Genomic DNA, 162,902 nt, shown 5'->3' with positions numbered 1-162,902 from the left:
CTGAGCGGGTAGTGCTGCATGTGCGGCCCAGCCGCCGTAAGGGCGAGCATGACCGGTGCGGCCGGTGCGGTCGGAGAAGCCCTGGATACGACGGCGGGAGGCGCCGTGAGTGGCGGAGTGTGGATTGCGGGCTGACGCAGATGTGGCTGGCAGCCGACGCGCCCAGGGTGCGCTGTGCCGAGCACGGGGTGACTGTGGCTCGGGTGCCCTGGGCTCGGCATGGTGCCGGGCACACGCTTGTCTTTGACGCCCAGGTGGCGTGGCTGGCGGTGCGAACCTCGAAGTCAACCGTGCGGGAGTTGCTGCGAATCGCATGGAAAACGGTCGGGTCGGTCATCGACCGGGTCTGGGCCGACATCTCCGCTGAGATCGACCTGCTCGACGGGGTCCGCAAGATCGGGATCGACGAGGTTTCCTATAAGAAGAACCATCGCTATCTGACGATCGTGGTCGACCACGACACCGGTCGGGTCATCTGGGCCGCGCCGGGCCTGGGCGCCGCCACGTTGAGCACGTTCTTCGACGAACTCGGACCCGAACGCACCGCGGCCTTGACCCACGTCAGCGCTGACGCGGCGCACTGGATCGCCTCGACGGTCACACAACGCGCCCCGCAAGCGATCTTGTGCGCCGACCCGTTTCACATCGTGGCCTGGGCCACCGACGCCATCGATACCGTCCGCCGCCAGGAATGGCGTGCCCTCAAAGCACTCGCCGACACCGAACGCGCAGAACAGGACCGTCGTGTCGGCCGCCCCACTGCCGATGATCCGAAGCCGGAAACCCCACGGCAGGACCTGGCCAGGGAGTTCAAAAACGCCCGCTACTCCCTGCTGAAAAATCCCGACAACCTCACCCAGGACCAAAGCCTCACCCTGAAGTGGATCACGGCTTCCAGCCCCCGCCTCCACGAGGCCTACGCGTTCAAAGAGAAACTCCGCATCGTCTTCCAAGCCAGGGGTAAGCAGGGCAAACGCATCCTCGACGCCTGGATCAAAGAGGCCGGGCGCAGCACCCTGGAACCCATCCAGAAGCTCTGCAAGTCCGTGGTCCGCATCCGCGCGTCCATCGAGGCCAGCCTGGAGCACGGGCTGTCTCAGGGCCTGATCGAGTCCACTAACACCAAGATCAGACTCTTCACCCGCATGGCCTTCGGGTTCCACACGCCCCAGGCCCTGATCGCCCTCGTCATGCTCAACCTCGGCGGCCCGACACTCACCCTCCCCGGGCGCACTTAACCCACACATACGTCACAAGAGCCGGATTCCTGGGCAGTTTCTTGGAGTTCGGGACGCTGGTCGGCTACATCCTGGGCGCGGTGATCGTGGCCGTGCTCTCGGCGGCGCTGTCCGAGCACGACCTGCTGTCGTGGGGCTGGCGCATCCCATTCCTCATCGCTGGACCGCTCGGGATCGTGGGCATGTACCTGCGGCTGAAGCTGGAGGAGACGCCGGCGTTCGCCAAGCTCGTCGAGGAGCACGAAGCGCGGGAAGTCGAGTCGGCGAAGACCGAGATCCGCGCGATCTTCATCGAGCACTGGCCTGCCATGCTGATCTGCGGGGCGTTGGTGCTGGTGTTCAACGTGACGAACTACATGCTCACCGCCTACATGCCGACCTACCTCTCGGACGTGCTGCCGCCCCGGATCGGCGACACCGAGTCCTACGTGCTGCAGATCGTGGTCATGGCGGTGATGCTGCTGGTGATCACGTTCATCGGTGGCCTCTCCGACCGACTCGGGCGCAAGCCCGTGATCATGACCGGGTGCACCGCGCTCGTGGTGCTGTCGGTGCCCTCGGTGCTGCTGATCCAGCAGAACACCACGGCGACGGTGTTCGCCGGGCTGATGATCATGGGGTTGATGCTGGTGATCTTCAGCGCCACCATGCCATCGACGCTGCCCGCGCTGTTCCCGACCAGCATCCGGCAGGGCGCGCTGTCGATCTCGTTCAACATCTCGGTGTCGCTGTTCGGCGGCACGGTCGCCACCGTCATGACCGCCTTGATCGCGGCCACCGGCGACCTGATGTGGCCCGCGTACTACCTGATCGGCGCGGGGGTGATCGGCGGGATCGGCATCTGGTTCGCGACGGAGGCGGCCGCCCGCCCGCTGCAGGGCTCGACGCCAGCGGTCGGAACCGAAGCCGAAGCCCGAGCCCTGGCGGGCACCAGCAGCTGACCGGGGTGGGCGCTGTGCCAGGACGGCCATAACGCCCACCGCCGCCCGCGTCGGAGGCTCGCTGCGGCTGAACGCTTTCAGTGCCCGCCGCAGCACTCGTGGGGGTTTTCGAGTTCTACCGGTCGTAGTGCTCCGCCCGCGGCCGGTTCGACGAGCAGAACGAGTCGGCGTTCTTGGAACTGCGGGCGCAGGAAGCCGCGGGTGTCCACGAGCATGTCCGGGGCCAACGTGGTTCCGACTCCGAGGACGTCATCGATGGCCGAACTGGCTGTGAGGTGGGCTACCGGGTGCACACCGGTGAGCGCGTGCTGTCCGGGGAAGCGCACGCACCGCCCTTCCAGTCCTACCCGCGCGGCGAGCGCGGCCCGCTCGGCGACATCCCGGCCAGCTGAACCTGGCGATGCGGCGAGGCGCTCGCCGGAAGGCCCGATAGCGGTGGCGGAGCCGCCCAAGGAATGGGCCAGCGCTTTGAGAGCGTCGGTGCGGACCGGGGAATGAACGCGCGCCGAGGCGGTGATGGCGGCGATCGGGCCGCTGTGGTCGATGTGGGTGCAGACCAGGTCGGCTGCCAGTCCGCTGCCGTCCACAGCGGACAGGACGTGCCCGTCGACGTGAGCGAGGCCGCCGCTACCGGCCTCGGGACCGAGAGCGGCGGCGACCCAGTAGCTGTTGGTCGTGGTCATACGACGTCGACGAAAACCGGGTTGGCGTAGAACCACAGGTCCGACCAGGGATCGGCATCGCCGAGGACGTCCATCACGGGTCCGCCGTCAGCGGTGAGCCGGTTGCCGTCGCTGCCGCGCAGCCGCAGGTAGAACGGGCGGTCCACGCCCTTGAAGACGTGGGTGAACCGCACCTGGCGACGCGCGCTGCTGGCAACCTCGAAGGTCTTGACGACCTTGGTGGCGGGCGCGGCCAGAGCGTCGAGATCGGCGGCGGGCCCGGTGACCGGGCCCGCGATGAGGTCGATCTTGGCCAGCTTCGGAACGACGTCGTGGAAGTTCGGGCCGCCCGCCAGGGTTGCCTCGATGGTCACCTCGACGTCGGTTCCCCGGCGGACGAAGGTGCGGCCTCCGGTCGTCGCGCCGCGCCGATCACCATCGGTCAGCGCGCGCACGCGCAGGTCCAGCCCGTCGATGAGTCGCCCGTGCACCGCGACGACCTTTCCCGCCTGCAGGGCCCGCATGACGTCCACATAGGACCTGGTGTGGGCGCCCACCAGCGTGGCGCTGTAGAAGCCGGGCCAGAAGTCCCCGTACGGCTGGGGTTTCGCGGTGTCGATCGGGGTGCCGCGGCTGCCGGTCGCATTGTGGTCCTGGGTGCCGGGCTCGAAGGTGTCGCCGAAGACCTGGTGGCTGTCGGAGGTGGAGGTGATCCACCACGGCTTGCCTTCGGCCAGCAGGGAGTCCCACAGGCCGCCGACCTTCGCGGTCATCCAGTCGAATCCGCCGTAGGTGCGGTAGGGGTTCTCCGCGGCGGTGGGGTTGTAGCCGGGAAAACTGTCCTGGTCGGGGGCTTTGTCGTAGTAGCCGCGGGCGTCCCCGGCACCGCCCGCCGAGTTCGGGATCCCGGCGGCTTGGTGGCCCGGCGCACCCTCCATGCCGACGGCGACCTGCGGGGCGGTGTTGCGCCAGCCGCGAAGTTCGTGGGGGCTGTCCACACCGCGTCGCGCGGGGTGGTTGGCGAACATCAACGCGATCTCGGTGCGCCCGGAGGACACCTGCCGCTGCAGGAATTCCAGCGCCTCCAGCGCGTAGCGCTCCCCATCGGCGGACGTGGCGCGGGCGATCAGGCCCTTGCCGCCCTTGTCGACGGGCGTGGACAGGATGCCGCCGTCGTAGCCGGCTTCGAAGGCGCGCAGGATGTCGACGGTGTTGCCGCCCGGGGGCAGGAAGACGGTGGCGTGTTCGGCACCGGGGATGTTCCACTCCAGGCCCTGGTAGACGAGGATGTCCCGGTTGGCCTGGCGAGCGCGTTCGATGTCCGGGGTGACCTGGTCGATCGAGAACTTCTGGTGCGCGACGCCGCCGTGGTCGGTGATGACCATCCAGTCCAGCCCGTACTTGCGGGCGTTGGCGACCTGCGTGGCGACCTCGTACTGCGCGTCGGGGGAGTACTGGGTGTGGATGTGGTGGTCACCGGCCAACCACCGCTGCGAGCCGCTCCACGGATTCACCACCGCTGCGGGCGTGCCTGCGGCAGTCGCGGCCGGAGGCCGCGCGCCGAGCGTGAACGCTCCGGCGGCCACTCCGATGCCTGCGAGGAACTGGCGCCGCGCGATCGACAGCGGTCGGTCATCCGCCGGATCGACCCAGCTGCCTTCGACCGGCTCGTGCTCGTGGTGGTGGCTGTGGTCGTGGTGCCCGTGCGACATGACAAATCCCGTCGTTCGTTCAAGGAGGACATAGCGGTCGAAGGCCCCGACACCCGCTCCGACCTGGTCCGGCGGCATTTCGCCGGCTCGTGCGAACTATCGCCAGCCGCGCATGCCACAGCCCCACTCGCAGCCGAAGACCAGGTGAACATCAACCGTCGCCACCGAGACGAAGCGAGCAGCGGAGTGCTGGACGAGGGCGGGCGGACCTTGAGCGGGGCAGCGGGCTTCGCTCTGCGCGGGACGGGGTCGTGCAGGAATCGGGGATCGGCGAAGTCCTTACGGCGTCAGGAACTCCCGCAGGGGGGCCGCCACCCGCACCGCCACACAGAACGAGTTTCGAACGGGATTGGCACTCTCACGCGGTCCCGAGGCCGCGGGCCCGCAAGATACCGCGTTCCAGCGGACGGAAAACCAGCAGTTCGATGCCCACGCCCACCAGCAGGATCAGCGCGATGGCGGCGATGACGGTGGGCATATCGGACAGCAGGCGGCCGTCTTCCAGGTAGGCCCCGAGGCCCTTGCCCAGTTCGGGAGACGTGGCGATGATCTCGGCGGCCATCAGGGAGCGCCAGGAGAACGCCCACCCCTGCTTCAATCCGGCCAGGTAGCCGGGCAGCGCGGCGGGCAGCAGGATGTGCCGGGCCGTCGCGAGTCGGCCCGCGCCAAGCGCCTTGCCGACCCTCGGCAGGATCGGCGGGATCTGGTCGATCCCGGCTACCAGGCCGTTGGCGATCGACGGGACGCAACCCAGCAGCAGCACCGTGTACATCGTCGCGGGGGTGACGCCGAACCAGAGCACAGCGGCCGGAACCCAGGCCACCGACGGCAGGCTCTGCAGACCGGACAACAGCGGGCCGATCGCCGAGCGGACCACCCGGACCTTGGCCACCAGGAGTCCCAACGGGGTCGCGATGGCGATGCCGATGAGGAACCCGATCACGGCGCGGTGCACCGAGGTCCAGACGAAGCTCAGCGCGTTGCCACTGGTGATCTCGTCCCACAGTTCCAGGCCGACCGCCCGCGGCTCCGGCAGCTTGAACTCCGGCCACAGCGCGGATGCCCACAGCGCCTGCCAGGTGGTGAGCGCCAAGGCGAGCGCGACCAGCGGAGGCAGGACGGCGCCCGCGAACCGGCGCCAGCGGTTGCGGGTGTCCGGCTGCGGGGCGGGCGGGGTGTCCAAGGCGTCGAGACCGGCTTCTACCGCGGCATCGAGATCGGTGTCCGGCGTGGTGGTGCGGATGCTGTCAGGCCGAGGCATGGTCGCTGATCACCTCCCGAAGCCGACGGTTGATCGCCTCGACGAGACCCGAACCGTCCGAAGTAGACTGATCGGTGGTCCATTCCTGCACGACCCGTCCCGGCCGGGACGACAGCAGCACCACGCGCTGTCCGAGCCGGACCGCTTCCCGGACGTCGTGGGTCACGAACACCACCGCGGCCCCGGTGGACTCCCACACGCGCAGCAGTTCGGACTGCAACACGTCCCGCGTTATCGCGTCCAGCGCGGAGAACGGCTCATCCATCAGCAGCAGCGACGCGGACGCGTCGTCGTCGGAGGCGCCGAGAGCGGACGCCAGCGCGCGGGCCAGCGCCACCCGCTGGCGCATCCCACCGGAGAGTTCGTGCGGGCGCTTGCCACCCACGTTCCCCAACCGGACCAGGTCCAGCAGCTCGCGACCGCGTTCGCGGCGGGTGGCGCGGTCGACTCCGGCCAGGCGCAGCGGCAGTTCGACGTTGCCCGCCGCGGTCAGCCAGGGCATCAGCGCGGCTTCCTGGAACATCACGGCGGGCCGGGAGCCGCTCAGCTCGATCGTGCCCTGCGACGGCTTGTCCAACCCGGCGATCAGGTTGAGCAGCGTCGTCTTGCCGCACCCCGACGCGCCGAGCAGGCAGACGAACTCGCCCGGCCGGACTGTCAGATCGATGCCGTGCAGCGCCGTGATGCTGCGGCGTGCATCGCCGAAGCTCTTGTGCACCCCGGTCATCCGGACCACGTGGTCGGCGTTGGCGGGGGCGTGCAGGACGGCGGTCATGACTCGGTTGCCTTCCTCGCGACGTGGTCGATCATCCGGACAGTCCGCCGTCGGCGACCTTCGGCTTGCCGGCCGCTTCGAGCACGGCGTTGATCGCAGTGACGTCGACCAGGCCTTTCAGGTCGGGGGCCTGCCGCTCGATCCCCGCGGTCACCTGGTCCTGGGCCAGCTGCGGGAACCGGGAGGCCAGCGGGTCGGCGGTCAGCTCGATCCCGGTGAACGCCCGGTCGATGACCTCGGACGACAGATCCTTGCCGGTCAGCTTCTTGAGCTGCGCGTTGACGGCGGATTTGGCTTCGGCCGGGTTCGCGGCGGCGAGGTCGTTGGCGGCGAGCAAGCCGCGCAGGACGGCCTGCACGGTCTGCGGATGCTGCTTGAGGAACTCGGTGCGCACCAGGACGACCGTGGTCGGGAACTTCCCCTCCGGCCACAGCTGCTTCTCGTCGAGAAGGACCTTGGCGCCCGCGTCGTGCACCAGGCGCGACGCCCACGGCTCGGGCAGCCAAGCACCGGCCAGGCGGCCCTGCCGGAACTGGTCGAGGGTCTGGGAGTTCTCGATGTTCTGTACCTGGACGTCGCCGAGCTGGTTGTCGGCGAGCCACTTCTTCAGCGCGACGTCCTGGGTGTTGCCGAACTGCGGCGCCGCGACGGTCTTGCCCCGGAGGTCCTGCGGGCTGTTGATCTGCGGCGCGACGACGAGCTGGGCGCCGCCGGAGGTGGCCCCGGAGACCAGGCGGACCGTCTCCCCGCCGGACTTGGCGAAGGCGTTGATCGCCGGCCCGGAGCCGATGAAACCGATGTCCAGCGAGCCGCCCAGCAGCGCCGAGACCTCCTCTGGCCCGGCGCTGAACTGCACCGGCGTGAGCTTGGTGGCGCCCAGCTCCTTGCCGAACAGGCCCTTGTCCAGGCCGATCAGCGCCGAAGCGTGGGTGACGTTGGGGAAGTAGCCCAGGCGCACCTCGGCGGCCGGGGCGGTGTTCGCCGGCGGCGCCTCGGCACCGGAGGTGGTGCGGTCGGCGCGCGAGCACCCGGCCACGGCGGCGAACAAGGAGAGTACGGCGGCCGCCACGGCCAGTGCCCGTGGTTTGCGCGGCGCGATGCTCACGTTGCGGTCCCTTCGCACGAAGGCAGCAGAACCGGTGCCGGGGCCTTGCTTCGGCCCACCAGACCCGTTCCGACCTGCTCTTTCGTCATATTGCCGACAAAGTCGATAGGGACAGTACAGTTTGATCCGCCAGTTGAGCACGGAGTCTCACGTGGTAGGACGCGGAGCTGGGCTCAGCCGCGTTCAGCGCACTAATCGCAGGAACCCCGGTCCTTCCGGGCCGGGTGGAATGCGATCGCGAGTGTCGGCAGCGCAGCGTCGCCTCTAGAACGAGTAAGTCTGAATACGATCAGTGATCGTAAGCGGTGAGTGAGACCGGATTTCGAATGACGTTGTGGCCGTCGCCCAACGCACCGAACGCGGCATTGCTCTGGAGCAGCTCCAGGGCATCCGTGAGCTGGTCACGGTTCGACGCGGCCAGCAGGCCCGACAATCGTCCTGGCCGTGATCGACGTCGATGCGGCCAATACCTCGCAGCACTGTCCTCGCTGTCGTGACACCGAGAGGGCCAACCGGACCACTCGGGATGACTTCCTGTGTCGTCGGTGCGGTCTCGCTGGACCAGCCGACGTCGTCGCCGGGGTCAACGTGCGCGACCGCGCACGCCCGGCGTGGGTATTTGTCAAACATGTCCCAACCGCTCGGTCCTTCATGGCCGAGTATTGGACCGGCTCTGCCACACCTCCGGGCTGTGGGTGCGTCCGGCCACGGCGACCGGGAGGTCGTCGTGCACCAGGTCGGCCAGGGTGACCTCCTCCAGCACTTCCCGCAGGCTGCTGCGAACGGCGATCCATACCCGCTGCAGAACGGCCACCGAAGGTTCGTAGCGGACATCCTCCGGCCGCACTCCGTGCACGCTCACCAGCGGCCCGTCCACGGCCCGGATCACGTCCGCCACGGACACCGCTTCCGCCGGGCGGGCCAGCACCCAGCCCCCGGCCTGGCCGCGCCGACTGGCGACGATCCCGCTCCGGCGCAGGTCGGCCAACACCGCCAGCAGGAAGTTGCGCGGGATGTCCTGGGCGACGGCCACATCTTCGGCCCTTGCCACTTTTCCCGGCGACAGGCGCGCGAGCTCGACGAGAGCACGTACCGAGTAATCCACCTTGGCCGAAATGCGCATACCCGCATTCTCCACCACCAGCGCGAACGCCCGCGCCGCCAGCCGGTTGGTGCGAACGCGGGCCGCGGGCTCGTGCTTCAGCACCGGGCCGCGGGTCGTCCTAGCCGCGGGGCTTGCCGAAGATCAGGCGGTAGCCGATCAGCAGGATCAGCGCGCCCAGGATCGCCAGACCCCAGGTGCGCGGGTCGAAGAACGTGCCGAGTTCGACGTGGAAGAGAGTCTTGCCGACCCAGCCACCCACGAAGGCTCCGGCGACGCCGAGCAGGATCGTGACGATGCAGCCGCCGGGATCCCGGCCCGGCATGAGCACCTTCGCGATACCGCCGGCGAGCAGTCCCAGCACGATCCAGCCGATGATGCTCATGGGCATCCTCCCTGCGTTGGCGTTTCGACCTTGGCCTAGCGGGCGCAGCATCCCAGATCCCCGTGTCAGGACACGCCCCCGCTTGCGGAGTCGTGACGTTGATCTCAGCCCGACCTCCGCCCGGGGCCGGCATTGTCCAATGTGGACGAGGTTCCCGGGGTGCGCGTGACCTGCGGGTCCGGCCGAACGTCTCATGCCGCCGTGGTCGATCGGCTACCGTAAGTGTGGATCACTTGGCCGAACAGCGATGGAGAGCACGCCGTGCCGGGCAGACCGTGGGACAACGGTGGACCGCAGAGCGTCGCCGAGCGGCGCTTCGACGACCTGCTCAGGCCGGGCAGGGTGTCGGCCGACGAGGCCGCGCCGCCGGTGGACGGGCACGGCGAGGCGGCGGAACGGGAGATCCGCGGCGAGTACCTCGTCCGTCGGCTGATCGACTCCCTGGAGGACGGCGGCTGGCGGCTGTTCAACCGCCGCGGCGCCCAACCGCTGGTGATCCAGATCGAGGACGCGGTGATCACCGGCCGGGTCGAGCTGCGCAACGCCGAACTGCCCTACCTGCTGGAATTCGTCGGCTGCCGGTTCGAGAACGCCCCAGACCTGCGGCAGGCCCGGCTGGCCGGGCTGGTGATGTGGCAATGCCGGTTCCCCGGCCTCAACGCGCGCAACCTCTGCGTCAGCAACGACACGGTCCTGCGCGGCTGCCGGAGCATCGGCGGAGTCCTGGATCTGGCAGACGCAGATCTTGGCGGCTCGCTGCTGCTCAACGACAGCGAACTGCGCAATCCCGGACACCGCGCGATCTACGGCGACCGGCTGAAGGTGTCCGGTGCGTTGCTGGGCCTCCGCCTGCAGGCCGCGGGGGAGATCCGCATCCCCGGTGCGCAGGTCGGCGGGAACCTGACGCTGTCCGGCGGAGTTCTGCGCAACCGCGGCCGCAATGCGCTCAACGCCACCGGGATCCAGATCGGCGGCTCGCTGCGACTGGACGTCGACCCGGGCACCGACAGGCCGTTCACGGCGGCCGGACGGCTGCTGCTGCCGAGCGCACGCATCTCAGGTGATCTGCGGCTGCGAGACGCGGTGCTCGAACCCGGCGTCCAGCCGCCCCGCCACGGCGACTCGCAGCACGACGACCCGGCCGCGACCCTGATCGCCGACCGCGCCGAGATCCGCGGTGATATCCAGCTCGACCAGAACTTCCGCAGCGGCGGCACGCTTCGGCTCGTCAGCGCCACCGTCGGCGGCAACCTGCGGATGGCAGGGGCCCGGCTCGACCTGAGCTGGTTGCGCTCACCAGCAGCTTCGGTGGAGCATCCGCTGCGCGCGGCGCACCTCGACGGCACGCAGATCCTCGGCAACATCGACGCGCGCAAGATCGTCGTGCGTGGGCAGTTCCGGATGACCGACATCCAGGTCAGCGGCAGCATCCAGCTCAACGACGCGCAGCTGGTGGGGCCGCGCACCGACGTCCTGCGGGCCAGCAGGGCGGTCGTGGGCAGCAACCTCGAATGCCGCGACACCGAGATCGCCGGATCGCTCCAGCTGCAGGGCGTGCGGGTCGGGGCGAACGTCGACCTGCGTTCGGCCCACCTGACCAAGCCCGCTTGGCACCAGCACCGAAACGAGTACAAGCCATCGCTGGACCTGCGAGCCGCCCGGATCGAACGCGACCTGGTGTGCGCGGAGGGCGGCCGGCCGTTCCGCGCCGAGGGCGCGGTGCAACTGCGGTGGGCCGCCGTCGGCCGGCACCTCAACTTCTGGGGCTGCGAGCTCGGCGACGGTGCTTCACCAGCGGCGCTGAACGCATTCGGCGTGGTGACGCAGGAGATGACCCTTTTCCCGCGCACCGCGCCGCAGGGGCGGATCACGCTGCGGCAGGCGCAGTGCGAACTGCTCGCCGACAACGCCGCGCTCTGGGCGGCCACCGGTGGCCTCGACTTCGAGGAGTTCGCCTACGAGAACTTCTCCGAGTCCTACGAGCTCGCCGACCAGGAGCGGGTGCGGCGACGGCTCGGCCTGCTGCGCGCCACCTCGGACGGCGTGTACCAGCCGGGCCCGTACGACCAGCTCGCCAAGGTGTTCCGGGCCAACGGGCTTGAAGAGCACGCGGTCACGACGCTCACCGCTATGCGGCGATCAGCGCCGCCGCCCGTCCGGGCCTGCGATGGCCGGTGCAGCTGTGGAGCCTCCTCCAGCGGATCACGGTCGGCTACGGCTACCGGCCGCTGCGGGCGCTGGCCTGGATGCTCCTGTTCGCAACCGGTGGCACGACGTGGTTCGCCTTCCACCCGCTGACCCCGATCAACGAGCAGGACCACCCGGTCTGGAACCCACTGTTGTACACATTGGACCAGATGCTGCCGGTGGTCACGCTCGGCCACGACGACATGTGGCAGGCGCGCGGCGCTTCGCAGTGGGTCACCGTCGTCCTCATCGCCGTCGGCTGGACGTTGGCCACGACGGTCGCGGCGGGCATCAGCAGAGGCCTGCACCGAGAACGCTGAACGCGGCGGCAACAAGAGGCTGTTTCCGGTTCGCTGTGCGCTGCGGTGCGGGCGGCGGTACTCCGGGTGCTGGCGGTTTCCCGGACTCCGCGTTTCCGTCGTCTGCCCAATCGCCGAGTTCGCCCAGGGCACGGACATCGTCGGCGGTCCGGTGGACCTCGACACGCTCATCGGATACCTGAGCGCGCACCCCGGGTCGCGCCGCCGGCTGCGGACCGCATCGCGGTGATCCCGTAGCCATGTCGTGGGGGCGCGTCGCAGGCCCAGCGCTGCAGCGTCAAAGTCCAGTTAGTACTCCCTGGCGTTCGCTCGGAAATGCCCGAAGTATCCGGATATTTGGCCGGATCGTGATCTCGCCGATCGGTTGACCGGTGACCGGCGGGGGATAATGGTTATGATCATGGACTGGGCCGCTGGGGGTGCGTTCGTCGTGGGAACTGGATTGGATGCGTCGCGCGGGAACCTCCTCGACGGGACGCCGTGCTGGATCGAACTCGTCACCACCAACGTCGACAAGGCCTGCGAGTTCTACGCCGGGTTGTTCGGCTGGGAGTACGAGACCCACCACGACCCGCGCGCCGGCTTGCACGTGATCGCCGCCCACGAGGGCTTTCCGGTGGCCAGCATCCGGGATTCCGCCGACGGACGGTCCCAGTGGCGGCTGTTCCTCGCCGCTGCGGACAGCGCGAGAACGGCCGCCGAAGCCGGCAAGCTCGGTGCACAGATCATCGTGCCCCGCAGCCGCGTGCCAGAGCTGGGCGTGAAACTGGTGCTGACCAGCCCCGCCGGTGACGAATTCGGGCTGCTGGAACCGGATCCGTCCTGGCAGTTCGACGTCGGCCTGCCGGGCACCCTGGTCTGGGCCGAACTGGTGACCATCAAGGCCCAGACCGCAGACCACTTCTACGCCGAACTCTTCGGCTACACCGCCGAGCAGTTCGGCACCGAACACCGCACCGGATACGAGGTGTGGTACCTCGACGAGGATTCCGTGCTCGCCCGGGTCAGCATGATCCGAGAGCACATGAGCGCCGAAGCCCGACCGCACTGGCTGCTCTATCTCGGCGTGGACGAAGAGGTGGGCACCGACGAACTGGTGCACCGGGTGGTCGCCCTGGACGGCCGGATCCGGGTCGATCCCTACGACTCCAGCCTCGGCCGCGTCGCCGTCCTGCGGGATCCGACCGGGGCGCGCTTCGCGATCGTCGATCCCAGCCAGGCCAGCGAGTACGGCACGGCGGGCAACGACGACCCCTACGACGACTGAGGCCGGGCTCGCTCCGGTGGGCCGGGCGCTCGTCCGCCCACCGGGTGCGCAGGTCAGCGGCGGAGTCGCTTGCGCCCGGTGACCTTGTTGTAGATGACCAGGACGATGACGGCGCCGATTACGGAGCCGATCCACCCGGCGGGCTGGAATCCGCGGAAACCGACGGTGAGCAGGCCGAACAGGAAACCGCCAACGACCGATCCCGCGACGCCGATCACGATCGTCATCAGGAGGCCGATGTCGTCCTTGCCCGGCACGACCGCTCGGGCGATGAAGCCCGCGATGAGCCCGAAAACGAGCCAGCCGATGACCGTCCAAAGCATTGCATTCACCCCATAATCCGGGTTGGTCCCTGCGGGATCACGCTACCGGACGAAGTGGCCGCGACGCACCAGCCGCAGCCAGCGGCGTTAGCTGCGCAACACCGGTCGCCTGTTCCGCAATCGGCCCGCAGGAGGGTGACGAGGCCCGCGGCGCCGAGATGAGCTGGAAGGCGATCGAGTTGCTCGACCGGGCCACAGCAGAGCGGGGATGGCTCCTTCCAGCAGGCGGAAGGGCACACGAGATCGGGGTCACGCATATCGTGAGCACCGTTCGGTCAGCAGACACACTCCGCCTCGTTCGTCCGGATGGTCGGCCGCCAGCGGAAGGTAGGGGAGTGCGTAGCCCGGCAGGAAGCCCACGTTCATGAGGTAGTGGTACGGGTTGAAGTCGGCCAGCACCGGGTGGCTATCCGGGCTGTCCTTCTCCAGCAGCGCGGTCCTGAACAGGTCGCGCCAGGGCTTGAAGGCCAGGTCGAACCGGATGCCGGCGTCCAGGACCGCGTCCTCGATCCACTGGTCGTGCCACCAGTCGGTGTTCAGCAGTTCTTCCAGCAGGCCGTCGAACACCTGGCGGGCGGCCGCGACGGCGCGCCCCAGCGCCTCGGGGGTGTGGAGGGCCGCCGCGATGTGGTCGCGCAGCGGGAGTTCCGGATCGGGGCGGCGGGCATCGCCGATGTCGATGACCTCCGGCATGGTGCGACCCAGTTCGAGCCTAGATTCCGCCAGCCAGATGGCTTGTAGGTGGGAGCGCATCAGGGCTTCGCCGCCGAGTTCGTGGCGCGGCGGTGCGACCGCGGGAGCGGATCTGCGGGAAGACGTTTCGCTGGTAGGCGTGCTGGTTTCGCCGATCACGTTGCGGGGGTCCACGGCAGTTCCGAAGAGGGCGGACGCGACGCGGGCAACGATTTCCCGCCGGTCTTCGCCGGTGCCTTCGACGGACATGGCGGCGGAGGTACCGATGCACTGCATCCGCTCGGCTCGGCAGGCCTCGCGGATCCGGCGGATGAGCAGGGCGACATCCGAGCCTCGGCGGCCGCGGTAGGTGTGCAGGTCGTCGAGGACGAGGAACTCCAGGCCCTCGGCCAGTTCCATCGGCGAACCCCGGTCGCCTGGCCGGGTCAGCATCAGCTCCAGCATCACGGGGTCGGTGAGCAGGATGTCCGGCGGGTTGGCGTGGATCTCCTCGCGGCGTTCGTCGCCGTCCCGACCCGTGCAGTGGGTGAAGGTGACCGGTTCGCGACCGGCGTTGTAGCCGTCCAGGAGGTACTTGTCGAGTTCCCCGAGCTCGCTGGCCGGGGCGTTCACCGGGTGAACGATGATCGCGCGAATCCGCTTGCGTGCGTCGGGTTCTGCTGTCGCGCGATCCTTGAGAACTTTGTCCACGATCGGCACGAGGTAGGACAGCGACTCGCTTGCGCCGGGATCGGTGGTGAGGACGTAGGACTCGCCGGACTGCGCGATGTCGATCGCCTCGCGCTGGTGCTGGTGGAGGGGGAGCGGTCGCCCGTCGCACACATTGCCGCCGGCAGTCTTGTCCACCTGGAAGATGCGCGAGCACTCCCGGTGCAGCACGCCGGTCCCGGCCAGGTCCAGCACGGTGTCGCCCGGCACGGACAACTCCGCATCCAGGTCGGCTTCTACGAACGCGGCGGGCGAGTCCACATCGGACGCCTGCACTTCACGTTCTGGTCCTACCGGTTTCGCCGCGTGCGTCTCGGCGAGCCACGAAACCGGGTTCAGGTGCTCCCACCCGGGAACCGGGTCGTCTGCCACGGCGAACGGCAGCAGCGCCTCCCGGACCGCGACCGCGTCGACCGGCCGGTCCACCGGTCTCTTCGCGAGCAGGCTCTCGACCAGCCGCGCCATGCCGTCCGGCAGGTCGGGACGCAGCGGTCGCAACGGTGGCAGCGTTTCATGGCGGTGCTTGTGGCCGAGCTCGAACGGTGTCCCACCGCGGAACGGCGGGACACCGGTGAGGAGTTCGAACAACACGCAACCGAGCGAGTACAGGTCGGCCGCCTGGAAAACGGCCGACGAGCCGAACTGCTCGGGCGCCAGGTATCGGGCCGCGTCGACCGTCATCCCGGTGCCCCTGCCACTCTCGACGATCCGGCCCATGCCGAAGTCCAGGACCTTGACCACGCCGCCCCGCAGCACCATCACGTTGGACGGCTTGAGGTCGCGGTGCACGACACCGGCGGAATGCGCTGCGGACAGGCCGTTGGCGATCTGCGCGCCCAACGCCGCCACCCAGGGAATCGGCAGTCGCGTGCGGCCGAGACGATCGAGGGTGTGCCCGTCGAGGAATTCCACGGCCAGGTAAGTCACATCGGAGTCCGCGCTGCCGGCGATCGTGCGAGCGAGGTTGGGGTGGTTGAGCCGGCGCATGATGCGCATCTCGCGGTCGAAGTGCTCGGCCGTTTCGGCTCCGGCGTTCGGCAGGATGAGCTTCAGAACGACCAATCGGTCCGAAGAGGACTCCTGGGCGTGCAGGTCCTCGGCGCGGTGGACCTCGCTCGTGCTTCCCTCGCCGATGGGGCTCAGCAGCCGGAACCGACCGGCCGCGACTTCTCGGTTCGCTGGCACTCTCGTCCTCCCCGCGCTTGACGTTGATCCGCACGCGGTGTCCTGTCCGCACCCGGAGTCATCCAGGAGCGGAGATGTCAGTTCGTGGTGGCGAACTGGTTTGCGCGGCGCGGCCGAGCAACCCGCCTGTGTTAGATGATTACCACAAAAGTAAGATTTGTGTGAAAATCTGACACGTTTGGAGGCTGCCCGCCCGGGAGAAGTCGATCTCGGCCGAGGCTTCGCGGGTTCCCCGAACACGCAGGTGAATCCCTCATAGGATCGAGCGCGTGCCGACTGGTTCCTGGGGTGAGGGGGCATTGACGACGTGCCTGGACAGGTGCAAGGCGTCTCGCGCATCGTGGCTCTGGTGCGGCGGCACTCCGGCGGCCGCAGCGTCCGGGAGATCGAGCGCGCCAACGGCCTGCGGGAGGGCTCGCTCGCCCACTGGCTCAAGCCGTCCCAGCGCGGCGCTTGGCCGAACCTGGCGGTGATCGAACGCTTCGCCGCCGCGCTCGACGTGTCGGTGACCGACGTCAGCCGGGCCTTCGCGGCGGAACGGGGCATCGACCTGAACCACAACCTCAACCAGGAAGAACTAGATCTCCTCGCGAACTACCGCGCGCTGTCCGAGCCGGTGAAGTCCCTCATGTTCGACTGCATCGCGATGGCCGCCGAGCGGGCCACGCGCAATGAGAGCGCGGATCCCGGGGATTGAATGGGGCATGGCGATCCCTGCGGCAATCGGGTGAGGAAATGCGCCGATCCGTGATAACGGGCGGAAAGGCCTGATCCAGTCGCTAGGTTGCTGACCGGAGCAGCGTGAGCGCGGGAAGTCGCACGCCATCGCGCCACCAGGGTGGAGGAGGCGATCAGTGACGGAGTATCCGCTGATGCGCGTGGTCAAGGACATGGACCACGTGTGGGAGTTGGCATCCAACCCCGACGGGTCGCGGACCCTCCTCGTCAGGGAAGGCACCCGCGCCACGGCCCACGCCGAGTCCATGATCAACGACCTCGCGCGCCAACGGCAGGAGGCACTGCGGGAGTCGGAGCGCCGTTCGTGCCAGTGACGACCGGCGCGTCGAATCGCAAGTCCTGGCCGGGTTTTCCGGCCAGTGCGCGCTCACCCAGCGGAGTGCGCCGGGCTATCGCCTCGGCCGTCATGGTCACGGCGCTGAAGCCCATCGGCGCTGGTTGGTCACCAGCTGCCGAGGAATTGCGGCGATTCCGGGACCGTCGACCCGGCACAATGATCCGTCTGCCAGCTGGTCGGCCACCGCGAGCCGGGGCAGCACCGAGCCGCACGTCGAGTTCGGCTTCCAACGCCTCGATGGGGTTGGTCACGGTGGACTGCACGACGCGCAGTTCCGCCGCGGTCACGCACCGGCCAGGATGAAAACGGTCAACGGTATTGATTTCTGAAATGGTGCTGATCGGTAACTATCGTTGGACACGCTAGCGCGTCGCGGGCAGTGTTCGGGTATGACCGATGTCCAGCGCTATGCCGCTTTCACCACCGACCCCAGCGGCGGGAACCCCGCTGGCGTCGTGCTCGACGCCGAGGAGCTCGACGAACCCACCATGCAGCGGATCGCCGCCGACGTCGGCTACTCCGAGACCGCGTTCCTCAGCCCGATCGATCCGGCCGCGCGCCGCTACGGGCTTCGCTTCTTCAGCCCGCTGGCCGAAGTCGCCTTCTGCGGTCACGCCACGATCGCCACCGCCGTCGCGCTCGCCGAACGCGACGGGGTCGGCGACCTGGTCTTCGAAACCCCAGCGGGCACCATCGAGGTGCGGACCGACAAGCAGGACAACATCGTCGCCAGCCTCACCAGCGTGCCCACCAGGTCGCGGCCGGCGACCGACGCGGAACTCGACCGCACCCTGGACGCCCTGGGCTGGTCTTGCGGCGACCTCGATCCCGCCTGGCCGCCGCACGTCGCGTTCGGCGGCAACGCCCACCTCGTGCTGGCCACGCGGTCCCGCGAACGACTGGCCTGCCTCGACTACGACTTCGACAGGCTCGCCGACGTGATGCGGGAGCACGGCTGGACCACGGTGCACATCTTCTGGCAGCAGGACGCCGAGATCGTGCACGCCCGCAACCCGTTCCCGATCGGAGGCGTCGTCGAGGACCCGGCGACCGGCGCGGCCGCGGCCGCGTTCGGCGGCTACCTCCGGACCCTGGGGAAGATGTCGAGCCCCAGCCGGATCACCATTGTGCAAGGGCAGGACATGGGGCGGCGCAGCGAACTCGTCGTCAGCATCGACCCCGATGATCCCCAGGTGACCGTCACCGGCGCGGCCGTGCCGATTTCCGGTTCGGGCGATCTGGACTCCCGTCCTGGATAGTTTGCCGGTGACGTCAGAAGTGGAGGTGTGCGTTGTCGGGTTACCTGATCGACCGGTCCGGGCGGCGGTACGACCTGTTGGAGCCGCGCTGGCGCGGGGACGACGGATCGCCGCTGATGGTCAGCGCCCTTTCCGGGATCACCCCGGAGCAGATCGAGACCGCGGAACGCTCGTTGTGGCGGTACGGCGCGGCCATCCCGGTCGATCCGGGCGCGCGGGTGAGCCTCGGCGAGGGATGCACGCCGCTGGTGCCGCTCGACTGGAGCGGTCGGCGCGTCCACTTCAAACTCGAATGGTTCAACCCCACGTCGAGCTTCAAGGATCGCGGCTCCGCGGTGATGGTCTCGCATCTCGCCAGCCTGGGTGTGATGCAGCTGCTGGAGGACAGCTCCGGCAACGGCGGCGCATCGGTGGCCGCGTTCTGCGCGGCTGCGGGGATCGACGCCAAGATCCTCGCCCCGGCAGCGACCTCCGCGGCCAAGATCCGGCAGGTGCGGGCCTACGGCGCGGAGGTCGAGCTGGTGCCGGGCACCAGGGACGACGTCGCGGCGGAAGCCATCCGGCAGTCGGCGCGGATCACCTACGCCAGCCACAACTGGCACCCGTTCTTCTTGCAGGGCACGAAAACCATCGGATACGAGATGTGGGAGGCGCTCGGTTTCCGCGCGCCCGACAACGTGGTGGTAGTGGCGGGCGCCGGCAGCAACGTCCTCGGCTGCGACATCGCTTTCACCGAACTGCTCGAAGCCGGGCAGATCGAAACCCGCCCGCGGCTGCTGGTCGCGCAGCCCGAGGACTGGGCGACAATCGCGCACGGGGTCAACGGGACGAGCGGCCCGGCTACGGTCGAGCGCAAGCCCACCATCGCCGAGGGTGCCTCTATCGCTGTGCCCGTTCGCTTACCCGAGAACGTCGAGGCGATCCGCCGCTCGAACGGCACGGCCATCACGATCGACGACGACTCGATCCGCGCCGCCGTCCGAGCATTGGCGGCGCGAGGCTTGTACGCCGAGCCGACAAGTGCGGTCGCTGCGGCGGCGCTGGACCGGTTCATCGCCGACGGCACCATCGGCGAGGACGACACGACCGTCGTGATCCTAACCGGCTCGGGCCTCAAGGCCGCCGAACAAATCGCGGCCATCTACGACTGAACTCGCCGGAACCAGGGTGCGTGCCCGGATAGGTCCCGTGAGCGTTTTCGTTGTTGTAGAAGCAGTTTGGATGTCAAGGTGTGAAGCGAACGGACCGTTTGTGCCGTCTGTGGGGGTGGATGGTCCGTTCGCTTCACACTGCTCGGCGAGGCGGGACCAGGCCGTCCCGGTTGGCACTGCTTCCGGAACTTCCAGGCAGCGCGAGTTCCCAAACAGCAAACAGCCTCTAACAGCCCCAAAACGCTCACGGCAGACCCGCGGAGACGGAACTGTCGCACGAACCCGTGAGCCTTTTGGATAGCTATGGCTATAGCAACCCAAACGCCTCACGGGTGTTCGGCGCAGCACCGCCGTGACACGCAGAATGCGTCTGGAAACGGGATTCAGATGCGTTCGAAGACAGCGGCGAGGCCCTGGCCGCCTCCGATGCACATCGTTTCCAGGCCGTAGCGGGCTTCGCGGCGGTGCATCTCGCGGGACAATGTCGCGAGGATGCGGCCGCCGGTGGCGCCCAGCGGGTGGCCCAGCGAGATTCCCGAGCCGTTGACGTTGAGCCGGTCGAAGTCTGCGGGCTTGAACTCCCACTCGCGGGTGCAGGCCAGCACCTGCGCCGCGAATGCCTCGTTGAGCTCGATCAGATCGACGTCGGCCAGGCCGATTCCGGCGCGCTGCAAGGCCTTCGCGGTCGCTGGGACCGGGCCGATGCCCATCGTGCGCGGCGGCACGCCAGCCCGCGCCCAGGACACCAGCCGCACCAGCGGGCGCAGTCCGAGCTCCGCCGCGCGCTCCGGCGTCGTCACCACGCAAACGGCGGCGGCGTCGTTCTGCCCGCTGGCGTTGCCTGCGGTGACCGTCGCCTCCGGGTCGGACTTGCCGAGCACCGGCTTCAGCGCCGACAGGCTTTCCATCGTGGTATCCGGGCGCGGGTGTTCGTCCACGTCGACAACGGTGTCGCCCTTGCGGGAACGCACCGTCACCGGCACGATCTCGTCGTCGTACCGCCCGGCCTGCTGCGCGGCGGCGGCGCGCTGCTGCGAGCGGACCGAGAGCTCGTCCTGCTCGGTACGCGAGATCTCGTACTCGCGGCGCAGGTTCTCGGCTGTTTCCAGCATCCCGCCCGGCACCGGGAAGTTCTTGCCGCCTGCGGTCACCCGCCCGCGTGCCAGCGCGTCGTGCAGCTCCAGCCCGCTGCCGCGGATGCCCCACCGCGCCTCAGTGGTGTAGAACGGCGCGCTGCTCATGCTTTCCGCGCCGCCAGCCAGCACCACGTCACTGACGCCGGTCTGCACCTGCATCGCCGCGTCCAGCACGGCCTGCAGACCGGACCCGCAACGCCGGTCCACCTGGGTGCCGCCGACCTCGACGGGCAGGCCCGCGTCCAGCGCGGCGACTCGACCGATCGCCGGGGCGTCGGAGTTCGGGTAGCACTGGCCGAGGATCACCTCGTCGATCGCCCCACCGGGCAGCCCGGTGCGCTCCACCAGAGCCTTGATCACCGTCGATGCCAGCTCGACGGCGGGCACGGTCTTGAACACTCCGCCGAACCGGCCGATCGGGGTCCGCAGCGGTTCGCAGATCACCGCTTCGCGCATCGCTTGCTCCTTCGAGTCCCGATGGCGGCCGCTGCGCCGCCGTTTCGTTCGTAGCACAGCGCCGCGAGCAGACGAAATAGTCCGGGATTATGTAGTGCGGCGTCTCACTGATAGGCCAATTCAGTATTGGACGGTATCGGCGTGGCGTGCGATGGTGCTTCGTAGAAATCTTGGGAGGTCGACCATGCAGTGGGCGCAGCGGGTCAACACCGTGCGGGTGATCGGCACCGGCGTGATGGGGCGCGGCATCGCCCAACTGGCCGCGGCCGCCGGACTGACCGTGGAGCTCGCCGATGCCCGCCCGGAGGCCGTGTCGGCCGCGGTGGACCATGTCGGGCAGATGTTCGACAAGCTCGCGAGCAAGGGCCGGATGACCACCGAGGAGGCCGCCGCGGCGCGGGACCGGCTACGGCTGGTCGACGGGCCGCACACGCCGACCGAGTGTGACCTGGTGATCGAGGCGGTCCGCGAGGACCTGCAGACCAAGCGTGAGCTTTTCGCCGAGCTGGAGAAGATCTGCCCGCCGCACACCGTGTTCGCCACCAACACCAGCTCGCTGGCGGTGACCTCGATCGCCACCGCGCTGGCCGACCCGAGCCGGCTGGTGGGGCTGCACTTCTTCAACCCGGTCCCGCTGATGCGCCTGGTCGAGGTCATCCCCGGAGCCCGGACCGCGGAATGGCTCCCGGACGCGCTCGTCGAGCTGGTGCAGCGGCTGGGGCACCAGCCGGTGCTAGCCACCGACACCCCGGGTTTCCTGGTCAACCACGCCGGTCGCGGGCTGATCACCGAGGCGCTGCAGATCCTGGGCGAAGACCTGGCCGCGCCCGCCGACGTCGACCGGATCTGCCGCGACGTGCTGGGCCTGCGGATGGGCCCGTTCGAGCTGATGGACCTCACGGGCCTGGACGTCACGCACCCGGCGACGGAGAGCATCTGGTCCGGCTACTACGGCGACCCCCGGCTGCGGCCGTCGCCGATCACCCGCGCCCGCCTGGAAGCGGGGCTGCTCGGCCGCAAGGTCGGCGAAGGCTTCTACGCCTACGTCGATGGGGTGAAGCAGGAGCAGCCCGAGCCGCAGGCACCGCCGGCGGAAACGCGCCCGGTCTGGTCGGACAACCCGGAGCTGCTCGGCGTGCTGGAAGCGGCGGGCGTGCCGGTGGAGCGCGGCGATGAGCCCTCCAATGTGGCGGTCGTCCTCGTCACTCCGTACGGCCACAGCGCCGCGACCGCTGCGCTTTCGGCGGATCTGCCGCTGTCGCGGGTCTGTGGGGTGGACCCGCTGAACCTGGAGAAGCGGTTCACGTTGACGGTGCATCCGGCGACCGATCCGGAATTCGCGCGCTCGGCCTGGGCGGCGCTGGCCGCGACCGGCCGGGCGGTGACGGTTGTCCGCGACGGTGCGGGCATGATCGCGCAGCGGCTGCTGGCGTCGATCGTGAACACCAGCTGCTTCATCGCCGAGCAGCGGCTCGCCACACCCACTGATATCGACACTGCGGTGCGGCTAGCGCTCGGCTACCCGCGCGGTCCGCTGGAGTGGGGTCAGCACATCGGCCCGCGCCGCGTACTGAACGTGCTGCGCGCCCTGCACTCGGCCACCGGCGACCCGCGCTATCGGCCCAGCCGCTGGCTGGTCGAACGCGCCGAACTCGGCCTCGAACTCACCGGAACCGGCACCACGCCGAAGGACCTGCTCGCCTGACCTGCGGCTCGCCGACGGCTGAAGTGAACGGCCTGTTCGCCTCGCCTATCGGCACGAATGGGCCGTTCGCCTCGAACGACGATCAGAGCGACGCTGTTCGGTGGGTGGGTCCGGGTCTGCGGGCTGAAGCGAACGGCCTGTTCGCCTCGCCTATCGGCACGAATGGGCCGTTCGCCTCATCTTGCGAAGCGAAGGGTCCGTTCGCTCGGGAGCGAGTGGACCGTTCGCCCCTTCTGGTGGGGGCCGGCGGTCCGTTCGCATCGAACCGCTATTAGGCGGGTGTGCGGCAGAAAAGCACGAAGCGCGAGATGCAAGAGAACGACTGTGGACTTTGGACTCGCCGACACGCAGGTCGCTTTCCGGGAAATGGCGGTGCAGTTCGTCGACGCCGAGATGGTGCCGCACGTGCGCGAATGGGACCGCCGCGAGGAGGCTGATCTGGTGCCAGCGGCGACGTTGCGCCCCGACTTCGTGACCGGCAGGCGGGGCCGTGTACCGATCCGACGGCATCAACGGCGAGGCCACGGCCTACCTGGCCGATGCCAAGGTCGGCACGTCGTACGAAGACGCGGCAGGCTGACGGCTGTGCGACTACGGTCTTGGTCCCTCGGCTAACTATCGCAACCCAAAAGACTCACAGCCGCCGTTCAGTCGGGCTGGCCGAGCGGGAGGGTGGTGAAAGAGGCGCCCAGGTAGTCTCGCTCGGTGCCGGGCTTGTTCGGCGTCACCCCGGCGGCGAAGCTCTCCGCGTCGTCCTCCGGGTGGTAGCCGAGCTGTTCGGCCTCGGCCAGGGACACGAGGCGCCGGGTGTTGTTCGAAACTCCCCACACCACGTGGAATCCGGGCGAGGGGGCGGACAGACAGGCCTCGAACAACCGCCCGGCGTCGTCTGGGGAGAGCCAGATCGACAGGTCACGCTCGTCGGAGGGACGTTCGGCGCAGGCACCGATGCGCAGGCAGATCACGTCGATGCCGAACCGCGAGTGGTAGAGGCTGCCCAGCGCCTCGGTGGCGGCCTTGCTGAAGCCGTAGTAGGAGTCCGGCCGGGGCGGTGCGTCGCCCGGGATGCCGTCGGGATTCGCGTCGGCGACCGGGATGAAACCTACGGCGTGATTGCTGGAGGCCAGGATCACCCGTCCCGCACCTGCTCGAAGCGCAGCCTCCAGCACGGTGCGGGTGCCGTCCACATTGGCCGAGAGGATTTCCTCCCAGGTGTTCTCCCTGCTGTGCCCGGCGAGGTGGATGACGGCGTCGACGTCCTGGCAGGCGTGGGTCATCGCGTCGAGGTCGGTGATGGCCGCCGTGACGGTTTCGACGTTCTCGCCTGGCTCGGCCGCGGCGGGTGCGTGGATGTCCAGCAGCCGGAGAGCCCGGCCGGGCCGACGCAGCCTGGTCCGCAGCATGATGCCGATGCGTCCGGCGGCACCGGTGACCAGAATGCGCTGGGGCGACATGGCTTTCCTCCCATCGACAGCGGACTTCTCGCGTCGAACTCTATACGGGACGTGGCCGGGTGGGGGTCCGCTCCCGCCGCCAGGCATGAGCGAAACCCCGTCTGGTGGAACCGGATTCCGTGTCGTGTCCCGGACCGTAGCCCAAAACTAGGGCAGTCGATCGGGCTCACCAAGTATGTGATTGATGTTCAAGAATTCGAATTCTGGTAAATTGCTAGGAAATCCACTTAAGAATCAGCATCCAATGTGGACTCGGTCAGTCCAGGCTGTTGGCGGCGCGGAGGGTACGCATGGCATCGGCGAGCGCGGCGGAGTCGGCCTTGCCGAGTGGCGCCAGGACGCGCTTGCGCAGGATTTCGGCGCACGCTGCGCGGGAGCGTTCGGCGATGTCGCGGCCGTGCTCGGTGAGCACCGCGTAGGTGACCCGTCGGTCGGTGTCGCACGGCTCGCGGCGGATCAGGTCGGCCTTGGCGAGGCGGTCGGCGACCTTGGTGAAGCCGCCGCTGCTGAGCGCCGCCTCGTGGGCGAGCTTGGTCATGGGCATTCGGTGCTCGGGGGTGCGGACCAGGCGGAGCAGGATGTCGAAGGACGCCTGGGGGAGTCCGAAGCGCTCGCTGATCTCGGCCGCGATGTGCTCCTGCGTGACGTGGTAGCCCTCGATCACCAGCCCCCACCAGGTGATGATCTCGTCATCGTCGGTGCACGGGTCCGGGCCAGTCTTGCTGCTCACCGGGATGCTCCTTCCTGCGTTTGCGGCCCCACCAGTCTACCTGAAACAGCTCGCCAGGAAATCTCTTGCAAAGAAGATTTCTCCTGGGTATTGTTTTCCTCGAAAGAGATAAGGCGACTGGTTCCGGCGCAGCCGCCCAGCCCCGCGAACAGGAGTCAGACAGTGAGCACCCCCGTCAAGGTCAGCGTCATCTACTACTCGGCCACCGGAACCGGCACCGAGATCGCCAACACCCTGGTCGCCGAGGCCGAAGCGGCCGGCGCCGAGGTTCGGCTGCGGCGCGCCCCAGAGCTCGCCCCCGACGCGGCGATCGACAGCAACCCGGCGTGGCGCGCCAACGTCGAGGCCACCAAGTCCATCCCCGAGGCCACCCCGGAGGACGTGGTGTGGGCCGACGCGGTGCTGTTCGGCTCGCCGACCCGCTTCGGCAACATCGCGTCGCAGCTCAAGCAGTTCATCGACACCCTCGGCGGCCAGTGGGCGCAGGGGCAGTTGGCCGACAAGGTCTACAGCGGCTTCACCTCCAGCTCCACCGCGCACGGCGGCCAGGAGTCGACACTGCTGGCGCTGTACAACACGTTCCATCACTTTGGCGGCATCGTGGTGGCCCCGGGCTACACCGACGGCGCGAAGTTCGCCGACGGCAACCCGTACGGCACCAGCCACGTTGACGCCCAGGGTGCGAACAAGGTCGACGACGTCACGCGCGCGGCGGCGGCGGTCCAGGCCAAGCGCGTGGTCGCGGTCGCCCAGGCCCTCAAGAACGGCGCCAATGCCTGACCCGACCGATTGAGATCGGGGTGAAGGGCACCTCTTGCCGACCAACTTGTGAACTGCTCCCCGGAAGTTGGACTGAGAAATTCAGTTCCGATCTCCGGGGAGCAGTTCACTCTTGGCGGGAGGTGCCCCTCACTCGTCGTTCGCTCGGATGCGGGTGATGGTGGAGACGACGAGGCCGCCACCGACCAGCCAGCGGCCGGTGAAGGTCGTCAGCGGTCGGCCCGCCAGTTCCGCGCCTTCCTTGCGGAGGTGCGCGGTGAAGGTGCCCGGGGCGAGTTCGAGCCGGGCGTCTTCGAAACCCAGCCACTGGTGGGTGATCGGGTACCAGGCTTTGTAGACGCTTTCCTTGCAACTGAACAGGATCCGATCCCAATGCGTGTCGGGGTGCACTGTGGACAGCTCCGCCAGGTGTGCGCGTTCTGCTTCCAGCGATACGACGTTCAGCACGCCGTCGGGAAGGGGAGCGTGCGGCTCGGCGTCGATGCCGACGGTGTGTACCTGCTCGGCGCGGGCCACGACTGCGGCCCGGTAGCCGGCGCAGTGCGTGATGCTGCCGATGATCCCGGCCGGCCACTGGGGCGCGCCGCGCTCGCCGCGCAGCAGTGGCGCGGGTGGCACGCCGAGTCGGCTCAGTGCTTGGTGTGCACACCACCGCCCGGTCGTGAACTCCCGGCGGCGCTTGTCCCGTGCGCGTGCGATCAGCGCTTCTTCTTCCGGGAACAGAAGCGCATCGGGCGGATCGGTGAAGGCCTCGGCGGAGCTGACCTCGGCGGGTAGCAGTTCTTCGATCACGAACGGCGTCCCGAGCCGCGCGGGACGGCGGCGAGCCCGCCGTCCGCGCGCATCGCGATGGCGGGTCGGCCCGACTCGCTAGAAAGTTCCGGCTGCATCCGCCCACGGTAGCGCCGGGCGAACATCGTGGAGCATCCGCTCCGGTCGTCGGGGGGAAGCATGTGCGTCCAGGTGAAGGCGCTTCGGCCCGAGCGGTCCACCGAAGGCCAAGACGGGATCTTGCCCGGCAGCTGAACGCGTGGATCCGACCACAATCCCAATCTGTGGAGTTGGGTTTACACGACTTGGGTGTCCGGTTACGGTCTTGGGCATGATCCGGACAGCGGCCCTGACGACACGAGGTTACGTGGACTTCGTGCGCGTGTCCTCCGCACTCTGTTGCTGGTAAAGGCTTTCTCCGCTGCTTCACGCGCGTCGTAGCGCGACCACCTTCAGCTCCACCGGAGCCTCCTCGCACGGCAAACTTCGCTGGGTAACATCCGCGCGCGTTTCCGGGTGCCATCGCACCTACCGCACTCGCGGCACTTGACCAGTGGAAATGGGGCTTCGGTGCGATGTGATTCCCGAGCGTGGCCGATCCGTCGTGGCCGCGCTGTGCCCTCACGCCCTCCGGAGAGTGCAGATGACTGTATCCACCGAACGCGCGCCCACCGGCGCACCGACCGAACGAGACCCAATCCCCGTCACCACCGTGCAAACCCGCACAGCCGAGCGTGAAAACCGCTTTCCCCGTTGGCTTTTTAAGCTGATCAGCCCGATTGCGCTGGTGGTGCTCTGGCAGGTCCTCACCAGCACCGGGGTGCTCAGCGACGACACCCTCGCCTCGCCCGCGACGGTCGCCGGCACGGCGGTGGAGCTCTGGGACGAAGGGCGGCTGCAGGATGCGATCGTGGCCTCGCTGCAACGGGTCGGCGCCGGGCTGGTGATCGGCGTCGTCGTCGCCATCGTGCTGGCGACGCTGTCCGGGCTGTTCCGGCGCGGCGAGGACATCATCGACGCACCGATGCAGATGCTGCGCACGGTGCCGGTGATCGGCCTTATCCCGCTGCTGATCATCTGGTTCGGCATCGGCGAGCAGCCCAAGATCGTGCTGATCGCGCTGGCCGTGACATTCCCCCTGTACATGAACATCTACGGCGGCATCCGCAACGTCGATGCGGGCCTGGTGGAGGCGGCCAAGACGCTCGGGCTCGGCTGGTTCGCCCAGGTGCGGCACATCATCCTGCCCGCCGCGATGCCCAACGCCCTCGTGGGACTGCGGTATTCGCTGGGTTCGGCGTGGCTGGCGCTGGTCTTCGGCGAGACGATCAACGCCACCGCGGGCATCGGCTACGAGATGAACATGGCCCGCGAGTTCTTCCAGACCGACGTGATCGTGGTCTGCCTGGTGCTGTACGCACTGCTCGGCCTCGTTGCCGACTTCATCGTCCGACTGCTGGAAAGGACCGTGCTGGCATGGCGACCGGCGTTCAGCGGAGCGTAGTGAAACCCGCGTCGGTGCGCGGCCTGAGCCGACGCTTCGGCGACCGCACCGTGCTCGACGACCTGGACCTGGAGATCGAACCCGGCCAGTTCGTGGCGCTGCTCGGCCCAAGTGGCTGCGGCAAGAGCACGCTGCTGCGGATCCTGGCCGACCTCGACCGAGAGGTGACCGGCGAGGTCGAGGTGGCAGTCCGGCGCGCGGTGGCGTTCCAGGCGCCGCGACTGATGCCGTGGAAACGCGTGTGGCGCAACGTGATCCTCGGACTGTCCGGCCGCCCGGACAAGGAGCAGGCGGTGGCGGCGCTGGAAGAGGTCGGTCTCGGCCACCGCGTGGACGTGTGGCCGAAGGTGCTTTCCGGCGGGGAGGCGCAGCGGGCGTCGCTGGCGCGTGCACTGGTGCGCGAACCAGACCTGCTGCTGCTGGATGAGCCGTTCTCGGCGCTGGACGCGCTGACCCGCATCAAGGCCCAGCAGTTGGTCGGCGAGCTGTGGCAACGCCACGGCTGCGCGATCTTGCTCGTCACGCACGACGTGGAGGAGGCGCTGCTGCTCGCCGACCGGGTGCTGGTGATGCGCGACGGCCGCATCGGCTACGACCGGGTGCTGGACCTGGACCGCCCGCGCGATGTGACCGATCCGGCTTTCCTGGCGCTGCGCGCGGAATTGCTGTCCGGGCTGGGCGTCGGGATCGGAGAAGGGAGTTCGTCATGACCGTCGAGTTCATCGGGATGATCGGGGCGCAGCACGTCTCGGAAATCCACGCCGCCGACGGACCCGCGGTCAACCCGGCGTTCCTGCGCAAGTTCGCCCAGGCCCACGAGGCGGCCGGGTTCGACCGGGTGCTGATCGGCTACGGGGCGAGCAGCCCGGAGAACACCCAGCTGGCCGCCTACGCGGCGGCGCACACCGAGCGGCTGGGCTTCCTGGTCGCGCACCGGCCCGGCTTCGTGGCCCCGACGCTGGCGGCCCGCACCTTCGCCACCGCCGACCACCTCACCGACGGCCGGATCGCGGTGCACATCATCACCGGCGGCAACGACGCGGACCAGCGCCGCGACGGCGACTACCTGGGCAAGGAGAAGCGGTACGCGCGCACCGACGAGTACCTGGATGTTCTCCGCCGGGTGTGGACCGCCGAAGGGCCCGTGAGCCACGAGGGCGCGCACTACCGCTTCGACGACTACAACGCGGTCGTCCGCCCGGTGCGGCAGTCCGGGATACCGCTGTACTTCGGCGGCTCGTCGGAAGCCGCGCTTCGCGTCGGGGGCAAGCACGCCGACGTCTACGCGATGTGGGGCGAGCCGCTGGCGCAGACCGCCGAGCAGATCGCCGCGGTCCGCAACGCCGCAGCCGATGCCGGGCGCTCCGAGCCGCCGCGGATCAGCGTGTCGTTCCGGCCGATCCTGGGCGCGACCGAGGCGCAGGCGTGGGAGCGGGCGCACCGCATCCTCGACCGGATCAACGCCGCGCGCGGCGGATTGGCGTCGTTCACCGGGCCGAAGACCCTCAACCAGGGCCAGAAGGTCGCCAACATCGGCTCGCAACGCCTCCTCGCCGCCGCCGAGGCTGGGGAGCTGCACGACCGTGCACTGTGGACGCCCACGGCGGCGGCCACGAACGCGGCGGGCAACTCGACCGCGCTCGTGGGAACTCCGGAGACGGTGGCGGCGGCGCTGCTGGACTACGTCGACATCGGCGTGACGACGCTGCTGATCCGCGGCTACGACCCGTTCGACGACGCGGTCGACTACGGCCGCGAGCTGATTCCGCTGGTACGCCAGGAAATCGCCCGCCGCACCGCAGCCTGACGCGAGTGTCGCGATTTCGCGCGAAATCGCCATCGGCCAGCGCGCGGAGACACCAAGAGGAGAACACCATGACCACCGTCGCACCTGGGCGATCCGAGTTCGCCCGGTCGCTTTCCCAGCGGCAGAACGGCTTCCCGGCCCGACCCGTCCTCGACGACATCGAGGACGAGCGCCAGTTCCGCAAGCAGCGGCTGGCCGCGGCGCCGTTGCAGCTGATCCCGCACGAGATCGCGCAGCACACCAGGCAGCAGTACCAGCAGCACCGCGATCCGGGCTGGGTGACCTTCGCCCCGCACTTCGAGGAGATCGTGCACGAGCAGCCGGATCTGCTCGACTGAGACTGGAGACAACAGAGTGCGAACGACCAGAACCCTGGTGACGGTGCTGTCCGCGGTGCTTCTCGCCGTGGTCGGCTGCGCCGGAGGCAACTCGCCCAAGTCGCTGTCCGACGTGACCCTGGTGCTCGGCGACCAGGCCGGTGGACTGCGCGCCAGGGTCGAAGCGTCCGGAGCGTTCAAGGACGCCCCCTACAAGATCCGCTGGGCCAACTTCCAAGGCGCGGCACCGCTTTTCGAGGCCATGCGCTCCGGCGACGTGGACACCGCGACCGCAGCCGACGCGCCCACGGTGCAGGCCATTGCCGGTGGCGTGCCGGCCCGGCCCGCCGTGGCCACTGCGGCGTCCCCGTCATCGACGGCGATCATCGTGCCGCCGGGATCGCCGATCCGCACCGTGGCCGACCTGCGCGGCAAGCACCTCGTGGTCTCCACCGCGCCCGGCAGCGTCTCGCACTACACCGCGCTCGGCGCGCTGGAGGAGGCCGGGCTGACGCAGCAGGACGTGCAGATCACCTTCAGCCTGCCGACAGACGCGCAGGCGGGCTTCAGCGCCGGGCACATCGATGCCTGGGCGACCTTCGACCCGTACCTGTCGATCGCGGAGAACGCCGGAGCCCGGGTGATCCGCGACGGCCAAGGCATCAACGGCCGCAACGGCATCCTGTCGGTTTCCACCGCGTCCGCCGCAGACCCGCTCAAGCGGGCGGCGCTGGCCGACGCGATGCGCCGGTTCGAGGCGGCGTGGCGGTGGAGCGACGAGCACCCCGAGGAGTACCAGCGCGTCTATGAGAAGCTGACCTCGCTGGAACCGCAGGTGGCGCACCAGATCCTGACCCGGACCAAGCAGGAGGTCCGGCCGCTGACCGATGACGTGGTCGCCGACCTGCAGGCCGTGGCCGACCGCTACTACGAGGCGGGCGTGCTGCGCGAGCAGGTGGACGTGACCAAGGCCTGCGACCGGGAACTGTACCCCGGCAAGTGAGTAAATGTTCTGCTTTGCAAGCGACGGCAGCCGCCTGGGGTGCGGGACTCTGCTTGCGCCGCTGCGGGTTCCGCAGGCTGTGCCGCCGCCGGGGTTCTCTGGAAGGACAGCCCTATGTGGCGTATTTGGCGTACCTGCGCCGGGGATCCCGGGCCGAGGCGGCGTCCGAGGTTCCGCCGCCTTCTCCGCCGCGCAACCTGCTTCCGGAACCGTTTCGTGAGGAGTTGACATGAGCCGGACCTGGGCTCCTGAGGGGGCCTGCCGCGGCACCTTGGTGGTGCTGCCCGGCAGAGGCGAGAACCCGGCCGTTTACCAGCGCTTCGGCCGGAGGCTGTCCGTCGACGGCTACGCCGTGGTGGTGCCCGAGCCGGATACCGATGCCGAGACCTGGTTCCAGCCCGGCGCGGCTCGGTTCCTGGTCGGCACGGACGTCGGGGCACTGCGCGCGTGGGCGCTCGCGCTGGAGATGGAGGTGGACGGCCTGATCCTCGCGGGCACCCCGTTCGCCCGGGGGCAGAGTCCCGTCGACCGGGACGACGAGATCGGGGCGCGCACGTCGTGCCCGGTGCACCGCGAACTGCTCGAGAACGATCCCGAGTTCGGGTGGGGCCGGTTGACCGAGGACGTCCCTGAGCCGCCTATGCAGCTGCCCGACGTGCCGATCCTGCTGCTGCACGGCGACGCGGACACGCTCGCCCCGGTCGCCCCGGTGACCTCGCTGGCGGCGAAGCACCCGCAGAGTTCGCTGGCGGTGTTCAAGGACGGCGTGCACGACATCCTCAACGACAAGTTCCACCGGAGCGTGGCCGCGCGCATCGTGCTGTTCTGCGAGGAGATCGGCAAGGGTGCGGTGTTGCTGCCCGAGATACCGGCCGCGCCGCGCCCCCGCCGATCCGCTCCGGTGCACATCTCGGCCCGCACCGACTACTCGGTGCGAGCGCTGCGCGACCTAGTCGGGAGCGGCAGCGAACCGGTCAAATGCGAGGTCATCGCCCGCCGGCAGCGCATCCCGCTGAATTCGCTGGTCAACCTGATGGTCGAGCTGCGGCGGGCCGGGCTGGTGACCAGCCAGCGCGGCTGCGACGGCGGCTACTCACTGGCGCGGCCAGCCGAGAGGATCACCATCGGCGAGGTTGTGCGAGCGGTCGAAGGTGGGGTTACCTCGGTGCACAACGGTTCACCCGGCACCGAGGTGTGGCGCGAGCTCGGCCTTCAGGTCAGCGCGTTCCTCGACGGGGTGCCGCTGGTCGGCGATCGGTGAGCAAGAAAGGAAACTGATGACCCAGCACGACGCGTTCCACCCGGATCTCTCGGCCTCGGTGCCCGAGGAGCAGCGCCGCTCGCTGCGCACCCGGCTGCACCACGTCCGGGCCGCCGACCTCGACAACAAGACCGCGCAGACCGAGGGCATGCGGCGGCTCGCGGCGATCAGCGGCGACCTGGTCGGTTCGGAGCGGATCTGGATGGGGGAGACGCACGTCGGCCCGTCGACGTCGTCGGACAACCACCACCACGGCGAGTCGGAGACGGCGATCTACGTGGTTGGCGGCCACCCGGAATTCGTCTTCCACGACGGCGTCGAGGAGGTCCGGATCAAGACCGGGCCGGGCGACTACATCTTCGTGCCGCCGTTCGTGCCGCACCGCGAGGAGAACCCGGACCCGAACGACGCGGCGGTGGTGGTGATCGCCCGCAGCACCCAGGAGGCGATCGTGGTCAACCTCGCCGAGCTGTACCACCTGGACCCGGGGGAGAGCTGAGGACCGGGGCGATCAGGACCCAGGTCCGGCACCCCGGTCCCGGACTTTCATGACGCAGTGTGTTGAGCGGCCGCCGAATCGGCCCAAGGATCGGCGCGAGTCGTCACGTGCGGTGGTCGGCATCGAAGTGGCAATTCTTCTCTTGTGCAAACTCGTGCTTTCGGACGCTTCGGGAGTGTCGTGTCTGCGGTCCAGGTTTAGGATGGGTTTTAACCCGGAGTTCGGCCGAGTCCACGCCCGTGGAGCCGGGAACCGAGATTCGCGAATGCGTCTCGCAGGGGGATCGTCATGAGTGCGCAGAAATCAAACGAGCTTTCGGATCTGCTGGAGCGACTCGACAAGCAGTCTTCGGATTTGTGGAAACGCGTCGTATTGGAAGGACACCCGGTGAGCCGGGATGACGGCAATCTGCACCTCGCAATCGCTTCGGGGCTCGTCGCCATCCCGGTAACGGAGATCGAGGGTGTCCGCACGATCTTCGGTAGGTCGGAAGCGGTGGAGGTAGTGGTCCGCAACAGCGATCACATCCAGTACTTGCGGCGAGCGGAGGATTTCGTGCAGGACGCCGACGTTGCCGCGGTTGATGCCGAGAGCAATGTGGTTCAGCGGGCGATGAGCTGCGGCGATACGGCAACCCGCACGTCAGCGCAAGGGTGTGACGCCACGGATGACTACTGCTGCAGGCCGGTATGAATCCCTCGTCGGCATCGTTGCGGCGGTGGCTCGAACGCGTGCCACGTTCGAGCGCGGACCGGCGAAACCTGTGCCAGTTGGAGGGGATCCTGCTCGGGGCACCGTCGGGCATGCTGAAGATCCTGGTCGGCGAGCTGTGCCTTGACCTAGATCCTGCCGATCTGGTGAGCATCACCGAGGTTCCGGCGCCGGAAGGGGCCTCGCCTCGATTCGGCATCCGCGTTCGACTCGAACTGCGTCGAGGTGCGGGGCTGTGGGGCGTGTCGCCGGGCCAGGTCTACCTGAGCTGGCTGTTCCCGCGACGCCGGCCGTTCGCCATTTCCTGCAGGGACTCGGTCGAAGACGTGCCAGCCACCCGTTTTCGCCGCATGGAAGGGGAATTCCTCCGTCGACATGGCCTGGATCGCCTCCGGTGATACTCATCGTTTCCAGTCCGCACGACTTACACGCACGTGTGATCGCGGATGCTCTCCGGAGGCGGGGGAAGGCGGTCGCCGTTCTCGACATGGGAAACCTGGCGGTCAGCGGAAGCATCTCCTGTCCGATAGGTCGCGCAGGGGTTGCTCCTCGAATTACTGCGGCCGATGGGGGAATGGTCGATTTCGGCGAGGTCGAGGCGGTTTGGTATCGGCGGTTCCACGAGATCGCCGTACCGCCGGAAGTCGATGTCGCAGATGATCGGGTATTTGTGCGGCACGAGTGGCAGGACGTTCTGAACGGTATTTTCTTCGGGCTGAATTGTCGTAGCGTCAACCCTCTTCCCGGACAAATTTCTGCGACGAAACCACGCCAGCTGGAAATGGCGCGGCGAACGGGCCTCCGGGTTCCCGCTACGCTGATCACGAACGATCCGGATCAGGTCGAGGTCTTCATCGAACGCCATCGCGGGCGGGTCGTGCACAAGGCCATGAGCGCTCCGACGAGTCATTTCATCGATACTCGGCGCTGGTCCGATGCGGACCGCGCGGCGCTGGCCGATCTGCCGCTCGCGCCGGCGATCTTCCAAGAGGAGATCGCCGGACCGGGCGACGTGCGCGCCACCGTCGTCGGCGAGGAAGTCTTCGCCGCCCGAATCGACACGGCCGAGGGGCGAGCGGAACTGGACTCCAGGCTCGATCTGGACGCTCCGTGCTACCCGCACAGCCTGCCGGCGGACACGCGTGCACGGCTGCTCCGCATGATGCGCGCGCTTGGTCTTTGCTACGGCGCGGTAGACCTGAAGATCACGGAGCGGGGCGAGTACGTCTTCTTCGAGGTGAACCCGCAGGGCCAGTTCCTCTACATCGAGATCCTGACCGGCATGGAGATCAGTTCCGCGATGGCGGGACTCCTCGCCGGTGACCAGTGCTCCGGCCACACCTGACCTCGCGGGTGCGCCGCCGGTCTGTCCTGGCGCCCAGTGTTGACACCTGCCTGGTTCCCGCGCGGAAGCGCGATCCAGGTCCGGATCAACGCCGAGACGATGGCCGCAGACGGCCAGGTGCTGCCGCCGTCGGGCGTGCTCGACAGGTTCGAGACGCCGTGGGGCGCGGAATCCGATTTGACACGGCCGGTTTCACCGCCGCGCGCCGGCTGGCGATCCAGGCGCTCGACGCACTGCAGATCGCCGGGGTGGCCACGAACCTCCCGCTGCAGCAAACGAACCTGCGGTCGGATGAGTTCGCCGCCGGGCGCTGCGCGACGTCCTATGTAGACGATCATCGTGCTGAACTGTCGATCTGCAAGTACTACCCCTCAAGGCCGGCGCGCATCGGGGGCAGGGCACATCTGGACGTTGATGACGTTTCCGCCATCGTTGCAGGGCCATCCGAGTCTGGTTTATCCCGACCTGTTGGGAGAAGCTCGCTGCGTGGACGATCAGGACGCCGTCGCTGCGTATCGCGCTCAGTCGATCAGGGTGCGCGCGAGGTGGGCGAGGTCGTCGACTTCGACGTCGAAGACGTCGGTGGGTTCTGGGGTGCCCTCTCCGGCTCGGGCCACGTATGCCGTTCGGATGCCTTGCTGCGCTGCGGCGCGCAGGTCCCAGGGATGTGCCGCCACGAGCATGCTCTGCTCGGGCTCGACGCGGAGAAGATCCAGCGCCATCTCGTACACCACGGGGTCGGGCTTGTAGGCGCGTACGAGTTCGCTGGAAAGGACACAGTGCCACGGTAGAGCGCCCCGGCGGCCGATGTCGGCGAGTATCGCCGTGGTCGCGTTGGACAGCGCCACCAGGGTGAAGCGTTCTGACAGGACGCGGAGAGCAGACGCCGCATCCGGCCACGGGCGTAGCCGGTGGGTGACCAGTGCGAGCCGGTCCAGGGCCGAGGCGTCAACGGTGAGTCCTTGTTGTTCGACCGCTGTGGCCAGGGCGAGGCGGTTGATCTCCTCCAGCGGCGCCCACGACTCACCTGCGACAATCGAGTTCAGCCGCCGGGTGCACTCGTCCAACCACGTTGCGGCCAGCGGCTTGCCGTGTCCGCTCTGACCGGTCGCGTCGTGTACCGCCTGTTCGAACTCGTCCGCTACCGAACCTGCCTCATCCACCACCGTCCCGAGCACGTCGAAGAACAGGACCCGAATCTTGCGCACATCTATCGCCATTTCGGCGATCTTCCCACGGGAATGCGGCGGCCGTGCGTGCTCTCGAGTGGCTCTGGTGAGGGGCATCCTTGACCGAGTTGCCCGGTCAAGGATGCCCCTCACCCGGAATCACTCCGCGGAGACGACCGCGATCAGATCGCCTTCGGCCACCGTGTCGCCTTCGGAGACCGCCAGGCGCGTCACCACCCCGTCGGTTTCGCTCAGGACCGGGATCTCCATCTTCATCGACTCGAGGACGGCCAACTCTTCGTCGGCCTTGACCGTTGCACCCTCGGTGACCAGCACCTTCCAGACGTTGGCGACCATCTCGGCCTTGATCTCCATGTTGTTCCCTTCGGCTTTGGTCAGCGGGCGGCGATGATCCGGTCGACGACGCCCGTGTCGTAGTTTCCGGCGGAGAATTCCGGTGAATCAAGCACTTCGGCCAGAAACGACAGGTTGCACGTCGGACCCTGCACGGCGAACTCCTCGACCACCCGCCGCGCGCGGGCCAGCGCATCCGCGCGGTGGTCGCCGTGCACCACGATCTTGGCCAGCAGCGGGTCGAAATGCGGGCTCACCTGGGTGTTCGCCGCATACCCCGGTGCCCGGCGGCCCATCGCGCCGTCCAACGGCTCGACCTTGACGATCCGCTCGGCGAACCAAGACGTTCTGCGCCGCCGGGTTGCCGAGCGAGCTGAGGCCGAGGGCCAGGGGAGTCACGAACATCAGGCTGAGGGCGTAGTTGGCTTGCACCACGAGCTCGGCGGCCAACTGGCAGATCACCACCAGGGCGAGGATCGCGATCGGGCTGGGGTGGAGGCCGAACATCACCAGGGCCAGCGGGGCTGCGGCGATGGTCCCGGTCGTGCGTTGAACCGTCCGGTGCCAGGTGGCCGTTGCGTTCGCCGACTGCAGGGGCAAGAACGGCGCGGTCCGCCGCAGCAGCCGGGTGGTTCGCAGTGTCAATTGAAACTGCGAACCGTGGGTCCTCGTCCGCAGTTTCAATTGACACTGCGGTTCCTGGGGTTGGGGGCCGGCCCAGGGCGACCAGCACGACCAGCACGACCAGCACGACCATCGGCGTGGCGAACGACACCCCGATGCGCACCGCGGGTACCACCACGCCGTCGGCCGTCCAGCCGAACCGCAGCGTCTCGCGGGTGCGCAGGGTTCGACGGAGGCGGGTGAGAGGGGCGTGCGAAAAACGTTCACTAGTAAAATATTTTCAGATAGTTTACTCATGAAGGAGTGGCGTTGGGCGACGTGGTCGGACGGATCTGCGCGCAATGGCGCGAGCAGCGCCCGGACCTGGACGTGTCCCCGATCGACGTGATCGGCCGGGTGCGGCGGCTGGGGGCGCTGACCAATCAACTCGACGAGTCCGCGTTCACCGACGCCGGGCTGTCGCGGATGGAGTTCGAGGTGCTCAGCGCGCTGCGGCGGGCCGGCGGCGGCCTGCGGCCCAGCCAGCTCACCAAGGAGACGCTGTCCTCCGGGGCGGCCACCACCAAGCGGCTGGCCCGGCTGGAGGCGGAGGGCCTGATCACCCGCACCTTGTCCCGGCGCGACCGCCGGGAGATCGACGTGCGGCTCACCGGCGAGGGACTGGAGCTGATCGATCGGCTGTTCCCGCAGCAGCTGGAACGCGAACGCGCCCTGCTCGCGCCGCTGGCGGCGGACGAACGGGAGAAACTGGGCGAACTGCTGGCCAAGGTGCTGGAATCACTCGGTTGAACCGCCAGGCGACTTGCCGTCCTGCGGCGAGGCGTGTGCCGGTCGAGATCGGCGGTGGGTTAAAGTTCCTCGGTTGTTCACGGGTGTTTCCCGCGACCTGGCGAACTCGGCGTGATCGGGTGATCACGCGACGGTGGTAGACGCCGGTCGCCTGATCGAGAGGACCCAGTTGGCCACGGTGCAGTTCGAGTCCGGCCATGCTGTCCTGAACCTCGGCGGCCTGCCGGGCCGGCTTCGCGGAATCGTCGTGAACCACTCCCGCGCCGTCATCGCGCTCTCGGTGCCGCTGCTGATCGCGTCCTTCACGCTGCTGGTGCTGATGCGCCGGGCCGGGCTGGACCAGGGATCCGGCATCGACTACCAGGTGTACCGCTGGGCGGTGCACACCTGGCTGACCGGTGGCGACATCATGAACACCGCCCCCACCGTCAGCATCGGCCGGGTGCTGCCCTGGGTGTACCCGCCGTTCGCGTTGCTGCCGCTGCTGCCGTTCGCGCTGCTGCCGTTCGTCGCCGGGCTGGTCGCGCTCTACGTCGTTGACCTGCTCGCCATCGGCGCCGCGCTGTACCTGGTCACCCGGCACCTGTGGCCGGTGGTCGGCAAGCGCGGCGCGTTCGCGGTGGCGATGGCGCTGCTGCCGTGGACGCTGTTCCTGGAGCCTGTCTACGCCTCGTTCGGGCTCGGCCAGATCAACATCGCCCTGATGGGCCTGGTGATCGTCGACTGCCTGGCGCGCAACCCGCGCTGGCCGCGCGGCCTGCTGATCGGCATCGCCGCGGCGATCAAGCTCACCCCTGCGGGATTTCTGTTGTTCTTCGTGTTCCGCAAGGACTTCCGGGCGGTGGTGGCCGCGGTGGCGACCGCCGCGCTCGGCACCCTGGTGGGCTTCGCGCTGAATTACCAAGCGGCCGTGGAGTACTGGTTCGGCAAGGGCCCGGCGCATGGCGTCAGCGGCTCCGCCTTCCACACCAACCAGTCGATCATGGGCGGCCTGGCCCGGCTGGAACTGCCCGCGGTGGCGCAGAACGGGCTGTGGCTGGTGATCTCGCTGGCCTGCGTGGCCGTCGTGGCGTTCGCGATCCGCCGGTCCGAGCCGGCGCTCGCCGTGACCGCCAACGGCCTGCTGGCGCTGCTGGTGTCGCCGACGTCGTGGTCGGATCACTGGGTCTGGTGCGCGCCCGGACTGCTGGTGCTGCTCGCCTACGCCGCCCGGCTGCGCAGCCCGCGTTGGCTCGTGGTCGCCGGGGTGACCCTGGTGACCGTGCTCGTCGCATCGTTCCGGATGCTGCCCACCGGCCCGCCGTGGACGCCGCTGCAGCACCTGTTCGGCAACCCCTATCTGCTGCTCGGTTTGGTTTTGCTCGCACTCCTCGGTCTTTTTGCCCGAAATCGTCCGTTGGTGGTTGCGCCGGAAGAACCATTCGCGAAGCCCGCGATCCGGAGTTGATTCGGCTGTCCAGCGCCCCTTCGGCGCCAGGTTTTCCGGCATTTGTTTGATATTGGACGGTCAACGGGACGAATTCGTTGGCGATCGGGTGATTCTGCCGTGCTGCACGCTCGGTGTGCGGTCGATTACGGAAAATGCTTGGTTCTGAACCGAATCCGAAGATGTTGAGCAGTGATTCGCTGATCCGCAAGAAGATCGTGAACAACGCCACTCGGAGCGCCGAACAGTCGCGTATGGACATTGCCGTGGTGCAGAATTCCCGAGCCCACCGGGATTGCGACAACGATGTCCCAATGGCTGGGAGCCCCGTAATCTTCGCTTAACTTCGTGTTACTTAACGGTAGCTTTCTGGCCGCTCGCTATGTAGAGTGCCTCAAACTGACCAAGAGTGCAACGGCGCATCCTTTTGTCAGTGCCCCCAAAGGCTCTTGCGGGATCGCGGTGGGTGAGTCATGCCCTGCTGCAGCCCGCGGCCTGACGACGGGAGGTCTGATGCCCCTTTCCCACCATGCAAGAAAATCGGCGCAGCGTAGCGCCGCCGCCCAAGGTCTCTACGACCCGGCCAACGAACACGACGCGTGCGGGGTCGCCTTCGTCGCCGACCTGCGCGGTAGGCGCAGCCACGACCTGGTCGCGAAAGCGCTGACGGCACTGCGCAACCTGGAGCACCGCGGTGCCAAGGGCGCCGACCCCGAGACCGGGGACGGCGTCGGTCTGCTGACCCAGATCCCGGACGAGTTCTTCCGCGCCGTCGTACCCTTCGAGCTGCCCGAACGCGGCGGTTACGCGGCGGGAACCGCGTTCCTGCCCGCCGACCCCGATGAAGCGGCGCACGCGGTGGCGACCATCGAGCGGATCGTGGCGGAGGAGGGCCTGCGGCTGCTCGGCTGGCGCGAACTGCCGGTGGAAACCGGCTGCGCCGGCAGTTCGGCGCGCGAAACGATGCCCGGCTTCCGGCAGCTCTTCGTCGGCCACGGCACCGATGCCGCGCAGGGCGAGACGGCGCTGGAGTTCGAGCGGCGGGCGTTCTGCGTCCGCAAGCGGGCCGAGCACGAAGCCGACGTGTACTTCCCGAGCCTGTCGGCGCGCACCATCGTCTACAAGGGGATGCTGACCGAGGCCCAGCTCGGCGCGTTCTACCCCGACCTGCGTGACGAACGCTTCACCAGCGCGATCGGCCTGGTGCACAGCCGGTTCTCCACCAACACGTTCCCGTCGTGGCCGCTGGCCCACCCGTACCGGTTCATCGCGCACAACGGCGAGATCAACACCCTCAAGGGCAACCGCAATTGGATGCGGACCCGGGAGAGCATGCTGGCCACCGACCTGATCCCCGGTGACCTGCGGCGGCTGTTCCCGATCGCCACCCCGGACGCCAGCGACTCGGCGACCTTCGACGAAGTGCTGGAGTTGCTGCACCTGGGCGGCCGGTCGCTGCCGCACGCGGTGCTGATGATGATCCCGGAGGCGTGGGAGAACCACGCCGAGATGGACCCCGCCCGCCGCGCGTTCTACGAGTTCCACAACTACCTGATGGAACCCTGGGATGGCCCGGCGCTGGTGGCCTTCACCGACGGCACCCAGATCGGCGCGGTGCTCGACCGCAACGGCCTGCGGCCGGGGCGCTACTGGGTCACCGAGGACGGGCTCGTGGTGCTCGCCAGCGAAGTCGGCGTGCTGGAAGTCGACGCGGACAAGATCGTCCGCAAGGGCCGCCTGCAACCCGGCCGGATGTTCCTGGTCGACACCGGCAAGGGCCGCATCGTCGACGACGACGAGACCAAGGGCGAACTCGCCGCCGAATTCCCCTACCAGGAATGGCTGGACGCAGGCGTAGTGCACCTCGCGGACCTGCCGGACCGTGAGCGCGAGCTGCCCTCGCACGACTCGCTGGTGCACCGGCAGCAGGTCTTCGGCTACTCGCAGGAAGAGCTGGGCGTCCTGCTCAAGCCGATGGCCACCACCGGCGCCGAGCCGATCGGCTCGATGGGCAACGACGTGCCCTTCGCCGCCTTCTCCGAACGCCCGCGGCAGCTGTTCGACTACTTCACGCAGTTGTTCGCGCAGGTCACCAACCCGCCGCTGGACGCGATCCGGGAAGAGCTGGTCACCTCGCTGCGCACCCACGTCGGGCCTGAACACAACCTGCTCGACCACGACCCGCGGGCCTGCCGGAACTTGGCGCTGCCGTTCCCGGTACTGGACAACGACGAGCTCGCCAAGATCGTGCACCTCAACGATGACGGCGACCGCCCGGGCCTCAAACCCGCGGTGATCCAGATGACCTACCACGTCGCAGGTGGTGGCGAGGCGCTGCGCACGCGGCTCGACGAGATCCGCGAAGAGGTCTCGGCCGCCGTCGCCGACGGGGCGCACGTGCTGGTGCTCTCGGACCGCTCGGCCGACGCCGAGCACGCGCCGATCCCGTCGCTGCTGGCCACCGGTGCCGTGCACCACCACCTGGTGCGTGAGAAGAAGCGCACCCAGGTGGGCCTGATCGTCGAAGCCGGCGACGTCCGCGAAGTGCACCATGTCGCTTTGCTCATCGGTTACGGCGCCGCGGCCGTTAACCCGTATGTGGCGATGGCCACCGTCGAGGACCTGGTTCGCGGCGGAGTCATCCAGGACGTGGACGCCAAGCAAGCGACCGCGAACCTCATCAAGGCGCTGGGCAAGGGCGTTCGCAAGACCATGTCCAAGATGGGCGTGTCCACTGTGGCCTCCTACACCGGCGCGCAGATCTTCGAGGCCATCGGGCTCGGCGAAGAGGTCGTGCAGCAGTGCTTCACCGGCACCACTTCGCGGCTCGGCGGCGTCGGATTCGACGTGCTCGCGCAGGAGATCGCCGAACGCCACCGCCGGGCATACCCGTCCGACGGCGTGGCGGCGCCGCACCGGAAGCTGCAGGTCGGCGGCGAGTACCAGTGGCGGCGCGAAGGCGAGCCGCACCTGTTCAACCCGCAGACGGTGTTCAAGCTCCAGCACTCCACCCGCAGCGGCCGCTACGAGGTGTTCAAGGAGTACACCAGGGCCGTCGACGACCAGTCGCGGGAGCTGATGACCCTGCGCGGGCTGTTCAAGCTCCGCGAGGGCGCGCGAAAGCCGGTGCCGATCGAGCAGGTCGAGCCGGTCTCGTCCATCGTGAAGCGGTTCGCCACCGGCGCCATCTCCTACGGGTCCATCTCGCAGGAGATGCACGAGGTGCTGGCCATCGCGATGAACCGGTTGGGCGGCAAGTCCAACACCGGCGAGGGCGGCGAGGACGCCGAGCGCTTCACCCGGGACGCCAGCGGCGATTCGCGGCGCTCGGCGATCAAGCAGGTCGCGAGCGGCAGGTTCGGCGTGACCAGCGAATACCTTGTCAACTCCGACGACATCCAGATCAAGATGGCGCAGGGCGCGAAGCCCGGCGAGGGCGGGCAGCTGCCCGGCCACAAGGTGTACCCGTGGGTGGCCAAGACCCGGCACTCCACGCCGGGCGTGGGCCTGATCTCCCCGCCACCGCACCACGACATCTACTCGATCGAGGACCTGGCGCAGCTCATCCACGACCTGAAGAACGCCAACCCCAGGGCGCGGATCCACGTCAAGCTGGTGTCCGAGGTCGGTGTCGGCACGGTAGCCGCAGGTGTGTCCAAGGCGCACGCCGATGTCGTGCTGATCTCCGGGCACGACGGCGGCACCGGTGCTTCGCCGCTGTCGTCGATCAAGCACGCGGGTGGTCCGTGGGAGCTCGGGTTGGCCGAGACGCAGCAGACGCTGCTGGCCAACGACCTGCGCGACCGGATCGTCGTGCAGACCGACGGTCAGCTCAAGACCGGACGCGACGTGGTGATCGCGGCTCTGCTGGGTGCCGAGGAGTACGGTTTCGCCACCGCGCCGCTGGTGGTCTCCGGCTGCATCATGATGCGGGTCTGCCACCTCGACACCTGCCCGGTGGGCGTGGCCACCCAGAACCCGCAGCTGCGCGAGAAGTTCACCGGCAAGGCCGAGTACGTGGTGAACTTCTTCGAGTTCATCGCGCAGGAAGTGCGGGAATACCTGGCGGCGCTGGGATTCCGGACACTCGCCGAGGCGATCGGGCACGCCGACCTGCTGGACACCTCCGAGGCAGTGGGGTACTGGAAGGCCCAGGGCCTCGACCTGGCGCCGATCACGCACGTGCCGGAACTGCCGCGCGGCGCCGCACGGCACCAGACCGCCGAGCAGGACCACGGTCTGGAGAAGGCGCTGGACAACACGCTGATCCAGCTGTGCGAGGGGGCGCTGAAGGAAGGCACCTCGGTTCGGCTGGACATGCCGGTGCGCAACGTCAACCGCACGGTCGGAACCATGCTCGGCTCGGAGCTGACCAGGCGGTGGGGCGGCGAAGGCCTGGCGGACGACACCATCGACGTGACGTTCACCGGATCGGCCGGGCAGTCCTTCGGCGCGTTCCTGCCGCAGGGCATCACCCTGCGTTTGCTGGGCGACGCCAACGACTACGTCGGAAAGGGCTTGTCCGGCGGGCGAATCGTGGTTCGCCCGGACGCTTCGGCGCCGTTCGCGGCCGAGCAGAACATCATCGCCGGAAACGTGCTGCTCTACGGCGCGACCGGTGGCGAGATGTTCGTGCGCGGCGTGGTCGGCGAGCGGTTCGCGGTGCGCAACTCGGGTGCCGTGGCCGTCGTCGAAGGCGTCGGTGACCACGGTTGCGAGTACATGACCGGTGGTCGCGTGGTGATCCTCGGCAGCACCGGCCGCAACTTCGCGGCCGGCATGTCCGGCGGCATCGCGTACCTGCTGGACCTGAACCCCAAACGGATCAACCCCGAGATGGTCGACTTGGACCCGCTGGACGACGCGGACCGCGAGTTCCTGCACGACCGGGTGCGGCGGCACTACGAGCAGACCGAGTCGGCCGTGGCGCGGGAACTGCTGGCCGACTGGGACACCGCGGTCGAGCGCTTCGGGAAGGTAATGCCGAAGGACTTCAAGCGGGTGCTCGCGGCCCGAAGCGCCGCCGAACGCGACGGGCGCGACGTCAACGAGGCGATCATGGAGGCCGCACATGGCTGACCCCAAGGGATTCATGACGACGCCGCGGGAAACGCCGCAGCGTCGCCCGGTGGACGTGCGCATCAAGGACTGGCGCGAGGTCTACCTGGAGTTCGAACAGCCCAAGCTGCAGAAGCAGGCCAGCCGCTGCATGGACTGCGGGATCCCGTTCTGCCACCAGGGCTGTCCGCTGGGCAACCTGATCCCGGAGTGGAACGACCTGGTGTGGCGGGACGACTGGCAGGAAGCCGCGCAGCGGTTGCACGCCACGAACAACTTCCCGGAGTTCACCGGGACGTTGTGCCCCGCGCCGTGCGAGACGGCCTGCGTCGTCGGGATCAACTCCGACCCGGTCAGCATCAAGCAGGTCGAGATCACGATCATCGACAAGGCCTGGGACGCCGGCTTGGTCCGGCCGCAGCTGCCTCGCGCCGTCACGGGTAAGAAGGTCGCCGTGGTCGGCTCCGGGCCCGCCGGACTCGCGGCGGCGCAGCAACTGACCCGCGTGGGCCACAGCGTGGTGGTCTACGAGCGGGCGGACCGCATCGGCGGGCTGCTGCGCTACGGCATCCCGGAGTTCAAGCTGGAGAAGCGCCGGCTGGACCGGCGCCTGGGCCAGATGCGGGCCGAAGGCACCGAATTCCGCACCGGCGTGAACGTCGGCGTGGACGTGACGGTCGAGCAGCTGCGCTCCGGGTACGACGCGGTGGTGCTCGCGGGCGGTGCGACGCAAGCCCGCGACCTGCCGGCGCCGGGGCGCGAGCTCGACGGTGTGCACCAGGCGATGGAGTACCTGCCGCTGGCGAACAAGGTGCAGGAGGGCGACCTGGCGCGCTCGCCGATCCACGCCGAGGGCAAGCACGTGGTGGTCATCGGCGGCGGTGACACGGGAGCGGACTGCGTGGGCACGGCGCACCGGCAGGGCGCGGCATCGGTCACGCAGCTGGAGATCATGCCGATGCCGCCGGCGTCCCGATCCGAGGCGCACCCGTGGCCGACCTACCCGATGATCTACCGGGTCTCGTCGGCGCACGAGGAGGGCGGCGAGCGCCTGTATTCGGTCAACACCCAGGAGTTCCTGGGCGACGACCAAGGCGAGGTGCGAGCGCTGCGCCTAGTGGAGGTGCGGCGCACCGACGCCGGCTTCGAGCCGGTGGCGGGCACGGAGCGGGAACTCCCGGCGCAGCTGGTACTGCTCGCGATGGGCTTCGTAGGCCCGGAACGAGCAGGCCTGCTGGAACACCTGGGCGTCACCCTGGACGCGCGCGGCAACGTCGCCCGCGACGAGAACTTCATGTCCAGTGTGGACGGGATCTTCACGGCCGGGGACATGGGCCGAGGCCAGTCCCTGATCGTCTGGGCGATAGCCGAGGGCCGCTCGGCGGCGGCAGGAGTCGACAACTACCTGACCGGCCGAGTCGTCCTTCCAGCCCCAATCACCCCAACAGACCACCCACTAACGTAATTTTTTCGAGGTGAGGGGCACCCTTGAGAGATGCGCTGGAGTGGCGCTGTCGATGCGGCCCGAGTGAAGGATGCCTTCTGTCAATTTGCTTGGGTGTGCTTGGGTGTGCTTGGGGAAAGGTGCGCTTCACGCTTTGGTCGATCTGGTTACGGCAGTGACTGGAGGGCGTGGGCGTTGCATCGCTAGCCCCGTCATCCGCACATGGGCATAGGTGAGTTGATCGGCCGGGCCTGTGTCTTCCCGTTCAAGGGCTCTGACAGGGTGTTCGGTCGTGGATCCAGAACATGACGACCAGGCCGAGTTGATCAACCCTCATGTGCGGAATGCCCGGCTAGCCGGTATGCACCACGAAGTTGCTCTAGAACGGTGTCCGGATCGGTGCGCAACTGCGTTGGCAGGGTGTGGACGACGATGATTCCAGCGGCCGTCATCATCGAGTGTCGCTGCACGGTAGCGTCGTAGCTCGTCGGCGACAGATGGTATGCGCGTGAATCAATCTGCCAAGCAAGGCCCACTTCGTCGATCCAGCCATCGGGAATACCAAGTAGCTTTCCGGAGCTATCGAGCAGGCGGACGTTCCACTGCATTGGCGGCAGCCCGCTGCGTTCGGCCAAGCGGAAGGCCCAGCCTTCGGCAGCGGAGTGGACGTTGGCGAGCATTTCGTCCAGCACCATCCGAGGTAGCCGTGTTCCCCGGCCGGAACCCTCTTCCAGCTCCTTCTTGAGTAGCTCCGGTTTTACCAAGCCACGTTGTACGGCCTCGGCCAGCAGTGCGCGAACCTCGTCCAGTTCCCTGAACCTTCGCGCAGCATCGAGCACTGCGCGAACCAACGGCGCCACTGCGAAGCCCGCGCGGCAGTCGGGTGCCGGGAGGCGCCTCGTTCGCTCAATGGTGACGAACCTCGAGCTGAGGCATCGGGACCTGTGCGGGATGAGGATGTGGACGCCGGCTGCTTCAGGCAGGTGTTGCAGCCCGCCGAGACGTGCCGCACTGATTCCTGTCAGCACCGCCTCCGGTCCGCCGTAGCGCAGCGCGGCGTCGTAGCGTTGCTCGGTTGTCAAGTGTCCGGTAGAAAGCTGGATTACGCCGGGCAACAGTCGTCGCCACGGTCCACCAGGATCTGTTCGGTCGGACACCGTTTTTCGTGGCACCCCCAGGTCGTCAAGTTCTCGCGTGGTGATGATCCTGTTCTTCGCGACGGTCGCGATTGCATCCCAGTCAATTGGCGTCTTTCGAGACATGCCTTCAACGATTGCCAATACTTCGGTTGCGCTCCACGTCATTTCGGCAATTTGTGGATAGACCTATCCGCTGTGGATAACTCAAGTCAGCCGAAAGGGGGAGAGGTGAGGGGCACCCTTGAGCGGTTCACCCGCCCAAGGGTGCCCCTCACCTCAGAGGCCTTCGATGGGGGGTGGGGACTTTGGTGGATATCGGGCGGTTCAGGGCTTGGGTTCGGCGGGGGATTTGTGGGGATTCCAGGGCCGCTTCGCGGTAAACATTCAGGTGCCTGAGTTGATCTCGGGCGCGAAGTGTGATGATCTTGGCTCGTGGCTGGGTTGGAGGAGCTCTCGCGTGAGGAGCTGATCGCGCTCGTTGAACGGCTCCTGGAGTCCAACGCCAAGTTGACCGAGCGGGTCAAGCAGCTGGAACGGCAGGTCAGCCGCAACAGCGCGAATAGTTCGATGCCTCCCTCCGCCGATGATTTGCCCGGCCGGGCCACGCCAGCGGCGAAACCGGCGAAGCGGGCCGACCGTAAACGAGGCAAGCAGAAAGGCGCGCCGGGCAGTGCGATGTCGTGGGCGGTGCCGGATACGACTGTGCCGCATCGCCCGAGCGGGAACTGTGGTTGCGGTGCTGATTTAGCCTTCGCCGAGGATCTGGGTGTCGAACGTTCCCACCAGGTTCACGACCTGCCCGAAGTGCGTCTCACAGTTTGGCAGCACGATGTGCACCGGGTGCGGTGTGCCTGCGGCACCGAACACCTCGGCTCCCTGCCCGATGAGGTGCCGGACTCGCCGTTGAGTTATGGGCCGAATCTGCGATCGCTGGTGGTGTATCTGCTTGTCTACCAACACGTTCCGGTGCAGCGCTGTGTCCAGCTGATCGCCGACCTCACAGGCGGAAAGGGCCCGTCGGGTGGGTTCGTGCACGGCATGCTGACCCGATGCGCCCGCGCGGTGAACGAGGTCGTGGCCGTGATCAGGTCGCTGATCACGATGGCGCACGTGGCCGGGTTCGACGAGACCACCCTGCGCGTCGGTCCCGCCGGGTCGAGGAGGCGATACGTGTTGTCGGCTTCCACCGAGACCGCCACGGTTTATCACTTGGGTGGACGGGATCTGGACTCGTTTGCCGATGCCGGGATCCTGCCCGGATTCGCCGGCATCGCGGTGCATGACCGCTACAGCAACTACTTTCACTCGCGCTGGGAGAACCTAGCCGGGCATCAGGCCTGTGTTGCTCACCTGCTGCGGGACTTCGCCGACGCGGCGGAAACCTACCCGGATGAGCACTGGCCGAAACAGGCCCAACGCGCTTTACGCGGTCTGATCAAAGCCTGGCACCAAGCCAGGGAGAAGCGCTTGGCCGAGATCGACCCACGGGTGTCCGGCCCGCTGATCACCGAGTTCGATAACGCGGTCAAGGTCGGGATTTCCCGGGTTCCGCGGGTGCCCGGGCCGCCTTCGTCGACGGCGCAACGCCCCGGGCGGGAACTGCTGGAGTTCTGCCGCGACCGCCAAGGCGATGTTCTCCGCTTCAGCGGCGACACCCGGGTCTGGCCGACCAACAACATCAGCGAACGCAACCTGCGGCCCACGAAAACACAGCAAAAGATCTCCGGGCGTTTGACCAGCGAAGACATCACCCAAGATCGGTTGAACATCCGCAGCTACATCGACACCGCCCGCAAACAGGGTGTCAACGTCATGACCGCACTACGCCAGGCCATCACAGGCAACCCCTGGCAACCAGCGCTGCCCCCACCGATCTAAACCACCGGCATATTTACCACCCCCACACCCGACCCGCAAGAGCCGGGGACTTCAGCATGCCCACAGCAAAGCACCTGAATGTTTACGCTTCGCGGACCCTTCTTTGTCGGCGAATGCTTCTTCTGGTGGGGCGTCTTCCGGGACTTGGCCCTTTGACATTGAGATCACGCGGTCGAAAGTCTCCGCGTAGAAGTGCATGTCGTGGTGATCGCCGCGAGCGTTTTGCCTTGGGTGCGCAGGGTTTCGAAGAGCGCTGCGATGTTTTGACTGCCTCGTGGTCTTGGCGCGTTGTCAGTTCGTCGAGGGCCACGATCAGGGTGTCCACGCCAGGACCGCCGCGAGGGTCGCGCGTTTTCGGTCCGACAGGGATAGTTCGTACGGGTGGGCTTCGGCGCGGTTCGTGAGGCCGGTGGCTTTCATAGGCCCAGACACCAGCTCTGTTCGGCGGGTTCCGGGTGGCCGAGGTTGCTGGGACCGAATTCGACGTCTTGGCGGACCGTTCGGGGGAACAGCTGCTGGTCCGGGTTCGGGAACAGGTAGCCGGCCTTCGTCGCGAGTTGGGCGTTCGTGTGGTCGGCGGGTGTTCCAGCCGTCCACCACGACCTTGCCCTCGGTGGGTTTCACCCGCCGGTCCCGTCCAATGCGGCGGCCCGCAGTGGGATTCCAGTGGGATTCCCATGCGTCCAAGAATGGCTGCTGCTATGTGCTGGGCGAACTGGTCGATGCGCCGCTGGGTGGTGGTTGTGAGCTGCTCGGCGGCGGAGCCGAGCTTGCCGGAGGCGGTGGCTCGGACGACAAAGGGGGTTCTGACGACGGAGGGGGTTCTGACGACGATGGTGGTGGTGGCGGCTCGGACGATGGTGGTGGCGGGGAAAGCGTTGTCGTTACCGGCGGTGGGGGCGGCGGTGTGGTCGCGCCTGGTGGGGGAGGTGGCGGAGCTCCGCCGGGAGGTGGAGCGGCGGCGGGCGCCGGGGCGGCGGCGGCAGGCGAAGCGGCGGCGGGTGGTGGAGCCGCGCCGGGCGGGGGAGCGGCCATTGCGCCTGCGGCGGGCACTGGGGCGACACCCGGTGGTGGCGGGGCGAACGCGAGAAGGGTTGGATCGCCAGGAATCGAAGTGTCGCTGGGAGTGGGCATGGCGCCGCGGGCGTAGGCGTCGGCCCAGGTGAGCACCGAGCGGACGTAGGACTCGGAGTGGTTGTAGCGGAACACCGCCGCCGCCAGCTGCGCGCGGTCGCGGAGATTCCCGTTGCCGCTGCACAGGTATTGGCCGGATGCGAGCGTCGCGTCGAAGACGTTGTGGGGATCGCTGACGCCGTCACCGTTGCCGTCGGCGGCGTGGTTGCGCCAGGTGGACGGGATGAACTGCATCGGACCGACCGCGCGATCCCACGTTCGGTCGCCGTCCAGTCGGCCGCCGTCGGTGTCGCGGATGGTGGCCATACCTGGTCCACCGGACAACTGCGGCCCCAGGATCGGCGACAGAGTTCGGCCGTTCACGTCCACCCGGCCGGACCGCGCGTGGTTCGACTCGATGCGCCCGATCCCGGCCAGCACCGTCCAGCGCAGGCCACACCCCGGATCGGTACGTGCCAACGTCCGCTCGGCGCGCTGATAGGCGGCCAGCACCGGTGCCGGGATGCCCAGCGGGCCGGGTGGCACCTGGTCGGCGGGCTCGGCGTGCGCGGACAGGTCCGGCTCGGTGCTCACCTCTTCCAGGAATTCCGGGCTCATCCGATCGTCGACGGGCAGCTTTCCGTCGGCGGCCACGCCCGGCGGGAGTTCCGGCGCGGCCTGCGCCGACTGGTCGGCGGGTTCGATCGGGGAGTCGCCACGAAGCGCCAGCACCGGCAACAACGCGACCATTAGGCCGGTCGTCACTGCGGTGAACCGCTCGAACCGCTCGCCACGGCTGAACTGGCCGTCCGGACCCAACTTCCCGTCACCTCCATGCCGGTTTGGCCATGTCGAGTCCCGACCTTTCCGGAAGGTGACGGCGTTGTGAACCACCACAAGCGGTCGGAACCGCGAACGCCAAGCGACCAGAAGGTTGCGGCGAACGGCTCAGCGGCACGACGACCGATCGGAGGCTGATCGCGGGAATGTGTTGCTGGAGGCCGTTCGGGCATGGGCTGCCGACCACGAAGTCGCACGACCATATGTCGAGCTGCGGAGGATTTCAACCAGGGCGGGCGTCCTCGTCGGGCCGGGGCAGTCACCGACCGCTGATTTCCGTAGCCCGCGCAAATGTCCGATATGGACATCTTGTGCATTGGCGTCCGTCCGGCGCGGCTGTTCGATGATATCTGGATCTATCGTTCGGGGGACTTGTTGATGCGCAAGGGATCGGCGACTGATGTGCCGGTTGCGGCGTCCGGCTGTCGATCAGGGTGTTAGTCCTCCGGGTTGCGATGGCCATCGGAAGGCTCACGACCGATGGCCGGGCTACCTAACGGTGCGTTAGCGCTTCGCCCTTGGGCACTGTGACCTGAGTCTTGTTCAATGGTGGACATTGATCCTCCGGTGCTGGCCCAGGACTCGACCGGGCATTCGCACCGCAATCCGCTTCCGCCGAGGGGGCCACGCGCGCATGTCTGTCGACAGAGTGCACTAAGCCACCCCTGGCGCCACTTCGCCATCGGGTTACCGGCCGGTCATGGCCTGGGTCATCACCGGCCTGCTGGTGCTGTTCATCGTGGTCAACTGGGCCGACAAGACGGTGTTCGCATCACTGCGCAGCCGTTGACGGAGGACCCGGGCCTGAAGTCGGCGCAGATCGGCTTCATCGGCAGCGCCTTCTTCGTCCTGTTCAGAGTCGCCGGGCTCACCGTCGGATTCGTGGGCAGCCGGGTGGGACGAAACGGGTGCTGTTCGCGCTGGCCGCGCTCTGGTCGCGGGCCGGTTCGACGAACGCCTCGCAGTCGGGGCTGAGCACCAGTTGGCGGCCGGTGCGGTGGAACAGTTGCCCCGAGCTCCAAGCTCCGGATCGCCTGCGGCCGCGAAGGCTGCGCGATGTAGCGGCCTGCGCGGCCTTCGTGAAGCTCCTGTCGTCAATGTCCGCCACGAAGTATTCAACCAACCGCTGATCCATCACCGCAGGATATGCGGCTGTATTGGGTCGTGGTTATGGCTCTGTGCGGTGTTGGATCTGTCTCAGACCGGACGGTCGGTCTGGACTGCTGGTGGCCGGCGGGTAAGACTGGAAGTCGCTCTTTGCCTGCAACCGGAGGAGATAGCGTGGGTGACAGCGTCCTGACCGAGATCGTCGGCGGCGTTGCCGTGATCACGATCGACCGGCCCGAAGCCCGCAACGCGGTAGACCGCACGGTGGCCGAGGGGCTGGCCGCCGCGATCGACGAGCTCGAAGAGCGGTCGGACGCAGTCATCGGGATCCTCACCGGCGCTGGCGGCACCTTCTGCGCGGGCATGGACCTCAAGGCCTTCACCCGCGGCGAGCGGCCGTCGATCCCCGGCCGCGGTTTCGGCGGGGTCACCGAACGCCCGCCGTCGAAGCCGCTGATCGCGGCCGTCGAGGGCTGGGCCCTGGCCGGTGGCTGCGAGCTGGCGCTGAGCTGCGACCTGATCGTCGCCTCGCGCGAGGCCAAGTTCGGTCTGCCCGAGGTCAAGCGCGGCCTGGTCGCGGCTGCGGGCGGTTTGCTGCGGCTGCCGAAGACGCTGCCGTACCAGCTGGCCATGCAGGTCGCGTTGACGGGCGACCCGCTGACCGCCGAGGTCGCCCACGCGCACGGCCTGGTCAACGAGCTCACCGAGCCCGGCGGGGCGCTGGCCGGAGCTAAGGCGCTGGCCGCCCGGGTCGCCGCCAACGGACCGCTGGCGGTCCGCGCCACCAAGCAGATCGTGGCGGGGGTGGTCCGCTGGACCGACGCGGAGGCCTTCGCTAACCAGGCCGAGATCACCGCGCCGGTGTTCACCTCCGCCGACGCCCAGGAGGGCGCGCGGGCGTTCGCCGAGAAGCGCGCACCGGTTTGGCGAGGTGAGTGAGCGCCTTGTCGTACGACGCCGAATCCGACCTTCGGGACCGACGCCGCGCGGTGCGCGAGCTCGGCGCCGCGCTGCGCGAGCTGACGGAGGCTGCGGTGTCGACGGAGGTCGACGCCGAGACCCTCGTCGAGGCCGCGGAGCAGGTCCGCGGCCTGGTGCCAGCGCTGTCCTCCGCGCGCCGCGAGCGCGGCCAACCGCCCACTGTGGACGATTGTGAGCAGCCCCGGCGGCTCTACAACCCGGCGGCCGGGCCGGGCAACCCGATCGCGCCGCCGATGCGGGTGGAGATCGTCGACGGGATCGCGATCGGCACCTGCACGCTGGGCCTGGCCTACGAGGGCCCGCCCAGCTACGTGCACGGCGGCATCAGCGCGATGCTGCTGGACCAGATCCTCGGGCACGCGCACGCGGCGGCGAACGGCAAGCCCGGCATGACCGTGAAGCTGTCGCTGCGCTACCGGCGTCCGGTGCCGCTGACGACGCCGCTGCGCATCGTCGGCCGGGTGGTGCGGCGCGACGGGCGGTGTACGTACCCGGTGGGCACGATCAGCACCGCAGACGACCCCAACACCGTGCTGGTGGAAGCTGAAGGCGCCTTCATGGTGCCCAACGCCGAGCAGAACAAGCGACTGTTCGGAGAGCTGGAGCGCATCGTGTGACCGTCGCATGAGGTTCAAGGAGGAGCCGCGTGTACCCAGGAATCCACGCCGCGGCGAACCCCGACAAACCGGCCCTGATCATGGCCGGCTCGGGGGAGCGGTTGACCTACCGGGAGCTCGACGACCGATCTCTGCGGCTGGCGAACCTGCTGCGCTCCGCCGGGCTGGCCAAGGGCACCGTCGTCGCCCTGCTCACCGACAACTCGGTCCACGCCTACGAGGTCTACTGGGCGGCGGTGCGTTCCGGGATGTACTTGTGCGCGGTCAACAACCACCTGCAGGCGGCCGAAGTCGCTTACATAGTCAATGATTCCGGCGCCAGCGCGCTGGTGGTGTCGGCGGCTCTGGAGGACCTCGCGGAGGAAGTCGCGGGCCAGGTTCCCGGGGTGCGCCTGCGGATGGCCTACGGCGGCGAGGTGCGCGGCTACGAGGACTACGAGCAGGCCCTGGCTGCGGCGTCCACCGAGGTGCCCGCGGTACAGCCGAGAGGCGCGGACCTGCTGTACTCCTCCGGAACCACCGGGCGTCCCAAGGGGATCAAGCCGAGGCTGCCGGACCGCGAGGTGCACGAACCCGGGGACACGCTCGCCGAAGTCCTGCGCGCCATGTACGGATTCGGCGAGGACACCGTCTACCTCTCGCCAGCGCCGGTGTACCACGCGGCGCCGCTGCGGTACTGCGCCTCGGTGCACATGCTCGGCGGAACCGTGGTGATGATGGAGCGCTTCGACGCCGAAGGCGCGCTCCGGGCGATCGAACGCCACGGCGTCACGCACAGCCAATGGGTGCCTACCATGTTCATCCGGATGCTCAAGCTCGAGCCGGCGATCCGGCGGCGCTACGACCTGTCCAGCCACCGGGTCGCGGTGCACGCCGCCGCGCCTTGCCCGATCGAGGTCAAGCGGCAGATGATCGAGTGGTGGGGACCGATCCTGCGGGAGTACTACGCCGCCACCGAAGGCATCGGCATGACGATGATCGATTCCGTGCAGTGGCTGGAAAAACCCGGTTCGGTGGGTGTCGCGGTGCTCGGCGAGGTCCGCATCTGCGACGACGAGGGCCGCGTGCTGCCGCCCGGCGAGGTCGGCACCATCTACTTCGAACGCGACGAGATCCTCTTCGAATACCTGGGAGATCCGGACCAGACTCGGTCGGTCAAGCACGACGCGCACGAGAACTGGGCAACCATGAGCGATCTCGGCTACCTCGACGAGGACGGCTACCTGTTCCTCACCGACCGCAAGGCGTTCGTGATCATCTCCGGCGGGGTGAACATCTACCCGCAGGAGGTGGAGAACGTGCTCGCGCCGCACCCGGCCATCCTCGACGTCGCGGTGTTCGGGGTGCCCGACGACGAGATGGGTGAGTCGGTCAAGGCCGTGGTGCAACCGGCGCCCGGCGCCGAGCCCGGCCCGAAGCTGGAGCAGGAGATCCTCGCCTACGCGAGGGAGCGGGTGGCGCACTACAAAGCGCCGCGCAGCGTGGACTTCCTCGACGAGCTGCCGCGCACCCCCACCGGCAAGCTGGTCAAAGGAAAGCTCAAGGCGCGCTACGCGCGTCCGTGAGGCAACAACGGAAAGAAATTGTCGTGGAACGACGTTGGGGATCACGGTCCGGCTGCAGTGGCTACCGCTGGCCGCCTAGCGGAAGCTGATCGCCGAACTGCCGGACTTGGGCTACACCGATGTGTGGTCGGCGGAGTCGAACGCCACCGATGCGTTCACCCCGTTGGTGCTGGCCAGCGCGTGTGCGCCGCAGCTGCGGCGGGCCCCCGCGATCGTGCCGGTCCACACCCGGGGCCAGGTGACGCTGGCGATGAGCGCGGCGACGCTGGCGGCGATCCCGGACAGCGTGCTTGACGACCTGGTCGTGCACGGCCCGGCCGAATACTGCCGGGAGCGCGCAGCCGGGGAAGCGCGCAGCCGGCCGGGGAAGCGCGCAGCCGGGGGAGCGCGCAGCCGGGGGAGCGCGCAGCCGGGGGAGCGCGCAGCCGGGGGTACGCGTGAGCAATGCTGATCGAGCTGCTGCGCCGCGCGGCCGCCGACCCCGCGGTCCCGAACATGCGGGCTACGATCGTCCCGGACAACGCGGCGTCGCTGGCCACGATCGCCGGGTTCGGTTACGTCGAGGTCGGGGAGCAGTGGGACGGCGAGGACGGTCTCGAAGTCATCTTCGAGGTCGCCGCCGGCCCCGGAGTGTCCGCCCGATCAGGACTTTGCGGACATGACGGATATCCGTGAGTTCCTGCGTGCCTGCAACGCGGCAGCTAGCACCGCTCGATGCCGCAGCCTGGCCCGATGTCCGGTCGAGGGACCTCGAGCACTGGCGGCCTGCCAACCTCGGGGAGGTGCTTCTCAACTACTGGGATTGAGGAAAACGTTCAGCTCAGGGCGGAGGCCGTCTTGGTCAGGCCGTCGTCGATGTGGGCGGAGTCGTTGAAGCGGCGGACGATCCAGCGGCCCCCGGTGACCACGATCTGCGAGATCGAGCCGTTGTTCGCTCCCAGGAATGCTAGTGGCCGCGAGCCCGTAGCAATGGCCATCACCTGGCCGATGACGCCGCCGTGGGTGAACACCGCGATGCGCTGGTCGGGGTGCGCGGCGGTGAGGCGTTCGATCGCGCCGTGCACCCGCGTGGTCAGCGCCTCGGTGGACTCCGCGCCCGGGATGACATCCCAGCGCTGCTCGGTGTGCATCTGCTGGATCACCGGGTCGTTCTGCGCGACCTTCTGCCGGAACAGCCCACCTTCCCAGTCGCCCAGGTGCACTTCGCGCAGGTCGGACTCGACCAGCGGGGTCAGGCCGAGGCGGGCCGCCAGCGGCGCGGCGGTCTGCGCGGTCCGCTGCAGGGTGGTCACGTAGATCGCGTCCAGCTGCACGTCGGCGAGGCGCTCCGCGACCCGCTCGGCGTGCTCCCGGCCCGCTGGGGCGAGCTCCGGGTCGCCCTGGCCGTCCACCAGCTGGAACGGCTGGTCCGGGCGCGCCGGGGCGGATTCCCCGTGCCGGATCAGCAGGATGTCGGTGGACCCGGCAGGTGCCGAGAAGCGCGACTGCCGGTACTCCACTTCGGGCATGCTCACTCGCTTTCCCGCCCAGTAGCCGGAAGTCAGCCGGATTGGGCTGTTTCGTGTGTTTCCAGTACTCCATGAGGGAGCACGGCCAGTTCTGACCACCCGGCCGTGCTCGTACCAGCTGTGCACTATGGACTTTACCCAGCTCGTCAGCAGGTTGGTGCGGTCGACGTCGACGTTGAAGGCGTCGTGCGCTTCCTCGCGGCAGTCGAGGGTGCCCTCGCCGCGCTCCAGCAGCAGCCGCAGGCAGCCGACGATGTAGGTCACGGCGCATTCGGAGAATAAGATGATGCTGCCGTTGACCACGATGTTGGTGTTCGGCCCGTAGACCAGCAAGAGGATCGGGAAACCGGGGACCGTGATGCTGAGGTAGGCGCGTGCGTCGCCGCCCCCGCCGCTCGTGCAGGTCGATGCCGCCGTGGCCGGTGATCCGCATCGACATGAGGAAGTTCGAGGCCTGGAAGCCGGTGGCGACGATCAGCACGTCGGCCTCGTGCACCTGTCCGTCGGCGGTGCGCACGCCGGTGGCCGTGATCCCCTGGATCGGTTCGGTCACGAGGTGCATGTACTCCCGCCGCAGCGTGGCGGGCCAGGTGCCGTTGTCGCGCAGCATCCGCTTGGCCGCCGGCGGGTATTGCCCGCTCCACCGGATGCACGGGATCAACGACATCGCGCTGGCGCTCTACGAGCTGCCCAAGCCGGTAGTGACGAAGGTGCGCGGAGTAGCCGTCGGCGCGGGCTGGAACCTGGCGCTGGGGTACGACTTCGTGGTGTCCACCCCCGATACGAGGTTCTCGCAGATCTTCGCGAAGCGCGGGCTGTCGCTGGACTTCGGCGGATCCTGGCTGCTGCCGCGGATCGTCGGGATGCAGCAGGCCAAGCGGCTGGCGCTGCTCGGCGAGATCATCGGCGTAGAGGAGGCCCGGGAACTGGGCCTGGTGACCTGGGTGAAGGAGGACGGCGAGCTCGACGAGTTCGTCGCGGACCTCGCCGGGCGGCTGGCGCAGGGCCCGTCGATCGCGGTGGCGCAGAGCAAGGCGATGCTGCACGCCGGTTCGTACCAGAGCTTCCGGGAGGCGCTGGAGAACCGAGGCCCGCGCCCAGACGATCAACTTCGCCACCGCCGGCGACCTGGCCGCGCGGGAGGCGTTCGTGAACAAGGCGGAACCGAAGTTCACCGGCGAGTGGCTGGTGCGATGACCTACGAGCAGATCGCCTACGAGGTCTCCGACGGCATCGCGCCATCACCCTGAACCGGCCGGACAAGCTCAACGCGTTCACGTACGTCATTCGCGGCCGAGCTGATCGACGCGTTCGACGCCGCCGATGCCGACGACTCGGTGCGCGTGATCGTCACGGGCGCGGTCGGGGTTTCTGCTCCGGCGCGGACCTCGGCGCCGGTTCGGACGCCTTCAACGCCGACGAGGAGCGCGCGAAGACCCGTTGGGCGGCCGGGGAGATCGAGATCCTGGACTTGTGTATGACCAATACGCGGCGTGCGGGTCTCGTGAGAAGGTCGCTGAGAACCCGCGGCATTGCCGGTTGCGAGGTTGGGCTATGCGCCTTCGGCGCATGCGACCACCCCGCGTCGTGGGACTTCCAGCGGCACGGGGTTTTGCCAAGTGGTGATCCTTCTCGCTATTTTGTGGGTACTGAAGTCCATAAACGGCAAGAAGGAGCCCGGTGTCAGGGTACGCGAACGACGAAGCGGTGGATGCGTTTGAGTCTTCGCGGGAGGTGTTCGAGTTGATGATCGGCAGAGCTTGCTGGTGACGAGTGTGGGCGCGATGACGCATGGCGGCTGACCACCCGTCCGGGCTACGTCGAGTACTTCCTCGACCAGCTCGGGAAGCCGGCGTGGAACTCCGCGTCGCGCACGTCGAAGGTGACAACGTCGTGTCCTCATTGGACGACCGGCAGGACACCGGGCAAACCTTGCAGAGCCTCGACAGCGGGGCACCGCTGCCGGACTTGGGGAGTGCGGCCGATCGCGGCCAACGCCTACCTCGGTGGCTGCGGCATCGCCGCGCTGCGCGAAGGCGCCGACATCGTCGTCTGCGGGCGGGTCACCGACGCTTCGCTGACCGTCGGCCCGGCCGCGCGGTGGCACGACTGGTGCCACACGGATTGAAACACCTCGCCGCAGCGGTGGTGGCGGGGCACATCATCGAGGGCGGGCCGCAAGCCGTCGGCGGCAACTTCTCCGGGTTCTCCGAGGCGCCAGGCATGGTCGCACGCCCAAACCGCGCATCGATTACTGGCCGTCGCTGCTGGCGATGGACGCGTTGCCGCACGAAGCGGTGCTCGACGACGGCACCCGCATCGCCATCGCCATCGCCCCGCCACCGCAACCGAGCAGCCGGTCCAGCCGATGCATCCCGACCCCGAGCCAACCCGGCCGTCGAAACGCGACGCGTCCCGGTCGGCCACCTCGCGCACGCGCGCTGCGGCGACAAGGGCGGCAACAGCAACGCGGGGTGTGGGTCAACGACGCGAAGGCTGCAACAGCGTCCCCCACAGCACCATCGGGCTGGAAAACATCGACCACGACGCTAGAACTTCGACGAAGCTGGAAGTCGACAAGGAACGGCCAGGTTTGCTGTCCCGCGCCGGAGCTAGGCGCCCACGATGCGCAGCGCGATGGTGACGTAGCGGTCGGCCAGTTCGGCCGGCCCCACATCGCTTTCCGGGTCGTACCACTGCGGGATCGCGTTGCAGGCGGACTGGATCGCGAGGCGGGCCTCGACGGGGTGCTCGCAGGAGAAGGCCCCGCGCCGCACGCCATCGTCGATGATGTCCTGGAACAGCCGGGTCGCCGACTCGCGCAGCGCGGCGAGTCGCCGCGCGTGCTCGTCCTCGAGGTTCCGGATCTCCCGCGCCGCGATGGTGCTTTCCACCCGCCGCCGGACCCGGTAGTCCACCGTGGCGCGCACGATCGCGCGCAGCTGCTCGACCGGATCGTCGCCGCAGTCGCGAAGAGCCGCGTCGCAGGCCTGCACGTAGTCGTTGACGCTGTCCTCGAGCAGTCCGGCGAACAGCTCCTGCTTGCTGGAATGCCAGTAGTACAGCGCGGACAGGCTCAAACCGGCCCGCTTGGCGATGTCGCGGATGGATGCGCCGTGGTATCCGCGCTCGGCGAAGATCTCGCGCGCCGCGACGGAGAGCGCGTCGCCGCCCTGGCCGCGCGGAATGGCGGAGCCGCTGTGGGCCGAGGATTCGGATGCCGCCGTCACACCGACAGAATACGGGGTGCTGCCCAGGATCGGGCATGTGCGGGAACGGGATATTCGGGCAGCCAGGTTGCCCCTTCAGCATGCCGTTGCGCAAAACCCCGCCGATGTTTCACGCCGAGATGAGGCTGGACGGTACGTGCCAGTGGTTCCGTCACGGCGTCTGCCCGTCGCGGCCTCGCATCGCGACATCGGCACTGTGCCCGACGCGGTTGGCGGCAGCTCAGGCTGTGAGGCGCACCTGGAGGTCGGTTTCGCCTGCGGTGAGCGCCGCCCGCCCCAGCTCTGTCTACCAGCGGCGCTCGCTGCCACATTCATCGTGCTACGCCCACAACTTCCGCGTGACGTGGTGCAGCGCGTGCTCACGTCACGCCCATCGCCCCGTGCAGCTGGTGTGCGGCACGAGCGATGCTGGTGGCCGCCCGCGCACCCGCGACCTTCGCGGCTGCCGAAGCGGTGAAGGCGCGTTCCGCCGAGTCTTCTTCGTGGATTCGCACCGCACGCACCACCGCGGCTTCGGTGGCGACGAGGTGCATGCGGATCTCGGCCAGACCGTTGGCGACCGCCTTGAGCGCGACGAGCGGACGGCCGAACTGCTCCCGCTGCGTGACGTGTTCGCGGGTGCGCGCGTATGCGGCACGCGCGGCGCCGAGCAGCGCGGCCGCGTTGGGCACAGCGGCGCGGGCGAGCACGGCATCGTACGGGGGAGACCGGGAGCTGCCCGCCGAGAATCCACTGCGACAACGCCATTCCCAGCAGGGGCACGCTCACGCCGCTCGCCGCCGTCGCGGCGATCAGCTCCGCCAGGTCTTCCAGCGTCCCGCCGGCTCCGCCGCGCTCCTCAGCGATGCCGACCTGCGGCCAGCGCAACTCGACCAGCGTCGGCCACAACGGGTGCAGCGCACCCTCCGGAGCCTCCGGCGAAACCCCGGACAGCACGTCCGCGGCGACCTCAGTGAATCAGCGAGTTGCTCAACGTCGGGCCTCCTGCTTGGCGAGGATGGACAGCAGCACCTCGGAGGAGCCGCCGCGGATGCTGAAACCGGGCGATGCGAGGATGGCCTCGCCCAGCGCGCTCTCGGGCGAGACGAGACCGGAATCCGTTGCCTGGCGGGCACATTCGAGCACGTCGCGTACGAAGTTCGCGCCGAGGTACTTCAACGTCGCGGCGGCCCGCACCGGAGCCTCGCCCGCCTCGGCGACCTGCACGCCCAACGCCCGAAGCGTCGCCAAACGGGCTACCTGTTCGCCGATCTCGGCGAGCAGGCTTTCGTCGCCGCTGCCCTGCAGCTTCTCCAACACGGGATACGTGGACAGCACCCGCTCGGGCCCGCCGCGTTCGTCGGCGAGCTGCTCGGTCACCTACCGCCAGGCGTGCCCTCGACACCGATCACCCGGCCCTCGGGCACGAATGCGGTCTCGAACACCACCTCGTTGAAGTGGTGCGAGCCGGCCATGTCGACGATCGGCGAAACTGACACCCCGGGTTAGCTCATGTCCAGCACGAACTCGGTCAACCCGGCGTGCTTGGCCTCGGACTTCTCGGTGCCCGCCAGCAGGTAGGCGTGCGCCGCGCGGTGGGCCTGGCTGGTCCAGATCTTGCGGCTCTTCGGACCCGAACCGCTCACCCGCTACACCCCGAACACCCCCACCACCAATGCCGAGCTGGCGCAGCGGCGGCAGGAGGTCCGGGACACCGGAGTGTCCGTTTCGGACGGTGAGGTCGACGCCAATGTCGGCGCCGTCGCGGTGCCGCTGCTGCTCTCCGGTGCGACAGTTGCGTCGCTGACGCTGATCGGCCCGCGCGCCGATGACGGAGGTGTTGGCGGCCGAACGCGCGATCAACCGGATCGACGACCTGCCCGCCCCGCTGCGCGCCGCGGGCACGGACCTGTCCAACCGGCTCGCCCGCGGCGAGATAAGCGGAGTTGTGGAAGATGTGAGTCGAGTCGAATCCCGGCCGGAGTACCTGTCGTGGGAGGCCGCGATCGGCGCCCGCAAACTCGTCGAGCAGGTCATGCTGGTCAAGCCGGGCGAGCAGGTGGTGCCCACCGGCGACACCTCGACCGACCGCCGCGTCGTGGAGTTGACCGCGCAGGCCGTCGCCGCCGCAGGCGCCACGCCGACCGTGATCTGGCAGAACAGCACCCTGGTTTTCGACGGCGCGCTGTGGCCACCGGCCGAGATCGGGCTGCTGCGCTCCCCGGTGCGCTGCAAGGTCGAGAACGGGATGGTCACCGAGATCACCGGCGACCGCGACGCCGAGGTGTTCCGCGACTGGACTGAGTCCTTCGACGACCCGAACATGTTCCGGTCGACACACTGGTCGCTGGGCTTCAACCCGGGCGTGCTGGTCTCCACCGGCCGCATCGCCGAGGATGAGCGGGTGTTCGGCTGCGTCGAGATCGGTATCGGCACCAAGGGCGCGTGGATCGGCGGCGAGCCGTGCCGCACGTGCACCCCGAGCTGGTGCGGATCTGCCGCGAGATCGGCGCCCCGGGTACCGATGGAACCCGCGACGGTGCAAGGTGTCGTGAGCGGAGCGAATGGCCTGTTCGCCGCGTCTATCGGAGCGAACGGTCCGTTCGCCCCACACCACCATTGCGTGCTGGTGAGGGGTGTTTGAGGTGAATGGCCCGTTTGTCTCGTCTATGGAGGTGAACGGTCCGTTCGCTCCGCGCCGAGTGGCTCACCGCCGTGATCAGCGCAAACCTCGAACCATGAAACGCCAGCCCACGTTGGAAGGTAGGGCGGATGTCCGCCGTCACGTATCGCCGTCCGGGTTTGGTGGCCCGGGACCACGTTTTCCAGGTGCCGTTGCGCCATGACGAGCCGGCCGCCGGGCAGATCGAGGTCTTCGGGAGGGAGGTGGTGGCCCCCGGCAACGAGGACCGGGCACTGCCGTGGCTGGTCTACTTCCAGGGTGGACCGGGCGGCAAGGCGGAACGGCCGCTGAGCACCAGCGCCTGGCTGCGCCGCGCCCTGCAGGACTACCGGGTGCTGTTGCTGGACCAACGGGGCACCGGGCGTAGCACCCCGGCCAACCGCCAGACGCTGGCGGGCCTGTCGGCGGCCGAGCAGGCCGAGCACCTGGCCCTGCTGCGGGCCGATTCGATCGTTCGGGACGCCGAGGTGCTGCGCAAACGGCTGATCGGCGACGAGCCGTGGTCGGTGCTGGGGCAGAGCTTCGGTGGCTTCTGCGCGCTGACCTACCTGTCGCTGGGGCCGGAGGGATTGCGCCAGGTGATGATCACCGGCGGGATCCCGACCCTGACCGGGCACGCCGACGACGTCTACCGCGCCGCGTACCCGCGCACGCTGCGCAAGAACGACGCCTACTTCGCCCGCTACCCGGAGGACGCCGCCATCGCGCGGCGCGTCGTCGAACACCTCGCCGAGCGTGAGGTGATCATGCCGACGGGGGAGCAGCTGACGCCGGAGCGCTTCCAGACGCTAGGCATCCAGTTCGGCCAGGCGTCGCGGTTCGACGCGCTGCACTACCTGCTGGAGGAGGCGTTCGTCGGCGACGTACTCTCGGACACGTTCCTGCGCGGGGTGGACGCTGCGGTCTCCTTCGCCGAGTGCCCCTTGTACGCCGCGCTGCACGAGGCCATCTACTGCCAGGGTGCCGCGTCGCAGTGGTCCGCCCACCGGGTGCGCGCGGAGTTCGACGAGTTCGACTGGACTCGGTCCGGGCGGGTCAACTTCACCGGCGAGATGATCTACCCCTGGCTGTTCGAGCAGGACCCGTCGCTGGTGCCACTCCGGGAGGCAGCCGAGCTGCTGGCCGCCAAGGCGGACTGGCCGCACCTCTACGACCTCGACCGGTTGGCGCACAACGATGTTCCGGTCGCCTCAGCGGTGTACCACGACGACATGTTCGTCGATCGTGACCAGGCGCTGGAGTCGGCGGAGCAGGTGCGCGGCGCGCGCACGTGGGTCACCAACGAGTACGAGCACGACGGCGTCAAGGCCTCGCCGGTGGTGCTGGACCGGCTCCTGGCGATGAACCGCGGCGACGCCTGACACGCGAGGCGGACCACCACGCCGATGCGTGCCGGGGTCCGGCCCGCTATGGTTCGGTTCTCATGTCCCCCTCGGAGCCGAACTTCGCCGCTGGCGTGCCCTGGCAGCGCGTCTTCGACCAGGCGGCGTGTGCGATGGCGATCCTCGACTTGCAGGGGTACTACCTGTACGTCAACGAAGCCATGTGCCGGATGCTCGGCTACCGCCGGGAGGAGTTGGAGGGCCTGGACTACCGGGCCATCACGCACCCCGACGACATCGATCCGGACGGGCCGATCGAGTCCCCGGACCTCCTGGAGAAGCGTTACATCCGCTCCGACGGCAGCGTCATCTGGGCGTTGGTGGCGCGGTCGTTCATCCGGGACAGCCACGGCCGGGCCATCCACTTCCTGTCCCAGTTCCAGGACATCACCCGGCGCCGGGAGGCGGAGCTGCTCTGGCAGCGCAGCTTCGCCAACGCGCCGATCGGCATGGCGGTGCTGGACCTAAAGGGCGCGTGGACGGCGGTCAACGACACGCTCTGCGGCATGCTCGGCTACACGCGCGAGGAGCTGCTGTCGATGTCTTTCGCCGACGTCACTTACGAGGACGACGAGGAGCAGGGCATGGTCGCTCTCGCCGAACTCATCGAGGGCAACCGGGACAGCATCAGCATCGAGAAGCGCTACCGGCACGAGAACGGCCACCCGATCTGGATGCTGATCCGGGCGACCGCCGTGCCGGGCGCAGACGGCGCGCCGGCGTTCGTCGTCAGCCAGTACGAGGACATCGGCGAGCAGCGCCTGGTGGACGCGCACCTCGCGCACCTGGCGCTGCACGACCCGCTGACCGGGCTGGCGAACCGGGCGCTGCTGGCCGACCGGCTCGACCACGGGCTGCAGCAGCTGGCGCGTGGCGACGGGGTGCTGGTGGTGGTGCTGGCCGATCTGGACCAACTCAAGCCGGTCAACGACCGTTTCGGGCACGCGCTGGGCGACCAGCTGCTGATCGCCACCGCGCGCGAGCTGCAGCAGGCGGTGCGGGCCGGTGACACCGTCGCCCGCATCGGTGGCGACGAGTTCGTCGTGGTCAGCCTGCTGCCGGACGAGGACGCCGCGCGGTCGCTGCGGGACCGCGTGGAGCAGCACCTGAACACTGATGTGAAGATCCACGGGGCCCGAATGCGGCTGCGCGCCAGCGTCGGCTACGCCACCACTTCCGACCCTGCTGTCCCGCCGGACGTGCTGCTGCACAGCGCCGACCGCGACATGTACGTCAGCAAGCGCCGACGGCGGGAGGCGCACGGCGGCGGCCGCTGACCGGCCCGTCAGGCGTCCAGTTCGGCGAGGGTCGCCTCGATCGCCCGGTGGAACGTCGGGTAGGCGAAGATCATCTCGCGTAGGCGCTGCACCGGGACCTCGGCGTGCACGGCCACGGCCAGCGCGCCGATGATCTCGCCGCCGGCGGGCGCGACCACGGTGGCACCGACCAGCACGCCCCGTTCGGCGTCGGCGACGAGCTTGATGATCCCCTCTTTGTCGATCTTGTGGATCCAGCCGCGCGTCGACGCGGAGATCTGGGTGGTGGCGGTGCGCACCGGAATTTCCTGCTTCCGGGCCCGGGATTCGGTCAGCCCGACGGTGGCGACCTCGGGGTCCGTGAAGATGACGGAGGGCATCGCGCGGTAGTCGGCGACCTCGCTGCCCTGGCCGAGGATGTCGGCCGCCGCGATCCGGGACTGGTAGACCGAGGTGTGTGTGAAGGCGCCTCGACCGGTGATGTCGCCGATCGCCCAAACGCCGTCGGCGGCCCGCATGCGGCCGTCGACCGGGATGCTCCTGGCCTGGTCGTCCAACCCGGCGGCCGCGACCCCCAGCGCGCGCAGGTCGGTGCGCCGACCGGTGGCGACCAGCAGGCGCTCGGCGGTCAGCACCTCTCCCGAATCCAGGTGCACCTGGAACTGGTCGTCGTACTTGACGCGGTCGACCGCGCAGCCGGTGCGTACCTGGACACCGTCGGCGCGCAGCGCCTCCGTGACCACCTCGGAGGCCTCTGGTTCGGCCACCGACAGCAGCCGCGGATGCATCTCCAGAACCGTCACCGCGGTGCCGAACCGGGCGAAGACATGCGTGAACTCCAGCCCGACCGGGCCGCCGCCGAGCACCAGCAGTGACTCCGGCGCGCTGGTCGTGGGCACCGCGTCGCGGTTGGTCCAGTACGGGCTCTCGGCGAGCCCGTCGATCGGCGGGACCACCGGATCGGTGCCGGGGTTGAGCACGATGCCGCGGCGGGCCCGGAACACCTGGCCGTCGACGGTGACCTCGCCGGGCGCGCTGACCCGGCCGACGCCGCGCACCAGCCGGCCGCCGGTGTCCTCGAAGCGCTGCACCGCGATCTCGTCGTTCCAGTTGGTGGTCGCCTCGTCGCGGATCCGCTTCGCGACCGGCGTCCAGTCCGGCTGCACGGTCGCCTGCCCGGCGAGTTCAGGCACCCGGCGGGCCTCGCCGATGGCGTCGGCGGCCCGCACCATCATCTTGGTCGGGATGCAGGCGAAGTATGGGCACTCGCCGCCGACCAGCCGCGATTCGACCCCGACCACGTCCAGGCCCGCGCTCGCCAGCCGTCCCGCCACGTCCTCGCCGCCCGGCCCCATACCGATGACCACGACGTCGACCTCTTCGACCACCGCGCCCACCTCCTCGTTCGCTGTCGACTACCAGCCCAGCACCGCAGGTCGGGGCGCGCACCTCGAATACCGAACGGACGGGCCCCGGGCCGAGTGGGGATGATCCGATTTGGACGAACCGCGGGTGTCAGCGCCAGATCAGCGCCTCGCCGATGGGCTTGCGGGTCAGGTCAGGGACCTCGCAGTCGGCCGCCGGGTAGCCGATCGGGAACACGATGTAGGGGGTTCGCTCGACGGCCGGTCAGGGATCTTGGTGAGGAAGCCCATCGGATTGGGCGTGTGCGTCAGGGGCGCCAAGTCCATCGTGTGCAGCGCGGTGACGAACATGCCGCAGGCGATTCCGACGCTGTCGTTGACGTAGTAATGCTTCTGCCGGCCGGTGCAGGTCACGCGGAACTTCTGGGCTAAGGCGGCGATGATCCACGGCACCACGTCGAGGTAGTCCTTGTTCGCGTCGGTCTCCAGCGGGGAAAGCGCGACGTGCCACTGCGGGAGGTACGCGCGGTCGTAGAACGCCTTCTCCTCGGCTTCCGCGGCCAACCCGATCTGGTGCTTGAGGGCCGGATCCTGCACAGCGGCGAAGGTCCGCGGCTGCCGGTGCGCGCCGCTGGGAGGGGTGTCGGCGGTGCGCACGGACAGCTAGATCGCCTCGCGCGGCACCGGGTCGGAGGTGAAGAACCGCACGCTGCGCCGGGCGTCGAGGTGTTCGAACAGCTTCTCTGCCGGATGGGAGTGCGCACGGCGAACGCGCGGTCACTTCTCCTCCGTTTTCAGGGCTTCCCGCAGCACGCGGTGTGCCTCGGCCATCGCTTCACCGGCGGGCGGCAGCAGATCGGCGCCGCCGGCGAAGCCGTGGAACAGGCCCGGGCAGTGCTGCGTGCTGGTGGGCACGCCCGCCGCTTGCAGCCGCTCGGCGTAGCGCTGGCCTTCGGTGCGCAGCGGGTCGTGGCTGGCGGTCAGGACGTGCGCGGGCGGCAGCCCGGAGAGGTCGGCGGCGCGCAGTGGGGAGGCGTGTGGGTGGTCGCGGTCGGCGGCGTCGGGCACGTACTGGTCCCAGAACCACATCATGTGGCTCGTCATGAGCAGGCAGTCCGGGCCGCTGTCCAGATAGGATTCTGTGGTGAAGTCGTGGTCGGTGACCGGGTAGACCAGCAGCTGGAAGGCGATGTCCGGGCCGCCGTTCTCGTGGGCCCGCAGCGACGTCACCGCGGCCAGGTTGCCGCCGGCGCTGTCCCCGGCGACCGCGAGGCGGGCCGGGTCGCCGCCGAGCTCCGCGGCGTGTTCGGCGGCCCATTGCGTTGCGGCGTAAGCATCATCGGCGGCCGCCGGGTAGCGGTGCTCCGGGGCGAGCCGGTAGTGCACGGCGATGACGATCGCCCCGGTGCCGTTGGCCATCGAGCGGGCGACGCCGGCGTGGCTCTCCAGATCGCCGAGAACCCAGCCGCCGCCGTGGAAGTACACGATCACCGGCATTGGCTCGCCGCTGGCTCGTGACCAGTAGATGCGCACCGGGATCTGCACGCCGGGCGGGCCGGGGATGAGTCGGTCCTCGACCTTCGCCACCGGTTGGCAGGGCCGCGCGGCCACGCCCTCGGACATCATCGCGCGGGCTTGCGCGGCGTCGGTGACCGCGCCGCCGAGGTCGGGGAAGTACTCCTGTATGAGCGCGACGAACGGCTCGGCATCCGGATGCAACGGCATGCTTCCTCCAGTGCAGTGGATCATCGCAGTGATGTAAACCGAGGATGCCGCGCGGAAGGTATCGGCCGTTCCGGGGAAACGTGCTCCCACATCATGAGAAACCGGGAAAAGTGTCATGGATCACATGAATTTCCCGTTGATCGGTATGGCCGAGCTCACACGCCCGAGTTTTCGCGTCGTGCTGGTTGTGGGCACCGTGTTCCGGGTAGTTCGATACAGGTGTCGCCACCTGCGGTCGAATGTGGAACGGGATCGTTTCGGTGAAGATCGCGGTGGTTCGGGGGTTTCGTGCGGGCACGTGCGGAAAGTGATGGGGTGGGCCCTTGGTTGTGATCGGAATAAGATCCGGGGCTGTATCGTTCGCCACAGGATGAGCGTTGCCTGCAGGTGAAGGGGAACGGGCCAATTGAGTACGACGAACGGGCACCGGTCGAACGGCACCCGGAAGCTGAACCGGGTCGTGATCCGGTTCGCTGGTGACTCCGGCGACGGCATGCAGCTGACCGGGGACCGGTTCACCTCGGAGGCCGCGGCCTTCGGGAACGACCTGGCAACGCTGCCGAACTTCCCGGCCGAGATCCGGGCCCCTGCCGGAACCCTGCCTGGTGTGTCCAGCTTCCAGCTGCACTTCGCCGATTACGACATCCTCACCCCCGGCGACCGGCCGGACGTGCTGGTGGCGATGAACCCGGCGGCGCTGAAGGCCAACATCGGCGATCTGCCGCACGGCGGCATCCTGATCGTCAACACCGACGAGTTCAGCAAGCGCAACCTCTCGAAGGTCGGCTACGACGCCAACCCGCTGGAAAACGGCGAGCTGGAGCGCTACGCGGTGCACCAGGTCGCGATGGCCACCATCACCCAGGGCGCGCTCGAAGGCAGCGGGCTGGGCAAGAAGGACGCCGAGCGCTGCAAGAACATGTTCGCCCTCGGCCTGCTGTCGTGGATGTACCACCGGCCCACCGAGGGCACCGAGCGGTTCCTGCGGGAGAAGTTCGCGAAGAAGCCGCAGATCGCCGAGGCCAACATCCTCGCGTTCCGGGCGGGCTGGAACTACGGCGAGACCACCGAGGCCTTCGCGGTCACCTACGAGGTCGCGCCCGCCAAGCTGCCCACCGGGACCTACCGGCAGATCACCGGCAACACCGCGCTCGCCTACGGCATCGTCGCCGCGGGGCAGCGCAGCGGGCTGCCGGTGTTCCTCGGCACCTACCCGATCACGCCCGCCTCGGACGTGCTGCACGAGCTGGCCAAGCACAAGAACTTCGGCGTCACGACCTTCCAAGCGGAGGACGAGATCGCCGGTGTCGGCGCGGCACTGGGCGCCTCCTTCGGCGGTGCGCTGGGCGTGACCACCACGTCCGGGCCGGGGCTGGCGCTGAAGTCCGAGACCATCGGCCTGGCGGTGACGCTGGAACTGCCGCTGCTGGTGTGCGACATCCAGCGCGGCGGGCCGTCCACCGGGCTGCCCACCAAGACCGAGCAGGCGGACCTGCTGCAGGCGCTCTACGGCCGCAACGGCGAATCGCCGGTACCGGTGATCGCCCCGTGCTCGCCAGCGGACTGCTTCGAGGCCGCTCTGGAGGCCGCGCGAATCGCGCTGGCCTACCGGACCCCGGTGCTGCTGCTGTCCGACGGCGCGATCGCCAACGGCTCCGAGCCGTGGCTCATCCCGAATGTCGATCAGCTGCCCGACCTGCGGGTCGAGTTCGCCACCGAACCCAACGCACCGGACGGCTCCGGGGAGTTCTGGCCCTACGTGCGCGACCCCGAGACCCTGGCCCGCGAGTGGGCCGTGCCGGGCACGCCCGGGTTGGAGCACCGCGTCGGCGGCCTGGAGAAGGCCGACGGCAAGGGCAACATCTCCTACGACCCGGACAACCACGACAAGATGGTCCGGCTGCGCGAAGCCAAGATCGACGGCGTGCAGGTCCCGGACATCACCGTCGACGACCCCGACGGCGACGCCCGCGTGCTGGTGCTCGGCTGGGGCTCGTCGTTCGGGCCGATCGGCGCCGCCTGCCGCCGGGTGCGCGCGCAGGGCATGTCGATCGCACAAGCCCACCTGCGCTATCTCAACCCGATGCCGGGAAACCTCGGTGACGTCTTGCGGAGCTACGACAAGGTGATCATCCCGGAGATGAACCTCGGCCAGCTGGCGATGCTGCTGCGCGCCCGCTACCTGGTCGATGTGCAGTCCTACACGAAGGTCGCCGGACTCCCGTTCCGGGCCGAGGAACTGCAGAACGTGCTCACCGAAGTTGTGCAGGGGGTGCCCGCGTGACCACCACCGATCTGGGAATCCCGGTCCTCGGCGGGTTGGCCGGCGTGCCGACCGCTGACGAGCCGCAGAAGGCGAAGGACTTCAAGTCCGACCAGGAAGTCCGCTGGTGCCCGGGGTGCGGCGACTACGTCGTGCTCAACGCGGTGCAGGGCTTCCTGCCGTCGCTGGGGCTCAAGCGCGAGAACATCGTGTTCATCTCGGGTATCGGGTGCTCGTCCCGGTTCCCGTACTACATGAACACCTACGGGATGCACTCCATCCACGGCCGCGCGCCGGCGATCGCCACCGGCCTGGCCACCAGCCGACCGGACCTGTCGGTGTGGGTGGTGACTGGTGACGGCGACGCGTTGTCCATCGGCGGCAACCACCTCATCCACGCCCTGCGCCGCAACGTGAACCTGAAGATCCTGCTGTTCAACAACCGGATCTACGGCCTGACCAAGGGCCAGTACTCGCCGACCAGCGAGGTCGGCAAGGTCACCAAGTCGACCCCGGTCGGCTCGCTGGACCACCCGTTCAACCCGGTGTCGCTGGCGCTGGGCGCGGAGGCGTCGTTCGTGGCGCGGGTGATCGACTCGGACCGCGCGAGCGTGACGGAAACGCTGAAGGCGGCGGCGGAGCACCGCGGCAGCGCGCTGGTGGAGATCTACCAGAACTGCCCGATCTTCAACGACGGCGCGTTCGACGTGTTGAAGGACAACGACGAGAAGCAGCGCCGGATCGTCGCGCTCAAGCACGGCGATCCGATCGTGTTCGGCCCGGAGGACGAGCGCTACGGGGTGGTCCAGGACCGGGACGGCTTCCGGGTCACCAAGCTGTCCGAAGTAGACGAATCGGACGTGGTGGTCCACGACGTCAACCGCGAAGACCCGTCCTACGCCTTCGCGCTGTCCCGCTTGGGCGGCCAGGACCTCAACCCGGCGGTAACGGGCATCTTCCGAGCGGTGAACCGCCCGACCTACGACGACCTGGCCCGAGCCCAGGTGGCGGAGGCGGTGCAGGCGAAGCCCGCCGACCTCCAGTCCCTCCTGACGGGCAGCGACACCTGGACGATCTGACGGCATGAGGGGCACTCGGTGACCAACTGGATCGGTCACCGAGTGCCCCTCGCCCAGCTCGGCCCCATCCAGCTAGGCGCAGGGCGCACCGTCGACACCTCGACGGCGGACCAGCGCCGCCGGCTGAGCGAAATCCGGGGCCAAACGATCGAGGCATGTTCGGCGGCGGGGTTCGACGCCGTGGAGATCGGCAATCTGCATTCCTAAAGCCGCTCGGATGGAGCGCTCACGGCCGAGGACAACCTGGCGTTCGCGGCAGAACTCGCGCGAGTAGCCCACGGCGCCAGGACACCTGGACGACGCAACCGGCCCCTTAGTCCGATCGTGGGATGATCTCAATGCAGACCGGGCTGATCATTTGGGAGTCGGAAGAGGACGACGCGCTGCAAGAGGGAAGCGGACCGTTGCTCGTCGCCGATGGCGCGCTCTGCACCCGAACGGACACGGGGATCACGGTTGTCTCCTGAACCCGGTGGCGTTTGCCTAGATGATTGATTCCGTGAAGTTGGTGTTAGTGGTCGTAGGCAATGAGTGATCGTTTGCTGGTCACGCCGGTGGTCCAGTTGTGCCAGATGCCGGCTGCCATGGCGAGCAGGCGTTGGGCGACGCGGGTGAATACGCCGGCTGGGGTGCGGCCTCCGTGATGTTCGAGGCCGAGTTGGCCTTTGAGGGTCTGGTTGACTGACTCGATCCACTGGCGTACGCCACCGAGGTTGCCGTTGCGATAGGTCTCGTCCTTGCGGTCCGGGCGCAGCAGACGCACAGCCTTTTCCTCGGTGAGTTCCTTGAAGGATTTGCCGGAGAATCCCTTGTCTGCCAAGAGGACTTGGCCGTCTCGGATGAGTGGGTGGTTGTGGTCGAGCAGCGCGGCGAGGACCTGGCGTTCGCCGATTTTGGGGTGGGCCAGGCACCACATGATCGGCATGCCGTCGCCGGTGCAGACGAGGTAGAGCTTGAGGCCCCAGTAGAACCGGGAGTGGGAGGCGCAGTAGCCGTAGCCGGCGTGCCCGGCCAGATCGGACCGTTTGACGGTTTCCCGGGACATGCCGCAGGGCACGGGGGTGGCATCGGTGATCCACAGATCGTCGAACCAGGACGGGCAGCACGAGGCCAGTATGAGAATGGTTTTGCACAGCAACGGTTCCGCAGATTTGAGCCGTTTGTGATAGCCGGACTGTTTCGGCAGGAAGCGGAACATCGCCCGCCACTGCGGAGTGCTGTGGATATGCCGAATCCAGCGGCGTTCGCTGTGGTAACCCAGCAGTACCTGGGCCACCGCCAGGCACACGAGTTCGCTGTCGGTCAGTTCGGGTCGGCGACCACGGCCGGTACGGGCTGGCGCCACATGGTCGTCGACCAGCACGTACAGTGCGGTCAGGAGGGTGTCTAGGTCATTGCTCACACATTGATCTTGGACGCCCTCCTCCCATGTCCACATCCCGGCCCCACTTCACATGATCTTCACGGAATCAATCATCTAGGTGAGCTCACGTGAGCCCGTGGGGTGGCCGTAGCAGCCCAGGAGTTGCAACTTTCGCTCGCGGCTTCGGTGCGGCCACTGGATCGGGGGCTTTGGGAGGCGGTCCGGGGGAGCTGGCGCGACGCTGGAGGTCGTCGTGTTGGGAACCGTGTGGCGGTCATTCGTGCTGGTACGGCTGCCTTGTGGAGGAGGCCACGCATGAGCGGTGTGCAGCCGGGCTCCGATCGTGTCGCGCACTTGTGGGCCGTCGACGACCTCGATGGGCTTGACTTCGATCCGTTCCTCACCAGGCTTCTCGGGGAGGAGCCGGTCGCTCGGATCCGGCTCCGCTTTGGCGAGGGCGACGCTTGGCTGGTCACCCGGCACGAGGACGTCAGGACCGTCGCCTCGCATCCCGGGCTCAGCCGCGCCGCCACCGTCGACAGACCCGTCACCAGCATGACTCCGCACGTCGTCGGGCTCCCCGGCGGCATCGGGCGCACCGATCCTCCCGATCACACCCGCCTACGGCGGCTGCTCTCGCAGAGCTTCACCCCGCGCCGGGTGGAAGCGATCCGGCCGCGGGCGGAGCGGATCGCGGACGACCTGCTCCAGCGCGTGGCCGCGCAAGGCCCGCCCGCGGACCTCGTCGGCTCCTTCACGGGACCACTGTCCACACAGGTCATCAGCGAGCTCATGGGCGTGCCCCGCCTGGACTGGCCGCAGATGCACTCCTGGCGGCAGATCTTGTTGTCCAGCAGACATTCCCGCGTCGAAGCGGACGCCGTCAAGTCCGAGCTCCGCCAGTACTTCACCGACCTGGCCGAGCGGTCCCGGAGGAAGCCGGGCGATGACGTGTTCAGCGGTCTGGTCGCCGCGCGGACGGCGGGCGAGCTCAGCCAGGCCGAGCTGATCTCCCTGGCCGTCATCCTGCAGCTCAACGGCATGGACGCGGTCCGCAACAACAGTTCGAGCATGATCTACGCGCTGCTCACCCACCCCGAGCAGCACGCGCTGCTCGGCGATGGCCGGGTGCAGCAGGCGATCGAAGAGCTGTTCCGGTATGTGCCGCACCGGAACGGCGTCGGCCTGCCGCGCATCGCCACGGAGGACATCCGCCTCGGCGATGTCACCGTCGCGGAGGGCGAGGCCGTGTACGTCTCATACCTCGCGGCCAACCGCGATCCGGGGATCTTCGCCGACCCGCACCGGTTGGACATCGAACGCGGCGACAACCCGCACGTCGCATTCGGGCACGGCACCCACTTCTGCGCCGGAGCCGCACTCGCCAGGATGGAAGCGCAGGTCGTGATCTCCAGCCTGCTGCGGCACTTCCCACAACTGCGCCTGGCGTGCGGTTCGGAGGAGATGCGCTGGCGTCGCGGAACGATCAACCGGGGCCCCGAGTCCCTGCCCGTCGCCTGGTGATCCGGGTCCGACGGGGTCGTGCGGCAATGCCGGTTCTTGCCACGCACGACTCCTCGGCGTCACGCCGTGACGTCGGCGAAGCGGTCGACCTGGTCCGGGTCGGGGGACCAGCAGTAGAGCATCGCCTCGTCGGCGCCGAGGTCCTCGAGGCGTTGAAGTTGGGCCTTCAGGTCGTCCGGGGTGGTGACCAAGGCGTTCGCGAAGTTCGTATTGCCGTAGTACTCCGTCATTTCGGACCGGGCTTCGTCGGCCACCGAGTCCGGGCCGATAGCCGCGTTGAGCTGACCGACCAGGCGGGGCTTGCCCGGGCGCTCGTAGGTCTGCCAAGACTTTTCGGCGAGGCGGAAGGTCGTTTCCACGTGCTCCAGCGGGCCGGCCGCCAGGAAACCGTCGCCCCAGCGGCCGACCCGGTCGATCGCCGCCGGGACGAAGCCGCCGAACAGGACCTCCGGCCGGACAGCCGGGCCGATCGGGCCGGCCTCGTCGCTGTGGGGCTCGCCCGCCCAGAGCCGGTGCATGACCTCCAACTGGGCGTCGAGAATCCGGCCGCGGCGCCTGATGTCCGCACCGGCGGCGGCGTGGTCGTCCTCGCGGCCCCCGACACCGATGCCGAGGGTGAAGCGATTTCCGCTCAGCTGGGCGAGAGTTGCGCTCTGCTTCGCCAGCAGCGGGGTCTGGCGCAGCGGCGCCAGCAGCACCTCGGTCTGGACCCGGATGCGCCGCGTCGCACCGGCCAGAGTCGCGAGTGTCACCAGGGGTTCGGGGTTGTCGTACACCAGGCGGTCCAGCAGGCCGAGCGTGCTGAACGGGCCGTCATCCGCCCGTTGCGCCCACGTCAGCAGGGCGGTGGGGTCGGCGATGGGCAGGCCGAGGCCGATCCGCATGATTTGCGCCTCCAAAAGGGCAGGGTGAACGCCTGTGCCGCCCCCTCGTTTCGCGCAAGCGCGTTCCCGTTCTGCGGCGCACTCCTGGGGAACCTGATCAGAGTGCCGCCAGGCTATCGCAGCCGCCGCCCACCGCACACCCGATTTCCGGAACCGCCAGCCGGGGCTGGGCACGAGGATCGGTGGTGCATCGCCCCTCCACCGGTTCATTGACTGCCCAAGGGCTTCGAATTACGTTCGCCTGGCAGATGATCAACCGAGCGCGGCCAACGGAGGTTCGGCGATGTGTCAGGAGTGCTGTCGGCCTTCCCCACAGCTCCGGATCTCCCGCGCGCAGTTCCTGAAGCTGGCCGGGCTGACCGCCGCCGGAGCGGCGGTCTCCGCTGGTTGCGCGAGCGGTGATACCGGCGCGGGGTCTCCGGGCGGGCGGAAGCTGATCGACAACGTGCGGGGCTTCACCCTGACCGCGGACGGGCCGCGCGCGTTCGGCAGCCTCCTGATCGAGGCGGACGGCCGAGTCGGCGGGCTCGACGTCGGTAGCGCCGGTGGTGCGGAGCGCATCGACGGGCGCGGTCGCGTGCTGATCCCCGGTCTGCACGACGCGCACGGGCACTTCGGGCAGCTCGGTGCCAACGTCTCGCAGCTCAACCTCGCCGGGACGAAGTCCCTGCAAGAGGCGATGCAGGCGCTCAAGATCTTCGCCGCGCAGCACCCGGAGCGGCAGTGGATCCTCGGGCGCGGCTGGAACGACGTGATCTGGGGACTCGGCCGGCTGCCGTCGGCGGCGGACCTGGACGCGGTTGTGCCCGACCGGCCGGTGTGGCTGGTCCGGGTCGACGAGCACGCCGGGGTGGCGAACTCGGCCGCGTTGCGGCAGGTCGGCGTCACCCGCGACACCCAGACCCCGCCCGGCGGCGAGATCGTGCGCGGGCCCGATGGCACCCCGACCGGGGCCTTCGTCGATGCGGCGCAGGGCCTCGTCGAACAGCACCTGCCGAAGCCGACGGTCGAGAACATCAAGCAGAACTTCCTCGCCGCGCAGCGCAAGCTCAACGAGGTCGGGCTCACCTCGGTCAGCGATGCGGGCACCAGCGCCGCCGAACTCGCGGTGCTGCACCAGCTCGCGAACTCCGGCGAGCTGACCATCCGCACCAACTCGTTCCTGACCTACGACGCCTTCCACGAGCTCGGCACGAAGGCGCGCACCGACTCCGCCGCCAACGACATGCTGCGCGTTCGCACCGTCAAGCTCTACATCGACGGCGCGCTCGGCAGCCACGGCGCGGCCATGCTCCAGCCCTACGCCGACGATCCGGGCAACTCCGGGCTGCCGCAGCTGGACACCGCCGAGCTGAAGAACCGTGTCACACAGGTGATGCGGGCCGGCTTCCAGGTCGCCACGCACGCCATTGGCGACGCTGGGAACCGAATGGTGCTCGACGCCTACGAAGCGGTCATGGCCGAAGTCGGCGGCGGCATGCGGCACCGCATCGAGCATGCGCAAGTCCTTGCGGTGGAAGACATTCCGCGACTTCGGGCGCGCGGCATCATCGCCTCGATGCAGCCGGTGCACGCCACCGACGACATGAACATGGCGGAGAAGCGCGTCGGACACGGCCGCATCGCGGGTGCCTACGCGTGGCGGACCATGCTCGACCAGGGCATCACCATCGCCTCCGGCTCGGATTTCCCGGTGTCCTCGGAAAATCCCTTCGACGGCCTGCACGCGGCGGTCACCCGCACCGACCGCGACGGTCAGCCCGTCGGCGGGTGGTACCCGGAGCAGTCGATGAGCCCGGAGGAGGCGTTGCGCTCGTTCACCCTCGACGCCGCGTTCGCCGCGCACCAGGAACGGGTGCTCGGCGGTCTGGAGCCGGGCAAGTGGGCGGACTTCGTCATCCTCGACCAGGACCCGCTGGACCCGCCGCCCGGCAGGGCTCGCTGGCAGACCAAGACCCTGCAGACCTGGGTGGGCGGCCGCCGCGTCGGCGAGTACGGAGCGCTCTGATCTGCCGAGGCTCACCCGGGTGGCGGTCAGTTCTTTGCGAAATCGGGCCCCTTCCAGGTGAAAATCCTGCCGATGCGGTAGTGGGCTTACCGCAGTGGCCGGATCCTGGTGCGCTGCCGCGCGCCTAGCGTTTGCGGCACCTGCTGCCGAGGAAAGCGGCCACGTCATGACGCAGACCGTTAGCAATTGGGTCCGGACCGGTACCGAACGTCCGTTCCCGTACGTGTTGATGTACCACTCGGTGGCCACCTATGCCCGCGATCCGTACCTGGTGACCGTCGATCCGCAGCGCTTCGACCGCCAGCTGCGCTGGTTGCGCCGCAACGGGCTGCGCGGGGTGTCGATGCGCGAGCTGATGCAGGCGCGCCGGACCGGGGGTGGACGTGGTTTGGTCGGCTTGACCTTCGATGACGGCTACACGGATTTCGTCCACAATGTACAGCCAGCGCTGTTGAAGCACGGCTGCACCGCGACCGTTTTCGTGATCGCCGGGCGGCCCGGCGGGCACAATGCCTGGGACGCCGATGGCCCGCGCAAGCGGTTGTTGACTTCCGAGGAGATCCGCGAGGTCGCCGACGCGGGGATGGAGGTCGGCTCGCACGGGATGCTGCACCAGCGGATGTCCGAATTGGACGATGGCGAGCTGATCGTAGAGGTGGCCGAGAGCCGGGAGCTGCTGAGCGAACTCACCGGCCAGGACGTGAGCGGATTCTGCTACCCGTACGGCGATGTCGACCTGCGGGTGATGAACACGGTCGAGGCGGCCGGGTACGACTACGCCTGCGCGATCTGGCGTTCGCCGCTGTCCAGTCGGCACGCCCTGCCACGCACCTACGTGGGGGACCGGGACGGCTCGCTGCGACTGCTGGCCAAGCGACTGCGCCACGAGCTGAAGATCAAGCGCTAGAGGTTCGCGCGCGAAACGTCGAATTCGCGTGAAATCGCCCCCAATCCGGTGACGGGTACTGCGATTTCGCGCGAATTCGTCATGTTTCCGCGCCGCTGCGCCGGACTGATCCGCGGGACTCGTCAGGATTCGGTAAGCGCGCTCCCCCCGCTGTGGGAGAACCGGTCGGTAACAAGGTGCGAGAGTGCTTTGAGCACGGCGAACTGGGGGAGGAACCGTGACTGAACATCCGCTTGCGTTGGCGGTCAACGGCCGGGAACGCCTGTTGGCGGACCGGCTGATCGCGTTCGAGCCGAGGATGCCCGAACGCACCGAATCGGTGGTCGTCGTCGGGTTGGGCTACGTGGGATTGCCCACCGCGTGCGCGCTGCAGTCGCCGACGGCTCAGGTCATCGGCTTCGACATCAGCGAGGACCGCTTGCAGGCCATCAAGGCCGGCGAGGTGGACATGCCCGAGCTGGAGCGGCGCGCATTGACTGCTTCACTGGCCGCCGGCGACCTACAGCTGTCCTGCGATCCGTCGGTGCTCGCCGGCGCGGACGCGGTGATCGTGTGCGTGCCGACGCCGGTCGACACCGCGCACCAGCCGGACCTGACCGCCTTGCGGGCGGCCTGCGAGACCGTCGTCGCGTTCGCCCGCCGCGGTCAGACGATCATCCTGACCTCGACGACTTTCGCGGGCACCACCCGGCAGCTGCTGGTCGAGCCGCTGGAGCAGCGGGGCATGCGAGTGGGCACCGACGTGCACGTCGCGTTCAGCCCGGAGCGCATCGACCCCGGCAACTTCGACCACGTGCAACGGGAGACTCCGCGCGTCGTCGGAGGCGTCACACCGCGGTGCGCCGATCGGGCCGCCGAGGTCGTGTCGCGGATGACCGATTCGGTGTACCTGGTGAGCTCGCCGGAGGCTGCCGAACTGACCAAGCTCTACGAGAACATCTTCCGCGCGGTGAACCTTGCACTGGCCAACGAGATGGCCGACGCGTGCTCGGTGCTCGGACTGGACCCGATCGAGGTGACCATCGCGGCCGGGACCAAGCCGTACGGGTTCCTGGGCAGCTTCCCGGGGCCCGGGGTTGGCGGGCACTGCATCCCGTGCGACCCGTACTACCTGTTGTGGCAGCTGCGGCGGGAAGGCGTCTCGGCGCCGGTCATCGAACAGGCGATGCGCTCGATCGACCAGCGGCCCGGCCAGGTGGTGCAGCGCGTGGTGGAGATGCTCGGCGACGCGGGTATCGACCACTCCGGGGCCCGGGTGGTGGTCGCCGGGGTCAGCTACAAGGCGGGTGTGCGGGACCTCCGTGAGTCCCCGGCGCTGCCGATCCTCGCCGGGCTGCGCCGGATCGGGATCGCCGTGCACTACTTCGACCCGCTGCTGCCGGAGATCACCCTGGCCGACGGCACCCGGATGGTCAGCGAGCCGGCGCCGCGCGGCCGGGACTGGGACGTCACCGTGCTGCACACCTTGCACCCCGGCGTCGACTACGGCTGGGCGCGGGACTGCCCGCAGGTGCTCGACGCGACCTACCAGTTCGACGCCGTGCCGCACCGGCGCGTGCTGTGAGGGGATGGCGCCGATGCTCCCCTTCGACACGTCCACGCCCGCGGTGGTGTTCAAACTCGATCCAAATGTCATGCACCACGGCGGACTCGGGGTGATCCGCAGCCTCGGCCGGGTCGGGGTGCCGGTGTACGCCGTGCAAGAGGATTCCCTGGCCCCGGCCGCGCATTCCCGCTACCTGCGCGGGCGTTGGCTGTGGAGCCCGGATCCGGCGGAGACCGACCGGATCCGCGACGGGCTCGCGCAGCTGGCCGATCGGATCGGCCGGCCGTCGGTGCTGATCCCCACCGACGACGCGGCCGCGATCTTCCTGGCCGAGCACGGTGACCCGCTGCGGCCGTACTTCCGGTTCGCCCAGCCGGCCCGCGATCTTCCGCGCCAATTGGCCGGGAAGTACTCGATGTTCCAGTTGTGCCGCCGACTGGACGTGCCGTGCGCGGAGGCGACGCTGATCGGCGCGTGGGACGAGGCGTTGGAATTCGCGGACGAGGTGGGGTATCCGCTGGTGGCGAAGCTTTCCGCGCCGTGGCTCGGGGCGCCGGGCGGGGTGCGCAGCACCACGATCGTCCGCGATGAGGAGGAGCTGGCCGAGCTCTACGGCCGCTGCGGGGACGCCGCCGTCGGTGGCCTGATGCTGCAGGAGTTCATCCCGGGCGGGCCGGGGCACGACTGGTTCTTCCACGGCTACTGCGACGCCGCGTCGGTGTGTCGCCCGGCCTTCACCGGCGTCAAGGAGCGCTCCTATCCCGCGCACGCGGGGCTGACCAGCCTCGGGCGCTGCGTGGAGAACGAGGCTCTGCTGAAGGAATCCGCGAAGCTGCTGGAGCAGTTGGCGTTCAGCGGCATCGTGGACCTCGATTTCCGGTGGGACGCCCGCGACCGGCGCTACAAGCTGCTGGACTTCAACCCGCGGCTGGGCGCCCAGTTCCGGTTGTTCCGCGACGACGCGGGCGTGGACGTCGCGCTCGCGTCCTACCTGGACCTCACGGGGCAGGAGGTCCCGGCGGGCCGGCAACCGGTTGGCCGGCGGTTCCTGGTGGAGAACTACGACCCGATCGCGGCGCTGCGGTATTTGTGCCGCGGCGAACTGGGGTTGCGGTCCTGGGCGTCGTCGATGCGCGGCGTGGACGAGACTGCCTGGTTCGCCCGCGACGACCTGCTGCCGTTCGTCCTGATGTGCCTCTGGATGGTCTGCCGCGCGGTTGCCCGGCCGTTGCCGTTGCACCGCCGCACCCGACATCCAGCGCTCGCCGAGCCCCAGTACGTCCCGGGGCGCAATCACGCCCTGGGGAAACCGATCAGACGCCGCCGCAAGCGGCTGTTCGAGGAGTGCAGATGAGCGATCTCGTTGACGTTGCCATCGTCGGTGCCGGGCCCTACGGCCTGTCGCTGGCGGCGCACCTGCGCCGGGCCGGCCTGTCCTACCGGCAGTTCGGGTTGCCGATGAACCTGTGGCGCGCCCACATGCCGCGCGGCATGTACCTGAAGTCGCAGGGCTTCGCCTCGAACCTGTCCGACCCGGACGGCACGCACACGCTGCGCAACTTCTGCCTGGAGACCGGGCGCCGCTACGCGGACTACGGCGTGCCGGTGTCGCTGGAGAACTTCGTTGACTACGGCGAGTGGTTCCAGCAGGGCCGCGGCCTCGACGTGGAGGAGGAGCTGGTCTCCGACATCGAGCAGCGGCCGGGCCGGTTCGAGCTGACGTTGAGCAGCGGGGAGCGCGTCGAGGCGAGCCAGGTGGTGGTCGCGGTCGGTGTCGAGTACTTCGCGCGGATCCCGGGGGTGTTCTCCGAACTGCCTGCCGAGCTTTGCACACACAGCTCGGTGCACGACGACCTGAGCTCCTTCGACGGTCAGGACGTGATCGTCGTGGGTGCCGGGCAGTCCGCGCTGGAGACTGCGGCGCTGCTGTACGAGAACGGCGCCAACGCGCGGCTGGTTGCGCGCGCGCCGAGCATCGCGTGGAACGGGAAACCGCTGCTCCCGGATCGTCCGCTGTGGAGCCGGATGCGCGAGCCGGAGGCCGGGCTCGGTTCGGGGCTGTCCACCTGGTTCTACTCCGAGCACCCGAAGGTGTTCCGGCACCTGCCCAGGGCGACCAGGATCTACCGGGCGCGCACCGCGCTCGGACCGGCCGGAGGCTGGTGGCTGCGTGAGCGGGTCGAGGGCCGCTTCCCGGTGCACGTCGGGCACCGGCTGGACTGGGCAAAGGCCACCGGCGATCAGGTGCGGCTCGGGGTGCACGTCGGCGGCGAGGTCCGCGAGTTCACCGCGGACCACGTCATCTGCGCCACCGGCTACCCGCCGGAGATCACCCGGCTGCCGATGCTGTCGGCCGGGCTGCGGTCGGCCATCCGCACGATCGACGGAACGCCGCGCGTCGGCAAGGACTTCGAGTCGTCGGTGCCGGGCCTGTACTTCGCCGGGCCGCTGGTGGCACCGAGCCACGGGCCGGTCATGCGGTTCGTCTACGGCGCCGACTACGCGGTTCGGATGATGACCGCCCGGATCGACGCGACCACGGCGCGGCCGGTGGTCGTCGGGGGTGCCGGATGAGCGTGACCGAACCCGCCGTGGCGCAGCCGTGGCCGCTCGCCGCGAGCGGCCACGGGCTGCGGGTGCGGCGGCAGGTCGGGGGCTGGTTGCTGCCAGCCGTCGACATCGCAGTGCTGGTGGTGCTGATCCCGGTGGTCGGCGTGCACTGGCTGTTCGGCGCGGGTTTCGCGCTGGCGGCGCTCGTGGTGCTGGCCGCGCAGGGCCAGCACCGGCTGCGGATTTGCCTGCGGGTGTCGGACCAGCTGCCGCAGCTCGCGGTCGCGGCCGGTGCACCGCTGGTGCTGCTGCTGCCGTGGCACTCCGGCGATGCGCTGCTCCTGATGGGCGTCTCAGGGTTGGCCGGCCTGCTCGTGGCTCGCGGTGGCCTGTACTCGGTGCTGCGCGGCGGGTATCGGCGCGGGCTGCTCAACGAGCCGACGCTGATCGTCGGATCCGACGCGCTGGCCGGGGAAGTCGCCGAGCTGGCGGCCGACCATCCCGAGTTCGGGCTGCGGCCCCGGTTGCTCACCCAGCCGAGCGGGTTGGCGGAAATCCTTGCCGCGCAGCGCATCACCCGGGTGATCGTGTGCTCAGACGACTCGTACCTGGTCGCCTTGGTCCGCGTTTGCCGCCCGCTGCTGGCGGATGTCTGCGTCGTGCCCCGGCTGCACGAGCTGGGCATGGCGTTGCCGCGCGCCAGCATGGACGAGATCTGGGGCGTGCCGCTGATCCCGCTGCGCCGCTTCGGTCACAGTCGCGCGGGCGCGCTGGTCAAGCGCGCTTCCGATGTAGTCCTCAGCGGACTGATGTTGTTGGTGTCGGGACCGCTGCTGCTGGTACTGGCCGCGCTGGTCGCGCTCAGCGGTGGCGGCAGGACGTTCTTCCGCCAGCTGCGCGTGACGCGGACCGGGCGGACCAGCGAGGTCGTCAAGCTCCGCACCGTCAACGGCGACCTGGGGCAGCACTGGTCGGTGACCGCCGACCAGTGCACCGCGCTCGGACGCTGGCTGCGCGGCACGCACCTCGACGAGCTGCCGCAGCTGGTCAACGTACTGCGCGGCGACATGTCGCTGGTCGGGCCCCGCCCGGAGCGGCCGTACTACGCGGTGCGGTTCGGGCGGGAGATCCCGCGCTACGCCGACCGGCACCGGATGCGCGGCGGAATGACCGGCTGGGCGCAGGTGCAGGGCCTGCACGGCGACACGTCCATCCCGGACCGGGCGCGGTTCGACAACCAGTACATCGAGTACTGGTCGCCGTGGTGGGACGCCGTGATCGTGGCCCGCACGGCCGCGATCGTCCTGCGGGCGGCCGGAACCCGACGCCAACGCCCGCGCCGCTGCGAGAAATGACCCGGAAGACCAAATGGGGGAAGCAATGAAGGTATTGCACGTGATCACCGGGCTCGGTGTCGGCGGCGCCGAGCTGCAGCTGCGGTCGATCCTGCAGCACACCAAGCACGACTCCGACGTGGTTTCGCTGTACAACCCAGGTGACGTGGCCCAGATGATCAACGGCGACGGGGTGCGGGTGCGCGACCTCGGCATGACCCGCAACACCCAGGTCGGCGCCATGCTGCGGCTGCGTGACGTGATCCGCGAAGGCCGCTACGACGTGGTGCACACCCACCTGTACCGGGCTTGCGTGTACGGGCGGCTCGCGGCCCGGCTGGCCGGCACCAAGGTGGTGGTCTCCACCGAGCACTCCATCGGCGAAACCCACCTGGAGCGCCGGCGCATGACCCTCGGAGTCCGGGCGCTCTACCTGGGCACCGACCTGTGCTCGGACGCCACCATCGCGGTTTCCGAAACCGTCGCGGAGCGGTTGCGCAATTGGGGCATGCCCGCGCGCAAGATCACCGTCATCCCCAACGGCGTCGACTTCGGCCGGGTCGAGTTCGACGGGGCCGCGCGCGCCCGGGTGCGCCGCGAGCACGGGATCAGCGACCAGGCCTACGTGGTCGGCGTGCTCGGTCGCCTGGACCCGAACAAGCGCTTCAACCTGGTGATCGACTCGATGGCCCCGATGCTGGGCCAGGAGACCAAGCTGCTGATCGTCGGCGACGGGCCGGACCGGGCGCGGCTGGAGGCGGTGGCCCGCGAGCACGGCGTCGCCGAGCACGTGATCTTCGCCGGGCAGCGGCACGACGTCGCCGCGATGCTGTCCGCGCTGGACCTGTTCATCGCCTCCTCCGAGCAGGAGACCTTCGGCCTGTCCGTGCTGGAGGCGATGGCCAACGGCATCCCGGTGCTCTACACCACCTGCCCGGCGCTGATCGGCATCGAGACCGACCGGGCCCGCCAGGTGGCCGGTAACGCGGAGCGGATGCGCGCGGAGATCGCCTCCGAGATCCTGGCCGCCCGGCCGCGCGCCGACGAGCCCGCGATCCGCCGGGCCTACGGTATCGAGGCGGTCACCGACCGCATCGACGACCTGTACGCGCGGCTGTGGCAGCGGCGCGGCGGCGCCGTGCCGGTGGGGAGGTCGTGATGCGCGCAATGGTCACCGGCGCAGCCGGTTTCATCGGATCCCACCTGGTCGAACGGCTGCTCGCGGACGGCCACCAGGTGGTCGGGCTCGACGACCTGAGCACCGGGCGTGTCGAGAACCTCCCGGTCAGCGATCGGAACCTGCGGATGGTGCAGGGCAGCATCCTGGACGGGGCCCTGGTCGACGAGGTGATGGCCGACGCGGACGTGGTGTTCCACCTGGCCGCCGCCGTCGGCGCGTTCGTCATCCAGGAACACACCCTGCAGGGGCTGCTGACAAACATCCACGGCACCGAGAACGTGCTGGACGCCGCCCTGCGGCACGACGCGCGGGTGCTGGTCGCCTCCACCAGCGAGATCTACGGCAAGAACGACAAGGTCGGGCTTTCCGAGGGCGACGACCGGATCATCGGCTCGCCGCTGAAATCGCGCTGGACCTATTCCGAGGCCAAGGCCATCGACGAGAGCATCACCCACAACTACGTGCGGGAGCTCGGCCTCAGGGCGGTCATCGTGCGGTTGTTCAACACCGTCGGGCCGCGGCAGAGCGGCCGGTACGGCATGGTCATCCCGCGGCTGGTCGCGCAGGCGCTGCAGGGCCGGCCGGTGACGATCTTCGGCACCGGCAAGCAGATCCGCTGCTTCTGCCACGTCGCCGACGCGGTGCCCGCGCTGGTGCGGCTGGCGCTGCTGGACCGGGCGCAGGGCATGGCGGTCAACCTCGGCAACACCGAGCAGGTGTCCATCGAGGAGCTCGCCGCCCGGATCATCGCGATGACCGACTCGTCCAGCGGCACCATCCAGGTCCCCTACGAGGAGGCGTACGGGCCGGGGTACGAGGACCTGCAACGTCGCGTCCCGGACTGCTCCCGCGCGCGCGAGCTGATCGATTTCCGGCCGGAGCGCACGCTCGACGACATCATCCGCGATGTGATCGACGAGCAGGTGCGAGCCGGACAACCCGTGACGGCTTGAGGTGCGGAGGGCGACATGGGGCAGAAGACCGATACGATGCGCCGGCTCATGGACTGGGCTCGGCCCGCGGCGACCGCGCGATCGCCCCGCGGATCCCGACCATCCACATCGGACACCCCCGCGGGCCGGGTCCGGACCGTCAGCCGGCTGGGCGGGTCGATCTGGTTCCTGGCGCTGATCGCGGTGGCGGTGGTGCTCGTCGTGATGACGCTGATGCCGCGCGGCGGGGGACCACCGCAGCCCGGTTCGCTGGCCGTCGCATCACTACCGTTCTGGAACCTCAACAACGGCACGTCGATGGTGGCCCAGAACCGGCAGGCGGTCAACGAGGTCTCGCCCTGGATCTACGGGCTGAGCCAGGACGGCCGGCTGGCCAACCAGTACCCGCATGAGCAGGCCGCCGAGGTCGGCAGGCAGATCGGGCAGCTGCGCGCGGCGGGCATCCCGATCGTGCCGTCGCTGGCGAACATCACCGACGGCAAATGGGCTTACGAACCGGTTGCCAAGATGCTGCACGACCCGGCGAAGCGGCGCTCCCACATCGACGAGATCGTCGAGCTCGTCAAGCGCGAGGACTACTCGGGCATCGACATCGACTACGAGAACCTGCGCGCCGGCGACCGGCAGGTCTTCACCGACTTCATCACCGAACTGGGAAAGGCCCTGGATGATGAGGGGAAGACGCTGGCGGTGGCGGTGTTCGCGAAGGCCTCCGACGCCGGATACGACGAGCGCAACGTGGCGCAGGACTACGCCGCGATCGGCAGGGCGGCCGACGAGGTCCGGCTGATGGGCTACGACTACCACTGGGGCACCTCGCCGCCCGGCCCGGTCGCGCCGATCACCTGGGTCCGGGAAACGCTGAACTACGCCAAGACCCAGATCCCGCCGGAGCGAATCGTGCTCGGCGTGCCGCTGTACGGCTACGACTGGGTGGATGGCAACGGCACCGCGGTGACCTGGCTGCAGGCGTTCCGCCTGTCCACCCAGCACCGGGCGAAGGCCAACTACGACGGGCTGACGCAGTCGCCGTGGTTCCGCTACACCGACGAGCAGGGGCGGGAGCACGAGGTGTGGTTCGAGAACGCCGCCAGCTCCAAGGCGAAGTTCGAGGCGGCGCGCGGCTCCGGCATCCGCGGCGTCTACCTGTGGATGTTCGGCTACGAAGACACCGAAACGTGGCGGGAGCTGCGGCAGACCCTGCCGCTCGACGACGCGCAATGACACCGTAAGCGACTCGTCTACTTTGGAGAGCGGGATGATTCCTTGGTGGGTGCTGGCCATCGCCGTGTTCGGCACCAACTTCACACTATGGGGCTTGATCGGGCTGATGCGCCTGCTCGACTCCTCGACGCGGCGCTGGTGGCAGCAACGGGGCGCGACGTCGGTGTCCGGCCAGCGCGTCGTGGTCGGCCGGGACCGGCAGCACGGCCACGACCGAACTACGCGGGTGGGCGTCGAGGACGTGGCGGTGCTGATGCCGGCCCACAACGAGGAACGCGTCATCGTCGACAGCATCCAGGCGATCACCGCCCTCGTGCCGCCGGAGAACGTGCACGTGGTCTCCGACGGCTCGACCGACCGCACGGTGGAACTCGCGGAAGCGTGCGGGGTGCACGTGATCAGCACGGCGCGCAACGTCGGCAAGGCCGGCGCGCTGCAGGAGGCGATCCGCCGGTTCGGTCTCGTCGATCGCTTCGAGGTCGTGATGCTGCTGGACGCCGACACGCACGTCGAGCCCGGCTACTTCCGGGCGGCGCTGCCGCTGTTCGACGATCCCGCGGTCGTCGCGGTGGCGGGCTGCGTCAGGACGTCATGGCGGGACCGCGCGCTCGGGCCGATCGGCAAGCTGGTGGCCTTCCACCGGCAGCGGATCTACACCATGACTCAGTACCTGATGAAGTTCGGCCAGACGTGGCGGCGGATCAACGCCACCCACATCGTGCCCGGCTTCGCCAGCATGTACCGCGCCGAGGTGCTGCCACGCATCGAGGTCAACCCGCCGGGGCTGGTCATCGAGGACTTCAACATGACCTTCGAGGTGTACCAGAAACGGCTCGGGAAGGTCGGTTTCACGCCGTCGGCGGTGGCGGCCACCCAGGACCCGGGCAACTTCAAGGACTACGTGAAGCAGTGCAAGCGCTGGTCGCTCGGCCTGTGGCAGACGGTCCGGCTGCACCCGCCGCGGGCCAACCTGTTCAGCCTGATGCTGGCGTTGCTGCTGTTGGAGATGCTGGCGAGCAGCTTCATGCTGGTGCTGTTGCCCTTCGTGGCGCTGGCGCTGATCGTGCCCCTGCTGTTCGACGGGTTGCTCGCGGTGCCGGTCGTGGACGACGTACACGACTTCGTCGCCGGTTTCGCGACGCTGCCAGCGCTGTTCTTCGGTGTGGTGGTCCCGGATCTGGTGCTGACGTGCATAGTCGCGGTGTTGCAGCGGCAGCCGAGGTTCCTGCTGTTCGCATGCTTCTTCCTGGCGCTACGAGTGCTTGACGCGGGTATCGCGCTGTACGCGATACCGGCGGCGTGGCTGTCGAAGTCCTCTGGACGGTGGCGCAGCCCCGGCCGCCGCACCATCGACGCGCCCGTCACCCCGCGCACGACCCCGACCAAGTGAAGGCCCGACCGAGTGAGGGCCCGACCGAGTGGGGGCCCGACCTAGTGGGAGAGGGCATCCACGAAGTTCCACGGAGTTCCACGGAGTTCCTCAACGCCTCATTCCAAGGCCGCCCGGAGCAGTGGTGTCGCAATTTCCATTGAAATCGAAGATTCGATTTCAATGGAAATTGCGGAAATCCGTGGAGGCAGACGCAGACGGGGCAAAGGTGCGCTTCACGCGGGAGGGTGTTCTCGTGCAGCTGGGGGAGGTCTCGTCGACCCGATGGCCTCAAGCTGGGGCTGTGGACGTGGTGCGGCTGCTCATGGTGGACGACCACCTCATGCTGGCTGAGGCTCTCAGCGCTCGGCTGGCGGAGGTGCCCGACCTGTGGGTCGTGGGGCACTGCCAGACCAGCGACCCGCGACTGTCCGACGTGGTGCGGCAGTCCCGACCGGACGTGATCACGGTCGACGTGGAACCGGTGGGTGCCGCTCGCATGGTGCGGCGCTTGCAGGAAGTCCGCCCCGCCGCTGGAATCGTGGTGCTGACCGGGAGCCGCGATGCTCGGCAGGCCGTCGACGCCGCACGGGCCGGTGCGGCGGCCTGGGTACCGAAGGAACGCGGCGTCGAGGGTCTCACCGAGGTGCTGCGCGGGGTGCCCCGCGGGCACAGCTGGTACCCGCCGGAACTGCTCGGCGCCGTGCTGCGCGGACTGCGCGAGGACGCCGTGCGGGCGGGGCAGCGCAACGGGCCGCTGGACGTGCTCAGCGACCGCGAGCGGGACGTGCTCGCCGGCATGGTCGCCGGTAAGAGGGGTGCGCAGATCGCCGAGGAACTGCTGATCTCCACCGAGACCGTCCGCACGCACACCCGCAGCATCCTCGCCAAGCTCCGGGTGCACAGCCAGCTGGAGGCGGTCAGCGTTGCTTGCGCCGCCGGACTGCGCGCGGACGGCGAAGCGGACGGGACCGGCGAGCGGTGAGCGCGGAGCCGTTGCGGGTGGCCACGGTGATCACGCGCCTGGAAGGCGGCGCCGGGGTGATGGCCCTGCGCGGGGCCAAGGCGCTTGATCCGGCCACGCACCAGGTCGCGGTGATCACCGGGTCCGGCCGGCTGCTGGCCGAAGCCGAAGCCGCCGGGCTGGAGGTGATCGTGGAGCCCGCGCTGCGCGCGCCCATCTCGCCGGGCCACGACCTGCTCGCCCTGCACCGCCTGACGGCGTTGCTGAAACGGCGCCGCTTCGACGTCGTGCACACCCACTGCTCGAAAGCGGGTGCGGTTGGCCGGATCTCTGCGCGCCGGGCTGGCGTCGACCGGATCGTGCACACCTACCACGGGTTTCCGTTCCACCAGTTCCAGAGCGGGTTGCGTCGCCGCGGCTACGTCGAGATCGAACGCGGCCTCGGGCGGATCACCGACCTCGCCCTGTGCGTGGGCACCGGAGTGGCGGTCGAGGCGCTGCGGCGCGGGCTGATCGCCCCGGATCGCATCCGCACCATCGGCGTGGCCGTCGAGCACGAGGTGCCGATGCGCACCGAGCGGACCAGGCAGCGCGCCCGGCAGGAGCTCGGGCTGGCACCGACGGACGTCGTGGTCGGTGCGGTGGGGCGGCTGACCTTCCAGAAGTCGCCGGAGGACTTCGTCACGGCGCTGTGCCTGCTGGACCGACCTGGCGTGGTCGGGGTGTGGATCGGCGGCGGAGAGCTGACCGAGCGGATGCGTTCGCGCATAGCCGCGAGCGGGGCTCGCGTCGTGCTCGCGGGCGAGCGCGACGACGTCGCGGAACTGCTGCCCGCATTCGACGTGTTCGCGCTGCCCAGCCGGTACGAGGGCCTGCCGCTGGCCGTCGTCGAGGCGATGGTGTGCGGCGTGCCGGTGGTGGCCACCACCGTCAACGCGGTCAGCGATGTGGTCGCTCCCGGTGAGACCGGGCTGCTGGTGCCGCCACGGCGCCCCGAACTGCTGGCCGCGGCGGTGGCGCACCTGCTGGACTCACCCGACGTCGCTGGCCGGCTCGCCACGACGGCCCGCTCCCGGTTGGGCGACCGCTACCGGACCTCGACCCTGGCCGACGCACTCGTCGGGGTGTACGGAACCCGTTCCTGAAAACGGGTTTCGGAACATCCTGCGTAGCCCGTCAGTGACCGACGGTAGCGGGGTTACCGCAGGAACAGTACTTCCCCGCGCCTGTCGTGTGGACGCCTGCTGCACGTGGAGTAGTCGAGGTCCCCTTCGGGTAGCAGGTGCAACGCCGCGCCCGCTGCATCCGATTTGCCGGGTAGGCACAGACTGCTGTTTTGGGGGAGAGGAGTCGCGGTGCACACGATTACCGATTCGGCGAGGGCGCCTGGACACCAGCGGACGCGGGGCCCAGGTTCGCGAGGTGGCGCGGAGTTGCACAGCCTGCTGCACGATCTCGGGCACGGTCTTGCGACGCTGTCCTATCTCGCGGACGGGTTGCGCGGCGACCCGGCGCTGCCCGGCGATGCGGCGCACCGGCTGCAACTGATGGAACTGGAGCTGGACCGGCTGCTTGAGCTGGTGGCCCTGCGGGCCGGGCAGCCGAGCGAGGAGCTCTTCGCGCCGCGCGAACTGCTGACCCAGCTCGTCGCGGTGAAATCGTTGGCCGGGCAGGCCGAGATTTCGCTGCACACCGACGAGGACGTCTGGATGCGCACCGACCAGACGCTGCTGTGGCGGATGGTGTCGAACCTGCTGGACAACGCGGTGCGCGCCGCCGGGCGCGGCGGCCGGGTCGCCGTGGCGGTTCGCCGCGGCGAGCTCGGCGAGGTGCGCATCGAGATCACCGACGACGGGCCGGGTTTCGGGGACGGACCGCAGGGCGCGTCATCGCTCGGGTTGGGCATCGTGCTGGCGCTGGCGCAGCGCTGCGGGGCCGACCTGCAGATCGACTCGGAGCCATGCCGGGGCACGTGTGCCGTGCTGGTGTTCCCGTCCGGCTGCGCGGCCTGAGCGGGGGGAACGAGAACATGGTCGATCTGGTACTCGGCGACGATCACGTGATTTTCGTCGATGCGCTGGTCGCGACGCTGCCACGGCACGGTTGCCACGTCGTGGGAACCGCACACGACGTGGCAGGCGTCGTCGAGGCGGTCCGGGAGCATCAGCCCGACGTCTGCCTGCTGGACCGCTACTTCGGCGATGACGACGGGCTGGACGCGATCGGCGAGATCCTCAACGCAGGCGGGAGAACGAGGCTTCTGGTGCTCACCGCCGACGGTGATGTCCGGGGCATGCGCGATGCGCTGGCCAAGGGGGCGGCGGGGTACGTGCACAAGATGTGCGGGCTGTCGGTGCTGGCCGGGGCGATCCGCGGGGTCATGGACGGCGAGGCCGTCGTCGAGCTGGCGGCCTCGCGGGCGCCCCGCCTGGCCGGTACAACGGACGCCCTGCGGCTGGCGTCGCACCTGACCGCGCGGGAGCGGCAATGCCTGCGGCTGCTCGTCGACGGTGCGCACACGATGGCGATGGCCAAGCAACTGGGGGTGGCGCCGACGACGGTGCGAACGCACGTGCAGTCGGTGCTGACCAAGCTCGGGGTGCACTCCAGGCTGGAGGCGGCGTCGTTCGCGATACGCCACGGCTTGCTCGACGACGAGCGGATGCTCGTCGCGGGTTGATGACTGGGGGTCCGTGAGTCCCTTTGGACCCGCGTCCGAAGGGACTCACGGTCGGCTCCCACCCAGGCCCCGAGCACCTGGTGCCCTGGCGATTTCGCGCGAAATCGCCAGGCGCTACAGCACGGCTTGGATCAGGTGGGGGCCTGGTTCGGCGTGCGCCCTGCGGAGTGCGTCGAGCAGCTCCTCGCCGGTGGTGGCTCGGCTGCCGGGCACGCCGAAGCCTCGCGCGACCGCCGTCCAGTCCACTGCGGGATCCGCCAGGCTGGTCAGGCTCGCCGCCACCGTGCCCAGCTCGTCGGCGCCCGCCCGCTGGAGCTCGGCTTCCAGGATCCGGTAGCGGGAATTCGCGCAGATCACCGTGGCGACGTCGAGGCTCTCGCGGGCCTGCGTCCACAGCGCCTGGACGGTGTAGGCGGCGCTGCCGTCGGCCTGGAAGTTGATCACCGCGCGGTCCGGGCAGGCGATCGCGGCGCCCGTGGCCGCTGGAATGCCCATGCCGATCGCGCCGCCGGTGTTGGTCAGCTCGGTGTGCGGTGGCGCGGCAGCGGCGATCGCCGGGTACGCCGCCCCGGAGGACACCCCTTCGTTGACCACGATCGCGTGCTCGGGCTGGGTCAGCACGATCGCCGACGCGATGCTCGCCGCCGTCAGCGGCCCTTCCGGGGACTGCACCTGCGGCCGCTCGGCGCTCGGCAGATCGGCCGCCGTGCTGCCGGTCGCATCCGCCAGCGCGCGCAGTGCTTCGACGGCGTCCTGGTCGGTGTCGGCCAGCGTGTGCACCTTGAGGTCGTTGGGTAGCGGGAAGCTCGGCATGCCGCGGTACCCGAAGTACGCCACCGGCGTCCGCGCGCCGACCAGGACCAGGTGCGAGAACCCGTCGAGGGCCTTGATCACGTCCGCCGGGAGGTGCGGCAGCGACCGCACTGGCGGGATCTGCGGGCCGCGTTCGATGCGTGCGAAGGAGCGTTCGGCCAGGACCTCGGCGCCGACGGTCGACGCGATGCGCGCGGCGGTGCGGATGCCTTCGGCGCTCAGCGCGTGCCCGCCCAACAGCAGGGCCGGTCGCCTGCGGCCGCTGGACAACAGCTTCGCGATCGCGGCGACCTGCTGGTCGTCGACCACCGGCCGACCCGGTGGGGCAGGGACCTCCGCGGGCATTCCGCCCTGGCCCCACATGTGGTCGGCGGCGGCGATGAGGGTGGCGGGCAGCCGCTGCTGGAGCGTTGCCTGGTAGGCCTCGACGAACTCGACGGCGGTGCTGGCCGCCGAGGTGGTGCGGCCGACCCAGCCGGACACTGGCCGGGCCAGGGACTCGATGTCGCTGTTCAGCGGGGCGTCGGCGGGCTGGTGCCAGGTGGCGTGCTCGCCGACGATGTTGATCATCGGGGTGCGGGCGCGCCGCGCGTTGTGCAGGTTCGCGATGCCGTTGGCGAATCCGGGGCCCAGGTGCAGCAGGGTCATCGCGGGGATGCCCGTCATGCGCGCATAGGCGTCGGCAGCGCCGGTCACCACGCCTTCGGACAGGGCCAGCACCGCGCGCACACCGGGGACCTGGTCGAACGCCTCGACGAGGGGGATCTCGGTGGTGCCGGGGTTTGCGAAGCAGGCCTGGACGCCGGCCGCGGTCGCCGTGGCCAGCAGGCTCTCGGAACCCTTCACGTGCCGCTCCTAAGCATCTCGCTCCGATGCCGTCCGCATGGACGTATCTCGCTGCCATGCTCGCCGCCACCCGCAGTCCGAGCAAACGCCGAGCGGGGGCACGAAGACTGCTCGAGGGCACTGCCTCCGAGGCGGCGAAGCCGCCGCCAACTGGCGCGGCCACCGGTTCTCGGACGTCCTTCGCCGACAACGGCCCTGGTCAGGCGCGTCCGCCCGGACATCGCCCGAGCCTCCGCTGAGCGACCACCCACGCGAAACGTTTTCGGAAACAGGTCCTAAGGTGTCGAACTGGACCAACCGGACCGTGGAGGAGACGTGGTGCGCGAACGGATCTCCCGCCGCCTGCTGATTGCGGTGCTGCTGGTCGCAGGCCTGGCCGGTTGCGCAGCGCCGCCACTTCACGACGCGTCGTCACCGGCCCCGGTGGTGGAGCCGGCACTGTCCGAACACGACATGCCGGTGATCCGCACCGAGCACGTGTACTCCGAGCACCGCCGGGCTCCAGTGCGGCTCTACCTCGCGTACCCGGATGGGCTGGAGTCCACAGCGGACCTCCCGATGGTGCTCTACCTGCACGGCCGCGACGGCGTCTGGCCGACCCCGATCCCGTACGACACGCTCGCGTCGCTGGAACGGCTGTACCGCGAGGGCTCCATCCCCGCCTTCGGCTTCGCCGTCGTCGACGGCGGCTACAACCCGTACTGGAACGACGGATCGGCCAACGGCGACCTGGCCGCCCTGCTCCACGACGAACTCCCGCGCTGGCTGCGGGAGCACGGCATGGGCGACGCCGGCGGCCGGCCCTTCGCGGTCGCGGGCATCTCCACCGGCGGCTTCGGCGCGCTGAACTACGCCGCCGACCGCAACCTGGCCGGTCACCCGGTCGCGGCGGTCGCGGAGGTCGCCCCGGCCCTGCAGGTGAGCTGGGAAGCCATGCGGGAGAAGGAAGCCTTCGCCACCGAGGAGGACTGGTCCGCAGTGGACCCGCTGCGCCGCCTGGGAGATCTCGGCGGCGTGCCGGTCGGTGTGTGGACCGGAGACGAGGACCCGTTCCTGGACGGCATCAACCGCCTGGTCGACGAATACCCCAACACCCCGGTGGTCTCGGTCCTCCCGGGCGGTCACGACCCGTCGGTCTTCGAGGTCATCGGCCCCGAATTCGTCACCTTCCTCGCCGACGCGCTACCCGGCCTCCACTGAACGCCTCGCCGCTTGCTCCGTCGGCATTGAACGGGCGTACTGATCCAGACCCTGGATGAAAGAATGCTGCGCTTCGGTGGCGATGGTAGTGACGGCACCGCTGATGGCGATAACGGTCTCGGTGGCGACTGCGGCCATGCGGATCCCGGCGGCGAATCAAGTCGCTCGTCATATCAACCGATCAGACGAGCGATGTGACGCCCGGCTTGCGGCCTGCCTCCGTCGTCCCAGGTTCACGACTCACACTTGGTGAGTGACCAGGTGTTGGAGGAGGAGCCGGGTGAGGGTTTCCGGGGCTTCTTCCGGAATCCAGTGCGAGACCTCTTCCAACATCTCGAAGCGGTAGGGGCCCGTGACGTGCTCGGCGGTGGCCAGCGCCGCCGTTGAGCCGATCGCTACGTCCTCGGTGCTCCACACGTACAGCGTCGGCACGGTGATCGGGCCGATCTTGTGGTTGTCGAAGCGGTGCGCGCGGTACCAGTTCAGCGCCGCCTGCAACGCGCCCGGCTCGATGAACCGCCGCACGTAGTCGTCGACGTGGTGCTGGGGCACGCCCGGATAGTAGATCTGCCGCAACTTCTTGGCGTTGTCCGCCAGCAGGGCCTTCTCCGCGGCGGAGGACCGGTACGCCTGGATGTACGCCGAGCGCTGGTGCTGGTCCTCGTCGGTACGCATCGCCTCGCCGAATGCGTCCAGGTGCGGCACCGACACCGCGGTCAGGGTGCGGACCCGGTCCGGGTGCTCGGCGGCGGTCGCCCACGCCACGGCGGCACCCCAGTCGTGGCCGACCAGGTCGAAGCGCTGCCAGCCGAAGTGTTCGGCGATCGCCAGCACGTCGTCGACGAGCAACTCCAACCGGTAGTCGGCGACCTGCTCCGGGCGCACATCAGGGGAGTAGCCGCGCTGATCAGGCGCCACCGCGAAGCACTCCGCGCCGCCGAGCACCGACAGCTGTTCACTCCACTGCACCGCCGCCTCCGGGAAACCGTGCAGTAGCAGTACCGGGCGGCCGTCCTCGGGACCGGCGGTCAGCGCGTCGAACTTCCCGGCAGGAGTCGGAATCTGGATGTACTCGGCCACCCGTCCACTGTACTGGCCGGTGAATCGGCCGATCACGGCCTGCCAAGCGACGCGGACCCGGCCGCTTGAACAGATAAGTTCAGCTTCTCCGGTTCACCGGTCAACGCCGGAGGCGCGAGGCCCACGGCGTGGACGGCCGGTAGGAGCCGGCGCTCCGTCAGCCCGCGATGCGGTAACCCCAGGTACCGCGGTGGGTTTCGCCCGGCCGCAGGGTGATCAGGCCATCGCCCGTGACGAACGCGTTCGGCGCGCACGTCATCGGCTCCACGGTGATCCCGGCCCGCGCCGGGCGGTCGGTCGACGGGCTGTCGTCGGTGTAGACCTGCAGGTAGCCGTGCGTGCGGTCGACCCAGAGCTCGGCAGTCACGCCGTCCGGGCGGGCGAACCGCACCACGGCGTTGCCGTCGGATCCGCGGCGCAGCCCGGTGAAGGCCGTGTCCATTTCGGTCGGTCCGATTCGTCGCGGCGACTGGTAGTCGTACTCGGTGCCCTCGACCGGGGCGGTACCGGTCGGGATCAGCCGGTCGTTGACCACGTAGTAGGCGTCCGCGGGCAGCTCGAAGACGATGCCGTCAATGCGGTCCCCGCCAGCAGCGAGGTAGGTGTGGTTGGCGGTGCCGAACGGCGCGGCACCGTCGCCGACGTTCATCGCGCTGAGCGTGCTGCGCACCCCGGAATCGTCCACGGCGTACTCGATGCGGAACGCCAGCCGGAACGGGTAGCCGTAGTCCGGCGGGAGCAGGTACTCCAGGACCACGCCGTCGGCGCGGTGCCGCACCGGCTGCCACTCCACGAAGCTCATCAGCCCGTGCAGAGCCGCATCGCGCTTCGGTTCGTTGATCGCGACCTGCAACTCCTCGCCGCCGAAGGTGTAGCGGCCGTGGTCGATGCGGTTCGGCCACGGCAGGATCGTCTTGCCCTGGTAGCCCTCGCCGACCTCGTCGGCGGGGTGCGTCAGGAGCATCTCCACGCCGTCGACCTGCCACGACAGCAGCGTCGCCGACACCCCGGCTATCGTCGCCCGCTGCCGCCCGGAGCGGATCTCGTACAGCCGCCCGTTCGCGGTCTGCCGGCCTCCCGCTCCACCGGAACCGGATGGCTGCGCCGTGGCGTGGCCGGCGAGGGCGGCGGCGGTCGTCGCGCCCGCAGCGGTGGCGAGCGCGGCCCGCCGGGTGAAGCGTCGCATCCTGAACCTCCTGGAAGGTGCGTGATTACGCGGTAATTCACCCCGGGTGGCGGGCGTTCCTCCGTGGAACGTGGCCGAGCGTCATGATCGCTTTCCACGCTGGTCGGTGGCGATCCCGTCCGCCAGTCGTCACGGCGTACCCGCGTCGATCACCGCGAGGTTGTGAGCGCGGACGACGTCCGGGTTGGGCTTGAGGATCCGCCGGTCGTAGGTGAAGAACCCGTTGACCTCGTTCTCCACGTCCGTGGTCTGGGTGTAGATCGCCGCGGACAGCCCGCTAATCTCGACGATGCGGGCGAGGTCGCGGCTGACCTCGGCGTAGCGGTCGGTCAGCTCGGCGCGGCTGTTGGTCATCTCGTACGCGCCCGGCTGGCCGGGCCACAGGTGGCCTTCCTCGACCAGCCCCAGCCCGCCGTACTCGCCGTCCACCGACGCCCGCTCGCCGCGCACCTCCGGGCTGCCCGGACCGACGTAGGTGTGGTCGTCGTAGATGTCGCCCGAGCCGGTGTCCGGCAGCGAGTAGCAGCAGTTCACGCCGCTGTTGGCGTTGACCAGCCGGGTCGGGTCGGTGCGCCGGACCAGCTCGGCGACCTCGGCGGTCTCGAACTCGCCCCAGCCCTCGTTGAACGGCACCCACGCCACGATCGAGGGGACGCTGCGCAGCTGGTCGATCATCGCGGTGAGCTCGTCGCGGAAGTTCGCGCGGGCCTCCTCGCCCGGCGGCGGGTTGCTGCCCGGCGGGTCGGCGAGGTCGATCGGCAGCGATGGCATGTCCTGCCACACCAGCAGGCCCAGCTGGTCGGTCCAGTAGTACCAGCGGGCCGGTTCGACCTTCACGTGCTTGCGGACCATGTTGAACCCGAGCCGCTTGGTCTCGGCGACGTCGAACCGCAGCGCCTCGTCGGTCGGCGCGGTGTAGATCCCGTCCGGCCAGAATCCCTGGTCCAACGGCCCGTGCTGGAACAGGATCCGGCCGTTGAGCGCCATCCGCGGTCGCCCCTGCGAGTCGTCGACCAGCTCGACGGTGCGCAGCCCGCCGTAGCTGCCGACCTCGTCCAGGGTGCGGCCGTCGGCGCCGACCAGCCGGACCGCGATGTCGTAGAGGTAGGGGTCGTCGGGGGTCCACAGGTGCGGATCCGCCACCGGCAGCCGCAGGGCCGTGTCGGCCGGGCCGCTGGCGCGCGACACCTCGTTGCCCCCGGCGTCGAAGACGACCGCCTCGACCCGTTCTCCGGCGCGCGCCGAAGTCCGGGCGGTCAGGTCGAAACCGCGCAGATCCGGGTTGATGTCGAGCTTGGCGATGTGCGCGTCGGGCACCGGCTCCAACCAGACCGTCTGCCAGATCCCCGATGCGCCGGTGTAGAGGATCCCGCCCGCCTTGTTGCGCTGCTTGCCCACCGGGTAGGGGTTGGCGTCGTTGCGGTCCTCGACGGCCACCACCAGTTCCTGCTTGGCGCCGGGGCGGAGCGCGTCGGTGATGTCGGCGCTGAACTCGGTGTAGCCGCCCTCGTGAATCGCCACGGTCCGGCCGTTGACCGACACCTCGGCCTTCTGGTCCACCGCGCCGAAGTGCAGCAGCAGCCGCTGCCCGGACCAGTCCCGCGGCACCTCGAAGGTCCGCCGGTAGAGCATGTGGTCGTCGTGGCGCTGGATGCCGGAAAGCCCGGACTCCGGGGGATAGGGCACCAATATCTGCTCGGTCGCCGCGGTCGGCGGGGTGGATCCGCCGCCGTAGGACCACAATCCGTTGAGGTTCAGCCAGCGCTCGCGGGTCAGCTGCGGGCGCGGGTATTCGGGGAGGGCGTTGTCCGGGCCGACCTGGTCGGTCCACGGCGTGGTCAGCGGCGGGGGCTTGGGGCGCCACGGGTCGGGGGCCGCGGCGGAATCGGCGGCGGGCGCGGGGGTCCCGGAGGCGGTGGCCAACAGCGTGGTGAGCAGCAGGGCTCGCAGCAACACGATTGCCTCCAGACCGACTTGCCGAAGAAGGCGAAGAGCAATCACCATCAGCCGACAACAATGACCATGAACGCACGCACAGTCAACGCGGCCGAAAGAGCGCCCGCAAATCGGAGCAACCGGCATGGATCGGTAGGGCTCGCGAGGTTACGTTGTTGGCCCGCTCAAGCAATGGGCGCGAGCTGCCGAGTCCAGGAGGGTGTGCACGTGACCGGTTATTCCACAGCACAGGAAGGCGCCGCGACCGGGGTGTTCCGCACCGCCCGGGACTTCCTGCTGCGACACCGCGAGGACTACGACACCGCGCGCCGCGAATTCGAATGGCCGCGGCCGGCGGAGTTCAACTGGGCGTTGGACTGGTTCGACACGATCGGCGAACGGCGGGACGCTATCGCGCTGTGGATCGTCGACGCCTACGGCAGCGAGCACCAGGTCTCCTTCCGCGCCATGACGCGCCGTTCCAACCAGGTCGCCAACTGGCTGCGCGGGCTGGGCGTGTCCCGCGGTGACCGGGTGGTGCTGATGCTCGGCAACCAGGTCGAGCTGTGGGAGACGATTTTGGCCGCGATGAAGCTGGGCGCGGTGATCATCCCCGCGACCCCGCTGCTCGGCCCGGCGGACCTGCGCGACCGCATCGACCGCGGCCGGGCCCGGCACGTGGTCACCACGGCGGCCGACGCGGCGAAGTTCGCCGACGTGCCCGGCGGCTACACGCGCGTCGCCGTCGGCGAGCCGGTGGCCGGTTGGGAGTCCTATGCGGACAGTGCCGGTGCCGACGATGAGTTCGCCCCGGACGGTCCCACCCGCGCCGAAGATCCGATGCTGCTCTACTTCACCTCCGGTACCACGGCGCAACCGAAATTGGTCGAGCACACCCAGGTGTCCTATCCGGTCGGCCATTTGTCCACGATGTATTGGATCGGCCTTGAGCCGGGCGATGTGCACCTAAACATCTCCTCGCCGGGGTGGGCGAAACACGCGTGGAGCAACGTCTTCGCGCCGTGGAACGCCGAGGCGACGGTGTTCATCTACAACTACACCCGGTTCGACGCCGCCGGGCTGATGGCGCAGATGCAGCGTTGCGGGATCACCAGTTTCTGCGCGCCGCCGACGGTTTGGCGGATGCTCATCCAGGCCGACCTCGGCACGCTGGCCACTCCGCCATCCAAAGTGGTCGGTGCCGGGGAGCCGCTGAACCCGGAGATCATCGAGCAGGTGCGGCGCGCGTGGTCGGTGACCATCCGGGACGGCTTCGGCCAGACCGAGACCAGCGTGCAGGTGGCCAACACCCCCGGCCAACCCGTCCGGCCAGGCTCGATGGGCCGCCCGTTGCCCGGTTTCGAGGTGGCGCTGCTCGACCCGGTCACCGGGGAGCCGGCCGAAGAGGGCGAGATCTGCCTGGCGCTGCAACCGCGGCCGGTGGGCCTGATGACCGGCTACGCCGACGACACCGACCGGACCACCGAGGTGACGCGCGGCGGCCACTACCACACCGGTGACGTCGGATCTAGGGACGCCGACGGCTACATCACCTACGTCGGCCGCACCGACGACGTGTTCAAGGCCTCCGACTACCGGATCTCGCCGTTCGAGCTGGAGAGCGTCCTGCTGGAGCACGAGGCGGTGGCCGAGGCGGCGGTGGTCCCGCCGCCGGATCCGATCCGGCTAGCGGTGCCGAAGGCGTACGTGGTGCTGGCCGGGCGGCACGAGCCGACGCGGGCGACGGCGCTGTCCATCCTGCGGTTCGCGCGCGAGCACCTCGCCCCGTACAAGCGGGTGCGGCGGCTGGAGTTCTACGAGCTGCCGAAGACAATCTCCGGCAAGATCCGCCGCGTGGAACTGCGCAGCAGAGAGAACGAGCTCCACCAAGCGGACGGCGGCTCCGCCGGTGAAAACCGGGAATTCCGCGAGGAGGACTTCCCCGAGCTGACGGGCTGAGCCCGGGCGGGGCTCCGGTGGCACGCGCCAATGGTGCGTGCCACACTTCCCTGGGGCTGGTGCGGCGATGCTTCTTCCGCCGACGCCTCGACCGGGGAACGTGGAGCAAGCCTGATGGGGGAGGGCGGTGGGTGGTGGCCGACGAGCGAGATTTCCGGCGGCGCCGAAAATGGCTCGCTTCCGGGATGCGCGCACCGTAACATCCGTGCTCGATCCCGCGATGGAATGACCGAAAGAGAAAGTCAACCGCGCGATGCCTAATTTTAAGGCTTTTGTCGACGGTCGCGGTTGTGCAATTTGCAGTTGTTGTGGTACGCGATGCGCGCGCCAGTATACACAGATCGTTGCCGACTTGCACTTGCGTGATCGTTTTACCTATCCAAAATGCGCTGAATCGGCGCAGGTGGCGGCGCATTCATTCACCCAGGGTGACAATCCGATTCACGCTATCATCGCATTCTAGTGATTAGCGTCACACGTTTGTACGCTTGCTTTGCGATCTCGTTCGCCTAGTTTGGTTAACCGACGCAGAAATATCGCGTCAGCGCCGGTTGGCAAAGGTGCCGACTGGACGGTGATCGGCGTAGGTGTTGCGGCCTTGAGCGTTTCTCGGCTGCCCACGCCGGTCCAGGTGTTGCCTTTTTCGCAGCGGCGACCCGGCACGGCCACGGGAGGAGCTCGGGGCACGGATTTTTGCGCGTATCCGAGTTTGCGGCGGCGCATGACCAACGTGAGTGGTGGGAGTGAAGAATGGCCAAGAGCGTGGACGACCTTGCTTCGAGCGAGCACCAAGGATCGCCGGATACCGCTGATCTGGTGGCCCGTGAAGAGCAGGTGTTCGGCGAGAATCCCTTGGAAGTGCGCGAATCGGACCACTACACGCACGAGTACGTCGGCGGTTTCGTCGAGAAGTGGGATGAGCTGATCGACTGGAAGAAGCGCTACCAGAGCGAGGGCTCGTTCTTCATCGACCAGCTCAAGGCGCGCGGCGTCCGCTCCGTCCTCGACGTGGCCACCGGCACCGGGTTCCACTCCGTGCGACTGCTGGAGGAGGGCTTCGAGGCGGTCAGCGCCGACGGCAGCCCGCAGATGCTGGCCAAGGCGTTCAGCAACGGGTTGACCTACGGCGGCCACATCCTGCGCGTGGTGCACGCCGACTGGCGCTGGCTGAATCGTGACGTCCACGGCGAATACGACGCGATCGTCTGCCTGGGTAACTCCTTCACCCACCTGTTCTCCGAACGGGATCGGCGCAAAGCGCTGGCCGAGTTCTACGCGATGCTCAAGCACGACGGCGTGCTGATCATCGATCAGCGCAATTACGATTCGATTCTGGACAGCGGATTCTCCACGAAGCACACCTATTACTACGCCGGCGAAGACGTCTCCGCGGAACCCGATTACATCGATGAGGGCCTGGCGCGATTCAAGTACACGTTCCCGGATCGATCTGAATTCTTCCTGAACATGTATCCGCTGCGGAAGAACTACATGCGGCGGCTCATGCGCGAAGTCGGTTTCCAGCGGATCGACACCTACGGTGACTTCCAGGAGACCTACCACGACACCGAGCCGGACTTCTTCATTCACGTGGCCGAGAAGAAGTACCGCCCGGACGAGGAACTCTCCGACGTGTACTCGACCGCGGTGCACACCGCGCGGGACTACTACAACTCCGAGGATGCGGACAACTTCTACTACCACGTCTGGGGCGGCAACGACATCCACATCGGCCTCTACGAGACCCCGGACGACAACATCGACGCCGCCTCGCGGCGCACCGTGGAGCGGATGGCCGCCAAGGTCCGGATCAGTCCGGACACCCGCATCCTGGACATCGGCTCCGGCTACGGCGGCGCGGCCCGCTACCTGGCCGAGACCTACGGCTGCAAGGTGTCCTGCCTGAATCTCAGCGAGGTCGAGAACGCCCGCAACGTCGAGTTCAACCGCGCCGCCGGGCTGGACGAGTTGATCGAGGTCAAGGACGGTTCCTTCGAGGACATTCCGTTCCAGGACAATGCCTTCGACATCGTCTGGTCGCAGGATGCGATCCTGCACAGCGGCGACCGGGAGCGGGTCCTGGAGGAGGTGACCCGCGTGCTCAAGGGCGGGGGTTCCTTCATCTTCACCGATCCGATGGCCGCCGTCGACGCCAGGCTGCGGGACCTCGGGCCGATCCTGGACCGGCTCAACCTGGAGACGATGGGCTCGCCTGGCTTCTACCGCCGCGAGCTGGCCCGCCTCGGCCTGCAGGACTTCGACTTCGAGGACCTGACCGAATACCTGCCGACGCACTACGCGCGGGTCCTGGAAGTCCTGGAGGGCAAGGAAGCGGAGCTCGCCGACCGGATAAGCGACGAGTACCGCACCAAGATGAAGGCCGGTCTGAAGAACTGGGTCGCCGGCGGCAAAGCGGGCAACTTGGCCTGGGGAATCATCCACGCTCGAGCATGAGAGGTGTCCGAGGTGGGTTTGGTCTTCGTGCTTGAAGCGGCGCAGCCGTTAAGCCCGCGCACGCAATCGGCACCGCCCCGCAAGACGAGCAAGAACAGTATCGGACCCCCCGGTGCCGTAAATCGCCACTACTGTACGCAAAGATCTAGAGCTGCATCAGCTGTGAGGTGAGGAGCAGTCGTGAGTGAGATCAACCGCAGGTTGTTCACCAGTGAGTCGGTGACCGAGGGACACCCGGACAAGATCTGCGATGCGATCAGCGACGCTGTGCTGGACGCGTTGTTGTCCCAGGACCCGCGGTCGCGGGTCGCGGTGGAGACGATGGTGACCACCGGTCAGGTGCATGTGGCCGGCGAGGTGACCACTGACGCCTACGCGGACATCCCGACGATCGTGCGGGAGAAGATCCTGGAGATCGGCTACGACTCCTCCGCGAAAGGCTTCGACGGTGCCTCCTGCGGCGTGAACGTCGCCATCGGCTCCCAGTCGCCGGACATCGCGCAGGGCGTGGATGTCGCGCACGAGTCCCGCGTCGAGGGCGTGATCGACGAGATCGCCAAGCAGGGCGCCGGTGACCAGGGCCTGATGTTCGGTTACGCCTGCGATGACACGCCGGAGTTCATGCCGCTGCCGCGGCCCCCCCGCCTGTCGCGGCGGCTGACCAAGGTCCGCAAGGACGGCGTGCTGCCGTACCTGCGCCCGGATGGCAAGACCCAGGTGACCATCGAGTACGCCGGCGACCAGCCGGTGCGCCTGGACACCGTGGTGCTCTCCACCCAGCACGCCGCCGACATCGACCTCGAAGGCATGCTGACCGGGGACATCAAGGAGAAGGTCATCGACCCGGAGATCCAGCGGGTCGGCCTGGAGTCCGCCGACACCCGGCTGCTGGTGAACCCGACCGGCCGGTTCGTCGTCGGAGGCCCGATGGGCGACGCGGGCCTGACCGGCCGGAAGATCATCGTCGACACCTACGGCGGCATGGCCCGCCACGGCGGCGGCGCGTTCTCCGGCAAGGACCCGTCGAAGGTCGACCGCTCCGCCGCCTACGCGAGCATCGAGGTGCAGGTCGCCTACGCGATCGGCAAGGCCGCCCCAGTGGGCCTGTTCGTGGAGACCTTCGGCACCGAGAACGTCGACCCGGTCAAGATCCAGGCGGCGATCAACGAGGTCTTCGACCTGCGCCCCGCGGCCATCGTGCGTGACCTGGACCTCCTGCGGCCGATCTACGCCCAGACGGCAGCGTACGGTCACTTCGGGCGCAGCGACGTCGACCTGCCGTGGGAGCGCACCGACCGGGCCGAGGCGCTGAAGAGCGCCGCCGGCATCTGACAATGACCGAAGCCGTGGCGGCGTACTGCGGGGCGTGGCGCGCGCCCCGCAGTCCGTTGTGACGGCCCGGGTTCAGTAGAGCTTCGTGGTCGGTGCCGCAGCGGCAGCCGACTACCCTGGTGAAGGAGTAATGCAGTGCGGATTGCGGTGACCGGTTCGATCGCCACCGACCATCTGATGTCCTACCCCGGTAGGTTCACCGATCAGCTCGTCGCTGATCGCCTCCATCAGGTGTCGCTGTCGTTCCTGGTCGACGAGCTGGAGGTGCGCCGCGGCGGGATCGCGGCCAACATCACCTTCGGCCTCGGCCAGCTCGGCGTCGGCTCGGCCCTCGTGGGCGCCGTCGGCCGGGACTTCGACGAGTACCGCGCGTGGCTGGATCGCCACGGCGTGGACACCGACTCGGTGCACGTCTCCGGGACCAAGCACACCGCTCGGTTCCTCTGCACCACCGACACCGACCACAACCAGATCGCCTCGTTCTACGCGGGCGCGATGGCCGAGGCCCGCGAGATCGAGCTCAAGCCGGTCGCCGACCGGCTCGGTGGCCTCGACGTCGTGGTGATCTCCGCCAACGACCCGGACGCGATGCTGCGGCACACCCAGGAGTGCCGGGACCGCGGCTACCGGTTCCTCGCCGACCCGGGCCAGCAGCTCGCCCGGATGGAAGGCGACGACATCCGCAACCTCGTCGAGGGCGCGGAGTACCTGTTCACCAACGAGTACGAGCACGGCCTGCTGCTGCAGAGCACCGGTTGGACCCACACCGAGGTGCTGGAGCGCGTCGGCATCTGGGTGACCTCGCTCGGGCCCAAGGGCGTTCAGGTGGAGTCCAAGTCCGAGCCGACCATCGAGGTCGCGCCGCCGAAGGAGAAGCAGAAGGGCGACCCCACCGGCGTCGGCGACGCGTTGCGCGCCGGGTTCCTGGCCGGGTTGACCCACGACTTCGGCCTGGAGCGCTCGCTGCAGCTCGGCTGCACGCTGGCGACAGTTTCGCTGGAGACCGACGGCCCCCAGGAGTACGAGGTCGAGCGCGACTCGTTCGCCGCCCGCATCGCTGAGGCGTACGGCGACGCCGCCGCGGCCGAGGTCCAGCCGAAGCTTCGCTGAGGACGGGAGTAGCAGGGGCATGGCAGACCGGCAGAACGATCCGAGCGGGTTCCTCACCGCCCTCGGCGAACGCGTCCTCGTCGCCGACGGTGGCATGGGCACCGCGCTGCAGGCGTTCGACCTGACGTTGGACGACTTCGCCAACCTGGAGGGCTGCAACGAGATCCTGAACGTGACCCGGCCCGACGTGGTGTCCTCGATCTACCGGGGCTACCTCGAGGCCGGCTCGGACGCGATCGAGACCAACACGTTCGGGGCGAACCTGGCCAACCTCGCCGAGTACGACATCCCGGAACGGATCCGGGAGCTGGCGGAGAAGGGCTCGGCACTGGCCCGCGAGGCCGCCGACGAGTACTCGACGCCGGAGCGGCCGCGGTACGTGCTCGGTTCGGTCGGTCCGGGCACCAAGCTGCCGACGCTGGGCCATGCGCCCTACACCGTGCTGCGCGACGCCTACATCGAGCAGGTGCTGGGCATGCTCGACGGCGGCATCGACGTGGTGCTGGTGGAGACCTCGCAGGACCTGCTGCAGACCAAGGCCGCGATCGTGGCCGCGAAGCGGGCGATGGCCCAGGTCGGTCGTCAGCTGCCGATCATCGCTCAGGTCACCGTGGAGACCACCGGCACGATGCTGGTCGGCTCCGAGATCGGCGCGGCGCTGACCGCGCTGGAGCCGCTGGGCATCGACCTGATCGGGATGAACTGCGCGACCGGTCCGGCGGAGATGAGCGAGCACCTGCGGGTGCTGGCGCAGAACTCCCGGATCCCGCTGTCGGTGATGCCCAACGCCGGTCTGCCCCAGCTTGGCCCCAACGGTGCTGTTTACCCGCTGCAGCCGGACGAGCTGGCCGAGGCGCTGGTCGGGTTCGTCGACGACTTCGGCGCCCGGCTGGTCGGCGGCTGCTGCGGCACCACCACCGAGCACGTGCGCGCGGTGGCCGAGGCCGTCGCGTCGCTGCCGCCGAAGGTGCGCCAGCCCGAGCACATCCCGGCGATCTCGTCGATGTACCAGTCGGTGCCGTTCGAACAGGACGCGTCGATCCTCAACATCGGTGAGCGCACGAACACCAACGGTTCCAAGGCGTTCCGCGAGGCGATGCTGGACGGCCGATACGACGACTGCGTGGAGATCGCCAAGGCCCAGACCCGCGAGGGCGCCCACATGCTGGACCTGTGCGTGGACTACGTCGGCCGCGACGGCACGGTCGACATGCGGGAACTGGCGTCGCGCCTGGCGACCTCCTCGACCCTGCCGATCATGGTGGACTCCACGGAGCCGGACGTGATCGAGGCCGGTCTGGATCACCTGGGCGGCCGGTGCGCGGTCAACTCGGTGAACTACGAGGACGGTCACGAGCCGGGCTCGCGGTACGAGCGCGTGATGAGGCTCGTGGTTGAGCACGGTGCCACCGTCGTGGTGACCTGCATCGACGAGGAAGGCCAGGCGCGCACCGCCGAGTGGAAACTGCGGGTCGCCGAGCGGCTGATCGAGGACATGACCACCAACTGGGGCCTGGAGAAGTCCTCGATCATCATCGACTGCCTGGTCTTCCCGATCACCACGGGTCAGGAAGAGGTCCGCAAGGACGCCGTCGAGACGATCAACGCGATCCGGGAGCTCAAGAAGCGCCACCCAGACGTCCAGACGACGCTCGGCTTGTCGAACGTCTCGTTCGGGCTCAACCCGGCGGCGCGGCAGGTGCTGAACTCGGTGTTCCTCAACGAATGCCGGGAAGCTGGCCTGGACACCGCGATCCTGAACGCTTCGAAGATCCTGCCGATGAACAAGATCGATGAGGAGCAGCGGCAGGCCGCGCTAGACCTGGTCTACGACCGGCGCCGCGAGGGATACGACCCGCTGCAGAAGTTGATGGAGCTCTTCGAGGGCAAGACCGCGAAGTCCAGCAGCGCCTCGCGCGCCGAGGAGCTGGCGAAGCTGCCGCTGTTCGAACGCCTGGAGCGGCGGATCGTCGACGGTGAGCGCAACGGGCTCGAAGCGGATCTGGCCGCGGCGATGGCGGAGAAGCCGCCGCTGGAGATCATCAACGAGAACCTGCTGGCCGGCATGAAGGTCGTGGGCGAGCTGTTCGGTTCCGGGCAGATGCAGCTGCCGTTCGTGCTGCAGTCCGCCGAGGTGATGAAAGCGGCTGTCGCCAACCTCGAACCGCACATGGAGAAGGACGACTCCGGTGGGAAGGGCAAGCTGCTGCTGGCCACGGTCAAGGGCGATGTGCACGACATCGGCAAGAACCTGGTCGACATCATCGTGTCCAACAACGGCTACGACGTGGTCAACATCGGCATCAAGCAGCCGATCAGCGCCATCCTGGAAGCCGCCGAGGAGCACAAGGTCGACGCCATCGGCATGTCCGGGCTGCTGGTGAAGTCGACCGTGATCATGAAGGAGAACCTGGAGGAGCTCAACTCCAGGGGGATGTCCGGGAAGTACCCGGTGATGCTGGGCGGGGCGGCGCTCACCAGGTCCTACGTGGAGAACGACCTGGACGAGGTCTACCAGGGCGATGTGCGCTATGCGAAGGACGCCTTCGAAGGCCTGCACCTGATGGACCGCATCATGGCCGTCAAGCGCGGTGACGCGCCTGCCGACGATGCGGCCGAGCGGGAGAAGAAGGCCGAACGCAAGGCTCGTCGTGAGCGGTCGCTGCGCATCGCCGAGAAGCGCAAGGCCGAGCAGGGGCCGGAGCCGGAGTACACCGACACCACGCGGTCCGATGTGGACGCGAACGCGCAGGTGCCGGCGCCGCCGTTCTGGGGCTCGAAAGTGGTCAAGGGCATCGCGGTCGCCGACTACCTGGCGCTGCTGGACGAGCGGGCCACGTTCTTCGGCCAGTGGGGCCTGCGCGGCGCGAAGAAGGGCGAGGGACCGTCCTACGAGGAACTCGTCGAGTCCGAGGGCCGGCCGCGGCTGCGGCACTGGATCGACGAGCTGTCCACCGCGGGCATCCTGCAGCACGCGGCCGTGGTCTACGGCTACTTCCCGTGCGTGACCGAGGGGAACCACCTCGTCGTGCTGGACAAGGAAGAGCCGGACGCCCCGGAGCGGCACCGGTTCTTCTTCCCGCGGCAGAAGCGCGACCGGCGGCTGTGCCTGGCGGACTTCTTCCGGTCGCGGGAGCAGGCCGAGCAGACAGGCCAGGTGGACGTGCTGCCGATGCAGCTGGTCAGCATGGGTCAGCCGATCGCCGACTTCGCCAACGAGCTGTTCGCCAAGAACGCCTACCGGGACTACCTGGAGGTGCACGGCATGGGCGTGCAGCTCACCGAAGCGCTGGCCGAGTACTGGCACCGCCGCATCCGGCGGGAGCTTCTGTGGTCCTCGGGCGGTTCGGTGGCCGAGGAGGACCCGGCCGACGTGCAGGAGTTCTTCAAACTCGGCTACCGCGGAGCGCGGTACTCCTTCGGCTACGGCGCCTGCCCGGACATCGAGGACCGGGCGAAGATCGTCGACCTGCTGGAGGCCGAGCGCATCGGCGTGGTGCTCTCCGAAGAGTTCCAGCTGCACCCCGAGCAGTCCACCGACGCGATCGTCGCCCACCATCCAGAGGCGAAGTACTTCAACACCTGATTCCTGCCTGTCTGAATCCGGAAAGTAGAGAAAGGTAGTTATGAGCGTCGAGTTGCAGAAGGTCAACGGCCTGGAGTTCGCTGTCCGGGATTTGGGGTTGGCTGAGGCCGGGCGGCATCAGATCCGGTTGGCTGAGCATGAGATGCCGGGTTTGATGGCGACGCGTGGGGAGTATGCGTCTTCGCAGCCGTTGAGGGGTGCGCGGATTGCGGGTTCGTTGCATATGACGGTGCAGACGGCGGTGTTGATCGAGACGCTGGTCGCGTTGGGTGCTGAGGTCCGGTGGGTGTCGTGCAACATCTTCTCGACCCAGGACGAGGCTGCCGCTGCGGTTGTGGTGGGCGCGGATGGGACGCCGGAGGCGCCTGCGGGTGTGTCGGTGTTCGCGTGGAAGGGTGAGTCGCTGGAGGAGTACTGGTGGTGCACGGACCAGTTGTTCCAGTTCGGTGGTGGTGAGGGTCCGAATATGATCCTCGATGATGGTGGTGACGCCACGTTGTTGGTGCACAAGGGTGTGGAGTTCGAGGCGGCTGGGGTGGTGCCGCAGGCTGGCGAGGATGACCCGGAGGAGTACAGGGTCATTCTGGAGACGCTGCGCGCCAGCGTTGCCGCGGATGGCAAGCGGTTCACGAGGATCGCGGGTGAGGTCAGGGGTGTGACGGAGGAGACCACGACCGGTGTGCACCGGCTGTATGAGCTGGCCAAGACGGGGGATTTGTTGTTCCCGGCGATCAATGTCAACGACTCGGTGACGAAGTCGAAGTTCGATAACAAGTACGGGTGCCGGCACTCGCTGGTTGACGGCATCAACCGTGCCACGGATGTGCTCATTGGCGGCAAGGTCGCGGTGGTGTGTGGTTATGGTGATGTCGGTAAGGGTTCGGCGGAGTCGTTGCGGGGTCAGGGTGCGCGGGTGATCGTGACCGAGATCGACCCGATCTGCGCGTTGCAGGCGGTGATGGACGGTTATCAGGTGACCACGCTGGATGATGTCGTGGAGATCGCTGACATCTTCGTCACGACGACGGGGAACTTCGACATCATCACCGCGGAGCACATGTCGCGGATGAAGCACCAGGCGATCGTGGGCAACATCGGTCATTTCGACAACGAGATCGACATGGCGGGGTTGGAGAAAACGCCTGGTGTCCGTAAGCAGGAGATCAAGCCGCAGGTCCATGAGTACGTGTTCGCGGATGGGCATTCGATCATCGTGTTGTCTGAGGGCCGGTTGCTGAACCTGGGCAATGCTACGGGGCATCCCAGTTTCGTGATGTCGAACTCCTTCACCAACCAGACGATCGCGCAGATCGAGTTGTTCACCAAGCCGGGTGAGTACGACAAGCAGGTGTATGTGCTGCCCAAGCACCTGGATGAGAAGGTGGCTCGTCTGCATCTGGACGCTCTGGGTGTGAAGCTGACCAAGCTCTCCAAGGAGCAGGCCGCCTACATCGGTGTCGACGTCGACGGCCCCTACAAGCCCGACCACTACCGCTACTGAGATGAGAAGGTGGCTCGTCTGCATCTGGACGCTCTGGGTGTGAAGCTGACCAAGCTCTCCAAGGAGCAGGCCGCCTACATCGGTGTCGACGTCGACGGCCCCTACAAGCCCGACCACTACCGCTACTGACCGAACTCCCCGGTACCGCTTCGCTTTCGCGCGGCGGTACCGGGTCGCAACGGCGGCTCTCCTCGGCCGGGAGAGCCGCCGGACATCCGGCGCTGAAACCGCGCTCCGCGCAACCGGTTTCGCCATAAATACGCCGACCGGGTGAAAGCGCGTACCCGACCGGGGCCCGGCCGCGTCGCTGATCCGAATGCACAGCCTTTTCTGCGCGTGGCTGAACGACGATCCTTTCAGGATAACCGAAATTCGCATTTCGGCGAACGAATTCCCAGTCATCAGAGGAAAAATGGTCCCTGCTCGTCGAGAAGAGCAGTCGCAGGAGTGCATCTCGATCGGGCGCTATGGTGACCGAAAGCCGACAGAAGGAAAACCTGAGGCCGACATGAACACCATCGCACTCGAACTGGTACCGCCCAATCTCGACGGTGGCGTGCAGATGGCCGTCGCGGAAGGTCGCAAGGTCACCGAGCTCAGCCGCGCCTCCGGGCTGGCCGGCCACATCAAGCACGTGATGATCCCCGGCATCATCCAGGAGGACGGGGACCGGCCGGTCGGCTTCCGGGAGAAGATGGACACCATCGACTTCTGGCGGACGATCGAGCCCGAACTGGGCGGCATGCGCGGGCTGTGCACGCAGGTCACCGCGTTCCACGACGAGCAGGAGCTGACCGAGCGCCTGCAGAACCTGCGCGACGCGGGCATGGACGGCATCGCGTTCGTCGGGGTGCCGCGCAACATGGCCGACGGCGAGGGCCCCGGCGTCGCGCCCACCGACGCCCTGGCCAAGTTCCAGGACGTGGTGCCGCACCGCGGTTCGATCCTTATCCCGACCCGGCACGGCGAGCAAGGCCGGTTCGGCTTCAAGTGCGAGCGCGGCGCCACCTACGGCATGACCCAGTTGCTCTACTCCGACGCGATCGTACGGTTCCTCGCTGAGTTCGCCCGGACCACGCCGCACCGCCCGGAGATCCTGCTGTCCTTCGGGTTCATCCCGGGTGTGGAGAGCAGGAAGAAGTTGATCCAGTGGCTCATCCAGGACCCGGGCAACCCGGCCGTGGCCGGCGAGCAGGAATTCGTGGCGCAGACCGCGGAGCTGGGCTTCGAGCAGCGCAAGCAGCGGGTCGTGGACCTTTACAAGCGGGTTATTGACGGGGTGCACGGTCTCGGCTTCCCACTCAGCGTCCACCTGGAAGCGCCCTACGGCTACAACAAGCCGGCCTTCGAGACCTTCGCGACCATGCTCGACCACTGGGCGCCGTGAGCTGACCTCGCGCGACCGAAAACCGCCGCCCCGAGCTGGGCGGCGGTTTTCGCGTTGTACGGCCCGACAGCCGGGTGAGTTCGCTCACCGCGCGACGTCGAGCTCCGCGCGCGGCGGGTGCGCGGTGTCACCGAATCCGGTCGGCCGCGCCGTCGCGGGCGACTGCCGTGCCTACTTGTGGGTGACTCGGAGCGTTTGATCAATACCTATCGGAGCGATCAAGGCCTGCATCGTGCTCGTCGCTGCCGGCGGTCCTCGTTTTCATCCGTCCTCGTTTTGGTTTAAAGTCGACGCATTCGCGGCTTGGTCGGCTCAATTCAGTCGATCCGGCCGCAATCGGTCTATTTGGACGGAAGTGCAACGGTGCACCGGATGGAAAGCGCCGTCAGGAGCTAAGCCGCAAGCGTTGCCGCGGCGGCGCCCGGCGGCGCCCGGCGTCGCCCGCCGTGACAGGAAGGACCACGTCAGTGCCGTTGTCGCCAGCACCTCCAGGCCCTGCCCGCCCCGTCGGCGGTGGCCCCGGTTTCGAGTCGGGGCCGCCCGTAGAAGACGAATCATTTTCCGCTTCGTCGGGGCGGTCATTCGATTCGCTCGCGGATCAGATCACCTCCCGGGTCTGCCGATCGCTGGATATTTCCCGGGTGGAAACAATTCCGTAACCAGCCCGGCGAACTATTCCGATTCCGCCCGGATTGTTTCCGGCAAGCTGTTCTCGAATCGCGTGGTGAGGTGCGGCGATGATGACGACCGAGGTCAGTGCGCTCGACTGGGCGTTCCTGTGCCTGGAGCAGGAAACCGCGCCGATGCACATCGGTGCGGTCGCGGTGTTCCGGCCGTCGGAACCGGCGGACCGGGTGCGGCTGCTGGCGCTGCTGGCCGAGCGGGCCCAGCGGATCGCGCGGCTGCGGCTGCGGATCGGCCAGTCATGGCTGCCCGGCCAGGCCCGTTGGGCGGAAGCGCCGGAATTCGACGCGGCCGAGCAGGTGCGCAGCCACCAGGTGCCCTCGCCGGGCGGGCGGGAGGAATTGGCCGAGCTGGTCGCGGAGCTCATCGCGGACCCGCTGGACCGGGGCCGTCCGCTGTGGGAACTGCACCTGATCACCGGGCTGGACGGGGACCGGTTCGCGGTGCTGGTGAAGTTCCATCACGCCCTCGCCGATGGCCGGGAAGCGGTCGAGATGGGTTTGGGGCTGCTCGACGGCTTCACGCCCGAGGCGCCGGAACCGTTGCCCGATCCCGACGGCAGCCCGCTGGACCTGCTCCGCAAACCGCAGCAGCTGTTCGATGCGGTTCGCGGAACCCTGTCGAAGTCCGGTGAAACGCTCGGCATCGCCTCGTCGGTGGTGCGCAGCATGCGGGTGCCGATTCCGGATTCGCCGTTGCGCGCTTCCGTTTCCGCGGCGCGGCGGGTGGCGCTGATCCCGATCGGCCTCGCTGACCTGCGGCGGATCCGTGCCCGGCACGGCGGCACCACCAACGACGTCGTGCTCGCGGTGCTCACCGGGGCGTTCCGCCGGTGGCTGGCCGCGCGCGGGCACCCGGTCGACGAGCTGCCGCTGCGGGCGCTGATCCCGGTCAGTCGTCGTCGCGGCGACAACGCGCGAGGGAACAACCAGCTGTCCGGCTACCTGTGCGATCTGCCGGTGGGGGAGCCGGACCCGGTGGCGCGGCTGCAGGCGATCCGGGCCGCGATGGGTCGCAACAAGAGCGCGGGGCCGCTGCGCGGGCCTGGTGCGTTCCCGGTGCTTGCCGGGCGGGTTCCGCAGATCGTGCACCAGGTGGCCGCCCCACTGGCCGGGCACGGTGCCGCGCTGCTGTTCGACACCGTGATCACCAACGTGCCGCTGCCGGGTTTCCGGGCGGCCCTGGGAGGGGCGGAGTTGGTGGAGCTGTACCCGGTGGCCCCGCTGGCGGCCAGGCACGCGCTGGCGATTGCGGTTTCGCAGTACCGCGACACCGTGCACGTGGGCGTGCATGCCAATCGCGCGGCGTTGCCGGACCTGGAGAAGCTCAGCGAAGCGCTGCCGTTCGCGGTGGCCGAACTCGACGACCGGTCGTGAGGCATGCACAACGTCGATCGGATGACGCGGCCACGCTTTCGCTGGTTGTATGGGGGCATGGATCTTGTGGTGCGGACCGAGCACGGCGCGGTGCGGGGAACCGCGAACGACGAGTTGAGCATATTCAGGGGAATTCCGTATGCGGCACCGCTGGACGGGGCGCGTCGGTTTCAGGCCCCTGTTGCCCCGGAGCGGTGGGAAGGGGTGCGGGACGCGTTGGAGTTCAGCGGGTCGGTGCCGCAACCGGCGGTGATCCCCGGGTTTCCGCCGTCGTGGAACCCCGGTGACAGCACCGACTGCCTGAGCGTCAACGTGTGGACCCCGGATCGCGGCGGCGGCCTGCCGGTCATGGTCTGGTTCCACGGCGGGGCCTATCTGGGCGGTACGGCCGCCGACTACGATCCGGCGTTGTTCGCGCAGGCCGGGGTCGTCGCGGTGACGGTGAACTACCGGGTCGGTTATGAGGGTTTCGGCTGGGTTGCGGATGCGCCGTCCAACCGCGGCATCCTGGACCAGCTCGCGGCGTTGCGCTGGGTGCGCGACAACATCGCCGCGTTCGGCGGCGACCCGGGCAATGTGACGATCTTCGGCGAGTCCGCGGGCGCGACCTCGGTGGCCACGCTAATCGGGGGATCGACCCGGAGCGGGTTGTTCCGCCGCGCGATCGCGCAGAGCGTCGGCTCGCTGTACTGCGCCGAGGACGAGGCGCGCAAGCTCAGCGAGCTCATCGTCGGTCCGCTCGGTGTCCCGGCCACCGCCGAGGAGCTGGCGGCGGTGCCGTCGGAGGCGATCCACTCGGCGCAGCTGCCCGTGATGGCGGAGCAGAACGAGAACCGCGCGGACTGGACGAATTCCACGCCGTACGCGGTGATCCTCGACGGCGCGGTGCTCGACGACCTGCCGTGGGTCGCGCTGCGCACCGGCGCGGGCCGCGACGTGGACCTGATCAGCGGCTACACCGCCGACGAAGCCCGAATGTTCACAGTGGACCTTCCCGCGGAGGACAAGGACCCGGTGCTGATGGCGCAGCGGCTGCGGCTGGATCCGTCAGTGGTGGGCCGGTACCGCGCCGGATATCCGGGGATCGAGGATGCCGAGCTGTTCTCGCTGATTCTCAGCGATCAGCTGTTCCGGATGCCGTCGCTGTGGAGCGCTGAAGCGCACGCCCTAGCCGGGGGCCGCAGCTACGCCTACGAGTTCGCCTGGTCGAGCCCGGTGCGCGGCGGTGCGTTCGGCGCGCACCACGGGCTGGACGTTCCGTTCACCTTCGGAACCGTAGCGGACGCGCTCGGTAAGGCGATGTTCGGCGGCGAGGTCCCGCCGGATTTCGAAGACCTGTCGGCAGAGCTGCGCGAGGCGTGGGTTTCCTTCGCGACGACGGGTGATCCGGGTTGGCCTGCCTACACCGTCGCCGACCGCTCGGCCCGGGTGTGGAACGTGCCGCCGACAGTGGTGGCCGATCCGATCAAGGTATCCCGGGAGATCTGGCAACACCGCTTCCAGGCGTGAGACCCGTGGGTGCTTCGAGGTCTGGGGAGGCGAGCGCCGCAGATACCATCTGGACCAGCAGCGAAGGCGCAAGAGCTGATCGACAGCGAGACCGACGACAAGTACCGCAAGAAGTACGCCAAGCTCTGGAAGCTCTAGGCCCGCACCCCGCTGGCCTCCGGCGTAAAGCGGAGTCGACGTACGAGAGCGGTTGACGGGGTGCTCTTCCCTGAAGCCGCAGACGGGGCAGCAACACGTTCAGGGCGGACCCGGGCCAGATCGGCGGCACCAGGGGCGCCCGGACCAGCGGGGCAACGGCGTCGCATCGACGCGTTCAGCACGGACTGGCGAGTTTCCGCCATTCGCGCCGTTGTCGCGGCGGGCACGGGATTCTTGGGCGCATGCCTGGAAGATCGACTCGCGCGGCAGCGGTCCTGGCGATGGCGCTGGCCGTCGCCGTCCTGCCCGCAACGGCCTCCGCGGCGCCGTACTGCCAGAGCATCACCGAGGCGTCGAACCCGGACTGGATGGCGGGCCTGCCCGACGACGCCAGCCTCGCCCAGCTGTCGATCCCCGGCACCCACCAGACCCTGTCGCTGCACGGCGGTTCGCTGACCCAGACGCAGGAGAACCACGGCGACAGCGCCGAAACGCTGGCCGTGCAGCTGCAGTCGGGAATCCGGGCCATCGACATCCGGGTGCGGCGCTACGACGACCTGTTCACCCTGCACCACGGGCCGTTCTACCAGAACGCCAACTTCTCCGACGTGCTGCGGAAGGCGGGCGAGTTCCTGGCCGCGCATCCCGGTGAAACGGTGCTCATGAGGCTGAAGGCCGAGTGCACCGGCGAAGTCCGCTCGTGCACCGACGAGAACAGCCAACTCGACACCGCGCAGATTCTCGATTGGTACCGGGACAACGACCCCAACGGCAAGTACCTGCATGACCCCGCCGGCGGCGAGATGCCGACGCTCGGTCAGGTGCGCGGCAAGATCGTGCTGGCCAGCCTGCAGGGCGCGCACGGCGCGCTGTACGAGGGACGCGGGCTCGGGCAGTTCAACGGCGAATCCTGGGGCGAGTACGTTCAGGACGAGTACAACGTGCCGACCTTGTTCGACGTCGACGACAAGTGGTTCAAGGTGCGGGACCACCTGGACAAGACGGTGGCCGCCGATCCGGGACGGATGTTCTTGAACTTCTCCAGCGGCTCCAGTCCGGGCGCCTTCCCGAACGCGGTCGCCTGCGGCGCCGCCGGTTTCCGCGGCGTCAACGACTACGCCCTGGAACACCTCACCGGCAACGACCTGCCGCGCACCGGTGTGATCATGATGGATTTCCCGGGCGGCGAACTGGTGAACGCCATCATCGCGAAGAACGCGCGCTGAGCTCCGACACCGGGGAGGGGCGTGGCCTGCGCGGTGCCAGGCACGGCGGAGAATGCACTCGCAGGGGCGGAGCTCTTACCGGTTCGCCGTGACTCCGAGGTGGGTGTGAAGTGGGACGCTGGATCGACGTGGCCGACGGCGTGCTGGTGCGCCGGTACGAGGAACTGGACCTCTCGGTCGGCCTCGTCGTGGGAAGCGCACGCTGCCTGGTCGTCGACACGGGTGGGGATGCCGGGCAGGGTGCCGAGCTCGCGGCGGCGGTCCGCGAGGTCACGCCGCTGCCCTGGTCGGTGGTCCTGACCCACGCGCACTTCGACCACGGCTTCGGCACCGAGGCGTTCACCCCGTGCCCGGTCTGGGCACACGACAGGTGCCGCACCCAACTCATGGCCACGGGGGCGGATCAGCGTGCGAAGTGGGCGCGGCACTACCGCGAGCGGGGTGAGCACGGAGTCGCAGACCGCATCGACGCCGTGCGGATCGTGCCGCCCGACAACCTGGTCGATGACCGGGCGGTGCTCGACCTCGGCGGGCGTGAGGTGGCGCTGCTCCACTTCGGACCGGCGCACTCCGACCACGATCTGGTCGTGCACGTGCCGGACGCGGGTGTCGTTTTCGCGGGTGACTTGGTCGAGCACGGTGCACCACCGCAGTTCGGTGACGCATACCCGCAGGAGTGGCCGGCCGCGCTGGACGCCATCCTCGCGTTGGACGCGCCGATCGTGCTGCCCGGGCATGGCGAACCGGTGGATCGCGAGTTCGTGCGGCGCCAGCGCGCCGACCTGGCGGCCGTGGCCGAGCTGTGCCGGGCGGTGGCGGCGGGGACGCTCACCGCAGAGCAGGCGGTGGCGCGCTCACCTTTCCCCGAGCAGTTCACCCTGGACGCCCTCGCGCGCTGACATGCGGTCGGGCCCGCCGCAGGCGGTGGCCGAAACCAGGTTCGAGGTGGTTAACGTGGGGGTGGATTGCGGCGGACGGAGGACGGCATGTCGGGCACGGCGGAGAAGGCGCTTGCGGCGCTGCGAGCGGAACTTCCCGAGCCGGTGCTGCTGACCGACCCCGACTCCGTCGCCCGGTTCGCGCACGACGAAGCCGAGTGGGCTCCGTACGGCAAGCCGCTGGCAGTGGTGCGCGCGACCAGTACCGATGACGTGGTCGCGGTGGTTCGGGTCTGCGCTGAGCTGGGGGTTCCGGTGGTGCCGCGAGGCGCCGGGACCGGCCTGTCGGGCGGCGCGAACGCGATCGACGGCTGCGTGCTGATCTCTTTCGAAGGCATGAACGAGATCCTGGAGATCAACCCGCGTGAGCAGCTCGCGGTGGTCCAGCCGGGCGTGGTCAACGACGATCTGCGCGCCGCATGCCGCGAGCAGGGCGCCTGGTACCCGCCGGACCCGGCCAGCTCGCCGTGGTCCACCATCGGCGGCAACGTCGCCACCAACGCCGGCGGCGTGTGCTGCGTTAAGTACGGCGTGACCCGCGACTACGTGCTGGGCTTGGCGGCCGTCGTCGGCAGCGGCGAGGTCGTGCGGCTGGGTCGGCGCACGGCCAAGGGCGTCGCCGGTTACGACCTGTGCGGGCTGTTCGTCGGCTCGGAGGGCACGCTCGGCGTGATCACCGAGATCACCGTCAAGCTGCTGCCCGGCCTGCGCGCCCCGGAGCGCACCGTGGTCGGTTACTTCGATTCCCTCGTCGCCGCCGGGCAGGCGGTTGCTGCGGTCGCCGCGGCCGGGATCGTGCCGTCGGCGCTGGAACTGCTCGACCAGCACTGCCTGAAGGCGGTCGACGAGTGGAAGAACATGGGCCTCAGCGCGGAGGCGAATGTGCTGCTGCTCGGCCGTTCCGACACCCCGGGCGCCGCAGGGGAACAGGAAGTTGACGCGCTGCTGCGCTGCTTCGAGGAGGCCGGTGCCACCTGGAGCGCCCGCTCCACCGACGAGCACGAGGCGGATGCCCTGTTCGCCGCGCGCCGACTGGCCTACCCGGCGCTGGAACGCCTCGGTCCGGTGCTGACCGAAGACGTCTGCGTGCCGCGGGCGAAGGTGCCGGAGATGCTGGGCCGCATCGAGGCTGCGGCGCAGCGGCACGACACCCAGATCGCCAACATCGCGCACGCCGGCGACGGCAACCTGCACCCGTTGATCATCACGCCGCCCGGCGACGAGGCGGCCCGGCTGCGCGCGCAGCGGGCCTTCGACGACATCGTCGCGGACGCCATCGCTCTGGGCGGTACGGTGACCGGGGAGCACGGCGTGGGCCTGCTCAAGCGCAAGGGCCTGCACGCCGAGCTCAGCCCGGCGGTGATCGGCATGCACCGCGCGGTCAAGAACGCCCTCGACCCCGCCGGGATCTTCAACCCAGGCAAGGTCTTCGGCGATCCGGACAGCTGAGCGTCAAGCGAACCCCTCGACGATGTCGGTGAGTTCGCAGTCGTCCTGGCTGAGCCCAAAAACACTCGCGGGCCCCTGGCGAAGGGTCACCTCTTCGCCAGTTCCAGCGCCGCCATCTCGACGGTGTACTCGTCGAGCAGGACGTGGTAGGCCGCCGCGCCCAGCGGGATGAAGCTGTCCTCGCTGGTGACGCGGCGGATCTGGCCGCCGAACCCGCCATCGACCAGCGCCGTCACCACCGGCTCGGAAACGCCGCCGCTGCGGCGGGTTTCGTCCACCACCAGCACCCGCCCGGTCGCGCGCGCCGACGCGAGCAGGTCCTCGACCGGCAGCGGCGCCAACCAGCGCAGGTCCAGCACCCGGGCCCCGATGCCGCGCTCCTGAAGCCGCTTCGCGACCCGCAGGCTCATCGGCACGCCGTTGCCGAAGCTGATCAGCGTCAGATCTTCTCCGTCGCCGTACTCCCGGCCGCGGCCGATCGGCACGTGGTGCTCGCCCGGTACCGGGTACGGCGCCAGCCACTCGCCGTCGCCGGATTCGTGCAGGTCGCGCGTGTGGTACAGCGCGATCGGCTCCAGGAACACGCACAGCCGGCCGTCCTCGTGCGCGGCCGCGACGCAGGTGCGCATCATCGCGGCGGCGTCGTCTGGCCGGGAAGGCGACGCGACCACAACGCCCGGCAGGTCGCGCAGCGCGGCGACGCTGTTGTCGTTGTGGAAATGGCCGCCGAAGCCCTTCTGATAGCCGTAACCCGCGATGCGCACCACCATCGGGTTCCGGTACTGGCCGTTGGAGAAGAAGCTCAGCGTGCTGCCTTCGCCGCGCAGCTGGTCGGCCGCGTTGTGCACGTAGGCGAGGTACTGGATCTCGGGGATCGGCAGCAGCCCGGCGAGCCCCGCGCCCAGCGCCGTGCCCAGGATGCTCTGCTCGTCCAGGAGCGTATCGAACACCTTGGTGCCGCCGAACTTCTTGCGCAATCCGCGCGTCACCCCGTACACCCCGCCCTTGCGGGCGACGTCCTCGCCGAAGACCACGACGCGCGGATCGCGGGCCAGCTCGTCAGCCAGCGAGCGGTTGATCGCCTGCGCCAGGCTCAGCGGCCCCTCTGACTCCGGGAGCTGATCGCCGAAGAACTCCGCGCGTCGCGGTGGAACCTCACCCGCCCGGCGCGCGACGACGTCCGGCCGGTCCTGGCAGATCGAGGCCATCACTTCGGCAGCGCTGCCCAGCTTCCGGCGGCCGAGCGCCTCTTCGGCGATGCGCGCGACCTCGGCCCGCTTGTCCTCGTAGCGCGCGAGCACCTCATCGGGGCGCAGAATCCCCTTGTCCACCAGTGCTTTCGCGGTGGCGCGCAGCGGATCGCGCTGGTAGTCCGCGGTGATCTCGGTGCGCGACCGGTAACCGGACTCCACGTCCGACCCGGCGTGCCCCAACAACCGCACCGTCCGCAGGTGCAGGAACGCCGGGGCGCGGTGCTCGCGGACCCAGTCCGCGGCCTCCCGCGCGACCGCCAGGCAGCGCACCGGGTCGTCGCCGTCGACCGTGAAGTACCGCAGGCCGTTGCGGCTGCCGTAGGTGGATTCGATCCAACCTTGCGGCGTGCGCACGCTGATCCCGATGCCGTTGTCCTCGCACACCAGCAGCAGCGGCATCGGCAGGCCCTGGAAGGCGCAGTGCAGCGCAGAGTTGATCGCGCCGGTCGCGGTGGAGTGGTTCGCCGAGGCGTCGCCGAAGCTGCACACCACCACGGAATCTGCTGGCCAGGCGGTCGGGACGCCGAGCTTGGCGGCCCGACCGAGCGAGAACGCCAGGCCCACCGCGCGCGGCAGTTGCGAGGCGATGGTCGAGGTCTGCGGGATGACCGACAGCTCGGCGTTGCCGAACACCTTGTGCCGACCGGCGGAGATCGGCTCGTCGGACGAGGCGACGATGCCCAGCAGGACGTCGCGCAGCGGGTGCTGGCCCGGTACCTGCCGGCCGCGGCGGACGTAGAAGCCGCCGGAGCGGTAGTGCAGCAGCGCCGGATCCGTGGGCCGCAGCGCGGCGGCGACCGCGGCGTTGGACTCGTGCCCGGACGAGCCGATGCTGTAGAAGCCCTTGCCTAGCGAGCCCAGTTGGCGCGCCTGGAAGTCCAGATGCCTGCTACCGGCCTGCGAGTCGAACAGCACCAGCAGTTCGTCGTCCTGCCCCGACGCGGTCGACGACCGGGCGGACCAACCGGCCACGGCGGCCCGGAAGAACTCGTCAACAGGTTCGGTCTTGTCGCTCATCGAAGCTCCATTCGGCGGACACCACGCCGTTCACGGCGGGAAGGGGCCGCTCCTGGGGACAGCCGACCCCCGCCGTGATAATCGGCGTCACGGATTCGGCGAACCGGGAGAAGGCTTGCCGGCAGGTGGCACGCGTGTTTGCACGGGTCTTTGACCGTCGCCGGGATCATCTGCCCAACGTGACGACTCTGCTCGTCCGCGACAACCGAGTGGTCGTGATCGAGGATCTGAACGGGCGCGGAATGTTGGGCAACCACACGCTGGCCCGTGCGATTTCGGATGCCGCGTGGTAGGAGCTGCGGGCCATGCTGGAAAGCAAGTGCAGATGGTACGGGCGTGAGCTGGTCGTGATCGACCGGTGGTTTCCCTCGTCCAAGAAATACTCGGAATGCGGCACGCTCGCTGAGGCGCTGCCGTTGACAGTGCGCGAGTGGAAGCGTGAGGGGTGCGCGTGCATCCATGACCGTCATGTGAACGCGGCGAAGAATATTGTGGCCGCCGGGCTGGCGGTGTCGGCCTGTGGAGCTGGTGTCAGATCTCAACGCGGATCCTCCCGAACTGGGCGACCGGCTGTGAAGCGCCGGGCTCGGTGCGCTCGGTGCCGTGAGACCTTCGGGCCGCTGCAGCGATTTGTGGCCGCTACAGCGATTCGAAAGACTCACGGCACCCACTACGCGCCCGGTACCGCGTGCCAGTCGTTGGCCACCTGAGCACAGGACTTGGCCAGGCATTCCAGCGCGATCGGCAGCAGCGGGTTCGTGTTCTGCTTCCGGTACAAGGCCTTCACCCGGCGGTGCGGCTGCCAGCCGGCGATCCGGGAGATGCGCACGTGGTCGTCGGGAATCGCCAGCCCGGGCAGCACCGCCACCCCGAGGTTGCGGGCCACCAGGTCCCGGATCACCGAGTAGTCGTTGCTGCGGAAGGTGATCCGCGGCACGAACCCGGCCGCGGCGGCCAGCCGCACCAGCGCCCGCGCTCCCGCGGTGTCCTGCCGGGTACAGATCCAGGCGTCCCCGGCGAGCTCGCGCAAGTCCACCTCCGCGGCCCCGGCCAGCCGGTGCGTCTCGGGCAGCGCCAGCCGCAGCGGCTCGGCCATCAGCTCTTCCACACACAGCTCGATCGGCCACTGCCGCGGATCGAGGTCGTACTCGAAGACCACGGCCGCGTCCAGGACGCCGTCCAGCACGTCGCCGAGCACCTCGTCCGGCTCGCCCTCGTCGAGCTGCACCTCGGAGCTCGGCCGCTGGGAGACCACGGCGGCGAGCACGTCCGGCAGCACCCGAGCGTTGGCGGTGGCGAAGCTGGCCAGCCGCAGACTGCCTTCCTCCCCGGCGACCATCGCCCGGACCTCGCGCTCCAGCGCGTCGAGCGCCCCGAGCGCATCGCGGCTGCGGCCGGCGAGCCGGATCGCCAGCGCGGTGCTGCGGGCGCTGCGCGCGGAACGCTCGAACAGCGGCGCGCCGACCGTGCGTTCCAGCAGCACCATCTGCTGCGACACCGCCGATGCCGTGTAGCCGAGCACCCGCCCGGCCTCGGCGAACGAACCGGTGCGAACGCATTCCTGCAGGGTTCTCAAGTGGATCGGGTTGAGCACGCCTGACCCCCTCTGCTCTCGTTTGCCAAGCCGCGCACCCGGGGCCGGCTCGCCCCGAGTGTCGGCAGCGCCGCGCGATGCGAGTTCAACGCAGTCCTCACGCGGTCGCGGCTCTGGGCAATCGACCTCGCAGCTGCATCGCAGTCCGGACGCGTTCCTTGGCCAGGTCCTGCGCCGCCTGGTGAGGTAGTACGCCACCGGCCTGCGCGGTGTCCAGGACCAGCACGGTGTTTTTGCGGGTCCGTTCCGCCACCGTCCGCAGGATCGCCGCCGGTTCGGGCCGGAACGCGGAATGCCGCGCGTCCATCGCGAAACCGGCTGCGATGGCACCGCCCGCGTTGGCGATGAAGTCCGGCACGATGGTGACCTTCCGGGCCGCCAGCAGGTGGCGGGCCCTGGGCGTGGTCGGCAGGTTCGCTCCCTCCACAATCAACCCGGCCCGGATCTCCGCGGCGACGGATTCGTCGATGATGTCCTGCCCGGCGGCCGGGATCAGCACGTCGCAGTCCACCTGAAACTCCTCGCCGCGCGGTATCCGGTGCTGCGCCGGGGCCTTGGCCACACACCCGTCGCCGAACTCGGCGCGGGCGTCCAGCCACTGCGGCACGTCGAGCCCCGCCGGGTCGTGCACCGAACCGTCGATCGTGGACAGCGCGACCAGCTGGGCGCCGAGCTCGTGCAGCCGCTTCGCGGCGGCCGCCCCGACGGCGCCGAAGCCCTGCAACGCCACCCGCGCCCCAGCCACGCTGCGGCCCTGGTGGGCCAGCGCCGCGTCCACGGCCTCGGCGACGCCGTGACCGGTCACGCCCAACTGGTCGTAGGGCACGCCGCCCAGCGATTCGGGGACGCCGACCGCCGCGCCGCGGTCGCCGAGCTCGTCCTGGATGATCGCCGCGTCGTGCTCGGTCATCCCCATGTCCAGCCCCGCGACGTAGCTGGCCGGGATCTGGTCGGCCAGCCGCCGCGCGAAGGCCCGCACGATCAGCTCTTTGTCCGGCGCGTCCGGGTCGGCGAAAATGCCCGCTTTCGCGCCGCCGTGGAACAGGTCGACCGCGGCCCACTTCCAGGTCATCACGCGGGCCAGCCGGGCGATCTCGCCGACGGTGACGGTCGGGCTCATCCGGGTGCCGCCCTTGCCGGTGCCGCGGGCGGTGTTGTCGATGACCAGCACGCCCCGCATGCTGGTGCGCGCGTCCGAGACGCACACCACCTTCTCCGGGCCCCACTCGTCGATCTCCTGCAACAGATCACGCACGGTTCGCGCTCCTTCGTCGGCTGTGCCGAGCACAGCCCGGATATCGGGGATTTTGCTCGTGTCTTACGAAGTTCTTCGTCCTCGAAGCGGTCTTGCCACACTGCGTGTCGGGGGATCCGTTCGAAAGGGCCGCGGATGAGCCCGGGTTCCGCCTTTCAGACGCAGTTGTGCTCGGGCCGGACCCCGGCGTCGGCGAAACGGCGGACGTCGAGGCCGGTGACGTCGACGACCGGCGGTTGGCCGAGCACGAGGTCGCGCATGACTTCGCCGATGGCCGGTCCCTGCAGGAAGCCGTGACCGGAGAAGCCGGTGGCGTAGAGGAACCGGCTCGGTCCCGCCGCCTCCCCGACCAGGGCGTTGTGGTCGGGCGTGACCTCGTAGAGCCCCGCCCAGCCGTGCGCGACGCCGATGTCGGCCAGCCTCGGTGCGCGCCGCGCCAAGGTGTCGGCGAGCCTCCCGAGCCAGCGGTCGTCGGTGTTGAGCCGGAACCCGTACTCCTCGTCGGGGTCGGACATGCCGATGAGCAGACCCGGTCCTTCGTCGTGGAAGTAGAAGCTGGTGCTGAAGTCGATGGTGAACGGCAGCCGGGGTGGCAGGTCCGGCACGGGCTCGGTGACCAGGACCTGCCGCCGCAGCGGCCGGACCGGCAGCTTGACGCCGGCGAACTCGCCGACCGACGCCGACCACGCGCCCGCCGCGCAGACCACGGTGGACGTCTCGACGGAACCGAAATCGGTGTGCACCGCGGTGATCTCACCGCCGGTGACCTCGATGCCGGTCACTGGGCAGTGCCGCCGCAGCAGGGCGCCGTGCTGCCGGGCGGCCTGCGCGTAACCCTGCACCACCGCCTCCGGTGTGCAGTGCCCGTCGGTGGGGGAGAAGGCGGCCGCCAGCAGCCCGTCCGGCACCACGTACGACGAGAGCTCGCAGGCCTCGGCGACGGTCAGCATCCGGCTCGGCACGCCGAACTCGTTCTGCAGCCGCACGCTCCGCTCGAACGTCGTGACGTCCTCGGGATCCGACAGCAGGAACAGGTAGCCGAACTGCTTGAGGTCGATCTCGCCGCCGGGCCGCCGCGCGAAGTCCTCGAACGCGCTCAGGCTGCGCTGCCCAAGCTCGATGTTGACCGGGTCGGAGAACTGCGCGCGCACCCCGCCGGCGGCCCTGCTCGTGCTGCCTTCGCCGAGCTCGTCTCGCTCCAGCAACAGCACGTCCACGCCGGCCTCGGCGAGGTGGAAGGCGGTGCTGACGCCCACCACCCCGCCGCCGATCACGACGACCTCGGCCCGGCCCGGCAGCATCACCGGGCACCGCCGAGGTCCGGGGGCAGCCGGAAGTCCAGCTCCGGCTCGACGGTGTCGACGTCCATCTGGGCCTTCTGCAGCTTTCCGGAGAAGTCCCAGTTCAACGACTGCCAACGGGTGAACTGGTCGAGCACCCAGATGCCGGACTGGCGGCTGCCGTTGCCGGACTTGCCGTTTCCGCCGAAGGGCAGGTGCGCCTCCGCGCCGGAGGTCGAGTTGTTCACGCTGACCATGCCCGCGCCGATGCCCTGCCGGAACCGGAACGCGGTGGCCGGGTCGGTGGTGTAGATCGCCGCGGACAACCCGTAGCCGGGGGCGTTGCCCAGCTCGATGGCCTCGTCCGGCGCGTCGTAGGTGGTGACGCCGACGATCGGGCCGAAGGTCTCGTTGCGGAACACGTGGTCGTCCGGCCGCAGCCCGTCCAGCAGCACCGGGTGGTAGTACAGCCCGGTCGAGGCATCGCCCTGGAAGCCCTTGCGCGGCGCGGAATCCCCGATCCGCCCGACCGACTCCGAACCCAGCACGGTGTGGTGCTCGGCGATGTTGCCCAGGATGTTCTCGAAGTTGTCCGCGAACTTCTGGTCCAGCAGTGGGCCGTAGAGCACGTCACCGGTCGGGTCGCCGATGGTGGCCGCGCGCAGCGCCGCGTCGAGCCGGCGCACGAACTCGTCGTGCACGTCGCGGTGCACGATCAGGTTGCCCAGCGAGGTGCAGCGCTGCCCGGCCGTACCCCATCCGGAGAACAGCGCGCCCTCCACTGCGAGGTCGAGCTCCGCGTCCGGGGCGACGACCATCGGGTTCTTGCCGCCCAGCTCCAGACACGGGCTCTGCAGGTACCGGCCGCACAGCTCGCCGACCCGCGCGCCGACCGCGCTGGAACCGGTGAACCCGACCTTGTTGACGGTGCCCGCCGCCAGCGCGGACGCCAGTCCCTCGAAGGTCGCCTCGCCGTCGGTGTAGACGAGGTTGAGCACGCCCTTGGGCACCCCGGCGCGCCAGGCCAGCTCGGCCAGCGCCCGCGCCGCGCCCGCGGCGTACTCGGCGGGCTTCCACACCACGGCGTTGCCGCACAGCAGCGCGGGCACCATGTACCAGGACGGCACGGCGACCGGGAAGTTGCCCGCGGTGATCACCACGGCGACGCCCACCGGCACGCGGAAGGTGAACAGCTGCTTGTCCGGCATCTCCGAGGGCACCGTCTGCCCGTAGAGCCTGCGGCCTTCGCCGAGGAAGAAGTCGCAGGTGTCGATGATCTCCTGCACCTCGCCGAGCGCCTCGGCGTAGGGCTTGCCGATCTCCCGGGTCACCAGCCGCGCCAGTGACTCCTTGTTCGCCTCGACCAACCGGCCCAGCCCGGCCACCACCCGCCCGCGCACCGGCGCGGGCACCTGCGCCCATTCGCGCTGCGCCCGCTGCGCCTGTTCGGTCGCGGCCAGCAGCGTCTCGGGTCCGCCGAGGGAGACCTCGGCGACGACGTCGTCCAGGTTCGCCGGGTTGCGCGAGATGTACTCGCCTCCGCCGTCGACCCGGGCGGGGGCGTCCGGACCGATCACGGAGTTCAACGTCGACTGCACCGACATGCACCTCTTCCAGCTCGTTGGGGTACCAGTGCGCAGGTGTGCTGTGGGACACCTCCGCCGCCGGGATCACCGTAAGTCCCCGGAGGCGCGTTCGCGGAGAATCAGAAGAGTGATTTCTGTACCCCCTGAGCGACAGCACAGCTTGCGCTCGAAGGGATAGGGGGATACCCGTGCTTCTCCCCGCCTTCCGCGGCGACATGTGGATCACTACCGCTGCGGCAACCGGTGTGGCAGCGTGCCGCGCATGAGCGTGTGGAGCGACGCCGACGTCACCGCGGCGCTGGACCTGGACACCGCCATCGCCTCGCAGCGAGTGGCCTTCGAATCGCTGGGGAGAGGCGAAGCGCAGCTCGCCGAAAAGGTCGCCGTCCGAACGGGAAACGACACCACGCTGTGCTACCTCAGCCGCCTGTCGCCGAGGCACGGAGCGGTCAGCAAGCTCGTCGCGATCCACCCCGGCAATGCCGACCGAGGACTCCCGGCGATCTCGGCGACAGTGCTGGTCCTAGACCCGGCCACCGGCCAACTGGTGGCCACCATGCAGGCCGCCGCGCTCACCGAAATCCGCACTGCGGCGGGCAGCGCCGTCGCCGCCGACGCGCTCGCCCTGCCCGACGCGGACGAACTCGCGATCCTCGGATCCGGCGTGCAGGCCCGCGCCCACGCCCGCGCGATAGTGCGCGTGCGGAAACTGCGGGAAGTCCGGATCCACGGCCGCGACGCGGCGCGCCGCGAGGCCGCGGCAGCGGAGCTGGCGGCCGAACTGGGCATCCCGGTGCGAGCCGTGGCGAGCGCCGAAGAAGCGGTCCGCGGAGCGCCGCTGATCGCGGCGTGCACCCTCAGCACGGAGCCGGTCGTCCCGACCGACGCGGTAGCGGCGGGAGCGACGGTGATCAGCGTCGGCAGCTTCGAGCACCACCGGTGCGAGGTGGACGCGGAGCTGATCCGACGCGCCGGAGCGGTCGTGGTCGACGAAGTCGACGCGGCCGCGACGCACGCGGGACCGATCGTGCGCGCGTTGGAGCGCAGCGATATCGAGCGCGCGCAGTTGCGTGCGCTCGGCGCGGTGCTGCTGGGCGAAGCGCCGGGGCGCGCGGAGCGCGGGGAGGTCGTCTTCTACAACAGCGTCGGCCTCGGCGTCCAGGACGCCGCCGCAGCACACGCAGTCCTCGGCACCCTCTGACAGGTGAAGGACACTCGTGACCAAGCGGTCTGGTCGCGTGGCTCCACGAACCCCGCACATCGGACTGCTACTGGTGACGGCAGTGAGCAGAAGGTCGGCTTGGGGTAGCCGGAAGTCATCCGAGCGGTTTCAGAGTTTCGCCCGCGGGCTCCATAGACGAACATCCCCCCGCGTCGCGTAAGTCCAGATCGGCGTAGCTGGGGGCAGCGTTTCGGCGTTTGGGGCAAGGGGTCGGGCCGTGGCTGTTCTGCGTTATCGTGCTGGTCGTCGGCTGGTTTGGTGTCTCCGGCGCGGCGGTAGCGCAGGTGGTGCTGCTGCAGAAGCTGTTCGGCCCGGCCCGGGCTGGCCTCGGCATACCGCCGGGAACCGGGACTGCGGTGCTGCTGGGTTCCTCAACCCGTGGGTGATGATGTTCAACGGGTGGGCCGGTCGTCAGCCCTGGCCCTGTTCACGGTCCTGTTCATCGTCCTGATCCGACCCGGGCAGCTGATGAGTGGGGAAACTTCGATCGGCGCAGCCGCTCGAAGGCTTCCCACCAGGCCGAATTTCACCCGACGGGAGGCGAGTGGTGGGGTTTGCGGAGCGGTTGCGGGCCGAGTTGGCGTTCGACGGCCTCCCTGGGCGGGCTGGGTTCGCGGCCTGGGACCTCGACGAGCAGGAGCCCGTGCTGGTCGATGCGGAGCAGGTGGTGCACGCCGCCAGCACGATCAAGGTGCTGATCATGATCGCCGCGCTGCGCGCCGTGCAGGAGGGGCGGATCGGGCTGGACGAATACGTCGAGTTGCCCGCCGAGCGGGTCGGCGGGTTCGGCATCCTGCGGGAACTCCTCAGCGTGACGCGGATTTCGCTGCGCGACGTGATCACGCTGATGATCGTGATCAGCGACAACGCCGCCACGAACGCCGTGATCGACGCGGTCGGGTTCGAGGCGATCCGGGACTGCGCCGCCGACCTGGGGTGCACGGCGACCCGCGTCGAACGCCGTCTGATGGACCCCAACGCCCACGGCCGCAACGAGACCACCGCGCTAGACCAGGCGCGCGTGCTCGACGCGTTGGCCAGGGGAGCGGCGCTGCCGCCGGACCTGACCGAGCACGCGCTGGAAGTCCTGTCCAAACAGCAGGTTCGGGACCGGTTGCCCGCGCTGCTGCCGGACGGGGCGCAGTGCTGGAACAAGACCGGCGAGCTGCTCGGGCTGCGCCACGACGTGGGGCTGATCGGCGCCGACCGGCCGCAAGCGGTGGTCGCGGTGCTGGTCGACGAGCTCACCGACGAACGCTCCCGCACCGGCTACCGGGGAGGCCCTGCCTGCGACGTCATCGCCGCCCTGGGAGCTGCGGCATACCGCGCGCTGGCGTGACGTGGTTCGGGCGGCTGTTGCTCCAGTTCCCCCAGGGCAGCGGCGGTGGCGGGCCAGGGTTCGCGGCCGCGCAGGTCGTGGCGGTGACCAGGGTGACGAGGGCGCTGGGGAAGGCGTCCGCGACAGCGGGGGCGAGGCCGAGGACAGGCATGCGGGTTTCCGCTTCCTGCGTGCGTGAGTGATTGCCGGGCGTTGGGTGATCTGGCGGGTTCGTTCAGGTCAGGGCGAGGAGGCTGACGGCGACGGCGGCGGTGCCCAGGCCGACGAGCTGGCCACGGTGGATGCGTTCGGCGAGCACGCTGCGGGCGAGCAGGACCGTGCCGGCCGGGTAGAGGGCGACGATCACGGCGGCGACGGCGAGGTCCCCGCTGCGGGCGGCGAGCAGAAACAGCAGGTTCGCCACCGAGTCCAGCGCACCGGCGGCCGCCGACATCGCGTACCTGGGCCTCCCGGAGCCCAGCTTGCGGTGCAGCAGTCCCGCCGCGGCAAGCGTGGCAGCCGAGGAGACCGCCCGGCCGATGATCAGCGGAGCCACCCCGCTGCCGGACGGCGCCTGGTGCAAGAAGATCAGCTGGAGGGCGATGGCGGCGCCCGCACCGAATGCCAGCAGCAGAGCTGTACGGGACGGGCGCGCCGAGCCCGCGCCATGTCCGGCGCTGACCAGCACCACCGCCACCAGTGCGAGCGGCAGACCGACCAGTCCGGCGGTGGCCAGGTGTTCGCCCTGCAGCAGACCCGCGCAAATGGGCAGCGCGGCGGACACCAGCGCGGTCACGGGCGAGAGCACGTTCATGGGACCGATCGCCAGGGTGCGGTAGAGCAAGGCGAACGCGGCGGCCGAGGCGACGCCCGATGCGGCACCCCAGCCGAGGGTCGCGGCGCTGAACGAGGCGCCGAGCAACGGCCACAGCAGCAGCTCGACCACGAGACTGGCCGGGGCCGCGATCATCACGGTGCGCAGCACGTGAGCCCGACGGGCGCCAAGGCCGCCGAGGAAATCGGCGCACCCGTAAGCGAGCGAGCTGCCGAGGGCCAGCACCAGAGCGATCACAGCACATCCCCTATTATTCATTCGAACGACCAAACAGTACAGCAGAACGACCGGGTAGCTCAACCAAACGACCGAACCGTGCATTCAAATGGTCAAGTTGCGAGGGTGGTGATCAGATGGCCGAGACAGCCGCGGCCCTGCGGACGGTCGCGCACAACGTCCGGGCGGCCCGCATCCGCGCGGGCCTTTCCCTGGAGGAGCTCAGCAGGCGCGCCCAGGTGAGCAAGGGGGCTCTGGTGGGGTTGGAGAAAGCCCAGGGCAACCCCAACCTTGCCACCCTGGTCCGGCTGGCCGACACCCTCGGCATCTCGGTGTCCGCCCTGATGCAGGGCTCGCCCGAAGGTCGTGTCCGCATCGTGGCCGCCGACGCCGTGACGCCACTGTGGACCGGAGAGCGGGGCGGCGAGGCCCGGCTCATGCTGACGACATCCGGGGCGGCTCCCGTTGAGGTCTGGCGGTGGCGTCTGGAGCCGGACGAGGAATACCCCAGTCAACCCCATCGGGCCGGAGTCGTGGAAACGATCAGCGTCACCGCTGGCCGGATGACCATCGTCGTAGACGGCGCCGAGCACGTCGTCGAAGCCGGGCAGACCGCCACCTTCGACGGCGATGCCCCTCATGTCTACCGCGGCTCGGGTACCGAAACCTGCAACCTGATCATGACGGTCCAGCTGCCGCCCGCTCCTGCTTCCGCAACCTGACTCCGCGGCACGAGCGAAGGCCGCAACGGCGTCGTCGCGGCCTCGTGGGATGGAACGCTCGCCGAGCGTCTGGTAGGTGGCGACGCCGACTCGGACCCCGGCCGACCGCGACCTGACGGCCAATCCGATGGGCGGAGCCTCGGTGCCGGTCGCGATCGTCACGCGCGGCCTGATGCGCCGTCGGTGAGTTCCTCGTCTGGTCGTCGCCTGCACTCGGCCCCATCCGGCAAGATCCGAAAGCACTCGAATATGTGTTCTAAAACGGCCTCTGGAGTGCTAGAATATTGTTATCGGGCAGGGGGATTGGGCACATTTGACCACTGTGGACTGTCGCTTCGATGGGCGGTTCGCTGTGGCGTTGGATGCTGCCCTCGACCGCGGGAAGGGGTACTCGTGGACGGTGTGCAGATCAGTCTCGGGTCGTTCCTCGACTACATGCGCAGCACGCCGCGCGGTTGCGCGGGCATTGTTCGGGACCAGCGCGAGATCTACCTCGATGAGACGAGCATGGCGTGGGCGTTCTACGGGCCGTTCCGGCTGGCGCTGCAGCGGGCGGTGACCTCGCCGGACGCGGTGGAGATCGTCGCGGCGGCGGTGCGGCAGGCGCGTCCGGTGCAACAACCGCACTTCCGGCAGCTGCACGCGGGATTCGAGCGCTGGTGGGGGCGCGCCAAGGCCACTGGCCTCCCGACCGTCGCCACGCGTTGGGAGATCAGCGGGCTCGCGATCACGATCTCGGAGCGCAGCTCGCTGGCGTTGCGCCACCGGGACGGTCGGACCGAGGTCGTGCTGCCGTACCTGAAGGAGCCGCAGCTGGGCACGGATTCCGCGAACCTCGCGTTGCGGGTCCTGGAGCGCGCGATGCCGGCCCTGCGCCCGGGTGCGACGCCGATGGTGCTCGACGTGCGTCGCGGCAAACCGTTGCGGCTGCGCAAGAACGCGAACCGGGTCGAGCTGGACGCACTGCTGGCTGCCGAGGCGGCCAAGTACCTCGCGCACTGGACGGCCGTCGCCGGAGCGCCGGCCGCGTCGAGTGACGTGGTGTTCCGGCCGGGGCTGGTGTCGGGGAGTTCGCGGGCGGCCGGTATCTAGGGGTTGCGGGAGCTGTGTCAACTGCTCGCGGGTTGGGGCCCTGGATTTTCGGGGTCCCAACCGCGGTGATTGCCTGTTTCGGCGTGCTGAATCGGGTATTCACGCGACCTGCGGCGGGACGAGGACTGTAGTTCCCGCAAGGAATGCTAACCGCGCCGCCGTGCAAAGCCGCTCCCGGAACTGCCTTCGGTGTCAACTGCGGCGGGGCTGGCGGTGCATCAGGCCGAAGCGGGACCACTGGGTCTCGGCTGCCTCGATGGACCGGCGAATCCGCTTGGGATCCACGGTCGACAGCCGGGCGACGATGGCCCTGGGCGACCGCCAATCCCGGTGCGAGCGAGGGGAAGAACGCCACGCCCTCGGCGGGGATCAGCACGACCTGCTCGGCTGCGGCGGCCAGCGCAGGGCTGGCCGCGTCGGTGAGGGCGAAGACCCGGGTGCCGCGGCTCGCCTCTTCGGCCGCCGTCACCGTGCTCTGGTACAGCCGCCAGAAGCTGATCGCCACCAGCACGTCGCCAGGCTCGATCCGGGATACCGAGTTGGCCAGGTCGGCGTCGTCTCGCACCACCGTCGCGTCGTACCCGGCCAGCCGCACGTTGTGCCCGAGCGCCGAACCGACCGCGACGTAGCTGCCGTTGGCGATGATCAGCACCCGCCGGGCCTACGCGACAGCCTCGGTGATGGTCCGGATCTGCTGCTCGTCCAATCGTCGGTTCAGCACGGCCAGCACTCCAGGTCGCGGCGCAGCGACGCGGCCCCCAACTCGCCCTCGGTGGGCTGCGCGGCGGCGACGTCCGGGGCGCTCAGCGAAGACAGGTAGCGCGCCCGCAGTTCCTGCCGACATCGCCAACCTCGCAGACCCCGCGCACATCCGCTACGTCGTCCAGCACGGCGCTCTGGTGTGAGCGAACGGCCCGTCCGCGTCATCTATTGACGTGAACAGGCCGTTCGCTTCAAACCACGGGTGTGAGGTGTCTGGGGCGAACGGACCGTTCCTTCCGTCTACCGGAGTGAACGGTCCGTTCGCGCCGGCTCAGCCGAGCACCGGATCCCAGGCCGATGCCAGGCGGGCCAGCGAGGTGCCGAGGCCGTTGGGACCCCGGAGGACGCTCGGTGCCGGGGCGAGCGGGACGTTGTGGCGCAGCTCGGAGTCGAAGTACCGCCGGCATTCCTGGTGCCAGTTCAGGATTCCCGCCATCCAGTCCTGCAGCTCGGAGGCATAGCGTTCGAGCGCCGCGCGGGACTCGGTGTCCAGGTCGTACTCGTCGAACAACGCCGGCAGCTCCACTTCCACGGTGTGCTGGAACTGCTGCATCCGCGCGGTCATCAACTCGTGCACGATGTCGAAGGCCCGATCCTGGTCGCAGTCCAGGAAGTTCTGCACCACCAGCACCGCGTTGTGCACCTCGCCCTCGTACTCGATCTCCTTGCGGTACGAGAAGACGTCGTTGAGTAGCGTCGCGTAGTCGGTCGCCGAATTCTCCATGCTGCGGATCGTGCGGGTCCGGTAGATCTCCGGCGGAACGGCCTGCTTGTGGGAGAAGCGGGACAGGCTCATGGTGAGGTCCAAGACGAAGGTTCGGCGCCGCATCTCGATGTAGTCGATCGGGTCCGGAATCCGGTTCTGACGGTGGTTGTCCAGCTCCCAGAGCCAGGAGTCGAGCATGACTTCCAGTGTCTTCCGGAAGGTCCGCCGCGCTTCGAGCGACATCGGGCCGGTGGTGCGCTCCCACAGGTCGGCCAGGCCGCGCTCCATCATGTTCACCGGGGTGATCGGGCTGATGCCCTCGACGGGCATCAGCTCCTTCAGCCGGGCGTTGAGCGCCTTCGCCCCCGAGATGTCGCCGGTGCGGCCGAAGACCTGCGGGTAGTAGTCGTCGCCGTAGGTGCCCCACGTCAGCCAGGCCGAGGAAAGGTCGAGTTCCTCGACGGTGGCGTCCGGGGCGAGCCCGGCGGAGCAGTGCGGGAGGTCGTTGATCCGCAGCATCTGCTCGTTCCAGACCTGCGGCGCCTCGTCGAACATCCCCATGACGCGGGCCCATTCGACGGTGTGCTCCCGAGAGACGTCGAGGTGCGGGCACATCGAAACCGCGTACGGCATGTAGATCTCCCGCCGCCGGATCTCGCTCACCGGCTGGAACGGGGCCCGGGTGAAGCTACGCAATCGTTGCGGCGCGGTCGAAATCAGCGACGAGGCGATGCGCGCCGCCGAGGTGCCCAGCCCCGTCGGGCCGGTCAGCACGGTCGGCGTGGCGGAGCCGTCCGGGTAGCGGCCAGACTGCACGTGCCATTCGTGGCCGCCGGACTGCCAGTCCTGCAGCCCCTTCACGTAGCCGAGCACCGCCAGCCGTGCGGCCGGGTCGACGCCGTGCTCGTCGAGCAGCCGCGGCACCTCCGTCACCGCGGTGTGCTCGAACTGGTGCAGGCGGGAGGTGAGCAGGTCGTTGACCGCGTTCGCGGCTTCCTGCGTCGTGCAGCCGAGGAATTTCTCGAAGACCAGCACGCCGTTGCTCAACTCGCCCTCGTCCTGCACCTCGCGCTCGTAGGAGAACAGGTCGTTGCGCAGGTGCACGGCGTCGGAGAAGGTGTCGCGCAGCACCTCCATCGGGCGGGTCGCGGCGATCTCGGCCGGAACCTCCGCACCGACGGCGTGCTCGACCAGGTTCGCCGACCACGGCGCGCCGCCCACCTTGCGGCGCATCTCCACGTATTCGATGGGATTGGACAGCCGGGCCTCGCTGATGTTGGCCAGTTCCCAACGCGATTCGTCCAGCAGGTGCTTGGTGTTCTCGGCGAACCGCCGCCGCCAGTCCGGGCTCATCGCCGGCACCGTGCGGGCCCACAGGTCGGCCAGGCCGCGCTCCACCGGGTTCGTCGGTTCCGCCGTGATCGGGCCTTCGACCGGCATGAAGGCGGGCAGCCGTTCGAGGTGCTCGCGCGCCCCGGCCAGGTCCGGATTCCGCTTGTAGAGCTCGACGAAGTGGTCGTCGAAGTAGAACACCCACACGTACCAGTCGGTGATCAGGTCCAGCTCCGGACCGTCCGCGTCCGGATGCGTGTACGCGCACAGCAGCGCGTAGTCGTGGCGGTCGAAGTCCGCTTCGTCCCAGATCGGCCTGCCTTCTTGCGGCACGTCGATTATGTCCATCCCGTAGGCCCACGCCTTGCTGTGCTCGCGCGCCCGTCCGAGGTTCGGGTTCAGCCGTGCCGGGTAGGACAGGTAGAAATCCGGCAGTCGAAAGGGCTGCATTGGTTCGCGCACCTGGCCTCTCTGCGATGGTCGCCGACCCTGGGCACAAAACCAGCGAAGACCGCGACGGCCAATGCCCCCGGAACGGGTTGTACACGATCGGGATTCGGCATCGCCCGACCAGCCCAGCGCGGCGCTGCGGTAGGTCACCCTTCCGCCGTTTTGGCCTCTGAGGTTCCGCCACCCGCACCGCTGCGCAAACACGCAGGTTTCATTCTCTAACGCTCGTGCACGACCACGCCGTCGACCATCGTCAGGTCCACCCGGCACTGCCCGATTTCCTCCGGTGGCAACGAGAACGGGTCCCGGTCGAGCACGACGAGATCGGCGGCCTTGCCCACTTCGACGGTGCCGGTGTCGCCGTCCACGTGGTTCACCCAGGCACTGCCAGCGGTGTAGGCGGCGAGCGCATCCACCAGGTCCAGTGCTTGTTCCGGCAAGAAGGGCGCATCGTCGGTGTCAGGTTCGCGCCGGTTGACCGCAACATGCACCGCCTGCATCGGATCTGCGTCGGACACCGGCCAGTCGCTGCCGGCGGCGAGCACCGCTCCGGCGGCGCGCAGCGACCGGAACGGGTACTGCCAACCGGCTCGCCGGTGGCCCAGGTGCGGCACGGTCAGCTCGGTCATGGCGGCGTCGTTGACTGCCCAGCGGGGCTGGATCGTCGCGGTGACGCCGAGTTCGTGGAACCGCGGGACATCGCTGGGGTGCACCACCTGCACGTGGGCGATCTGGTGGCGCAGGTCCCGGCCGGTGGTGGCCGCGGCGAGCGCGTCCAGCACGTCGCGCACCGCTTGGTCGCCGATGGCGTGGAAGTGCAGCTGGAAACCGTCGGCTGCGAGCTCGGGCACCACGGCCGAGAGGACATCGGGGTCCACGAAGGACATGCCGCGGCCGTGGTTGCCGAGGTAGGGCAGTTGCAGCGCGGCGGTGAAGTTCTCGCACACCCCGTCCTGCATGATCTTCACCGCGTCGGCACGGAACCGCCGCCCGCGCGCCCGACTGCGCCGGTGGCGGAGCTCCTCGATCTGTTCCCGGCCGCGAGCGCGGTCCCACCAAAGCGCGCCGCGGACCTTGCCGGTCAGCAGGCTCTGCCGGTCGGCGGTCAGGTAGGTCTCCAGCGTGTCGTCGTAGCCGAGGTACGGGCCGATGATCGCGTCGTGCCAAGACGTCACCCCGCACGAATGCAGGTAGCGCTGCCCCTCCAACAGCCCCGCGAGGTACTCCTGCGCGCTGGCTGGCGGCAGCACGTGCTCGACCATGCGGGTGGCGCCCTCGTGCAGGATCCCGGCGGGTTCGCCGGCGGTGTCGCGTTCGATCCGGCCGTCCGGCGGATCCGGGGTGTCCCGGTCGATCCCGGCCAGCCGCAGCGCCGCGGAATTCACCCACGCGCCGTGGTGATCGCGGTTGAGCAGGTACGCCGGGCGGTCGCCGGTCACCGCGTCCAGGGCGGCGCGGTCGGGCGTGCCGTGCGGGAACTGCCCCATGTCCCAGCCGCCGCCGAGCACCCAGCCCGCATCCGGCCGGAACTCGGCGATGAGCCGCAGGCAGTCGGTGGCGTCGAGGCATTCGGTGAGGTCGCAGCGCAGCCGCTCGATGCCGCCGTACACCGGGTGCACGTGGGCGTCGTGGAACCCGGGCAGCAGCAGCCGGCCGCCGAGGTCGATCACCTCGGTCGACGGGTTCAACCGGGCTCGCACGGCGGCGTCCCCGACGGCCGCGACCCGGCCGCCACGCACCGTGACGGCGTCGGTGAACGAGCGGGCGGCGTCCATTGTGGCCACCGGTCCGCCCTTGAAGGCCACCTCGCGCATGCCGAAATTGTCGCAGCATCACGCCTAGGAGCAGCCCCTTCTTCCCGAACCAGAAGTCTGGCTCGCCGCGCTACTCCGCCCGAAGGCGTCCCCTCAGCGCACGAGGCGCTGTCGATCTCGCGCGAAATCGTGCCGAGCCGAGCGGGTTGTCAGCGGCCGTCGCCGGTGATGACCGCGACGGCCTGCTCGCGGGCGGACTCGTCGACCTCGGGGATCTGGAAGCTGCGGCTGCGAATGTGGGCCACCAGCCCCGCCTCCGGCGCGACGCCGTGCTGGCGCAGGTAGTAGCCGACCGCGCCGGGCCAGATCCAGCTGCCGTCGGTGTGGAAGGTCATCGGCACCGCCGGGCTGCGGTTCGGGTCCAGCCGGTCCGTGTCGTAGCTGCGCGCGGCCAGCACGACCGGGGCCCGCTCCAGGTACTCCGCCACCTGGTCGAGCTCGGCCGGGTCGAGCCCCGGCCGCTCGGTGATCGGCCGTCCGCCGTCGTCGAAGACCTCCGCGGTGCGCAGCCCCGGCCCGGTACTCGGCGGCGCCAGCCAGTCCGGCGTGCCCGCTGCGGGGCGCGGGTAGCGGCGCAGCTCTTCGGCGAAGGCTTCGGGTGGGGGAGCGACGCGCCAGTTCGGCTCGTAGTCGCCGTTGAAGTCGACGGTGTAGCTACCCGGTCGCTGCAGCCGGTAGAGCGCGCTGATCCAGGTGCCGCGGTCGGGCTGGTACATGCCGTGGCGCAGCTGCACGAACAGACCAGCGACTTCGGTGGGCACGGCCAGCGGGACGACCGTGCCGTTGGGGGCGAGCAGTTGCGCGACGAGTTCGTGGTGGTCGCCGAGTTCGCGGTATTCGACGGTGGCCTCCTGCCAGCCGGGAGGGAGGGAGCGCACGATGACGCGGCCGATCTCCTGGATCAGCTGCTGCTGCGCGACCTCGTCCAGCGATCCCGGTCGGTCATGGGGTCCCGGTTGGCTCATGCCTGCATCCTCCCAGTAGCGCGGGAACCGTGGGAGCCGTTTCGGCCAAGTTCCGGTCCGGTTCGCGCGGCACCTTCGTACGTCTTGACCGGAAGCTTAAGACTCCGTCCGGGTGATCGGTCGCGGCCGAGTTGATCACGTTTCGCCACAACTTGCGCACCCTCGAACTCCCAGGTAACCGGGGGACACGCACCCGTTCCGGCGACGTAACGAGAGTACTGAGCGCAGATTGTTGACAATCTGACGAGCCGCCGTTTAATTTCGAGCCATTCCGGCCGGACATGGGAGGTGGGCTATGCGAACCGAGTCTTACCGCAATCCCCGCCCGGCTCGATGGTTGTCTTCTTCCTCGCTTTGGCTGCGACATCACTGACCGAAGTCTTCGGCAGTGCCGGTGACCGCCGCGGGTGCCCCGCAGGTCGTCGCAACATCGATCACTGATGGATCCCGGGCGTGCGCGCCCGAGTCAGGTATGCGCTCTGAGAGGAGGTTCGGCCCGTGGCACTCGTCGACCGCGACCCGCTGATGAGGGTGATCTGGACGGACTCGGTGACCGGCTGCAACGGTTACTTGGTCGTGCACAGCCTCGTGTCCGGTCTCGCCACCGGCGGGACTCGGATGCGTGCCGGCTGCACGCTGTCCGAGGTGGAGGCACTGGCCCGAGGCATGGCGCGCAAGACTGCCGTGTTCGACCTGCCGGTCGGCGGCGCCAAGGGCGGCATCGACTGCGATCCGAAGGATCCCGCCGCTCGCGGTGTGCTGAGCCGTTTCGTGCAGGCGATGCGGCCGTGGCTGGATGCGCACTGGGTGACGGCCGAGGACCTCGGGGTGCCGCAGCACCTGATCGACGAGGTGTTCGCCGAGGTCGGACTGCACCAGTCCTACCACGCGGCGATCCGCCGGGCGCCGGACGCGGAGCGCACGCTTCGCCGGGTTCGCGCCGGGCTCAACGCGCCTGTGCCGGGCGGCTTGCTGCTCGGCGACGTGGTCGGCGGCTACGGCGTCGCGCAGAGCTGCCTGGGCGTCGTGCACGCCCGCGGCTGGGCGCAGGAGGAGACCACAGTGGCCGTGCAAGGCGTCGGCACGATGGGCGGCGGCACGGCCTACTACCTGCACGAGGCGGGACTCAAGGTCGTTGCGCTTGCCGACGCGGCGGGCACCCTGTTCCACCCAGACGGGCTGGATGTCCCAGCGCTGCTGGAAACCCGCGACCGCTTCGGCGAGATCGACCGGGCCCAGGTGCCGCCGGACGTCCAGCGGCTGCCGCGCGAAGCCGTCCTCTCCGCCGAGGTGGACGTGCTGATCCCGGCCGCGGTCTCGTTCACGATCAAGGCGCCGCAGGTGCCGGAGGTCGCCGCGAAGGTGATCATCGAGGCGGCCAACACCCCGATCACCCCGGATGCGGAGGAAATGCTCGCGACGCGCGGCATTCCGGTGATCCCGGACTTCGTCGCCAACGCCGGTGCGGTGGCTTGGGCGTGGTGGTTGCTGCTTGGGCGGGTCGACGCCGATCCGGTGCTCTCGTTCCAGGTGTTGCGCGAGGAGATGCTGGCGAAGATCCCGCCGCTGCTGGCGGCCTGGGACACCGAAGGGCACACGCCGCGGACCGCGGCCTTGCTGCTCGCCGAGCGTCGGAACGAGGAGAATCGGGCCGCCGAAGCGGCCGGTCGCGGGCTGCTGAGCATCCCCTGACGACAGCGGTTTCGAGTTGCTGCGGCTGCGGGTTGCCACGTTGCTGACATGGTGCAATCGATGTGTGACAACCCGCAGTCGGAGTGCTAGCGTTGCGGTGGTTGCAGTTTTGGTCACAGCAGTACTGGAAAGTGCCTGCCAGAACGCAGGCACTTTTTTTGTGCCGTGGTGCTCCGCAGCTGCGTCGGGCACCGGGTGATCAGCTCGGCGACCGGGGGTCTGCGCAGTGTTGACCCTGGCCAGCAGAATCAGGAGAAACAAGGAATGGCTACCGGTAAGGTTAAGTGGTTCAACGCGGAGAAGGGCTACGGGTTCATCACCCCCGACGGCGGTGGCGCTGACGTCTTCGCCCACTACTCCGCGATCCAATCCACCGGTTTCCGCACGCTGGAGGAAGAGCAGCGGGTGGAGTTCGAGATCGCTCAGGGGCCGAAGGGTCCGCAGGCCGCGGAGATCCGTGTGATCTGAACCAGGTCGTGCCGGACAGGCATGACGACGCATCGGAGAAAGCTCTGATGCCGCCTCCGATGGGCGGCAGATCCGGGCCGCCTGCGGTGCCGGTCTGCCGCCGAGGAGGACAACCTTTTTCACTCATCAAGGGGTACGCCGCCGGGGTACGCTTCCAGCCCGCTGACGTTTAACCCGGTGCGAGGTCGATGTGCCCCTGCGTGTGGTTGTCGCCGGTGCGACCGGCGTGGTCGGGAGAACACTGCTTCCGCTGCTACGGGACCGCGGTCATCACGTGACCGCGCTCGTCCGCCACGTGGACCGGCTGGACGGCGCGGCTGCGGCCGACGACGTCGCAGTCGCCGACCTGTTGGATTCGGCCGGATTGCGCCGCGAATTGCGCCGCGTCGGGCCGGACGTGGTCATCGACCAGACGTCCGGCTTCGGAAGAGCAGAGAAGAGCAGACCAGGACGAGGGCCTGCGCCGTACCGCGCAGTTGCGCGAGTGCGGGTCCCGGAACCTGGTCGAGGCCGCCGTCGAGGTGGGCGCGCGGCGCATCATCGGTCAGAGCATGACCGCCGCCTACCGTCCGCACGGACACGACGTGCTGGACGAGGAATCGCCACTGTGGACAGACGCGCCGGGCTGCTGGGGCGACGCGGTCCGAGCCCTTGCAGCGATGGAAGAAGCGGTGCTGACCTGTCCGGACATTGAGGGCGTCGCGCTGCGCTACGGCGCGCTTTATGGCCCGAACACCCACTACGCGCCGGGCGGGGCGATCCACGCGCGGGTCTGCGGCAGCGCGCTGCCGCTGGTGGACGACGGTGTCGGCCTGACGTCGTTCACCCACGTCGACGACGCGGCCGGGGCAGTGCTCGCGTTGGTCACCGGCGGTGAGCCCGGCATCTACAACGTCGTGGACAACGAGCCCGCCGAATCGATGGAATGGTTACCGGCCTACGCGCGGATGGCGGGCGGCCCGGCCCCGGTTTCGCTGACGGTGGACCAGGCCAGGGCGCAGCTGGACTGGTTGACCGTGCACCAGCTGACCGAGCAGCGCGGTGCCACCAACTTCCGATTACGCGAAACACTGGGCTGGCGGCCGATGTGGCCGAGCTGGCGCGAGGGATTTGCCGCGTTGTTCGGACTTTGGCCCGGCTAGTCGTGAGGAAACCGCGGCGTCGTCCGGCGGGCCCATGATCGTTCCAGCGCGCGAGCAAGCGCACACTCCGGTCCGGTGGCTGGGAGATCCGGGCTGGCACGGGTTAGGTTCAGAAGTAAGATCATGCCCCCTCGATGCCGGAGACGAGAGCAGCCGATGACCGCCACTGACGTGCACCCGCTGCAGGAGCTGTTGCCGGAAGGCAGCGTGTTCGACGACGTCGACGTGCTGGAGGCCCACCGCAGGGACCGGGCCACCTTCTGCCCGGCCGGAAAACCATCGGTGCTGGTCCGTTCGCGGTCCACTGAGGACGTCGCGACGACGCTGAAGTGGGCGCACGAGAACCGGGTTCCGGTGGTGCCGCAGGGCGCGCGCTCCGGGCTGTCCGGCGCGGCCAACGCCATCGACGGCTGCATCCTGCTCTCGCTGGAGAAGATGGACCAGATCGTCGAGATCGACACCGACGAGCAGATCGCCGTCGTGCAGCCCGGTGTGGTCAACGGCGTGTTCGCGGCGAAGGTCGCCGAGCACGGGCTGTTCTACCCGCCCGACCCGGGTTCCCGCAGCATCTCGACCATCGGCGGCAACGTGGCGACCAACGCCGGGGGCATGTGCTGCGTGAAGTACGGCGTGACCGGCGACTTCGTGCGCGGCCTGGAGGTGGTGCTCGCCGACGGCCGGGTGATGCGCACCGGCCGCCGCACCGCCAAGGGCGTCGCCGGCTACGACCTGACCCGGCTGATGGTCGGCTCCGAGGGAACCCTCGGCGTGGTCACCGAGGTGACCGTCGCGCTGCGGCCAGCCGCAGCGCAGCCGCTGACCGCGGTCGCGTTCTTCCCGACGATCGCCGACGCGGCCCGCACCGTCGCCGGATACCTGGGGGAGGGCTACCGGCCGTCGGTGCTGGAGTTCATGGACGCCCCGACGGTGCGCGCGGTGCAGCGCATCGCAGACCTCGGCTTCCCGGACGGCGTGGCAGGAATGCTCCTCGCACAGTCCGACCGCGGCGAGGCCGCACCGGCCGACCTGGCGGCCTTCGAGCGCGTGGCTCGTTCCTTCGCCGCCACCGAGGTGGTCGTCGCGGACGACCCGGCCGAGGGCGAGCTGCTGATGCAGGCCCGGCGGCTGGTCGGGGACGCCCACGAGAAGCTCGGCCTGTCGATGCTGGTCGACGACGTTTGCGTGCCCCGGCGGCGGCTGGTGGACCTGGTCGAGGGACTGGGGAGGATCGCGGAGCAGCACCGGGTTCAGGTGCTGTGCGCCGGGCACGCCGGCGATGGCAACATGCATCCCGTCGTCGCCTTCGACGCCGACGCCCCGGGCGAGGCGGTCCGCGCGCAGCACGCGTTCGACGCGATCATGGAACTGGGTCTGGAGCTCGGCGGCACTATCACCGGTGAGCACGGCGTCGGCCACCTCAAGCGGCGCTGGCTGGGGGAGGAGCTCGACGATGCGAGCCTGTGGACCCAGCGAACGATCAAGAACGCCCTCGATCCCCACGGCATCCTCAACCCCGGCCGAGTCCTCCCCGACCCGGCGTGAGGCGATTTCAATGAAAATCAGCGCGCCGATTTCCATTGAGCCCGTTCTGGCCGATCCGCAGCCGCGATGCTGGAAGCCCCATCGGTTCGGGGTAGTCGCGAGCGGCGTAGCCCGCCTTGGCCCACCTCGTAACTGGCACCACCGCGGGTTCTCAGCGGCCTTCTCGAGAGGACAGCCCGGACGCACGTTCGTACGCGTGTCCGGGCTCCCACAGCGGAGAAGGCCGCTGAGGTTCCGCTACCCGCCACCGCTACGTCGGTGGGCCGGTCAGTCGTGGTCGTAGGAGTCGTCCACCGGGACCGGGCGGTGCTGGTCGGCGAGGTCTGCGGGGTCGGCGTCGAGGGGGACCTCGATCTCTTCCGGCTCTTCCTCGTCGGGCACTTCCTCGGCTTGGCGCGCCTGTTCGGCGGCGTCGGCTTCCGGGGTTTCGGGGTTCATCGATTCCTCCAGTCGGTTGCTGGTCGGATCAACCGCAACGGTAACGAGCCCGGCCGCGCGGCGCGCGGCTCACGGCGACAACCGCGCAAGCTGGTCGCCCAGGTCGTGCAGCCGGGGGAGGTTCTCCAAGCGGCGCAGCCATGACTGCGGCCAGCCAGCGGCGCCGCGCACGGCCCCGGCGAGCGCCGCCGCCATGCTGGCGATGGTGTCCGTGTCGCCCCCGGCCCGGATGCATTGTCGTACCACGTCGACCGGGCTTTCGGCGTGGCCGAGGAATGCCCACAGCGCCAGCGGCACCGAATGCGTGGCCCGCACGTCGTTGCCGAGTTCCTCGGCGGCGCGGTGCGGATCCCGGTGCCCGAGCAGTGCGGCGACCGCTTGCAGCCGCCGCACCCACTCCGGTTCGTGGATGACGTGGGCCAGCTTGCCCAGGAAAGATTCCGGGTCGAGCGACCCGCGGGTGTGCAGGGCCAGGTATGCGCTGCAGGCCTGCACCGCCGCGCCTTCCTGCCCGTCGGGGTGGCCATGCGTCACCGATGCCGCGCGGCGGCCCAGTTCTGCGGCGTGGTGGGCGCTTTGCGCGGCCAACGCCACCGGCGCGCATCGCATCGCGGCGCCGTTGCCGAACGAACCCTGCCCGTGGAACATCGACACGGCCGCATCCCGCCACGGCACGCCCGAGTTGAGCCGCCCGAACAGATCCGCCGCCGACGTGGCGAATCCGCGCCACGGTTCTCGGTTCCAGGCGCAGGCGAGGGCGGCGGCGAGCTCGCCCTCGTTCAGCAGATGCCCACCGAGGCGGGCACGCTCCAGAAGATGTTCGGCCACGGCGATGGTCAGCGCGGTGTCGTCGGTGTAGCGCAGCTGGAGGTTGGAGTGCTCGAACTCCCGCAAGGTCAGCTCGCTGACCGATGGCTTGCCTTCGAACGGGGCGCCCATTGCGTCGCCGAGTCCGACTCCTGTGAACAACCCGCGGGCGCGTTCGTGCGCCGACGCGGGACCGGTCGAGTTCACCCGCGACCTCCCGAGGACACAGGTTGTTTGTGTCAACGGTACGCCCAGCGCGGGGGAACGGACGTGGTCAACTTCGCCCGCCGGCCGCCTCCCATCGGATGGCATCTGCCTCGAACGCGCGTTGTGGGAGAAATGTGTTGGACGTCCTGGGCACCCTGATCGTCTTGTCCGCAAGGGCCGTCTTGGCCAGCTGGCGGTGGTCCCGTCCGCACGGCGCAGAGCGCACAACCTCGTTGCGGCATCCGGGTTTCTGGCTGCTCGCGGTGTCGGCGCGATCTACCTGAACCAGGTGTTGTGCACGGTCTACCTGATGCGGGTGTGGCACGACGATCCGACCTTCATCGCGCGCTGCTTGCCCACCGGCTGGCTCGACCTGGCCGACGACAACCCGCTGATCAAGTGGCTGGCCGAGGCGTGGCCGCGTCCGGAACTGCCGTCGTGGAGCCTGTTGCGCGTGCGGGCCGGGGATCACGGCGGTCTGAGTGTTGTTGGCTGGTTCCTGGTGTTCTTCTTCGCGCCCGCACTTCCGATCCACTACGGGATCTCCTTCGGTACCGCCGTTATGCCGGCAACAGGGGCCCGCTCACCTGTGGCGTTCAGCCGATGGATCGGTCCGCGTACTCCGGCGCGGGCTCGGCCAGGCCGGCGAACCGCTCCGCCACAGCCGTCGGGAACGGCGTCGTGCCGCCCTTCTGACCGTCCACGTGCAGCGCCATGATCTCCTCGGTCGCCACCAATGCGCGACCTCGAAGAACTCCGCTGCCCACTGCACCGCCCACGGCTCGGTCCGCTCGCCGCCGACGACCTCGACCAGCGGGATGATGTACGGCGGGTTGAACGGGTGCGCGACCACGAGCCGCTGCGGCGTCGGGCAGTCCACCTGCATCTCGGTCATGCCGTAGCCGGAGGTGCAAGACGAGACCACGACGCCCACCGGGGTCGCCGCGTCGATGCGAGCCAGCAGATCCCGTTTGAGCGCAAGGTCTTCCGGCGCGCTCTCCTGCACGAAGTCGGCCTCGGCGACGGCTTCTTCCAGCGCCGGGGCTGTGCAAGCGGCGTAGCCGCTTGCGGCGTGGGGACTCAGCTCGCACCGCGGCGGGTTCTCAGACGTCTCCTCGGGAGGACAGCCCAGCCGTTCGGATCAACGCTTCTCGAGGCCGAACTGTTCGCGGGCCTGGTCCGGGGGTGGCGACCTTCGTGCCCATGCCCTCGACGATCGTCACCGCGCGTTCGACCAGCTGTCCGTTGGTGGCCTTGACGCCCCGGCTCAGATAGAGGTTGTCCTCCAGGCCGACGCGGACGTTACCGCCCAGCGCGGTCGGGGCCGTCCACCGGCTTGAGCGGGTCGTCGACGTCGATGACCAGGTCGCCGCCCATCCCTGCGGTCAGGTTGATGACCACGTCGATGCCGGTCTCCTTAATCCGCTCCACCACCTCGCGGTAGAGCGACACGTCGCGGGAGCCCTGCCCGGTCTCGATGTTGCGGACGTGGATTTGCGCCACGGCCGCGCTGGCCGCGGCGGCCTCCACCGCGGACTTGGCGATCTGTTCCGAGGGTGACCGGGACGAACTCGCTCTTGCCGGTGGTGTCACCGGCGCCGGTGAGCGCGGCGTGATGATCACTTCGTCGCCCATCGGGCTCTCCTTTCCGTGGGTGTGGCCGATCGCCCGGGTGCGCCGGAATCCACGCACGGTGGATTTTTCACTTCAATGCCGGACGATCTCGCGCTCGACGAACTCGCGCAGCACCCGGCGCATCCGCTCCACCGACCGGCCGGGCCGCCCGGCGAGCACCTGGATGCCCAGCCCGTCGATGAGCGCGGTCAGCGTCACGGTGAGCTCTTCCGCGTCGGTGTCGGTGAACGCGCCCTGCTGCTGGCCCTGCCGGATGGTGCGGGCGATCGTGTCGTGCCAGCGCGTGTAGGAATCGCTGTGCAGCACCTGGAGATCCGGGTTCAGGGCGCTCTCGGTCCACACCTGCAGCCAGATCGACCACTCCGCGCGCAGCAGGCCCGGCGTGGGCAGTTGGAGCTCCACCAGCCGCAGCAGGCGTTCGTAGGCGTCCTGGATGCTCTGCAGTTCGGCGACCTGCCGGTCGAAGGCCAGCCGCACCGAGTAGCGCAGGGTCTCGGTGAGCAGGTCGTTGCGGCCGGGGAAGTAGTAGTGGATGGTCGCGGCGCTGGTGCCGCAGGCCTTGGCGACGTCGGCGACCCGCACCGAGTGGTAGCCGCGCTCGGCGATCAGCGTCCAGGCGGCGTCGAGGATCTGCTGGTACCGGCCCGCTTCGCGGAGGTCGCCCGGTTCGCGCTCGGGCCGTGCGGTGCGCTGCGGCGCGGCAGCAGCCGTCTCGACGTTGTCGCCGCCGTAGATCAGCCAGTTCACCGTGACACCGGTGAGCCCGGCGATCCGGGTGAGCTCGACCGGGGTGAACCGGCGGATCCCGGTCAGCGACTTGGAGAGCTTCGTCGGATCCAGTCCGATCCGCTCGGCGAAGGCACGCTGGCTCCCCGGATACTTGCGCAACACGTCGCGCACCCGCTGGCGCAACGCAGCCGTCGTGTCCTGCACGGGACGGAACGCTAACAGTTCATTGCGATAATCGCAATGAACTGTGCGTGTTGCGATCCCGGCTGTTTGCCGTGGGATGCCTCTCAGTGGAGCAACATTCCTAGCTAATCGCATTAACGCGGCCCGTGGCGACGATCGCGCATGGAGTGGGTTGTGATTGATAAGTCAGTCGGTCGCAATGCCGGTGCGAGTCTCGGATGGTGCGAGCGTAGAACGAACGTGCTGAGCTGAACTCGTGAACAGCACCAGGCCAGTGGCGAAGACCGCCGAGGAGCAGGAGAGCGCGCGGCGCTGGCGAGTGCTGGCCATCTGCTTAGTCGCCGGATTCATGACCCTGCTCGACGTCAGCATCGTCAACGTCGCGCTGCCGTCGATCCAGCAGGGGTTGGACGCGCCGGCGGCGGCGCTGTCGTGGGTGGTCTCCGGCTACGCCCTGACCTTCGGGCTGGTCCTGGTGCCGGCCGGTCGGCTCGGCGACGACCGGGGCCGGAGCCGGATGTTCCTGCTGGCGCTGGCGGCTTTCACGCTGGCCAGCGCGCTGGCCGGATTCGCGTTGACCCCGCTGTGGCTGGTCATCGCCCGCCTGTTGCAGGGGGTGGCTGGCGGGTTGCTCAACCCGCAGGTGCTCGGCCTTATGCAGCAGTTGTTCCACGGCCGCGAGCGCGGCAAGGCTTTTGGCCTGTTCGGCGCGGTGGTCGGCATCTCGACGGCGATCGGCCCGCTGCTGGGCGGCTTGATCATCCAGCTCGCCGGGCAGGAGCACGGCTGGCGCTGGGTGTTCTTCGTGAACCTGCCCATCGGTATCGCGGCGGTGCTCTACGGGCTGCGGGTGCTGCCGCGCGACGGCGCGCGCGAACAGTCCCGCAGCCTCGACCTGGTCGGGGTGCTGCTGCTCGGCGGTGGCCTGCTGTGCCTGTTGTTGCCGCTGGTCGAGCAGGAAGGCGGCTGGGGAGCGTCTCGTCGCCGTGGTCCTCCTGGCGCTGTTCGTGGCGTGGGAGTACTGGTATCGGGCGAGGGGGCTCGCTCCGCTGGTGAACCTGCGGCTGGTGTAGAGCTACTCGTTCGGCGCAATGCTGGGGCTGCTGTACTTCGCCGGATTCACCAGCATCTTTTTCGTGCTGGCGGTGTACTTCCAGCGCGGCCTCGGCTATTCGGCGCTACAGGCCGGACTGGCGCTGACGCCGTTCGCGGTCGGCTCGGCGGTGGCGTCGGCCCTCGGCGGCCGGATCGTGCACCGGATGGGCCGACGACTGGTGATCATCGGCTTAGCGGCGGCGCTGCTCGGCCTGCTGGCGACGGACCTGCTGCTGGCCACGCACCCGGGAGAGGCGGCCGGACTGGTAACGGCGCTGCCGCTGCTGATCGCCGGAATCGGCAGCGGCCTGGTGATCTCGCCGAACCAGACGGTGACGCTGAGCGAGATCGACGCCGCCCACGGCGGGACGGCGGCGGGAGTCCAGCAGACGGGCCAGCGCATAGGCTCGGCTGTGGGCACGGCGGCGGCCTCGGGCCTGTTCTTCGGCACCCTAATGACGAGCGGCTTCGACGCGGCGATCTCGGACGGCCTGATCGTCTCGGTCGGCTTCGTCACGGTCGCCCTGGTCGTAGCCCTCGCCGAAGTCGTACTGGCGAGGCGCACCGTTTCCGCTGCTGAACCCGATATTTAACCTTTCTGGTTCTTCTGCTTCTTTGGCGGTTTGGCGGTTTGGCGTGGTGCGGGGCCGGTCTGGGAGCCTGTGGGGCGTCCTGCGCCGGGGCCGGAGTTTCTAGGCACACGGGCGGGGTTTGCGGTGTTGCAGCTGAGGTGACTGGGAACGCCCCCGTGAAGGTCGACGTCGTGGCCTGGCGCGGCTCCCGCGAAGACGCAGCTGGCCAACCGCTCTGCAGCACGGGCAAACGCTGCCGTGGACGCCAGCCGATCCCGGCTACTACCTCTACGCCGACCGCATGAAGGAGTCTGACGTGGCAGGCGAAACCAGCGTCACCGTGGTCGGTTTCGTAGACCGCACTAACGGCGCTGTCGGCACGCTGCGTCGCGCCGGGTGAGCACCAAGGGGGCGTCCTCGGTGATGGCAACCGTGTGCTCGGAGTGCGCCGTACGCGAGCCGTCGGCCGACCGGATGGTCCAACCGTCGGTGTCGTAAACGATCCGGTCGGTCGTACGCGCGAACCAGGGTTCGAGCGCGAGCGTCAGCCCCGGCCGAAGCGTCAGGCCGCGGCCTGCCCAGCCCTTGTTGCAAACGTGGGGTTCCTCGTGCATGGTGCGGCCAAGACCGTGACCACCGAACTCGGTGTTGACCGGATAGCCGTAGTCGCGGGCCACCGCCCAGATCGCCGCCGAGATGTCACCCAGGCGGTTGCCCGGACGTGCCACCTCGATCGCCGCCTCCAACGCTTCCTCGGTGGCACGGATGATCCGCAGGTCCTCCTCGGCAGCAGTGCCAACGACGACCGTGCGCGCCGAGTCGGCCACCCAGCCGTCGATGCTGACCGCGAGGTCCGCGCTGAGCACGTCCCCGTCGCGCAGTGTGTAGTTGTGGGGCAAGCCGTGCAGGACGGCGTCGTTGACCGAGAGGCAGATGACGTTGCGGAACGGGCCCTTGCCGAAGGACGGGGCGTAGTCCCAGTAGCACGACTCCGCCCCGTGCCGTTTGATCATGCCGCGCACGTGGTGCTCCAGGTCCAAGAGGTTGACGCCCACGTCAGCGAGCCGGCCGACCTCGGAGAGCACCTCGGCGACAAAACGCCCGGCCACGTGCATACGTTCTATCTCCGTAGGCGTCTTCAGTTCGATCACAAATACCTCGCGTCGTCGGTGACGGTATAGTTATACCAGTACCGTACATGTTCCCGGTATAGAAATACCAGCCCGTCCGGTCACGCGGCCCCTGCGTGGCCAGACGGCGTGCTCGCCCCCAATGCATGGCGCCGCCAACACGGTGTACCTGCCGCGCCGCCGATGCCCCACGCAGAGCCGGCCTGATTTCGCTCCTCCCGGCGCGTCGCTGCAGCTCGGCCTCTTGATCATCTTCTCTGGGCGATGTGGCATGTTCTTCGGCTGTGTCACCGGATCGTTGGACGCTGGTCGAGGAACGGGACGTCCGGTCTTTGGGCGTGCCGAAGGCGGGTTCGTTCGAGCGGCTCGACGAACCCGCGGCAGCCTGGCCGACAGCTCCTAGCGTCTGCTGCCGGCCTGACGGTTCGGCCTCACTTCAGGTGCCGGGCGAAGAAACGGTTCCCGTCGTCCCCCTCGAACTGCGGGACGCCGGTGTGCCCGCCCATATTGGCGTGCAGTGTCTTCTCCTTGGAGCCGAAGGCATCGAACAGGTCCAGGGCCAGCTGCCGGTCGTTTCCTTCGTCGTCCCACTGCAGCAGGACCTGCAGCGGAATGGTGACCTGCCGGGCGTCCTCGAACATGGTGCGGGGCACGAAACTCCCGGCGAACAGAAGGGCGGCCGAGATGCGCGGCTCGACCACCACCAGCCGGATGCCGATGGCGATCACCCCTCCCGCGTACCCGACCGGGCCGCCGATCTCGGGCAGCGAAAGGAGGGCATCCAGGACGGCCCGCCATTCCGGGACCGCCTTTTCGACCAGTGGGAGGACGAGCCGGTCGACGATCTCGTCGTCGACCCGCTCACCGGCGTCCAGCGCCCGGTGCAGGTCGGCGCGGGCCTTTTCGGTGGCGGCAGAGCGGGGCCGGTCACCGCTCCCGGGGAGCTCGATGGTGGCCGCGGCGAAGCCCTCCGCGGCGGAGTGCCTGGCCCGTGCCACCAGTCGGGGGTACATCTTGTGCAGTCCGCCGGGGTGGCCGAGCAGGATCAGCGGGGCCGGTGCGGATGCGGATCCGGGCGTCCACAGGATGCCGGGGATCTCGCCGAGGGTGAATTCGCGCTCGAAGACACCGTCGTCGAGGCGCTGTTCGGAAGTGAATCGCATGGTCGTGCCTTTCGGGAGTGCTCGCAAACGGCGCTCCCGGACGACCTATCGCCCGACCGTGACCCCGGAGGGGAGCACCCATGTCGATACGTTCACGGGTACCACCTCCTCTTTCTCTCGCACGGCCTCCGGAAAATTAGCAGTGGTCGCCGTAGTCCGCCAACAGGTTTTTGCGGAGGCTCCAGGGCCCGCCGCGAAGGCGGCCACGCCCAGCCGGCAAGATCCAGCGGACTCACAGCCGCTCGCTTGACAAGTGCAGAGAAGCTGGATTCGCTGCACCAGCGGGAGCCCGAGATGGACTACTCGACCTTGGACAGCTGTCCCGCTCGCTGGCCGGCCTGTTCTGGGCCAAGATCGATGCCCTCGCCCCCGGCCAGCCGGACCTGCGGATCAGCGCCTCTGCAGACGGTTGCGCGAGGCGCCATGCCCGATCCCGGACGGCGCGCTGCACAGGGGCATCTCCGTCAACGGCGGTGCAAGGAGTGAATGGACCGCGCCAACCGCTTCCGCCGGTGTTCGTGGCCCATCTGGAAGACCGCCACGTGGCCCGCCGAGCCCGCGCCGATCACGAGGCATGGTTCGGTGAGGTTGAAGGCATCGACCTCACCCTCACCTTCCTCCGGCAGAAACGAAGGGAGACCAAGCGCCTGGCCCGCATCGCGCCGGTCGACCTCGGCATACCCGTCATCACAGCGCCGCGATGACCTGAGTTGCCGGCCGAACCAGATCGGTGAGCACCCGCTTCGCGGCGTTTCAGGATGTTTGCCTGTCCGGCCGCGCGCCAGCCCACTGTCCACAATCGAGCCGCCTCATGGGAATACCCGGCTCTACCAGTTGGATCTTGAGCGTGTGCGGCGCGCGGCGCGGCTCGACGATTCCGTGTGGTTTACACGGTTACGGGCGGCTTTTTCCGGCTGGCTGCATCGAGGAGCAGTTTCGCGGCCACCGTCGCCCCGTCGGCTCGGATCGTGCCGGCCACGGTCCTGGCTCGCGTTTGGGTCTCGCTGGTCAGGGCCGTGGTGAGCGCGGCGGACAGGGAGTCGACGGTCGGTGTCGAGCCCTCGTGTGCCGCGCCGATGCCCAGCTCGGCCACTCGGGTGGCCCAGTACGGCTGGTCCGCGATCTGGGGCACGATCACCTGGGGCGCACCGGCTCGGGCTGCCGTCGTGGTGGTGCCCGCGCCGCCGTGGTGCACGACGGCGGCCACCCTGCGGAACAGTGCCTGCTGGTTGACCTCGCCGAGGACGAAGCAGTCGTCGGCGTCGTCGATCGGGGTCAACTCGGCCCAGCCGCGGGCGAGGACGACCCGGCGGCCCTGCGCGCGGACCGCCTCGATGGCCACCCGGGCGATGCCTTTCGGGGCGTGCGCGGCCATGCTGCCGAAGCCCACGTACACCGGTGGCGCGCCGGTGTCCAGGAACGCCTTCAGCCCGTCCGGGAGCGGGCGTTCGTCGGGCAGGATCCACGCCCCGGTCTGCACGACGTCGAGGTCCGTCGTGCCTTGCGACGGACACAGTGTCGCGTCCGCCGCCAGCCACGGCTGGCCGGTGAGGACGTGGTCGCGGACGTTGTCCACCGGTGGCAGGCCGATCGCCGCCCGATGGCTGTTGAGCGCTTCGCCGTACAAGGCGTTCACCCTCTGGGCGTCCTGCTCCCACAGCACCCGGTTGTCGGTCTCCTCCTGCGGGGACGGTGTGCCCGGCCGTCTCCCCGGAGGGAAGTGCCGCGACGGCAGCCCGAGGCGGTGGAAGCACGCGAGCACGTAGTGGATGCCCAGTTTCTCGGCCACGTCCCGTGCGCCAGCCGGCATCAGGCCGGTCGCCAGCAGCGCGTCACATCCCTCGGCCGCCGCGGTGAGCGTTTCGAACCGCGCGGCGACCAGCGCGGGAGCGAGCTGGAACGCGTCTTGCGCCCTCGGTGGCTTCGGGTTGGCGACGACCGAGTGCACCGTCGGACCGAGCGGTACCAGCGGCACGCCGACACGCTCCAGCAGCTTCGCGAACTCCTTGTCCGGCGGCGCGCACACCCGCGCCTCCGCGCCGAGTTCCCGCAACGCCACCGCGAGTCCTGCCAGCGGTTCGACGTCCCCGCGCGATCCCCACGTCGTCAACAACACACGCACTTCGCAACTCCCCATTTCCGCAGGTTCTGGCATTCGGCCGGTCATTCTGAGGTACGACCCGGGTCTTGCCGCAAGCCCCCCAGTCCGCTATATGTTGAAAGTGGCAGGGTGTGGGGTCTTCTCGCCTTCATCACTTCTCCTCCACTCTGGACGGACAGCCTCCTCGCAACTCGGCGAAACATTCATTTGAGACCACAGGCGGGACCGTCACGGCATCGTCGCCGAGGTCGGCTACCGGGCCCAGGAGACGTCCAGCGCTGTCCTCACCCGGATGACCGGACACCAGCACGGGACTACCGCGCCACGCTCAGACGAAGCGTCGAACCAACCTACCGACGAATCGACCCGCAACCTCCGGTTCGGCGAGTTGTCTGCCGTGCCAGGCGCGGTGGGGGCCGGTGTTCATGATCGCTGTGACTCGGTCGCGGCGGGTTGGTGATTGTCTGCGGTTTCGTTTGGCTGGGTGGCTGTTGGGGGCGTGCAGGGCGATGTCGATGGCGGTGATCGTGGTGGTGTGCTCGGGGCGGTCGTCGTCGCGGTGGTGGTATCGGGACGTGCTGCTTTTGAGTTTGCGGGCGCTGTAGCGGGGTCGGCGGGTGGGCAGGAGGGTGTCGAGAACGGCTCGTCCGATCGCGCCGAGCAGGTCGACCGGTCCGGCGGGGCAGATGCCGCAGGCTGCGGTGAGCTGGTCGCGGGCGGTTTCCAGAGCGGTGGTGAAGCTGGCTCGGTCGGGGTCGGTGCCGGGGCTGGTTTCCACGGCGGTGACCATGGCCATGCGCAACAGTTGGTAGAGGACGAGCAAGGCCCAGACCTCCTGTTCTAAATAGGGGCATCGGATGAGGACCGGCAGCAGCTGGGCACCTCGGCGACCACCACGTTGTGCTACTTCTCGACGACGGTGACCTTGGCGGTTTCCCGTGGCGGCGCGTGCTCGGGTAGTTCCACGCTCCCGCCTTGGTGAGTGCGTGTGTCGCGAATCATGTCGCGCATCTCGCTCAAGAGTAGGGCTTGAGCGATCGTCGCCCAGTACAAAGCCTCATCCTTCGGTTTGATCTGTTCGGCGGCCGCCCGCGCGCGGGCAAGGGCTTGGTCTGGATCGGTGACGATCTTGCTGGTCTTCTTGTCCTTGGCCATAACCACGTCCTACCCGCTGCTGCGATCATCAACACCCGACGTCCATTGCCTGAACTCGTCAGTGCTCGCTCAGGGTGATTGGCGCGCTGGGCGCGATCTCGGTCGCCGCAGTAGCTCTGTTGCTGCTGGAGATCGTCGTTTCTCGCCAGGGGCGATGAGCTGCACCGTGGTGTGGCGATACCCGACTGGGGAAAGACGAATGGGCGTGACTGCATGACGGTGCAGAGAGGAGCATGACCATGCCACAACAGGGCAATGTCGTCGACGTCTTGGTCGCTGACCACCGACATGTCGATGAGGCGTTCCGTGATTACGAAAACGGCGGGCTGTCCGACCGGCAGCGGAGGGACCTCGTCGACCACATCATCACTGAGCTCGTCCGTCACTCCGTCGCCGAGGAGCAATACCTGTACCCCGCGGTCAGGCAGGCACTGCCGGACGGCGACCAGATCGCCGACCACGAGATCCATGAGCACGCTGAGGCGGAGCATGTCATGAAGCAGCTGGAGGGCATGGATCCCGCAGAAACAGAGTTCGATCAGCTCACCCGCAAGCTCATCGAGGACATCCGCCACCACGTCTCCGACGAAGAGAACGATCTGTTCCCGCGTTTGCAGCAGACGTGCAGCGCTGAGCAGTTGCGGGAGCTCGGCGCGCAGATCATCATGGCCAAGGACTCCGCGCCGACCCGTCCACACCGGACCGCCCGCCGGCGAACATGCTCCTGGACCCCGGCCTCGGGCTGATCGACCGGATGCGCGACGCCCTGGCCCGCCGTAGCAGGTGATCGCAGTCGTTAGGACGCCACGTCTGGCACGGTGGTGACCACGTCGAGTAGAGCGATGATGTCCTGCTTCAGCGCGACCCCGGCGAGTAGGAGCGCTTCCGGACCCGGATGTACCGGATCAACCCACAGCATGACGCACCGTAGGAATGGACGCTGCGAGCTGCTGCTACCCGCTGGCAAGCAGGCCAGCCGACTTATACCTTCGGCACGCGGCGGTCATCCCATGTGAAACGCCTGTCCCCTTCGCCCAGCTGAGACCGTGAATGCCTGCCGGGGCAGGGATCGCCGGCGCTCCTGCAGCAGGGATTGCAGGACGGCCGCCGCAGCCGTGGCCCCATTCCGCAGGTTCTGATATCCGCGATTACAGCGTGTGCGACGGCGTGCGTTGTGGGCTGGCGTGCTTCACGCGGGGCTCGAAGACCACGTAGGTGCGGCCGGTTTCCGGGTCGACGTTGGCAACTGGGGAAGGGCAGATATTCCAACCTTGCGCAATTCTCCCGGTCCTCAAGATCGGCATGATCGAGTTCCGGTCGTTCGTCGAGCGGACCGCACTGCGCCCGGTCCGCTGACGTCCACGTCCGAGCGGGCCGGGTTCACTGGCGGTGCGGGTTCAGCGCGCGCTGGTGTTCGAGAGACCGCGCCGGGTATGGCGGCCGTGAACGACCAGTCGGCCGGGTGGATGTAGCCCCATCCGGCCATGCCGGGACCGCAGACCATCAGGGTGAGCGTGCGGCCCGGGTCGACCGCGGCCGCGCGGATTCGCGACACGACGGTGGGCGCGCATGCCTCTGTCCGGGTGAATGTGCTCGCTCTGAGACAACGACGTCTCCGATCCGGGCAGTGTGTGCGGGGCCCGGAACGGCCCGGGCACCAATCGGACGAGAGGGAAATGCCAATGAGATTCACCCGACGGGCAGCGCGAGGCGGGCTCGCCGTCGCTGCCGCGGTGACACTGGCGACCACCGGTGCCGTGGCCGGACCGCAGGCTTCTGCCGTTGAGGCCTGCAGATCTAACGGTCTGTGTCTGTACTACAACACCGGATTCACCGACATGCACTTCGTGACCGAGAGAACCGGAGCCGGTTGTTGGGGGCTCAACGCTTTTGGGCTCGATGAGCACGTCAACTCTTACGTCAACAACCTGCCCGTGACCGTGTATATGCGGCGTGTCAACTGGGATATCGCTTGGTCTATCCGCCCTGGTGGCAGCAGTTCGAACAGCACACCATTCGTGGGCGAGGCCTACGTCTGCACCTAGCGAGGAGCCGCTTCAGTCGGAAATCGCTGGGGTGGCCTGCTGCCGTGTGGGCCACCCCAGCGCCGAACAGGCCCCGATCACCTTCGCCCAAGACATGCCACGGTGACACCGGCGCCTGGGTCAGTACTAGGGGTTCCGCGATCGGGCGAAGCGGGAAGCCGAGCGGTTTCGGCTCGCCACGGACTCGGAGTACTGGCTGGCGATCTGCGTCAAGTCGCGCGAGGACAAGGAACGGTTCCTGCGCAACGCGAAGCTCATGGGCATCGGCGACAAGGACATGGACGGCTACGCCGTGGCCCGAGTGCTCGGTGTGCCGATGGATGAGGAGTAAGAAGAGGAGGTAGCACGATGCGTCGTGCGTTCTCCGTTAGTGGCACGATGATTCGCGGGGCCGCTCGTCGGCTCGGCATCCGCTCACCGGGCGCGGCTGGTGGCCGCAGCTCCGGTACCTAATCCCCGCCGACGCGCCGAAGCCTCCCCGCCCTGCGACTGCTCACCTGGCGAGGGCTTCGTCGTCTCCACCCGACTGCAGAGGAGGCAACCGTGGGCGCACGCGGAACGAAGACGAAGCCGACGGCGCTCAAGGTGCTGCACGGCGACTGGTCGGATCGGATCAACAACGAGGAACCGGTTCCGGGGTGTGCCGCCGCCCGAGAGCCTGTCCGAGGATGCCCGAGCGGTCTGGGACCGGCTAACGCCCAGCCTGATCGCGGTCGGCGTGCTGACCCCTTGGGACACCGACGCCTTCGTGATCGTCTGCGAAGCGCTCGCGCGGTACCAACAGGCGACCAAGCTCGTCAACGGCTCCAGCCTCAGGCGGTTGGACACCATGAACATCTTGGCAGCCCCCTTGCTCATCGCGATTGAAATCCAGGTCCGCATCGTCGAATAGGCCTGTCTTCTGGCCACGCACGGCCATGCCGACCGGTGCTATGCATCTTGTGTCATCCGTTCGTTCCCCGCGTCGGGCGACTCGAACCCCGTTGGTGGCAAGACGAATTGACTTCGTAGCCGTCCCAGCGGTGGCCCGGCGCGTACGGCTGATCGATGCCGCTGTACTCGTTAGGCCGCCTGGGGTTTTGCGGCTCGTTCTTCGGTGTGCTTGTCGTCTGGTCCGCTGCCGGGTAGTGCGAGTCTGATGAGTTTGCGGGCGACGGACCCGAGCTGTCGGTGCAGGGGTCCGGTGTTGTAAGGCAGTCCGTAGCGGCGGCAGGCGTCGCGTACCTCTTCGGCGATCTGGGGGTAGCGCCGTGCGGGGATGTCGGGGAACAGGTGGTGCTCGATCTGGTGGCTGAGGTTGCCGGAGAGCAGGTGGAACAGCCTGCTGCCGGTGATGTTCGCAGAGCCGAGCAGCTGGCGTACGTACCATTGCCCGCGGGTTTCGTTCGCGGCCTCTTCCTCGGTGAAGGTAGCGACGTCGTCTGGGAAGTGCCCGCAGAAGATGATCGAGAAGCCCCATAGGTTACGGACCAGGTTCGCCGTGGCGTTGCCGGCGAAGGTGAGCGGGGCCAGCGGGCCGGTCAGTGCGGGGAACAGCAGGTAGTCCTTGGCCACTTGGCGCAGCGCCTTGGCGGCCATCTTCTTGGCGTCGGCCGAGACCTCGTCCCAGCCCTTCTCCCCGGAGACGACCCGTTCGGCCTCGAGGTCGTGCAGCATCACGCCCCACTGGAAGATCACCGACAGCAGCGCCGCGTAGACCGGGTTGCCCAGGTAGTAGGGGGTCCAGCGCTGCTCGGGGGTGACCCGCAGGATCCAGTAGCCGATGTCGCGGTCCTTGCCGACGATGTTGGTGTAGGTGTGGTGGCCGAAGTTGTGCGAGCGTTTCCACAGCTCGGCAGGTGCGACGAGATCCATTTCGAAGGTTTGGGAGTTGAGTGCCTCGTCGCGCAGCCAGTCGTATTGGCCGTGCAGGACGTTGTGGCCGATCTCCATGTTGTCGAGGATCTTGGACAGGGACAATGCCGTGACGCCGCCGAGCCACGCGGGTGGCAGGAAGCCGGCGAAGAGCAGGCTGCGGCCGGTGACCTCCAGCACGCGCTGCGCGCGGAGGACCTGGCGGATGTACTCGGCGTCCTCGGTGCCGAGGTCGGCGACGATGCGTTGGCGCAGCGCGTCCATCTCGGCGCCGAAGGCGTCGCACTGCTCGGGTGTGAGGGCAGGCGTGTTATGCGGCATAATGACTCCTTTCAGGGCGGTAGGCGGCTACAGGTCGACGGCGACGTCACCCACGGGCACGGTGGAGCAGATCTGGATCTCGGAGTCCGGATCGGTGGACAACTCACCGGTGTGCAGGTGCCGGACGCTGCCGGTCGTCTTGCGGCTGGTGCAGGTGAGGCAGATGCCCATCCGGCAGCCGAACTCGGGGTTGAGGCCAGCGGCCTCGGCCTGCTCGAGCAGGGTCTCGCCGGTGTTGGCCACCCGGTGGCGGCTCCGGGTGAAGCACACCTCGCCGTAAGGCTCGCCGTCGTCGGCGGGCAGCGCAGGCGTGGGTGCGGTGAACTGCTCGGTCTGCAGCGGCACGCTGATCCCGGTGCGCTCCCAGTGCGCGCGGACCGCGTCGACCAGTCCGGCAGGCCCGCACACCCACGCCGCCGAGTCGGAGCCGAGACTGGGCAGGTGCCTTGCATCGAACCGGCCGGCGAGCTCGCCGCCGCTGTCGCGGGTGTAGGCGCGCAGCAGGCGCAGCCCGGGGTGCGCGGCGGCCAGCGCCGCCAGTTCGTCGAGGTAGGCGACGTGGGCAGCGCTGCGGGCGTAATGCAGGAAGGTGACCCGTCCGGCACCGTCCACCGCGCAGAAACCGTCCTGGCACAGCGTGCGCAGCATCGACATCACCGGTGTGATCCCACTGCCACCGCTGATCAGCAGAATGTGCTCAGGACGGTAGTCCGGCAGCGTGAAACCGCCCTGCGCCTGCGACAGCCGAACCACAGTGCCGGGCCCGGCGTCGGAGTGCAGATAGCCGGAAACCAGGCCTTCCGGCTCCGCGGCAACGGTGAGTTCCAGCAGCCCGTCGGGGCAGTGCGCCGAACAGGCCAGTGAGTAACAGCGAGTCCGACGCACCCCGTCGATCTCGATGGTGACCGCAACATGCTGTCCAGCGCGGAAACCCCGCCAGTTTCCGTTCGGCCGCAACAACAGCGTGACGCTGCCAACAGCGGGGCGCCGCACATCGACGATCTTGGCCCGCACCTCGCGCAGCGACCACATTGGGTTGAGCATCTCGAGATAGCGGTCCGGGCTATGCGGTGCCGTCACCGCCTCAAGTAGTGGGACCGCGACCCGGTGCAACGATGCTCGCCCGAGTGCGGTCACAGACGCTACCACCACAGATCTTCTCCTGGGGCTCGGCTCGGGCGTGTCCAAGGATCAGGCTAAGGACGTCGAGGTTCCCGCGCAGCTCAGCGCGCCGGGCATTTACATCCTTTCGCTGCGGTGTTACCTGGTCTGCGCGAGGACGCGGGCGAAGGCCTACAGACCTGTAACCGGGCCGCATTGCGGGCGGCAAGGTGGACAGTCCGGGGGTACAAAAGGGGGGTGCAGCCCGGGTTCGGTTTCGGTGTGGGGCGGATGTGCTGTTTCGGGTGACTATGTACTCGTTCAGGTTGTATGTGGCGGGGCAGACGGAGCGGTCTCAGGCTGCGGTGGCGAACTTGCGGTTGTTGTGCGAGTCCATGGTTCCCGGCCGCTACGAACTTGAGGCGTCGACGCCGCCGAACGCGCGGAGGTGGCGGCGGAGGAACGACCGGGGTGTACTTCAGCCAGATCATGAACAAACCCATGTCCGCAGCGCTGTCGTCCAGTCCCGACCGGTGCGCACGCACCAGCGGAGGAACAACGCGATCCCGCCCGCGTACGCCTTGGTCGTCGACTCGGCCCGGTCCCGGCCGAACCGCAGCTCCCGCAGGAACCTATCGGCCACCGGCTCGACGTTCAGCCCGTCGTCAATCACTGTCCAATACCGGCTGCCCGAGGGCATCCGCACTCGAAACGCTCGCACTCTGTACCTTTGTTCCTTCTTGATCAGCAACAAGGAGCCACAGAGCTACACCCCCAAAGAACCGTCGCAGGACCGGCCACGCGGGCGGTCAATGCAACATCACACGACAGACTGACGAATCCCTGAGAAGCCCAACGCGAAGGATGGCTCGGCGAAGTCGAGGGACTCAAAATCAGCCTCGCCGGAGCCGAACAGAAACTCTCCCAACTCGACGAAATGACCACACGCGCCGTGACCGTCCACCTCGGCATGCCCCACTTTTCCGACCTGGTCGGCCGCACCGTCACCACCGACACCAAAATCCTTTGACCAGGCCAAATATGCGAGATTGCTAGTTCAGAGAACACTTGCTGCGCCACAGTTTCCGTTATGCCTCCCGTAAGGACTGGAGCGCGATCGCCAAGGACCTCAAGCCGGTCTACACCGCGCCCTCGGAGCAAGCGGCGCTGGACCGGTTCGCCGAGTTCAGCGAGAAGTGGGAGGCCCGGTACCCGGCGATCGTGCGGCTGTGGACCAACGCGTGGGCGGAGTTCGTGCCGTTTTTGCAGTTCGACACCGGAGATTCGCACGATCATCTGCACGACCAACGCCATCGAGAGCATCAACGCGCGCATCCGCCGCGCGGTGAACGCTCGCGGCCACTTCCCCAGCGAGCAGGCTGCCTTGAAGTGCGTCTATCTCGCAATCATGAGTCTTGATCCCACCGGGACGGGCCGCAAGCGCTGGTCCAACCGCTGGAAGAAGGCCCTCAACGCCTTCGAGATCACCTTCGACGGACGCCTGTCCGCCGGACGCCGATAGAACCGAAATCAACAGTTACACCGAAAACTTGACAGCCCCGGAAAAGTGGCTAAGTAAGCTAGGACTCGGGCTTAGCCGGGGCCTCGAGGAAGTCCTGCAGGGCGGCTGCGAGCGCGATCGCGGCGTCATGGTGCCTGTACCGAGGATCAACTAGGTATTTGACTGTTCCGTTGGGGCCGAGCTCGACGATTGAGTCGAACCACATCACGTTGACGAGCCGAGAACGGCCGTCGATGTGGGTGAGTTGGTTCCGGATGGTCCGAAGATCAGGGATCTGTGAGTCGAACGCGGCGAGGGCGATCTTGATCGGCTCGGGTTCGTCGAAGACGCGGAGTACCGCGCGGGTGAGGTCCTGCAGCCGCGCAAGCTCGTAGACGTAGTAGTCGAGGTCCTGCGACGGAGTTCCCCTGAGGTCCATGAGCCCCGGGACCCGCTGGGGGGCGGCTTCGGTCCAGGCGAGGATGCGGCTCCGCTGGAGCTCCAGGCCAGCTTTCACACGAGCTAGACCCTGCTGGAAGTTCGGCCGCGCCGATTCGGCTTTGACCGAGCTGGACATCTCCGCACTCCCTCTTCCGGCACGTTCGCATTACCAGGATTGTCGTCGTTCGTATCGAGCGGCCTGCATCCGGCCTGCCGCACCCGCCACTCCCGGATGAGGCCACGGCCAGCGGTGGCGCTGCGGCTCGCGTAGTGCTTCAAAAAGGGTTCGCTGGTTGTGAGCTGGGGTTTCGTCGGGCCGTCAGGCTGCTTGGCGGTACTCGTTGATGAGTCCCGCCACGGCTTTTCGGCGTTCGATCCGAGCTGTCGGCAGCGGTATGACGTTCGGGTCGTCGAGGGGTGCCCGCTGGTCGTGGGCTTGGTGGGGCCGATGGGTGTTGAAGTGGCAGGCGTGTTCCTGGCGGATCTTCTCCGCGTGACCTCTGTCGAAGGTCAGCACTCGGTTGGTGCTCTCTTCGCGAACGGAGCGTATGAATCGTTCCGCGTG

The 162,902-nt window shown here is 68.7% G+C and carries 144 protein-coding genes and 10 pseudogenes; 90 read left to right on the top strand and 64 right to left on the bottom strand.

The window, feature by feature from the left end:
• Positions 1–1,238: ISL3 family transposase (locus SSPN_RS46250; protein ID WP_044575041.1), on the top strand; the 1,238-nt coding region annotated here is incomplete at its 5' end.
• A gap of 11 nt (positions 1,239–1,249) precedes the next feature.
• Positions 1,250–2,179, top strand: a pseudogene (locus tag SSPN_RS46245) (MFS transporter); the annotation flags it as partial.
• Positions 2,180–2,256: 77 nt separating this feature from the next.
• On the opposite strand, the gene SSPN_RS49370 reads toward SSPN_RS46245, so the two are convergent.
• The 6 genes from SSPN_RS49370 to SSPN_RS58725 form a co-directional block, all read right to left on the bottom strand.
• Positions 2,257–2,862, bottom strand: coding sequence for a hypothetical protein (locus SSPN_RS49370; RefSeq protein ID WP_049887674.1), 606 nt, complete (start codon positions 2,860–2,862; stop codon positions 2,257–2,259).
• The gene (locus SSPN_RS0128445) at positions 2,859–4,553 is read right to left on the bottom strand and encodes a PHP domain-containing protein (protein WP_029535796.1); all 1,695 of its coding nucleotides are present in this window, start codon (positions 4,551–4,553) and stop codon (positions 2,859–2,861) included. Before SSPN_RS0128445 ends, SSPN_RS49370 begins: the two co-directional genes overlap by 4 nt.
• A gap of 358 nt (positions 4,554–4,911) precedes the next feature.
• The gene (locus SSPN_RS0128440) at positions 4,912–5,814 is read right to left on the bottom strand and encodes an ABC transporter permease (RefSeq protein WP_010311724.1); all 903 of its coding nucleotides are present in this window, start codon (positions 5,812–5,814) and stop codon (positions 4,912–4,914) included.
• Positions 5,801–6,589 (bottom strand): ABC transporter ATP-binding protein, encoded by a 789-nt coding sequence (locus tag SSPN_RS0128435; protein WP_010311722.1) that lies wholly within the window; start codon positions 6,587–6,589, stop codon positions 5,801–5,803. Before SSPN_RS0128435 ends, SSPN_RS0128440 begins: the two co-directional genes overlap by 14 nt.
• A 31-nt stretch (positions 6,590–6,620) precedes the next feature.
• Entirely contained in the window at positions 6,621–7,694 is a 1,074-nt protein-coding gene (locus SSPN_RS0128430; protein ID WP_010311720.1) for an ABC transporter substrate-binding protein, read from the bottom strand.
• A 289-nt stretch (positions 7,695–7,983) separates the two neighbouring features.
• Positions 7,984–8,127 (bottom strand): hypothetical protein, encoded by a 144-nt coding sequence (locus SSPN_RS58725; protein ID WP_010311718.1) that lies wholly within the window; start codon positions 8,125–8,127, stop codon positions 7,984–7,986.
• Positions 8,128–8,138: 11 nt separating this feature from the next.
• Here SSPN_RS58725 and SSPN_RS63010 point away from each other — a divergent pair, with 11 nt between their 5' ends.
• Entirely contained in the window at positions 8,139–8,444 is a 306-nt protein-coding gene (locus SSPN_RS63010) for a zinc ribbon domain-containing protein (protein ID WP_202798820.1), read from the top strand.
• On the opposite strand, the gene SSPN_RS0128420 is transcribed toward SSPN_RS63010, so the two are convergent.
• On the bottom strand, positions 8,344–8,901 hold the full coding sequence (locus tag SSPN_RS0128420; protein WP_010311716.1) for an RrF2 family transcriptional regulator: 558 nt from the start codon (positions 8,899–8,901) through the stop codon (positions 8,344–8,346). The genes SSPN_RS63010 and SSPN_RS0128420 overlap by 101 nt on opposite strands.
• Positions 8,902–8,917: 16 nt before the next feature.
• Positions 8,918–9,181 (bottom strand): GlsB/YeaQ/YmgE family stress response membrane protein, encoded by a 264-nt coding sequence (locus SSPN_RS0128415; RefSeq protein WP_010311714.1) that lies wholly within the window; start codon positions 9,179–9,181, stop codon positions 8,918–8,920.
• 261 nt (positions 9,182–9,442) lie between these two features.
• Between SSPN_RS0128415 and SSPN_RS0128410 the strand changes: the two genes are divergently transcribed.
• From SSPN_RS0128410 to SSPN_RS0128400, 3 genes are all read left to right on the top strand, one after another.
• A complete protein-coding gene (locus SSPN_RS0128410) occupies positions 9,443–11,479 on the top strand; it encodes a bactofilin family protein (RefSeq protein ID WP_237710762.1) in 2,037 nt (678 codons plus the stop codon).
• The gene (locus SSPN_RS60475) at positions 11,428–11,688 is read left to right on the top strand and encodes a hypothetical protein (RefSeq protein ID WP_010311708.1); all 261 of its coding nucleotides are present in this window, start codon (positions 11,428–11,430) and stop codon (positions 11,686–11,688) included. Before SSPN_RS0128410 ends, SSPN_RS60475 begins: the two co-directional genes overlap by 52 nt.
• Before the next feature lie 400 nt (positions 11,689–12,088).
• Positions 12,089–12,955 (top strand): VOC family protein, encoded by an 867-nt coding sequence (locus SSPN_RS0128400; RefSeq protein ID WP_158309674.1) that lies wholly within the window; start codon positions 12,089–12,091, stop codon positions 12,953–12,955.
• Positions 12,956–13,008: 53 nt separating this feature from the next.
• Here SSPN_RS0128400 and SSPN_RS0128395 read toward each other — a convergent pair whose 3' ends face one another.
• Both SSPN_RS0128395 and SSPN_RS46235 read right to left on the bottom strand, forming a co-directional pair.
• Positions 13,009–13,278 carry a GlsB/YeaQ/YmgE family stress response membrane protein gene (locus SSPN_RS0128395; protein ID WP_010311704.1) on the bottom strand — a complete coding sequence of 90 codons (270 nt, stop codon included), beginning with the start codon at positions 13,276–13,278 and terminating at the stop codon, positions 13,009–13,011.
• A 249-nt stretch (positions 13,279–13,527) separates the two neighbouring features.
• On the bottom strand, positions 13,528–15,864 hold the full coding sequence (locus SSPN_RS46235; protein ID WP_010311701.1) for a protein kinase domain-containing protein: 2,337 nt from the start codon (positions 15,862–15,864) through the stop codon (positions 13,528–13,530).
• Between the two features lie 307 nt (positions 15,865–16,171).
• Here SSPN_RS46235 and SSPN_RS0128385 point away from each other — a divergent pair, with 307 nt between their 5' ends.
• The 4 genes from SSPN_RS0128385 (at position 16,172) to SSPN_RS0128370 (ending at position 19,349) form a co-directional block, all read left to right on the top strand.
• Positions 16,172–16,561 (top strand): hypothetical protein, encoded by a 390-nt coding sequence (locus SSPN_RS0128385; protein WP_143539657.1) that lies wholly within the window; start codon positions 16,172–16,174, stop codon positions 16,559–16,561.
• 157 nt (positions 16,562–16,718) lie between these two features.
• On the top strand, positions 16,719–16,916 hold the full coding sequence (locus tag SSPN_RS0128380; protein WP_010311697.1) for a hypothetical protein: 198 nt from the start codon (positions 16,719–16,721) through the stop codon (positions 16,914–16,916).
• Between the two features lie 412 nt (positions 16,917–17,328).
• Entirely contained in the window at positions 17,329–18,198 is an 870-nt protein-coding gene (locus tag SSPN_RS0128375; protein WP_010311694.1) for a PhzF family phenazine biosynthesis isomerase, read from the top strand.
• Positions 18,199–18,230: 32 nt separating this feature from the next.
• A complete protein-coding gene (locus SSPN_RS0128370; RefSeq protein WP_010311692.1) occupies positions 18,231–19,349 on the top strand; it encodes a threonine synthase in 1,119 nt (372 codons plus the stop codon).
• A gap of 383 nt (positions 19,350–19,732) precedes the next feature.
• On the opposite strand, the gene SSPN_RS0128365 is transcribed toward SSPN_RS0128370, so the two are convergent.
• The gene (locus SSPN_RS0128365) at positions 19,733–20,941 is read right to left on the bottom strand and encodes an acetyl-CoA C-acetyltransferase (protein ID WP_010311690.1); all 1,209 of its coding nucleotides are present in this window, start codon (positions 20,939–20,941) and stop codon (positions 19,733–19,735) included.
• Between the two features lie 184 nt (positions 20,942–21,125).
• On the opposite strand from SSPN_RS0128365, the gene SSPN_RS0128360 reads away from it, so the two are divergent.
• Positions 21,126–22,646 (top strand): 3-hydroxyacyl-CoA dehydrogenase, encoded by a 1,521-nt coding sequence (locus SSPN_RS0128360; protein ID WP_010311687.1) that lies wholly within the window; start codon positions 21,126–21,128, stop codon positions 22,644–22,646.
• A 647-nt stretch (positions 22,647–23,293) separates the two neighbouring features.
• Here SSPN_RS0128360 and SSPN_RS0128345 read toward each other — a convergent pair.
• Together SSPN_RS0128345 and SSPN_RS0128340 are read right to left on the bottom strand one after the other, a co-directional pair.
• Positions 23,294–24,100, bottom strand: coding sequence for an NAD-dependent epimerase/dehydratase family protein (locus tag SSPN_RS0128345; RefSeq protein WP_010311683.1), 807 nt, complete (start codon positions 24,098–24,100; stop codon positions 23,294–23,296).
• 256 nt (positions 24,101–24,356) lie between these two features.
• The gene (locus tag SSPN_RS0128340) at positions 24,357–24,830 is read right to left on the bottom strand and encodes a MarR family winged helix-turn-helix transcriptional regulator (protein WP_010311681.1); all 474 of its coding nucleotides are present in this window, start codon (positions 24,828–24,830) and stop codon (positions 24,357–24,359) included.
• Positions 24,831–24,992: 162 nt separating this feature from the next.
• Here SSPN_RS0128340 and wrbA point away from each other — a divergent pair, with 162 nt between their 5' ends.
• Complete coding sequence (gene wrbA / locus SSPN_RS0128335; RefSeq protein WP_010311680.1) at positions 24,993–25,610, top strand: NAD(P)H:quinone oxidoreductase; 618 nt, start codon at positions 24,993–24,995, stop codon at positions 25,608–25,610.
• Positions 25,611–25,739: 129 nt separating this feature from the next.
• Here wrbA and SSPN_RS0128330 read toward each other — a convergent pair whose 3' ends face one another.
• Positions 25,740–26,402, bottom strand: coding sequence for a 4'-phosphopantetheinyl transferase family protein (locus SSPN_RS0128330; protein WP_010311678.1), 663 nt, complete (start codon positions 26,400–26,402; stop codon positions 25,740–25,742).
• Positions 26,403–27,024: 622 nt separating this feature from the next.
• Here SSPN_RS0128330 and SSPN_RS0128320 point away from each other — a divergent pair.
• The 10 genes from SSPN_RS0128320 to SSPN_RS46220 all read left to right on the top strand — a co-directional run bounded on the left by SSPN_RS0128320 (position 27,025) and on the right by SSPN_RS46220 (position 34,828).
• Entirely contained in the window at positions 27,025–27,885 is an 861-nt protein-coding gene (locus SSPN_RS0128320; RefSeq protein ID WP_010311674.1) for an ABC transporter permease, read from the top strand.
• Entirely contained in the window at positions 27,858–28,595 is a 738-nt protein-coding gene (locus SSPN_RS0128315; protein ID WP_029535793.1) for an ABC transporter ATP-binding protein, read from the top strand. Before SSPN_RS0128320 ends, SSPN_RS0128315 begins: the two co-directional genes overlap by 28 nt.
• Positions 28,592–29,692 (top strand): LLM class flavin-dependent oxidoreductase, encoded by a 1,101-nt coding sequence (locus SSPN_RS0128310; protein ID WP_010311669.1) that lies wholly within the window; start codon positions 28,592–28,594, stop codon positions 29,690–29,692. Before SSPN_RS0128315 ends, SSPN_RS0128310 begins: the two co-directional genes overlap by 4 nt.
• Positions 29,693–29,760: 68 nt before the next feature.
• Complete coding sequence (locus SSPN_RS0128305; protein ID WP_010311668.1) at positions 29,761–30,030, top strand: hypothetical protein; 270 nt, start codon at positions 29,761–29,763, stop codon at positions 30,028–30,030.
• A 16-nt stretch (positions 30,031–30,046) separates the two neighbouring features.
• A complete protein-coding gene (locus tag SSPN_RS0128300; RefSeq protein ID WP_029535792.1) occupies positions 30,047–31,012 on the top strand; it encodes an ABC transporter substrate-binding protein in 966 nt (321 codons plus the stop codon).
• A 229-nt stretch (positions 31,013–31,241) separates the two neighbouring features.
• Positions 31,242–32,273, top strand: coding sequence for an Rrf2 family transcriptional regulator (locus SSPN_RS60470; protein ID WP_010311664.1), 1,032 nt, complete (start codon positions 31,242–31,244; stop codon positions 32,271–32,273).
• Positions 32,274–32,289: 16 nt separating this feature from the next.
• Positions 32,290–32,772, top strand: a complete 483-nt coding sequence (locus SSPN_RS0128290) for a cupin domain-containing protein (protein ID WP_010311661.1) — start codon at positions 32,290–32,292, stop codon at positions 32,770–32,772.
• A gap of 288 nt (positions 32,773–33,060) precedes the next feature.
• Positions 33,061–33,465, top strand: a complete 405-nt coding sequence (locus SSPN_RS46225; protein WP_010311660.1) for a hypothetical protein — start codon at positions 33,061–33,063, stop codon at positions 33,463–33,465.
• Between the two features lie 110 nt (positions 33,466–33,575).
• The gene (locus tag SSPN_RS0128280) at positions 33,576–33,881 is read left to right on the top strand and encodes a hypothetical protein (RefSeq protein WP_143539656.1); all 306 of its coding nucleotides are present in this window, start codon (positions 33,576–33,578) and stop codon (positions 33,879–33,881) included.
• The gene (locus SSPN_RS46220; protein ID WP_337466359.1) at positions 33,878–34,828 is read left to right on the top strand and encodes an MvdC/MvdD family ATP grasp protein; all 951 of its coding nucleotides are present in this window, start codon (positions 33,878–33,880) and stop codon (positions 34,826–34,828) included. Before SSPN_RS0128280 ends, SSPN_RS46220 begins: the two co-directional genes overlap by 4 nt.
• Positions 34,829–35,349: 521 nt before the next feature.
• On the opposite strand, the gene SSPN_RS46215 is transcribed toward SSPN_RS46220, so the two are convergent.
• The 4 genes and pseudogenes from SSPN_RS46215 to SSPN_RS63005 form a co-directional block, all read right to left on the bottom strand.
• Positions 35,350–36,048, bottom strand: coding sequence for a haloacid dehalogenase type II (locus SSPN_RS46215; RefSeq protein ID WP_010311650.1), 699 nt, complete (start codon positions 36,046–36,048; stop codon positions 35,350–35,352).
• 108 nt (positions 36,049–36,156) lie between these two features.
• The gene (locus tag SSPN_RS0128265) at positions 36,157–36,372 is read right to left on the bottom strand and encodes a biotin/lipoyl-binding carrier protein (RefSeq protein WP_010311647.1); all 216 of its coding nucleotides are present in this window, start codon (positions 36,370–36,372) and stop codon (positions 36,157–36,159) included.
• A gap of 20 nt (positions 36,373–36,392) precedes the next feature.
• A complete protein-coding gene (locus tag SSPN_RS60465; RefSeq protein ID WP_272941783.1) occupies positions 36,393–36,677 on the bottom strand; it encodes a hypothetical protein in 285 nt (94 codons plus the stop codon).
• Positions 36,678–36,696: 19 nt separating this feature from the next.
• A pseudogene (locus tag SSPN_RS63005) lies at positions 36,697–37,272 on the bottom strand (FUSC family protein); the annotation flags it as partial.
• Positions 37,273–37,278: 6 nt separating this feature from the next.
• Here SSPN_RS63005 and SSPN_RS0128250 point away from each other — a divergent pair.
• From SSPN_RS0128250 to SSPN_RS0128230, 4 genes are all read left to right on the top strand, one after another.
• Positions 37,279–37,764, top strand: coding sequence for a MarR family winged helix-turn-helix transcriptional regulator (locus SSPN_RS0128250; RefSeq protein WP_010311642.1), 486 nt, complete (start codon positions 37,279–37,281; stop codon positions 37,762–37,764).
• A gap of 133 nt (positions 37,765–37,897) precedes the next feature.
• Positions 37,898–39,211 (top strand): glycosyltransferase family 87 protein, encoded by a 1,314-nt coding sequence (locus SSPN_RS0128245; RefSeq protein ID WP_010311641.1) that lies wholly within the window; start codon positions 37,898–37,900, stop codon positions 39,209–39,211.
• Positions 39,212–39,703: 492 nt separating this feature from the next.
• Complete coding sequence (gltB, locus tag SSPN_RS0128235) at positions 39,704–44,269, top strand: glutamate synthase large subunit (RefSeq protein ID WP_010311638.1); 4,566 nt, start codon at positions 39,704–39,706, stop codon at positions 44,267–44,269.
• The gene (locus tag SSPN_RS0128230; RefSeq protein ID WP_010311636.1) at positions 44,262–45,713 is read left to right on the top strand and encodes a glutamate synthase subunit beta; all 1,452 of its coding nucleotides are present in this window, start codon (positions 44,262–44,264) and stop codon (positions 45,711–45,713) included. Before gltB ends, SSPN_RS0128230 begins: the two co-directional genes overlap by 8 nt.
• A gap of 305 nt (positions 45,714–46,018) precedes the next feature.
• Here SSPN_RS0128230 and SSPN_RS0128225 read toward each other — a convergent pair whose 3' ends face one another.
• Positions 46,019–46,996, bottom strand: coding sequence for a hypothetical protein (locus SSPN_RS0128225; protein ID WP_237710761.1), 978 nt, complete (start codon positions 46,994–46,996; stop codon positions 46,019–46,021).
• Positions 46,997–47,263: 267 nt separating this feature from the next.
• Between SSPN_RS0128225 and tnpC the strand changes: the two genes are divergently transcribed.
• Complete coding sequence (tnpC, locus tag SSPN_RS0128220) at positions 47,264–48,709, top strand: IS66 family transposase (RefSeq protein WP_010310815.1); 1,446 nt, start codon at positions 47,264–47,266, stop codon at positions 48,707–48,709.
• A gap of 699 nt (positions 48,710–49,408) precedes the next feature.
• Here tnpC and SSPN_RS0128210 read toward each other — a convergent pair.
• Complete coding sequence (locus SSPN_RS0128210; protein WP_010311630.1) at positions 49,409–50,641, bottom strand: lytic transglycosylase domain-containing protein; 1,233 nt, start codon at positions 50,639–50,641, stop codon at positions 49,409–49,411.
• A gap of 1,302 nt (positions 50,642–51,943) precedes the next feature.
• On the opposite strand from SSPN_RS0128210, the gene SSPN_RS0128195 reads away from it, so the two are divergent.
• The 5 genes and pseudogenes from SSPN_RS0128195 (at position 51,944) to SSPN_RS46205 (ending at position 55,607) form a co-directional block, all read left to right on the top strand.
• Entirely contained in the window at positions 51,944–52,708 is a 765-nt protein-coding gene (locus SSPN_RS0128195) for a crotonase/enoyl-CoA hydratase family protein (protein ID WP_010311624.1), read from the top strand.
• Positions 52,705–53,367, top strand: coding sequence for a PaaI family thioesterase (locus tag SSPN_RS0128190; protein ID WP_010311622.1), 663 nt, complete (start codon positions 52,705–52,707; stop codon positions 53,365–53,367). Before SSPN_RS0128195 ends, SSPN_RS0128190 begins: the two co-directional genes overlap by 4 nt.
• A 29-nt stretch (positions 53,368–53,396) precedes the next feature.
• Positions 53,397–54,932 (top strand): acyl-CoA synthetase, encoded by a 1,536-nt coding sequence (locus SSPN_RS0128185; RefSeq protein ID WP_010311620.1) that lies wholly within the window; start codon positions 53,397–53,399, stop codon positions 54,930–54,932.
• 85 nt (positions 54,933–55,017) lie between these two features.
• A pseudogene (locus SSPN_RS62260) lies at positions 55,018–55,209 on the top strand (LLM class flavin-dependent oxidoreductase); the annotation flags it as partial.
• A 167-nt stretch (positions 55,210–55,376) separates the two neighbouring features.
• On the top strand, positions 55,377–55,607 hold the full coding sequence (locus SSPN_RS46205) for a hypothetical protein (RefSeq protein ID WP_010311616.1): 231 nt from the start codon (positions 55,377–55,379) through the stop codon (positions 55,605–55,607).
• A 140-nt stretch (positions 55,608–55,747) separates the two neighbouring features.
• Here SSPN_RS46205 and SSPN_RS0128170 read toward each other — a convergent pair whose 3' ends face one another.
• Positions 55,748–56,440, bottom strand: coding sequence for a histidine phosphatase family protein (locus tag SSPN_RS0128170; protein WP_394378920.1), 693 nt, complete (start codon positions 56,438–56,440; stop codon positions 55,748–55,750).
• Between the two features lie 407 nt (positions 56,441–56,847).
• On the opposite strand from SSPN_RS0128170, the gene SSPN_RS46200 reads away from it, so the two are divergent.
• From SSPN_RS46200 to SSPN_RS62255, 3 genes and pseudogenes are all read left to right on the top strand, one after another.
• Positions 56,848–57,690, top strand: a complete 843-nt coding sequence (locus tag SSPN_RS46200; protein ID WP_010311612.1) for an enoyl-CoA hydratase/isomerase family protein — start codon at positions 56,848–56,850, stop codon at positions 57,688–57,690.
• Positions 57,691–58,231: 541 nt separating this feature from the next.
• Positions 58,232–58,402, top strand: a pseudogene (locus SSPN_RS63000) (acyclic terpene utilization AtuA family protein); the annotation flags it as partial.
• Positions 58,323–58,606: pseudogene (locus SSPN_RS62255) on the top strand (acyclic terpene utilization AtuA family protein); the annotation flags it as partial. The pseudogenes SSPN_RS63000 and SSPN_RS62255, both read left to right, overlap by 80 nt.
• Positions 58,607–58,691: 85 nt before the next feature.
• Here SSPN_RS62255 and SSPN_RS61835 read toward each other — a convergent pair.
• The 6 genes from SSPN_RS61835 to SSPN_RS58705 form a co-directional block, all read right to left on the bottom strand.
• On the bottom strand, positions 58,692–58,814 hold the full coding sequence (locus tag SSPN_RS61835) for a hypothetical protein (RefSeq protein ID WP_010311608.1): 123 nt from the start codon (positions 58,812–58,814) through the stop codon (positions 58,692–58,694).
• 238 nt (positions 58,815–59,052) lie between these two features.
• Entirely contained in the window at positions 59,053–59,670 is a 618-nt protein-coding gene (locus SSPN_RS0128145) for a TetR/AcrR family transcriptional regulator (protein WP_010311606.1), read from the bottom strand.
• Between the two features lie 359 nt (positions 59,671–60,029).
• Positions 60,030–60,359 (bottom strand): acyl-CoA dehydrogenase family protein, encoded by a 330-nt coding sequence (locus tag SSPN_RS0128140; RefSeq protein WP_010311603.1) that lies wholly within the window; start codon positions 60,357–60,359, stop codon positions 60,030–60,032.
• A 280-nt stretch (positions 60,360–60,639) separates the two neighbouring features.
• The gene (locus SSPN_RS58710; RefSeq protein ID WP_010311601.1) at positions 60,640–61,029 is read right to left on the bottom strand and encodes an acyl-CoA dehydrogenase family protein; all 390 of its coding nucleotides are present in this window, start codon (positions 61,027–61,029) and stop codon (positions 60,640–60,642) included.
• Positions 61,026–61,148, bottom strand: a complete 123-nt coding sequence (locus tag SSPN_RS61830) for a hypothetical protein (RefSeq protein WP_010311599.1) — start codon at positions 61,146–61,148, stop codon at positions 61,026–61,028. The genes SSPN_RS58710 and SSPN_RS61830 overlap by 4 nt, the downstream gene beginning before the upstream one ends.
• 6 nt (positions 61,149–61,154) lie before the next feature.
• Positions 61,155–61,295, bottom strand: coding sequence for a hypothetical protein (locus SSPN_RS58705; RefSeq protein WP_010311597.1), 141 nt, complete (start codon positions 61,293–61,295; stop codon positions 61,155–61,157).
• Between the two features lie 182 nt (positions 61,296–61,477).
• Between SSPN_RS58705 and SSPN_RS60455 the strand changes: the two genes are divergently transcribed.
• The 3 genes from SSPN_RS60455 (at position 61,478) to SSPN_RS0128110 (ending at position 64,991) form a co-directional block, all read left to right on the top strand.
• The gene (locus SSPN_RS60455) at positions 61,478–62,293 is read left to right on the top strand and encodes a 2,5-dihydroxypyridine 5,6-dioxygenase NicX family protein (protein WP_010311594.1); all 816 of its coding nucleotides are present in this window, start codon (positions 61,478–61,480) and stop codon (positions 62,291–62,293) included.
• Between the two features lie 128 nt (positions 62,294–62,421).
• Positions 62,422–63,693, top strand: a complete 1,272-nt coding sequence (locus tag SSPN_RS0128115) for an alpha/beta fold hydrolase (RefSeq protein ID WP_010311591.1) — start codon at positions 62,422–62,424, stop codon at positions 63,691–63,693.
• 62 nt (positions 63,694–63,755) lie between these two features.
• Positions 63,756–64,991 carry a PAS domain S-box protein gene (locus SSPN_RS0128110; protein WP_010311589.1) on the top strand — a complete coding sequence of 412 codons (1,236 nt, stop codon included), beginning with the start codon at positions 63,756–63,758 and terminating at the stop codon, positions 64,989–64,991.
• 8 nt (positions 64,992–64,999) lie between these two features.
• On the opposite strand, the gene SSPN_RS0128105 is transcribed toward SSPN_RS0128110, so the two are convergent.
• From SSPN_RS0128105 to SSPN_RS58685, 3 genes are all read right to left on the bottom strand, one after another.
• Positions 65,000–66,367 carry a dihydrolipoyl dehydrogenase family protein gene (locus SSPN_RS0128105; protein ID WP_010311586.1) on the bottom strand — a complete coding sequence of 456 codons (1,368 nt, stop codon included), beginning with the start codon at positions 66,365–66,367 and terminating at the stop codon, positions 65,000–65,002.
• 156 nt (positions 66,368–66,523) lie between these two features.
• Positions 66,524–66,991 (bottom strand): nitroreductase family protein, encoded by a 468-nt coding sequence (locus SSPN_RS58690; protein ID WP_010311584.1) that lies wholly within the window; start codon positions 66,989–66,991, stop codon positions 66,524–66,526.
• A gap of 120 nt (positions 66,992–67,111) precedes the next feature.
• On the bottom strand, positions 67,112–68,059 hold the full coding sequence (locus SSPN_RS58685) for an alpha/beta hydrolase (RefSeq protein WP_010311582.1): 948 nt from the start codon (positions 68,057–68,059) through the stop codon (positions 67,112–67,114).
• A gap of 406 nt (positions 68,060–68,465) precedes the next feature.
• On the opposite strand from SSPN_RS58685, the gene SSPN_RS0128090 reads away from it, so the two are divergent.
• The 4 genes from SSPN_RS0128090 (at position 68,466) to SSPN_RS61825 (ending at position 71,868) form a co-directional block, all read left to right on the top strand.
• Positions 68,466–70,343 carry a 2-oxoacid:acceptor oxidoreductase subunit alpha gene (locus SSPN_RS0128090; RefSeq protein WP_010311580.1) on the top strand — a complete coding sequence of 626 codons (1,878 nt, stop codon included), beginning with the start codon at positions 68,466–68,468 and terminating at the stop codon, positions 70,341–70,343.
• Positions 70,340–71,401 (top strand): 2-oxoacid:ferredoxin oxidoreductase subunit beta, encoded by a 1,062-nt coding sequence (locus SSPN_RS0128085; protein ID WP_010311578.1) that lies wholly within the window; start codon positions 70,340–70,342, stop codon positions 71,399–71,401. Before SSPN_RS0128090 ends, SSPN_RS0128085 begins: the two co-directional genes overlap by 4 nt.
• Before the next feature lie 18 nt (positions 71,402–71,419).
• Positions 71,420–71,608: a hypothetical protein gene (locus SSPN_RS0128080; RefSeq protein WP_010311576.1), complete on the top strand. Its 189-nt coding sequence runs from the start codon at positions 71,420–71,422 to the stop codon at positions 71,606–71,608.
• Positions 71,609–71,739: 131 nt separating this feature from the next.
• Positions 71,740–71,868 (top strand): hypothetical protein, encoded by a 129-nt coding sequence (locus tag SSPN_RS61825; protein ID WP_010311573.1) that lies wholly within the window; start codon positions 71,740–71,742, stop codon positions 71,866–71,868.
• A 44-nt stretch (positions 71,869–71,912) separates the two neighbouring features.
• Here the strand turns inward: SSPN_RS61825 and SSPN_RS0128070 are convergent, their stop codons facing one another.
• Entirely contained in the window at positions 71,913–72,803 is an 891-nt protein-coding gene (locus tag SSPN_RS0128070; RefSeq protein WP_010311571.1) for an IS982 family transposase, read from the bottom strand.
• Positions 72,804–73,079: 276 nt separating this feature from the next.
• On the opposite strand from SSPN_RS0128070, the gene SSPN_RS0128065 reads away from it, so the two are divergent.
• On the top strand, positions 73,080–74,288 hold the full coding sequence (locus SSPN_RS0128065) for a cytochrome P450 (protein ID WP_010311569.1): 1,209 nt from the start codon (positions 73,080–73,082) through the stop codon (positions 74,286–74,288).
• Between the two features lie 59 nt (positions 74,289–74,347).
• Here SSPN_RS0128065 and SSPN_RS0128060 read toward each other — a convergent pair whose 3' ends face one another.
• Positions 74,348–75,172, bottom strand: a complete 825-nt coding sequence (locus SSPN_RS0128060) for an LLM class flavin-dependent oxidoreductase (protein WP_029535786.1) — start codon at positions 75,170–75,172, stop codon at positions 74,348–74,350.
• Between the two features lie 283 nt (positions 75,173–75,455).
• Here SSPN_RS0128060 and SSPN_RS0128055 point away from each other — a divergent pair, with 283 nt between their 5' ends.
• The 14 genes from SSPN_RS0128055 to SSPN_RS0127990 all read left to right on the top strand — a co-directional run bounded on the left by SSPN_RS0128055 (position 75,456) and on the right by SSPN_RS0127990 (position 91,887).
• Positions 75,456–77,180, top strand: a complete 1,725-nt coding sequence (locus SSPN_RS0128055) for an amidohydrolase (protein ID WP_010311566.1) — start codon at positions 75,456–75,458, stop codon at positions 77,178–77,180.
• Between the two features lie 166 nt (positions 77,181–77,346).
• On the top strand, positions 77,347–78,087 hold the full coding sequence (locus tag SSPN_RS0128050; protein WP_010311565.1) for a polysaccharide deacetylase family protein: 741 nt from the start codon (positions 77,347–77,349) through the stop codon (positions 78,085–78,087).
• 217 nt (positions 78,088–78,304) lie between these two features.
• Positions 78,305–79,651, top strand: coding sequence for a nucleotide sugar dehydrogenase (locus tag SSPN_RS0128045; RefSeq protein ID WP_010311564.1), 1,347 nt, complete (start codon positions 78,305–78,307; stop codon positions 79,649–79,651).
• Between the two features lie 13 nt (positions 79,652–79,664).
• Positions 79,665–80,987 (top strand): carboxylate--amine ligase, encoded by a 1,323-nt coding sequence (locus SSPN_RS0128040; protein WP_010311563.1) that lies wholly within the window; start codon positions 79,665–79,667, stop codon positions 80,985–80,987.
• Positions 80,984–82,207 carry an NAD(P)-binding domain-containing protein gene (locus SSPN_RS0128035; protein WP_010311561.1) on the top strand — a complete coding sequence of 408 codons (1,224 nt, stop codon included), beginning with the start codon at positions 80,984–80,986 and terminating at the stop codon, positions 82,205–82,207. The genes SSPN_RS0128040 and SSPN_RS0128035 overlap by 4 nt, the downstream gene beginning before the upstream one ends.
• Positions 82,204–83,538, top strand: a complete 1,335-nt coding sequence (locus SSPN_RS0128030; protein WP_083822143.1) for a sugar transferase — start codon at positions 82,204–82,206, stop codon at positions 83,536–83,538. Before SSPN_RS0128035 ends, SSPN_RS0128030 begins: the two co-directional genes overlap by 4 nt.
• Before the next feature lie 25 nt (positions 83,539–83,563).
• Positions 83,564–84,676: a glycosyltransferase gene (locus SSPN_RS0128025; RefSeq protein ID WP_010311559.1), complete on the top strand. Its 1,113-nt coding sequence runs from the start codon at positions 83,564–83,566 to the stop codon at positions 84,674–84,676.
• On the top strand, positions 84,676–85,650 hold the full coding sequence (locus SSPN_RS0128020) for an NAD-dependent epimerase/dehydratase family protein (RefSeq protein ID WP_029535785.1): 975 nt from the start codon (positions 84,676–84,678) through the stop codon (positions 85,648–85,650). Before SSPN_RS0128025 ends, SSPN_RS0128020 begins: the two co-directional genes overlap by 1 nt.
• 15 nt (positions 85,651–85,665) lie before the next feature.
• Positions 85,666–86,874, top strand: coding sequence for a glycosyl hydrolase family 18 protein (locus tag SSPN_RS0128015; protein WP_010311557.1), 1,209 nt, complete (start codon positions 85,666–85,668; stop codon positions 86,872–86,874).
• Positions 86,875–86,908: 34 nt separating this feature from the next.
• Entirely contained in the window at positions 86,909–88,264 is a 1,356-nt protein-coding gene (locus SSPN_RS0128010) for a glycosyltransferase family 2 protein (RefSeq protein WP_029535784.1), read from the top strand.
• 181 nt (positions 88,265–88,445) lie between these two features.
• Positions 88,446–89,228, top strand: coding sequence for a response regulator transcription factor (locus SSPN_RS0128005; RefSeq protein ID WP_237710760.1), 783 nt, complete (start codon positions 88,446–88,448; stop codon positions 89,226–89,228).
• The gene (locus SSPN_RS0128000) at positions 89,225–90,352 is read left to right on the top strand and encodes a glycosyltransferase (protein ID WP_010311552.1); all 1,128 of its coding nucleotides are present in this window, start codon (positions 89,225–89,227) and stop codon (positions 90,350–90,352) included. Before SSPN_RS0128005 ends, SSPN_RS0128000 begins: the two co-directional genes overlap by 4 nt.
• Before the next feature lie 288 nt (positions 90,353–90,640).
• Positions 90,641–91,219 (top strand): sensor histidine kinase, encoded by a 579-nt coding sequence (locus tag SSPN_RS46180; protein WP_010311550.1) that lies wholly within the window; start codon positions 90,641–90,643, stop codon positions 91,217–91,219.
• 17 nt (positions 91,220–91,236) lie between these two features.
• The gene (locus SSPN_RS0127990) at positions 91,237–91,887 is read left to right on the top strand and encodes a LuxR C-terminal-related transcriptional regulator (protein WP_010311548.1); all 651 of its coding nucleotides are present in this window, start codon (positions 91,237–91,239) and stop codon (positions 91,885–91,887) included.
• 114 nt (positions 91,888–92,001) lie between these two features.
• Here the strand turns inward: SSPN_RS0127990 and SSPN_RS0127985 are convergent, their stop codons facing one another.
• On the bottom strand, positions 92,002–93,546 hold the full coding sequence (locus SSPN_RS0127985) for an acetolactate synthase large subunit (protein WP_010311546.1): 1,545 nt from the start codon (positions 93,544–93,546) through the stop codon (positions 92,002–92,004).
• 318 nt (positions 93,547–93,864) lie between these two features.
• Here SSPN_RS0127985 and SSPN_RS0127980 point away from each other — a divergent pair, with 318 nt between their 5' ends.
• A complete protein-coding gene (locus tag SSPN_RS0127980; protein ID WP_237710759.1) occupies positions 93,865–94,746 on the top strand; it encodes an alpha/beta hydrolase-fold protein in 882 nt (293 codons plus the stop codon).
• A gap of 240 nt (positions 94,747–94,986) precedes the next feature.
• Here SSPN_RS0127980 and SSPN_RS0127970 read toward each other — a convergent pair whose 3' ends face one another.
• The 3 genes from SSPN_RS0127970 to SSPN_RS0127960 form a co-directional block, all read right to left on the bottom strand.
• On the bottom strand, positions 94,987–95,826 hold the full coding sequence (locus tag SSPN_RS0127970) for an alpha/beta fold hydrolase (protein WP_029535782.1): 840 nt from the start codon (positions 95,824–95,826) through the stop codon (positions 94,987–94,989).
• A gap of 157 nt (positions 95,827–95,983) precedes the next feature.
• Entirely contained in the window at positions 95,984–97,012 is a 1,029-nt protein-coding gene (locus SSPN_RS0127965) for an aldose 1-epimerase family protein (RefSeq protein ID WP_010311540.1), read from the bottom strand.
• Between the two features lie 129 nt (positions 97,013–97,141).
• On the bottom strand, positions 97,142–98,968 hold the full coding sequence (locus tag SSPN_RS0127960) for a glycoside hydrolase family 2 protein (protein WP_010311537.1): 1,827 nt from the start codon (positions 98,966–98,968) through the stop codon (positions 97,142–97,144).
• Positions 98,969–99,169: 201 nt separating this feature from the next.
• On the opposite strand from SSPN_RS0127960, the gene SSPN_RS0127955 reads away from it, so the two are divergent.
• The 13 genes from SSPN_RS0127955 to SSPN_RS0127895 all read left to right on the top strand — a co-directional run bounded on the left by SSPN_RS0127955 (position 99,170) and on the right by SSPN_RS0127895 (position 119,596).
• Positions 99,170–100,906 carry an AMP-binding protein gene (locus SSPN_RS0127955; protein ID WP_010311535.1) on the top strand — a complete coding sequence of 579 codons (1,737 nt, stop codon included), beginning with the start codon at positions 99,170–99,172 and terminating at the stop codon, positions 100,904–100,906.
• A gap of 750 nt (positions 100,907–101,656) precedes the next feature.
• Positions 101,657–103,360 (top strand): glycine/sarcosine N-methyltransferase, encoded by a 1,704-nt coding sequence (locus SSPN_RS0127950; protein ID WP_010311533.1) that lies wholly within the window; start codon positions 101,657–101,659, stop codon positions 103,358–103,360.
• 180 nt (positions 103,361–103,540) lie between these two features.
• A complete protein-coding gene (metK, locus tag SSPN_RS0127945; RefSeq protein WP_010311531.1) occupies positions 103,541–104,692 on the top strand; it encodes a methionine adenosyltransferase in 1,152 nt (383 codons plus the stop codon).
• 135 nt (positions 104,693–104,827) lie between these two features.
• Positions 104,828–105,802 (top strand): carbohydrate kinase family protein, encoded by a 975-nt coding sequence (locus SSPN_RS0127940; RefSeq protein ID WP_010311529.1) that lies wholly within the window; start codon positions 104,828–104,830, stop codon positions 105,800–105,802.
• A gap of 19 nt (positions 105,803–105,821) precedes the next feature.
• Entirely contained in the window at positions 105,822–109,388 is a 3,567-nt protein-coding gene (gene metH / locus SSPN_RS0127935; protein ID WP_010311527.1) for a methionine synthase, read from the top strand.
• A 40-nt stretch (positions 109,389–109,428) separates the two neighbouring features.
• Positions 109,429–110,889 carry an adenosylhomocysteinase gene (ahcY, locus tag SSPN_RS0127930; RefSeq protein WP_010311525.1) on the top strand — a complete coding sequence of 487 codons (1,461 nt, stop codon included), beginning with the start codon at positions 109,429–109,431 and terminating at the stop codon, positions 110,887–110,889.
• A 9-nt stretch (positions 110,890–110,898) separates the two neighbouring features.
• Positions 110,899–111,018: an adenosylhomocysteinase gene (locus SSPN_RS52165; RefSeq protein ID WP_010311523.1), complete on the top strand. Its 120-nt coding sequence runs from the start codon at positions 110,899–110,901 to the stop codon at positions 111,016–111,018.
• A gap of 379 nt (positions 111,019–111,397) precedes the next feature.
• Positions 111,398–112,276 (top strand): mycobacterial-type methylenetetrahydrofolate reductase, encoded by an 879-nt coding sequence (locus tag SSPN_RS0127920; RefSeq protein WP_010311521.1) that lies wholly within the window; start codon positions 111,398–111,400, stop codon positions 112,274–112,276.
• Between the two features lie 737 nt (positions 112,277–113,013).
• Complete coding sequence (locus SSPN_RS0127915; RefSeq protein ID WP_010311520.1) at positions 113,014–114,336, top strand: wax ester/triacylglycerol synthase family O-acyltransferase; 1,323 nt, start codon at positions 113,014–113,016, stop codon at positions 114,334–114,336.
• Positions 114,337–114,405: 69 nt separating this feature from the next.
• Positions 114,406–115,845 carry a carboxylesterase/lipase family protein gene (locus tag SSPN_RS0127910; RefSeq protein ID WP_237710757.1) on the top strand — a complete coding sequence of 480 codons (1,440 nt, stop codon included), beginning with the start codon at positions 114,406–114,408 and terminating at the stop codon, positions 115,843–115,845.
• A gap of 380 nt (positions 115,846–116,225) precedes the next feature.
• Entirely contained in the window at positions 116,226–117,209 is a 984-nt protein-coding gene (locus tag SSPN_RS0127905; RefSeq protein WP_029535779.1) for a phosphatidylinositol-specific phospholipase C, read from the top strand.
• Between the two features lie 110 nt (positions 117,210–117,319).
• Positions 117,320–118,108: an MBL fold metallo-hydrolase gene (locus SSPN_RS0127900; RefSeq protein ID WP_010311513.1), complete on the top strand. Its 789-nt coding sequence runs from the start codon at positions 117,320–117,322 to the stop codon at positions 118,106–118,108.
• An 87-nt stretch (positions 118,109–118,195) separates the two neighbouring features.
• A complete protein-coding gene (locus SSPN_RS0127895) occupies positions 118,196–119,596 on the top strand; it encodes an FAD-binding oxidoreductase (protein ID WP_010311510.1) in 1,401 nt (466 codons plus the stop codon).
• 86 nt (positions 119,597–119,682) lie between these two features.
• Here SSPN_RS0127895 and SSPN_RS0127885 read toward each other — a convergent pair whose 3' ends face one another.
• Positions 119,683–121,866: a thiamine pyrophosphate-dependent enzyme gene (locus SSPN_RS0127885; RefSeq protein ID WP_010311507.1), complete on the bottom strand. Its 2,184-nt coding sequence runs from the start codon at positions 121,864–121,866 to the stop codon at positions 119,683–119,685.
• A 134-nt stretch (positions 121,867–122,000) separates the two neighbouring features.
• On the opposite strand from SSPN_RS0127885, the gene SSPN_RS58680 reads away from it, so the two are divergent.
• Both SSPN_RS58680 and SSPN_RS61820 read left to right on the top strand, forming a co-directional pair.
• The gene (locus tag SSPN_RS58680; protein ID WP_202798920.1) at positions 122,001–122,159 is read left to right on the top strand and encodes a hypothetical protein; all 159 of its coding nucleotides are present in this window, start codon (positions 122,001–122,003) and stop codon (positions 122,157–122,159) included.
• Positions 122,160–122,171: 12 nt separating this feature from the next.
• On the top strand, positions 122,172–122,576 hold the full coding sequence (locus tag SSPN_RS61820) for a zinc ribbon domain-containing protein (protein WP_202798919.1): 405 nt from the start codon (positions 122,172–122,174) through the stop codon (positions 122,574–122,576).
• On the opposite strand, the gene SSPN_RS0127875 is transcribed toward SSPN_RS61820, so the two are convergent.
• From SSPN_RS0127875 to SSPN_RS0127860, 4 genes are all read right to left on the bottom strand, one after another.
• Positions 122,537–123,460 (bottom strand): LysR family transcriptional regulator, encoded by a 924-nt coding sequence (locus tag SSPN_RS0127875; RefSeq protein WP_010311503.1) that lies wholly within the window; start codon positions 123,458–123,460, stop codon positions 122,537–122,539. The two genes, SSPN_RS61820 and SSPN_RS0127875, sit on opposite strands and share 40 nt — an antisense overlap.
• Before the next feature lie 97 nt (positions 123,461–123,557).
• Positions 123,558–124,715: a Glu/Leu/Phe/Val family dehydrogenase gene (locus SSPN_RS0127870; protein WP_029535778.1), complete on the bottom strand. Its 1,158-nt coding sequence runs from the start codon at positions 124,713–124,715 to the stop codon at positions 123,558–123,560.
• Between the two features lie 155 nt (positions 124,716–124,870).
• On the bottom strand, positions 124,871–126,016 hold the full coding sequence (locus SSPN_RS0127865) for an NAD(P)/FAD-dependent oxidoreductase (protein ID WP_010311500.1): 1,146 nt from the start codon (positions 126,014–126,016) through the stop codon (positions 124,871–124,873).
• Positions 126,016–127,599, bottom strand: a complete 1,584-nt coding sequence (locus SSPN_RS0127860; protein WP_010311498.1) for an aldehyde dehydrogenase family protein — start codon at positions 127,597–127,599, stop codon at positions 126,016–126,018. Before SSPN_RS0127860 ends, SSPN_RS0127865 begins: the two co-directional genes overlap by 1 nt.
• Positions 127,600–127,843: 244 nt before the next feature.
• Here SSPN_RS0127860 and SSPN_RS0127855 point away from each other — a divergent pair, with 244 nt between their 5' ends.
• From SSPN_RS0127855 to SSPN_RS0127845, 3 genes are all read left to right on the top strand, one after another.
• On the top strand, positions 127,844–128,782 hold the full coding sequence (locus SSPN_RS0127855; protein WP_044575754.1) for an ornithine cyclodeaminase family protein: 939 nt from the start codon (positions 127,844–127,846) through the stop codon (positions 128,780–128,782).
• 218 nt (positions 128,783–129,000) lie between these two features.
• The gene (locus SSPN_RS0127850; RefSeq protein ID WP_029535776.1) at positions 129,001–129,189 is read left to right on the top strand and encodes a hypothetical protein; all 189 of its coding nucleotides are present in this window, start codon (positions 129,001–129,003) and stop codon (positions 129,187–129,189) included.
• A gap of 161 nt (positions 129,190–129,350) precedes the next feature.
• A complete protein-coding gene (locus tag SSPN_RS0127845; protein ID WP_237710755.1) occupies positions 129,351–130,142 on the top strand; it encodes a serine hydrolase in 792 nt (263 codons plus the stop codon).
• Positions 130,143–130,356: 214 nt separating this feature from the next.
• Here SSPN_RS0127845 and SSPN_RS0127835 read toward each other — a convergent pair whose 3' ends face one another.
• On the bottom strand, positions 130,357–131,193 hold the full coding sequence (locus SSPN_RS0127835) for an EamA family transporter (RefSeq protein ID WP_010311487.1): 837 nt from the start codon (positions 131,191–131,193) through the stop codon (positions 130,357–130,359).
• Positions 131,194–131,309: 116 nt separating this feature from the next.
• On the opposite strand from SSPN_RS0127835, the gene SSPN_RS0127830 reads away from it, so the two are divergent.
• Entirely contained in the window at positions 131,310–131,894 is a 585-nt protein-coding gene (locus SSPN_RS0127830; protein WP_010311485.1) for a helix-turn-helix domain-containing protein, read from the top strand.
• Positions 131,895–132,287: 393 nt separating this feature from the next.
• Positions 132,288–132,986, top strand: a complete 699-nt coding sequence (locus tag SSPN_RS46170; protein WP_010311480.1) for a hypothetical protein — start codon at positions 132,288–132,290, stop codon at positions 132,984–132,986.
• 192 nt (positions 132,987–133,178) lie between these two features.
• Here the strand turns inward: SSPN_RS46170 and SSPN_RS52155 are convergent.
• The 4 genes and pseudogenes from SSPN_RS52155 to SSPN_RS0127800 all read right to left on the bottom strand — a co-directional run.
• Positions 133,179–133,865, bottom strand: a pseudogene (locus SSPN_RS52155) (MurR/RpiR family transcriptional regulator); the annotation flags it as partial.
• A 154-nt stretch (positions 133,866–134,019) separates the two neighbouring features.
• Positions 134,020–136,236, bottom strand: a complete 2,217-nt coding sequence (locus tag SSPN_RS0127810) for a terpene synthase family protein (RefSeq protein WP_010311476.1) — start codon at positions 136,234–136,236, stop codon at positions 134,020–134,022.
• Positions 136,237–136,454: 218 nt separating this feature from the next.
• On the bottom strand, positions 136,455–138,050 hold the full coding sequence (locus SSPN_RS0127805; RefSeq protein WP_010311474.1) for an amidohydrolase: 1,596 nt from the start codon (positions 138,048–138,050) through the stop codon (positions 136,455–136,457).
• Between the two features lie 149 nt (positions 138,051–138,199).
• Positions 138,200–139,015, bottom strand: a complete 816-nt coding sequence (locus SSPN_RS0127800) for a hypothetical protein (protein WP_010311472.1) — start codon at positions 139,013–139,015, stop codon at positions 138,200–138,202.
• A 498-nt stretch (positions 139,016–139,513) separates the two neighbouring features.
• On the opposite strand from SSPN_RS0127800, the gene SSPN_RS0127795 reads away from it, so the two are divergent.
• The 5 genes and pseudogenes from SSPN_RS0127795 (at position 139,514) to SSPN_RS0127780 (ending at position 143,859) form a co-directional block, all read left to right on the top strand.
• Positions 139,514–140,707: a Glu/Leu/Phe/Val family dehydrogenase gene (locus tag SSPN_RS0127795; RefSeq protein WP_010311470.1), complete on the top strand. Its 1,194-nt coding sequence runs from the start codon at positions 139,514–139,516 to the stop codon at positions 140,705–140,707.
• A gap of 264 nt (positions 140,708–140,971) precedes the next feature.
• Positions 140,972–141,175, top strand: a complete 204-nt coding sequence (locus SSPN_RS0127790; RefSeq protein WP_010311468.1) for a cold-shock protein — start codon at positions 140,972–140,974, stop codon at positions 141,173–141,175.
• A gap of 190 nt (positions 141,176–141,365) precedes the next feature.
• A pseudogene (locus SSPN_RS61815) lies at positions 141,366–141,545 on the top strand (NAD(P)H-binding protein); the annotation flags it as partial.
• A gap of 106 nt (positions 141,546–141,651) precedes the next feature.
• The gene (locus tag SSPN_RS46165; protein WP_010311467.1) at positions 141,652–142,317 is read left to right on the top strand and encodes an NAD-dependent epimerase/dehydratase family protein; all 666 of its coding nucleotides are present in this window, start codon (positions 141,652–141,654) and stop codon (positions 142,315–142,317) included.
• 156 nt (positions 142,318–142,473) lie between these two features.
• Entirely contained in the window at positions 142,474–143,859 is a 1,386-nt protein-coding gene (locus tag SSPN_RS0127780) for an FAD-binding oxidoreductase (protein ID WP_010311465.1), read from the top strand.
• Between the two features lie 267 nt (positions 143,860–144,126).
• Here SSPN_RS0127780 and SSPN_RS57895 read toward each other — a convergent pair whose 3' ends face one another.
• The 6 genes and pseudogenes from SSPN_RS57895 to SSPN_RS0127755 all read right to left on the bottom strand — a co-directional run bounded on the left by SSPN_RS57895 (position 144,127) and on the right by SSPN_RS0127755 (position 147,879).
• Positions 144,127–144,297 (bottom strand): hypothetical protein, encoded by a 171-nt coding sequence (locus SSPN_RS57895; RefSeq protein WP_010311463.1) that lies wholly within the window; start codon positions 144,295–144,297, stop codon positions 144,127–144,129.
• A gap of 69 nt (positions 144,298–144,366) precedes the next feature.
• The gene (locus tag SSPN_RS46160; RefSeq protein WP_010311460.1) at positions 144,367–145,311 is read right to left on the bottom strand and encodes an ADP-ribosylglycohydrolase family protein; all 945 of its coding nucleotides are present in this window, start codon (positions 145,309–145,311) and stop codon (positions 144,367–144,369) included.
• Positions 145,312–146,059: 748 nt separating this feature from the next.
• Positions 146,060–146,353 (bottom strand): annotated as a pseudogene (locus SSPN_RS52150) (3-hydroxyacyl-CoA dehydrogenase NAD-binding domain-containing protein); the annotation flags it as partial.
• 61 nt (positions 146,354–146,414) lie between these two features.
• A complete protein-coding gene (locus SSPN_RS62250; RefSeq protein ID WP_337466376.1) occupies positions 146,415–146,624 on the bottom strand; it encodes a 3-keto-5-aminohexanoate cleavage protein in 210 nt (69 codons plus the stop codon).
• Positions 146,614–146,946: a 3-keto-5-aminohexanoate cleavage protein gene (locus SSPN_RS62245; RefSeq protein ID WP_010311457.1), complete on the bottom strand. Its 333-nt coding sequence runs from the start codon at positions 146,944–146,946 to the stop codon at positions 146,614–146,616. Before SSPN_RS62245 ends, SSPN_RS62250 begins: the two co-directional genes overlap by 11 nt.
• A gap of 72 nt (positions 146,947–147,018) precedes the next feature.
• Positions 147,019–147,879 carry a TetR/AcrR family transcriptional regulator gene (locus SSPN_RS0127755; protein ID WP_010311456.1) on the bottom strand — a complete coding sequence of 287 codons (861 nt, stop codon included), beginning with the start codon at positions 147,877–147,879 and terminating at the stop codon, positions 147,019–147,021.
• A gap of 328 nt (positions 147,880–148,207) precedes the next feature.
• Here SSPN_RS0127755 and SSPN_RS60450 point away from each other — a divergent pair.
• Both SSPN_RS60450 and SSPN_RS60445 read left to right on the top strand, forming a co-directional pair.
• Positions 148,208–148,672 (top strand): annotated as a pseudogene (locus SSPN_RS60450) (MFS transporter); the annotation flags it as partial.
• Positions 148,673–148,949: 277 nt separating this feature from the next.
• Positions 148,950–149,546, top strand: coding sequence for an MFS transporter (locus SSPN_RS60445; RefSeq protein ID WP_237710754.1), 597 nt, complete (start codon positions 148,950–148,952; stop codon positions 149,544–149,546).
• A 341-nt stretch (positions 149,547–149,887) separates the two neighbouring features.
• Here the strand turns inward: SSPN_RS60445 and map are convergent, their stop codons facing one another.
• Together map and SSPN_RS0127740 are read right to left on the bottom strand one after the other, a co-directional pair.
• The gene (gene map / locus SSPN_RS0127745; protein WP_029535775.1) at positions 149,888–150,676 is read right to left on the bottom strand and encodes a type I methionyl aminopeptidase; all 789 of its coding nucleotides are present in this window, start codon (positions 150,674–150,676) and stop codon (positions 149,888–149,890) included.
• A gap of 410 nt (positions 150,677–151,086) precedes the next feature.
• The gene (locus tag SSPN_RS0127740; protein ID WP_010311454.1) at positions 151,087–151,818 is read right to left on the bottom strand and encodes an alpha/beta hydrolase; all 732 of its coding nucleotides are present in this window, start codon (positions 151,816–151,818) and stop codon (positions 151,087–151,089) included.
• Between the two features lie 482 nt (positions 151,819–152,300).
• On the opposite strand from SSPN_RS0127740, the gene SSPN_RS0127735 reads away from it, so the two are divergent.
• Positions 152,301–152,522 (top strand): recombinase, encoded by a 222-nt coding sequence (locus SSPN_RS0127735; protein ID WP_202798918.1) that lies wholly within the window; start codon positions 152,301–152,303, stop codon positions 152,520–152,522.
• 182 nt (positions 152,523–152,704) lie between these two features.
• Here SSPN_RS0127735 and SSPN_RS0127730 read toward each other — a convergent pair whose 3' ends face one another.
• The 3 genes from SSPN_RS0127730 to SSPN_RS0127720 form a co-directional block, all read right to left on the bottom strand.
• Positions 152,705–153,940, bottom strand: coding sequence for a glycosyltransferase (locus SSPN_RS0127730; RefSeq protein WP_029535774.1), 1,236 nt, complete (start codon positions 153,938–153,940; stop codon positions 152,705–152,707).
• Between the two features lie 307 nt (positions 153,941–154,247).
• On the bottom strand, positions 154,248–154,742 hold the full coding sequence (locus SSPN_RS0127725) for a hypothetical protein (protein ID WP_010311447.1): 495 nt from the start codon (positions 154,740–154,742) through the stop codon (positions 154,248–154,250).
• An 80-nt stretch (positions 154,743–154,822) separates the two neighbouring features.
• Positions 154,823–155,074, bottom strand: a complete 252-nt coding sequence (locus SSPN_RS0127720; RefSeq protein ID WP_010311445.1) for a hypothetical protein — start codon at positions 155,072–155,074, stop codon at positions 154,823–154,825.
• Positions 155,075–155,307: 233 nt separating this feature from the next.
• Here SSPN_RS0127720 and SSPN_RS46145 point away from each other — a divergent pair, with 233 nt between their 5' ends.
• Complete coding sequence (locus tag SSPN_RS46145) at positions 155,308–155,820, top strand: hemerythrin domain-containing protein (RefSeq protein ID WP_010311443.1); 513 nt, start codon at positions 155,308–155,310, stop codon at positions 155,818–155,820.
• A gap of 50 nt (positions 155,821–155,870) precedes the next feature.
• On the opposite strand, the gene SSPN_RS61810 is transcribed toward SSPN_RS46145, so the two are convergent.
• Positions 155,871–155,993 carry a hypothetical protein gene (locus SSPN_RS61810; protein ID WP_010311441.1) on the bottom strand — a complete coding sequence of 41 codons (123 nt, stop codon included), beginning with the start codon at positions 155,991–155,993 and terminating at the stop codon, positions 155,871–155,873.
• Between the two features lie 814 nt (positions 155,994–156,807).
• Between SSPN_RS61810 and SSPN_RS55545 the strand changes: the two genes are divergently transcribed.
• Both SSPN_RS55545 and SSPN_RS52145 read left to right on the top strand, forming a co-directional pair.
• A complete protein-coding gene (locus SSPN_RS55545; protein WP_143539652.1) occupies positions 156,808–157,119 on the top strand; it encodes a peptidase inhibitor family I36 protein in 312 nt (103 codons plus the stop codon).
• A gap of 640 nt (positions 157,120–157,759) precedes the next feature.
• Positions 157,760–158,011 (top strand): P27 family phage terminase small subunit, encoded by a 252-nt coding sequence (locus SSPN_RS52145; RefSeq protein ID WP_010311437.1) that lies wholly within the window; start codon positions 157,760–157,762, stop codon positions 158,009–158,011.
• Between the two features lie 170 nt (positions 158,012–158,181).
• On the opposite strand, the gene SSPN_RS0127700 is transcribed toward SSPN_RS52145, so the two are convergent.
• The 4 genes from SSPN_RS0127700 to SSPN_RS57125 form a co-directional block, all read right to left on the bottom strand.
• Entirely contained in the window at positions 158,182–159,294 is a 1,113-nt protein-coding gene (locus SSPN_RS0127700) for a fatty acid desaturase family protein (protein ID WP_010311434.1), read from the bottom strand.
• A 27-nt stretch (positions 159,295–159,321) separates the two neighbouring features.
• On the bottom strand, positions 159,322–160,446 hold the full coding sequence (locus SSPN_RS0127695; RefSeq protein ID WP_044575019.1) for a ferredoxin reductase: 1,125 nt from the start codon (positions 160,444–160,446) through the stop codon (positions 159,322–159,324).
• 436 nt (positions 160,447–160,882) lie between these two features.
• On the bottom strand, positions 160,883–161,116 hold the full coding sequence (locus tag SSPN_RS0127690) for a hypothetical protein (protein ID WP_203218562.1): 234 nt from the start codon (positions 161,114–161,116) through the stop codon (positions 160,883–160,885).
• Positions 161,117–161,215: 99 nt separating this feature from the next.
• On the bottom strand, positions 161,216–161,434 hold the full coding sequence (locus SSPN_RS57125) for a hypothetical protein (RefSeq protein WP_158309661.1): 219 nt from the start codon (positions 161,432–161,434) through the stop codon (positions 161,216–161,218).
• A gap of 26 nt (positions 161,435–161,460) precedes the next feature.
• On the opposite strand from SSPN_RS57125, the pseudogene SSPN_RS46135 reads away from it, so the two are divergent.
• Positions 161,461–161,917: pseudogene (locus SSPN_RS46135) on the top strand (transposase); the annotation flags it as partial.
• Between the two features lie 58 nt (positions 161,918–161,975).
• Here SSPN_RS46135 and SSPN_RS46130 read toward each other — a convergent pair.
• A complete protein-coding gene (locus tag SSPN_RS46130; protein ID WP_010311422.1) occupies positions 161,976–162,473 on the bottom strand; it encodes a hypothetical protein in 498 nt (165 codons plus the stop codon).
• Positions 162,474–162,656: 183 nt separating this feature from the next.
• Positions 162,657–162,902 (bottom strand): integrase core domain-containing protein (locus tag SSPN_RS0127665; RefSeq protein ID WP_010311421.1); only part of this gene is annotated, 246 nt, incomplete at its 5' end.

The sequence above is a fragment of the Saccharopolyspora spinosa NRRL 18395 genome (genome assembly GCF_000194155.1).
GTDB lineage: Bacteria > Actinomycetota > Actinomycetes > Mycobacteriales > Pseudonocardiaceae > Saccharopolyspora > Saccharopolyspora spinosa.
Note: the sequence above shows the minus strand (reverse complement) of the source record. Positions and strands in the feature narration are given on the sequence as shown.

Excerpts from the sequence above, each read along its gene's own strand:
- SSPN_RS49370 (WP_049887674.1), bottom strand. The coding sequence starts at position 2,862 with ATGACCACGACCAACAGCTACTGGGTCGCCGCCGCTCTCGGTCCCGAG.
- SSPN_RS0128445 (WP_029535796.1), bottom strand. The coding sequence starts at position 4,553 with ATGTCGCACGGGCACCACGACCACAGCCACCACCACGAGCACGAGCCG.
- SSPN_RS0128440 (WP_010311724.1), bottom strand. The coding sequence starts at position 5,814 with ATGCCTCGGCCTGACAGCATCCGCACCACCACGCCGGACACCGATCTC.
- SSPN_RS0128435 (WP_010311722.1), bottom strand. The coding sequence starts at position 6,589 with ATGACCGCCGTCCTGCACGCCCCCGCCAACGCCGACCACGTGGTCCGG.
- SSPN_RS0128415 (WP_010311714.1), bottom strand. The coding sequence starts at position 9,181 with ATGAGCATCATCGGCTGGATCGTGCTGGGACTGCTCGCCGGCGGTATC.
- SSPN_RS60475 (WP_010311708.1), top strand. The coding sequence starts at position 11,428 with ATGCTCCTGTTCGCAACCGGTGGCACGACGTGGTTCGCCTTCCACCCG.
- SSPN_RS0128400 (WP_158309674.1), top strand. The coding sequence starts at position 12,089 with ATGGACTGGGCCGCTGGGGGTGCGTTCGTCGTGGGAACTGGATTGGAT.
- SSPN_RS0128395 (WP_010311704.1), bottom strand. The coding sequence starts at position 13,278 with ATGCTTTGGACGGTCATCGGCTGGCTCGTTTTCGGGCTCATCGCGGGC.
- SSPN_RS0128375 (WP_010311694.1), top strand. The coding sequence starts at position 17,329 with ATGACCGATGTCCAGCGCTATGCCGCTTTCACCACCGACCCCAGCGGC.
- SSPN_RS0128365 (WP_010311690.1), bottom strand. The coding sequence starts at position 20,941 with ATGCGCGAAGCGGTGATCTGCGAACCGCTGCGGACCCCGATCGGCCGG.
- SSPN_RS0128360 (WP_010311687.1), top strand. The coding sequence starts at position 21,126 with ATGCAGTGGGCGCAGCGGGTCAACACCGTGCGGGTGATCGGCACCGGC.
- SSPN_RS0128345 (WP_010311683.1), bottom strand. The coding sequence starts at position 24,100 with ATGTCGCCCCAGCGCATTCTGGTCACCGGTGCCGCCGGACGCATCGGC.
- SSPN_RS0128320 (WP_010311674.1), top strand. The coding sequence starts at position 27,025 with ATGACTGTATCCACCGAACGCGCGCCCACCGGCGCACCGACCGAACGA.
- SSPN_RS0128315 (WP_029535793.1), top strand. The coding sequence starts at position 27,858 with ATGGCGACCGGCGTTCAGCGGAGCGTAGTGAAACCCGCGTCGGTGCGC.
- SSPN_RS0128310 (WP_010311669.1), top strand. The coding sequence starts at position 28,592 with ATGACCGTCGAGTTCATCGGGATGATCGGGGCGCAGCACGTCTCGGAA.
- SSPN_RS0128305 (WP_010311668.1), top strand. The coding sequence starts at position 29,761 with ATGACCACCGTCGCACCTGGGCGATCCGAGTTCGCCCGGTCGCTTTCC.
- SSPN_RS60470 (WP_010311664.1), top strand. The coding sequence starts at position 31,242 with ATGAGCCGGACCTGGGCTCCTGAGGGGGCCTGCCGCGGCACCTTGGTG.
- SSPN_RS0128290 (WP_010311661.1), top strand. The coding sequence starts at position 32,290 with ATGACCCAGCACGACGCGTTCCACCCGGATCTCTCGGCCTCGGTGCCC.
- SSPN_RS46225 (WP_010311660.1), top strand. The coding sequence starts at position 33,061 with ATGAGTGCGCAGAAATCAAACGAGCTTTCGGATCTGCTGGAGCGACTC.
- SSPN_RS0128280 (WP_143539656.1), top strand. The coding sequence starts at position 33,576 with ATGCTGAAGATCCTGGTCGGCGAGCTGTGCCTTGACCTAGATCCTGCC.
- SSPN_RS46215 (WP_010311650.1), bottom strand. The coding sequence starts at position 36,048 with ATGGCGATAGATGTGCGCAAGATTCGGGTCCTGTTCTTCGACGTGCTC.
- SSPN_RS0128265 (WP_010311647.1), bottom strand. The coding sequence starts at position 36,372 with ATGGAGATCAAGGCCGAGATGGTCGCCAACGTCTGGAAGGTGCTGGTC.
- gltB (WP_010311638.1), top strand. The coding sequence starts at position 39,704 with ATGCCCCTTTCCCACCATGCAAGAAAATCGGCGCAGCGTAGCGCCGCC.
- SSPN_RS0128230 (WP_010311636.1), top strand. The coding sequence starts at position 44,262 with ATGGCTGACCCCAAGGGATTCATGACGACGCCGCGGGAAACGCCGCAG.
- SSPN_RS0128225 (WP_237710761.1), bottom strand. The coding sequence starts at position 46,996 with ATGACGTGGAGCGCAACCGAAGTATTGGCAATCGTTGAAGGCATGTCT.
- SSPN_RS46205 (WP_010311616.1), top strand. The coding sequence starts at position 55,377 with ATGCTGATCGAGCTGCTGCGCCGCGCGGCCGCCGACCCCGCGGTCCCG.
- SSPN_RS0128170 (WP_394378920.1), bottom strand. The coding sequence starts at position 56,440 with ATGCCCGAAGTGGAGTACCGGCAGTCGCGCTTCTCGGCACCTGCCGGG.
- SSPN_RS46200 (WP_010311612.1), top strand. The coding sequence starts at position 56,848 with ATGCCGCCGTGGCCGGTGATCCGCATCGACATGAGGAAGTTCGAGGCC.
- SSPN_RS61835 (WP_010311608.1), bottom strand. The coding sequence starts at position 58,814 with ATGCATCGGCTGGACCGGCTGCTCGGTTGCGGTGGCGGGGCGATGGCG.
- SSPN_RS60455 (WP_010311594.1), top strand. The coding sequence starts at position 61,478 with ATGACGGAGGTGTTGGCGGCCGAACGCGCGATCAACCGGATCGACGAC.
- SSPN_RS0128115 (WP_010311591.1), top strand. The coding sequence starts at position 62,422 with ATGTCCGCCGTCACGTATCGCCGTCCGGGTTTGGTGGCCCGGGACCAC.
- SSPN_RS0128110 (WP_010311589.1), top strand. The coding sequence starts at position 63,756 with ATGTCCCCCTCGGAGCCGAACTTCGCCGCTGGCGTGCCCTGGCAGCGC.
- SSPN_RS58685 (WP_010311582.1), bottom strand. The coding sequence starts at position 68,059 with ATGCCGTTGCATCCGGATGCCGAGCCGTTCGTCGCGCTCATACAGGAG.
- SSPN_RS61825 (WP_010311573.1), top strand. The coding sequence starts at position 71,740 with ATGCAGACCGGGCTGATCATTTGGGAGTCGGAAGAGGACGACGCGCTG.
- SSPN_RS0128065 (WP_010311569.1), top strand. The coding sequence starts at position 73,080 with ATGAGCGGTGTGCAGCCGGGCTCCGATCGTGTCGCGCACTTGTGGGCC.
- SSPN_RS0128060 (WP_029535786.1), bottom strand. The coding sequence starts at position 75,172 with ATGCGGATCGGCCTCGGCCTGCCCATCGCCGACCCCACCGCCCTGCTG.
- SSPN_RS0128055 (WP_010311566.1), top strand. The coding sequence starts at position 75,456 with ATGTGTCAGGAGTGCTGTCGGCCTTCCCCACAGCTCCGGATCTCCCGC.
- SSPN_RS0128050 (WP_010311565.1), top strand. The coding sequence starts at position 77,347 with ATGACGCAGACCGTTAGCAATTGGGTCCGGACCGGTACCGAACGTCCG.
- SSPN_RS0128040 (WP_010311563.1), top strand. The coding sequence starts at position 79,665 with ATGCTCCCCTTCGACACGTCCACGCCCGCGGTGGTGTTCAAACTCGAT.
- SSPN_RS0128035 (WP_010311561.1), top strand. The coding sequence starts at position 80,984 with ATGAGCGATCTCGTTGACGTTGCCATCGTCGGTGCCGGGCCCTACGGC.
- SSPN_RS0128030 (WP_083822143.1), top strand. The coding sequence starts at position 82,204 with ATGAGCGTGACCGAACCCGCCGTGGCGCAGCCGTGGCCGCTCGCCGCG.
- SSPN_RS0128025 (WP_010311559.1), top strand. The coding sequence starts at position 83,564 with ATGAAGGTATTGCACGTGATCACCGGGCTCGGTGTCGGCGGCGCCGAG.
- SSPN_RS0128020 (WP_029535785.1), top strand. The coding sequence starts at position 84,676 with ATGCGCGCAATGGTCACCGGCGCAGCCGGTTTCATCGGATCCCACCTG.
- SSPN_RS0128015 (WP_010311557.1), top strand. The coding sequence starts at position 85,666 with ATGGGGCAGAAGACCGATACGATGCGCCGGCTCATGGACTGGGCTCGG.
- SSPN_RS0128010 (WP_029535784.1), top strand. The coding sequence starts at position 86,909 with ATGATTCCTTGGTGGGTGCTGGCCATCGCCGTGTTCGGCACCAACTTC.
- SSPN_RS0127990 (WP_010311548.1), top strand. The coding sequence starts at position 91,237 with ATGGTCGATCTGGTACTCGGCGACGATCACGTGATTTTCGTCGATGCG.
- SSPN_RS0127965 (WP_010311540.1), bottom strand. The coding sequence starts at position 97,012 with ATGCGACGCTTCACCCGGCGGGCCGCGCTCGCCACCGCTGCGGGCGCG.
- SSPN_RS0127950 (WP_010311533.1), top strand. The coding sequence starts at position 101,657 with ATGGCCAAGAGCGTGGACGACCTTGCTTCGAGCGAGCACCAAGGATCG.
- metH (WP_010311527.1), top strand. The coding sequence starts at position 105,822 with ATGGCAGACCGGCAGAACGATCCGAGCGGGTTCCTCACCGCCCTCGGC.
- ahcY (WP_010311525.1), top strand. The coding sequence starts at position 109,429 with ATGAGCGTCGAGTTGCAGAAGGTCAACGGCCTGGAGTTCGCTGTCCGG.
- SSPN_RS0127920 (WP_010311521.1), top strand. The coding sequence starts at position 111,398 with ATGAACACCATCGCACTCGAACTGGTACCGCCCAATCTCGACGGTGGC.
- SSPN_RS0127915 (WP_010311520.1), top strand. The coding sequence starts at position 113,014 with ATGATGACGACCGAGGTCAGTGCGCTCGACTGGGCGTTCCTGTGCCTG.
- SSPN_RS0127905 (WP_029535779.1), top strand. The coding sequence starts at position 116,226 with ATGCCTGGAAGATCGACTCGCGCGGCAGCGGTCCTGGCGATGGCGCTG.
- SSPN_RS0127895 (WP_010311510.1), top strand. The coding sequence starts at position 118,196 with ATGTCGGGCACGGCGGAGAAGGCGCTTGCGGCGCTGCGAGCGGAACTT.
- SSPN_RS0127885 (WP_010311507.1), bottom strand. The coding sequence starts at position 121,866 with ATGAGCGACAAGACCGAACCTGTTGACGAGTTCTTCCGGGCCGCCGTG.
- SSPN_RS61820 (WP_202798919.1), top strand. The coding sequence starts at position 122,172 with ATGCTGGAAAGCAAGTGCAGATGGTACGGGCGTGAGCTGGTCGTGATC.
- SSPN_RS0127865 (WP_010311500.1), bottom strand. The coding sequence starts at position 126,016 with ATGCTGCCGGGCCGGGCCGAGGTCGTCGTGATCGGCGGCGGGGTGGTG.
- SSPN_RS0127860 (WP_010311498.1), bottom strand. The coding sequence starts at position 127,599 with ATGTCGGTGCAGTCGACGTTGAACTCCGTGATCGGTCCGGACGCCCCC.
- SSPN_RS0127855 (WP_044575754.1), top strand. The coding sequence starts at position 127,844 with ATGAGCGTGTGGAGCGACGCCGACGTCACCGCGGCGCTGGACCTGGAC.
- SSPN_RS0127830 (WP_010311485.1), top strand. The coding sequence starts at position 131,310 with ATGGCCGAGACAGCCGCGGCCCTGCGGACGGTCGCGCACAACGTCCGG.
- SSPN_RS0127810 (WP_010311476.1), bottom strand. The coding sequence starts at position 136,236 with ATGCAGCCCTTTCGACTGCCGGATTTCTACCTGTCCTACCCGGCACGG.
- SSPN_RS0127805 (WP_010311474.1), bottom strand. The coding sequence starts at position 138,050 with ATGCGCGAGGTGGCCTTCAAGGGCGGACCGGTGGCCACAATGGACGCC.
- SSPN_RS0127800 (WP_010311472.1), bottom strand. The coding sequence starts at position 139,015 with ATGAGCCAACCGGGACCCCATGACCGACCGGGATCGCTGGACGAGGTC.
- SSPN_RS0127790 (WP_010311468.1), top strand. The coding sequence starts at position 140,972 with ATGGCTACCGGTAAGGTTAAGTGGTTCAACGCGGAGAAGGGCTACGGG.
- SSPN_RS0127780 (WP_010311465.1), top strand. The coding sequence starts at position 142,474 with ATGACCGCCACTGACGTGCACCCGCTGCAGGAGCTGTTGCCGGAAGGC.
- SSPN_RS57895 (WP_010311463.1), bottom strand. The coding sequence starts at position 144,297 with ATGAACCCCGAAACCCCGGAAGCCGACGCCGCCGAACAGGCGCGCCAA.
- SSPN_RS62245 (WP_010311457.1), bottom strand. The coding sequence starts at position 146,946 with ATGGGCGACGAAGTGATCATCACGCCGCGCTCACCGGCGCCGGTGACA.
- SSPN_RS60445 (WP_237710754.1), top strand. The coding sequence starts at position 148,950 with ATGCTGGGGCTGCTGTACTTCGCCGGATTCACCAGCATCTTTTTCGTG.
- SSPN_RS0127740 (WP_010311454.1), bottom strand. The coding sequence starts at position 151,818 with ATGCGATTCACTTCCGAACAGCGCCTCGACGACGGTGTCTTCGAGCGC.
- SSPN_RS0127720 (WP_010311445.1), bottom strand. The coding sequence starts at position 155,074 with ATGGCCAAGGACAAGAAGACCAGCAAGATCGTCACCGATCCAGACCAA.
- SSPN_RS46145 (WP_010311443.1), top strand. The coding sequence starts at position 155,308 with ATGACCATGCCACAACAGGGCAATGTCGTCGACGTCTTGGTCGCTGAC.
- SSPN_RS61810 (WP_010311441.1), bottom strand. The coding sequence starts at position 155,993 with ATGCTGTGGGTTGATCCGGTACATCCGGGTCCGGAAGCGCTCCTACTC.
- SSPN_RS0127700 (WP_010311434.1), bottom strand. The coding sequence starts at position 159,294 with ATGCCGCATAACACGCCTGCCCTCACACCCGAGCAGTGCGACGCCTTC.
- SSPN_RS46130 (WP_010311422.1), bottom strand. The coding sequence starts at position 162,473 with ATGTCCAGCTCGGTCAAAGCCGAATCGGCGCGGCCGAACTTCCAGCAG.